The sequence below is a fragment of the Methyloversatilis thermotolerans genome, from assembly GCF_000372885.1.
Taxonomy (GTDB): domain Bacteria; phylum Pseudomonadota; class Gammaproteobacteria; order Burkholderiales; family Rhodocyclaceae; genus Methyloversatilis; species Methyloversatilis thermotolerans.
The window spans coordinates 56881-287566 of sequence record NZ_KB889967.1 but is presented as its reverse complement, the minus strand read 5'-3'; the positions used below and the strand labels follow the sequence as shown (position 1 = coordinate 287566).

General features: G+C 65.7%; 189 protein-coding genes, 1 pseudogene, 1 CRISPR repeat array and 1 riboswitch (2 of these 192 running past the window's edge). Of the genes and pseudogenes, 70 read left to right on the top strand and 120 right to left on the bottom strand.

The genetic code is table 11. From position 1 onward, the window contains the following. Nucleotides 1-2171, top strand: partial view of a glucosylglycerol-phosphate synthase gene (gene ggpS, locus A3Q7_RS0101225; RefSeq protein ID WP_018410027.1) — the 3' portion only. 64 nt of this gene lie to the left of the window's left edge; 2171 of the gene's 2235 nt are visible here — the last part of the coding sequence; the start codon falls outside the window, past its left edge; its stop codon occupies nucleotides 2169-2171. Between the two features lie 21 nt (nucleotides 2172-2192). On the opposite strand, the gene A3Q7_RS20180 is transcribed toward ggpS, so the two are convergent. Further along, a complete protein-coding gene (locus tag A3Q7_RS20180; RefSeq protein WP_026224358.1) occupies nucleotides 2193-2993 on the bottom strand; it encodes a hypothetical protein in 801 nt (266 codons plus the stop codon). A 111-nt stretch (nucleotides 2994-3104) separates the two neighbouring features. Between A3Q7_RS20180 and A3Q7_RS0101215 the strand changes: the two genes are divergently transcribed. The 3 genes from A3Q7_RS0101215 (at nucleotide 3105) to A3Q7_RS0101205 (ending at nucleotide 10338) form a co-directional block, all read left to right on the top strand. Continuing rightward, nucleotides 3105-3338, top strand: coding sequence for a hypothetical protein (locus A3Q7_RS0101215; protein WP_157278048.1), 234 nt, complete (start codon nucleotides 3105-3107; stop codon nucleotides 3336-3338). Between the two features lie 164 nt (nucleotides 3339-3502). Continuing rightward, nucleotides 3503-5191: a ShlB/FhaC/HecB family hemolysin secretion/activation protein gene (locus A3Q7_RS0101210; protein ID WP_018410024.1), complete on the top strand. Its 1689-nt coding sequence runs from the start codon at nucleotides 3503-3505 to the stop codon at nucleotides 5189-5191. A gap of 182 nt (nucleotides 5192-5373) precedes the next feature. Beyond that, nucleotides 5374-10338 (top strand): two-partner secretion domain-containing protein, encoded by a 4965-nt coding sequence (locus A3Q7_RS0101205; protein WP_198289147.1) that lies wholly within the window; start codon nucleotides 5374-5376, stop codon nucleotides 10336-10338. A 466-nt stretch (nucleotides 10339-10804) separates the two neighbouring features. Here A3Q7_RS0101205 and A3Q7_RS19115 read toward each other — a convergent pair whose 3' ends face one another. The 15 genes from A3Q7_RS19115 to A3Q7_RS0101135 form a co-directional block, all read right to left on the bottom strand. Next, a complete protein-coding gene (locus A3Q7_RS19115) occupies nucleotides 10805-12331 on the bottom strand; it encodes a sodium:solute symporter family transporter (protein WP_018410022.1) in 1527 nt (508 codons plus the stop codon). Continuing rightward, nucleotides 12304-12768 carry a hypothetical protein gene (locus tag A3Q7_RS19110; RefSeq protein ID WP_018410021.1) on the bottom strand — a complete coding sequence of 155 codons (465 nt, stop codon included), beginning with the start codon at nucleotides 12766-12768 and terminating at the stop codon, nucleotides 12304-12306. Before A3Q7_RS19110 ends, A3Q7_RS19115 begins: the two co-directional genes overlap by 28 nt. Then, the gene (locus A3Q7_RS0101195) at nucleotides 12741-13055 is read right to left on the bottom strand and encodes a hypothetical protein (RefSeq protein WP_018410020.1); all 315 of its coding nucleotides are present in this window, start codon (nucleotides 13053-13055) and stop codon (nucleotides 12741-12743) included. The genes A3Q7_RS19110 and A3Q7_RS0101195 overlap by 28 nt, the downstream gene beginning before the upstream one ends. A 168-nt stretch (nucleotides 13056-13223) precedes the next feature. Further along, complete coding sequence (nhaA, locus tag A3Q7_RS0101190) at nucleotides 13224-14582, bottom strand: Na+/H+ antiporter NhaA (RefSeq protein WP_018410019.1); 1359 nt, start codon at nucleotides 14580-14582, stop codon at nucleotides 13224-13226. A gap of 219 nt (nucleotides 14583-14801) precedes the next feature. Continuing rightward, the gene (locus tag A3Q7_RS0101185) at nucleotides 14802-16865 is read right to left on the bottom strand and encodes a TonB-dependent receptor (protein WP_018410018.1); all 2064 of its coding nucleotides are present in this window, start codon (nucleotides 16863-16865) and stop codon (nucleotides 14802-14804) included. Nucleotides 16866-16896: 31 nt separating this feature from the next. Further along, nucleotides 16897-17694 (bottom strand): DUF4465 domain-containing protein, encoded by a 798-nt coding sequence (locus A3Q7_RS0101180; protein WP_018410017.1) that lies wholly within the window; start codon nucleotides 17692-17694, stop codon nucleotides 16897-16899. 80 nt (nucleotides 17695-17774) lie between these two features. Then, nucleotides 17775-18578, bottom strand: coding sequence for a PEP-CTERM sorting domain-containing protein (locus A3Q7_RS0101175; RefSeq protein ID WP_018410016.1), 804 nt, complete (start codon nucleotides 18576-18578; stop codon nucleotides 17775-17777). 191 nt (nucleotides 18579-18769) lie between these two features. Further along, nucleotides 18770-18988, bottom strand: a riboswitch (cobalamin riboswitch). Nucleotides 18989-19836: 848 nt separating this feature from the next. Further along, the gene (locus tag A3Q7_RS0101170; protein WP_018410015.1) at nucleotides 19837-21327 is read right to left on the bottom strand and encodes an efflux transporter outer membrane subunit; all 1491 of its coding nucleotides are present in this window, start codon (nucleotides 21325-21327) and stop codon (nucleotides 19837-19839) included. Beyond that, nucleotides 21308-24454, bottom strand: a complete 3147-nt coding sequence (locus tag A3Q7_RS0101165) for an efflux RND transporter permease subunit (RefSeq protein ID WP_018410014.1) — start codon at nucleotides 24452-24454, stop codon at nucleotides 21308-21310. Before A3Q7_RS0101165 ends, A3Q7_RS0101170 begins: the two co-directional genes overlap by 20 nt. Before the next feature lie 11 nt (nucleotides 24455-24465). Further along, nucleotides 24466-25683 (bottom strand): efflux RND transporter periplasmic adaptor subunit, encoded by a 1218-nt coding sequence (locus tag A3Q7_RS0101160; protein ID WP_018410013.1) that lies wholly within the window; start codon nucleotides 25681-25683, stop codon nucleotides 24466-24468. A gap of 311 nt (nucleotides 25684-25994) precedes the next feature. Next, nucleotides 25995-35336 carry a hemagglutinin repeat-containing protein gene (locus A3Q7_RS0101155; RefSeq protein WP_020565936.1) on the bottom strand — a complete coding sequence of 3114 codons (9342 nt, stop codon included), beginning with the start codon at nucleotides 35334-35336 and terminating at the stop codon, nucleotides 25995-25997. 2 nt (nucleotides 35337-35338) lie between these two features. After that, the gene (locus tag A3Q7_RS0101150) at nucleotides 35339-37012 is read right to left on the bottom strand and encodes a ShlB/FhaC/HecB family hemolysin secretion/activation protein (protein ID WP_018410012.1); all 1674 of its coding nucleotides are present in this window, start codon (nucleotides 37010-37012) and stop codon (nucleotides 35339-35341) included. A 129-nt stretch (nucleotides 37013-37141) separates the two neighbouring features. Further along, nucleotides 37142-38911, bottom strand: a complete 1770-nt coding sequence (locus tag A3Q7_RS0101145) for an ATP-binding response regulator (RefSeq protein WP_018410011.1) — start codon at nucleotides 38909-38911, stop codon at nucleotides 37142-37144. Nucleotides 38912-38913: 2 nt separating this feature from the next. Next, nucleotides 38914-39513, bottom strand: coding sequence for a response regulator transcription factor (locus A3Q7_RS0101140; RefSeq protein WP_018410010.1), 600 nt, complete (start codon nucleotides 39511-39513; stop codon nucleotides 38914-38916). A gap of 85 nt (nucleotides 39514-39598) precedes the next feature. Then, on the bottom strand, nucleotides 39599-40528 hold the full coding sequence (locus tag A3Q7_RS0101135; RefSeq protein WP_026224356.1) for a LysR family transcriptional regulator: 930 nt from the start codon (nucleotides 40526-40528) through the stop codon (nucleotides 39599-39601). Between the two features lie 112 nt (nucleotides 40529-40640). Here A3Q7_RS0101135 and metE point away from each other — a divergent pair, with 112 nt between their 5' ends. After that, nucleotides 40641-42995 (top strand): 5-methyltetrahydropteroyltriglutamate--homocysteine S-methyltransferase, encoded by a 2355-nt coding sequence (metE, locus tag A3Q7_RS0101130; protein ID WP_018410008.1) that lies wholly within the window; start codon nucleotides 40641-40643, stop codon nucleotides 42993-42995. A gap of 44 nt (nucleotides 42996-43039) precedes the next feature. On the opposite strand, the gene A3Q7_RS19105 is transcribed toward metE, so the two are convergent. Together A3Q7_RS19105 and A3Q7_RS0101120 are read right to left on the bottom strand one after the other, a co-directional pair. Then, a complete protein-coding gene (locus A3Q7_RS19105; protein WP_018410007.1) occupies nucleotides 43040-43906 on the bottom strand; it encodes a nitrate- and nitrite sensing domain-containing protein in 867 nt (288 codons plus the stop codon). Beyond that, nucleotides 43900-44610: a TetR/AcrR family transcriptional regulator gene (locus A3Q7_RS0101120; protein ID WP_051079151.1), complete on the bottom strand. Its 711-nt coding sequence runs from the start codon at nucleotides 44608-44610 to the stop codon at nucleotides 43900-43902. Before A3Q7_RS0101120 ends, A3Q7_RS19105 begins: the two co-directional genes overlap by 7 nt. Before the next feature lie 214 nt (nucleotides 44611-44824). Between A3Q7_RS0101120 and cobA the strand changes: the two genes are divergently transcribed. Continuing rightward, nucleotides 44825-45619 carry a uroporphyrinogen-III C-methyltransferase gene (gene cobA / locus A3Q7_RS0101115; RefSeq protein WP_026224355.1) on the top strand — a complete coding sequence of 265 codons (795 nt, stop codon included), beginning with the start codon at nucleotides 44825-44827 and terminating at the stop codon, nucleotides 45617-45619. Nucleotides 45620-45676: 57 nt separating this feature from the next. Here the strand turns inward: cobA and bamC are convergent, their stop codons facing one another. The 3 genes from bamC to A3Q7_RS0101100 form a co-directional block, all read right to left on the bottom strand. Continuing rightward, nucleotides 45677-46837, bottom strand: a complete 1161-nt coding sequence (gene bamC, locus A3Q7_RS0101110; RefSeq protein ID WP_018410004.1) for an outer membrane protein assembly factor BamC — start codon at nucleotides 46835-46837, stop codon at nucleotides 45677-45679. Between the two features lie 22 nt (nucleotides 46838-46859). Continuing rightward, nucleotides 46860-47738 carry a 4-hydroxy-tetrahydrodipicolinate synthase gene (gene dapA, locus A3Q7_RS0101105; RefSeq protein WP_018410003.1) on the bottom strand — a complete coding sequence of 293 codons (879 nt, stop codon included), beginning with the start codon at nucleotides 47736-47738 and terminating at the stop codon, nucleotides 46860-46862. Nucleotides 47739-47852: 114 nt separating this feature from the next. Continuing rightward, nucleotides 47853-48731, bottom strand: a complete 879-nt coding sequence (locus A3Q7_RS0101100) for a histone deacetylase family protein (protein ID WP_051079101.1) — start codon at nucleotides 48729-48731, stop codon at nucleotides 47853-47855. Nucleotides 48732-48919: 188 nt separating this feature from the next. Here A3Q7_RS0101100 and A3Q7_RS0101095 point away from each other — a divergent pair, with 188 nt between their 5' ends. The 6 genes from A3Q7_RS0101095 to A3Q7_RS0101070 all read left to right on the top strand — a co-directional run bounded on the left by A3Q7_RS0101095 (nucleotide 48920) and on the right by A3Q7_RS0101070 (nucleotide 55109). Then, nucleotides 48920-49834, top strand: coding sequence for an AAA family ATPase (locus A3Q7_RS0101095; RefSeq protein WP_018410001.1), 915 nt, complete (start codon nucleotides 48920-48922; stop codon nucleotides 49832-49834). After that, on the top strand, nucleotides 49834-50787 hold the full coding sequence (locus tag A3Q7_RS0101090) for a DUF58 domain-containing protein (RefSeq protein WP_018410000.1): 954 nt from the start codon (nucleotides 49834-49836) through the stop codon (nucleotides 50785-50787). Before A3Q7_RS0101095 ends, A3Q7_RS0101090 begins: the two co-directional genes overlap by 1 nt. Then, nucleotides 50784-52769, top strand: a complete 1986-nt coding sequence (locus A3Q7_RS0101085; RefSeq protein ID WP_018409999.1) for a transglutaminase TgpA family protein — start codon at nucleotides 50784-50786, stop codon at nucleotides 52767-52769. The genes A3Q7_RS0101090 and A3Q7_RS0101085 overlap by 4 nt, the downstream gene beginning before the upstream one ends. Beyond that, a complete protein-coding gene (mltB, locus tag A3Q7_RS0101080) occupies nucleotides 52766-53794 on the top strand; it encodes a lytic murein transglycosylase B (RefSeq protein ID WP_018409998.1) in 1029 nt (342 codons plus the stop codon). The genes A3Q7_RS0101085 and mltB overlap by 4 nt, the downstream gene beginning before the upstream one ends. Before the next feature lie 225 nt (nucleotides 53795-54019). Next, a complete protein-coding gene (locus A3Q7_RS0101075) occupies nucleotides 54020-54433 on the top strand; it encodes a hypothetical protein (protein ID WP_026224353.1) in 414 nt (137 codons plus the stop codon). A gap of 13 nt (nucleotides 54434-54446) precedes the next feature. Further along, on the top strand, nucleotides 54447-55109 hold the full coding sequence (locus A3Q7_RS0101070; RefSeq protein ID WP_018409996.1) for a glycine zipper family protein: 663 nt from the start codon (nucleotides 54447-54449) through the stop codon (nucleotides 55107-55109). An 81-nt stretch (nucleotides 55110-55190) separates the two neighbouring features. Here A3Q7_RS0101070 and ispF read toward each other — a convergent pair whose 3' ends face one another. The 23 genes from ispF to flgK form a co-directional block, all read right to left on the bottom strand. Further along, nucleotides 55191-55682, bottom strand: coding sequence for a 2-C-methyl-D-erythritol 2,4-cyclodiphosphate synthase (gene ispF / locus A3Q7_RS0101065; protein ID WP_018409995.1), 492 nt, complete (start codon nucleotides 55680-55682; stop codon nucleotides 55191-55193). Next, entirely contained in the window at nucleotides 55679-56374 is a 696-nt protein-coding gene (gene ispD / locus A3Q7_RS0101060) for a 2-C-methyl-D-erythritol 4-phosphate cytidylyltransferase (protein WP_026224352.1), read from the bottom strand. The genes ispF and ispD overlap by 4 nt, the downstream gene beginning before the upstream one ends. Nucleotides 56375-56481: 107 nt before the next feature. Then, nucleotides 56482-57678: an O-succinylhomoserine sulfhydrylase gene (locus A3Q7_RS0101055; RefSeq protein WP_026224351.1), complete on the bottom strand. Its 1197-nt coding sequence runs from the start codon at nucleotides 57676-57678 to the stop codon at nucleotides 56482-56484. Between the two features lie 243 nt (nucleotides 57679-57921). Beyond that, nucleotides 57922-59451, bottom strand: a complete 1530-nt coding sequence (purF, locus tag A3Q7_RS0101050; RefSeq protein WP_018409992.1) for an amidophosphoribosyltransferase — start codon at nucleotides 59449-59451, stop codon at nucleotides 57922-57924. Nucleotides 59452-59456: 5 nt separating this feature from the next. Next, nucleotides 59457-59951: a CvpA family protein gene (locus tag A3Q7_RS0101045; RefSeq protein WP_018409991.1), complete on the bottom strand. Its 495-nt coding sequence runs from the start codon at nucleotides 59949-59951 to the stop codon at nucleotides 59457-59459. Then, the gene (locus tag A3Q7_RS0101040; protein ID WP_018409990.1) at nucleotides 59948-60742 is read right to left on the bottom strand and encodes an SPOR domain-containing protein; all 795 of its coding nucleotides are present in this window, start codon (nucleotides 60740-60742) and stop codon (nucleotides 59948-59950) included. The genes A3Q7_RS0101045 and A3Q7_RS0101040 overlap by 4 nt, the downstream gene beginning before the upstream one ends. Nucleotides 60743-60766: 24 nt before the next feature. Then, entirely contained in the window at nucleotides 60767-62083 is a 1317-nt protein-coding gene (gene folC / locus A3Q7_RS0101035; RefSeq protein ID WP_018409989.1) for a bifunctional tetrahydrofolate synthase/dihydrofolate synthase, read from the bottom strand. 55 nt (nucleotides 62084-62138) lie between these two features. Further along, entirely contained in the window at nucleotides 62139-63008 is an 870-nt protein-coding gene (gene accD, locus A3Q7_RS0101030) for an acetyl-CoA carboxylase, carboxyltransferase subunit beta (protein WP_018409988.1), read from the bottom strand. Next, entirely contained in the window at nucleotides 63005-63817 is an 813-nt protein-coding gene (gene trpA / locus A3Q7_RS0101025; RefSeq protein WP_018409987.1) for a tryptophan synthase subunit alpha, read from the bottom strand. Before trpA ends, accD begins: the two co-directional genes overlap by 4 nt. Nucleotides 63818-63880: 63 nt before the next feature. Then, complete coding sequence (gene trpB / locus A3Q7_RS0101020; protein WP_018409986.1) at nucleotides 63881-65113, bottom strand: tryptophan synthase subunit beta; 1233 nt, start codon at nucleotides 65111-65113, stop codon at nucleotides 63881-63883. Beyond that, the gene (locus tag A3Q7_RS0101015) at nucleotides 65088-65723 is read right to left on the bottom strand and encodes a phosphoribosylanthranilate isomerase (RefSeq protein WP_026224349.1); all 636 of its coding nucleotides are present in this window, start codon (nucleotides 65721-65723) and stop codon (nucleotides 65088-65090) included. Before A3Q7_RS0101015 ends, trpB begins: the two co-directional genes overlap by 26 nt. A gap of 14 nt (nucleotides 65724-65737) precedes the next feature. After that, on the bottom strand, nucleotides 65738-66559 hold the full coding sequence (gene truA / locus A3Q7_RS0101010; protein WP_232417762.1) for a tRNA pseudouridine(38-40) synthase TruA: 822 nt from the start codon (nucleotides 66557-66559) through the stop codon (nucleotides 65738-65740). Beyond that, the gene (locus A3Q7_RS0101005; protein WP_018409983.1) at nucleotides 66556-67170 is read right to left on the bottom strand and encodes a hypothetical protein; all 615 of its coding nucleotides are present in this window, start codon (nucleotides 67168-67170) and stop codon (nucleotides 66556-66558) included. Before A3Q7_RS0101005 ends, truA begins: the two co-directional genes overlap by 4 nt. A gap of 147 nt (nucleotides 67171-67317) precedes the next feature. Further along, nucleotides 67318-70152: a FimV/HubP family polar landmark protein gene (locus A3Q7_RS0101000; protein ID WP_018409982.1), complete on the bottom strand. Its 2835-nt coding sequence runs from the start codon at nucleotides 70150-70152 to the stop codon at nucleotides 67318-67320. 142 nt (nucleotides 70153-70294) lie between these two features. Further along, nucleotides 70295-71410, bottom strand: coding sequence for an aspartate-semialdehyde dehydrogenase (gene asd, locus A3Q7_RS0100995; protein ID WP_018409981.1), 1116 nt, complete (start codon nucleotides 71408-71410; stop codon nucleotides 70295-70297). Nucleotides 71411-71431: 21 nt separating this feature from the next. Then, a complete protein-coding gene (leuB, locus tag A3Q7_RS0100990; protein ID WP_018409980.1) occupies nucleotides 71432-72505 on the bottom strand; it encodes a 3-isopropylmalate dehydrogenase in 1074 nt (357 codons plus the stop codon). A 23-nt stretch (nucleotides 72506-72528) separates the two neighbouring features. Next, complete coding sequence (leuD, locus tag A3Q7_RS0100985; RefSeq protein WP_026224347.1) at nucleotides 72529-73167, bottom strand: 3-isopropylmalate dehydratase small subunit; 639 nt, start codon at nucleotides 73165-73167, stop codon at nucleotides 72529-72531. A 20-nt stretch (nucleotides 73168-73187) separates the two neighbouring features. Then, the gene (locus A3Q7_RS0100980; RefSeq protein ID WP_026224346.1) at nucleotides 73188-73310 is read right to left on the bottom strand and encodes an entericidin A/B family lipoprotein; all 123 of its coding nucleotides are present in this window, start codon (nucleotides 73308-73310) and stop codon (nucleotides 73188-73190) included. A gap of 24 nt (nucleotides 73311-73334) precedes the next feature. Continuing rightward, on the bottom strand, nucleotides 73335-74741 hold the full coding sequence (gene leuC / locus A3Q7_RS0100975) for a 3-isopropylmalate dehydratase large subunit (protein WP_018409977.1): 1407 nt from the start codon (nucleotides 74739-74741) through the stop codon (nucleotides 73335-73337). Between the two features lie 56 nt (nucleotides 74742-74797). Next, nucleotides 74798-75955, bottom strand: a complete 1158-nt coding sequence (locus A3Q7_RS0100970; RefSeq protein WP_018409976.1) for an MFS transporter — start codon at nucleotides 75953-75955, stop codon at nucleotides 74798-74800. Nucleotides 75956-75993: 38 nt separating this feature from the next. Next, nucleotides 75994-76446, bottom strand: a complete 453-nt coding sequence (locus A3Q7_RS0100965; RefSeq protein WP_026224345.1) for a hypothetical protein — start codon at nucleotides 76444-76446, stop codon at nucleotides 75994-75996. Between the two features lie 5 nt (nucleotides 76447-76451). After that, nucleotides 76452-77744, bottom strand: coding sequence for a flagellar hook-associated protein FlgL (gene flgL, locus A3Q7_RS0100960; RefSeq protein WP_018409974.1), 1293 nt, complete (start codon nucleotides 77742-77744; stop codon nucleotides 76452-76454). Between the two features lie 11 nt (nucleotides 77745-77755). Further along, nucleotides 77756-79702 (bottom strand): flagellar hook-associated protein FlgK, encoded by a 1947-nt coding sequence (flgK, locus tag A3Q7_RS0100955; RefSeq protein ID WP_018409973.1) that lies wholly within the window; start codon nucleotides 79700-79702, stop codon nucleotides 77756-77758. Between the two features lie 99 nt (nucleotides 79703-79801). Between flgK and A3Q7_RS0100950 the strand changes: the two genes are divergently transcribed. Further along, complete coding sequence (locus A3Q7_RS0100950) at nucleotides 79802-80320, top strand: hypothetical protein (RefSeq protein ID WP_018409972.1); 519 nt, start codon at nucleotides 79802-79804, stop codon at nucleotides 80318-80320. Here the strand turns inward: A3Q7_RS0100950 and flgJ are convergent. From flgJ to flgB, 9 genes are all read right to left on the bottom strand, one after another. Further along, nucleotides 80312-81280 carry a flagellar assembly peptidoglycan hydrolase FlgJ gene (gene flgJ, locus A3Q7_RS0100945; RefSeq protein WP_018409971.1) on the bottom strand — a complete coding sequence of 323 codons (969 nt, stop codon included), beginning with the start codon at nucleotides 81278-81280 and terminating at the stop codon, nucleotides 80312-80314. The two genes, A3Q7_RS0100950 and flgJ, sit on opposite strands and share 9 nt — an antisense overlap. Before the next feature lies 1 nt (nucleotide 81281). Continuing rightward, the gene (locus A3Q7_RS0100940) at nucleotides 81282-82379 is read right to left on the bottom strand and encodes a flagellar basal body P-ring protein FlgI (protein ID WP_018409970.1); all 1098 of its coding nucleotides are present in this window, start codon (nucleotides 82377-82379) and stop codon (nucleotides 81282-81284) included. Nucleotides 82380-82491: 112 nt separating this feature from the next. After that, complete coding sequence (locus A3Q7_RS0100935; RefSeq protein ID WP_051079100.1) at nucleotides 82492-83190, bottom strand: flagellar basal body L-ring protein FlgH; 699 nt, start codon at nucleotides 83188-83190, stop codon at nucleotides 82492-82494. A 31-nt stretch (nucleotides 83191-83221) separates the two neighbouring features. Continuing rightward, nucleotides 83222-84004 carry a flagellar basal-body rod protein FlgG gene (gene flgG, locus A3Q7_RS0100930; protein WP_018409968.1) on the bottom strand — a complete coding sequence of 261 codons (783 nt, stop codon included), beginning with the start codon at nucleotides 84002-84004 and terminating at the stop codon, nucleotides 83222-83224. 14 nt (nucleotides 84005-84018) lie between these two features. Then, nucleotides 84019-84759 (bottom strand): flagellar basal-body rod protein FlgF, encoded by a 741-nt coding sequence (gene flgF, locus A3Q7_RS0100925; RefSeq protein WP_018409967.1) that lies wholly within the window; start codon nucleotides 84757-84759, stop codon nucleotides 84019-84021. 19 nt (nucleotides 84760-84778) lie between these two features. Then, a complete protein-coding gene (gene flgE, locus A3Q7_RS0100920; RefSeq protein WP_018409966.1) occupies nucleotides 84779-85999 on the bottom strand; it encodes a flagellar hook protein FlgE in 1221 nt (406 codons plus the stop codon). Nucleotides 86000-86013: 14 nt separating this feature from the next. Continuing rightward, nucleotides 86014-86688, bottom strand: a complete 675-nt coding sequence (locus tag A3Q7_RS0100915; protein WP_018409965.1) for a flagellar hook assembly protein FlgD — start codon at nucleotides 86686-86688, stop codon at nucleotides 86014-86016. Nucleotides 86689-86698: 10 nt separating this feature from the next. After that, entirely contained in the window at nucleotides 86699-87100 is a 402-nt protein-coding gene (gene flgC / locus A3Q7_RS0100910) for a flagellar basal body rod protein FlgC (protein WP_018409964.1), read from the bottom strand. 37 nt (nucleotides 87101-87137) lie between these two features. Then, nucleotides 87138-87551, bottom strand: coding sequence for a flagellar basal body rod protein FlgB (gene flgB, locus A3Q7_RS0100905; RefSeq protein ID WP_018409963.1), 414 nt, complete (start codon nucleotides 87549-87551; stop codon nucleotides 87138-87140). A 101-nt stretch (nucleotides 87552-87652) separates the two neighbouring features. Here flgB and flgA point away from each other — a divergent pair, with 101 nt between their 5' ends. The 4 genes from flgA to A3Q7_RS19100 all read left to right on the top strand — a co-directional run bounded on the left by flgA (nucleotide 87653) and on the right by A3Q7_RS19100 (nucleotide 90192). Further along, entirely contained in the window at nucleotides 87653-88543 is an 891-nt protein-coding gene (flgA, locus tag A3Q7_RS0100900; protein ID WP_018409962.1) for a flagellar basal body P-ring formation chaperone FlgA, read from the top strand. Nucleotides 88544-88695: 152 nt separating this feature from the next. Beyond that, on the top strand, nucleotides 88696-89010 hold the full coding sequence (flgM, locus tag A3Q7_RS0100895) for a flagellar biosynthesis anti-sigma factor FlgM (RefSeq protein ID WP_026224343.1): 315 nt from the start codon (nucleotides 88696-88698) through the stop codon (nucleotides 89008-89010). Between the two features lie 7 nt (nucleotides 89011-89017). Further along, nucleotides 89018-89512 carry a flagella synthesis protein FlgN gene (locus A3Q7_RS0100890; protein ID WP_018409960.1) on the top strand — a complete coding sequence of 165 codons (495 nt, stop codon included), beginning with the start codon at nucleotides 89018-89020 and terminating at the stop codon, nucleotides 89510-89512. 263 nt (nucleotides 89513-89775) lie between these two features. Then, nucleotides 89776-90192, top strand: a complete 417-nt coding sequence (locus A3Q7_RS19100; protein WP_018409959.1) for a Spy/CpxP family protein refolding chaperone — start codon at nucleotides 89776-89778, stop codon at nucleotides 90190-90192. 16 nt (nucleotides 90193-90208) lie between these two features. Here A3Q7_RS19100 and A3Q7_RS0100880 read toward each other — a convergent pair whose 3' ends face one another. From A3Q7_RS0100880 to flhA, 6 genes are read right to left on the bottom strand one after another with little or no spacing between them, the layout of a single operon-like run. Next, complete coding sequence (locus A3Q7_RS0100880) at nucleotides 90209-91051, bottom strand: flagellar motor protein MotB (RefSeq protein ID WP_026224342.1); 843 nt, start codon at nucleotides 91049-91051, stop codon at nucleotides 90209-90211. Then, nucleotides 91048-91812 (bottom strand): flagellar motor protein, encoded by a 765-nt coding sequence (locus tag A3Q7_RS0100875; protein WP_018409957.1) that lies wholly within the window; start codon nucleotides 91810-91812, stop codon nucleotides 91048-91050. The genes A3Q7_RS0100880 and A3Q7_RS0100875 overlap by 4 nt, the downstream gene beginning before the upstream one ends. Nucleotides 91813-91822: 10 nt before the next feature. Next, nucleotides 91823-92539: an RNA polymerase sigma factor FliA gene (locus A3Q7_RS0100870; protein ID WP_026224340.1), complete on the bottom strand. Its 717-nt coding sequence runs from the start codon at nucleotides 92537-92539 to the stop codon at nucleotides 91823-91825. Between the two features lie 31 nt (nucleotides 92540-92570). After that, nucleotides 92571-93449: a MinD/ParA family ATP-binding protein gene (locus A3Q7_RS0100865; RefSeq protein WP_018409955.1), complete on the bottom strand. Its 879-nt coding sequence runs from the start codon at nucleotides 93447-93449 to the stop codon at nucleotides 92571-92573. Continuing rightward, entirely contained in the window at nucleotides 93442-94944 is a 1503-nt protein-coding gene (gene flhF, locus A3Q7_RS0100860; RefSeq protein WP_018409954.1) for a flagellar biosynthesis protein FlhF, read from the bottom strand. The genes A3Q7_RS0100865 and flhF overlap by 8 nt, the downstream gene beginning before the upstream one ends. Then, a complete protein-coding gene (flhA, locus tag A3Q7_RS0100855) occupies nucleotides 94941-97049 on the bottom strand; it encodes a flagellar biosynthesis protein FlhA (protein ID WP_026224339.1) in 2109 nt (702 codons plus the stop codon). Before flhA ends, flhF begins: the two co-directional genes overlap by 4 nt. A gap of 297 nt (nucleotides 97050-97346) precedes the next feature. On the opposite strand from flhA, the gene A3Q7_RS0100850 reads away from it, so the two are divergent. After that, on the top strand, nucleotides 97347-98132 hold the full coding sequence (locus A3Q7_RS0100850) for an outer membrane lipoprotein (RefSeq protein WP_026224338.1): 786 nt from the start codon (nucleotides 97347-97349) through the stop codon (nucleotides 98130-98132). Nucleotides 98133-98200: 68 nt separating this feature from the next. Here A3Q7_RS0100850 and A3Q7_RS0100845 read toward each other — a convergent pair whose 3' ends face one another. From A3Q7_RS0100845 to A3Q7_RS0100710, 29 genes and pseudogenes are all read right to left on the bottom strand, one after another. Further along, nucleotides 98201-99832, bottom strand: coding sequence for a methyl-accepting chemotaxis protein (locus tag A3Q7_RS0100845; RefSeq protein ID WP_018409951.1), 1632 nt, complete (start codon nucleotides 99830-99832; stop codon nucleotides 98201-98203). Nucleotides 99833-99956: 124 nt separating this feature from the next. Continuing rightward, on the bottom strand, nucleotides 99957-101096 hold the full coding sequence (flhB, locus tag A3Q7_RS0100840) for a flagellar biosynthesis protein FlhB (RefSeq protein ID WP_018409950.1): 1140 nt from the start codon (nucleotides 101094-101096) through the stop codon (nucleotides 99957-99959). 116 nt (nucleotides 101097-101212) lie between these two features. Next, nucleotides 101213-101542 carry a DUF3135 domain-containing protein gene (locus A3Q7_RS0100835; protein WP_026224337.1) on the bottom strand — a complete coding sequence of 110 codons (330 nt, stop codon included), beginning with the start codon at nucleotides 101540-101542 and terminating at the stop codon, nucleotides 101213-101215. A 58-nt stretch (nucleotides 101543-101600) separates the two neighbouring features. Then, complete coding sequence (locus A3Q7_RS0100830) at nucleotides 101601-101951, bottom strand: hypothetical protein (protein WP_018409948.1); 351 nt, start codon at nucleotides 101949-101951, stop codon at nucleotides 101601-101603. 315 nt (nucleotides 101952-102266) lie between these two features. Further along, the gene (locus tag A3Q7_RS0100825; RefSeq protein WP_018409947.1) at nucleotides 102267-104195 is read right to left on the bottom strand and encodes a chemotaxis protein CheA; all 1929 of its coding nucleotides are present in this window, start codon (nucleotides 104193-104195) and stop codon (nucleotides 102267-102269) included. A 123-nt stretch (nucleotides 104196-104318) separates the two neighbouring features. Continuing rightward, nucleotides 104319-105182: a protein phosphatase CheZ gene (cheZ, locus tag A3Q7_RS0100820; RefSeq protein WP_018409946.1), complete on the bottom strand. Its 864-nt coding sequence runs from the start codon at nucleotides 105180-105182 to the stop codon at nucleotides 104319-104321. Nucleotides 105183-105204: 22 nt separating this feature from the next. Then, nucleotides 105205-105603 carry a chemotaxis response regulator CheY gene (cheY, locus tag A3Q7_RS0100815; RefSeq protein WP_026224336.1) on the bottom strand — a complete coding sequence of 133 codons (399 nt, stop codon included), beginning with the start codon at nucleotides 105601-105603 and terminating at the stop codon, nucleotides 105205-105207. Between the two features lie 14 nt (nucleotides 105604-105617). After that, nucleotides 105618-106562, bottom strand: a complete 945-nt coding sequence (locus A3Q7_RS0100810; protein ID WP_018409944.1) for a chemotaxis protein — start codon at nucleotides 106560-106562, stop codon at nucleotides 105618-105620. A gap of 17 nt (nucleotides 106563-106579) precedes the next feature. After that, on the bottom strand, nucleotides 106580-107548 hold the full coding sequence (locus tag A3Q7_RS0100805) for a chemotaxis protein (RefSeq protein ID WP_018409943.1): 969 nt from the start codon (nucleotides 107546-107548) through the stop codon (nucleotides 106580-106582). 87 nt (nucleotides 107549-107635) lie between these two features. Beyond that, nucleotides 107636-108886 (bottom strand): methyl-accepting chemotaxis protein, encoded by a 1251-nt coding sequence (locus tag A3Q7_RS21240; protein WP_269745081.1) that lies wholly within the window; start codon nucleotides 108884-108886, stop codon nucleotides 107636-107638. Nucleotides 108887-109165: 279 nt separating this feature from the next. Next, a complete protein-coding gene (locus A3Q7_RS0100795) occupies nucleotides 109166-111187 on the bottom strand; it encodes a methyl-accepting chemotaxis protein (RefSeq protein WP_018409941.1) in 2022 nt (673 codons plus the stop codon). A gap of 211 nt (nucleotides 111188-111398) precedes the next feature. Continuing rightward, entirely contained in the window at nucleotides 111399-113102 is a 1704-nt protein-coding gene (locus tag A3Q7_RS0100790; protein WP_018409940.1) for a methyl-accepting chemotaxis protein, read from the bottom strand. Between the two features lie 158 nt (nucleotides 113103-113260). Further along, nucleotides 113261-113566, bottom strand: coding sequence for an STAS domain-containing protein (locus A3Q7_RS0100785; RefSeq protein WP_018409939.1), 306 nt, complete (start codon nucleotides 113564-113566; stop codon nucleotides 113261-113263). A gap of 32 nt (nucleotides 113567-113598) precedes the next feature. After that, nucleotides 113599-114690: a protein-glutamate methylesterase/protein-glutamine glutaminase gene (locus tag A3Q7_RS0100780; RefSeq protein ID WP_018409938.1), complete on the bottom strand. Its 1092-nt coding sequence runs from the start codon at nucleotides 114688-114690 to the stop codon at nucleotides 113599-113601. 76 nt (nucleotides 114691-114766) lie between these two features. Continuing rightward, nucleotides 114767-115393: a chemoreceptor glutamine deamidase CheD gene (gene cheD / locus A3Q7_RS0100775; protein WP_018409937.1), complete on the bottom strand. Its 627-nt coding sequence runs from the start codon at nucleotides 115391-115393 to the stop codon at nucleotides 114767-114769. Further along, nucleotides 115368-116276: a CheR family methyltransferase gene (locus A3Q7_RS0100770; RefSeq protein ID WP_026224334.1), complete on the bottom strand. Its 909-nt coding sequence runs from the start codon at nucleotides 116274-116276 to the stop codon at nucleotides 115368-115370. The genes cheD and A3Q7_RS0100770 overlap by 26 nt, the downstream gene beginning before the upstream one ends. Nucleotides 116277-116320: 44 nt before the next feature. Next, nucleotides 116321-119152 carry a methyl-accepting chemotaxis protein gene (locus tag A3Q7_RS0100765; protein WP_026224333.1) on the bottom strand — a complete coding sequence of 944 codons (2832 nt, stop codon included), beginning with the start codon at nucleotides 119150-119152 and terminating at the stop codon, nucleotides 116321-116323. A gap of 24 nt (nucleotides 119153-119176) precedes the next feature. Beyond that, nucleotides 119177-121369 carry a methyl-accepting chemotaxis protein gene (locus tag A3Q7_RS19090; protein ID WP_232417760.1) on the bottom strand — a complete coding sequence of 731 codons (2193 nt, stop codon included), beginning with the start codon at nucleotides 121367-121369 and terminating at the stop codon, nucleotides 119177-119179. Next, nucleotides 121366-121872, bottom strand: coding sequence for a chemotaxis protein CheW (locus A3Q7_RS0100755; protein ID WP_232417758.1), 507 nt, complete (start codon nucleotides 121870-121872; stop codon nucleotides 121366-121368). Before A3Q7_RS0100755 ends, A3Q7_RS19090 begins: the two co-directional genes overlap by 4 nt. 142 nt (nucleotides 121873-122014) lie before the next feature. Continuing rightward, a complete protein-coding gene (locus A3Q7_RS0100750) occupies nucleotides 122015-124072 on the bottom strand; it encodes a chemotaxis protein CheW (protein ID WP_018409932.1) in 2058 nt (685 codons plus the stop codon). A 25-nt stretch (nucleotides 124073-124097) separates the two neighbouring features. Next, nucleotides 124098-124463 carry a response regulator gene (locus A3Q7_RS0100745; RefSeq protein ID WP_018409931.1) on the bottom strand — a complete coding sequence of 122 codons (366 nt, stop codon included), beginning with the start codon at nucleotides 124461-124463 and terminating at the stop codon, nucleotides 124098-124100. A gap of 12 nt (nucleotides 124464-124475) precedes the next feature. Then, nucleotides 124476-125090: pseudogene (locus tag A3Q7_RS21340) on the bottom strand (methyl-accepting chemotaxis protein); the annotation flags it as partial. 557 nt (nucleotides 125091-125647) lie between these two features. Further along, nucleotides 125648-125791, bottom strand: coding sequence for a hypothetical protein (locus A3Q7_RS20715; RefSeq protein ID WP_157278042.1), 144 nt, complete (start codon nucleotides 125789-125791; stop codon nucleotides 125648-125650). Next, nucleotides 125788-126738 carry a flagellar motor protein MotB gene (gene motB / locus A3Q7_RS0100735; protein ID WP_018409929.1) on the bottom strand — a complete coding sequence of 317 codons (951 nt, stop codon included), beginning with the start codon at nucleotides 126736-126738 and terminating at the stop codon, nucleotides 125788-125790. The genes A3Q7_RS20715 and motB overlap by 4 nt, the downstream gene beginning before the upstream one ends. Before the next feature lie 42 nt (nucleotides 126739-126780). Next, nucleotides 126781-127638, bottom strand: coding sequence for a flagellar motor stator protein MotA (gene motA, locus A3Q7_RS0100730; RefSeq protein ID WP_018409928.1), 858 nt, complete (start codon nucleotides 127636-127638; stop codon nucleotides 126781-126783). Between the two features lie 213 nt (nucleotides 127639-127851). Next, nucleotides 127852-128391 (bottom strand): flagellar transcriptional regulator FlhC, encoded by a 540-nt coding sequence (gene flhC / locus A3Q7_RS0100725; RefSeq protein WP_018409927.1) that lies wholly within the window; start codon nucleotides 128389-128391, stop codon nucleotides 127852-127854. A 25-nt stretch (nucleotides 128392-128416) separates the two neighbouring features. Beyond that, on the bottom strand, nucleotides 128417-128734 hold the full coding sequence (gene flhD / locus A3Q7_RS0100720) for a flagellar transcriptional regulator FlhD (RefSeq protein ID WP_018409926.1): 318 nt from the start codon (nucleotides 128732-128734) through the stop codon (nucleotides 128417-128419). Nucleotides 128735-129014: 280 nt separating this feature from the next. Beyond that, on the bottom strand, nucleotides 129015-130778 hold the full coding sequence (locus A3Q7_RS0100715) for a putative bifunctional diguanylate cyclase/phosphodiesterase (RefSeq protein WP_018409925.1): 1764 nt from the start codon (nucleotides 130776-130778) through the stop codon (nucleotides 129015-129017). Between the two features lie 124 nt (nucleotides 130779-130902). Continuing rightward, the gene (locus A3Q7_RS0100710) at nucleotides 130903-132831 is read right to left on the bottom strand and encodes a diguanylate cyclase (RefSeq protein ID WP_018409924.1); all 1929 of its coding nucleotides are present in this window, start codon (nucleotides 132829-132831) and stop codon (nucleotides 130903-130905) included. 212 nt (nucleotides 132832-133043) lie between these two features. On the opposite strand from A3Q7_RS0100710, the gene A3Q7_RS0100705 reads away from it, so the two are divergent. Next, nucleotides 133044-133601: an NUDIX hydrolase gene (locus A3Q7_RS0100705; protein WP_018409923.1), complete on the top strand. Its 558-nt coding sequence runs from the start codon at nucleotides 133044-133046 to the stop codon at nucleotides 133599-133601. A gap of 4 nt (nucleotides 133602-133605) precedes the next feature. Here the strand turns inward: A3Q7_RS0100705 and A3Q7_RS0100700 are convergent, their stop codons facing one another. Continuing rightward, complete coding sequence (locus A3Q7_RS0100700; RefSeq protein ID WP_232417756.1) at nucleotides 133606-136098, bottom strand: MASE1 domain-containing protein; 2493 nt, start codon at nucleotides 136096-136098, stop codon at nucleotides 133606-133608. Between the two features lie 466 nt (nucleotides 136099-136564). Further along, the gene (locus A3Q7_RS0100695; RefSeq protein WP_018409921.1) at nucleotides 136565-137116 is read right to left on the bottom strand and encodes a hypothetical protein; all 552 of its coding nucleotides are present in this window, start codon (nucleotides 137114-137116) and stop codon (nucleotides 136565-136567) included. 146 nt (nucleotides 137117-137262) lie between these two features. Here A3Q7_RS0100695 and A3Q7_RS0100690 point away from each other — a divergent pair, with 146 nt between their 5' ends. Continuing rightward, entirely contained in the window at nucleotides 137263-137892 is a 630-nt protein-coding gene (locus A3Q7_RS0100690) for an HNH endonuclease (RefSeq protein WP_018409920.1), read from the top strand. A gap of 13 nt (nucleotides 137893-137905) precedes the next feature. Here A3Q7_RS0100690 and A3Q7_RS0100685 read toward each other — a convergent pair whose 3' ends face one another. Continuing rightward, nucleotides 137906-140014: an HDOD domain-containing protein gene (locus A3Q7_RS0100685; RefSeq protein WP_018409919.1), complete on the bottom strand. Its 2109-nt coding sequence runs from the start codon at nucleotides 140012-140014 to the stop codon at nucleotides 137906-137908. A gap of 239 nt (nucleotides 140015-140253) precedes the next feature. Between A3Q7_RS0100685 and A3Q7_RS0100680 the strand changes: the two genes are divergently transcribed. Continuing rightward, nucleotides 140254-141000 (top strand): Spy/CpxP family protein refolding chaperone, encoded by a 747-nt coding sequence (locus A3Q7_RS0100680; RefSeq protein ID WP_232417754.1) that lies wholly within the window; start codon nucleotides 140254-140256, stop codon nucleotides 140998-141000. On the opposite strand, the gene trpC is transcribed toward A3Q7_RS0100680, so the two are convergent. The 4 genes from trpC to A3Q7_RS0100655 form a co-directional block, all read right to left on the bottom strand. After that, entirely contained in the window at nucleotides 141001-141837 is an 837-nt protein-coding gene (gene trpC / locus A3Q7_RS0100675; RefSeq protein ID WP_018409917.1) for an indole-3-glycerol phosphate synthase TrpC, read from the bottom strand. A gap of 27 nt (nucleotides 141838-141864) precedes the next feature. Then, nucleotides 141865-142899, bottom strand: coding sequence for an anthranilate phosphoribosyltransferase (gene trpD, locus A3Q7_RS0100670; RefSeq protein WP_040570728.1), 1035 nt, complete (start codon nucleotides 142897-142899; stop codon nucleotides 141865-141867). Between the two features lie 16 nt (nucleotides 142900-142915). Next, nucleotides 142916-143491: an anthranilate synthase component II gene (locus tag A3Q7_RS0100665; protein ID WP_018409915.1), complete on the bottom strand. Its 576-nt coding sequence runs from the start codon at nucleotides 143489-143491 to the stop codon at nucleotides 142916-142918. Nucleotides 143492-143762: 271 nt separating this feature from the next. Continuing rightward, on the bottom strand, nucleotides 143763-144443 hold the full coding sequence (locus A3Q7_RS0100655; protein ID WP_026224329.1) for a GntR family transcriptional regulator: 681 nt from the start codon (nucleotides 144441-144443) through the stop codon (nucleotides 143763-143765). A 193-nt stretch (nucleotides 144444-144636) separates the two neighbouring features. Here A3Q7_RS0100655 and dctP point away from each other — a divergent pair, with 193 nt between their 5' ends. Genes dctP through A3Q7_RS0100605 form a run of 10 tightly spaced genes read left to right on the top strand, consistent with a single transcriptional unit; the run spans nucleotide 144637 to nucleotide 153556 of the window. Further along, nucleotides 144637-145677 carry a TRAP transporter substrate-binding protein DctP gene (gene dctP, locus A3Q7_RS0100650; protein ID WP_018409912.1) on the top strand — a complete coding sequence of 347 codons (1041 nt, stop codon included), beginning with the start codon at nucleotides 144637-144639 and terminating at the stop codon, nucleotides 145675-145677. A gap of 26 nt (nucleotides 145678-145703) precedes the next feature. Further along, nucleotides 145704-146186: a TRAP transporter small permease gene (locus tag A3Q7_RS0100645; RefSeq protein WP_018409911.1), complete on the top strand. Its 483-nt coding sequence runs from the start codon at nucleotides 145704-145706 to the stop codon at nucleotides 146184-146186. Between the two features lie 7 nt (nucleotides 146187-146193). Next, the gene (locus A3Q7_RS0100640; protein ID WP_232417752.1) at nucleotides 146194-147537 is read left to right on the top strand and encodes a TRAP transporter large permease; all 1344 of its coding nucleotides are present in this window, start codon (nucleotides 146194-146196) and stop codon (nucleotides 147535-147537) included. Nucleotides 147538-147539: 2 nt separating this feature from the next. After that, nucleotides 147540-149183, top strand: coding sequence for a malonate decarboxylase subunit alpha (gene mdcA / locus A3Q7_RS0100635; protein ID WP_018409909.1), 1644 nt, complete (start codon nucleotides 147540-147542; stop codon nucleotides 149181-149183). A gap of 13 nt (nucleotides 149184-149196) precedes the next feature. After that, nucleotides 149197-149511 carry a malonate decarboxylase acyl carrier protein gene (gene mdcC / locus A3Q7_RS0100630; RefSeq protein WP_018409908.1) on the top strand — a complete coding sequence of 105 codons (315 nt, stop codon included), beginning with the start codon at nucleotides 149197-149199 and terminating at the stop codon, nucleotides 149509-149511. Next, entirely contained in the window at nucleotides 149508-150416 is a 909-nt protein-coding gene (locus tag A3Q7_RS0100625) for a biotin-independent malonate decarboxylase subunit beta (protein WP_018409907.1), read from the top strand. Before mdcC ends, A3Q7_RS0100625 begins: the two co-directional genes overlap by 4 nt. Further along, nucleotides 150413-151135 carry a biotin-independent malonate decarboxylase subunit gamma gene (mdcE, locus tag A3Q7_RS0100620; RefSeq protein WP_018409906.1) on the top strand — a complete coding sequence of 241 codons (723 nt, stop codon included), beginning with the start codon at nucleotides 150413-150415 and terminating at the stop codon, nucleotides 151133-151135. The genes A3Q7_RS0100625 and mdcE overlap by 4 nt, the downstream gene beginning before the upstream one ends. Before the next feature lie 2 nt (nucleotides 151136-151137). Next, complete coding sequence (gene mdcG, locus A3Q7_RS0100615) at nucleotides 151138-151797, top strand: malonate decarboxylase holo-[acyl-carrier-protein] synthase (protein ID WP_018409905.1); 660 nt, start codon at nucleotides 151138-151140, stop codon at nucleotides 151795-151797. Then, nucleotides 151794-152672, top strand: coding sequence for a triphosphoribosyl-dephospho-CoA synthase MdcB (mdcB, locus tag A3Q7_RS0100610; RefSeq protein ID WP_026224328.1), 879 nt, complete (start codon nucleotides 151794-151796; stop codon nucleotides 152670-152672). The genes mdcG and mdcB overlap by 4 nt, the downstream gene beginning before the upstream one ends. Continuing rightward, nucleotides 152669-153556, top strand: coding sequence for an acyltransferase domain-containing protein (locus A3Q7_RS0100605; RefSeq protein WP_018409903.1), 888 nt, complete (start codon nucleotides 152669-152671; stop codon nucleotides 153554-153556). The genes mdcB and A3Q7_RS0100605 overlap by 4 nt, the downstream gene beginning before the upstream one ends. A gap of 824 nt (nucleotides 153557-154380) precedes the next feature. On the opposite strand, the gene trpE is transcribed toward A3Q7_RS0100605, so the two are convergent. The 3 genes from trpE to rpe form a co-directional block, all read right to left on the bottom strand. Then, nucleotides 154381-155853, bottom strand: a complete 1473-nt coding sequence (gene trpE, locus A3Q7_RS0100600) for an anthranilate synthase component I (protein ID WP_018409902.1) — start codon at nucleotides 155851-155853, stop codon at nucleotides 154381-154383. 153 nt (nucleotides 155854-156006) lie between these two features. Next, nucleotides 156007-156687, bottom strand: a complete 681-nt coding sequence (locus A3Q7_RS0100595; RefSeq protein WP_018409901.1) for a phosphoglycolate phosphatase — start codon at nucleotides 156685-156687, stop codon at nucleotides 156007-156009. 2 nt (nucleotides 156688-156689) lie between these two features. Then, complete coding sequence (gene rpe, locus A3Q7_RS0100590; protein ID WP_026224327.1) at nucleotides 156690-157391, bottom strand: ribulose-phosphate 3-epimerase; 702 nt, start codon at nucleotides 157389-157391, stop codon at nucleotides 156690-156692. A gap of 138 nt (nucleotides 157392-157529) precedes the next feature. On the opposite strand from rpe, the gene apaG reads away from it, so the two are divergent. Next, entirely contained in the window at nucleotides 157530-157913 is a 384-nt protein-coding gene (gene apaG / locus A3Q7_RS0100585) for a Co2+/Mg2+ efflux protein ApaG (RefSeq protein ID WP_018409899.1), read from the top strand. A gap of 11 nt (nucleotides 157914-157924) precedes the next feature. Further along, on the top strand, nucleotides 157925-158515 hold the full coding sequence (locus A3Q7_RS0100580) for a class I SAM-dependent methyltransferase (RefSeq protein WP_018409898.1): 591 nt from the start codon (nucleotides 157925-157927) through the stop codon (nucleotides 158513-158515). Nucleotides 158516-158521: 6 nt separating this feature from the next. On the opposite strand, the gene A3Q7_RS0100575 is transcribed toward A3Q7_RS0100580, so the two are convergent. Further along, a complete protein-coding gene (locus tag A3Q7_RS0100575; protein WP_018409897.1) occupies nucleotides 158522-159100 on the bottom strand; it encodes an NAD(P)H-dependent oxidoreductase in 579 nt (192 codons plus the stop codon). A gap of 479 nt (nucleotides 159101-159579) precedes the next feature. On the opposite strand from A3Q7_RS0100575, the gene A3Q7_RS21000 reads away from it, so the two are divergent. After that, nucleotides 159580-159819, top strand: a complete 240-nt coding sequence (locus tag A3Q7_RS21000; RefSeq protein ID WP_232417750.1) for a hypothetical protein — start codon at nucleotides 159580-159582, stop codon at nucleotides 159817-159819. A 219-nt stretch (nucleotides 159820-160038) separates the two neighbouring features. Here A3Q7_RS21000 and A3Q7_RS20995 read toward each other — a convergent pair whose 3' ends face one another. The 4 genes from A3Q7_RS20995 to A3Q7_RS0100555 form a co-directional block, all read right to left on the bottom strand. Beyond that, nucleotides 160039-160590, bottom strand: a complete 552-nt coding sequence (locus A3Q7_RS20995) for a hypothetical protein (RefSeq protein WP_232417748.1) — start codon at nucleotides 160588-160590, stop codon at nucleotides 160039-160041. A 410-nt stretch (nucleotides 160591-161000) separates the two neighbouring features. Next, on the bottom strand, nucleotides 161001-161231 hold the full coding sequence (locus A3Q7_RS0100565; protein WP_018409896.1) for a DUF3565 domain-containing protein: 231 nt from the start codon (nucleotides 161229-161231) through the stop codon (nucleotides 161001-161003). Further along, a complete protein-coding gene (locus A3Q7_RS0100560) occupies nucleotides 161228-162061 on the bottom strand; it encodes a DUF4824 family protein (RefSeq protein WP_018409895.1) in 834 nt (277 codons plus the stop codon). The genes A3Q7_RS0100565 and A3Q7_RS0100560 overlap by 4 nt, the downstream gene beginning before the upstream one ends. Then, nucleotides 162058-163122 carry a DUF2157 domain-containing protein gene (locus tag A3Q7_RS0100555; RefSeq protein ID WP_018409894.1) on the bottom strand — a complete coding sequence of 355 codons (1065 nt, stop codon included), beginning with the start codon at nucleotides 163120-163122 and terminating at the stop codon, nucleotides 162058-162060. Before A3Q7_RS0100555 ends, A3Q7_RS0100560 begins: the two co-directional genes overlap by 4 nt. A 73-nt stretch (nucleotides 163123-163195) precedes the next feature. Between A3Q7_RS0100555 and A3Q7_RS0100550 the strand changes: the two genes are divergently transcribed. Then, nucleotides 163196-163402, top strand: coding sequence for a DUF2970 domain-containing protein (locus A3Q7_RS0100550; protein ID WP_232417746.1), 207 nt, complete (start codon nucleotides 163196-163198; stop codon nucleotides 163400-163402). Between the two features lie 56 nt (nucleotides 163403-163458). Here the strand turns inward: A3Q7_RS0100550 and A3Q7_RS0100545 are convergent, their stop codons facing one another. Next, nucleotides 163459-163803 carry a winged helix-turn-helix domain-containing protein gene (locus tag A3Q7_RS0100545; protein ID WP_018409892.1) on the bottom strand — a complete coding sequence of 115 codons (345 nt, stop codon included), beginning with the start codon at nucleotides 163801-163803 and terminating at the stop codon, nucleotides 163459-163461. 384 nt (nucleotides 163804-164187) lie between these two features. Between A3Q7_RS0100545 and A3Q7_RS0100540 the strand changes: the two genes are divergently transcribed. The 3 genes from A3Q7_RS0100540 to A3Q7_RS0100530 are packed head-to-tail and all read left to right on the top strand — an operon-like array spanning nucleotide 164188 to nucleotide 168942. Then, a complete protein-coding gene (locus tag A3Q7_RS0100540; RefSeq protein ID WP_018409891.1) occupies nucleotides 164188-166239 on the top strand; it encodes a TonB-dependent receptor plug domain-containing protein in 2052 nt (683 codons plus the stop codon). Nucleotides 166240-166255: 16 nt separating this feature from the next. Then, nucleotides 166256-167584: an ABC transporter substrate-binding protein gene (locus A3Q7_RS0100535; RefSeq protein WP_018409890.1), complete on the top strand. Its 1329-nt coding sequence runs from the start codon at nucleotides 166256-166258 to the stop codon at nucleotides 167582-167584. Beyond that, nucleotides 167581-168942, top strand: a complete 1362-nt coding sequence (locus A3Q7_RS0100530) for a di-heme oxidoreductase family protein (protein ID WP_198289146.1) — start codon at nucleotides 167581-167583, stop codon at nucleotides 168940-168942. The genes A3Q7_RS0100535 and A3Q7_RS0100530 overlap by 4 nt, the downstream gene beginning before the upstream one ends. Before the next feature lie 2 nt (nucleotides 168943-168944). Here the strand turns inward: A3Q7_RS0100530 and A3Q7_RS0100525 are convergent, their stop codons facing one another. From A3Q7_RS0100525 to A3Q7_RS0100510, 4 genes are all read right to left on the bottom strand, one after another. Continuing rightward, entirely contained in the window at nucleotides 168945-170075 is a 1131-nt protein-coding gene (locus tag A3Q7_RS0100525) for a methyltransferase (RefSeq protein ID WP_018409888.1), read from the bottom strand. Between the two features lie 66 nt (nucleotides 170076-170141). After that, complete coding sequence (locus A3Q7_RS0100520; protein ID WP_018409887.1) at nucleotides 170142-170549, bottom strand: type II toxin-antitoxin system VapC family toxin; 408 nt, start codon at nucleotides 170547-170549, stop codon at nucleotides 170142-170144. Nucleotides 170550-170561: 12 nt separating this feature from the next. Then, nucleotides 170562-170825, bottom strand: a complete 264-nt coding sequence (locus A3Q7_RS0100515) for an antitoxin (RefSeq protein ID WP_018409886.1) — start codon at nucleotides 170823-170825, stop codon at nucleotides 170562-170564. A 131-nt stretch (nucleotides 170826-170956) separates the two neighbouring features. Beyond that, on the bottom strand, nucleotides 170957-171112 hold the full coding sequence (locus A3Q7_RS0100510; protein ID WP_157278040.1) for a hypothetical protein: 156 nt from the start codon (nucleotides 171110-171112) through the stop codon (nucleotides 170957-170959). 122 nt (nucleotides 171113-171234) lie between these two features. Here A3Q7_RS0100510 and A3Q7_RS0100505 point away from each other — a divergent pair, with 122 nt between their 5' ends. The 5 genes from A3Q7_RS0100505 to cas7c all read left to right on the top strand — a co-directional run bounded on the left by A3Q7_RS0100505 (nucleotide 171235) and on the right by cas7c (nucleotide 178434). Continuing rightward, nucleotides 171235-172215: a helix-turn-helix transcriptional regulator gene (locus A3Q7_RS0100505; RefSeq protein WP_018409884.1), complete on the top strand. Its 981-nt coding sequence runs from the start codon at nucleotides 171235-171237 to the stop codon at nucleotides 172213-172215. Between the two features lie 81 nt (nucleotides 172216-172296). After that, the gene (locus A3Q7_RS19080; protein WP_026224323.1) at nucleotides 172297-174663 is read left to right on the top strand and encodes a CRISPR-associated endonuclease Cas3''; all 2367 of its coding nucleotides are present in this window, start codon (nucleotides 172297-172299) and stop codon (nucleotides 174661-174663) included. A gap of 318 nt (nucleotides 174664-174981) precedes the next feature. Next, on the top strand, nucleotides 174982-175668 hold the full coding sequence (gene cas5c / locus A3Q7_RS0100495; protein ID WP_018409881.1) for a type I-C CRISPR-associated protein Cas5c: 687 nt from the start codon (nucleotides 174982-174984) through the stop codon (nucleotides 175666-175668). After that, nucleotides 175665-177482, top strand: a complete 1818-nt coding sequence (cas8c, locus tag A3Q7_RS0100490; RefSeq protein WP_026224322.1) for a type I-C CRISPR-associated protein Cas8c/Csd1 — start codon at nucleotides 175665-175667, stop codon at nucleotides 177480-177482. Before cas5c ends, cas8c begins: the two co-directional genes overlap by 4 nt. Nucleotide 177483: 1 nt before the next feature. Next, nucleotides 177484-178434 (top strand): type I-C CRISPR-associated protein Cas7/Csd2, encoded by a 951-nt coding sequence (cas7c, locus tag A3Q7_RS0100485; protein ID WP_018409878.1) that lies wholly within the window; start codon nucleotides 177484-177486, stop codon nucleotides 178432-178434. On the opposite strand, the gene A3Q7_RS19075 is transcribed toward cas7c, so the two are convergent. Next, nucleotides 178431-178859 carry a type II toxin-antitoxin system VapC family toxin gene (locus A3Q7_RS19075; protein WP_018409877.1) on the bottom strand — a complete coding sequence of 143 codons (429 nt, stop codon included), beginning with the start codon at nucleotides 178857-178859 and terminating at the stop codon, nucleotides 178431-178433. The two genes, cas7c and A3Q7_RS19075, sit on opposite strands and share 4 nt — an antisense overlap. A gap of 30 nt (nucleotides 178860-178889) precedes the next feature. Continuing rightward, nucleotides 178890-179102 carry a FitA-like ribbon-helix-helix domain-containing protein gene (locus A3Q7_RS19070; RefSeq protein ID WP_077231383.1) on the bottom strand — a complete coding sequence of 71 codons (213 nt, stop codon included), beginning with the start codon at nucleotides 179100-179102 and terminating at the stop codon, nucleotides 178890-178892. Between the two features lie 62 nt (nucleotides 179103-179164). Between A3Q7_RS19070 and cas4 the strand changes: the two genes are divergently transcribed. From cas4 to A3Q7_RS0100450, 4 genes are all read left to right on the top strand, one after another. Beyond that, nucleotides 179165-179803 carry a CRISPR-associated protein Cas4 gene (gene cas4, locus A3Q7_RS0100470; RefSeq protein WP_018409875.1) on the top strand — a complete coding sequence of 213 codons (639 nt, stop codon included), beginning with the start codon at nucleotides 179165-179167 and terminating at the stop codon, nucleotides 179801-179803. 3 nt (nucleotides 179804-179806) lie between these two features. Continuing rightward, nucleotides 179807-180835 carry a type I-C CRISPR-associated endonuclease Cas1c gene (gene cas1c / locus A3Q7_RS0100465; protein ID WP_018409874.1) on the top strand — a complete coding sequence of 343 codons (1029 nt, stop codon included), beginning with the start codon at nucleotides 179807-179809 and terminating at the stop codon, nucleotides 180833-180835. Between the two features lie 5 nt (nucleotides 180836-180840). Next, nucleotides 180841-181131 carry a CRISPR-associated endonuclease Cas2 gene (gene cas2 / locus A3Q7_RS0100460; protein ID WP_018409873.1) on the top strand — a complete coding sequence of 97 codons (291 nt, stop codon included), beginning with the start codon at nucleotides 180841-180843 and terminating at the stop codon, nucleotides 181129-181131. A 184-nt stretch (nucleotides 181132-181315) separates the two neighbouring features. Continuing rightward, nucleotides 181316-187166: a CRISPR direct-repeat array (repeat unit 37 nt; unit sequence GTCGCCCGGCTCATGCGAGTCGGGCGTGGATTGAAAC). A 1125-nt stretch (nucleotides 187167-188291) separates the two neighbouring features. Then, nucleotides 188292-189194 carry a hypothetical protein gene (locus tag A3Q7_RS0100450; protein WP_018409870.1) on the top strand — a complete coding sequence of 301 codons (903 nt, stop codon included), beginning with the start codon at nucleotides 188292-188294 and terminating at the stop codon, nucleotides 189192-189194. 566 nt (nucleotides 189195-189760) lie between these two features. Here A3Q7_RS0100450 and argJ read toward each other — a convergent pair. Continuing rightward, the gene (gene argJ, locus A3Q7_RS0100445) at nucleotides 189761-191002 is read right to left on the bottom strand and encodes a bifunctional glutamate N-acetyltransferase/amino-acid acetyltransferase ArgJ (RefSeq protein ID WP_018409869.1); all 1242 of its coding nucleotides are present in this window, start codon (nucleotides 191000-191002) and stop codon (nucleotides 189761-189763) included. A 192-nt stretch (nucleotides 191003-191194) separates the two neighbouring features. Between argJ and A3Q7_RS0100440 the strand changes: the two genes are divergently transcribed. From A3Q7_RS0100440 to A3Q7_RS0100405, 8 genes are all read left to right on the top strand, one after another. Beyond that, nucleotides 191195-192535: an esterase-like activity of phytase family protein gene (locus A3Q7_RS0100440; protein WP_018409868.1), complete on the top strand. Its 1341-nt coding sequence runs from the start codon at nucleotides 191195-191197 to the stop codon at nucleotides 192533-192535. Between the two features lie 93 nt (nucleotides 192536-192628). After that, entirely contained in the window at nucleotides 192629-193882 is a 1254-nt protein-coding gene (locus A3Q7_RS20990) for a glycerophosphodiester phosphodiesterase family protein (RefSeq protein WP_026224321.1), read from the top strand. A gap of 15 nt (nucleotides 193883-193897) precedes the next feature. Continuing rightward, nucleotides 193898-195073: an esterase-like activity of phytase family protein gene (locus A3Q7_RS0100430; RefSeq protein WP_018409866.1), complete on the top strand. Its 1176-nt coding sequence runs from the start codon at nucleotides 193898-193900 to the stop codon at nucleotides 195071-195073. A gap of 24 nt (nucleotides 195074-195097) precedes the next feature. Beyond that, nucleotides 195098-196519 carry an endonuclease/exonuclease/phosphatase family protein gene (locus A3Q7_RS0100425; RefSeq protein WP_018409865.1) on the top strand — a complete coding sequence of 474 codons (1422 nt, stop codon included), beginning with the start codon at nucleotides 195098-195100 and terminating at the stop codon, nucleotides 196517-196519. Between the two features lie 48 nt (nucleotides 196520-196567). Then, the gene (locus A3Q7_RS0100420) at nucleotides 196568-197287 is read left to right on the top strand and encodes a hypothetical protein (protein WP_018409864.1); all 720 of its coding nucleotides are present in this window, start codon (nucleotides 196568-196570) and stop codon (nucleotides 197285-197287) included. Between the two features lie 40 nt (nucleotides 197288-197327). After that, nucleotides 197328-199226: a bifunctional metallophosphatase/5'-nucleotidase gene (locus tag A3Q7_RS0100415; RefSeq protein ID WP_026224320.1), complete on the top strand. Its 1899-nt coding sequence runs from the start codon at nucleotides 197328-197330 to the stop codon at nucleotides 199224-199226. A gap of 38 nt (nucleotides 199227-199264) precedes the next feature. Next, nucleotides 199265-200077: a PEP-CTERM sorting domain-containing protein gene (locus A3Q7_RS0100410; protein ID WP_018409862.1), complete on the top strand. Its 813-nt coding sequence runs from the start codon at nucleotides 199265-199267 to the stop codon at nucleotides 200075-200077. Between the two features lie 135 nt (nucleotides 200078-200212). Further along, nucleotides 200213-201055 (top strand): PEP-CTERM sorting domain-containing protein, encoded by an 843-nt coding sequence (locus A3Q7_RS0100405; RefSeq protein WP_018409861.1) that lies wholly within the window; start codon nucleotides 200213-200215, stop codon nucleotides 201053-201055. A 19-nt stretch (nucleotides 201056-201074) separates the two neighbouring features. On the opposite strand, the gene A3Q7_RS0100400 is transcribed toward A3Q7_RS0100405, so the two are convergent. The 4 genes from A3Q7_RS0100400 to hemN form a co-directional block, all read right to left on the bottom strand. Beyond that, complete coding sequence (locus A3Q7_RS0100400; RefSeq protein ID WP_018409860.1) at nucleotides 201075-202526, bottom strand: HDOD domain-containing protein; 1452 nt, start codon at nucleotides 202524-202526, stop codon at nucleotides 201075-201077. A gap of 558 nt (nucleotides 202527-203084) precedes the next feature. After that, a complete protein-coding gene (locus A3Q7_RS0100395; protein ID WP_018409859.1) occupies nucleotides 203085-203510 on the bottom strand; it encodes a universal stress protein in 426 nt (141 codons plus the stop codon). A 30-nt stretch (nucleotides 203511-203540) separates the two neighbouring features. Next, the gene (locus A3Q7_RS0100390) at nucleotides 203541-204266 is read right to left on the bottom strand and encodes a sulfite exporter TauE/SafE family protein (protein WP_018409858.1); all 726 of its coding nucleotides are present in this window, start codon (nucleotides 204264-204266) and stop codon (nucleotides 203541-203543) included. A 70-nt stretch (nucleotides 204267-204336) separates the two neighbouring features. Next, nucleotides 204337-205722, bottom strand: coding sequence for an oxygen-independent coproporphyrinogen III oxidase (gene hemN, locus A3Q7_RS0100385; RefSeq protein WP_018409857.1), 1386 nt, complete (start codon nucleotides 205720-205722; stop codon nucleotides 204337-204339). A 69-nt stretch (nucleotides 205723-205791) separates the two neighbouring features. Here hemN and fnr point away from each other — a divergent pair, with 69 nt between their 5' ends. The 5 genes from fnr to A3Q7_RS0100360 all read left to right on the top strand — a co-directional run bounded on the left by fnr (nucleotide 205792) and on the right by A3Q7_RS0100360 (nucleotide 212081). Further along, nucleotides 205792-206526 carry a fumarate/nitrate reduction transcriptional regulator Fnr gene (gene fnr / locus A3Q7_RS0100380; RefSeq protein ID WP_018409856.1) on the top strand — a complete coding sequence of 245 codons (735 nt, stop codon included), beginning with the start codon at nucleotides 205792-205794 and terminating at the stop codon, nucleotides 206524-206526. 422 nt (nucleotides 206527-206948) lie between these two features. Further along, a complete protein-coding gene (locus A3Q7_RS0100375) occupies nucleotides 206949-207461 on the top strand; it encodes a sigma-70 family RNA polymerase sigma factor (RefSeq protein WP_040570725.1) in 513 nt (170 codons plus the stop codon). After that, nucleotides 207458-208204 (top strand): DUF3379 family protein, encoded by a 747-nt coding sequence (locus A3Q7_RS0100370; protein WP_018409854.1) that lies wholly within the window; start codon nucleotides 207458-207460, stop codon nucleotides 208202-208204. The genes A3Q7_RS0100375 and A3Q7_RS0100370 overlap by 4 nt, the downstream gene beginning before the upstream one ends. 77 nt (nucleotides 208205-208281) lie before the next feature. Beyond that, a complete protein-coding gene (locus A3Q7_RS0100365; RefSeq protein WP_018409853.1) occupies nucleotides 208282-211599 on the top strand; it encodes a DEAD/DEAH box helicase in 3318 nt (1105 codons plus the stop codon). 182 nt (nucleotides 211600-211781) lie between these two features. Beyond that, nucleotides 211782-212081 carry an EF-hand domain-containing protein gene (locus A3Q7_RS0100360; RefSeq protein ID WP_018409852.1) on the top strand — a complete coding sequence of 100 codons (300 nt, stop codon included), beginning with the start codon at nucleotides 211782-211784 and terminating at the stop codon, nucleotides 212079-212081. Nucleotides 212082-212256: 175 nt separating this feature from the next. Here A3Q7_RS0100360 and A3Q7_RS0100355 read toward each other — a convergent pair whose 3' ends face one another. After that, nucleotides 212257-212895, bottom strand: a complete 639-nt coding sequence (locus A3Q7_RS0100355; RefSeq protein ID WP_026224318.1) for a hypothetical protein — start codon at nucleotides 212893-212895, stop codon at nucleotides 212257-212259. Between the two features lie 97 nt (nucleotides 212896-212992). Between A3Q7_RS0100355 and A3Q7_RS0100350 the strand changes: the two genes are divergently transcribed. Both A3Q7_RS0100350 and A3Q7_RS0100345 read left to right on the top strand, forming a co-directional pair. Then, nucleotides 212993-213988 (top strand): LysR family transcriptional regulator, encoded by a 996-nt coding sequence (locus A3Q7_RS0100350; RefSeq protein WP_018409850.1) that lies wholly within the window; start codon nucleotides 212993-212995, stop codon nucleotides 213986-213988. Between the two features lie 237 nt (nucleotides 213989-214225). Then, nucleotides 214226-214618, top strand: a complete 393-nt coding sequence (locus A3Q7_RS0100345) for an MAPEG family protein (protein ID WP_018409849.1) — start codon at nucleotides 214226-214228, stop codon at nucleotides 214616-214618. A 33-nt stretch (nucleotides 214619-214651) separates the two neighbouring features. On the opposite strand, the gene A3Q7_RS0100340 is transcribed toward A3Q7_RS0100345, so the two are convergent. Further along, nucleotides 214652-215101 (bottom strand): hypothetical protein, encoded by a 450-nt coding sequence (locus A3Q7_RS0100340; protein WP_026224316.1) that lies wholly within the window; start codon nucleotides 215099-215101, stop codon nucleotides 214652-214654. A 281-nt stretch (nucleotides 215102-215382) separates the two neighbouring features. On the opposite strand from A3Q7_RS0100340, the gene A3Q7_RS0100335 reads away from it, so the two are divergent. Continuing rightward, entirely contained in the window at nucleotides 215383-216072 is a 690-nt protein-coding gene (locus tag A3Q7_RS0100335; RefSeq protein ID WP_040570724.1) for a prepilin-type N-terminal cleavage/methylation domain-containing protein, read from the top strand. Between the two features lie 79 nt (nucleotides 216073-216151). Here the strand turns inward: A3Q7_RS0100335 and A3Q7_RS0100330 are convergent, their stop codons facing one another. Then, on the bottom strand, nucleotides 216152-218122 hold the full coding sequence (locus A3Q7_RS0100330; protein WP_018409846.1) for a cation:proton antiporter domain-containing protein: 1971 nt from the start codon (nucleotides 218120-218122) through the stop codon (nucleotides 216152-216154). Between the two features lie 138 nt (nucleotides 218123-218260). Here A3Q7_RS0100330 and A3Q7_RS0100325 point away from each other — a divergent pair, with 138 nt between their 5' ends. The 4 genes from A3Q7_RS0100325 to lptA are packed head-to-tail and all read left to right on the top strand — an operon-like array spanning nucleotide 218261 to nucleotide 220924. After that, nucleotides 218261-219250: a KpsF/GutQ family sugar-phosphate isomerase gene (locus A3Q7_RS0100325; RefSeq protein ID WP_026224315.1), complete on the top strand. Its 990-nt coding sequence runs from the start codon at nucleotides 218261-218263 to the stop codon at nucleotides 219248-219250. Continuing rightward, complete coding sequence (locus tag A3Q7_RS0100320; RefSeq protein WP_018409844.1) at nucleotides 219247-219774, top strand: KdsC family phosphatase; 528 nt, start codon at nucleotides 219247-219249, stop codon at nucleotides 219772-219774. The genes A3Q7_RS0100325 and A3Q7_RS0100320 overlap by 4 nt, the downstream gene beginning before the upstream one ends. Beyond that, nucleotides 219771-220352 carry an LPS export ABC transporter periplasmic protein LptC gene (lptC, locus tag A3Q7_RS0100315; RefSeq protein ID WP_018409843.1) on the top strand — a complete coding sequence of 194 codons (582 nt, stop codon included), beginning with the start codon at nucleotides 219771-219773 and terminating at the stop codon, nucleotides 220350-220352. Before A3Q7_RS0100320 ends, lptC begins: the two co-directional genes overlap by 4 nt. Beyond that, nucleotides 220349-220924 (top strand): lipopolysaccharide transport periplasmic protein LptA, encoded by a 576-nt coding sequence (gene lptA / locus A3Q7_RS0100310; RefSeq protein WP_018409842.1) that lies wholly within the window; start codon nucleotides 220349-220351, stop codon nucleotides 220922-220924. Before lptC ends, lptA begins: the two co-directional genes overlap by 4 nt. 218 nt (nucleotides 220925-221142) lie before the next feature. Here lptA and A3Q7_RS0100305 read toward each other — a convergent pair whose 3' ends face one another. Next, nucleotides 221143-222273, bottom strand: coding sequence for a response regulator (locus tag A3Q7_RS0100305; protein WP_018409841.1), 1131 nt, complete (start codon nucleotides 222271-222273; stop codon nucleotides 221143-221145). A 56-nt stretch (nucleotides 222274-222329) separates the two neighbouring features. Further along, nucleotides 222330-226337, bottom strand: a complete 4008-nt coding sequence (locus tag A3Q7_RS0100300) for a response regulator (protein WP_018409840.1) — start codon at nucleotides 226335-226337, stop codon at nucleotides 222330-222332. A 147-nt stretch (nucleotides 226338-226484) separates the two neighbouring features. Here A3Q7_RS0100300 and A3Q7_RS0100295 point away from each other — a divergent pair, with 147 nt between their 5' ends. The 3 genes from A3Q7_RS0100295 to A3Q7_RS0100285 form a co-directional block, all read left to right on the top strand. Beyond that, complete coding sequence (locus A3Q7_RS0100295; protein ID WP_026224314.1) at nucleotides 226485-227354, top strand: MBL fold metallo-hydrolase; 870 nt, start codon at nucleotides 226485-226487, stop codon at nucleotides 227352-227354. Between the two features lie 113 nt (nucleotides 227355-227467). After that, the gene (locus A3Q7_RS0100290) at nucleotides 227468-229135 is read left to right on the top strand and encodes a bifunctional protein tyrosine phosphatase family protein/NAD(P)/FAD-dependent oxidoreductase (protein WP_018409838.1); all 1668 of its coding nucleotides are present in this window, start codon (nucleotides 227468-227470) and stop codon (nucleotides 229133-229135) included. After that, a protein-coding gene (locus A3Q7_RS0100285) for a SulP family inorganic anion transporter (RefSeq protein WP_018409837.1) crosses the window boundary here: on the top strand, nucleotides 229105-230686 show its 5' portion. The gene runs 218 nt beyond the window's last position; only the first 1582 of its 1800 coding nucleotides appear in the window; it begins with the start codon at nucleotides 229105-229107; the stop codon falls past the right edge of the window. The genes A3Q7_RS0100290 and A3Q7_RS0100285 overlap by 31 nt, the downstream gene beginning before the upstream one ends.

The window sequence follows — 230686 nt, the reverse complement described above, 5'->3', positions numbered from 1 at the left end:
TGTACCAGCACATCGCCACCGACCCCGACATCACGCTGGTGTTCGTGACCGGCCGCGGCCTGGAAGCCGTGCTGCCTATACTGTCCGACCCGGCCATCCCGGTGCCGCATTACGTCATTTCCGACGTCGGCGCCACCGTGGTCGACGGGCGCACGCGTCAGGCGGTGCAGCCGCTGCAGGCTGACATCGACGCGCAATGGCCGGGCGAACAGGTGGTGGCCGAGGCACTGCAGGGCTTTCCCGGCCTGCGCCGGCAGGAGGTGCCGCAGCAGCGGCGCTGTTCGTATTTTTGCGAAGCGTCCGCGCTCACCGAAGAACTTCATCGCATCGCCGATTCGCTCGGCTGCGACGTCCTGTATTCCGCCGACCGCTATCTCGACTTCCTGCCGCGCGGCATCAACAAGGGCAGTACCCTGAAGCAGCTGGTACATCACCTGGGCATGGATCCGCAGAAGGTGCTGGTGGCGGGCGACACCCTGAATGACCTGTCGATGTTCGAACAGGGCTTCAAGGGCGTGTGCGTCGGCGAATCCGAACCGGCCCTGCTGGCTGCCACCACCGACCGCACCCGTGTGCTGCATTCGCATCGCGTCGGCTGCGCCGGCATTCTTGAGGCACTCGCCTTCTTCCGCTTCCTGGACCATGCCACCCTGGCCCCGGCACCGGATGTCACGCCCTGCGGCCGCTCCGAGCTGGCCATCGTCTATCACCGACTGCCCTACGAGGAGGTGATCGAGAACGGCCGCGTCATGCGCCGCGGCCACACCTCGCCCAACGGCATCATCCCCACCCTGCTCAGCTTCTTCGCCGATGGTCGCGCCGGCTCGTGGATCGCCTGGTCCAGCACGAATGCCGGCGAAGCCGGCTTCGAAACGCATACCGATGTCGATCGCGTGCGCTACCCCGGCCTGCGCTGCGCGCGCGTCGAACTGAGCAAGGACGATGTCGACGTGTTCTACAAGCGCTTTTCCAAGGAAGCCTTCTGGCCCACGCTGCACACCTTCTGGGAACGCGCCCAGTTCCGCGAGGACGACTGGCAGGTGTTCCTGAAGGTGAACCGGCTGTTCGCCGAACGCACCGCGGCCGAAACCGCGCATGGCGCCACCGTGTGGCTGCACGACTACAACCTGTGGATGGTGCCGGCCGCGCTGCGCGAACTGCGGCCCGACCTGAAGATCGCCTTCTTCCACCATACCTATTTTCCGTCGGCCGACGTGTTCAACGTGATGCCGTGGCGGCGCGACATCGTGGGCAGCCTGCTGCAGTGCGACTACATCGGCTTCCACATCCCGCGCCAGGCGGAGAACTTCGTCGACGTGGCACGCGGCGTGGCACCGGTCACCGTGCTGGAAACGCGCAACTGCGCGCCGCGCTTCCTGACCTATGGCTGCGCCGTCGGGCTGGACGAAATGACCACCGCGATCGAGGTGCACGGCCGCCGCATCGGCATCGGCGCCCACCCGGTGGGCCTGGACGTGCGGCGCGTCGGCCGCCTGCTCGGCGAACCGACCGCCACCCGCACCATGGACCGGCTGCGCCGCGAACTGTCCGGCCAGCGTCTCATCCTGTCGGTGGAAAGGCTGGACTACACCAAGGGCACGCTGGAAAAACTGATCGCCTTCGAACAGATGCTGGACCAGAACCCCGAACTGCAGCAGAAGGTGACGCTGATTGCGGTGTGCGTGCCGGCGGCGCGCGAAATGACCGTATACGACGCGCTCAAGGTGCAGATCGAACAGGCGGTGGGCCGCATCAACGGCCGCTTCTCGCGCGTGGGCTGGACGCCGGTGCACTTCTTCTTCCGGCCGATACCGTTCGAGGAACTGGTGGCCTACTACGCCATCGCCGACGTCATGTGGATCACCCCGCTGCGCGACGGCCTCAATCTGGTGGCCAAGGAATACGCCGCCACCCAGGGCCTGATGCAGGGCGGCGGCGTGCTGGTGCTGTCGGAATTCGCCGGCGCCGCCGCCGAACTGCACGGCGCCGTGCTCACCAATCCGCACGACCCGAACGACCTGCGCGACAAATGCCTGTACGCACTGAACATGCATCGCGCGGAAGCCGAAAGCCGGCTGCGCGAACTGTTCGGCATCGTGCAGCACAACGACATCGTGCGCTGGGGCGAGGAATTCCTCGCCGCGGTCGCTGCGCCGGTGGAGGTGGCCTGAGCGCTGCGCGCCGACGCGCGTTCAGGCCTTGATGTAATGCACGAACAAGGTATAGGCCTTGCGCGCCGGATCGACGCCGAGGCCGGCGCCGCGGCGGACGGTGAAGTCCTGGCCGGTGCGGGCTTTCAGGTAGGCGGCGACCTGTTCGGCCATGGCCCGGGATGAGCTGGCGTAGTAGAACACGGTGGAGCGATCCGAGAACCAGCCCGGACGCTCGCCGGCGGCGTAGGAATAGGTAAGGGAATCGAGCGCGAAACCTTCGCCGCGCAGGCCGTCATTCAGTGCGATGCGCTCGGCGTCGTCCACGCCCAGGGTCTGCAAGCCGACGGTATAGGCCGAGCGGCCCGGCTCGCTGCGCTGCGCCGGACTCAGCGTGGACAGTGCCCGCTCCACCAGCGGGGTATTGGCCTGTATCGCGTCGGCCACCTTGTTCTGCGTGCTTTCGGTGCTGACCTTCAGTTGTGCGTTCTCGCGTTCGAACACGGACAGCCTGCGTTCCAGTTCCGGGCTGCGGCCCGCGCCGCCGGCATCGCTGAGCGCCTTGAGCAGTTCATCGTTGCGCGCCTGCAGTTGGGCGATGGTGGCCTGGGCCTCCTCGAGTGCCGAATTCGATTCGATCAGTTTGGATTTCCATTTGAAGCCGACCAGGCTGCCCTCCTCGAAACCGGCATTCACGAGGATGGAATTGAAAGTGGCCGGAAACAGGATGAGCAGCGCCGCCAGCAGGAACAGCGCGCCGTCGCGCAACACCGCGACCAGGTCCCTGGCCACGGCGATCGCCGATGCGAGCGCGCCTTTCAGTGATGCATCGCCCTCCGCCATGATGGACCTCCCGATGTTCATGGCATCCAGACTAATCCATGAGAGGTCTGCATGCCAGCGTGCGCCGGCTGTCGCGACCTGCGGGCCGCGCGATGCCGGATCACGCCGGTCATGGCTCCTGATGGACGCGCGCGCCGCATGCCGGACGCCGCCAGCGGCTCGCGGCTGCGGCGCGCCGACCTCGGCCGCGACATGCGCTCAGAAGGTCGCGCTGACGCCGAGCAGAAGATGGCGGCCCGGCATCGGGCAGACCTGGCCGTTTTACTGCCTGCTTGGCAGACCATCGTGTCCGGTGCCGGTGAAGTTCGCGGCCGCATTGCCGTTAACCGCATTCGCGGGCAGTGAGCGGCCACAGTGCTCCTGTCACCCCTGTACCTGACTTCCGGATCGCGCTCGGGAAACCATCCCTTCGAGTTTCAGACGGGCCGAGGGGCCGGTAGCAGGTGAGGCGCCCGCGACATGATGTACAGGCTTTATGGGTATCAACGACGCTGTCCCGGAGACTCCGCTTGAATAGGACGTTCATACAACGCGCGATCTGCTTTTCGGTCATCAGCTGTTTCGCACACGCACAAACCGCACCGGATGCGGGTTCGCTGCGCCAGCAGCTTGATCAGGACCGGTTGAACCGGCTGCCTGGCCAGGCCGCGCCCGAATTGCGTGGTGATCCGCCGGTGACGCCCTCCACGGCAACAAGCACCGTTTCGGTCAACACCTTCCGCTTCGAGGGCAATACGCTGCTCGGCGACGCGCAATTGCAGGCCGTCGTCGCCGGCTATCTGAACCGCCCACTGAGCTTCGAACAACTGCAGGCGGTTGCCGCGGCGGTTGCCGACGCCTATCGCGACGCGGGCTGGGTGGTCCGCACCTATCTGCCGCGGCAGGATGTGACCGACGGCACGGTCATCATCCGCATCGACGAAGCCAGGTTTGGCAAGGTGCAGGTGGAAGGCGCAGAGCCCACACGGTTGAAGCTCGATTACGCCTTGTCGTCTCTCGAGTCACGCCAGAAAAAAGGGGAACCGCTCAATGCAGAGGCGCTGGAGCGCGCCATCCTGCTGGTCGACGATCTTCCGGGAGTGGCCGCCAGCGGCGCGCTGCGCGCCGGCGCTGGCGAGGGCGAGACCGATCTTGTCCTCAAGCTGACCGATGAACCGCTGGTGATCGGCGACGTCGGCATTGACAATGCCGGCATGCGCTCGACAGGCCGCGAGCGCATTGCCGCCAGCGTGGGAATAGCCAGCCCCTTCGGCATCGGGGATCTGGTCAGTATCCACGCCATTCACAGTCAGGGACTCGACTATGCACGCGTGGGCTACAGCGTACCGATCGGCCATGACGGCCTGCGCCTGGGTGTGAATGGTTCGACGCTGCACTATTCCCTGGTTTCGCCCGAATTCTCCGCACTGAACGCCCGCGGCAAGTCCAGCACCCTGGGCCTGGATGCGACGTATCCACTGATCCGCTCGCGTCGGCAGAACCTGTATCTGGTCATGAACTACGACCAGAAGACCTTCGAAAACACTTCGGACGGCGCCATATCCAGCCGTTACGGCGCCAGGTCCGGCACCGTCGGTCTGAGCGGCAATCTGTTCGATGGCCTGGGTGGCGGTGGCGCCAACAGCGCCACCCTGTTGTTTACCCACGGCGATCTCGATCTCGATGGCTCGCCCAATCGTGCGGCCGATGCCACCACCACACGCACCGCCGGTCGCTATGAAAAGCTGCGCTATACGCTGGCGCGCCAGCAGTCTCTGACCCCGACCCTGTCCTTTCTGGCCATGCTGTCGGGACAGGAGGCCAGCAAGAACCTCGATTCATCCGAGAAGTTCTACCTGGGTGGCCTGAATGGCGTGCGCGCCTATCCGCTCAATGAAGGCGGTGGCGCGGAAGGCAAGGTGGTCAATCTGGAGCTGCGCTGGAAGCTGAACGAGGCCTTCCTGCTCAGCGGCTTCTACGATTGGGGCCATGTCACGGTGAATCGCAACAACAGGTTCACCGGCGCGGCCGCCGTGAACAGCTTCAGTCTGCGCGGCGCGGGTCTCGCGCTGGGCTGGCAGTCGAGCCAGGGCTTGAACCTCCGGCTCACCTGGGCACGCCGCATCGGCGACAACCCCAATGCCACCAGCACGGGCCTCGATCAGGACGGCACGCTGCACAAGGATCGCTTCTGGCTGACCGCCAGCATGCCCTTCTGATTGCGTCCGCATTGCAAGTCGCTTCTCTGGATACGAGTATGACCAAGAATTTTCAATTGATCCGGAATGCGTTGACGCATGCCGGCATTGCCGTTTCTGAACGCCTGCGCATGCGCCGTGCGGGGAACCGGCATCAGCGCGGGCTCGCCGCTCTCCCTCTCCGTCACCTGCCGCCGGCTCGCTTGACTGCGCTTGCGGCCTCCATGGCGCTCGCCCTGGGCAACGCCACCGCGCAGACGCCCGGCGCCACCCAGTTGCCCACCGGCGGAACGGTGACTGCCGGGCAAGCGTCGATTTCGCAGAGCGGTGCGGTGATGACGATAGACCAGGGCTCGCAGCGCGCGGCGATTGACTGGAACACGTTCAACGTCGGTGCGGCCGCAACGGTGAACTTCAATCAGCCCTCAGCCAGCAGCGTCACGCTGAATCGCGTGCTGGACAGCAACCCGAGCCAGATCTTCGGGCGCATCAACGCCACCGGCCAGGTGTTCTTCACCAATCCGAATGGCGTGTATTTCGCGCCCGGCGCGAGCGTCGAGGTGGGTGGCTTGCTGGTCACCACCCACAACATCAGCACGACCGATTTCATGGCGGGGAATGACCGCTTCACGCGCGATGGCGCAAGCGGCAGCATCGTCAACGAGGGCACCCTGAAGAGCGGCATGGGCGGCTATATCGCGCTGCTGGCCCCGGAGGTGCGCAACAACGGCCTGATCGTCGCCCAGCTTGGCACGGTGGCACTCGCCGCCGGAGACGCCTTTGACGTCCAGTTCAACGGCAACGGTCTGTCGAATGTCCGCGTCGAGCCCGGCACCCTGCGCGCGCTGGTGGAGAACGGCAACGCGGTGGAAGCACCCGGCGGCCTCATCATTCTTTCGGCCAATGCAGCCAATCAACTGCAAGGCAGCGTCGTGCGCAACAGTGGCACTCTTTCCGCCACCAGCCTCGTGAGCAAGGGCGGACGCGTGGTGCTGGAAGGCGACGACATCCGTCTCGACGCAGGCAGCCGTATCGAAGCCAGAGGTGCCACCGGCGGTGGCACGGTACTGGTCGGCGGCGACTGGCAGGGTGGCGGCACATTGCGTCAGGCCGTGACGGTCACGCAGTCCCAGGGTGCGAGCATCGATGCCAGCGCGATCACGCAAGGTGATGGCGGCAAGGTGGTGCTGTGGAGTGACATTCACAACGACCGGAGTCAGACCCGCGCCCATGGTTCGATCGCCGTCCACGGCGGTGCCCATGGCGGGAATGGCGGGGTGATCGAAACATCGGGACACTGGCTCGATGTCGCGGGTATCACGATCGATACACATGCGACCGCAGGCCAATACGGCAACTGGCTGCTTGACCCCTACAACATCACGATCGCCGCCGCGGGTGCCAGTGGCACGGCCTTCTCTTCCAATTACACCGCCAACAGCACCAGCGTGATTCTTGCCAGCGATATCGCCACGGCGCTGGCTTCGGGCAATGTGACCATACAGACCGGCGGTACCGAAGGAGATGGCCAGGGCGGTGGTGACATCACCATCGCCAGCAACATCACCAAGACCAGCGGCGGTGCCTCAACGCTGACACTGAAAGCCCATCGGGACATCGTGCAGAACGCGGGGGTCAGTGTGAGTTCGACCAGCGGTGCGCTGAATGTGGTGTATCACAGTGACAGCGACGCAACCCAGGGCGGCAACATTTCCCTCAATACCGGTGCCAGCATTCTCAGCAACGGCGGCCACATCACCTTGAGCGGTGGCCTGGATGTGAACACCGGCTACGCCACCGGTAGCGCCAACACGGGTAATCGTGACCGTGGCGTGTTCCTCGACAACGTGAACCTCGATGCCGCGGGCGGCAATATCCTGGTGCGCGGCCAGGGCTGGTCGGGTTCGGGTGCGGCGACGCCGATCGGTGTCGATTTCTCGTTCAACAGCATCATGCAGACCACGGGCAGCGGCACGATCACGGTCGTCGGGGTGGGCGGCTCTCCGACTTCCGGCACTGCACCCGGTATCAACATGTACATCGCCAGCGGAACGGCCGCCACCGTCATCACCCAGAACGGCGCCATCACCCTGACCGGCACCGGTGGCGGAACCGCAAGCCAGAGCCGCAATGCCGGCATCAACTACGAAACCAGCACCAGCTACATCTATTCCACCGGGGGGGGACCCATCACGCTGAACGGTACCGGCGACAACAACGGCAATGCGGCACGCGGCATCGCCCAGGCCAATGGCGGTCGTTTGTATGTCGGAACGGATGGCACGACCACATATGGCAGCGATATCGTGCTCAACGCCAACAGCATGAATCTGGAAAATGCCTTCATCAACACCACGGGCAATGTGTCCTTGATCAGCACCGGGGCGGCCACTCAGACCAGCAGCGGCAGCATCATCGCCAATGCGCTGTCGCTGACCGGCACCGGCGGCGACTTCTCGCTCACCCGCAGCTTGAATGACGTCACGACACTGGCTGCCAGCACGGGCGCCGTAAACTTCGTCGATGCGAATGGCCTGTCGATCGGCACTGCGGGCAGCACCAGCGGCATCACGGCAACAGGCAATGTGACGGTCACCGCGTCAGCGGGGTCGGTAGGTGTCGATCAGAACATCATCAAGAGCGCAGGTAACGATGCCACCCTGACGCTGAAAGCGACCGACAATGTGACGCTCGCGAGCGGCAAGTCGATCACATCGAGCAGCAACAGGCTGAATGTCGTTCTGAATGCAGACAGTGACTCGAACGGTGGCGCGATCAATCTCGACACCGGATCCAGCATCACCACCAACGGTGGACATGTCACCATGGGGGGCGGCAGCACGCCGGGCAGCGGCAATGCCACCGGCAACGCCACCTATGCCGCAGGTATCCGCATACTCGACGCGCAGGTGAATGCGGGAACAGGAACGATCTCCCTGCGTGGCACGGGTGCAAGCAGCGGCGGCATCGGTGTGCTGATTACCGGCAGTTCGGCCCTGGTGCAAAGCACCAGTGGCGATATCAGCATCCATGGCACGGGCGCAGGCAGCGCCGGCGGGCGGGTGGGCATTCTTGTCGATGCCAGTGCGATTGTTCGCACGACGGGTGGCGGCAATATTTCGATGACCGGTCAGGGCTCCACGTCGGGTACCAACGACAATCAGGAAGGTGTCAAGCTCGACAACAATGCGCTGGTGGAAATTCTGAGCGGCAGCAACCGCACAATGACCATCAACGGTACCGGAGGCAGTGGCAACAGCTACAACATCGGCGTCAATGCGCGGGGTGGCGGCGTGTTCAGGATGGGGAGCGGGGTGACCGGCACGCTGAACGTTACCGGCACGGGCGGCACCTGTACGAGCACTGGCTGCTGGGGCATTCTGATCGAAGGAGGCCGTTACGAGTCACTCGGCGCGGCCAGCATCGTATTCACCGGCACCGGGGGCACCGGTGCCGACAACATCGACATCCGTTACACCGGCGGCACTGGCAGCCGCATCGGTTCCAGCAGCATGACCGGCAACATCACCCTGTCCGGCAACACCTTCAATTTCGGTGGCGACAATGTCATGCGCGTCGTGAGCAGCGGGGCGCTTGCCATCAAGCCGCGCACGGCCGGCACGACCATTGGAATTTCCGGCGGCGCAGGTACGCTGGCGCTCAGCAGCAATGACTTCGCCAACACGTTTGCCAATGGCTTCTCGAGCATCACCATAGGTGATGCGACCAGCGGAACGATTACCGTGGGCGGGGCAACCACGCTCAATGACACCACAGCCTTCATCAGCAACGGCGCGATCGCCCTCGACGGCAATCTGGATGCCAGCGGCCAAACCTTGACGCTGACCGCTGGCAGCGGCCAGAACGTCAGCGGCAACGGCACCATCACGGCAAGCTATCTGCTGCTGAATGGCAGCGGCGCCAACTATCAGCTCGATGGCGCCACCGCTCATGCCGTCGGAACCCTGGCGGCAGATATCGGCAGCGGTTCTCTGGCCTTCAACAATGGCGGCGCGCTCACGATCGGCAGCGTGGGCGGGGTCGATGGCATCACGACGAGCAGCACCGTGGATGTCGCAACCTTGAGCGGCAATCTCACGCTGGCCAGGAATGTCAGCACCACGGACAGCACCGCCAGTGCGGTGCGTCTCATCGCCGGCAAGGACAGTGCGGCCGGCACGGCCAGTGGCGGCGACATCGTCGTGAGCGACGGCGCCGGTGTAAGTGTGGGCAATGGAGGCTTTGCCACTCTGTACAGTGGCCGCATCGGCGGCAGCAGCGGCCTGACCGCGATGGTCGGCAGTGGCAGTGGCCGATTCCGCTACAACAGCGATGAAGCAGCGACAAACTATGCGACCGCGCTCACCGCCGGCATCAATGCGATCTATCGCGAACAGCCGACAGTGACTGTGCGCGCCACCGATGTGAGCAAGACCTACGACGCAAAGACCTATGAAGGCAGCTTCCCCTTCACCTACAACGATCTGGCCAATGGCGACAGCAGCAGCGTTTTCAGCGGCACCGTGATGGTGGCGGGGCCGGCTCGGACGGCGACCACGATCGGAGAGCATGCAATAACGACGACCGGCAATCTGAGCAATGGCCTCGGCTACGCAGTGGCCTACGCGGGTGGCGTGCTCAGCATCACCGCGCCTCTGGAGCCGCCGGCACCTCCGGCACCGCCCCCGGTAGCGCCCTCCCCCAAGCCTGAAACAAGCCCGCCGCCATTGACACTGTCCGCGAGTGAGCCGGCGAAGCGGAGCGGTGAATCTTCCGCGCCGGACACGCCCAGTACTGCGCCGCCGACCTCATTCAAGGTGCCTGTGCCGGGCACGAGCCAGTCGATCGAGGTGTCGGTCGTCCAGTCGCCTTCGGCGAAAGTGTCGGGCGTGATTGCCGTCGCCGTGCCCAGGGAAACGGCGACCAGCGGCACCGGCTTCAGTTTCCCTTTGCCCGATCAGGTGTTCGAGGGTGTACCGTCGGGCAAGGACGCCGAGGTCAAGGTGTCGCTTGCGGGGGGCGGTGCGTTGCCCGGCTGGCTGCGCTATGTGCCTGCCACGCGCAGCTTCTCTGCCGCGGCCGTACCCGATGGAGCTTTCCCGGTCCAGGTCGTGGTGACGATAGGCACGCAAACCACCACCATCGTCATCTCGGAACGCGCGGATTAGCCGGCTGGTGAGCAACCCTGGAGTACGTTCGGGAAGCACGCCACATCGGCGCCCGGCTAGGCTGGTCACGCGGAGCCGCCGCGTGTCGCGCAGATCCGGCTTCGGTGATTCGATACGATGCGCGCTCAAGCACTGACCGGCGCGGGTATGCCGGACAGAAGACCGGCGCATCGTGCTCGAGAACGACGCCGCCGGACGCGCGCCGGGCGGCGTTGCGCCTGGACGCAAGAACGACCTGTTCGCCGGGTCGGATGGCCGATGCCGTCATGCGGCCGCGATCTGCAGCCTGAACGGTTCGGCCAGGACGATCGGACTGCGCCCGGCGGCCTGCTCCGCGCGGCGTGTTCGCGCGCATCGCGCATCACCCTATCCATGGCATCGAGGAATCGTTGCCACGTGAAACCGGCGCCGACCCGCACGGCGCCGGTGGAAACGGCCTGGATCGCGGCACCCGCCGGTCGGGCGCTCAACGGAACAGCAGGACCAGAGCCAGCACGGTCAGCGCCAGCGCGGCCGCGCCCAGGCGGACGAAACGTGGCGCCGGTGCGGACGCGTCCGGCAGCGGCATACCCTGCCGGTCGGGCATGATGGCTTGCCAGGCGAGAGCCGCGAGCCAGGTAAAGGCGAACAGCAGGCCCGCGGTGATGGTGAAGTGAGGCATGGGCAGGCCGTATACGCCCGCCAGCAGCACCCCGGCGCTGACGACGTGTCCGGTGAGCAGGGCGCGCAGCGCGGCGGAAGCGCCGATGCGGTTGCGCGTCAGCGCGATCGCGAACACCGCCACCAGGGGCGGCACGACGCAGGCAAATGCCTGCTGCAGATAGGCGAACAGGCCAGGAAAGTGTGCGATCTGCGGTGCCCATAGCGCGGCGATCAAGGTGAAGCCCAGCGTCGCGAACCGGCCCAGCCTGGCCTGTCCGCGCGCACTCAAGGCCGGACGCCGCGGCAGCACGAAATCGCGTATCAGCAGCGTAGATGCCGAATTGAGCGCTGAATCCACGCTGGACATCATGGCGGCGATCAGACCCGCCACCATGAGGCCGGCCAGGCCGACCGGTGCGTAGTGCAGGATGAGTTCGACGAACACCGTGTCCGGTCGGTCCAGACCGGGCAGAAGCACCGACGCCATCACCCCCGGCATCACCATCAGGAACAGGGGCAGCAGCTTGAGCGCGGCGGCAATCAAGGCGCCCTGCCCGGCCGCCCTGAGATCGCGCGCGCCGAGCAGGCGCTGGGCGACATACTGATTCATGGTCCAGTAGTAGAAACCGAGAATGGGCAGGCCGATCAGCGTCCCCAGCCAGGGCAGCACTGGATCATCCAGCGGACGCAGCAGCGAAAGTCTCTCCGGCTCCACCGCGGCGACCAGCCGTGACCAGTCATGGTCGAACTGACCGAACACGACGAAGCACATGATTGCCGAGCCGGCGAGCAGCACGAGCGCCTGCAGCACATCGGTATAGACCACCGCACGCAGACCTCCGGCTGCGGTGTAGAGGCCGGCAAAAACAGCCAGGCCGGCACAGGCAGTGCCCAGCGTGAGACCGGGCAGCATCTGGGACAGGATGAGCGCGCCCGCGTAGAGACTGCCTGCAGTGTCGAGCATCAGGCTCAGGAACAGGGAAGTCGCCGACAGATAGCATCGCAGACGCGCATCGAAACGTCGCTCGAGCAGTTCGGGCACGGTCGTGATCCTGCCGCCGATGAAGGCCGGCACAACGAATACCGCGGAAAACACCAGCACCAGCGCCGCCATCCACTCGTAGTTCGCCACCGAAATGCCGCTCTCGTAGGCAGCACCGGGCAGGCCGATGAGGGTGGTCGACGAAATGTTCGACGCGAACAGCGACAGGCCGATCGCCAGCGGCCCAAGGCTGCGCCCCGCAAGAAACAGTTCGTCCGCATCCGGAGCCGCGCGCGACACCCGCAGGCATACCAGCACGGTGACGAACAGATAGATCGCGATCACGACAAGGTCGGCGGTCTGCAGCATGGGTTGATCCAGATGAAGCGCAGTCGCAGGAGGTGAACGCCGCCACCAGGCGAAGCTGACGGCAACGGAGACAGGATGGAACGATGGAGGACATGGCCCGGCGGCCCGCCAGACCGGACCTTTTCATCGCCTGCGCGCCGTGTCAAGCCCGCATGCCTCCGCATCCCCCGCACACGGGCCTCAACGCCGGATGTCATGCACGAACAAGGCATGGGCCTTGCGCGGCGGACGGTGAAGTCCTGGCCGGTGCGGGCTTTCAGGTAGGCGGCGACCTGTTCGGCCATGGCCCGGGATGAGCTGGCGTAGTAGAACACGGTGGAGCGATCCGGGAACCCGCTCGGACGCACGCCGGCGGCGCAGGAATAGGTAACGGGATCGAGCGCGAAACCTTCGCCGCGCAGACCGTCATTCAGTGCGATGCGCTCCGCGTCGTCCACGCCCAGGGTCTGCAAGCCGACGGTACAGGCCGAGCGGCCCGGCTCGCTGCGCTGCGCTGCGCCGGACTCAGCGTGGACAGTGCCCGCTCCACCAGCGGGGTATTGGCCTGTATCGCGTCGGCCACCTTGTTCTGCGTGCTTTCGGTGCTGACCTTCAGTTGTGCGTTCTCGCGTTCGAGCACGGACAGCCTGCGTTCCAGTTCCGCGCTACGGCCAGCGCCGCCGGCATCGCTGAGCGCCTTGAGCAGTTCATCGTTGCGCAACACTGCAACCAGGTCCCTCGCCACTGCGATCGCCGATACGAGCGCCCCTTTCAGTGATGCATCGCCGTCCGCGATGATGACTTTCGCTGGTCGCAGGTTCGTGCAGACTCATGCATGGCGGGTAGTCTGACCCGACGGGTCGCATGCCCGGAGGCTGTGGATCTCGCAGGCGGTCGCGGCCTACCCTGCGAGTCAGTCATCGAGCGACGAACGCCCGGCCCCGTCGGGACGACGCGCCGAATGCCAGGCGAGAAGCGAGATGCCGGCCACCGCCGAGGTGACCGATGCCATGAAGATACCGACCTTCGCGCTGTCGACCAGCGGTCCGGACAAGGCCAGGTTGGTAATGAACAACGCCATGGTGAAGCCGATGCCGGCGAGAAGGCTGCCGCCCGCAAGCCGGCCCCACAGCAGATCGGGCGAGCGGATGGCGAAACCGGAACGCAGCGCTAGCCAGCTGAAAAGAAGAATGCCTACCGGCTTGCCAAGTGCGAGCCCTACGAATACGGCAATCGCGAGCGGCTGGACAACCGCCTCGCGCGACAGCACCAGACCGGCATTGGCCAGCGCAAATACAGGCATGACGCAGAAGCTGACCCAGGGATGCAGCGCCATTTCGAGACGTTCGAGTGGCGACAGCGATTCCCGTGCAGCAATCTCGGCAAGCTGCAGCGTACTGCGATCACGGGTGTCCCCACTGCCCAGATCGACCGCCGGATGGGCGACGACCTGGCTCAGGATGGCATAGAGCCGACTGTCGCTGACCCAGCGTCGGGCTGGCGTCATGAGGCCCAGGATCACGCCGGTGACAGTAGCGTGCAGACCCGACGCATCGACTGCAACCCAGGTTGCGCAGCCGACGGCGACGAAGATGGGCAAGCTTCGTATTCCGATGTGAGCGAGCATGCGCAGTACGACGAGACAAAGCACGGCGGCTCCGAGCGCCCGCAGGTCGAGATGGCTGCTGTAGCCGACCGCCACCACCAGGATGGCGCCAATATCGTCCACGATGGCCAGAAAGAGCATGAACACGCGCAGACTGTGCGGTATGCGCGCTCCGAGCAGGGCCAGACAGGCAATGACGAAGGCGGTATCCGTCGCCATCACGATGCCCCAACCGTGCTGTCCGGGCTGCCCCCACTGCAGAAGAAGATAAAGCGTCGCAGGCACCAGCATGCCACCCAGTGCTGCGGCAACCGAAAGCGCCGCCATGCGCGGATTGCGCATTTCACCGAGCACCAGCTCGCGCTTGAGCTCCAGCGCCACAAGGAAAAAAAACAATGTCATCAGCCCGTCATTCACCCATCCGCGCAGCGAGCGTCCGAATTCGAACGGCCCCAGGCTGATTTCGAGGCGGCTGTCCCACAGGCCGGCAAATGGCGTGGCCCACGGGGAGTTGGCCAGGATGAGGGCCAGCACGGTGCACACAAGCAGGACAGCGCCGCCGGCTGCCTCAATGTGGAGGAAGCGGTTGAAGGTCGGTACCAGACGGTCGATGAACCTGGACGGCAGATCCACATGCGCCGGCTCGGAACGGGGAAAATCGGTCATGAACGGGGTCCGGGAAAAGCGGGTACTGGTATGCAGGCGGCCCCGGAACGAAGGAACAGACGCACCAGGACGTCCGCTTCACAAGCGCATGCCGACAGACAGCATCGCATGGCGACCGGACATTGACCATACATTCCTGAAGCGCGACATGCCGCCGGGTGCAATGCACACGAGGCTCGTCGCAAAAAATGGGGTATTCCGGACGGCGCCGCGACGCGCTCAGAAACTGGTGTTGCAGCCAAGCATGAAGTGTCGGTCCGGCATGGGATAGACGCTGCCGTTGTACTGCTTGGTGGCGTAGGCGCGGTCGAACAGGTTGTTGATCGCCAGTGTGACCACCGGTCTGCCGTGCAGGCCGGCCGGCGCCCAGCGCATGCCTGCGTCCGCCACGGTCCAGGATGCGAGCCGGGCAAAGGTCTGGCTCGCATCCACCGCATTGCCGTCGGCTGAACTCGATGCGTGACGCACGGCGAGCGTGAGGTCCAGACTGTCCGACATCTGCCAGTTCAGCCGCGCGCTGGCGGTGCGCCGCGGCACCGACGGCACGTCCATATCCAGCCCCTGCAGGCGCGGCCTCACATAGCCGAAGTTCAGGGCACCCTCCAGCCGGTTCGCGAGCGGCCAGCGGAGCTGGAACTCCAGGCCATGCCGCACGGTGGGCACCGGCAGATTGCGGTTGCGCGATTCGCCGCCGGCGAGCTGTTCCGGGCCGTAATGGATTTCGTCCTCGATGCGCATGCGGAAAACCGACAGCGCCAGTTCCCGCCGCGCACCGGGGCGGTAGGTGAACCCGGCTTCCGTCGTGCTGCCGTGCTGGGGCCGCAGCGTGGCTTCGGCCAGCGCGAGTTCGTCGATGTTCGGGCTGCGGAAATGCCGCGTCGTGCTCAAGTGCAGCGACAGCGCGTCGCTGGCTTCCCAGCGCATGCCCAGTTCGCGCGCATGGTTGCGCCAACGGCCGTCGGACGTCGCTTCGCTTGCTGTCCAGACCGGCGGGCAACTTGCGCAGGGCATGACGAAGGGTGGCACCGGTATGGCCAGGGTCGGCTGGCGCAGGGTTTCGGTCACCCGCCGCGAGCGGAAGCGGTCGATGCGCGCCCCGCCATGCACGGTCCAGCGTTCCGCGACGCGCAGAGACAGATCGGCATAGCCGCCGTGGCTGTGCACATCGCCGCTCACCCGGTTCGTGCCCACCGTGGCGGGATCGCCGCTGTAGCGCGCGTAATCGCCATTCCAGTTGTTCACGCCGATGCCGATGCGATGCGGCCTGGCTTCGACCATGGACGGAATGTCGATCTGGTGATCGAACTGCAGCGCATTACGCGACGAATGGATGGGCGCTTCGCTGCATGGCGGGCCGTCGCAACTTGCGACGAAGGGATTGTCGCGCCGGCGCGCGCTGGCCTGCAGCCGGCTCACGCCGAAGCGGCCGAAGTCGATGTCGCCACCCGCCACATATTGCATGTCGTCGGTGCGACCGCCGTCGTCGGGGTTCGCCGTCGCCCGGCGCGCCGATGCGCGCTGCGACAGCACGGCGGCCGGCAGCGGCCCGGGCAGACCGTATTCATCGACATGCCGGCTGATGCGCACGAAGGCGGATACCGGCGCATCCGGCGTGAAGCGCAGTTCCGCCGATCCGTCGCGCGCATACAGATAGCCGTTGCGGCGGAAGCCGTCGCTGTCGGACCTCGCGGCGCGCAGTGCCAGCGACAGTGGCCCGTTGCCGGCAGCGACCGACAGGTCGAGCTTGCGCGTGCCATACGCCCCGGCTTCCGCGCGCATCGAGCCCGTGACGCGACCGGCCTCGGGGCGACGCGTCGTAATGTCGATGACGCCGCCGACCGCCCCATCCCCGACCCGCACCGCGCCGCCACCGCGCACGATGCGTATGCGCTCGATGCGCGACAGGGCGAGCGTGGACAGGTCGCTGCCCGACAGGTCGATTTCATTCAGGCGCACGCCATCAACCAGGATGATGACATTGCTCATCGCCGTCTCGCCCATGCCGCGCAGATCGAGCGAAGCGCGCTTGTCGTGGCCGAACAGGCTCTGCAGATTCACGTTCGCTTCGCGCGCGATCAGCTCGGCCACGCTGGTCGCGGCCGAACGTTCGATGTCTTCAGCATCGATCTCGGTCGTGCTGTGTCCCTCGGCGGAAAGCTCGCTCATCCGCTCCGCACGCACCGGCACCGGCGCCAGCAGGATGGAACCCTGCTGCGCAGACGCCAGCGGCGCACAGGCGGCGATCAGCCCCGGCAACAGGCCGAGCGCGCGCCCGCACCGCATCACGCGGCGCGGGAACCGACGGTACGACACCTCAGCCCGGACGGCGGCGGGACGCGGCACCGACCAGCGAGAGACCGGCCAGCAGCAGCGCGGCCTGCGCCGGTTCAGGCACGGTGCTCACGCTGAGACTGTCCAGCGCGAAATAGGCCGGCGTATTCATGCCCCAGTCACCGGTGTCGCTGGAGGACAGCGCGAAGTCCAGCGCGGTCACGCTGCCCAGCGCACTCAGGTCGAAAGTCGTCCAGTCGCTCAGGATGTAATCCAGGCTGTTGTCGGCAAAGCGATAGTCGGCGAGGTAGATGTCCAGCGCGCCAGTCCGGGCGGTGCCGTTCCAGCCGGTCACGGTGAGCTTGAACCAGTCCTCGTCGTTGCCGCTCGCACCGCCGAATTTCTTCGCGAAGCCGTCACCATCGAGCATGGACAGCGCGGCATAGGTGGTGTTGGTGAAGGCGGCGCTGGCGACCACGACCGCGCTGTCGAAGGTGATGACGGGTGCCGGATCGCCGCTCAGGGAGTAGTAGGCGATGGCGTAACTGGCCGAGCCGTCGGCGCCGCTCCCGGCAAAGGCGCTGTGCTGGTTCAGATAGCCGGCCGTCGTGGTGTCGGTGCGGTTGGAATACACCCAGCCGCTGTGGCAGCAACCCGGGTACCACTCGGTGTAGTTGAAGTTGAAGCTCGCCGGCCCGCTGCGGAAGGTGGTGGCGACTTCGGGAAAGTAGTGGCTTTCGGCGGCCAGGGGCAGTTCGTCGAAAGTGACGGTGACGGCATGCGCCTGGCCGGCAAGCATGGAAAGGCCGGTGACGAGCACGGAACGGACGAAGGTATTCATGGACGGTATCCTCTCGGGGCCGCGCGAGGCGCGACCCGCTTCGTGTGGAAAATGATCGGGGAAGAACGACAGCGCGGCGCTCAGACGCGGCGGCGACGCAGCGCGAGCACACCCAGACCGGCCGCGAACAGCGCGATCTGCGACGGCTCGGGCACTGCCGCGGCCAGATGGATGACGCCGATGGCATCGAGGTCGAAGCCCTGGCTGCCCGTCGTGTTGTACGGGTCGTAGATCTTGTTCGGGCCGCCGTAGGCAGCCGGGAAGCTGTCGTACTCGCTGCCGTTGCCCACTACGTCGACCAGGCGGATGTGCGTGACGCGCTGGATATCCAGCCCGGCGGTGCCGGCCAGCAGCGACAGGTCGAAGGGCGTGCCCCAGCCCTGCTGGTACTTGCCGGCAAAGCCGTCGATATTGGTCGGATCGACCGCACCGAAGGCATTGACCGGCGAGGGCGTGAACGAATAGGTCGGGAAGCGGAAGAAGTCGATGCCGTTGGACGACACTTCGACGAAAGCGAGTTCGAGAAAGGCGGCGCTGAAGCTGTTCTCGAACACCGCGAAATCGGCGCCCTCTCCGTCGAAGATGTAGCCATCGAAGGTGAGCGTGATGCTGCCGCCATTGCCCAGCGACACGATGTCGTAGGAATCGCCGACCGCCTTGCCCAGCGCCTTTTCGGGCGTGCGCCAGCTATTGGCGACCGCCGAAGTCGACGCGCTTACGGTGTAGTCCTCCCAGCCGGTGGCCCAGCCGGCGAACAGTGCGCTGTCCTTGTGGATGGCTGTGGAACCGCTCTGGCCGGCCGCCGGTGCGAAAGGTCCGGCGAATGCCGGCGCGGACAGCGCCAGCGTGGCGGCGATGGATAGTGTGGTACGTGCGAAACGCATGCGGATCTCCTGTCATGCCGGCAACACCCGCCGGCTGGATGGAAAACCCGATGGCGCGCAAGGATTGCGCAGGATACGCACAGGAAGAGGACGCCCGGCCGCGAGACGGCTGGACGGACACGACGGCATGCGCCCCCTGGCCGCCCACCGCAGCCATCGGTCGTCAGCGCCGCGATCCTTTCAGTGAAAGGCTCGGCACCGCGCATCAGGCCGGTCTCCGGGCTTGCGAGGGAGAATGTGTCCGCCGCCTTCCCGTGCTTGCGCACAGTGGCCGTGTGACGGACTACGACTCGCTTACCGTTGCGGGGGCAGCGCCGGCCTTGCATCCATCGACGATGGATGCGCACCGGCTTCCCGTTTCACCCCGCGCAGCGCACGCCGCGCGGGACACCTGAAGCCCGCACAGGGTATGCGATCGGAAAAGCGCCGGTCAAGCGGAATGCAATGACGCGTCGCGGCCAGAGGCCGCTCCCACAACAGCTCGCTCAGGCCACCATCGGAGCCAGGGTCTGGTGGGAGCGGGCTTGCCCGCGATGCAGCCTCGAACGAAGCCCGCGGCCCGCATCAGCCCCATCGCGGCCAGAGGCTGCTCCCACAAAAGCTCGCCCGAACCGCCATCGGAGCCCGGGGTTTGGTGAGAGCAGGCTTGCCCGCGATGCAGCCTCGAACGAAGCCCGCGGCATGCCCAGGCCGCATCGCGGCCAGAGGCTGCTCCCACAAGAACTCGCCCGAACCGGCATCGGAGCCCGGGGTCTGGTGGGAGCAGGCTTGCCCGCGATGCAGCCGCGAACGAAGCCCGCGGCCCGCATCAGCCGCATCGCGGCCAGAGGCTGCTCCCACAAGAACTCGCCCGAACCGGCATCGGAGCCCGGGGTTTGGTGGGAGCGGGCTTGCCCGCGATGCAGCCGCGAACGAGGCCCACGGCGTGCTCAGGCCGCGTCGCGGCCAGAGGCCGCTCCCACAAAAGCTCGCCCGAACCGCCATCGGAGCCGGGGTCTGGTGGGAGCGGGCTTGCCCGCGATGCAGCCGCGAACGAGGCCCACGGCGTGCTCAGGCCGCGTCGCGGCCAGAGGCCGCTCCCACAAAAGCTCGCCCGAACCGCCATCGGAGCCGGGGTCTGGTGGGAGCGGGCTTGCCCGCGATGCAGCCTCGAACGAAGCCCGCGGCATGCTCAGGCCGCATCGCGGCCAGAGGCCGCTCCCACCGGTGCTCGCTCAGGCCGCCATAGGAGGCAGGGGTGAGGGCGAGCTCCCGTGCGTCAGTTGCTCGCGGTCGGCTCGCCTGCCGGCGCGTTCTCGAGCTTCTCGTCGTCGCCGGTCTGGATCTGGCCGGACCAACCGCCGCCCAGTGCCTGGTAGGTGTCGACCAGGGCGGTCACACGGTTCAGGCGGGTGGTGATGAGCTGGCGCTCGGCCGACAGCAGTTCGCGTTCCGCGTCGAGCAGTGTAAGACGTGACGCGCGCCCCGCTTCGTACGACTGCGCGGCGAGATCGCGCGCCTTGCGCGTTGCGTCTGCCAGCGCCGCGGTTTCCTGCATCGCGTCGCGCGCACCGCGCGCGGCCGACAGCGCATCGAGCACATCGGCATAGGCGTTCTGTACCGTCTGCCGGTAGGTCAGCTCGGTCTGCGCGCGTGTCGCTTCGGACTGGTCCACCCGGGCGCGCGTGCTGAGCAGCCCGACCAGAGGCTGCGTGATCGTGGCGCCGAGGCTCCAGGTGCGCGCCGCGCTGTCGACCAGATTGCCCAGCGCCGAACTTTGCCCACCCAGCGCCGCAGTCAGCGATATGGTCGGGAACCACTGCGTGCGCGCCACTTCCACGCTCAGTGCAGCAGCCGACAGATCGGCTTCGGCGGCGCGGATGTCGGCGCGGCGGGTCAGCAGATCGGACGACAGCCCGGCAGGAATCTCCGGTTGTACCGCGAGCGTGGACAGCGCCTTGCCGCGGTCCGGAATCTTCTCCGCCAGTTCCTTCGGGGTACGGCCGAGCAGCACGGCGAGCGCGGTTTCCGCCTGTTCGCGCGAACTGCGTGTGCTGGCGAGCGATGCCGCCGCGCTGGCGCGCTCGGAACGTGACACTTCCAGATCGTAGCGGCTGATGGTGCCGCCAGCGAACTGCTTCTCGCGCAGCGCGAGCGAGGCTTCGCGCGTGGCCAGGGTCTGCGACAGCAAAGCCTCGTCGGCATCGAGCGCGCGCAGCGAGAAATAGGCGCGTGCCACCTGGGCACTGATGGAGGCACGCATGCCTTCCAGTGCGTAGCGGCTGGAAGCGAGTTGCTGCCGCGCGACATCGCGCTCGCCCGACAGGCGGTTGAACAGATCGATCTCGTAGGACGCGTTCAGGCCGCCATTGACCGTGTTGTACTGGCGCGATATGCCGGGTTGCGGTCGTTCGAGGCTGTACTGCGCGCGCGTGCCGGACAGCGACAGGCTGGCGTCCGGCAGGCGGTTGATGCGCGTCAGCGCCAGTGTGGCCCGTGAGGACTGCACGCGCTGCACTGCGATCAGCAGATCGTTGTTGCGCTCCAGTGCCTCGGCGATCAATCCATCGAGCACCGGGTCCTGGAAGCTTTCCCACCAGCGCTCGATGTCGGCCGGCGCCGGCTGGCTGGCCACGCTGGGCAGATCGAGCTGCGGCGTGGCCTTGGGCGTGAGGGCGCAGGCGGACAGCAGCGCAGCCGCTACGGCCACGGCGACCAGGCTGCGCCGGGCCGGACCGGACGGCCGGGCATCAATGAGCGGACGGTTCATGCGTAGTCTCCAGTTTCGGGGGCACCAGCTCTTCCGGCGGCGTGCGCAGGCTGCGGTCAATGATCAGTTTGTAGAACAGCGGCACGAAGAACACCGCGAGGAAGGTGGCTGCCAGCATGCCGCCCATGACACCGGTGCCGACCGAAATCCGCGCGCCGGCGCCGGCACCGCTGGAGAAGGCCAGCGGCACCACGCCCAGGATGAAGGCGAGCGAGGTCATGATGATGGGGCGCAGGCGCAGGCGGGCTGCCTCGATCGCCGCGGCGGCGACCGGATAGCCTTCCTGGTGCTTGAGCACCGCATATTCGACGATCAGGATGGCGTTCTTCGCCGACAGCCCGAGCAGCGTCACCAGACCGATCTGGAAGTACACGTCATTGGTCATGCCGCGCAGCCATACCGCGACCAGCGATCCGAAGATACCGAAGGGCATGGCCAGCAGCACCGACAGCGGCAGCGACCACTTTTCGTACTGCGCCGCCAGGATGAGGAACACCATCACCACCGCCATCAGCAGCGCGGTGACCGCGGCGCTGGACACGCGCTTTTCCTGGAAGGCGGCGCCGGTCCATTCGAAGCTGGTGTCACCCGGCAGATTCCGGGTCAGCCGCTCGACCTCGGCGATGGCCTGACCGGACGAATAGCCCGGCGCGGCCTGCCCCATCAGCTTCACCGCTGGCAGGTTGTTGTAGCGGTCCACCGTATCCGGGCCCGAGCTGTAGTTCACCTTGGCGAAGGCGGACACCGGCACCATGTCGCCGGCCGCGTTCTTCACGTACAGCCGGCCGATGTCCTCCGGCGTGCGCCGGTACTGGCTTTCCGCCGACATGAGCACCTGCCATACGCGACCGAACTTGTTGAAGTCGTTCACGTAATAGGTGCCCAGCGTGCCGGACAGCGTGGTGAAGGCATCGTCCAGCGATATGCCGAGCGACTTGGCGCGCTCGCGGTCCACGTCGACATAGAGCTGCGGCGCATTCGGTCGCCACAAGGTCTGCAGACCGCCGGCCAGAACCTGGCTCTGGTGCGAGGCGCCGATCAGCGCGCCCATGTTCTGCGCCAGTTGCGCGGTACCGCCATCGCCGCGGTTCTGCAGGTAGAACTCGAAGCCGCCGGTATTGCCCAGGCCGAAGATGGCCGGCGGGTTGAACGCCAGCACCAGCGCCTCCTTGATGCCGGCGGTCTTGCCGAACAGCTCGCCCACGAGCTGCTGCGTGGTCATCTGCCGTTCGTCCCAGTGCTTCTGGCTCACGAAGATGGTGGCCGCGCTGTTCTTGAAACCGCCGCCGATGAAGTCCATGCCGGAAAAGGCCATCACGTGCTCGTTAGCCGGGTTGGACTGGATGGCCGCGATCACTTCCTTCACCACGGCGTCGGTACGTTCCAGCGTTGCGCCATCGGGCAGGAACACCGCCGCGATGTAATAGCCCTGGTCCTCGTCCGGCACCAGCGAGCCCGGCGTCTTGGACCACAGGCCGGCGGTCACCACCACCATGCCGATGAACAGCAGCACGCCGACCGCGGAGCGACGGATCATCCAGGTCACGGCGCCGGTGTAGCGATGGGTGACGCGCGCGAACCAGTCGTTGAACCACACGAAGATGCGTGCCGTGCTCTTGTGCTCGTGACGCAGCATCGCCACGCACAGCGCCGGTGTCATGGTGAGCGCCACCAGGCCGGACAGCACCACGGCGATCGAGATGGTGACCGCAAACTGGCGGTACAGCTCGCCGGTCAGGCCACCGAGGAAGGCGATGGGCACGAATACCGCGGTGAGCACCAGCACGATGGCGATGACCGGACCGGTTACCTCGTGCATGGCCTTGAGCGCAGCCTCGCGCGCGCCGAGCTTCTGCTCGTGCATGATGCGCTCGACGTTCTCCAGCACCACGATGGCGTCATCGACCACGATGCCGATGGCCAGCACCATGCCGAACAGCGTGAGCGTATTGATGGAGTAACCCAGCATGTACAGGCCGGCGAAGGTGCCGAGCAGCGACACCGGCACCGCCAGCACCGGAATGAGCGTGGCGCGCACGTTCTGCAGGAAGATGAACACCACGACGAACACCAGCAGCATGGCTTCGCCCAGCGTCTTCACCACCTCGTGTATCGACACCTCCACGAAGCGCGTCGTGTCGTAAGGAATGGAATACACCATGTCGGCCGGGAAGCGCGTTGCCATGTCGGCCACCGACGCCTTCACCTGGTCGGCCACGTCCAGCGCATTGGCGCCCGGCTGCAGGAACACGCCCATCAGCACCGCCGGCTTGCCGTTGTAGGTGCCGTTGAAGTCGTTGTCCTTGGAACCGAGTTCGACCCGTGCGACGTCTCGCAGCCGCAATTTGCTGCCGTCGGAATTGGACCGGATGATGATGTTCTCGAATTCCTCGACTGTGTTCAGCCGGCCCTTGGCGGTGATGGTATAGACCATTTCCTGGCCGCCGCCATTGGGCGGCTGGCCGATCTTGCCGGGTGCGAACTGGGCGTTCTGTTCCTGCAGCGCAGCGGCAACTTCCGGCACGGTGACGCCGAGCTGGGTCATGCGGTCGGGCCGCACCCAGATGCGCATCGCGTAGTCCTTGGCACCGAATATCTGCACATTGGTGGTGCCGGGAATCTTCTTGATGTTGTCCAGCACGTTCAGCGTCACGTAGTTCGACGTGTACAACTGGTCATACGTACCGTTGGGCGAGTAGAAAGCCATGACGGTGAGGAAGGCGGACGAGCCCTTCTCCACCACCACACCCTGCCGGCGCACCTCTTCCGGCAGCCGCGCGTCGGCCTGCTTGACGCGGTTGTTCACGTTCACCGCCGCCTTGTCCGGATCGGTGCCGATCTCGAAGGTGACATAGATCTCGACCACGCCATTCGAGGTGGAGGTCGAACGCATGTACATCATGCCCTCGACGCCGGTGATGACGCTTTCCAGCGGCGCGGCGACGGTCTGTGCGATGGTTTCCGCGGACGCGCCCGGATAGGTGGCGCGCACCATCACTTCGGGCGGCGCGATTTCCGGATACTGCGCGATCGGCAATGTGCGCATGGCGGCCAGGCCGGCCAGCGCGATCATGATGGATATGACGAAGGCGAAGATCGGCCTGTCTATGAAGAAACGCGAGAACATGGGGCGTCTCCTCAGTGGCCGGCCGGCGCGGCGGGAGCGGGCTGCGGAGCGGCCTTTCCGTCATCGATCACGACCGGAGAACCGGGCACGAAGATGCGCGCCATGCCATCGACGATGACCCGTTCGCCGGCCTTGAGACCGTCGCGTATCACCCAGGCATTGCCCAGCTCACCGTCCAGCTTCGCCCATTCGCCCAGCTTGACCGGACGCGGCTGTGCCAGCGTCTTGCCGTCCGCCTCGCCGATCACATAGACGAACTTGCCTTGCGGGCTGTCGAGCACGGCGCGCTGCGGCACCACGATGGCCCCGGCGCGCGTGGCGCCGGTCAGCTGCACGCGCACGAACTGGCCGGGCGACAGCAAGCCGTCCTTGTTGTCGAAGGTGGCGCGTACCGCGAAGGCGCCGGTGCTGGTGTCCGCCTTGTAGTCGTGGAAGCCCAGCTTGCCGGTGCGCGGGATGTCCGCGCCATCGGAACCCTTCAGCCGCACGGTGAAACCCTGGGGATCGAGCTTGAGCGCGCCGCTGGCCATTTCGTCGCGCGTGCGCAGATACTCGACCTCGCCGACGCCGAAATTCACATAGGCGGGATCGGTCTGCGCCAGCGTGGTGAGCAGGCTGTCGCCGCCCGCCACCGCAAGCGCACCTTCCACCTTCTCTGCCCGGCCGGCCACGCCGCCGAGCGGGGCGCGCACATCGGTGTAGCCGAGATTGATGCGTGCCGTCTGCAACTGCGCCTCGGCCGCCTTCACCGCGGCACGCGCCAGATCGCGCGTCGATTCGGCGTCGTCGGCATCCTTGCGGCTGGCCGCTTCAGCATCGGCCAGCGGCTTGATGCGCGCATATTCGCGCTCGGCCTGCTTCAATTGCGCACGCGACTGTTCGAGCTGCGCTTCGGCGGCAGCCACCGCGGCCTGGTAGGGCGCAGGGTCGATGCGGAACATGATCTGCCCCGCCTTGATGCGCTCGCCTTCTTCGTACAGCCGCTTCTCGACGATGCCGGTGATGCGCGCACGGACCTCGATTTCGCGCGAACCGGCCACCTGGCCGACATAGTCGAACTGCACCGGCACGTCCTGTGGCGCCACCGCAACCACCTTCACGGCGGCCGGAGGCATGCCACCATTGGCATGTCCCGCCTCCTGCTTGTCGCCGCACGCTGCCAGCGCCAGTGCAAGAACCGTGGCGGACAACAGGCCTGCACGCCGAATCAGATCCGTCCTCGTCGTCATTTTCAATCCCGGAATCAAGGCGCGACGGTGTCGCGCAATTATTGAGTGCATCGAGCAGAATGGAGTACGCGTACGTCCAGTGCCGCCAATGCATGCCACATTCTGCTGGATGCCCCACCGGCATCGGCACGAATGCCGGGCAGGTTGAGCGTGGCGCGATTATAAACATACATTCGTGTATGTTTAAAAGGTCGATGCAAGATTTTTTGCAATTGCACACGGCGGCACGACGAAACCGGGTCGCGGTAAACGACGGAAGGCGGCATCCGCCGCCTTCCGTCTGTACGCACTCTGCGTGGAACGAGGGTCTGTTATTGATGCAGTGCGTGCGCCGGGACCGAGATGGCGCCGGCAGTCCGGCGTGCCAGGCGGCAACGCCCGCCGCACCCGCCGTTGCGGCGCGCGCGCTCGCCCGGGCGCACGGCGTGCCGGCGACGCGGTACGCCGGCCGGGGTCTGGCGTGTCCCCGCCTGCGGGGCCGGCGCCAGCGGCTTCTGCCACAAGGACTTCACATCCACCGCCGGGATCGCCTCGCGCCGGTCCATGTCCACCCAGGTGACCGAGCGCTTCTGCTGGCCGCTTGCGTCCTTCACCCAGCTCCCGACCACCCCGATGCGCGAGCTATGGTCCAGATCGGCACCCAGCACCTTCTTCAGGTAGCCGCGTGTGCGATTGAGCTGTTCCAGCGTGGGCTGGTAATGGCCGCTCATATTGTCGATATGGACGATGTAGCCGTCCTTGACGACGAGCTGGCCGGCCAGTGCCACCGGCTGACCGGCCGCCAGGCTGGAATGATGGATTTCGCCCGCGCTCGGCGCGGCATGCACGAACATGCGGCCCTGCGCATCGACCACGAAGATGGGTGCGCTCGTGCCATCGCCGAGATTGATCGGCGTACGGCTCGCATCGGCCGCGTAGTACAGCTTGCCGCTATCGCGGTCGACCGCGACCTCCATCGCGCGTCGCTGGTCCTCGTCGAAATAGCTCACCTTGTAGCCGACCAGTATCTGCTTCTGTGCCTGCCCCTGATCCTCGCCGTGGAACACCTCCGGCAGGTCACGCACGATCAGTCCGTTGGACTGTTCGCGCGTCGGGGCAAACACCGGCTCGACCGCGTTCGAGGCCTGCTGCCGCTCGCGGAACGCCGCATCCGCCGCCGCGGCATCCGCCTTCGCCACCGAATACAGCTCGTCGTTCGTCGCGTACGCCGATGTCGCGGCGGCGGTCTTGCCGTCATACGGCGTCAGCAGCGCGTAGCCGGGACGCTCGGCGTCGTCCAGCAGTGCGCTGCGTCCGCGTGGCGTCACAGTGCCTGCGGTGTCCCCGTCAGCCTCTCCGGACGACGACGGCGCGCGCGGACGTTCAAAGGTGTCGGCCGAACCGACCGACGCGGATCGCGAGCCCGGGCGCGACGGGGCCGCCGCCTCGTATGCACCGTCCGCCGGCGAATAGCCCGACGTCGCATAGGCAAGGCGCGCCGCGTCCGCCCTATCGTCGTCGGCCGCCGAAGAAGACAGACGCGGACGCGGGACATCGGCTTCGCCCACCGACGGCGAACGCGAACCGGGACGAGCGCTCATCACCGCGTCATACGACGGCACGGTGTCATAGCCGCTCGCGGTCGCGTAGCCATCGACGGTGGAATAGCCTGCAGCGGCGGCGCTGGTGCTGCCGGTACGCGGCCGTACCGCGACATCCTGGTCACCGCCCGCGGGCAGTCGCACCGCGATCGGACGCTCGCCGCCGTCCTCACCCGGGCGCGCCGGCGGCATGGGGTCCTTGGCATCACCGGCGCGCGGCCGCGGCGCCGCCGAACCATCGGCCAGCGCTTCGCTGTTGCTGCGCGGGCGCGGCGAATCCATGCCATCCGCCGCGCGCGGACGCGCTGGCGTCGGCGCCTCGGTCTGCGCGCGCGGGCGGCCAGCGGGCGCCGCGCTGTCGGGAATATCCGGCTGGCGCGGCGTGCTGCCTTCGCTGACCGCATTGGCGCGCGGCCTGACCTGCGGCGCATCGGCTGCCGGCAGGCGCAGCGGTTCCGGCGCCGCCAGCGGTTCCGGATCCTTTCGGCGCACGCCACCCGGCGGCAGGTCGTCGCTCGCGCGGCGCGGCAGCGGCACTCCGGAGGTGTCCGGCGCATCGTCGCGCCCGAGCACCGGCGACTTGTTGGCCGGATTGTTGTCCGGGTCGCGGAAGATGTTGGAGCCCTTGACCAGGGTGCCGGCCACCTGGCCGCCGGTGGCCTGGTCCGAGCCCAGCGCACTGGCCACCGTGCCGCGCACATCGATGCTGACCGACGGCGCAGTGCGCGTGTAGGTCGTGACCTCGCTGCGCGCGACCTCGCCCTGGATGTTCATGCCATCGCTGCCGGGGGCAGCGCTGACGAATTCCGCGCCCCGGCGCACGGTCAGTCCACCCAGCCCGACCGCACCGCCATCGATGCCACTGCGCTCGGCGAGCGTGACGCTGTCAGTGCCGGACGATTCCGCCTTGATCATCACGCCGCTCTGGCCGACGTGATTCAGCGTGTCGGTGATCTGGCCCTGACGCTGGTCGAAGCGGTCGGCCGCCTTCATCGGTCCGTCGCCATCGCCCTTCTTGCCGACGTCGACCGAGGACAGCCCGGCATAGACGTCCACGCGGGTGGCGCTTTCCTTCACGCGGTCGGTGCGCGTCTGCACCGTGAGCTTGCCGCCGATCTCGCCGCTCACGCCGCCACCGGCGCGGATGTTGGCGCCGGCCAGCGTAGCATCGCCGGCAACATTCAGTTCGGTAGCACCCGTGGTCTGGATCAGCGCATTCTGGTGGGTGAGATTGTCCTTGTCGCGCAGATCGACATCGGCCTTCGCGCTGAAACCGAAGGACTTGCTGCCATCGTCCACCGCCGCCGCATTGCCGGCACCGCCGCCCGCTCCGGTGCCGCTGCCGGCATTGCGTCCGGCGGATACCGACAGGCCACCGGCCACATTCCTGGTGTCGACCTTTTCGGTACTTTGCGCCGACTCCATCAGCAGATTGCCACCGACATTCACGCTCGCATTGCGCGCCCGGGCCTGGGTGCCTTCCAGCCACGTGTCGCCGGCGCTGCGGACGGTGAGCGTGCCGCCGGATTCGATGCTGCCACCGCGCCGGGTGTCGCTGCTTTCGTTCTCGCGCACCCGCTCGAAATCCACCGACGCGCTGCCACCGCCCTCCTTCGCCAGATTCATGGTCTTGCCGACGTTCACACCGGCCTGCACGCCGGCACCATCGGCGGTCGCGGTACGCGAGGTTTCGCTGCTCAGCGCCTGATAGTCGATCTTGCCGCCCGAATCCAGCGTCACATTGCCGCCCGCCCTCACCGCCGTGCCCTGCAGGCGCATGTCGCCAGCCGATGCAAGCGTCGTGGCGCCGCCGGACTGCAGGGTGACCGCCCGTCCGGTACGACTCGTTTCATTGCTTTCACCGGTGCGCGCGTTGGCCGCCACGCTGCCACCCGCGCAGGTGAGATCGGCGCAGGCGCTCACCGACACCGTGGCGCCCCCTGATCTGCCGGACGACGATGCGGACGCGGTATCGTTGGCCTGATCCAGCTTGAGCGCGCCACCGGCCACCAGCGACACGTCGCCGCCGGCTTTCACGCCGGAACCTTCGAGCCGCAGATCCTTGTCGGTGCGGATGATCACCTTGCGTCCGGCGTCGAAGCCCCCCACCACCGCCTGCGACGAAGCACTGCCCTGCTTCTCGTTGCTGCCCGACGCGGTCAGCGTGGCGCTGGCTTCGGAGGCTGCATTCACCGCCACCGTGAGCGAGGAATTCGCGCTCGACGTGTCACTGTCGGCGCGCCGCGTATTGGCCGCCGCACGGTTCTCGTAGGACCGGGCACCGATGTCGATATCGCCGCCGGCACGGTAGCGCGTGCCCTCTTCGACGATGTCCTTGTTCGCCGTCACGGTCACGTTGCCGCCGGCGCGGATCTGCGTCACCACCGCCGTGCTGCTGTCTTCGCCGGCCGAAAAGCTGGCGCCGGACCCACCGATCACCACCTGCGACTGCGGCGAAGAAATGTTCACCTGTTTCGCTTCGCCGCTGGCGATGCCCGCCACCGTGCCGCCGAGACCGGAGGTGACGCCGGCCGATATGCCGGCCTCGTAGGTGCGGCCCGACTCCCGATAGCTCGTTTCGTTGCGCGCGGCGCGATCCTCGATGCGATCGGCTTCGATGTCGATATTGCCCGCTGCGTCGAGTTGCGCGCCCTCGCGTCTCAGGGTGCCGCCCGCGCGCACCGAAATGCCGCCTTCGGAACGGATGCTGCTGGTATTGGCGCTGCGACTGCCGCTTTCGGTTTCCAGCGTGCCGCCCTGGGTCTTGAGGCCACCCATCACGCCTTCCGTGCTCGCATCGGCGGAAATGCCGAAGCGGTGCTGCTCGGCGCTGCTGCGGCTTGCGCTGCGGTCGTAGCTGGCGACGATATTGACGTCCTTCGCCGCATCGATCAGCGCGCCGTCTTCGCCAGCCATGATGTCGGAACCCTGCAGCGTGACCGAGCCCTTGTCGGCGACCACCGCCACGCCCCTGCCGCCGACCCGGCTGCCGGCGTTGCTCACGCTGGTCGAGTCATGACTGCTGCGGCTCATTTCGTAGCCGGTGAAGCCGGATGCCGAAAACGGCGTGCCCTTGCTGGCGTCCGAGGTGCTGTTGGCGCGTCCTTCCGCGAAGAAGCCCTCCCTTTCCTCGCTGCCCGATGCGGTGCTGGTGAGTTCGATCGACCGTATGGTCACATCGCCTTCGCGCGCGCGCAGCAATGCGAGCCCCTCGCCACCGTCGACATCCGAGCCCGCGACGTCGACATCGCGCCGGGCGTCCACCAGCACGCCCTGACCGCCCGTCACCCGCGCGCCGCTCGCCGACTGCACGGTTTGCGTCACGCTGGACGACTCGCGGCTCAGGCCGCCGCTGCGCGAGGTGCCGTACTCGTTCCGGGTTTCCAGCACCAGCGCGGTCACATTGACGTCGCGACCGGCGATCAGCGCGGCGCGGCCGTCGGCCACCACATCGGCCCCGGTGATGTTGATGTCCTGGTTGGCGTCGAGCAGCAGATTGCCGCTCGCCACGATGCCGCCGCGCGGGCCGGCCACCGTGTAGTAGTTGCGGTCGTCGCCGACACGCCGCGTTTCGGTGATGTTGTTGATGCTGCCGGCCACCGATCGCAGCGACACATTGCCGCCGCCGATCAGGCCGCCGATATTGTCCAGGTCACCGCGCGACACGATCTGCAGTCGCGAGTTGGCATTGATGTCGCCGCCACGGTTGGTGAAGCTGTCCGCCTGGATCATTGCGCGCTCGGCCAGCACCTGGCTGTTGCTGCCGGCGGCACGCGTGGCATCGGTGAGGTAGACCACCGGCACCAGCACGGTCTTGCCGGCCACCTCGGTGCTCACCATCCACACGATGTCCTGCTTCAGCGCCGCCACTTGTCCGGCGCTCAGCGCAGTGCCCAGATTGAGCTGCAGGCGCGCGGCCTCCGCCACCGCGTTATCCATCAGGATGGACTGCTGCTGGTAGTCGCTGTATGCGGTGCGCAGCAGCGCGGCGCCGGTCTGCGCCTGCACCTGTTCGCGAATGAGCCGCGCCTCGTAGGCGGCATCGCCGAAGCGCAGCAGGTAGTTCTCGGGTTGCAGCCCGAGTCGTCGCATCAGGTAATCCGAACCGAGGTAGGGATTGTCGAAGGATATGAGCAGCGGATTGGTTTCCACCAGATAGCCGGCGGATGGATCGCGGGCAGTGACGAATCGTCCGTTGCTGCCGCCGGGCAGTGTGAGCGAGGTGGCCGAAGGGCCGGTCGCGGCGACCTGCTGCCGCTGTGCCGGCTCGATGCCGCGCGCGCCGACCACGCCTTCGATCACCGGCGACTCGGTGGACACGCCGCTGCCGGTGCCGGTATTGGTGAAGTTGCCGACCGTGGCCTTGATTTCGAACGCCTTCACGGTGCCGCTGACACCGGAGGCATGGCTCACATCGCTCAGCGTGAAATCGCGCCACACGGTGTCGCTGTAGCCGGTGAGATAGGACGACTTGCCGAGCCAGTTCAGCTTGTCGCAGACGCTGCCGACCAGGCCGTCGGTCGCACAGCCGTACTTGCGGATCACCTCCTGCCGGTACTCGTGGCTGGCCAGCAGCAGCGAGGTGTTGGCGAAGCTGCTGACATGGCTGGCGGTCAGTCCTTCGATCTGCATCGTGTTCGTCGTGCTGAGCAGACCGCCCTCATTGCGACCGGCATCGGTCCTGATGACGAGATTGCCGCCTTCGATCGCAACCGTGGGCGTGGCGGCGGCCACCGCGGCCGGATCCGAAAACACCTCCTGGTAGCGCTGGACCACATACCAGTCCTGCCTCACCTCGCCGAGGTCCTGCACGAAATAGGCCTTCTGGCCGGCGTAATAGTTTTCCTTGCCGCCGGCATAGATCGGGAAGAAACCTGAATCCTGATTGGAGGCATCGCCGCGCAGATCGATGTTCCAGCCTATCTGGTCGTCGCGGTCCCAGGTCGGGCTGGCGCTCAGCGGATCGCCGGTTTCGCGCGGACGCGGATAGAACACGGTGGCCGGGTCGACATAGGCGTTGCCGGTGAAGCGGCAGTTGGCGAGCCGGTCCGGGCAGATGAACCAGCGCTGTCCGTAGCTGGTGTCGAACACGAAGTGCGTGGCCGGCCGGCTTGCAAAGGCGTTGATGAAGCTGCCGACCTGGATCAGCACATCCTGGTCCACCGCTTCCACGCGACCGTGGTTCGCGAACGAGCGGGTCGCAGCCTCCGCGTCGGTACCGCCGATCACCGAACGGTTGTCATCCCTGCCCCTGCGCGCACCGCCCATCAGCAGCGTGGCACCGCTGTCATTGACGATGTGCACATTGCGGCCACCGCCCAGCATCATGTTGCCCGAGCTGTAGATCAGTCCTTCGTTGCGCAGGCTGGCGTCGTCGCCCACCGCGATGCTCAGTCGATCGGACGCGGCGACCAGACCGCTGGCCGTGTTGGTGAAACTGCCCTGGATGCGCAGGTCGAGATGGGAGTCCGCCCCATCCACCCAGGTTTCGGCATTGCCGACACGGCCCGCATTGACGAAATCGCCATACACGGTGAGTCGTGTGGTCGCGCTGCCCATGAACACACCGGTGAACTCGGCGCAGTCGGCGCTGAATATGCCGGAGGAACACAGCTGGTTCAGCGTGATGTCCGACCGCCCGGCCCCCCCGCGGAAGATGGCGCCGGTCTGGATGTCCAGACGTGCGAGTTCGAGCTGGAAGGCGTCAGCGGCCCATACCGCGCCGGATTCGAGATAAACCTCGAGCATGCTGCCCGACCCGCCATCGTCGCGCTCTGCCCGCAGCGTGCCGCCGACATCGAGCCGCGATCCGCTCACGAAGCGCAGCGCGCTGCGATCACGGCCTGCGCCTCGTTGCACCAGCGTGAGGTCACCGCCGGTGGCGACCGCGCCGGTGAATGTTTCGTCCTCGCCGAGCAGGGTGAAGCGCAGCACCGCATCGCCGCCTGCGCCCAGCGCATAGTCCTGGATGCCATCGGTTGCGGCGTGCGTCCGCAGCGACAGCAGACGGCCGGCGCTCGCCTCCAGCGCGCCATTCGCCACCGCGCGCGCGTGACGCGTGACGGTGAAGTCGCGGCCGGCATCCAGCGTCAGCGAGCCACCGGAGGACAGCAGCACCGCATCGCTGTCGGCGCCTTCACCGCCCAGCACGAGATCGCGCGCCGCGTGCAGCGACAGCGCACTGCCTGCGTCATAACGCTGGCCGGCAGCGATCACCAGATCCTGACCGGACGCGACGCTCAGCGTGCGCCCCGCCACGCGCTGCCCCGGGCCGCTGTCGACCAGACTGCCGCGTCCGGCCAGCGATGCATCGCGACCGGCGTAGACGGTGCCCGCGTCGAGCCGCAGCAGCTCGGCCGCCAGCACGACATCATTCACGCCATAGACCAGCGCCTCGTCGCCCAGCATGAGCGTGTCACGCGCGTCGGCATCGACGCGCGTGCCCACGGTCTGTCCGGCGAGCGCGATGCTGCGCGCACGCAGGCGGGCGGTGGCGGATGCCGACCATTGCGCGCCCTGTTGCTGCAGCACATCCGCGGCCAGCGCCAGATCGCGGCCGGATGCCAGCCAGGAGGTCTGCCGACCGTCCAGCACACCGCTCGCCGTGGCACGGATGTCACGGCCAGCCTCGACGCCGCCGGCCAGCGTGGCGGAGGCGGCGTCCAGCATCACATCGCGACCTGCGGCGATGCCGGCTTCATCCGCTTCGGCCAGCGTGATCGCCTCCCGCGCATCCAGCGTCACATCGTTCACCGCGCGCAGTCGGGCCGCATCCACATCGATGGCGCGAGCGGACACCGACAGCACGCCGTCGGCGCCGCGGCTGGTGAGCACCCCGCCGGCAAGCGCCACGACATCCGCCGCCTGCAGCCGGAGGCCGCCGCCCGCGTCCCAGCGCGCGGCGGTGATGTCGGCGCGGCCGGCCACCTCGATGTCGATATCGCCGGCGCTGTATCGCTCCGCGCTCGCGGCACCGCGGTCGTCCAGCGCGGCGCCGGACAGCTTGAGCGCGGCCTCGCCGCCGATCAGGCCATCGCCCAGATCGAGCGTACCCTGACTGGACAGGGAGAGCGCTCCACCGGCGAACACGAAGGACTCGTTGCCGGTCGCACCCGTGCGGCCGGTATCGAGGGCGCCGCGCGACTGCGCCACGATGTCCCGGGCCGCGCTGACACGACCGGCCAGCGACAGACGCCCCGCGGCGTCGATCACCACGTCATCCACGGTGGCGGCCATGTCGCCGCGCACCCGCACGCCCACACCGTCCTCGGTGGACATCAGGCGAATGCGGTTGGCGTACATGCCGCCGAGCGCGGAAACGTCGATGGACACGGTGGGCGCGCCCGCGCCATCACTCGATACCGTCGTTGCGCGCCCGGCATAGGTCTGGTCGAAACGGCCCGTGGTGACCGCCAGCGCCTGCGCCCACACCGGACCATCGACGCGCAGCGTGCGGGTAAGCAGGTCGAACCAGGCGGACTCGCTGGCATCCGCGCCGTTGGCGCCGACCAGGATGTCGCCCTGGCGGATCTGGAAGCCGCCCAGCCGGCCATCCTGTTCGAACGTGGGCAGACCGGTGGTGAGCGTGACGCGCGGCGTGTTGATGAAGCCGCAGCCATCGCAGGTGATGCCATAGGGGTTGGCGATCACCAGTTCGGCACGCTGGCCGTGGATTTCGATATAGCCATCGAGTTGCGAACGGTTGGCCGCCACCACCTCGTTCAGGATGATCGCCGCCGCCCGCCCCTGCAGATTGGCATTCTCGCGCACCGTGCCCGCCAGCACAGAGCGCTGCACCTCGGTCGAGTTGTTCAGCACCAGACCCTGGCGATCGACGTCGAAGTTCTGGTACCGGTTGTGCGACACACCGGCCGCATTCGGCGCCGCGATGTCCACCACCGGCACGCCATTCGGCGAAACGTCGACCTGGGTGCGACCATCGGCCGCAACCGGCGGCGCCGCCAGCAGCGGCGATCCGGGCAGGCTCAGCACGACTGTCATGACGCGGGCGAGCCAGCGGCGCGCGCGGGTGACCGGACGGTCGGTGCGGAAGGGGCGGGACGGTGCGTTCATGATCAGAAGTCCATGGCCACGCGGAACTGTGCGTAACTGTCGTGATTGCCCAGCCGCGCCGGCAGCGCGGTGGGTGCGGAAAGTGCGAGCTGCATCGCCAGCGCACCGAGATTGGCGCCGATGCCGACGGTGAAGCCGGCCAGCGTGCCGCCCGGGCCGACCTCGTCGGCGCGGATGTGACCGATGTCCCAGCCCAGGAAGGGCCGCAGGCGCGCCTCGCCCCACTGCAGCGGCAGCGCCACCTCGTTGCGCAGCCAGGCACCGGAATCCCCGGCGATGCTGTAGCGACGGAAGCCGCGCACGGAAAACGGTCCGCCGATGAAGAACTGCTCTGTGCCGTAGAGGGTGTCGGTCGAACGCTGCGCCGACAGCGTGGACGACAGCGCCAGCGTGCGACCGGCGACCGGCAGCGACACGGCGGCCGAGGCATTCAGCACGACCTTGTCGAACTGCGCGCGCGGCGCGGCGCTGTCCTGGCCGGGTGCATCCTTGAGCGCACCGAAGGCGTCGAGGCCCTGTACCCAGGCGATATCGCCGGACAGCAGCACGCCGGACAACACGGTGGATGCCGATACGCCGAGATCCAGCGTGGCGAGCTGGCGCGAGCTGGTTTCCAGCAGCGTGTCGTTCAGATAGTTGCGCGAATCCTTGAATCCCAGATTGCCGAACAGCGACACCTTGGCATCGCGGTCGCGGAACAGCACGCGGTCCACGCGCAGACCGTAGAGGGTCGACTGGCCGCTGCTGTTGAAGCTGACCACGCTGCCCCGCACCCGGCTCGCATAGTCGAATTCGCTCGCCGTCAGCGTGAAGGTCCAGTAACCGTAAGGAATGGAATACAGCAGCGACACCGACTGCGACAGCTTGTCGTCATGGTCGGCGTCGGTATTGATGCGGCCGGACAGGTTGAGGAAATCGTTCAGGCCGAGCGGGCCGTCGATGGCCAACGCAGCCGACACCAGCTCGCGCCCGGTGGATTGCGAGCCGGTATTGTCGAGCGCGGCATTGACCGACCAGCGCTTGCGCGGGCGGTTGCGGACCACGATCTGCGACGCGCCCGGCGTACCGCCCGGCTCGATGTCCATGGTGGCGCTGTTCGAGCGCAGCCGGTTGATCTGGTCCAGCCCCTGCTCGATGTCGCGCAGATTGAACAGGCGTCCGCGCAAGCCGGGAAAGGCGGTATCGAGGTTCACGCCCTCGCCGTCCAGCCGGAACTGTTCGATCAGGCCTTCGAGCACCAGCAGCCTGAGCGTGCCGGAGCCCAGATCCTGTTCCGGCAGATAGACACGCGTGGTGGTGTATCCGCGCACCAGATAGTGATTGGTGATGCCTTGCATCACCGCGTTGATCTGCGTCAGGTTGATGCAGTCGCCGACACCGGGCGCGATCAGCCGCTGGCGCTCAGCGTCGGCCAGCAGGGTGGCGCCATCGAGCTGCACCTCGCGTATCGGAAAGCAGCCGGAAGGCGCGGCCGGTGCCGGCGGCTGCGCCTGCAGATCGGCGCCCTCGCTGCGCGGCCGGCGCCGTTCCAGTTCCTCGCGCTCGCGCGCCTGCCTTTGCTGCTCTTCGAGCAGCAGCCGCTGCGACGCCTGGATCGCGCGTTCGATGTCGGCTTGCTGGGCAAAGGCGAGCGCGGGCAGACAGCTCAGCAGGAAGGCGATGCGCAGGCGCGGCATGGGCGAGATCCGGAATTCTTGTGGACCGAATCTAGCGTGGCCGGTGTCGGAAAAAATCCTACATCTGTAGCAGTGCCGGGCGCCAACCCCTCGTCACGGGACCTCTTCTGCGTCGCTTCGTGGCGCGCTTCACGCCGCCCGGGGTGGCGCGGACTCGGGCGGCTGCAGAAGGAATTCAAGCAGCGCCAGCAGGCGGTGCGCCGGTGTCGGCTTCTGCAACAGTGCGAACCCCGCGGCACGCGCGTCCCGGATGCGCGCCGGGTCGGTGTCGCCGGTGATCAGCGCAGCCGGCAGGTCGGCACCGAAACGGTCGCGCAGCGCCGCGATGGCATCGATGCCGGTATGCCCGTCGAGCAGGCGGAAGTCCGCCAGCACACAGTCCGGCCGGCACGGCAGGCTTGCCAGCGCGTCGGCCGCGCTTTCCGCGGTATGCACGACGACACCCCACGGGCGCATCAACGCTGCCAGCGCCTCACGGATGTCCGGCTCGTTGTCGATCAGCAGCACGCTGTGCCCGGCCAGGCGCATTGAGGGAGCCGCCACGCGGTGGCGCGCTGCGCTGGCCTGGGCCTGCGCCGGCGGCATACTGAGCGCAAACACCGAACCGCGCCCCGGCTGCGAGCGCACGCTGACCGGGTGATCGAGCGCACGCGCCAGGCCATCGACGATGGACAGCCCGAGGCCCAGTCCCTTGCGGCGGTCGCGTTCCGGATTACCGAGCTGGTAGAACTCCCTGAACACATCGTCCAGCCGGTCAGCCGGAATGCCCACCCCGCTGTCGCGCACCTCGACCCGCAAGCGCCCGCCGCGGCGCCGGCAAGCCACCATGACGCCGCCCTGCCCGGTGTAGCGCAGCGCATTGCCGACCAGATTGCGCAGTATCTGTTCGAACAGGGCCTGATCGGTATGCACCCAGCAGCGCGTCGGACGGAAGCGCAGCCGCAGGCCGGCCGCTTCGGCAATCGGCTGGAACTCGCGCGCCAGCCGGTCGAACGAGGCCTGCAATGCAAGCGGTGCGAGGGTCGGCGTCAGCGAACCGCTCTCGATGCGCGCGTAATCCAGCAGTTCGTCCAGCAATTTGCCCATGGCGTCGGCCGCCTCGCGCATGCGGCGGTTGATCGCGTGCATGCGATCCGCGTCGGCATCCTGCGCCTGTGCATCGATGAACAGCGACAGCGATTGCAGCGGCTGGCGCAAATCATGGCTGGCGGCGGCCAGGAAGCGGGTTTTCGCGAGGTTCGCCTGTTCCGCCTGTTCGCGCGCGGCGGTCGCCTGTTCGCGCTGCGCCGACACCTCGCGCAGCAGGTCGAGGTTTTCGAAGCGCAGCAGGATGGCGGCGCGTATCGAACGGTTGTTGAGCCAGGCGAAAATGAGACAGATGACGAGGAAGCCGGTCGCTATCAGCGCGAAGCCACGCATGAAGCCGTCAGCCGACTGCAGGCAGCGCGCGACGATGGGCAGGATGGCGGGCAGCGCGAACACCGCGTAAGCGGGGTAATGCACCGACAGCGAGGACACCGACGCCGACACCAGGCCGGCCAGCACGATGCCGGTCGACGCCATCTGCAACGGTTCGGGCGCGGAGAACATCCAGCCCATGAGGCCCCACAGACAGCCGGACGCGGCAGCACCTGTCGCGAACAGGTGTGCCCAGCGCAGGCTGTCACAGGCATCCGGTCGACGGCGCCGCGCCGCCACCAGCAGCGCGCGCAGCAGCGTGAGCAGCGCCAGCGCGGTCAGCCAGCCCAGCAGCCGCGCCTGATCGACCGAGGACCACAGCATGATGGCCAGCCCGGTCGCGGCGAAGGCGTTGCCGGCGTAGATCGACGGCGCATGCCGGTACAGCAGGTCGACCTGCTCGGCGAGCAGCCGGGCATCCGGGACGGCGGATGCCCGCATCCTCATATCAGGCCCTTGTCGCGGGCGGCGGTGACCGCAGCGGTGCGGGTATCCACGCCCAGCGTCTGCAGGATGGCCGACACATGCGAACGCACGGTGTACTCGCTGCTGCCCAGCGCCTGCGCGATCTGCTTGTTGGTCAGGCCGCCGCGCATGAGTTGCAGCACGTCCATCTGGCGCGGGGTAAGGACAACCGGAGGCTGGGCGCTCTGACCGTTGACGGACGGGGCGAGCACCACCTGGCGCAACAGAGCCTGTTCGATGGCGTCGCGCATGACGGCGAAGCTCACCGACTTGGGAATGAAGCCGCGCGCCCCCGCCGTCAGTGCGTCGTCGATCAGCGCCGGGGCATAGCTGGCCGACACCAGCAGCACCGGACTGGTCGGATAGCGCTGGCGGAACGCGCGCACGCCGCGTACGCCATTCATGCCGGGCAATGTGTGATCGAGCAGGATGAGATCGAAATCGCTGGATTCGTCCAGCGCGAGGCCGGCTTCGCAACTGTCGGCTTCGGTCACCGCCAGCGCCGGATCCAGACTTTGCAGCATGGCGCGCAGCCCTTCGCGGAACAGCGCGTGATCATCCACTATCAGGAAATGCATGGGTCGGGCACGTGTCCTTGCGTTGTCGTTCTGGCCGTGCGCGGCGACGCGTCCGGCATGGCGCGGATTGTAGCGTCGCCGCCCCTCACACTATGCGGCGCACGCCCGACAACTGCAGCAGCGAAGTCTCGCGCATGAGACGCAGAAATTCCGCGACATAGGGCCGCCCGGCCAGCCTGTCCGGCACGGCCGCGAACAGTTCGCCGGTCAGTCCCTGCTCACCGATGCGCTGGCTGGCGACATAGCCGCGATCCAGATAGCTCTTGACCGCCCACAGCGGCAGAGCTGCCAGACCGCGGCCACTCGCCACCAGTTGCAGCATGGCTACCGTCAGTTCGGTGGTGCGGCGGGCCGGCGCGATGCCGGCCGGGCGCAGCACGCGACGCACCAGATCGAGCATGTCGTCCGGCACCGGATAGGTGATCAGCGTGTGCCCGGCGAAGTCGGCGGCGGCCAGCCAGGGGCGTGCGAGCAGGGCGTGACCGAGCGGCAGCACGGCGACGATTTCGAACGCAAACAGCGGCTCGAAGCTCACGCCGTTCTCGCCCTCGGTCGCTTCCGACACGATGGCCAGGTCGGCGCGGTCCTGATGCAGCAGGCCGACCGGATCGGCGTGGAAACCCGACACGATGTCCAGCTCCACTTCCGGCCAGGCGGCGCGCAACGCATCCATGGCCGGCATGAGCCAGTCGAAGCAGGTATGGCATTCGACCGCGATGCGCAGGCTGCCGGCCGCCCCCTGCACCCGGCGCGCGACGTCGCGCTCGGCATGGGCCACCAGCGGCAACAGTGCGTCGGCCAGTTCGAGCAGGCGCTGGCCGGCGGCGGTGAAGGCGAGCGGCGAGGACTTGCGTTCGAACAGCGCGCCGCCGTAGTGATCCTCCAGCCCCTTCATCTGATGCGACAGCGCGGACTGCGTCAGATTGAGCAGTTGCGCCGCGCGCGACAGACTGCCGCTGTCGCGCAGCGCGTGCAGCGTGCGCAGATGGCGCAGTTCAAGCGGAGAGTGGGACATGAGGTCTGCCATTCATGAATTTGGTTCATGCAAATCCGGAAAAACTTTCGTTTGAATTGTGAAGCCTGAATGCCGAACATACAAGTTCAATTCATAGAGCAAGGCATTGATCATGATTCGAACTCATGTTCTCGGTTTCCCGCGCATCGGCCAGCAACGCGAACTGAAAGCGGCGCTGGAGCGCTACTGGCGCGGCGAGTCGACGCTGGAGGCGCTGGAGACCTGCGGTCGCGAACTGCGCCGCCAGCACTGGAAACTGCAGCACGACAGCGGACTGGATTTCGTCACTGTCGGCGACTTCGCCTTCTACGACCAGGTGCTGAACCACATCCTGATGTTCGGTTGCGAACCGGCGCGCTTCGCCTTCACCGCCAGCCAGCCGGATCTGGTGCGCGGCTTCGCCATGGCCCGGGGCGTCGCCGCCGGGGCGGCGGCCTGCTGCCCGCCGCATCGCGTGGACCACGGCGGAGCGGCGGGCGCCGCTGGCGGCCAGCCGGCGCTGGAAATGACCAAGTGGTTCGATACGAACTACCACTACCTGGTACCCGAGTTCGCGCGCGACACCCGCTTCCGCCTCGAATCGGCGCGGCTGCTGTCGGAAGTCGCCGAAGCTGTGGCGCTGGGCCATACTCCCAAGGTGGTGCTCATCGGTCCGCTCAGCTTCCTGTGGCTGGGCAAGTCCACCGAGGCCGGCTTCGACCGGCTGGCCCTGCTCGACGCGCTGCTGCCCGCCTACCAGGTGCTGCTGAACCGGCTGCACGAAGCCGGCGTGCGCTGGGTGCAGATGGATGAACCGGTGCTCGGGCTGGATCTGCCGGACAACTGGCGTCGCGGCTTCGAACACGCCTACCGGCAGTTCGAACATTGCGGTGTATCGATACTGCTCGCCAGCTATTTTTCGCCGCTGGAGGACAATCTCAAGCTGGCCTGCGCGCTGCCGGTGTCCGGCCTGCATATCGACGCGGTGCGCGCAGCGCATGAAGTGGCCGAAGTGCTGGACCGGCTGCCGCCGCACCGCACCCTGTCGCTCGGCATCATCGATGGCCGCAACATCTGGCGCGCCGACCTCGACCGCGCGCTGGCGCTGCTGCGGCCTGCGCTCCAGCAGCGCCAGGATCTGTGGGTGTCGGCGTCGTGCTCGCTGCTGCATGTGCCGATGTCGCTGTCCGCCGACGCTGCACTCGATGCCGAACTCGCATCCTGGCTGGCCGGCGCACGCGAAAAGCTGACTGAGCTGCACATCCTGAAATGCGCGCTGTCCGAAGGCGACGATGCGGTGCGCTTCGAACTGGACGAGGCGCGCCAGGCGCTGGCGGCGAGAGCGGCCAGCCCGCGCGTGCGCAACCGCGAAGTGGCGGCGCGCATCGAAGCGCTGCCGGCCGACGCCGACGAACGCCGTTCGGCCTTCTTCCACCGTCAGATCCGGCAGCGCGCACGGCTGAATCTGCCCGCTTTCCCGACCACCACCATCGGATCCTTCCCGCAGACGCGCGAAATCCGCGCCGCGCGCGCCGCATACAAGCGCGGCGAGCTCGATGCCGAAGCCTATCGCGCGCGGATGCGCAGCGAGATCGAGCAGGTGGTGCGCGTGCAGGAGCGGCTGGGGCTGGACGTGCTGGTGCACGGCGAAGCGGAACGCAACGACATGGTGGAGTATTTCGGCGAACAGCTTTCGGGGTTCGCATTCACCGCCAACGGCTGGGTGCAGTCCTACGGTTCGCGCTGCGTCAAGCCGCCGGTGCTGTTCGGCGACGTGTCACGGCCGGCGCCGATGACGGTGGACTGGACCCGCTACGCCCAGGGCCTGACCGACCGGCCGATGAAGGGCATGCTCACCGGTCCGGTCACCCTCCTGCAATGGTCCTTCGTGCGCGACGACCAGCCGCGCTCGACCACCGCGCTGCAGATCGCGCTGGCGATACGCGACGAGGTGGTGGATCTTGAGCGGGCCGGCATCGCCGTCATCCAGATCGATGAACCGGCCATCCGCGAAGGTCTGCCGCTGCGCCACGCCGCGTGGCACGCATACCTGCAGTGGGCCACGCGCGCCTTCCGCATCGCTGCCAGCGGCGTGCGCGACGATACGCAGATCCACACCCATATGTGCTATTCGGAATTCAACGACATCCTGCCGGACATCGCCGCCATGGACGCCGACGTGATCACGATAGAAACCAGCCGCTCCGACATGGAACTGCTGCAGGGCTTCGGCCACTTCGCCTATCCGAACGAAATCGGTCCAGGTGTCTATGACATCCATTCACCACGCGTGCCGTCGGTCGACGACATGGCGCGGCTGATGGACAAGGCGGCTGCCGTCATCCCTGCCGACCGGCTGTGGGTGAATCCGGACTGCGGCCTGAAGACGCGCGGCTGGCCGGAAGTGCATGCCGCTCTGGAAAACATGGTGGAGGCGGCCCGGCGACTGCGCGCGCGCATCCGGCCGCACGTCGCCGGGATGGCCTGAACGGCGTGAGCGCTGTGCGCGCCGGCGCGGTCGGGAAAGAGCGCTCAGGGCGTGCCGGACATCGCGTGGCGCAGCGTGTCCTCGCACACCTTCATCCATGCATAGACCGCATCGATGGCGCCGGTCGCTTCATCGAAGTAGGCCTCCGCCCCCGGGGCGAACTGCGTGCCCATGGCTGCATCGCCACGCAACAGACCGAGCAGCCCCACCACTCTTTCGGTAGCGGGCAATGCGCCCGGCAGGCGCGGTACATCCATGATGGCCTGCTGCATCAGCGCCTCGGCGCGGGTGGACAATGCGACCAGCCGCATGCGCTCGGGGGTGGAACACACGCCACGCACGGCCACGGCACTGCCGACCGCCCTCGCCTGCCCGAGCACCTCGGTCAGCGCCGGCAGGGTATCCGACCAGGTCCTGAGCAGCGGCTGCAGTTCTTCACCGATCACCGGCGCAATGCAGCGGCGCGCCAGCGCGGACTTCCAGCCCAGAACACGGGCTACAAGAAGGCTGTGACGATTGATCGTCTCATCAACGCCCAGCGCGGCGGGCTGCGCGTCCAGCAAAAGACACAGCTCACGCCACTGCGTCCTGGTCTGCGCCAGCTCCTCGCTCGCGCACCAGACAATCTGCGACCCGATCTGCTGTTCCAGCTCGCTGAGCAGAAGTTCGACCAGTCGCCGCCTTTCTCTCGTCCCGGGGACGAAACCTTCGTCTCCGGCCAGGCAGGCGACACTCATGCCGCGGTGCTGCTGAAGGGCATGCAGCAGGCGATGCAGGCGCTCGCCGTCGAGCAGCGCCTGCTGTGCCTGGTTCAGAGGTGCCCGCTTCTTCACCGGTTGCAGATCGATCAGAAGCAGGGCGACCAGCACGAGTACCGCGAAGGTCGTGCTCCAGGCCAGCACGCTCAGCATGCCTGCTCCCGGCCGGAGCTGGGCGACACGGACTGTGCGGGCGGCGCCCGGAAGCCGGCGACGACAAAGGGCGTCAGCACCCGCAACAGCGACTCTCCATCGGCGGCACACGGCTGGCAATGGTCGAGCAGATGCATCACGTCGCGACCGGCCAGCAGATAGGCGATCACGCCCACAGAAAAATGCAGGCGGCAACGAAGTTCGTTTTCGGGCGTGTCCGGCAGCGCCCGCTGCAGGGCGCGCAGATACCAGTCCATGGTGCGCGCGAAGGCCGGCGGCAGAGTGTCCACATCGGACTCGAAACAGGCTCGACCGATCAATCGACGGAACACCGGCCCGGCAAGACTTTCGCGACGGGCGAGCCGGCACACCGACTCGATCAGGGTGTCGACGACGCGCTCCAGCGGCAGCGGCTGGCCACTGGCCGCCACTTCGCGGTCCAGTCTGTCGAGATAGGACGGACCGAATTCCGGCCCGCCGAATACATGACGATAGACCGCTTCCATCAGTTCGCGCTTGGAGCCGAAGTGATAGTTGATCGAGGCCAGCGGCACATCGGCCTCGGCCGCGATCATGCGCATCGAAGTGGCGGAAAAACCCTGTTCGGCAAACAGTCTCCCGGCGGCCGAAAAGATGCGCGCGCGCGCATCGCCACGGCTGCGAGGGCGTGCGGTCGGATCATTCCTGGTGAGCGGTTCGGACACGGCAGGCGTCGGGGGCACGGACACACGGCCCACTGTAGCACCGCGCGCATACGGCAAGCTTACGCACCAGCACGGTGCAATCGCGCACATTCACGGTCGCCGGAATCGCGCAGGAGGACTCGGCACTCCGTCCCGGGATGGCTTGCAGGAGCCGGATTCCGTGCCCCCGAAGCCGCGGATCCATGGCTGGCATCGGTCTTGCAGAATGCCCACCATGAACACACTTGATTGCAGAGCGGGCGGCAAGGTCTATCTGATCGGCGCCGGGCCGGGTGATCCGGAACTGCTGACACTGAAGGCGGTGCGGGCGCTCGGCGCCTGCGACGTGCTGCTGGTCGACGACCTGGTCGATCCGGCGATACTGGCCCACGCGCGCGCCGATGCACGCATCGTGCGGGTGGGGAAGCGCGGCGGTTGCCGCAGCACGCCGCAAGCCTTCATCGAGCGATTGATGGTGAGGTATGCCCGTCACGGGCGCGTGGTCGGACGGGTAAAGGGCGGCAATCCCTTCGTGTTCGGGCGTGGCGGCGAGGAAGTCGAAGCGCTGCGCGGCGCTGGCGTCGCCCACGAAGTGATCGGCGGCATGTCATCCGGCGTCGCGGTCCCCGCCACGCTGGGCATTCCGCTCACCCATCGCGATCACGCCTGCGGCGTGACACTGGTCACCGGCCACGCGCGCGAGGACGGCGGAAGCGCACGCGAACCGGACTGGACGGCGCTGGCGCGTACCGGCAACACGCTGGTGATCTACATGGGCATGCGTCGCCTTGCGCACATCTGCGCCGCGCTGCGGGCGGGCGGCCTGGCGCCGGATACGCCGGCCTGCGCGATACAGAACGGCACGCGCGCGGATCAGCGTTCGGTCATCGCGACGCTGGCCGACCTGCCGCAACAGGTGCAGGCTCAGGGGCTGGGCAGCCCGGCCATCGTCGTCGTCGGGAGTGTGGTGAGCCTGGCCGATCGGTCGGCTCACGGCACGCGGATGCCGGACGGCCGCGCACACGGCTGACCCGGGGACGCTGCGGCACCCGCGCGGAGCGGCAAATGCCCCGCGCCGCGGTCATGCTCAGCGCAACTGTTCGTACAGCAGCGTCAGGATGCGCTTCGCCGTCTTGCTGTCGTCCTGGCCGCCTTCGCGCGTCAGCACCTGCACCGTGCTCTGCTTGTCCTGGCCCTTGACCAGCACGCGGTACTGGTTCTGTCCGGCCTTGGGATCCGGCTTGTCGTCAGGCAGGAAGAACAGCAGCTTGGATATGATGCCGCCGTCCTTCTTGCCGGTGGCGTCGACTTCGGGATCGACATAGCGCACGAAATAGACGCCCTGCGAGCGGTCGCGGTCTTCGACCGTGAAGCCGACCCGGTCAAGCGCCAGACCGACGCGTCGCCATGCGCGGTCGAAGCCTTCGGCGACCTGCAGTGAACTGCCCTTGTCGGCCGACACCAGACGCGCCCGTTCTGCCGCCGGCTGGGCGGACGCGGCCACCTGCGCCTTGGCGCGTTCGTTGTCGGCGCCCAGACGGACCATCAGGCGACGCAGCATTTCCGCCTCCAGTTCGGGATCGGGCGGACGCGGCTGCCACATGGTGCTGTCGCCGCGCTCGTTCACATATACCTCGACCACCCCGCGATGGCTGATGTAGATCTCGGTGGTGCCCGGCTCGGCACCCGGCTCGAGCCGGGTGCGGTACTTGTCGCGCTCCGGCGTCGAGTACAGCGTATCGATCAGCCGGCCTATGGTGTTGCGGATGATGTCATCGGGCAGCTTGGCGCGGTTCTCGTTCCAGTCTGTTTCCATGACGCCGGCGTCGGGCTGTTCGACGTCGATCAGGAAGCCGGTTTCCTGCCAGAATTCGCGCACCTGCGGCCACAACTGGTCAGGCGTCGCGTTGACCACCAGCCAGCGCTGTGAGCCGGATCGCTCGATGCGCATGTTGTCCACCTTGGGCAGCACACCGGCCTGCTGCGGGCTGACCGTCGTATTGCCCGCAGCACGGTCGGCGTTGTAGGCCGAGGCGGTGGCCGAACCGCGCCCTCCCGAATCGGGCACCGCGTAGCGATCGCTCTGCGTCGGGAGCGTGAGATCCGGCGGCAGGTCAAGGCGCGGCGCGCGCTTGGCCTGCGCCTTGTAATCGACCTTGCCGGATTCCATCACCCGGTCGAACATCGAGCAGCCGGTCAGCATGCTCACCAGTACCACGCACAGCGCGGACAACTTCGGCAGATTCATCGGGACGTGCACCAAGGGGCGTTCAGGCGAGCACGCCGGCCTGCTTCATCGCGGCACGGACCTGCTCATGGTATTGCGCTGCCAGTTCGGTCAGCGGCAGACGCAGCGTCGGGCCACAGAGGCCCATCTGGTTCACCGCCCACTTCACCGGGATGGGATTGGCTTCACAGAAGAGCTGACGGTGCAGACCGGTCAGCCGGGCGTTGATGGCGCGCGCCTTGACCGCGTCGGCGGCCAGCGCGGCAGCATTCATTTCGTGCATCAGCCGCGGTGCCACATTGGCCGTGACCGAAATCGATCCATGGCCGCCCATCAGGATGAAGGCGGCCGTAGACGCGTCATCGCCGCTGTACAGCGCGAAACCTTCGGGCGCGCGATTCACCAGTTCACCAGCCCGGTCGAGATTGCCGGTGGCGTCCTTGATGCCGACGATATTGGGGATTTCCGACAGCCGTATCGTCGTGTCGTTGGCCAGATCGGCCACGGTTCGACCCGGTACGTTGTACAGGATGAAGGGCACGTCGACCGCCTCGGCCTGGGCGCGGAAGTGGCGATAAAGCCCCTCCTGCGTCGGCTTGTTGTAGTAGGGCACGACCGACAGGCAGGCATCGACACCGACCGACTTCGCAAAGCGCGCCAGTTCGATCGCCTCTCGCGTGGAATTGGCACCGGTACCGGCGATCACCGGAATGCGCCCGGCACTGTGCTCGACCGTCACCTTGATCAGTTCGCAGTGCTCGTCGTAATCGACGGTGGGCGATTCACCGGTGGTGCCGACGATGACGATGCCGTCGGTGCCTTCGGCAATGTGGAAATCGATCAGGCGACGCAGGCTGGCAAGGTCAAGACAGCCATCCTCGTGCATGGGGGTGACGATGGCGACGAGCGATCCGGTAATCATGAATGAAACAGGGGCTTCGGCTGGGAAACCCGGGATTCTACCGGAGCGTCACCATCCGCCCAACAGCCATGCGATGTTAAGAGGTGTAATGAAGCGATACCGGCCGGCAACGCGTCAAAGTTCGGCCAGCGCGCGGATGTGCTCGACCGCGCTGCGACCCAGGGCCGACAGGGCGTAGCCGCCTTCCAGCATGGACACGACCCGCCCTTTGGCGTGGCGGTGCGCGATCTTCATCAGCTCCTGGCTCACCCAGGCATAGTCGGCTTCGACCAGTCCCAGAGACGCCATGTCGTCCTCGTAGTGGGCGTCGAAGCCGGCTGAAATGAACAGCATCTGCGGCGCAAAAGCCTCCAGCCGAGGCAGCCAGCGCGAACTGACCACCTCGCGGAAGCCCTCGCCGCGGGTGCCGGCCGGCAGCGGCACATTGCACAGATTGTCGGCCAGTGGCTCGGCACCGCTGTATGGATAGAAGGGGTGCTGGAAAATGCTGACCATCAGGATACGGCTGTCGTGGGCGACGATGTTCTCGGTGCCATTTCCGTGATGCACATCGAAATCAATGATGGCCACGCGCTCCAGCCCGTGCTTCTCCAGCGCGTGACGCGCTGCAACCACCACGTTGTTGAAGAAGCAGAAGCCCATCGCGCGGGCGTACTCCGCATGATGTCCGGGCGGGCGCACGGCACAGAATGCGCTGCTGACCGCGCCCGCCATCACCAGATCGGTGGCGTGCACGCCAGCGCCGGCCGCGCGCAACGCGGCACGCAGCGAATTGGGGCACATCGCGGTATCCGGGTCGAGATGCACGATGCCGGAACCCGGCACCGAATCGAAAATCTGTCGCAGGTACTCCGGCGAATGGGCGCGCGACAGCATGTCGATATCCGCCACCGGTGCGTCGTGGTGGGACAGATAGGCGTCCAGCCCGCTGGCGATCAGCCTGTCCTGTATCGCGGCGAGCCGTTGCGGGCACTCGGGGTGATGCGGGCCCATGTCGTGCAGCGCGCAGTCGCGGTGTGTTATGTATGCGGTTGTCACCGCATGGTCTCCTCTCTCCCTGCTGTCCGGTCCGCCCGGTATGCCGGAACTGCTCGTTGTCCGCCATCCGCTGCTTGTGATCACGATTCCAGATTGTCACTATCGCGCCGATTATCCCGCTACACCTTAACCCAGCTCAAGACATGATCCCATCCACACCCCGCGGCCTGGTCGACGCGGCGTCCGCCCTCATCCTCGGCAAGCGCGACCGACTCGAACTTGCGCTCGCCTGCATGATCGCCGGCGGCCACCTTCTGATCGAGGATGTACCCGGCACCGGCAAGACCACGCTGGCGCACGTGATGGCCCGACTGTTCGGACTGGATTTCCGGCGCGTGCAGTTCACCAGCGATCTGCTGCCGGCGGACATTCTGGGCGTATCCGTGTTCGAGCGCGACACCGGCGGCTTCCGCTTCCACCCCGGCCCGGTATTCACCCAGGTACTGCTGGCAGACGAGGTGAACCGCGCCACGCCGCGCACCCAGAGTGCGCTGCTGGAGGCGATGGAGGAACACCAGGTGAGCGTCGACGGCGAAACGCGTGCCCTGCCCGAGCCGTTTTTCGTCATCGCGACGCAGAATCCGGCAAGCCAGATCGGCACCTTCCCGCTGCCCGAATCCCAGCTCGACCGCTTCACCATGCGCATCACCATGGGCTATCCCGACCCGGCCGCCGAACGCGCCTTGCTGACCGGTCGCGACCGCCGCAGCCTGCTGGCCGATCTGGCGCCGGTGGCCGACGCGGCGCTGCTGACGCGGTGGAGGCAGCAGGCTGCGTCATTGCATGTGGCCGATGCACTGATCGACTACGTGCAGGCGCTGATCATCCACACGCGCAGCAGCGGCCACTACCGGCTCGGGCTGAGCCCGCGCGCCGGTCTCGCACTGCTGGCTGCGGCGCGGGCCCATGCACTGATCGCGGGGCGCGCCCATGTGCTGCCGGAAGACATCCAGAGTGTGCTGCCGGCGGTTGCGCTGCACCGTCTGCCGCTGCTCGAACCGGCCCCCGCCGAAGACGCCGCACGCGCGCTGATTCAGGCCGTGCCGCTGCCGCACTGATGCGCGAAGCCCTCCGCCGCTGGCTGGCTTCGCTCGGCGGCCCGCCCGAGCTGCCGCTGACGCTGGACCGGCGCCGCATCTTCGTACTGCCGACCGCGGTCGGCCTGGTATGGGGCTGCGCGCTGGTCGCCATGCTGCTCACCGCGATCAACTATTCGCTGAGTCTGGGATTCGCGCTGGTGTTCATGCTGGCCGGCCTGGGTCAGGTGGCGCTGCTGCACACCTTCCGCAACCTGCTCGCGCTGGAACTGGACGAATTGCCTCCGCAGCCGGTGTTCGCCGGCCAGCCGGCGCGCATCGTGATCGCACTGGGCAATCCGGAGTCGCGGCCGCGCGCCGCCATCATGCTGAGCATGCCTGGCGCGCCGCCGGTGATGGTGGATATCGCGCCGGGCGAAAGGCGCACCGCTGAACTGCTGCTGCCGACTCAACGGCGTGGCTGGCTCGCGCCCGGCCGGGTGCGCCTGGAAACCCGCTATCCGCTCGGACTGATACGCGCCTGGTCTTATGCGCAGCCGCGACGGCGCTGTCTGGTGTGGCCGTCGCCGGAGGTGCGTCGTCCGGCGCTGCCGCCGGCCGACGCCGGGCTTGTGGGCGACCGGGCGGGTGGCGACGGGCTGGACGAGTTCTTCGGGCTGCGCGACCATCGCGCCGCCGACTCGCCGCGCCATGTCGCGTGGAAGGCCTGGGCGCGCGCGCCCGATGCGCCGCTGCTGACCAAACAGTTCGAAGGCCGCGGCGGCGGCGAATTGTGGCTGGATTTCGAGCGCCTGCCGGCCGATCTTGCGCCGGAACAGCGCATCGCCCGGCTCACCGGCTGGGTGCTTGATGCCGACGTGGCCGGTCTGCAGTACGGGCTCGCGCTGCCGGGTCAGGGGCTGGCACCGGCCGCCGGCCCCGCCCAGCGCGACGAGGCGCTGCGCCGCCTCGCGCTGTACGGTCTGCCGTCATGATGCAGCTGCTGCGCCCGCGCGCAACGAAGGACGAAGCGCTCGGCCGCGCACGCGTGGCATGGTTGATGGCGGTCGCGGCATGCGCACTCGCACCGCACGCGGAATACCTGCCACCCTGGCTCGATGCGGTCGCGCTGCTGCTGTTCATCTGGCGTCTTGCGCAGTGGCATCTCGGCTGGCCCGGTGCCAGCCGCGCAGTGAAGATACTGGTCGTGATCGCCTGCTGCGCCGGCGTGGCGCTGAGCTTCGGCCGTCTGTTCGGACGCGAACCCGGTGTGGCGCTGCTGACGCTGCTGCTGGTGCTCAAGCTGCACGAACTGCGCAGCGTGCGCGACGGCCACACCGTCGTGCTGCTCGGCTATTTCATGCTGCTGGCCGCCTTTCTCGATTCGCAGGAACCCGCCATCGCGGTGCTGCTGTTCGGCTCCATGGTGGTCATCACCGCCGCGCTGATCGCGCTCACCGGCCCACCGGCGGCAGTGGGTGCGCTGCTGCGGCGATCCGCCTTCATGCTGCTGCAGGCCACCCCCTTCATGCTGGTGCTGTTCGTGCTGTTCCCGCGCGTGCCCGGACCGCTGTGGGGACTGCCGGTGGATGCGCACGGTGCACGTTCCGGTCTGTCGGATAGCATGGAGCCGGGTTCGATATCGCAGCTCAGCCTGTCCGGCGAGATCGCCTTCCGCGCGCGCTTCGATGGCGCGCTGCCGGCGCGGCGCGAGCTCTACTGGCGCGGGCCGGTGCTCACCGATTTCGACGGGCGCGTGTGGCGCCAGGGCGCGAGCGCGCGCCAGGTGGGACGCGCCCTGCCAGGGTCGCTCGAAGGCACTCGGACCGCCTATGAAATCACCCTGGAGCCGCATGGCAAGCCCTGGTTGTTCGCGCTGGAAAGCGTGGCCGCGCTGCCGGCGGACGCACGCATCACCGACGACTGGCAGGTCGTGCGGCGCGACGTCGTGCGCGACCGGCGACGCGACCGCTTCGAATCGGTCACCTCGGCCCGTCCCGGCCGCGACGAATGGTCAGGCTGGCTGAAGGCGGCGCGCCAGTTGCCGGCGTCCGGCAATCCACGTGCGCGTGCGCTGGCACAGTCGCTGCGCGATCAGGCTGACAGCGACGCGGAGGTGGTGGCCGCCGCGTTGCACCTGTTCCGGCGCGAACCCTATGTCTATACCCTGACGCCGCCGCTGCTGGGCAGCGACGCGGTGGACCAGTTCATGTTCGAAACGCGTCGCGGCTTCTGCGAACACTATGCCGGCGCCTTCGTGTTCCTGATGCGGGCGGCCGGCGTGCCGGCGCGCGTGGTGACCGGCTATCTCGGCGGTGAGCTCAATCCGGTCGACAATTTCATCGTGGTACGTCAGTCCGAGGCGCACGCCTGGGCCGAAGTGTGGCTGGCCGAAGAAGGCTGGCGACGCGTTGATCCCACGGCCGCCATACTGCCGGAGCGGGTGGAACGCGGCCTGGCCGCCCTGCCCTCGTCGGAGCCGGTCCCCTTCGCGGCACGCCTCGATGCGGGCTGGCTGCGCGCGCTGCGCCACCGCCTCGACGCCGCGAACAATGCGTGGAACCAATGGGTACTGTCGTACGACCAACAGAAGCAGCGTGAACTGCTGGCGCGAATGGGCATGCAGCAGCCGGACTGGCAGACCCTCACCGCATGGATGGCATCGCTGTGCGCCGCGTTTGCGATCGTGCTCACGCTGTGGGCACTGCGCCGGCAGCGGCGGGAAGACCCTCTGGCGCGCGCATGGCGGACCTTCGGCAAACGGATGGCCCGCACGGGACTGCCACGCGAGGACTGGGAAGGGCCGCTCGATTACGCCGCGCGCGTCGCGCGCCAGCGCCCGGAACTGGCCGGCATCGCGGACGCTGCGGCTACACTGTATGCGGCGGCACGCTATGGTGGTGCCGATGCCGCCACGGCTGCCCGCGACATCAGGACGCTGACCGCAAGCTTGCGCCGACATCGAACACGAACATGACCGATACCATCATCCCCCCCTCTTCCTCGCGGCGCCGCGCCCTGATCGCTGCCGGCGCGCTGCTGCTGTCGCCGGCGCTGCCGGCGCGCGTGCGCTCGACGCCCGAGCGGTTCTCGGAGCGCGACGACGTGCGTGCCTTCTGTGCCGAACTCGCGGCCGCCCAGGGTTTTGACGAAGGCACTTTGCTGGCGCAGTTCACCGACGTGCGGCTGCAGCCCAGGGTGATACAGCTCATCCGCCCGCCCTCCAGCCCGGCGGTGAAATCGTGGGCGCGTTATCGCAGCCGCTTCGTCGAGCCGGTGCGCATCCGGGCCGGCCTGGACTTCCTGTCCGCCTGGGCATCGGCCTTCGAGCGGGCGGAAGCGCAGTACGGCGTGCCGCGCGAAATCGTCGCCGCCATCATCGGCGTGGAAACGCTCTACGGCCGGCACACCGGCGATTTCGAGCTGCTGGACGCACTGTCCACACTGGCCTTCACCTGGCCGCCGCGCGCCGAACTGTTCCGGCGCGAACTGGGGGAGCTGTTCATGCTGGCGCGCGATCTGGGACGCAGTGCCGGCGACTTTCGCGGCTCCTACGCCGGCGCGCTCGGCTATCCGCAGTTCCTGCCGAGCAGCTGGCGCCGTTTCGCGGTCGATTTCGATGGCGACGGGCGCAGCGATCTGATCGACAGTCCGGTGGATGCGATCGGCAGCGTGGCCGCCTATCTGAGCGCCCACGGCTGGGAGGCGGGACAGCCGGTGGCGCAGCGCATCCTGATCGACGACAGCGCGGCCGCGCCACTGGTGGCCGCCGGTGTCGAGCCGTCGATCGACGCGGCGACGGCCGCCGCCGCCGGAGCCCGGCCGCTGCGCGAAGAGGCCTTGATCGCCAAACCGGCCACGCTGGTCGATCTGGTCACGCCGGACGCACCGACCGAATACTGGCTCGGGTTCCGCAATTTCTACGCCATCACCCGCTACAACCGGTCCTATTTCTACGCCATGTCGGTGTTCCAGCTCGGCGAAGCGCTGCGCGCCGGCTGACGGAAGCAGGCGCGGCCCGGGGGCCCGCCGCGCCGCCGCTTGGCACGCCGCGCGGTGGATCTGGCCGCATGCGCGGGTGATCGGCCCGTGCCGGCGGTCGAGCGCCCGGACGACGACGCGGCGCCGCGCTGCAACACCCGGATACGCCTGCGTTACTGCCGATTGACAGCGGCGCACCATGATCGCCTGTGTACCGGCGGCTTTCGCGGTACGGAAAGGCACCTCATGAACAAGTACAGAACACGCGCGCTCCTGCTGGCGACCGGCCTCGGTCTGCTGGCCAGCGGCGGCGCATGGGCGGATCCCGGTCACTGGCACGGCCGTCCGCATGTCGACATCGGATTCGGCGTGCTGATCGGCCCCGGCTATGGACCGGGCTACGGCCCCTGGTACGGCCCGCCGCGCTATTACTATCCGCCGCCGGTGGTGTATGCACCGGCCTATGTGCCGCCGCAGGTGGTGATCGAACGTTCGCCGCCGGTGTACGTGGAACGCGAGCCGGTGGCCAGTGCGCCGGCACCCGCGGTGTCGCCCTCAAACAATGTCTGGTACTTCTGCCCGTCGTCCAATGGCTATTACCCGTATGTACGGGCCTGCCCGGAGGGCTGGCAGACCGTGGCGGCACAACCGCCGCGCTGACAAGGAGTCGATCATGAACCGCATTCGCACCGCCGCACTGATGACGCTGCCGCTGCTCGTGCTGGCGGGCTGCGCCAGCGCACCAGGTGGCCCGAGCGTGATGGCCTTGCCGGGCAGTGGCAAGAGCTTCGAACAATTCCGTTACGACGATGCCGAGTGCCGTGACTATGCGCGCGCGCAGACCGGCGGCCGGGACGCGGCCGCGGCATCGACCGATGCCGGCGTACGCAGCGCCGCAGTGGGCACCGTGGTCGGTGCCGCGGCCGGCGCATTGATCGGCGGGCATCAGGGCGCCGGTGTGGGTGCCGGCACAGGTCTGCTCATGGGCAGCGCCATCGGCACCGGTGCCGCGCAGGACACCGGACTGTCGGCGCAACGCCGCTACGACAATGCCTACGTCCAGTGCATGTATGCCAAGGGCCAGCAGGTGCCGGCCTACGGCCAGTTCTCGCGCCGCACGATGCAGCAGCAGGCGGCGAGTACGGTTGCACCGTCAGCAAGCTACCCGCCCCCGCCGCCTGCAGCGGCGTCGCCTTCCGGCTCGGCAGCGCCCGCCACCCACGCCGGCGGCAGTTGGTACTACTGCGCGTCGGCGCGCAAGTACTACCCGTATGTGAACAGTTGCAGCGAAGGCTGGCGCGTGGTGCCCGCGGCGCCACCCCCGGACCTGCGCTGAGGGGTCAGTGCGGCCCCGGCGCAAGGTGCCCGAGGCTGCGCATCGTCACACCCGGCCGGAGGCAGGGCGCGGAGCGCAGGTTCAGTCCGCTGCGTACAGCAGCGCCACTGCCTGCGCGGCGATGCCTTCGCCACGACCGGTGTATCCGAGCTTTTCCGAGGTCTTTCCCTTCACGTTCACGGCGCCCGGTTCGACCTGGCAATCGGCTGCGATGTGCGCCACCATCTGCGCCGCGTGCGGCGTGATTTTCGGCCGCTCGCAGATGACCGTCGCATCGATGTTGCCGATGCGCCAGCCGGCGGCACGGACGCGATGCACGGCTTCGCGCAGCAGCACGCGGCTGTCCGCGCCGGCATAGGCGGCATCGGTGTCCGGAAACAGACGGCCGATATCGCCCAGACCGGCCGCACCCAGCAGTGCATCGGTAATGGCGTGCAACAGCACGTCGGCGTCCGAATGGCCGAGCAGACCCTTGTCGTGCGGAATGTCGACGCCGCCGATGATGCAGCGGCGGCCCTCGACCAGCTTATGCACGTCGAAACCCTGGCCGATGCGGAAAGGCCCTGCCGTCATGTCCGGTTCTCCCGTGTACGCAGTATCAGTTCGGCCAGTTGCATGTCCTCCGGCCAGGTCACCTTGAGGTTGGCGGCGTCCGCGGCGACCAGTCGGGGCTTCAGACCCAGGGCCTCGATCGCCGAAGCTTCGTCGGTCACGTCCGGGCAACGGTCGAGCGCGTCCGCCAGCAGCGCCAGCCGGAACATCTGCGGCGTCTGCGCCTGCCACATGCCGTCGCGCGGGACGGTGGCCTCGACCCGGTCGGCCGCGTCAGCGCGCTTGAGTGTGTCGGCAACCCGCTGTGCCAGCAGACCGCCGGTGTCATCGTTATCCAGCGCATCGATCAGGGCGTCGAGCATGCCGGCGGACAGACAGGGGCGCGCCGCGTCATGCACCAGTACCCAGTCATCGGGCCGCGCCCAGCCGGCGATTTCCCACAAGCCATTGCGCACCGAGGCGGCCCGGCTGGCGCCACCGCAATGCACCGGCATGAGCCTGGAGCCGAGCGCGGACCAGTCATGCCCGGACCAGTAGAGGTCTTCCGGCGCGAGCACCACCACCACGCGGTCGATGCGCGGATGCGCACACAGCGTGGCCAGCGCATGATGGATGAGCGGCCGGCCGGCGAGCGGCAGATACTGCTTGGGCATCTGCGCACCAAAGCGACTGCCGCTACCCGCCGCCGGGACCAGGGCGATGTGACGGGGCATGGCGGCTCAGCTTCCGCGCACACGCACGGCCGCCGTGTGCCGCTGCCCGCCCGCACCCTGCTGCGGGCAGCAGGGCGCCAGGCGTCGGGCGGTGGGCCGGGTCGGCATCACGCCCTCCACCGGGCGAGATCGCGCTTCATGTCCTCCACCGATTCCAGCCCGACCGCGAGACGGATGAGGCTGTCGCGGATACCGGACGCATCGCGCGCCTCCTGCGATATCCGGCCGTGCGTGGTGGTGGCCGGATGCGTGATGGTGGTCTTGGTATCGCCCAGGTTGGCCGTGATGGACAGCATGCGGGTGGCGTCGATCAGACGCCAGGCTTCGTCCCGGCCACCCTTCACCTCGAAGGCGACCACGGCGGCACCGCTTTTCTGCTGGCGCATCGCGATGTCGTGCTGCGGATGCGACGGCAGGCCGGGGTAGTAGACGCGCGCCACCCAGGACTGCGCTTCCAGCCAGCGTGCCAGTTCCAGCGCATTGGCGGACTGGGCCTGCATGCGGATGGACAGCGTTTCCAGCCCTTTCAGGATGATCCACGCATTGAATGGCGACAGCGTAGGCCCGGCCGTGCGCAGGAAGCGCAGCACCTCGTCCATTTCCGCCTTGCGGCCGCACACCGCGCCGCCCAGCACGCGGCCCTGGCCGTCGAGGTATTTGGTCGCCGAGTGGATCACGATGTCGGCCCCCAGTTCGATCGGCTTCTGCAGCGCAGGCGAACAGAAGCAGTTGTCGACCGCGAGCAGCGCACCCGCCGCATGGGCCACCTCGGCCACCGCAGCGATATCGATCACTTCGGTCAGCGGATTGGACGGCGTCTCGATGAAGAACAGCCGCGTGTTCGCTTGCACCGCATCGCGATAGGCCTGGATATTGGTCGCCTCGACCAGCGTGGTGCTGACGCCGAACTTCTCGAAATAGGTCGAGAACAATTGCTGGGTCGAACCGAAGATGCCGCGCGAGGCGATGATGTGGTCGCCGCTCCTGAGCAGCGCCATCAGCGTGGACAGGATGGCCGACATGCCGGAACTGGTGGCGATGCAGGCCTCCGCCCCCTCGAGTGCGGCCAGCCTGTCCTGCAGCATGGTGACGGTGGGGTTGGTGAAACGCGCATAGACATTGCCGGGCGACTGGCCGGAAAAGCGCGCCGCCGCCTCGGCGGCCGAGTCGAACACGAAGCTGGAGGTCAGGAACAGCGCCTCGCCATGTTCACCGAACTGGCTGCGCTCTATGCCGGCGCGTACCGCCAGCGTTTCCGTTTCGTAGGCGGAAGGATCGAAAGGTGTGCGTGCTGAACTGCTCATGCTGGAAGGCTCCATCGGCCCGCAGGCCGCCGATGCGGAAACGATTCAGGAAAGCGTGAGGCGCAAACGAAAAAACCCGTTCCGCCTCGGAGGCAAAACGGGTTTCCGCAAGATGCTGTCGTTTCGCCGCTTTAGCCGTATTTGTCCGGACCAGACGGCAGCGGGTGCCGCCAGGTCCGCGCGCCCGCAAGCTGGATCAAATCGGCGCGTATCTGCAACCTTAGCGCTGTGGCGCCCGCGCGGTCAAGCGTTCTCCTCGCTGGCGATCAGATTCAGGTCGAGCTGCCCGCCTTCCTCGTCCGACATCTTGGGCGCGCCCTTGCGCTGGCTTTCCACGCCGTCGAGATAGGCCGCCGTCACGTCGCCGGTGATGTAGCAGCCATCGAAACACGAGGTTTCGAAGCTCTCGATCGACGGATTGCAGGCGGTGACCGATGCCTTGAGCATGTCGAGCGACTGGTAGATCAGCGCATCGGCACCGATGGCAAGCCGGATTTCCTCGTCGCTGCGATTGGCTGCGATCAGTTCGTCCCGCGTCGGCATGTCGATGCCATATACATTGGCATAACGCACCGGAGGGGCCGCCGACGCGAAATACACCCGGGTCGCCCCCGCTTCGCGCGCCATGGCGACGATTTCCTGGCTGGTGGTGCCGCGCACGATGGAATCGTCCACCAGCAGCACCGCCTTGCCCTTGAACTCCTGCGATATCGCATTCAGCTTCTGACGTACCGATTTCCTGCGTACCGCCTGGCCGGGCATGATGAAGGTGCGACCGATGTAGCGGTTCTTCACGAAACCTTCGCGATACGGCACGTCCAGCACGCGGGCCAGTTCCATTGCCGAAGGACGGCTGGAATCCGGGATGGGGATGACCGCGTCGATCTTCAGGTCGGCGTGGTCGCGCAGGATCTTCTGCGCCAGGAACTCGCCCATCTTGACGCGGGATTCGTATACCGACACGCCATCCATCAGCGAATCGGGACGCGCCAGATAGACGTATTCGAACAGGCAGGGCGCATAGGTCGGACTGTCGGCGCACTGTTGCGAACGGACATCGCCTTCCGGCGAAATCAGCACCGCTTCGCCCGGCGCGATGTCGCGCATCAGCTTGAAACCCAGGGTATCGAGCGCCACACTTTCGGACGCCACCAGCCATTCCGTACCATTGGCCGTCTCGTGGCTGCCGATCACCAGCGGTCGGATGCCGTACGGATCGCGAAACGCGAGCAGCCCGAAGCCCGCAATCATGGCCACCACCGCATAGGCGCCGCGACAGCGCCTATGCACACCGGCCACCGCGCGGAACACGGTTTCGTGATCGAAGGTCGGGCGCTCGCGCAGCGACTGCATCATTTCATGCGCCAGCACGTTCAGCAGCACTTCGGAATCGCTGGTGGTGTTGATGTGCCGCAGATCGGTGCGGAACATGTCGGACTTCAGTTCATCCGAATTGGTCAGGTTGCCGTTGTGCGCGAGCATGATGCCGAACGGCGAATTCACGTAGAAGGGCTGCGCCTCGGCGGCGTTGTAGGCGGATCCCGCCGTCGGGTAGCGCACATGCGCGATGCCCCAGTTGCCCTGCAGATTGCGCATGTTGCGCGTGCGGAAGGCATCGCGTACCAGGCCCGACCCCTTGTGCATGTGGAACTTCTGTCCCTGCGCAGTGGCAATGCCCGCGGCATCCTGCCCGCGGTGCTGCAGCACGAGCAATCCGTCGTACAGAAGCTGGTTGACGGGAGAGGTGGCAACGACGCCGAGGATTCCGCACATGATGGTCAGGCCTTAAAACGAATCTTTTTCGCCACCGTGTCCGGCAGCCAGGGCTTGATCGCCAGGGCGGCCGTTTCCAGCGGAGGGGTGAGCGCGGACGCCTTCCACCACGCCTGTTCCGGCGCAGGAGTATGGGCCGCTCCGACCACGAAGAGCATCAGTATAAGTCCGGCGCGCGCAAGACCGAAAAGTCCTCCGAGCACGCGGTCGGGAATGTCCAGTCCGGTGGCCTGGATGAGCGATCTCATGAGCCAGCGCAGCACACCGCACAGGAAAAGCACAAGGATGAAGGTCAGGGCGAAACCGGCGATTGCAAGAAGGCCGGGGTCGGTCATGAAGCCGGTGAGCAGCATCGCCGCATGCCCCCCGAACTGCCGGGCAACAATGAAGGCCAGTATCCAGGCGGCCAGGGCGATCACCTCGCTGACCAGGCCACGCGCGATGCCGACCACCGTCGATAGCAGGATGATGGCGATCAGCAGGTAGTCCAGAACCGTCATGGCCGGGGCGACAGCATGGAACGCAGGCCAGCCGCTTCCAGCTTGCGCTGGGCGGCTTCGGCCGCCGCGCGATTCGGGAAAGGCCCGACCTTCACTCGCGTGCGCGACTGTCCATCGGCCAGCTTGACCTCTTCGGTGAAGCTCGAATAACCAAGATCCTTTGCGCGCGCGCGCAGTTTGGCGACATTGGCTGCATCACTGAACACGCCAAGTTGCAGCGCAAAGCTGCTCCGGTCTTCGAGTGCCGCGGTGGCACGCGCCGCTTCAGCGCCGTTCGCGGCGGGTCTGGGCGTTTCGGGCCGCGCCGCGCCTGGCTTCGCGTTATCCGGTCTGGCGACGGCCGCCGGTCTGGCCGCTTCGCTGCGGGCGGGATCCGCTTTGCCCGGCGCCGGGCGGACGGAATCGGTCCTGGCCCCATCGGTCCTGGCCCCATCCGGCTTCACCGGTTCGGATCGCGGTGCCACGGGCGCTGGCGGAACCTGCTTCACGCCATCCGCGCCGGGAGAGGGCGACACGGCACGCGAACCGCTCGCCGGTTCGGAATCGGGCGGCGGCAGCAGTGCCGGTTCGTCGGGTTCGTCCGGTTCCACGCGGGCGGGCGACGCCAGTGGCGGCAGGGACTCGCGTGGTGGAATGCGTACCGAAATGTCCTGCGCGGGAGGACGCGGTTCGTGATCCATCACGACGGGCAGAACGATGGCCGCAGTCAGCGCCAGGGCGATCGCACCAAGCAGGCGGCGTCGCGCCCGCTTGCGAAGGTCGGTCTGCAGATCGGAATCGGTTGAAGCCAAGGCGGCGGAAATCCTGCGGATGGATCAACCCTGGGCGGGCGGGGTCGCGTCGCCCTCGACGGTACGCGGTGTGCGTGAATAATCGGCCATCACTTCGGCAACCGTCAGGAATGATCCGAACACGACGATTCTATCATCCGCCCCGGCACGCGCCCGGGTCGCACGCCAGGCGTCGACCGGACTGGCATGACAGGCCACGCTTCCCGGAATGCCGGACTCGGCGATCATCGCCGCGATATCGCTTGCCGCAGTACCGCGCGGCCCGCCGAGATCGCACAGCATCCAGTGATCCACCCGCCCCTTCAGCCGCTGCAGCACGCCAGCGATGTCCTTGTCGCGCAACATGCCCATGACCGCCCAGGTTTCCGGAAAGAAGCCCATGCTGGACAGGTTCTCGTTGAGAACCGATGCGGCATGGGGGTTGTGCGCGACATCGAAAATGACGGCCGGTCGGCCCGGCATCACCTGGAAGCGGCCGGGCAGCTCGACCGTCGCAAGCCCCAGCCGGATGTCGCCGAGCGATACCGGGATGCGATCCGACAGCGTGTCGAGCGCGGTCATGACGGCCGACGCATTGAGCAGCTGGTTGGCGCCGCGCAGCGCCGGATAGGCGAGCCCCCCCCGTTTGACCAGGCGGTCGTCCTCACGGCGCCAGTAGCCCCATTGCTGACGGTCGCCGGCAAAGCCGAAATCGCGACCGGAAATCTTCAGTTCGGCGCCGATGGACAACGCGTAATCGATGACTGTCTGCGGCGGTACCGGATCACCGACGATGGCCGGTCGGCCCGCACGGAAGATGCCCGCCTTCTCGCGGCCGATCAGTTCGCGCGTATCGCCGAGATACTCCATGTGATCAAGGTCGACACTGGTGATGATGGCGCAATCGGCGTCGAACGCATTCACGGCATCGAGCCGTCCGCCCAGGCCGACCTCCATCACGATCACATCCAGATTGGCACGTTCGAACACCTGCCAGGCGCCCAGGGTGCCGAACTCGAAATAGGTCAGCGCGGTATCGCCCCGTGCCTGCTCCACTTCGGAAAACCCGGCGCAGAGGGCTTCATCGCTGGCCGGTTCGCCATTGATGCGCACGCGTTCGTTGTAGGACAGCAGATGCGGCGACGTATAGGTGCCGACGCGATAGCCGGCGCAGCGCAGGATGCGCTCCAGCATGGCACAGGTCGACCCTTTGCCATTGGTGCCGCCGACGATGAACAGCGGCACCTTCTGAACCACGCCAAGTGCCTGCTTGACGCTCAGCACGCGGTCCAGCCCAAGCTGTATGGCCTTCGGATGGAGGCTTTCGAGATGGCTCAGCCACTCGGGCAGCGTCGAATACATGGTGGCTGTTGAGGCCTGGTAATGGGCGGGGACGCGGATATTAGGTCAAGCGCGCTCAGCTTGCCAGCGCAGGCATGCGCTGCAGCGCGGCCAGCAGGCCGGCGATGCGCTCCGGCATTTCACGGCGGTCGACGATCATGTCCACAGCTCCTTTCTCGAGCAGGAACTCGGCGCGCTGGAAGCCCTCCGGCAGCTTCTCGCGCACGGTCTGTTCAATCACGCGCGGGCCGGCAAAACCGATGAGCGCCCCCGGTTCGGCGATCACGACATCGCCCATGAAGGCGAAACTGGCGGATACGCCGCCCATGGTGGGATCCGTGAGCACTGAAATGAAGGGCAGCTTGTGCGCCGAAAGCTGGGTCAGCGCGGCGGTGGTCTTGGCCATCTGCATCAGTGAAAACAGGCCCTCCTGCATGCGCGCACCGCCGCTGGCGGCGATGCACACGAAGGGCAGGCGCTGCTCCACGGCCAGCCGCACGCCGCGCACGAAGCGCTCGCCGACCACCGAGCCCATGGATCCGCCAAGGAATTCGAATTCGAAACAGGCCACCACCACCGGTACCGTCTTGATCGCACCCTGCATCACGACCAGTGCATCGCCCTCGCCCGTGTCATCGGCCGCCGCATTCAGGCGGTCGGCGTAACGCTTGCTGTCGCGGAACTTCAAGGGATCGACCGGCATGACTTCGTTGCCGATCTCGAACCGACCCTCGCGGTCCAGCAGGCCATCGAGCCGCGCACGCGCACGCATGCGTGAATGGTGATTGCACTTCGGGCACACATTCTGATTGGCCGCGAGGTCGGCCGTGTAGAGCACCGCTTCGCAGGCGGGACATTTGGACCACAGGCCTTCCGGCACCGATTTGCGCCCGGCCGCCTCGCTGCGGTTGATCTTGGGCGGAAGAAGTTTCTGCAACCAGCTCATGTCGAGGCCTCCCTGCTGTCCATCGCCTGACGGATGCCGCCGACCAGCGCCTTGACGCGAGCCAGCACCTCATCCTGCGGACTGTTCTCTATTTCTTCGATGATGCGGCTGCCGATCACCACGCCGTCGGCGACCGCGGACAGCGCGCGCGCCGATGCCCCATCCCGTATGCCGAAACCGACGCCAACCGGCAGGCCGACCGCCTTGCGAATATCCGGAATCCGGCGCGCCACCTCGCTCACGTCGAGGTGTCCGGCGCCGGTCACGCCCTTGAGCGACACATAGTAGATGTAGCCGCTGCCGATCTCGCCGACGGCACGGATACGCGTTTCGGTCGAGGTGGGCGCGATCAGGAAAATGACGTCCATGCCCGCGCTACGCACCCGTGCAGCGAAGTCGTGCGATTCTTCCGGCGGATAGTCGACCACCAGTACGCCATCCGTACCGGCTGCGGATGCCGCGTCGGCGAAGGCATCGACGCCCATTGCCTCGATCGGGTTGGCATAGCCCATCAGGACCACCGGGGTTCCGGTATTGCTGCGACGGAACTCCGACACCGCAGCAATGACGCTGCGCAGCGATACCTTCCTGGCCAGTGCGCGCTCGGACGAACGCTGTATGGTCGGGCCATCGGCCATCGGATCGGAAAACGGCACGCCCAGTTCGATGATGTCGGCACCCGCCTCGACCAGCGCATGCATCAGCGGCACAGTGAGCGAAGGATCGGGATCGCCTGCGGTGACGAACGGTATCAGGGCCTTGCGGCCGGACGATTCGAGGGAAGACAGGACGGAAGCGATTCGGGACATGGATGAAAACCGCCGGCCGGACCGCTCGCGCGTCCCGACCGGCAACAGGTTGGTGGGACTGCGTCAGAACTTGATGCCGGATTTCTCGGCGACGGTGTGCATGTCCTTGTCACCACGACCGGACAGGTTCACCAGGATGGCCGCGTCCTTCGGCATGGTGGCCGCCAGCTTCATCGCATAGGCCACGGCATGCGACGACTCGAGCGCCGGAATGATGCCTTCCGTGCGGCACATGCGATGGAAGGCCGCGAGCGCTTCGTCGTCATTGATGGCCACGTATTCGGCGCGGCCTGAATCCTTCAGCCAGGCGTGTTCCGGACCCACGCCGGGATAGTCCAGACCGGCCGATACCGAATGCGTTTCGATGATCTGGCCGTTCTCGTCCTGCAGCAGATAGGTGCGGTTGCCGTGCAGCACGCCCGGACGGCCGGCGGTGAGCGAGGCCGAATGCATGCCAGTGGCCAGTCCGTGGCCGCCGGCTTCGACGCCGATCAGGCGCACATTCGGATAAGGAATGTAGGGATAGAAAATGCCCATCGCGTTGGAGCCGCCACCGACGCAGGCGATCACCGCATCGGGCTGACGCTGGATCATTTCCGGCATCTGCCACAGGCACTCTTCGCCGATGATCTTCTGGAAATCGCGCACCATCATCGGATAGGGATGCGGACCGGCCACGGTACCGATGATGTAGAAGGTGTTGGCGACATTCGTCACCCAGTCGCGCATCGCTTCGTTCAGCGCATCCTTCAAGGTCTTGGAGCCGCATTCGACCGGCACCACGGTGGCACCCAGCAACTTCATGCGATAGACGTTGGCGGCCTGTCGCTTCACGTCCTCACTGCCCATGTACACCACGCATTCCATGCCGAGCCGGGCGGCAATGGTGGCCGATGCGACGCCATGCTGGCCGGCACCGGTTTCCGCGATCACTCGCGGCTTGCCCATGTGCTTGGCCACCATGGCCTGACCGATCACATTGTTGATCTTGTGCGCGCCGGTGTGGTTGAGGTCTTCCCGCTTGAGGTAGATCTGCGCGCCGCCGCAGTGCTCGGACAGGCGCTTCGCGTGATAGACCGGGCTGGGACGGCCGACGTAGTGCTTCAGTTCATATTCATATTCGGCACGGAAGGCGGGATCGTCCTTCAGGCTTTCGTAGGCGGCACGCAGCTCGTCCAGCGCGGCAATCAGGGTTTCCGCGACGAAAGTGCCGCCATACGGGCCGAAATGTCCGAGCGCATCCGGATAGTTGTAACTGGACTTCGCAACGTCAGCCGGCAGATCTTGCTTCCCCATGCTCCACTCCTTGGATGAACGCGGCCACCCTGGCTGCGTCCTTGATGCCCTTGGCCGATTCGACTCCGCTGCTCACATCGACCGCCACCGGTCGGATGCGCGCGATGGCATCGGCCACATTGTCCGGCGACAGGCCGCCGGACAGGATGACCGGCAGCGGCAGCGAAGCCGGAATCAGGTTCCAGTCGAATTGTCTGCCGGATCCGCCCCAGGCTTCCGACCACGCGTCGAGCAACAGTGCCCGCGCCGAGCGGAAACGAGACGCGCATTCTAGCAAATCCGTTTCCGGCCTCACCCGGACCGCTTTGATCCAGGGGAGACCGAAGCGTTCGCAGTACTCCGGGCTCTCGTCGCCATGGAACTGCAGCAGGTCGAGCGACGCCTCGCGGGCGCTGCGTGCAACGATTTCGGCGTCCTCGTTGACGAACAGACCGACCCGCGTGACGAAGGGCGGCACGCGACACGCGAGTTCGGCCGCACGTTCCGGTGTCACCGCGCGCGGGCTCGGCGGATACAGCACGAAACCCACGGCATCCACACCGAGAGCCAGCGCTGCATCGAGATCGGCGTCACGGGTGAAGCCGCATATCTTGATTCGGGTTCTGCGCACCTGAACTCCATCCTTCACTCACGTGGGCCAACCGGCGGCAACTTGTAAAGACCGTCTTCCGGCAGCCCCCATGCCGCATCGTAGCCCACGCCGACCAGGTAGAGGCCGGCCGGCGAAAAAGTGGGCGAGGCGAGGCGGCGGTCCCCTGCCTGCAGCAGATGCTCGAGCCAGTCGGTCGGCTGCCGACCGCAGCCTACATCGACCAGCGCGCCGACAATATTCCTGACCATGTGGTGCAGGAAAGCGTTCGCGCACAGATCGACGGTGATCCAGTCGCCCGAACGATACAGCGAGAGACTGTGCATGACACGCACCGGACTTTTCGCCTGGCATTCGGAAGAACGGAAGGCCGAGAAATCGTGCTCGCCCACGAGCACGCTGGCCGCGCGGGACATTTCCGCCACATCAAGCGGCCGATGAAACCATCCGGTCAGTCCGGCCGCGAGCGCGGGCCGGACCGGATGGTTGTACAGCACGTAGCGATAGCTGCGCGAGCGCGCCGAGAACCGCGCATTGAATTCCGCCGCCACCGGACAGGCCCAGCGCACCGCTACGCCCGGCGGCAGCAACGCATTGCATCCGCGTACCCAGGCGCTGTCCGTCCGTCGCGCAGAGGTATCGAAATGCACGATCTGCGTGGTGGCATGCACACCGGTATCCGTGCGTCCCGATGCCTGCACGCGCACCGGATGCGCCGCAATGCCGGTCAGCGCCTGCTCGAGTACATCCTGTACCGTGCCTCCACCGGCCTGCGACTGCCAGCCACGGAAGGTCGATCCGTTGTACTCCACGGCAAGGGCGACCCTGCGCAACTCGCTCATGGAAGAAGTCGTCATGCCGCACGCAGCCCGATCCAGACCACGAGCGCGAACAGCCCGCAGCACAGCACAAGATGATCCGCCCTGCGCAAGGGAGGACAGTGTTCCACGCGCACCGGTGGGGCGTCGCCCGCCTGCGCCGGGCCCAGCCACTCCCGCCAGCCGCGACGGTGCGGTGCGGTCTCGATCTCCGCGAGCACCAGTTGCAGGCGCAGTGCAAAACTGTCGGGCCCGGGCGCCACGTCGCCCAGTGGATTGAGCAGGCGATGCAGACCGCCGGCGAGGCGCGGCAGGGGCATGGCCTGCATCAGCACGGCGACGCAGGCAGCCATGGCGGCAAGATGCAGCGAGGCGCGCCCGGCCTCTCGCATCCCCTCAAGCGTCGGGCCCATGGACAGATCGGGTACCAGCAGACGACCCGGCGTGCCCCAGCCCAGGGTGATCACGATGGCCACGAACAGCCAGCGCAGCCTGCGCAGCAGCCGCAGAACACGCTTTCCGGCCAGGGGGAACGCAAGCAGAAGGCTGACGCCGGCCCATGCGCCCTGGGCAACCCATCCTCCCCCTTGCCCGGCACCCAGCCAGCACAACCAGAGGGCGATCCAGGTCGCCGGATGCAGCTGAATCAAGACTGTCGCCCCCGTGTTGAAACCAATCCCGTGTTACGGCCGGTGTGCGAAAACGAAAAAGCCGGCTCGCGCCGGCTTTGCCGATCCCGGTTGCCCGCAGCAGCGGACTGCAGCCTCCGCGCCCGCTGGGCCCCGGGCACAAACGGCCTAGACCAGACGGGACAGCATGTCGTTGGCTGCGCCCTGCTGCTCGGGCGTACCTTCCCGGATGACCTCCTGCAGCAGTTCGCGCGCGCCTTCCTTGTCACCCATTTCCTCATAGGCGCGCGCAAGTTCCAGCTTGGTTTCCGCCTCTTCCGCCGCGGTCTGGGGCGGCTCTTCGCCTCCCAGCATGTCCTCGGGATTGATCACCGTGGACACCGCCGAAGGAGGGAGCTCCTCGATATCCGATGGCGTATCCAGCGCCTTGCCCACATCGCCGACGACGTCGGTCGCCAGCGTGGAAGGATCGGTGCCAAGATCGAGATTGATGTCGGAGAGGTCAATCACGGGGTCGGACGGCGGCGCCGCAGCCGGGGCATCGGTCGCATCGAAGTTGAAGTCGATCAGGTTTCCGACGTCGGTACGTTCGAGGTCGACCACCGCGTTGGCATCCTGCGCCGGCTCGTCCGCAGGCAGGGACAGATCCAGATCGAAGGCGGGTGCGTCGTCCTGCGTCGCCATGCCTTCCGCGGTATCCGCCACATTCTTCTCGAGCACGACCGTACTGACGTTCTCGGCAGCCGGCTTGTCCGACGTGAAATCCAGTCCGAGATCGAAATCCAGCGAGGAATCACCTTCCGATTCCTCGCCCGGCTTGGTCAGCGTGGTGGCGGCACCGACAGAAGGCACCTGCGCCGGCTCGCCGGCCGCGGGCAGATCAAGGTCGAAGTCCAGGCTGGACGGGGATTCCGCGGCTGCAACCGACACATCAGGCACTTCGTCCGGCTGCAGCGTGACGGTGCTCTGGTTCTCTTCCGGCGCATCCCCACTGACCAGTTGTCCGATATCTCCCGGCAAGGTCCATGTATCGCGCAGCTTGTCCGCCCCGGAAACCACGACGGTCGCCGCAGTCGCCGCCGCGAGATCGGAGGACGACGGCTCCGGCTCGGCCTGCGCACCGCCATAGAGCGGGTTCGACGGATCGAGCGCGCGCCCGAGCTGTGCGGCCTTCTCCCAATCTGCCCCCTTGCCACCGGTGTGGGCGTACAGTTCGCCCGCCAGCGATTCGAACGGCTTCGTCGCCTTGCGCTGCGCATAGATCTCGAGCAGCTTCAGATGGATGGCATGGCGTCCGGGCTCGTTCTTGAGCGCTTCGAGCAGGATTTCCTCGGCCTGCGCGTCACGTCCGTAAGCCATGTACACGTCCGCCTCGGCAACCGGATCCACACCTTCATCGGCATCGATGGAAGACAGTGAGGACTGGCTGAAGTCGGTCTGGATGGAACTGGCGCTGGTATCCACGCTCTGCCCGCCGCCCGTGGCACCGATGACCGAGGTCGATACCACCGGTTCGCTACCCATTCCCGAGGTTGTCGATGGCGGTGCGATGTCCTGCGCTGCCGGCGCCGACTTCTTGCGGCGATAGCCAAGATAGCCCAGCAGCAGGAGCGCGATTGCGCCCAGACCGGCCAGCGTCAGCGGATCGCTGAGCGGGCTCGCAGCCTCTTCGGCCGCCTCCGGCTCCACATCGGACGCTGCCGGCGGCGGCGGCGCGACGTCCGCAGGCGGCGGTGCAACGTCCACAGGCGGTGGGGGCGGTTCGACCTTGGGCTCTTCGGCCGGCGGTTTGGGCGCCTCCTTGTCATCCGCCATCGCAATCAGGTCTGGAACCGGCTTGTCCTCCGATTTTGCGGCCGGCTTCTCGTCGGCAGCCTGCGCGGCGGGTGCGGGTGCGGGTGCCGGAACAGCGACCGGCGGCGGAGCAGCCTTCTGCTGCGCCTCCGCCATCTGCGAATTCTTCAGTTCGACCAGCTTCTGCAGATCGCGAACATTCTTCTCCAGCTCGGCCAGCCGGTTGTTGGCCTCCTTCAACGCCCTGTCCTTGGCAACCACTTCCTCTTCCAGCGCGCTGATGCGCCCGTCGCTCGCGGCAGCCGACTTCGACACCTTGACCTGATCACCGGAGGGAGCGGCCGGCGCTTTGTCCTCCACGCGCGTCTCGATACGACCGCCCGAGCTGCGGGAAGCCCCTTCGTCCGACGAGGATTCGGTGGCCGCGCCCGCAAGGCGGGCGCGATAGGCATTGAAATCGGCGGTCTGTGCCGCGACGATGCGGCGCGCCTCCTGCGGCGACACCGATTCCGCGGCTGCCGCATCGGGCAGGGTGAGGATGCGACCGGCACGCATCCGGTTCATGTTGCCATTCTCGAACGCTTCGGGATTCTGACGCACCAGCGCAACCAGCATCTGGTCCAGGCTGACGCCATCGACCGCATGTTCGCTGGCGATCTTGCGCAGCGTGTCGCCGCGGCGCACTTCATAGACACCGTCGGACGATGCCGGACGGGAGGCCGCCGGAGCGGCCGACGGCGCACGCGCGGCCGCGCGCGGTGCCTCGCCGCCGGGCACGGCGACCGGCTCGACCGGGGCCGGACGCGGCATATCGACCGGATCGAGCAGGAAGGTGTACTCGCGGACCAGGCGACCGGACGACCAGCTCAACTCGATCAGCATGTCGAGATAGGGTTCGTTCACCACGCGGTCGCTGGTCACCACGAGCACCGGGCGGGCGCCACGCTTGTCCACGCTGATGCGCACGCCAGCGAGGCTGGATGCGAACTCGACGCCGGCCTGCTTGAAGGCATTGGGGGACGCCAGTTTGGCGGACATCGAAGACAGTTCGTCCGGCGAGGCGGACAACTCGACTTCGGCCCGCAGAGGCTGGCCGATGGCGGACTGAACGGTGAGCTTGCCCAGGCCGGCTGCGCCGGCCGACAGCGGCAGTGCCGACAGCAGTGCAGTCAGCAGGCGGATTGAATGTTTTTTATCGCTATGACGCACCGCGTTTTCCTCGCGCGCTAAAACCCGATTCTCAAAATAACATCATGGTCTTAGCCCTGCAAGCTCAACCGTCGCTTAAGTTTGCGAAACTGTCTGTTACGACACACCCCCCATGACGAAGGCGATATGTCGCTGACGGCACTCAGCGCTCGACCAGGATGCGCAGCATGCGGCGTAGCGGTTCGGCGGCACCCCACAGCAGTTGGTCGCCGCAGGTGAAGGCCGCGAGGAACTCCGGACCCATGTTGAGCTTGCGTACGCGACCGACCGGAATGGTCAGCGAACCGCTGACCGCCGCCGGCGTCAGGTCGCGCATGCTGTCCTCGCGATGGTTGGGCACGAACTTCACCCAGGCATTGGCTTCGCGGATCATGCTTTCGATCTCGTCCAACGGCACATCGCGCTTCAACTTGATGGTGAGCGCCTGCGAATGGCAGCGCATGGCACCGACGCGCACGCAGATGCCGTCGATGGGCACCAGGTCGGCGCCGGAGTGGCCCAGTATCTTGTTGGTTTCCGCCTGCCCCTTCCACTCTTCCTTGCTCTGGCCGCTATCCAGTTCCTTGTCGATGTACGGGATGAGCGAACCGGCCAGCGGCACCCCGAAGTGCGACTTAGGGAAAGCGGCATCGCGCAGGCTTGCGGTGACCGCACGATCGATATCGAGAATGGCCGAGGCGCTGTCCTTCAGCATGGGTTCCGCCGCCTCGTGCAGCGTGCCCATCTGGCTCAGCAGCTCGCGCATGTTCTGCGCGCCCGCGCCGGATGCCGCCTGATAGGTCATGGCGCTCATCCATTCGACCAGACCTGCGGAGAACAGCGCGCCGACGCCCATCAGCATGAGGCTCACCGTGCAGTTGCCACCGATGTAGTCCTTCACGCCGCGCGTCAGGCCGTCCTTGATCACGTCGAGGTTGACCGGGTCGAGAATGATGAGGGCGTCGTCCTTCATGCGCAGCGCGGACGCGGCATCGATCCAGTAGCCCTTCCAGCCGGCGGCGCGCAGCTTCGGGTACACCTCGTTGGTGTAGTCGCCGCCCTGGCAGGTGATGATGGCATCCATCTTCGCGAGCTGCGCGACGTCAGACGCATCCAGCAGCGGCGCACTGCCCTGCCCCACGTCCGGACCTGCGGCACCGATGCTGGAGGTGGTGAAGAACACCGGTTCCACCAGCGAAAAGTCGTTTTCCTCGCGCATGCGCTGCATGAGCACCGAGCCCACCATGCCGCGCCAACCCACCATACCGAGCTTCAACATAGCCGTTTCCTTGACCGTCACTTACAGCGCCGCGAGTACCGCGTCGCCCATCTGCCTGGTTCCGACCCGGGTCGTGCCCGGTTCGAAGATGTCGCCGGTGCGGTAGCCCTGGGCCAGCACCTTGCGCACAGCATTCTCGACACGCAGCGCCGCACCTTCGTCGCCGAAGCTGTAGCGCAGCATCATGGCCGCTGACAGGATGGTGGCCAGCGGATTGGCCACACCCTGGCCCGCGATGTCCGGCGCGGAGCCATGGCTGGGTTCGTACAGCCCCTTGTTGTCCGCGTCCAGCGAAGCGGAGGGCAGCATGCCGATCGACCCGGTAAGCATGGACGCCTCGTCCGACAGGATGTCGCCGAACATATTGCCGGTCACCACCACATCGAACTGCTTGGGCGCCTTCACCAGTTGCATCGCCGCGTTGTCCACCAGCATGTGGCTCAGTTCGACATCGGGATAGTCTGCCGCCATGTCGCTGATCACCTCGCGCCAGAGCTGGGTGCACTCCAGTACATTCATCTTGTCGACCGAGCACAGCTTCTTCGAACGCTTGCGGGCGGCTTCGAAGGCGACCCGCCCGATGCGACGGATTTCCTCTTCAGCGTAGATCATGGTGTTCCAGCCCACGCGCTGCTCACCCCACTGCGTGTCGCGCACCTCGATGCCGCGCGGCTGACCGAAGTAGATGTCGCCGGTCAGTTCGCGCACGATGAGGATGTCCAGTCCGGACACGACTTCCGGCTTCAGCGAAGAGGCATTGGCCAGTTCCGGATACAGGATGGCCGGGCGCAGATTCGCGAACACCCCCAGTTCGGAACGGATGCGCAGCAGACCCCGCTCGGGGCGCTGTTCGCGTGGCAGCGCGTCCCACTTCGGACCGCCGACCGCGCCAAGCAGGATGGCGTCGGCTTCGCGCGCGAGCTTCGAGGTCGCCTCGGGATAGGGATCGCCAGTCGCATCGACCGCGCAGCCGCCGATCAATGCATGCTCGAATTCGATGTCGAGACCGTCGCCGCGCAGTGCTTCCAGCACGCGCAGGGCCTCGGCGGTGATTTCGGGTCCGATGCCGTCGCCGGCGAGAACACAGACTTTCACGGATGACTCCAGGAGTGACGTGGTCAGGCAAAAAGCCAGGGCTGTTCGATGCGACGACGCGCCTCGAACTCGCGGATCTTGTCGGCGTGGCGCAAAGTCAGGCCGATATCGTCGAAACCGTTGATCAGACAGTATTTGCGGAAGGGATCGACGTCGAAACCGATGCTGTGGCCGTCCGGCCGCAGCACGACCTGCCGGTCCAGATCGATGTGCAGCGAATAGCCGGGCGTGCCGGCGCACTGCAGGAAGAGCTGTTCGACCTCCTTTTCCGGCAGGCGTATCGGCAACAGGCCATTCTTGAAGCAATTGCTGTAGAAAATGTCGGCGAAGGTGGTGCCGATGAGGGCGCGGAAGCCGTAGTCCTCGATCGCCCACGGCGCATGCTCGCGCGACGAGCCGCAACCGAAGTTCTCGCGTACCAGCAGGATGCTGGCACCCTGAAAACGCGGCTGGTTGAGCACGAAATCGGGGTTGAGCGGACGTTTCGAATGGTCCTGCCCGGGCTCGCCGACATCGAGATAGCGCCATTCGTCGAACAGCGTCGGCCCGAAGCCCGAACGCTTGATCGACTTGAGGTACTGCTTCGGAATGATGGCGTCGGTATCGACGTTGGCGCGGTCCAGCGGTGCGACCAGACCATCCATTACGGTGAATGCTTTCATGGCTGTCCTCGCTTTGCCGCCTACTTTGCGGACTTCTCGATGGCTTCGCCACCCTTCTTGATGTCCTTGCCGATGCCTTCGACCGTATTGCAGCCGGCCAGCATCAGCGTCATCGCACCCAGGATCACGGCAATCAGCTTCATCTTCATCCTCACTCAGACGCTCTTTCAGACGACTTCACGCACATCGGCGAAGCGACCGGCAATCGCCGCCGCCGCCGCCATCTGCGGACTGACCAGATGGGTGCGTCCGCCGGCACCCTGACGACCTTCGAAATTGCGGTTGGAGGTCGAGGCGCAGCGCTCGCCCGGCTCCAGCCGGTCGGCATTCATCGCCAGGCACATCGAGCAGCCCGGCTCGCGCCACTCGAAGCCGGCCGCCTTGAACACGCGGTCCAGTCCCTCGGCCTCGGCCTGAGCCTTGACCAGGCCGGAACCCGGCACGACCAGCGCCAGCTTCACGTTGTCCGCGACACGGCGCCCCTCGACCACGCGCGCGGCGGCGCGCAGATCTTCGATGCGGGAATTGGTACAGGAGCCGATGAACACCTTGTCGATGCGGATCTGGTCTATCGGCGTACGCGGTGCAAGCCCCATGTACTGCAGCGCACGGGCCACGCCTTCGCGCTTGACCGGATCGGCGAAATCCTCGGGCGCCGGCACCTGGCCACGCACATCGGTCACCATTTCCGGCGAAGTACCCCAGGTCACCTGCGGCAGGATGGCGCGCGCGTCGATATCGACCACACGGTCGAACTGCGCACCGTCGTCGGATCTCAGCGTGCGCCAGTACGCGACCGCGCGGTCCCACTGATCGCCGCGCGGCGAGAACGGACGCCCGCGCAGGTAGTCGATCGTGGTGTCGTCCACCGCCACCATGCCGGCGCGCGCGCCGCCCTCGATCGCCATATTGCACAGGGTCATGCGGCCTTCCATCGACAGGCCGCGGATGGCCGAGCCGCCGAATTCGATCGCGTAGCCGGTACCGCCGGCGGTGCCGATGACGCCGATGAAATAAAGAGCGATGTCCTTGGCACTCACGCCCTTGCCCAGTTCGCCCTCGACCCGGATGAGCATGGACTTCGACTTTTTCTGCAGCAGGCACTGCGTGGCCATCACGTGCTCGACCTCGGAGGTGCCTATGCCATGCGCCAGACAGCCGAAAGCGCCGTGGGTGGAGGTGTGCGAGTCGCCGCACACGACGGTCATGCCGGGCAGCGTAGCCCCGTTCTCCGGACCGATCACGTGCACGATGCCCTGGCGCTTGTCGCGGAACGGGAAATAGGCCAGCGCGCCGAATGCGCGGATATTGGCATCCAGCGCTTCGACCTGGGCACGCGAGGTGGGGTCGGCAATGCCCTGTTCGGCGCGGTCGGTCGGCACATTGTGGTCGGCCGTGGCGACGATTGAATCGACGCGCCAGGGCGTGCGATTCGCCAGACGCAGGCCTTCGAAGGCTTGCGGGCTGGTCACCTCGTGGACGAGATGGCGATCAATGTAGAGCAGTGCCGTACCGTCTTCCTCGGTATGCACCACATGACTGGACCACAGCTTGTCGTAAAGCGTCTGCGCCATTGCAACGATTCCGGCTGATCAGCGAAACCGGTGATTATAACCGTGCAGCGCAGCATTCAGCCGGCAGCAACGCGTTCCGAGGCCGGCCACATGCACGCCAGCAGCAGGCAGCCCGCCAGCGCGAACAGCGAACTGAGGGTGTAGGCCCAGGCGCCGCCCAGTGGCGCCCACATCCAGCCGCTGAGCAACCCGCCCACCATGCCTCCGGCGCCGAAGGACACGCTGCCGTACAGCGCCTGCGCCCGACCCTGCTGGCGGGCATCGAACCACTGGTTCAGTGCGCCGACCGAACTGGCGTGGAAAGCGCCGAAAGTGAGTCCGTGCAGCACTTGCGCGGCCAGAAGCCAGAAAAGGGACTCGACCAGCCAGCCTATCATGGCAAAACGCAGCACCGCAGCGATCAGGGCCGCCAGCAGCATGACGCGCAGCGAGAAGCGCCGCATCAGGGCCGGCATCCACAGAAAGACGCCGATTTCCGCCACCACGCCCAGCGTCCACAGGCCGCCGATGGCGCTCTTGCTGTAGCCGTTGGCGTCGAGATGGATGGAATAGAACACGTACAGCGCGCCATGCGCGCAGCTCATGAAGAAGGCGGCGCCGAACAGACCGGCCACCGGTCGTCGGCGCAGGATGTCGCGCAGCGACTGCGTGGCAGGCGGACGTTCGGCGTGGCGCGGCGCCTCCGGCAGGCTGAAGGCGAACAGGCAGATGCCCGCCAGCACGGTGCTGCAGCCCCACAGCACGCCGCGCAGGCCGGTCCGGTCAAGCATTTCCCCGAGAAGCAGCACGGCGACGATGAATCCTATCGAGCCCCATACGCGGATCGCGCCGTAGCGGGCGACACGCGACTTCAGGTGTTCGAGGGTCAGCGCCTCCACCAGCGGCAAGGAGGCGCTCCAGAAGAAGGACATGAGCGCCATCGCGACGAACACCCCCCAGAACTGGGCGGTGGCAAAGAAGATGAGGAAGCCGGCAAGGCTTGCCGCACCCGCCCAGCGGATGATGGGCGTACGTGCGCCGATGCGGTCGGCCAGCCAACCCCACATGCCCGGCGCGACGATGCGCATCACCTGCATCAGCGACATCACGATGCCGATATCGGCGGCGGTAAAGCCGATCGATGAAAGGTAGAGCCCGAAGTAAGGCGAAAAAGCGCCGACGAAGGCGAAATAGAAAAAGTAGTAGGCGGACAGTCGCCAGTAGGGAAGCGGCATCGGCGCGAGTGTACCGCAGCAGCCGCCTCATCCGGCGCTCAGCGCGTGCCGTGCCTGAGCTGGATGACCCCCTCACCGACCCGCTGCGCAACCAGCTCCGACTGTATGCCCTCGTTGTAGCTGACGATGTCGTATCCGGCATATCCGCCGGCGCGCGCAAGCTGTTCGGCACGGCGGCGGAACACCATGCGAGCCTCGCCCTCGCCGCCGGCCCGGGTGCGCATCTTCTTCAGACCGAGGTAATACGTGTCGTCGGACAGTTGCGCCTCCTCGATGCTCCAGTTCGGCGCCATCGGATCCAGCACGATGTAGGCGAGGTAAGCGGCACCGGCAAAATAGATCAGCTTCTCGACCGACGTCGTATAGCCCGGCGTGAGTTTGAGCCGGGTGTCGGGGATGACGCTGCCCGAACTGGGCAGCGTGCGGTCGAGCGATGAGCAGGCCGCCAGCGTGCCGGCCGCGATCAGCATCAATGACGTTCCAGCCTTCATGGCGTTCAGCTCAGGTAATTGAACAGCGACAGCCCGGACACTTTCATGAAGGACTGCTGCGCGGCTTCGAAATAGCTCAGTTGCTGCGTGAGCTGGCTGATGGCCTGCGTGTAGTTGAGGTCGCGCAGGTCTGACAGCGTCGACTCGTAATGGATATCGACCTGCTCGCCGAGCGAGTTGAGCGCATCGATCTCGGCACCGCGCGAGCCTATGCGCGAACGGGCGGTGAGCAGGGTTTCCTGTGCCTGGTCGATATTGGTCAGCGCGGACACCACCGCATTCTGCAGTTTCGCGCTGTCGGCCGGCGTATCGGTGCCAGTCTGCTCGAGCGCGAGGATGATGTCGCCCAGCGTATCGAACACGCTTTGCGATTGCGACGCCTGAAGGGCGATGCGGTCGCCGGTGGCCGGCGCGCCGGTTACCTCGAAGCTCACGCCGAAGTCGAACGCGGGTTCGGCGCCCTGGGACACCAGCTTGATCGGCTCACCTTCCACCCAGGTACGCGGATAGGGCGCGGCGCCCGGCGCGGCGCCGGTCAGCAGGGAATTGCCACTGCCGTTGTCGATGATGTCGTAGGTGGTGGTCTTGGTCGCACTGTCATAGGCGAACACCACTTCGAAGTTGCCGGAATTGGCCGGATCCAGCCAGGTCGACACATCGTCCACGCGCCCCGCATCGATCACCGCCGTGCCCGTGTTGGCGGCATTGGGCGTGAGGGTGAAGCGGCCGTTGCCCTCGGGCACGCGCATGAAGATGTCGCTGCCCGGGTCGCTGATCGGGATTTCGCGGTTTGAGCCGATGCGCGACATGCGCTGGCCGTCGTCGCCGAAATAGCTCGCCCCGGCCTCGACCGATCCGGAGAACGGTTGCGTGGTGCTCTTGTAGCCCGAGAACAGATAGTCGCCGAAGGCATCCCGCGAATTCGCGATGCCCATCATTTCCGAATACATGGCCCGCAGATCATTGGCCACTGCCTTGCGGTCCGCGTCCGACAATGGCGCATTGCCAGCCTGCACGATGCGCTCCCGCGCGGCGGCAAGAATGTCGCCCGCCGTGGTCAACTGAGCCTCGGCAAACCCCAGCGCACTGCTGGCATCTCGGCGATTCACTCCGTACTGCGTGTTGATCGCCTGGGATTGTTCGATCTCGAGTGCGCGCGACGACGCGACCGGATCATCCGACGGCGCAAGCACGCGCCGGCCAGTGGACAGCTGTTGCTGCAGCCGGAACAGATCCGAGCTCTGGCGCAGCAGGCCGGAAGTGCCGGCCGCATAGACAGTGTTGGTCGATATGCGCATCAGTCCTCTCCTCAGTTACCGAGCTGCAGCACGGTATCGAACAGCTTGCTGGCGATGTCTATCATGCGGCCGCAGGCCAGGTAGGCCTGTTGATAGCGCAGCAGGTTTGCCGCCTCTTCGTCGAGATTGACGCCGGACAGCGACTGCTGCGATTCGGTCACGCGCTCCAGCACCACCGTCTGTGCATCGAGGTTGGCATTCACCTCGCGTGCCTTGGAACCTACGGCAGAAACCATCTGCGCATAAGCGCCCTGGAATCCGGTCGTGCCATTGGCCATGGTGGCGGTATCGCTCTGCAGCGAAGCCAGCGCGAGTATGTTCCGGTTGTCGCCGCTGCCACTTGCATTGGCTTGTATCGTGAAGGTGTCGCCATTGCGCGGCACCCCGGACAGCTCGAAGGTGAAGCCGCCCTGACCCGCGAAGGTGAAGGACTTGCCGGCCGACTCGGTGCTGGGGTCATAAGCCAGCGTGCCGCCCGGACCGCCGGTCACGACAAAGGTATTGGTGGCTGCGTCGAAGGTAAGCGTGATCGGACCGCCCAGCGGCAGGCCGGTGGTGGAAGTGACGGTACCGGCCGAAATCGCGCCGGTACCGGTGTTGGTCAGCGGCGTCGAAGTCGAGATCGGCTGGGCAACCGCGATCATGCGCGGATCGGTCAGCACCGTCTGTATGCTCGACGCGCCCTTGCGCGTGGGCTGGATGAGGAAGCTGTCGCCGGCTGCCAGGGTCGTCGCACCGGAGTCGAGCGAGAAACCCTGCGGACTGCCGGCCGGCGGCAGTCCGCCCAGCGTCGCGGCCGTCCAGCTCTGGTTGTCGGAAAGTCGCACCAGGGTGTAGTTCGTACCGTCGAAACTCAGACGGTAGTCGCTGGTGGTCAGTTGCGACGAATCGGTGATCGTCACGTTGACAGCCGCATTGGCGACGGTGTCGTTGGTGCTTGCGGCAAGCGCCGTACCCGAGATCGAACCGAAGAACTGCGTACCCAGGGCGCCATTGAGGTCCTGCCCGAGTGCATGCTGGTCGTTGAACTGCTCCGCCAGCCCGATCGCCACGCGACCGAGTGCGTTCTGCGCCTCGTCAAGCGTCTCGCGGCGGAAGGCAAGCAGACCGCCCAGCGTACCGCCGGTCAGCGTGCTTTCCTGCAGCCTCAGTACGGCGCCGCCCGGCGCTGTGTAGGTCACCTCCATCCGGCTGGGATCTTCGATCGAAGGTTCGGCCGCAAGCGAGAACGAACTGGCCCCCACCACCAGCGGCTGGCCGTTGCCAATGAAGATATTGATCGAGCCGTCACTCTGTTCGAGCTTCGTGACGCGCACAATGTCGTTGAGTTCGCCGATCAGCCGGTCGCGCGCGTCCAGCATGTCGTTGGCCAGGCGGTTGGGGCCGGAAATCGATTGCGCGACCGATATCTGCTCGTTGAGCTTCGCAATCTGCGTCGACAATTGATTGATCTGGTCGACCGCACCGGAAATCTCGCTGTTCAGGCCGCTGCGGATCTGCTCGATCTGCTGGTCAAGCGCATTGAAGCGCGCGGTCATCGCCTGAGCGGCCGAAATCACGGCCTGACGGGAAGCGAGCGAGGTCGGCGACGAGGACAGGCTCTGTACCGCATCGAAGAATGCGGTCATGGCCGAAGACATGCCCGCGTCCGAATCGGCCAGCAGATCGTCAAGCGCGCCGATCCGGTCGGCATAGACCGTGTACTCCGACACCTGGGTCTGCGCCTCGAGTACCTGCGCATTCATGAATTCACTGTAGATGCGCCGGACCGTTTCGACCCGCGCACCCTGTCCGAAATAGCCGACGCCGGAATACTGTGCGTCATTCGTACCGATGATCACCTGCTGCCGGGTATATCCGGCAGTCGATGCGTTGGTGATGTTGTGGCCGGTGGTCACGAGCGCAGCCTGAGCCACGTTCAGGCCGGTCAGACCGATATTGAAAAGTTGGGCACCCATGGAAGCGTTCTCGCCAGCTATGCTGTTGAGAGGCTAAAAGCGAAAGCCGTGCCATACGCGTAGCGCTCGCGTCACATTGCGCTGATAGGGTTCCGGCGGATGTCCTCCCGCAGCCCGTCCGAACCGATAGTCCAGACATTTTCCGCATCCGCGCGCCCTTTCAAGACCGAGGCCGGACGAACTGAAATTGCGAACAGGCGACTCGGCCTGAGTGTCCTTGAGCGTCGCCTGCTCATCCTGGCCGACGGGCGGCAGGATATTGCCGCCCTGTCTGCCGGTCTGGGCTATCCCCGCGACAAGGACGAGACGGTGCGCGCGGCCTTGGCGGCGTTGCTCAACAACGGCCTGCTGGATATTGATCGGCCGACGCCCGGTCCTTCACGCCGGTCGGTCGCGCTTGCGCGCCTCTACCTGCTGGAAAGCATGGAACGCGCGCTGCGCGGGCGCACCGACACTCTGCTTCCCGCGCTGCGGCAGGCCACGGACGAAACAAGCCTGCTGCGCGCCCTGGCTCTTTGCGAGCAGGTGCTGCGCGACGCCGGCGCACATGCGCAGGCGCGCGCCATCCGCGCACGCTTTCTCGAACTGTTGCCCGATGACCGCAGACAATCACCCTGACAGGGCAGCCCGCAGCATGGGGCCGTTGATGATGCGCTGGAGCTTGTCCGCATAGGCGGGATCGGTGGCATAGCCGGCCTGCTGCAGTCCGCGGGCGAAGCTTCCCGCATCCTGCGTTCCGAGCACACCCTGATAGCGCGGCTGGCTCTTCAGCAGCCGCGCATAATCGGCGAAGCTCTCTTCGTACGAGCCATAGCTGCGGAAGGCATCGGTCTGTTTCACCCAACGACCGTCGATATACTCGCTCGCCGCGACCGTCACGCTGCCACCTGACCAGTTTCCGCCGGTCTTGATGTTGAAAAGATTGCGGCTGGGCGTACCGTCCGCTGCGGTCAGTTCGGAGCGGCCCCAGCCGGTCTCCAGCGCGGCCTGCGCCACCAGGAAGCGCGCCGGAATGCCGGTTTCGCGACTGGCCGACACGGCAGCCGGCCATACCCGCTCGACGAAGGCCCGCGCATACTCGGGCACATCTCGCCCCGGCGACGGCGATATCGCGGACAGCGCGGCATCGAGATCGGCAATGCCGGAAGCGGAGGACTGCAGAGACTGCCGCTTGCCGGCAGAGTCTGCCGCCGGCCAGCGGCTCGCGCCCTGGAACACGGGTACGTCCGACAAGGGCTTGAGTTCCGGCGTGAACGTGGTGTCGGCACTGCGTGCGTTGGCCGACAACTGGCGTTCGAGCACCCTGGACAGACCTGTGCCGCCTCCTTCGGCGATCACCTGGGCCCACTGCTTGTCCAGCATGTCCTGGTACATCTTGCCTTCCTGGCCGCCGAACAGATCCTCACCGCCAAAGGACGATGCCTCGCGCATGGACTTGATCACCACCTGCAGGAACATGGCCTCGAACTGCTTTGCCGCCTCCTTCAGTGCCTCGGGCGAATTGTCGCGCGCGGCGCGGCGCAGCGCGTCCAGGCCCTTCACATCCGACGCCAGAGCGGTGAGCGCGCTGTTTTCCACGTCAGATGATTTCCAGTTCGGCGCGCAGCGCGCCCGCCGCCTTCATGGCCTGCAGGATGATGATGAGATCCTGCGGATTGGCGCCCAGCGCGTTCAATGCCTTCACCACGTCGGCCAGGCTGGCCCCCTTTGGCACGTTCAGCAGCGCGCCGCCTTCCTGCTTCACGTCGATCTGGTTGCGCGCCGCCACCGCGGTCTGACCACCGGACAAGGGAGGCGGCTGACTGATGACCGGTTCCGAACTGACCGTCACCGACAGATTGCCATGGGCCACAGCACAGGTATCCAGGGTCACGGCCTGATTCATCACCACCGAACCGGTGCGCGAATTCACGATCACCTTGGCGGCCTGCTGCGCCGGCGTAACGTCGAGATTTTCGAGCCGGCTCATGAAAGCTACGCGCAGATTCGGGTCGGTCGGCGCGCGCAACTCGATGCGCCGGGCATCCACCGCCGATGCCGTACCCGGTCCCATGCCGGCATTGATCGCGTCGACCATGCGCTGTGTCGTGCCGTAGTCCGAGGTGTGGGTTTCCAGATGCAGGACACCGCTCTCGCCGATGACAGTGGGCACCTCGCGCTCTACCGTCGCGCCGCCGGCAATTCGACCGACCGACAGATGATTGATCGTGACCGATGAACCTCCGGCCGAAGCACCGGCGCCCCCCACCACCACATTGCCCTGAGCGACGCCATAGACCTGGCCATCCGCGCCCTTGAGCGGCGTCATGACGAGCGTACCGCCGCGCAGACTCTTGGCGTTGCCCATGGACGAAACGGTAACGTCGATCGCCTGTCCCGGGCGTGCGAATGCCGGAAGATTTGCCGTCACCATCACCGCCGCGACGTTCTTCAACTGCAGGTTCTGGCCCGGCGGAAGGGTGACGCCCATATTGCCGAGCATATTGATCACGCTCTGCACGGTGAAGGGTGTCTGCGTGGTCTGGTCACCGGAGCCATCCAGGCCGACGACCAGGCCATAGCCCACCAACTGGTTGTTGCGCACGCCCGCCAGGGTCGCGAGATCCTTGATCCGCTCTGCCCATACCGGCGTAGCCAGTAACAGGGCGGGCAACAGTATGGAGAGGATGCGCTTCATGTCTTTCCGCCTTCCAGGGCGCAGGTCAACGCTTCGTTTATACGCTCGCGATGCGGCGATCCATATCCGGAATAAGGGTGGAAAAGTCCTCCTCCCCGGATACAACGCAACATCAAAGCGGCAGGAAATTCAGGAAGAAGCGACCGAGCCAGCCCATCACCTGCGCCTCGTCGATATAACCGCTGGCCCGGTACTCGATACGCGCATCCGCGACCTGGGTCGACTGCACCGTGTTGGATGCGGTGATCTGGGTGGGGTTCACGACGCCGGAAAACCGGATGAACTCGTCGCCCTGGTTGATCGCGACCTTCTTCTCGCCCGACACCAGCAGATTCCCGTTCGGCAGCACCTCGATCACGGTGGTGGTGATGGTGCCGGTGAAGTTGTTGTCCGCCGATGAAGCGCCCTTGCCGGCGAACACGTTCGAACCTTCGGCCTGCAGCGTTGAACCTTGCATGCTCTTCAGCGGCAGGCCGGCGATGCGCGATACGGTGGTGTCCACTTCCTGAGTACGGTCGGCCGAACTGGACGCCTTCTTCGCCGCCTGCGTGCGTTCGGAAATATTGATGACCAAGGTGTCGCCCACCATGCGCGCACGCCTGTCCTCGAACAGCGGACGCACCGCCCCGGGCTGGTAGATCGCGCCGGCATTGGTCTGATACTGAGGACGCGCCTCCGGCCGGACGGTCATCGGTTGGTGCACCGCGGTCGGCGGCGTGGTCGTGACGCAACCGGCAAGCAGTGCCGCCATCAGCAGCACAGTGGCAAATCCTGCGCAGCGGGCGGCAAATCGGATCTGTTGTGTATTCATGTGTCGGACCTCCGGGCGGCTCGTCCGCTTACTACAGTTGGGTCAGGCGACCCAGCATCTGGTCGGACGTCTGGATGGCGCGCGAATTGATCTCGTAGGCGCGCTGGGTCTGGATCATGGCCACCAGTTCCTCGACCACGTTCACGTTCGACGTCTCGACAAAGCCCTGGTTGAGCAGACCGGCACCATTGGTACCCGGCACATTCGGCGTGGCAACACCGCTTGACGCCGTCTCGACGAAAAGATTCTCGCCCATGCTCTGCAGGCCGCCAGTATTGACGAAGGTGGCCAGCTGGATCTGGCCGATCTGGGTCGGCGCGGTCTGTCCCGCCTGCAGAACGCTCACCACACCGTCGCGTCCTATGGTGACCGACACCGCGTCCTGCGGAATGGTGATTGCGGGCTGCAGAGGAAAGCCGCTGGCAGTGACCACGACGCCCTGAGCGTCCTTCTGGAAGGCGCCATCACGCGTATAGGCCAGAGTGCCATCCGGCATCTGTATCTGGAAAAAGCCCTCGCCCTGTACTGCAATGTCCAGCGTGCCGCCGGTCTGCTGGATATTGCCCTGGGTGTGGATGCGCTCGGTCGCGACCGGACGCACGCCGGTGCCGATCTGCAGGCCCGAAGGAATGACGTTCTGCTGGGTATTCTGCGCACCCGGCTGACGCAGCGTCTGATAGAGCATGTCCTCGAACACCGCCCGAGCGCGCTTGAAGCCGTTGGTACTGACGTTGGCGAGGTTGTTCGTGATGACATCCAGATTGGTCTGGTGTGCATCCATGCCGGTGCGGGCAATCCACAGCGAACGGATCATTGCGTCTACTCCGGTTATCGGTTGGTCAGCAGCTGCGAAGCTGTCTGATCGTTGCGCTCTGCAGTGGTGAGCACGCGCGTCTGCATCTCGAACTGGCGCGACAGGGAAATCATCGCCACCACCTGATCCACCACATTCACGTTGCTGCCTTCCAGGTAGCCACCCGCGACCCGCACGTTCTGTGCCACCGGCGACTGGCCCCCGGCTGCAAGCCGGAAGTACCCGTCGTCACCTCGCTTCATGGTGTTCTCAGCGGGATCCACGAGTTTGATCCGCCCGACAGGATTGACCTGGTTGACCCCGCCGGTCCGCTGCACGGTCGAGACGGTGCCATCGGAACCTATCGTGATTTCCGTGTCCGGCGGAATGGTGATGGGACCGTTCTCGCCCTGCACCGGGATGCCTTCGTGATTTTGCAGAATCCCGGTGGGACTGATGCCGAAATGGCCGTTGCGCGTGTAGGCCTCGCTGCCATCCGGCATGGCCAGCGCAAACCAGCCCTTGCCCTGTATCGCCATGTCGAACGGCCGCCCGGTCTGCTGCAAGGGCCCAGGAGTGAAGTCATTGCGCACACTTGCGTCGACGACGAATGCGCGCGAAGGAAATGCCTCGGTCTGGACCTGCACCGCACGCAATCTGTGCTCCTCGGCGCGATAACCGGTGGTCGATGCATTGGCCAGATTGTGGGCGACGGACGCCTGGCGTTCCATCGTCCACTTGGCCCCGGTCATGGCGGTATAGATCACGCGATCCATGGCTTTTCCTCAGCGCGCGTCAGCGCAGATTCACCAGCGTCTGCAGGATCTGGTCCTGGGTCTTGATCGACTGTGCGTTAGCCTGGTATGCGCGCTGCTGCGTGATCATGTCCACCAGCTCGGCGGTCAGATCCACATTCGAGTCCTCGACCGCGCCCGGCTGCAACCCGCCGCGCGAACCGGTGCCCGGCGTGCCGACAGCGGGCGGACCGGAGAACGAGGTTTCCGCCCACGCGTTGCTGCCGAGCTGAACCATGCCGTCGGGATTCTGGAAGGTGGCCAGCACGACCTGACCGAGATTGCGCGACTGTCCGTTCGTATAGCGGCCCTGAACGATGCCCTCGGGGGACACAGTCAGGCCGGACAGGCGACCGGACGTGTAGCCGTCCTGCGATACTGCGTCGACACTGAATGCGGCTCCGAACTGCTTCGAGTTCGCGAGATCGAGCGTGAAAGCGAGCGGCGACACCGCACCGGTGGTGATCGGGAAGGACTGGGCGACCGTGCTCGGGACCATGCTCAAAGCGCCGGACGACGTGAAGGTGACGTTGGTCGGACCGGCCGCGGCACCTCCATCGAGCGTGGTGTAGAGCTCCCACTGGTTGGCGGTAGCAGTCTTGACAAAGTACATGCCGAGCACATGAGGATTGCCCAGCGAATCGTAGGTTGTCAGCGAAGTCGAGTACGAGAAGCTGGATGTATCGGTGGTCGAGAATGGTGTCGTGGTCGGCGGCGTCAGACGAGAATCTAAGGTAACCGAGATAGCGGCCTCGCTGGTCACCTTCGGATCCGCACTCATCAGGGCGTCGCCAACCTGAAGATCAATCGGAGCGGTAATGACGATGTTGTCATTGGCATCGGTGCCATAGCCGGTAACGCGATAGCCGGAAGCGTTGACGATGTAGCCGTCCTTGTCGACGTTGAACTGGCCGTTGCGTGAGTACAGCACCTCGCCGTTGTTGGTCACCCGGAAGAAACCTTCGCCATTGATGGCCATATCCAGAGGGTTGTCGGTCACCGTGATGTTGCCCTGCGAGAACTGCTGGGCAACGCCATTGATGCGGGCACCGATACCGATCTGGGCCTGCGTTCCGCCTCCAAGCGTCGTCGCGTAGATGTCGGCAAACAGTGCCTGCGACTGCTTGAAGCCGACGGTGGTCGAGTTGGCCACGTTGTTGCTGATCGCATCCAGCGCCTTGGACGCGATGTTCAGTCCCGACAAACCCTGCTGAAAAGCCATGATTCAACTCCCGATCAGTAGATCTGCTTGATGTCGTTCAGCGAAACCAGATCCTTCTGGCCCACATCCAGTTTCGTCGTTCCGTTGCTGCGCTCGATGCTGTTGACCACGGTCAGTTCAAGAGGTGTTGCGACCACGGTCTTGTTGCTTTGCACAGCCTTGACGGAAAACGAGTACGAACCATCCTGAGCAACCGCCGTGCCAGATGCGTCCTTGCCGTCCCAGGCAAATTCGACGATGCCCGCTTCCTGATCGCCCAGCGACAGCTCCCGCACCACGACGCCGTTTGCACCCTTGATGGTGACGACCACGCTGTCGGCGTCGCTCGCGAGCTCGATCCCGCCCATGGACTGACCTTCGACAAGCCTCAGATCAGAGCCTTCGACCAGCACCGCGTGGCCCACCAGTGCGGCAGCCTGCAGATGCTGGCTGTCACTGGTGCTGGACATCAGTTTCTCGAGAGTTTCGTTGAGCTTGGTGATGCCATCGACCGTGCTGATCTGGGCAAGCTGGGACGTCACCTGCGCGTTATCCATGGGATTCAAGGGATCCTGCAGCTTGAGCTGGGTGGTCAGCAGGGTGAGGAAGCGGTTCTGTGCCTCTTCCAGCTCGGATGTCTCCTTGGTTGTACTCGTGCTGTTGAGCGAGCTGTATATGTTGCTGCTGCTGGAAGTGCTGCTGACGGCCATGGCTATCTCCTTACTGTCCGATGGACAGGGTCTTGAGCATCAGTTGTTTGGCGGTATTCATCATTTCCGCATTGTTCTGGTAGGAACGGGATGCGGAAATCATGTTCACCATTTCCTCGACCACATTGACGTTGGGCATCTGTACATAGCCATCGGCGTCGGCGGCCGGATTGTTGGGATCAAAGGTGGTCCGCATCGGCGCTGCGCTCTCGACGATCTGGGTGACGCGCACACCATTTGCGTCGCCGCCCTCGGCAAGAGGTTTCATCTCGAACACCACTTGCTTTGCACGGTAGGGCTGGCCATTTGCCGTCACCACAGAGTCGGCGTTGGCAAGGTTGCTGGAGGTGGTGTTCAGTCGCACCGACTGCGCGGTCAGCGCCGAGCCTGCGATGCCGAACACATTGAACATGTTTCCTGTCGTGGGCATTGCTCTGTCCTCCTGTCGCCTACTGGCCCTGTATCGCCTGCTGCATGGTGCGCAGACGGCCATTGATGAAGTTGATCAGCGCCTCGTAATGCACCGAGTTCTCCGCGAATGCCGCACGCTCGACATCGAGGTCCACCGTGTTGCCATCGACACTTGATTGCGTTTCGGTGCGGTACAGCAGCGTCTTGTCCATCGCATTGCCGCCCTTCGCGCCGATGTGCCGGTTCGACGTGAGTGCCAGTTCCACCGGGCCGCCGGAAAGCCCCCCGCCCAGCGCCGTCTGGAGCGCCGCCTTGAAATCCATGTCGCGGGCCTTGTAGTGCGGCGTATCCGCGTTGGCGATATTCGATGCCAGCGTCTGCTGGCGTGCAGCGCGCACACCCAGCGCGGTCTGGGGCAGGTTGAGCAGTCGGTCAAGAGGTGTGGTCGGCATGATGTCCCTCCCATTGCAGCGATCGTGCCAGCCACTTTAAGTGGCACTCCCGCCCCTCGATCGGCAAAAAAGCGCCGCTAGCACCCCGTCTTTCCGCCGGGATGACGGGTATTGCCGGCAAGGCTTGCCGCATCGAGCACGGGCGGGCCAGGGCAAACGTCGGCGCGAACACGGTACGGTTCACGGGCGATGGCACCGAAGAAGGCGGCCGAGAAGTGCACGGCTTATTCCTCTCTTATCCGGGCATGCTTCGTGCACAGCACGTGTTCGAATCAGTCATCCATCAGGAGATGATCACGATGCTGCGAATTTTCCTTTCCATGTTCCTTTCCATGCTGTGCTTGTTCGCGAGCGCCAGCGCTGTCGGCCAGAACGTGCAGGACCCCGTGCGAAGTGCCGTTCAACAGTTGCTCGCTCAACAGACCGCCGGCCTGCCGGGACAGATCAGCATCGAGATCGGGCAGGCCGACCCGCGACTTGCGCTGGGCGCATGCAAGCAGATGGACGCTTTCCTGCCTAGCGGCGCGCGAGCGTGGGGGCGGATAAACGTCGGTGTGAGATGCCTGAGTGGCTCAAGCTGGACGATCTTCGTGCCGGCCCGCGTCCGCGTGGAAGGGGAATATCTGGTCGCGGCGCGAGCCTTGGGGCGGGGACAGGTGGTCGGCGAAGGCGACATCGCGCCGATGCGCGGCGATCTGACCGAGCTGCCACCCAATATGATCATTGACGCACGGCAGGCGCTTGGCCTGTCGGTCAACGTCGCAATGGCTGCGGGACAGCCTTTGCGTGCGGACTGGCTGAAGGCGCCGGTGGCGGTACAGTCGGGACAGATCGTGAAACTGCTCGCACGGGGTACGGGCTTCTCGATCAGCCACGACGGCCGCGCACTTGCCGCCGCGCAACCCGGACAGACCGTGCAGGTGAGGACCGGCGGCGGCCAGGTAGTCAGCGGCGTCGCACGCGCAGGCGGAATAGTCGAGGTTGTGTACTGAACTGAAGCAGTGATCTTGCGCACCCGTACTGGTGGCGATAGTTGGTATAGTCGGCGGTGGAGTGCCGTGTAGGACGACTCCCTACAAAAAGTTCTAAAGTTTTCTCGACGTGCGTCGTTACACCGTTCGAACGTCTTATGAAAGGGTTCATCGTGAAAATCGACGGAACTGGAAAACCGCTGGGTACCACGGGTACTTCAGCCACCCGCAGCACCAACGGCAGCAGCTCGACCAGTGCCACATCCGCCACGACGGCGCCCGGCGCGCAGGTCGACATTTCGGGCACCTCGTCGCGACTGCGCGAACTGGAATCCACGATCGCCAACGTACCGGTGGTGGACAGCGCCCGCGTCGAGGAAATCAAGCAGGCGATCGCCGATGGCCGCTTCAAGGTGAATGCGGATCGTGTTGCCGACAGCCTGATCGAAAGCGTGCGCCAGATGTTGAGCGCGCGGCCGGCCACCTGATCGAACCATGCTGTCTCCGGAACTGGCCTCCCAGGTGTCCGCCCGCCTCGGCACACTGATGACCGAGGAAGTTTCGATGCTGCGTACCGCCCTCGGCCACCTCCAGCAGGAGAGACAGGCGCTGGAGGCGGGCGACGTGGATACGCTTCCGGTACTGGCGGCCCGCAAATCCGAGGCCTATGGCCGGCTCGCGCAACTGGGTGACGCCAGATCGGCCCTGCTCGCCCGCATCGGCATACGCCCGAGCCGCGAAGTGATCGAATCGCTGTTTGCCAGTGGTCCGGACTGGGCACAGTGCGCCAGGTCGTTTCGCGACCTGATCACGCTTGCGCAGGAAGCGCACGATGCCAATGTGCGCAACGGGGCGCTCATCCGCGCCCAGATGAAAGCCAGCAAACAGGCTCTCGCGGTGCTCATGTCCGCTGCCGAACAGGCCTCGACCTACGGGCCCGACGGTCAGGCGCACACCCGTACCAGCCGCCGCTCCTTCGGCAGCGCCTGAAGCGCCGCAACACGCGCTTACACGGCGCAAACCGGCCTTCACCCACGCTCATACTGCGTTTGCCACCATCCGCCAGGATGTGCAGGTCTTCATGTCGCCTTCACATCATGTCATCAGTTCGCACTCGTCTCTGCCTCGTTTCCCTGACTGTTCTGCTCGGCGCGTGTGCCGGCTCGCCTCCGGACGACGGCGAGCGCGAAGGACGGCGCGGACCGCCCGGTGCCGGCGGCGGTGACATGCGGGAGGACGGCGGCGCAGCCGCGATGAATCCGCGGGACGCCCTTCAAGCCCAGCTCTCGGACGTGGAACAGCGACTGTCGTTGAGCGCGCGCCAGCAGGTACTGTGGGAAAGCTATCGCGAAGCCATCGGTGCATTGATGGCCGACCAGTACCGCATGGATCCGCGTCCGGTGACACGTGTCGATGCGGTCAAGCAGATCCAGCGCAAGGTCGACGTGGTGCGCAACCGGCTGAGTGCCATGGAAGATATCGCGGAAGCGGCCTCCGCACTGTACGAAGGCCTCGATCCCGACCAGCGCAAGACCGCGGATCGCCTGCTGCCGGGGACCGTTCCCGCCCTCTACTCAGGTCTCGCGACGAATGGCGGTGGCAGCGGCCCCGGCAGCGCCGAGGGGCGCGGTCGTCGTGATCGCGGCGGACCTCCCCCCGGCGGACGCTGAGGTCGGCCACGCGCGCTCAAAGCCTTGGGAAGCTGGAGCCCAGGGCTCCGTCCGGAATAGCCGCCGGCCCTGCATCCGGTCGCTCGCCCGGCGGCATGACAGGCCTGTCCTGCGGATAGGTTTCGATCCGTATGGACACGCGCCGATTCCGCGCCCTGCCCTGTTCCGTATCGTTGCCGGCAACCGGCCGCTGATCGGCAAGACCTGCCGCAGTGAGCCGCGCGGGGAGAATGCCGCGCTCCTGGAACACCTGGACGACGGACGCTGCACGCAGCGCGGAAAGTGCCCAGTTGGATTGCAGGGGCCCCGATACCGGAACGCTGTCGGTGTGACCTTCGACCACCAGCGGAAAGTCGGTGTAAAGCAGCACCCCGGCGATCGCCGCAACGATGTCGCGAGCGGCAGGCTGCAAGGAGGCCTCGCCGCTGCCGAACAGGAAGTTCGCATCGAGATCCACCGTGATGCCCAACGCCCCTTCGGTGACCGTCGCCTGACCTTCGCGCGTCAAAGCAGACAAGGCCTCGCGCAGTTCGGTCGAGGCACGCTCGGCCCGCTCCCGCCTCTCCTGCTCCTTCTGTGCGGCACGTGCCTGGCGCAGTTGTTCCAGCTCGATCTGCATCCGCTGGTCCTGGGCGGCCCCGTCAGGTACCTCGATCAGGCGAATCCGGTCATTGGCTGAAAAGGCGGTATTCAGCGACGCACTCAACACCCGGTACTTGCTTTCGTTCACTTGAGAAATCGCGTACATCACGACGAAGAAAGCGAACAGCAAGGTCACAAGATCCGCATAGGACACCATCCAACGGTCGTGATTCTCGTCGGAATCCGGCACGTACCGCCGCCGCCTCGGAGCACTCACTCCGGCACCTCGGCAACATAGCCGAGCAGGCGGCCTTCGATGATGCGCGGATTGTCGCCATTGGCGATGCCGACCAGGCCGTCGACGAAGATGTCACGCACCGCGATGAGCTGCGTGACATGCATCTGCAGCTTGCGGCCGATCGGCAGGAAAATGAGGTTGGCGCTGCCCACGCCATATATCGTGGCGACGAAGGCAGTTGCTATACCGGCGCCCAGACGCGTCGGGTCGGCCAGGTTCTCCATCACGTGAATGAGCCCGAGCACCGCCCCCAGTATGCCTATCGTCGGCGCATAGCCGGCGGCGGAATCCCACACGCGTGCTGCCTGGCGCATGGTGTTCTCGTAGGTGGTGATCTCGACTTCCATCACCTCGCGCAGTCGCTGCGCGTCTGCCCCGTCGACCAGCAACTGCACCCCTTTGCGGAAAAAAGGATCGCGTTCGTTGCCGACGTGCTTCTCGAGCGCCAGAATGCCCTCGCGGCGGGACAACTGGGCCCAGGCTACAAGCCTGCGGATCATGTCGTCAGGGCGTTGCTGCGGAGACAGGAAGGCCCAGCGCAGCATCCGTATGCCGCGCATGAAGATGGGGTAACGGGTCTGCACCATCGTAGCCCCCAGCGTCCCCCCCAGCACGATCACCAGAGCGGCCGGCTGGAACAGCGAGGACAGGCTTCCGCCCTCCAGCAACTGCCCCGCCAGTATGGCGGCCAGGCCGACGGCCAGGCCGACCAGACTCAGTCTGTCCACGCGGCTCGCCATTGGATGACGCTCAGGCGCGGCTGGCGATGCGGCTGCGCAGACGAGCGATGGCCTGACTGTGTAGCTGACATACTCGCGACTCGGACACGCCGAGTATTTCCCCGATCTCGCGCAGGTTCAGATCCTCCTCGTAGTAGAGCCCCATGACCGTCTTTTCGCGCTCGGGAAGATCGCCGATGGCGCGCACCAGCACGTCGCGCATGTTCTTGTCCAGCAGGCGCTCGAGCGGATCCAGATCTTCGGTGCCGACGCTGTGGCGATCGAGGTAGTCGTCGTCGTCGCCATCGGTGAAGTCCTCGAAATAAACGAGCTGATAGCCCCGCGCCTCCTGCAGCATCTTCTGGTACTCGGCAAGCGGCAGGCCCAGCGAATCGGCAAGTTCGCCCTCGGTCGGCTGGCGACCGTTCTTCTGCTCAAGCGTGTGAATGGCGGTTTCGATGCGTCGCATGTCGCGCCGCAGACTGCGCGGCAACCAATCGTTCTCGCGCAAGCCATCCAGCATCGCGCCACGGATGCGCTGCACGGCGTAGGTTTCGAACTGTGCGCCCAGGCCTTCCTCGTAGCGGCTCATCGCGTCGAGCAAGCCCAGCATGCCGTTCTGGATGATGTCTTCGACCTGAACGCTGGCCGGCAACTTGGCCATCAGGTGGTAGGCAATGCGCTTGACCAGAGGTGCATAGTGTTTCGCCAGCTGGTCGCGGTCCAATGTTCCGGATGCGGTATACATGTTTCGTCCTCAGAAGCAGGCGGTCGAGCGCTCAGGCCACGCGGGCCGGAATTCCTTCTTTGAAACCATTCGGGTCGGGATGCAGGCCGCCGTCCTGGATACGGTCTGGCGCGGAATGCTCCGGCTCGCGGGACACGAAGAGCTTTTCGGCAAGATCGCGACCGATCTTGAGGGCATCCTCACCGGCCGGCGAGAATGCAGGTCGCTGGAATCCAGTCGGCAGGCAACCGAGCCAGTGCAGCGCGCTGCCCAGATGCTCGGACACCACGCCATTCAAACTGGCAAACGCCTGACGCGCGTCGACCTCGCTGCGCACCCGGCTGACGCCAACGTGGACCGGGCAGACGCGCGCCGTTGCGACCGGCGCATTACCGGTCAGATGACGCTTGATCAACGCGTAGGCGGCGGTCATGCCTACGCCGGTCGCCATGGTCACGACCGCCAGCCGGTCGGCGCGCCGCGCCAGCGCTGAAAGCACGCCTTCGTCCGGCGCACAGTCGATCACCAGCAGTTCGCTGTCGCGCGACAGCTCACTCAACGCTTCATCGAGCGCCTCTGTCTGCAGCCGGTTGAGCTGACCGGACGCAACGGCAAGCCGCGCTGCCGGCACCACGGCGATGCCGTGTTGCGAGGTACGCCGCACAGCAGCCAGCGGCACATCGCGGTTGATCGCCTGCAGGAGATCGACACGCGAGGTGAGACCGAGCCGCGCGGTGGCCGAACCGGCCCCCTGGTGCTCGTCGATCAAGGTTACCCGCAGGCCGCTGCGCGCCGCTTCGAGCGCGGCCGCCACGGCGAGCGACGTTGCGCCTGCGCCCGGCGTCGCGCCGGCAAAGGCCAGGCGTTGCGACGGGAAGCGTCGGAACATGGCGCGCAGACCGGAGGCCTGATCGTGCATGAAGTCAGCCACGGCTCACCCCGCTGCGCTGTTCGCGACGCGAAGCCGACATCAACAGACCGGCATCCTGGGGGCTGAGGTGCTGCGACGATCCCGCATCCGCTGCGCGCAGCGCGCGGTGCATCAGATAGGTGCGATTGGGCAAGTGCAGATCTTCCGGCACGCGCTGACCGTTGGCCACGTAGTAGAGCGGCAACTGATGCCGCATCAGCACATCGATGACCGGCCCCAGCGTGACCGACTCATCCACCTTGCTGATGATGGTGCCGGCCAGATCGGCACCGCCATTCGGCGCAGAATAGGCGCGCACGACGTCGTCCAGCGCATCGGCCCGCGCCACCGAATTGAGCAGCAGCAGACGCCGCACATCGCCACTGGACGAGAGCATGGCGATCTGCTCGGTCACCGCCCGGTCACGCTGGCTCATGCCCACCGTGTCGATCAGCACCATGTGCTTGTCGCGCAGTTCGACCAGCATGCGGCGCAGATCGGATGCATCGCGCACCGCGTGGACCGGGACACCGAGGATGCGGCCGTAGATGCGCAACTGTTCGTGGGCACCGATACGGTAGCCGTCCGTGGTGAGCAGTGCGACCTTGTCCGCGCCATGGCGGACCACGCAGCGCGCAGCCAGCTTGGCAGTCGTGGTCGTCTTGCCGACGCCGGTCGGTCCGACCAGCGCATAGACGCCACCGCGGTCGATGATGTCGGCGTCGGAATCCAGCGTGATCAGTTCCCGACCGATCAGCGCACGAACTTCGTTGCGCGCGGCCGCCAGACTGTCCGAGCTGCCGATCTGATCGAGCAGGCGATAGGTCGTGACCGCGCTGAAGCCGGATTCCAGCAGTTCGGCAGCCAGCGTGGTCTTCAGCGGTGACTGACGCGACATTTCGCCCCAGGCGAACCCTGCCAGTTGCTGCTCGAGCATGCGGCGGATGCTGTTCAGTTCCTCACGCAAGGCACTGTCGGCAGGCGCGGATTCGGTCACGGGTGCGTGCTGCGCCGTCATCGGCCGACGGACCTCCGGCTCCGCGGCGCGGTGCGTCAGGTCCGCATGCGCCGACATCGACTGACCGGCTTCCGGCTGCCTCTGCCCGCGCGCCATGTTGCGCAACTCGTTGGGTGTTGCCGCGCGCGGCTTGTAGGGTTGCCAAGGACGCGGCGCCCTGACCTCGACGGGTGGCGGCGCGATGGTCGGAGCCGGACGGCGCGCCGCCATGGAGGTGGACAGACTGACTTCGAAGCCCTCCTCTTCAGGAGGCGGAACCATGGGGCGCATCGGCGGCGCAGGCGGCGGCTCGACTGCAGCCGGCGGCAACTGCGGCTGCACCGCCGGCTTCAGCGTCGATGCCGTCACCGTTTCAAGCGCATTGGCCGGCAGCGCCAGAATCTCGACACCGCCCTCGACCGCTCGGTTCGACAACACGATGGCATCCGACCCGAGATCCTCCTTGATGCGCCGCAAAGCGTCGCGGGCGGTGGCGGCAAGATATTTGCGAGGCGTCATGACTTGACTCCGATGACAGAGGTCACCTTGATGGTGCGTGTTTCAGGAACTTCGGAATTCGCGAGAACCTTGAGGCTGGGCACCGCCCGGCGCAGGAAGCGCGACAGCAGCCAGCGCAACTGGGCGGGAACGAGCAGCACTGCAGGCAGCCCCATTTCTTCCTGACGCTGCGCGTTGCGGGCAACCTCGTTGAGAAGCGTGTCGGCCAGGCCGGGCTCGATGACCGACCCGTCGGCGCCACCGCTCAGCGCCTGACCGAGCAGGCGTTCCAGCCCCGGATCGAGCACCATGACCTGTACGTCGCTGTTGCCCGGGAATAGCTGCTGCACGATGGCGCGACCAAGAGCGACCCGCACGCGGGCGGCGAGCTCCATGGGGTCCTGGGTACGCGGCGCGTGTTCGGCGAGGGTTTCGATGATGGAGCGCATGTCGCGGATGGCCACCCCCTCTTCCAGCAGGCTTTGCAGCACCCGCTGCACCACGGCAAGCGGAAGTGCCTTCGGAACCAGATCCTCGATGAGCTTCGGCTGTTCACGTCCGACGTGATCGAGCAGCGCCTGCGCCTCCTGACGTCCGAAGAGCTCCGCCGCATGGGTCAGGATGAGGTGGTTGAGGTGGGTGGCGATGACGGTTGACGCATCGACCACGGTGTAACCCAGCGCGTGAGCCTGCTCGCGCAAGCCCTGTTCTATCCACACCGCAGGCAGTCCGAACGCCGGATCCCTGGCTTCGCGACCGGGAAGCACACCGGCCACGCGTCCGGGATTGATCGCCATCAGGCTGCCCGGATACGCCTCGCCGCTGCCCACTTCGACGCCCTTGAGCGTGATGCGGTAACCATTCGGCTTCAGTTCAAGGTTGTCTCGGATGTGCACAGGCGTGGTCAGGAAGCCGATCTCCGCGGCGAACTTCTTGCGCAGGCCGCGTATGCGCTTCAACAGTTCACCGTCCTGGCCGCGATCGACCAGCGGGATGAGTCGATAGCCAACCTCCAGCCCCAGGGTATCGACCGGCACGACATCGCTCCATGCCGCTTCCTGCTGCTCGGGCGGCGTCACCGCCTGCGCACTGGCCTTCTCCGCAGCCGCCTTTTCCGCCGCCTCGCGCACTTCCGGGGAAGCCGCAGCATTGAATCCACGCCATGCGAAGTAGCCGAGGATCGCGGCCAGCAGCAGGAATACGAAATTGGGCATGCCGGGAATCATGCCCATCAGGCCCATGATGCCGGCGGAAATCGCCAGCACGCGCGGATTGCCGAAGAGCTGGCCGATCAACTGGCCACCTACGTCGCCATCGCTGCCGACGCGCGACACCACCAGACCCGCCGCAATGGATATCACCAGCGCAGGAATCTGTGCGACCAGACCATCACCGATGGTCAGCATCACATAGGCCTTGGCGGCCTGACCCGCGCTCATGTCGTGATCCATGACACCGATCAGCAGACCGCCCACCATGTTGATGAGCAGGATGAGGATGCCGGCGACCGCGTCGCCACGTACGAACTTCGACGCGCCATCCATGGAGCCGTAGAAGTCCGCCTCGTCGGCAATCTCGCGGCGCCGACGACGCGCCTCCTCCTCACCGATGAGGCCGGCGTTGAGGTCTGCATCGATGGCCATCTGCTTGCCGGGCATGGCATCCAGGGTGAAGCGTGCGCCCACTTCCGCAATGCGTCCGGCGCCCTTGGTCACCACCACGAAGTTGATCACCGTGAGGATGACGAACACGATGATGCCCACCGCGTAGTTGCCCCCGACCAGGAAGTGACCGAAAGCCTCGATCACCTTGCCCGCTGCATCCGGGCCGGTATGCCCCTCGAGCAGCACGACGCGGGTCGAGGCCACGTTCAGCGAAAGGCGCAACAGCGTGGTGACCAGCAGAATGGTCGGGAAGACCGAAAAGTCGAGAGCGCGCGTGGTGTAGAGCGCCACCAGCATCACCATGACCGACATGGCGATGTTGAAGGTGAAGAACACATCCAGCACGAAGGTCGGCAACGGCAGCACCATCATCGACAGGATGAGCACGATGAGCAGCGGCGCGGCCATCTGGCGGATGTTCGGGGTGCCGACGATCTGACGGAGTGACAGAGAGGTAGCCATGACCACATTTCATCGCAGGCTGTGTCCATCAGACCTGAGAAAGAAAAGGGGTTTTCCCCGGCTATTGGGCGGAACGGACCGCGAGCGGGGGATGCCCGAGCGCACCGCACTGCCGTGTCAGACCGCGGCCTCCGTTCGCCCGGCGCACCCACCCCATGGCCACCATCCTGCGGCGCAACACCTGACCGTCGCCCCGGCAATGACGCAAAACGCCCTTACAAAGCCCTTGTCCCTCGTTCGCCGTTGCATGCGTTACTTGTGGCGTGGATCAACACATGAACACATGGAGACGACACCATGAACGCACCGGCTCGATCCCGTCCAGTCGGTTCCCTGCACCCCGCGCTATGGGTAGCCGCACTATCGGTCACGCTGTTCAGCGTGGTGGGCATTGCCCGGATGAGCGGATGGCTGGGTTCGCCGACCGCCATCCCGCAGACCGCCCCGGCATCGCCGGAGGCGCCGGTGGTCGATGCATCGCCAGCGCCATCTTCGCAGGTAGCCGTCGCGCCTCCGGCTGCACAGGAAAAGACCTTGCCGGCCAGCCCGCGCCCAGAGCCCGCACCCAAAGTGGCTGCTTCAAAGCCGGCCACCCACAAAGTGGAAGCCCGACATGCGGTACATCGCGTCGGTGAACGCACGGGTACGACGGTCAAGGTGGCGGACACCGGAGCGAACTACGATTCGGGTATAGACCTGATTCCCGCCCCGCCACCGGTCGCGCACGAGCCCACTGTTGCGCCGGTCTGCGCCCAATGCGGGCTGATCGAATCGGTGCGGGAACTCAAGGTGGCCGCAGATGCGAGCGGACTGGGCGCAGCCGCGGGCGGCGTCGTTGGCGGTCTGCTCGGCAACCAGGTCGGCAAGGGCAGCGGTCGGACAATAGCCACGCTCATCGGCATTGCGGGCGGGGCCTATGCAGGTCACCAGGTCGAAAAGACCCAGCGCACCGCGTCACGATGGGAAGTGGGCGTAAGACTCGAGAACGGTGATTACCGCACGGTTTCGTTCGACAACGAGCCCCCCTGGCGCACCGGCGACCGCGTAAGGCTCGAAGGACAGCGCATCGTACCCGCGAGCTGAGTGGACAGTTTTTCCTCCTCCTCTCTCTGAGGACCCTTTCGGGCACCCCTGTGGTGCCCGTTTTTTTATCAGACCCTGAAACGGCTCACTTCATCCTGAAGGCGCGACGACAGGCCTGCGAGCTGACTGGCGGAATCGGCCACCGCGCCGGCGGAGGAGGCGTTTTCCTCCACGATCTGCACGATCTGCTCGACGCGGCGGGCAAGTTCCTGGCTGGCGGTCGCCTGTTCCTGCAGCCCCCCCGACACTTCCGAAATCGTCCCCACCACCTGTTGCGAGCTGCGATCGATATCGAGCACGCGTTCGCGACCATTTTCGGCTGACGCAAGTCCGCCGCGTACGCGTTCGACCGTACCCTGCATCTGCTCCGAAACTTCGATTGCACCCTTCTGTATCCGGCCCACCATATCGGTGATTTCCGATGCCGAGCGCGCCGATTGCTCGGCAAGCTTGCGCACCTCGTCCGCCACAACGGCAAAACCGCGTCCCATCTCTCCGGCTCGCGCGGCTTCGATCGCGGCATTGAGCGCAAGCAGATTGGTCTGGTCCGCGACATCGCGGATGACGTGCACGATGCTGGTGATGCGCGATACCTCCTGGCCCAGTGCCTGGGCCCGCTCCGCGCTCTGTTCGATACCGGACGTCACGTCGCGGATCTGATCCACCATCTGCCCGATGTCGTCTGCACCCGCCGACGCCGACTGGCCTGCCCGCTCCGATACCTGCCGCGCCTCGCCGCTGAGCTCGCTGACATGGTTGATCGAGGTCGACAGCTCTTCGAGCGATGCGGCCATCGACGAGGCAAGTCCGGCCTGGCTGTCCGACGACGAACGCACCTGTTGCGTCGCCTGCGACAACTGGCTGGCCGCCTGCCCGAGCTCCGAAGTCGCCTGGCCTATGGTGTGAACCATGGTGCGCAGATAACGCTGCATCGCCTGCACTTCGGCCTGAAGCAGGGCGATTTCGCTACGCCCTTCCGGCTGGATGTCCTGTGTCAGGTCGCCGGCAGCAATGCGCTTGACCACCTGCAGCGTGGATCCGATCTGACCAGCGATGCTGCGCGTGATCATGACGGAAATGAGCACGCTGGCCACGATGAACATGGCGGCAGCAACGATGACGGCGATGGTCAGACCATCGGCGTCGTCATTCAATGCTTTCAAGGCGGTGGAACTGTCGCTCCGAATGCGATTCTTGAGCACCGTTGTCGTCTCGTTCAGCGCCATCGCCGCAGGGCCGTGTTTTGCGTTAAGCAGTTCGTTCGCCTCCTGGTTCCTGTTCGCGAAGGCGAGCTCCCCGATCTGCTTTGTGATGGACGAGAACTGCGCCAGGCGTTCGCGCACGTCGGCAAAGAGCTTCTCCTCCTCCGGCGCTGCCCCGGGCAGTGCGATCAGATGCGCGAGCCGCTCGGTGCTGGCCGAAAGGTTCCCGAGGTGATGATCGAGTTGCTCGCGCACCTTGGCCATCTTCTGCTCTTCCGTCTCGATGATGGCGCTGCGGGTGTAGACGCGTACCCGCTGGACCGCATCATTCAGATCGGCGATGACCTCGACCTTGGGTTGGGTGCGTTCAGACAGCAATCGGGCGATTGCCGACACCTGGTTCGCCTGGATTTCGATGAATACGGCGACCGCCGCGAAAATCAGCGTGATGAGGGTAAAACCCAGTGCCAGGCGAGCGGAAATGGACAGATTCTTCACGACGGTCTCCGGGACGTGAGCGATCGATGGAGCGGTTCTGGAACACGACCTTCTTTACGGCATCGATGACGCCGGTCTTGAGCCGCGCGAACGGCGATACGGCATTCCGGGGGCGCGCGCGCGATCAGTCGTCGGCACCGGGATCAAGGTCTTCCGGCACCGGAAGATTCCCCGGCGGGCGCGGTTTTTCACTGCCTGCGGCAAAGGCTTCGTTGAGCTGATAGACATAGGCGAGCACTTCGGCCACCGCCCTGAACAGGCGGGCCGGCACTTCCTGTTCGAGCTCGCAGTGCTTGTGCAGCGCACGAGCCAGAGGCGGCGCCTCGACCAGCGGCACGTCGTGTTCGGCAGCGAGGGTGCGGATGCGCAGCGCGACCTCGCCCGCCCCCTTGGCAATGACGCGCGGAGCACCACCGCGGGCGGCGTCATAGCGCAATGCAACCGAGTAGTGAGTCGGATTGGTCACCACGACATCGGCCTTGGGCACATTGGCCATCATGCGACTGCGCGCCATTTCACGCTGCTGCTGACGGATGCGCCCCTTCACCTGCGGATCACCCTCCTGCTCCTTGAATTCCTGACGGGCCTCCTCCTTGGTCATCTTCAGTCCGTCGTGGTAGTGCCAGACCTGGTAGGGAACGTCGATGGCCACGATGAAGGCCATGCCGGCAACCAGAATGAGCGTGGCCATCAGCACGAGATCGCCGGTCGCTCCGAGCGCGACGTCGATGGGGGTGCCGAACAGCGCAAACAGCTTTTCGTGATCGCGCATGATCACCCACACCGCCACGGCAGCCACCACACTGGCCTTGCCTATGCCCTTGCCCAGCTCGATCAGCGCAGTCGTCGACACCATCCGCTTGAGCCCTGCGGCGGGATTCAGCTTCGAGAACTTGGGAGCGAGCGCCTTGGGAGCGAAATTCCAGCCCGCCATCAGGAAAGGGGACAGCAGTGACGCGACGATAAGTGCAATGAACAGCGGCGCAAGCAACACCAGTCCGTCCGTCGCGCGATCGATCAGCACGTCGAACATGGCCGACGGATCGAAGACCTGGCGCCGATCCAGGGTCAGTCCATCGCGCAGCAACTGCGCACTGCGCGGCCACATCCAGCCGCCCAGTGCGTAAATGCCGGCGACACCGGTCACGGTGACGAGAAAGGTGGCCAGTTCGCGCGAACTGGGGACCTGCCCCTCTTCGCGCGCCTGGTCCAGGCGGCGTTGTGACGCAGGTTCAGTCTTTTCCAGATCGCTCTCTTCTGCCACGAGCGCCGATCCTGTCCATGTCGATCAGCGGACTGTGCCAGAGCCGGGTCGGCTTGCATCCGTGGAAAAGACCGGCAACAAGCCGGCTTCTGTGCCGGCAAACGGGAGAGCGTCGCTCAGGACGAACCGCGCAAGCCCTGTCGCAGCGAGGTCTGGAGCGCGGACGTTTCGCGATGCAGGGCCATCAGGCGCTCCGACAAGGCGAGCAGGTAGTCCTCCATCATCCGTGACAATTCGCGCACCGATTGATTGGGCGAACCGGCCATGGCACGGCTCGCGTCGATGCGCCCCTGCAGATCACGCAGCACGGCCTGCTTTTCCGGCGGACAGGTGTTGATGAAATGCTCGATCACGCGTTGACGCTCCGCGAAATACGTCTGTGGGTCTGACTGCGCCAGCTCTCTCCAGACATCAAAATCGAAGTCCTGCTCAGGTGAATTCGACACTCGGTTTCCTCGGCCGTAAGTTTTCCGTTACGGCGATTTGACCAGATTCAGCCGGACTTCAGCGCGGCAGCGTTTCACGTGCGGCGACCAATCGTGCCGCCTGTTCCACACCCTGATAGGCAAGCTGGCCGGAAAGGTCCGGACACAGCGCTTCGGTGTTGACCATGTCCAGCGTGGTCTGCACCCAGGCACGCACTTCCTGGGCGCGCATGAACAACCCGCGCGCATCGGCTTCGGACGCTTCGCCTGCAAGGTTCAGCGCGGCCACCATGGCTTCGGTGCCCAGCGTTTCGATCGCATCCATCAGACGCATGATTTCAGCGTGATGCGCCTGGACGCTGGCTGCCGGCAACATGGCGGCAGACGGGAAGGGGGACGATACGGGCTGGATCAGGGTGGCTTCGGCCATGGTCGTACTCCATCGGAAAGGCGTTCGGCGTATGCCGCGGATAAAGGGCATATCGACCCCGCGCGAGGACTCTTTAGGGGCAGAGGAGCTCACGGGCGAAAGTCCCGAAGATGCTTGCTCCGCGCCCTTCGCGCGCCAACCACATGAAGACGTGTGGCGCAAACCCGCGCCAGGCCTGGTTTCTCGTTTCGAGCACTGCGCCACGCTTGTTGCCGAAATTCACATTGCCTCGCCCCGACAACCCGTCCCGGACGCGGAAAGACGAAGGCCCGCCGGCGCGAACCGGCGGGCCCTCACGCTGCAGGCGCCGATCGATCAGGCTGCGCGAGCGATATTGCCGATCAGGCTGGAGCGGGACACGCCGCGCGTATCGCCCATCGAACTCAACAGTTCCTTCATGTCCAGGATGAGCACGATCTGACCATTGGAAAGCGTGGTCACGCCGGCCACGCCCTTGGGACGGAAGTCGTCCAGGCTCTTGATCACGGCGTCCTCCCGGCCGGCAAAGCTGTCTATCGCCAGGATGAAGGACGACTCGGCCGACTGCATCAGCACGCCATACTGCGGATGATTCTTCTGCGGCCAACCGAGCAGCCGTGCCAGCGGCAATACCGGCATGACTTCTCCGCGCACCACCATGGTGGCGCGACCGCCCACTTCCTGGATATCCTCCTGCTGGATGGGCAGTATTTCGCGGACCATGGACAGCGGCACCGCGAAGTGCTGTTCGACCAGGCGCACCAGCAGCACCGGCAGGATGGCCAGCGTGAGCGGCAGGGAAATGACGAAGGTCGTGCCCTTGCCCTGGGTGGAACGGATTTCGATCGAGCCATTCAGCTTCTGGATATTGGTCTTCACCACGTCCATGCCAACACCGCGTCCGGACACATCGGACACCGTGGCGGCCGTGGAGAAGCCCGGCAGGAACACCAGGTTGAGACTGGAGCGCTCGTCCAGGGTGTTGGCTTCCTCGTCCGTGATGAGGCCCTTCTCGATGGCCTTGGCGCGCAGTCGTTCCGCACTCATGCCACGGCCGTCGTCGGCCACCATGATGACGATGTGGTCACCTTCCTGGCGCGCTTCCAGACGCACCATGGATTTGCCCGGCTTGCCCTGCGCCATGCGTTCGTCCGGTGTTTCCACGCCGTGATCAACCGCATTGCGGATGAGGTGGATGATGGGATCGGACAGATCCTCGATCATGGTCTTGTCGATCTCGGTCTCTTCCCCCGCCAGCACCAGCTCGACGTCCTTGCCGAGGCTGCGCGCAAGATCGCGGGCGATGCGGGGATACTTCTGGAACAGGCGCCCGATCGGCTGCATGCGGGTCTTCATCACCGCGTTCTGAAGATCGGACACCAGCAGATCGAGCTGGCTGACGGCGGCATCGAGCGCGTGCAAGGTGTCGCTGTCGGCCTTGCCGGCCAGAATGTCGGCGCGCAGGGACGTGAGGCGGTTCTTGGTAAGGCCGATTTCGCCCGACAGATTGAGCACCTGGTCCAGTCGCGAGGTATCGACGCGGATGGAATTGTCGCGGCTCTTTTCCGCGTCGCGCCGTCCGGCCGGCGCCGAGGTGCCCGGACGGTCGCCGGCACGACGGCCGAAGGCCGCATTCACGACAGCATTCGCACCGGCGTCGTTGGCCGAGCGGGCGGCAGCCGGCTCGGGTACCGCCTGCGGTGCAGAGGGCACCACGCCGGTGACCGCCTGATGCAGCGATACCCAGTCCGGCTCGGCGCCGACCGGCGCGGCGGCGGCCGATGGCACGCCTTGTGCTGGAGCCGGCTCCGGCGCGACCGCCGCAGCGACGGCGGCGGTGGCCGCCGCAGCGACGGCGGCGGTGGCCGCCGGGTCGGTGCCATCAGAGAGCTGGCCTTCAAGCGCAGCCCGCAGACGCGACATCACGCCCGGATTTGCGGCCGTCGGCTGCATGCCGCGTTCGAGCGAGCCGAACATGTCGCGCACGATGCCGGTGGCGTCCAGAATGACGTCCATCACGACCGGCGTCACGTCCATCTCGCCGTTGCGCAGCTTGTCGAACAGGTTTTCGGTCAGATGGCACAGAGACACGAGTTCGTGTGCGTTCAGGAAGCCCGCGCCACCCTTGATGGTGTGGAAGCCGCGGAAAATCTCGTTCAGCAGCCCGCGATCACCCGGACTCTTCTCGAGGTCGACCAGCTTGTTGTCCACCCCGGACAGCAGATCGGTTGCCTCGACCAGAAAGTCCTGCAACAGATCTTCCATTCCCTGAAAGTCACTCATTTTTCGCTCCTGTTGCGGACACTGCCCCATCCGCCGTGCTGCCGTGTTCTTGGGGCCAACGGCGGGGCGCCGGCCTGTCGTTTGGATGCATCCTGACTGCTCTGCTCAGAATCCGAGACTTTCGAGCAGGTCATCGACCTGCTCCTGGTTGCTCACGACATCGTCGCGTCCCGCTGCGCTGATGACCGGACCATTGAGCAGGCCTTCGGGCGTCTTCTTGCGCGTTTCCTCGGGCATCGACTCGATCAGCACCTGCAGCAGCCCCTGTTCCAGCTTCTGCGACATTTCGACGATCTTCTTGATCACCTGACCGGTCAGGTCCTGGAAATCCTGCGCCATCATGATTTCGTTGAGCTGCGCGCGCGTGTCGCGGGCAAATCCCGGCACGTCACCGAGGAAACCGCGCGTCTCCGCAGCCAGCGACTTGAATTCGTCCACCGACAGTTCGTTGCGGAAAAGCTTGTCCCAGCGTTCGTGCAGCGCCGCCGAGCGCTTTTCGACCTCATCCTGCATGGGCACGGCAATATCGGTTGCATTGAGCACACGACTGGCGGCCTGTTCGGTCATCTGAGCGACGTAGTTCAGGCGACTGCGCGCGTCGGGCATCTGTTCCGCCACATCCTCCAGCGCATGGTCATACCCGAGCTCGCGCAGCGTGTCGTGCAACTGGCGTGCGAGATGACCGACCTTGTTGTAGACCACTTCGCAACTGTGTTCCTCATCCGCAGCCGCATTCGCTGCGTCCGCACCGGCAGCTTCCGGTTCGATGTGGGTGTGTGCGTATTCGGTCGACAGATTGTCGAACAGCGCCTCGAGGTCGGGATTGTCCCCGCTCACCACCGGACTGTTGGATGCCTCCGGAACAACCTCCAGACGCACCTTCTGCGGCGTCGATTCCGCGGCAATGCTGTCGAACAGCGCCTGCAGATCGTCGGAATCGCCAGCTTCGTCAAGCTTCAGCTTACTCACGATGTCATCCTCCGATGCCTGATCAGGCGGCTTTCTGGTTCATCTTCTCGAAGATCTTGCTCATCTTTTCGCTGAGCGTACCGGCGGTGAAGGGCTTCACGATGTAGCCTGAGGCGCCAGCCTGGGCCGCTTCGATGATGTTCTCCTTCTTCGCCTCGGCGGTGATCATGAGCACCGGCAAGGCCTTGAGCGCGGCGTCGGCACGAATGGCGCGCAGCAGCTCGATGCCGGTCATGTTCGGCATGTTCCAGTCGGTCACCACGAAATCGAAGTCACCTGCCTTGAGCTTCTGCAGCGCGATCGCGCCGTCCTCGGCCTCATCCACATTGGTGAAACCGAGCTCCTTGAGCAGGTTTCTGACGATGCGGCGCATCGTCGAGAAATCGTCGACAACGAGAAACTTCATCTTGGGATCTGACATGGTGCCTACCTCTCTCAGGCTTTATGTGTTGCCAGCAGCGGACGCAGCGTGTCGGCCAGAATTTCGGCATCGAACTTCGCGACATATGCATCCACGCCAACGCTCTTGCCCATTGCACGGTTCGCTTCGGATGACAGCGACGAGTGCATCACAACCGGTATTTCGGCAAAGCGCGGGTCGTTCTTGATGTTCCGCGTCAGCACATAGCCATCCATTTCCGGCATTTCGGCATCGACCAGGATGAGGTCGATTTCCTCGGTCAGCGGACGGCCGGTAGCGGTCGAGTGCGAAGCCATGCCCTGCAGCCGCGTCCAGGCTTCGGCGCCATTGGTGGCGTGCTTGTGCTTGATATTGAGCTTGTCGAGGACTTCCGCAATCTTCTTGCGGGCGACCGCGGAATCATCGACGAAGAAAACGTTCGGATCGTAGTTGTTACCCAGCGGCGGGATATCCGATATCGCGGTTTCGCCGAAAGTGCCCGCCATGATGCTTTCCACGTCGAGGATGGACACCAGGCGCCCGTCGTCGAGTTCGGTGATGGCGGTAATGTAGAGCTGCTCGCTGGTCACCACCGATTCTGGGGCACGCACGCGGTCCCAATCGACCCGGATGATGCGATCGACCTCGTGCACCAGGAAGCCCAGCGTGCGCTTGCTGTATTCGGTCACCATCATGGCGCCGCCCAGGCCTTCGGGCGCACCGTCGAGGTTCATGATGCCCGCCAGCGACAACACCGGAATCACATTGCCGCGCAGCGAAATCAGGCCCTCGACCCCGCCCGGCATGTTCGGCGTGGGCGTGATGGTGGGCGTGCGGCTGACTTCGCGCACCTTGAACACATTGATGCCGAACAGCTCGTGCGTGCCGAGCGAGAACAGCAGGATTTCCATCTTGTTCGAGCCGGCAAGCTTGGTCCGGGCATCAACCTGCTCCAGCAGGTTCTGATCGGTTCTGTCCATGATGTCTCGTCTCCGGTTCAGGCTGCCGCGCGATTCGTGACGCTGCGATGTATCAGGCGGCCTATGGTTTCTGCCAGGCGCTGCGCCTCGAATTTCGACACGTATTCATCCACGCCGACCGAGCGGCCGAGCTGCTGGTTCGATCCGGAGGACAGCGACGAATGCATGACCACCGGAATGCCGATGAAGCGCGGATCGGCCTTGATGTTCTTGGTCAGGATGTAGCCGTCCATCTCCGGCATTTCGACGTCGGTCAGGATGACATTGATCAGATCGCCCACCTTGCGGCCCGACGACTCGGCATAGGACGCCACCTTCTTCAGTTCCGCCCACATCTGCGCGCCGTTGATCGCGCTCACGTAGCGCACGCCCATCGCGTCCAGGGTGCGGGTGATCTGGCTGCGGGCAACCGGAGAGTCGTCACAGAAGAAGACGGTCGCGTTCTCGACACCGATGGGCTGGATGTCCTTGAACACCATTTCGTTATCGATGTCTGCGGTCTCGGCCAGGATCTTCTCGACATCCAGCATCATGACGAGGCGACCATCGGCCAGTTCGGTCACCGCGGTGACCAGGCCACCCAGATTGGCGGTGAGCATGGCCGGCGGCACGCGCATCTGCGACCAGTCCAGACGCAGGATGGTATCCACCGATTCGACCAGGAAGCCCTGGGTGTGTCCGTTGTATTCGGTCACGATCATCACTTCGCGGCTGGTTTCGCTGGGAAACTGCGCGAATCTCGCCAGATCGACCACCGGCACCAGTGCGCCGCGCAGGCTCACCATGCCTTCGACCGCCGCCGGCATTTCCGGCGCCGCGGTCACCGGCGGCGTGCGCATGACCTCGCGCACCTTGAACACATTGATCCCGAATGTTTCCCGCTTGCCGGTGCGGCTGTCCACCCCGAGCGAAAACATCAGTATTTCGAGCTTGTTGGTGCCCGCAAGCTTGGTGCGGGCATCGATATTCTTCAGCAACTCTGACATGTCGGCCTCGTCTGTCTGGTCAGTGGCACGAATAGAACCGGCTACTTTGTCCTTTAACGGCAGCGGGCCGCTTCACTTGAGCCAGATTCAGGACTCGACGGCCGACGAGAAGCGGCTCACCGCCTCCACCACCTCGCGCGCACCGCTGCTGATGCGGCCTATCGCCTCAAGCGCGCTGGACGCAAGCTCCACGCCGTTATCGGCCTTGGTCAGGCTTGCCTCCATGCTTTCGATGGCGGCGCGCGTGCCAACCTGTATGTTCTGCACCATGGCGCCGATTTCGCTCGTCGACAGACTGGTCCGTTCCGCCAGTTTGCGCACCTCGTCGGCAACCACCGCGAAGCCACGTCCCTGCTCCCCGGCGCGCGCCGCCTCGATCGCCGCATTCAGCGCCAGCAGATTGGTCTGGTCGGCAATGTCCCGTATGGTCTTGACTATGGTGGTGATCTGGTCGGACTGGTGTCCGAGATCGCCCACACGCTCGGAGGTCAGCTTGACATTACCGGCGATGGCCCTCATCTCGGCGGCCGCCTTTTCGATGATGGACGCACCTTCGCTGGCAATCGAATCGGTTTCGCTGGAAATGCGGTAGGCGACGCGCGCGCTATCCTGTTCCGCCTGCTGTTGCTGCTTCTTGCGCGTGATGTCGGACGCGAACTTGACCACCTTGTACAGCTTGCCGCTCGCGTCGAAAACCGGGTTGTAGCTCGCTTCCAGCCACAGTTCGCGCCCGCCGCTGGCGATGCGCCGGAAAGTGCCGCTGAAGAACTCGCCGCCGCGCAGGCGGTTCCAGAACTGCGTGTATTCGGGCGAACCGACGTAATCGGGATCGCAGAACATCGAATGGGCACGCCCCTTGATCTCGGCCAGCGAATAGCCGATCGTTTTCAGGAAATTGTCGTTGGCGGTGATGATGGTGCCGTCGAGATTGAATTCGATGATGGCAGTGGACCGGTGCAGCGCCTTCATGACGCTGTCCATTTCGCTCTCAGCGCGAACCTCTTCGGTGATGTCGCTGGCCATCTTGACTACGCGTACGACCCGTCCATCGGCACCGCGCACCGGGTTGTAGCTCGCTTCCAGCCACACCTCGCGGCCGTCGGCGGCAATGCGCTTGAAGCGGCCCGACATGAAGTCGCCGCTGGCCAGTTTGCGCCAGAACTCCGCATAGGCTGACGAAGCCACGTAGGACGGCTCGCAGAAACGCTTGTGGTGGGCCCCCGCAAGATCGGCCTCGGTCACGCCCATGACCCGCCGGAAATTGTCGTTCGCAGACAGCACCCTGCCATCGGGAGAGAATTCGATGACCGCCATCGAGCGGTCAAGCGCGTCAAGCAAGGCTCTGGAGGCCGCCGCACGCGTTCGCACTCCTGCAACTTCGACACCAGCGCCTTGTTTTTGCTGCCAAACATAATCATTCCCCTCAGATTGACACGAAAAAATCAATCGGCGAAGCCGGAGGAAACGACCCCTGTCGTCCTGGCGCGCTGACAGATCGTGTGGCAGGGATTACGGCTAAGGTGCCTATTACTAAAGTTACAAACTAAATCCGTACGTGTATAAGTGTTCGTAGAGCGCAGGCAAGGAATGACTGTCCAGTTTCTGGACAGCGGAGGCTCACACCCTGAATCGTTTGCCCGCCTCTTCCAGCGTCAGCGCAAGCCCTCGCAGATGCTGGGCTTCGCCCGCCATGGCCGAGATGGCCACGTTGTTCTGTTCGCTCATCTGTGCGATCTGTTCCACCGCCCGCGCAACCTCCTGGCTGGCCACCGTCTGCTCGCTGACCGATTCGGCGATGCCGGAAATGCCGTGTGCAGTCGAGGCAGCCGCCTCGGCGGCGCGGCCCAGCGCGGCCACCACCTGGGCCAGTTCGCTGCGCGAATTGCCGATGGCCTGCGCGCCGCGCTTCACGACATTGTCGACCCCGCCGGCCCGCTGTTCGAGCGTGCGGGTCACCTGTTCGATTTCCATCGCCGAGGACGCCGACTTCTCGGCCAGCTTGCGCACTTCGTCCGCCACGACGGCAAATCCGCGCCCCTGTTCGCCGGCGCGTGCGGCCTCGATTGCGGCATTCAGCGCCAGCAGATTGGTCTGGTCGGCGATGTCCTTGACCTGACGGGTCATGCTGCTGATGGTGCGTGTGCTGTCGACGAAGGCACCCGCTTCGCGTGCGATCTCGTCGACCACATGCGCCACTGAATCGAGCTCGCTACTGGCGGCATCGACCGCATGATGACCATGGCTGGCCTCGGTCCGGCTCGCGTCGGCATGCTTGCGCATGTCTTCAGCCCCATCCGACACGCTGTTGATGGAAACCGACAGCTCCTCGATGGTGGCGGCCATGGCGGACGCCGACTGGCTTTGCGTCGCCGAGGCATGGCTGATCTGCTGGGTGGCCGAGGCAAGCTTGAGCGTGGCGTCGCCGACCTCGCCGGCAGCCGATTTCACCTGCGCGATGAGCGCCGCCAGGCTGTCCGCCATCTGGTTGAAGCTGTCGGCAATCTCGCCGAACTCATCGCGCGATGCGACATGGACGCGAGCGGTGAGGTCACCCTCCGCCAGCTTGTGTCCGCCGGCGATGGTGTGCGCGATCGAGTCCTTCAGCGATGCATACAGTCCGAGCGCCATGTAGATGGAAAACAGCGCGGCCACACACACCCCGCTCAAGGTGAGCCACAACTCCCGCATCAACCGGGTACGGTGGCCATCGAGTATCGTGTCGAGCGCATCGAGCAAGGTGGTCGCCACCTTCTGCGACGCGTCCACGGGGCCGGTCGCGAGCTTGAACACATCGCCCGCCGGCATCGAGAACTGGCCTGACTGCACGCTGGATTCGATGGTGAGCGAGGCGATGGAAAAGCTGTCCCGCAAGGCCTCGATATCGACCGATGCGGCCGCCGCCGCGGTCGGCGCATGAGTCAGCACACGTTCGAGCACGCGATCCATCTGCGCGATCTGGCTGCGCGACAGGATGATCAGCGAGCCAAGTTCTGACGCAGCCTCAGGCGAGAGCGAGCCGGAGGCGACGATGGAGGACGCACGTCCGCGCAGACGACCGAGGTTCTCCATGGTCATCGGTGCGACCGATACCACGGCTTCCATCAGTGTGTAGCTGTCGGCATACGGATCGAAGCTGAGGCCCGAACTGTCGGCCACGACACGAAAGTCATTCAGCAGATTGTCGATCATCGCCGAATGCCGGCGGAAGTTGTCCAGCCCCGACGAACCCTGCATGAGCTGCCGGACCGACGTCCACTCGTCGCGCATGCGCGCGAGATTGGACGTCTGCTTCAGCAGATCCGGCGATGCGACGGCCAGTTTGTCCAGCGCCGCCAGCGACTGTTCGACGTCCGCCGCCTTGGCGTCCACCTTCCCGGCCAGCGAGGCGTCACCATTGAGCCAGGTGGAGGACAGGCCGCGGTGCTGCTGCACGGCCACCAAGGTGGCGATGAGCGAGCGGATATAGGCGGAGCCGGTGCGCTCGTTCTCCATCTGCTTGACCGCCTGCAGGCGGAAGCTGACCAGCACCGCGAACAAGACGACCATGGAAAGCAGAAGGATGCCGAGAACCAGCATCATTTTCGGCGCAAAGCGCAGGCGCGACATCAGGATGCGGGCGGGCGACAGCAGGGCATTCATGGGCGGTTACTCCGGGCTATGCAGGTTCAGGGCATATGCACGCTCGGTGGCGCGGCGTACTGCGCCACCTGGTGAAGGCACGTCTTCCGAATATTGATCTCGCAATCGTTTACGGTCAGGTCTGGTACAACTAAAGCGGCCATGGCGTGCGCTCCGGCCATTGGGCGGACACCGCGGAGCGGACTTTTCGCGCCGGCAACGCGCGCACGCCTCACGCCATGTAACCGATGCGGAACCCGCCCCACTGTCGCCCACCGACGTGGATGGGGGCGGAAATGTCGTGCACCACCTCGCCGGTATCGCGGCGGTAGGTCTGGATGAGCCAGGGCTGGTTGTGCTGGCCACAGCGCCGCCCGACCGGATCGTCGAAGATGCGCTTGGTGCGGTTGCCCACCATGTCCTTCTTCTCGTCGCCGGTCAGCGGCTGGCTGAAGCGCTTGTTGTGCGTCGGGAAGTAGCCCTTGCGGTCCACCGCGCCGGCGTAGATGACGGCGCGATCGCGGTCCAGAAATGGCTCCTGTATCGGCGGCAGCAGCCGGTCGGTCAATGCATCGAAGCGCGTGTGGTATTTGGTCGGCCGGGTGCCCGGAATGGCCTGGTAGTTTTCATCGAACAGGTCATCGAGCGTGATGTCGCCGCGTTTCACGGCGGCCTCCAGACAGGCACCGACCTCGGCCGCCCCCTGCATCACCAGCTCCGGCATGCGGGCATGCACGCCGACCGCCTCCTCGGCATAGCTGCCCAGCCGGAACACCTGTCCCAGCTCGATCAGATTGCTGGACAGCACATCCAGCCGCCCGACGTCGCGCGCGGTGGCAATCGAAATGTCCCGGTTCGACTCAGCCGTTTCGAGTATCTGCTCGACCCTCTGCCCGACCTGGCTTCCGAGTGCGGTGTTCTGACGCATGGCCTCGGTGGTTCCGCCTACGCGTTCCAGCGTGGCATCGGCACAGGAACGTATGTCTTCCAGGGTACGCACCGCTTCCGAAGTCAGCTCCGCGCCTCTGCGCGCATCCGCGGAACTGGCGTGAATGGCGGCCGCGGCATCCTGGGTATCGCGCTGGACCGACGAAATCATGGCGTCGATCTGGCCGGTGGATATCGCGGTACGTTCAGCCAGCTTGCGCACCTCGTCCGCGACCACGGCAAAACCGCGGCCTTGCTCGCCAGCCCGCGCCGCTTCGATCGCCGCGTTCAGCGCAAGCAGATTGGTCTGTTCCGCAATTTCGCGGATCACCTGCACCACGCCGCCGATTTCCTGGGAACGTCGCCCGAGTTGCTCGATACGCCGGGCGCTGTCGGACACGCTGGCCGCCAGCGCGGATATTTCGCGTGCCACGCGCCCCACGACATCGCTCCCCTGTTCGGACAGGCTGCGCGACCTGCGTGCATCCTCCAGCGTTTCGGCGGCCGAACGCACTGCATCATCCAGGCTTTGGGTCATGTTTCCGACATCGCCGTTCGCCGCGCGCGAGGCCTCGCACTGCTGCTCTGCCGCATCGGCCACCCGGCGGGCATCGCCACTCAGACCACCGCAGCTCTCCTGCAGTCGCTGCGATGTGAACAGCATCTTGGCCATGGCGGAGGCGAACTCCGACTGCAGCTTGTCATGCCAGTCGGCGAGACGGTGCAGCAGAGGATGCTTCTGCGCACCCAGACGCAAGGTCAGATCGCCAGACCTTCGTGCCGCGTCAATCCTGGAGAGCAGCGCTGCGAGAGGAAGTTCGAGCCGCCTGCGGACGACAAAGCCGGTCAGCGCACACAGGGCAGCAGACAAGGCGCACGCGATGGCCAGTGAAAGGACGGTAAGCGCGCCGCCCGCGAGAACCGAAGCGAGCACGTGGCCAGCCATGACGGCTGCCCAGATGAGCACCCATGACCATCCGATGCGGATGCTGCGCGGAAACGCTGCCATGCTCACCTCCCCCTGTCATCCGGCAAGCGGCCCTGCAAACCGTTGCGCGGAGCCTTGAATTGAACAGATTGTTCAAATACTTACGGCAAGAGGCGCGAGGAACTTTATGGCGGGATCGCGGCGGCCCCCAGGGTGCGCGGCCGCGGCTCCGTCGCGCATCAGATCACACTGAACAGCTTGTGGAAATTCGCGACCTCGATGACTTCGCGCACCGACTGCACGCAGTGGGCAAGCGTAATGTCGCAGTCGGCCGCACGAGCCTTGTCCCTGAGCATGAGCAGCATGCCGAGCGCCGAACTGTCCATGTATTCGACGGCGGACAGATCGAGCTCGATGTGACGGATATCGCCCTGCGCAAGCAGGCTTTCCGTGATTTCGCGGAAGTCGCGATGGGAAGAGAAATCGAAGCGGCCGCTCAGCGCGACACATGCGCTGTCAGCTTCGGTGGTGGTCCGTATGTCCATGAGGGAATCCATAAATCTCGAATCTCCGGCGGTCAGGCCTGGGCGACGATGCGGCGCCCCGCCTGCAGGGCAGCCATGATGCGGTCGGCGACCTGGGTGAGCGGCGCCACTTCACAGCAGCCGCCGATCTGGGCTGCTTCGCGCGGCATGCCATAGACCACGCAACTTTCCTGGTCTTGTCCTATCGTCCATGCGCCCGCGCGACGCATGGCGAGCATGCCCTGCGCGCCGTCCTTGCCCATTCCGGTCAGCAGCGCCGCGACGGCTCCCGAGCGCGCGTGCTGTGCGGCAGAATTGAACAGGATGTCCACCGCCGGACGATGTCTGTTGTAGGGCGGCGTCTGCAGAAGCTCGCACACATAGCCCGGGCCGGAGCGACGGATCTCCAGGTGCGAATGGCCGGGAGCGAGGTAGGCATGGCCGGGAAGTATGCGTTCCCCCTGCTCCGCCTCCTTCACGATCACGCGGGCCAGCGAATCCAGGCGACGGGCGAAGCTCGGCGTGAACATTTCCGGCATGTGCTGCACCATCACGATGCCCGGAACGTTTTCCGGCAGATGACAGAGCACCTCCTTGATCGCCTCTGTCCCCCCGGTGGACGCGCCGATGCAGATGATGCGATCGCCCCAGGCGCTGGTCGCGACCGGCGAGGACGGACCCGGACGCGCCAGCGCACTCGCGCCCGGAGAAGGGGACGGCGTGGGCACTCCCCGCATCACGCGCACGCGCGCGCTGTAGGCGGTCCGTATCTTTTCCTGGATTTCCTGGACATAGGCGGGAGGCAGTCCGGTCAGCGAGCCGCGGGGTTTGGTCACGAAATCGACGGCCCCAAGCTCGAGCGCCTGCAGCGTGGTTTCGGATCCCTGCGCAGTCTGGCTCGATATCATGACGACCGGCATCGGCCGCAGGCGCATCACTTTCTCGAGAAACTCGAGCCCGTTCATGTCGGGCATCTCGACGTCCAGAGTCATGACATCGGGCGCCAGATCCTTCACCTTCTGCCGGGCCACCGCAGCATCCGGCGCCGAACCCACCACCTCCATGTCGGGCGCGCCATTGATGATTTCTGCGAGGACGGCGCGCATCACGGCAGAGTCATCGACGACCAGTACCTTGATCTTCATGCCCAGCTCCTCCTGTGCATGCCGCGCTTGTGCAAGCCTGCCCGACGACGCACTCCACATACACCTGCCCCCATGGTCAGGTGAACAGTTCGATATCGCCGGACGCATCCTCGTGCACCAGCTTTTCCCGGTACGCCTGCTCGCGGCGGGCCAAAGTATGCAGGTCGGTGCGCGCCAGCTTCTTCATCAACACACGGCCACCCTGCGGAAAGAAATAGACCTTGCGCGCGTGCACGTCGAGCAGATCCTGCGCCAGAACCGGAATGCCCTCCCGGCTCAGGTAGTCGAGCACGAACTGCGCATTGCGCTCACCGACCTGCGAATGGCCAAGCAGCGACATGACTCGCCCTCCGCCGAACACCTTGGCGCGCAATGCGTGCCTGCGCGCCCCCGACTTGATCAGTTCGTTGATGAGCACTTCCATCGCGAAAGCACCATACCGGGCCGAGCGTCCGATCACATCGCCGGAGGCATCCGGCAGCATGAAGTGATTCATGCCGCCCAGGCCGGCCTCGCCATCGAGGATGCAGGCCGCAACACAGGAACCGAGCACGGTCACCAGCATCTTGTCGCGACTGACGAAGAACTCGCCCGGCAGTATCTTCACCGCAGCGCGCTCGAAGGTGCGATCGAAATAGTGCTGATCCGCCCTGTCATCCGGTACGACCGGTCCGCCTTCAGCGCCCCTGGTCAGCTCGCGCATAGACAGTGCGTCCCAGATTGCGGAAGAGGTCGACGGCATGCGAGAAGCTCTCGGAATGGCCGGCAAACAGAAGTCCCTCGGGGCGCAGCAGCGGCACATAGCGCTTCAGGATGCCGTACTGCGTGGGCTTGTCGAAATAGATCATCACGTTGCGACAGAATATGGCTTCCAGCGGCCCACGCACTGGCCAGTTCGGTTCGAGCAGGTTCACCCGTGTGAAGCGGATGAGCTTCTGCAGTTCCGGTCGCACCCTGACTTCGCCAGCCCGCGTTCCGGTGCCGCGCAGGAAATACTTGCGCACCAGTTCCGGCGACAGCCGTTCCACCCGCTCCTCGCCATAGGCGCCGGCCTGTCCGTGAGCAAGCACCTGGGTGTCGATGTCGGATGCGATGATTTCCACCGGAGGGTTCATCGATCCGTACAGTTCGCAGCAGGAGATGGCGATCGAGTAGGGTTCCTCACCGGTCGAGGCCGCACTGCACCAGATGCGCGCGCTCGGTTTGCCGAGCCGGGCCAGGTGGTCCTTCAGGATGTCGAAGTGATGCGACTCGCGGAAGAAGGAGGTCAGATTGGTGGTCAGCGAGTTGACGAAGGTTTCCCACTCGGTGCGGTCGTTGCGTTCGAGGCGCCGGATGTAGTCGGCGAAGGTGACATCGCCGGTCGCCCGCAGGCGGCGAGCAAGCCGGCTGTAGACCATGTCGAACTTGATGGGCGAAAGGGAGATGCCGGCGTACTGATGGATCATCTTCGCGATACGGTCGAAGTCCTCGCGCGTGAATGCGAATTCGCGATGCCCTTGCGCCAGCGTCTTGACCTCGGAAAGCTGGCGCGTCACTTCGGCTGCGTGGTGCGTCACCACGCTCGGTTTGCCAAGTGTAGTCATGATGGGCCCCCTGGCCGTCGTTGGCGTGCTGCGTTCAGTCATGTTCAGAACTCTTCCCATTCTTCGCCGATCTCGGGCAGCGGCAGGGTCGGGCCACGCACACCGCGCGAAGACACGCGAAAGCGCGGCTGCACCGGCATGTTGGCGGCTTCTCCCGAGGGCACGCGCGACGCGCCGGTGTATGCCGGGGCGCTCGCCGCGTCCTGTCCCAGCCTGAATCCACCGACCACCTTGAGCAGCGCGCGCGCCTGTTCCTCCAGACTCTCCGCCGACGCCGCAGCCTCCTCCACCAACGCCGCGTTCTGCTGCGTCACCCCGTCCATCTGGCTCACCGCCTGCGTCACCTGCGCTATCCCCGACGCCTGCTCCTGACTCGCCAGCGCAATGTCCGTCACCAGTCCCGTCACCTGACGGAAGCTCTCCACCACTCGCTCCATCGTCTCCCCGGCCTGCTCCACAAGCTTCGCACCACCATCCACCCGCTCCACCGAATCCGCGATCAAACCCTTGATCTCCTTCGCCGCCTGCGCACTGCGCTGCGCAAGACTTCTCACCTCGCTCGCAACCACCGCAAAACCCCGCCCCTGCTCTCCCGCCCGCGCAGCCTCCACCGCCGCGTTCAGCGCAAGGATGTTCGTCTGGAACGCGATCGAATCAATCACGCCTATGATGTCCGCGATCTTCCGGCTCGAACCCTGGATCTCTCCCATCGTCTCCACCACTCGACGCACCGTCTGCGCTCCACGCATCACCTCGTCGTTGCTCGACTGGCCCAGCGCATTCGCCTTCTGCGCACTCTCCGCGTTCTGCCTCACCGTCGCGTTCAGCTCCTCCATCGAACTGGCCGTCTCCTCCAGCGAACTCGCCTGTTCCTCCGTGCGCGAACTCAGGTCGCTGTTGCCCGCAGATATCTCCCGCGCCGCCGTGTTGATCGCCTCCGTCGCCTCCTTGATCCGCCCTACAACCTCCCGCAACTTCTCCACCGTCGTGTTCGTGTCATCCTTCAACTGTCCGAACATCCCTTCGTAATCGCGCTCGATCTTGCGGCTCAGATCCCCTCCCGCAACCGCATTCAGCACCGATGCAACATCCTCCAGACTGCCCGCAACCTGACCCACCAGCGCGTTCAGACCCTCCGACAGGTCCCGGAAAAATCCCTCCTTGCCATCAACCTCCAGACGGCTGACGAAATCGCCACGCGATGCCGCATCAACCAGCGCCGTAACCTCCTTCTGCAAACCAACCTCCCCGGTACGGTCCGTCCACTCCGCAACCATCCCCAATACCTCTCCTGCAGGGGAGACGATGCGCGTGGTGACCACATCGAAAATGTGGGCCCCGATTGCCAGCTCGCTCTGCTCGCCGCTGCCGTGGGCGCGCTTGCCACGGATGAATGCCGGATTGGCACACAGTGCCGACACATGGCTGCCCACGATGCGATCCACCGAGAAGCCCGGCACACTGGCACGGACATCGCCCTCGATACGACGCAGCGTGCGCAGCATCGCGTTGTTCGCATAGATCACCTCACCCCGCGCGTCGGCAATGCGCACATTGGTCGCAACCGCGTCCAGGGCCTGGCGGATGCGCAGATTCTCGTCGGCGACGCGGCGCTCTTCCGCCATATCCGCGCCAAGCTTGATCTTCATGGTCTTCATGCCATCGAGAATGGTCACCATTTCGTCGCTGCGCGAAGTATCGATATGGACATCGAGTCGTCCTTCCGCAAGGCGATTCACGATCGCCTTCACCTCCGTGATCGGCCTCATGATGGCGCGCAGCAGGAGCCAGGCGCTGAGCATGGCCATCAGTACGCCGAGCACGAGCAAGCCCGAAATCACGCCCAGGGAGGAGGACGAGTACGACCTCACCTTCTCGATCTCTTCACCTGCGACGCGTATCTGCAGATCGATCAGTTCGCTCACCTTGTCCGAAATCGGATCGATCACCGGATAGAGCTGGTTCGCGGTGAAGGCCGCAAGCGCTGCCGCATCCTTCGCCTTCAGTATGGCCTCAAGCCGCACGATGGCGGCATCGGCCGCCTGCATCAGCGGCATGGCCTGCGCAACCAGCGCCTTCTCCTCGTCCGTCAGGTGCGCCGCACGATAGGACGACCAGTTGCGCTCGATCGCTGAACGCGCATCCTCCAGATTGCGCAGCCCGCTCGCCGCATCGATGTTCCCGTTGCGCACCTTGTGCGCGCTATCGACGATGCTTACCGCGTACATGTCCGCCACCACCTTGAGCTGACGCGTGGGCAGGACGCGGTCCTGATAGACCCCCTTCAGCGCATCTTCGCCATGCTGCATGGCGTTCATGCCGACCAGGGCCATCACGGCCATGGCCAGACCCAGCATGGCCACGATGCTGAACATGCGGGCACGTATGCTCAGTCCGGCAAGGAAGCGGGCAGGCGAGAAAGTGGTCCTGACGACCTGTCCGTCGCGAAGGGCAAGACCGTGTGCCCGCCCTTCACGGAATGCCCGGTAGGCCGGCTCGACGTCGCGTATCTCTTCCGGTGTGGCACGGGTGCGCATGGACATGTAGCCGGTGATCTGGCCGTGCTCGAATACCGGGGTGGCATTCGCCATCACCCAGTAGTGGTCGCCGTTCTTGCAGCGGTTCTTGACCAGCCCGCTCCATGGCCGCCCGGCCTTCAGGCAGGACCACATGTCCGCAAAAGCCTCCGCAGGCATGTCCGGATGGCGGACGATGCTGTGTGGCTGACCGACCAGTTCGCTCTCTGAAAATCCGCTGACGGTGATGAAATCCTGATTGGCGTAGGTGATGCGCCCCTGCAGGTCGGTACGCGACACCAGGTGGTCCGATTCGCTCAGCACGCGTTCCTGACCGGTCACCGTCGAGTTCTGTTGCATGTCCAGCATCCTTTCCACTGCCTTCTAGGCGTTGGCGGCAGCACGCCGCATCGCGTCATGTCTCTTCGAAACGGGCGCCGCAGCAAGCCTGAATCCACCGACCACCTTGAGCAGCGCGCGCGCCTGTTCCTCCAGACTCTCCGCCGACGCCGCAGCCTCCTCCACCAACGCCGCGTTCTGCTGCGTCACCCCGTCCATCTGGCTCACCGCCTGCGTCACCTGCGCTATCCCCGACGCCTGCTCCTGACTCGCCAGCGCAATGTCCGTCACCAGTCCCGTCACCTGACGGAAGCTCTCCACCACTCGCTCCATCGTCTCCCCGGCCTGCTCCACAAGCTTCGCACCACCATCCACCCGCTCCACCGAATCCGCGATCAAACCCTTGATCTCCTTCGCCGCCTGCGCACTGCGCTGCGCAAGACTTCTCACCTCGCTCGCAACCACCGCAAAACCCCGCCCCTGCTCTCCCGCCCGCGCAGCCTCCACCGCCGCGTTCAGCGCAAGGATGTTCGTCTGGAACGCGATCGAATCAATCACGCCTATGATGTCCGCGATCTTCCGGCTCGAACCCTGGATCTCTCCCATCGTCTCCACCACTCGACGCACCGTCTGCGCTCCACGCATCACCTCGTCGTTGCTCGACTGGCCCAGCGCATTCGCCTTCTGCGCACTCTCCGCGTTCTGCCTCACCGTCGCGTTCAGCTCCTCCATCGAACTGGCCGTCTCCTCCAGCGAACTCGCCTGTTCCTCCGTGCGCGAACTCAGGTCGCTGTTGCCCGCAGATATCTCCCGCGCCGCCGTGTTGATCGCCTCCGTCGCCTCCTTGATCCGCCCTACAACCTCCCGCAACTTCTCCACCGTCGTGTTCGTGTCATCCTTCAACTGTCCGAACATCCCTTCGTAATCGCGCTCGATCTTGCGGCTCAGATCCCCTCCCGCAACCGCATTCAGCACCGATGCAACATCCTCCAGACTGCCCGCAACCTGACCCACCAGCGCGTTCAGACCCTCCGACAGGTCCCGGAAAAATCCCTCCTTGCCATCAACCTCCAGACGGCTGACGAAATCGCCACGCGATGCCGCATCAACCAGCGCCGTAACCTCCTTCTGCAAACCAACCTCCCCGGTACGGTCCGTCCACTCCGCAACCATCCCCAATACCTCTCCTGCAGGGGATTTCACTGGCGTCGTGATCACGTGGAAGACATGAGGTCCGATGTGCAACACGCTGCGCTCGCCCCTGCCGAGCGCCTCGCGCGTGCGGACGAAATCAGGGTTGTTGCAGAGCATGGACACATCGCATTCGAGCAGGCGATCGGCCGAGAACTGCGGAACCTGCCTGCGGATGTCCGGTTCGATGCGGCGGACGGTTCGCATCATCGCGTCGTTGGCATAGATGACCGTGCCGCGTGCATCGGCGATGCGTACATTGGTGTGCACAAAATCCAGGGCCGTGCGGATGCGCAGATTCTCGGCGGCGATCCGCCTTTCCTGTTCGATACGGACGGCCAGATCGTTGCGCATGCGTTCGAGTGCCGCGAGCAACCGGCCGATTTCGTCCTGCTCTCCGGCTTCGATGCGTCGGTCCAGAACACCGGACGAAATATCCTGGGCGTGCGCGCCTGCAATGTGAAGGCGCCGCGCGACCGCAAGACCCAGGCGATAGCCGGTCAGACTGATGGCAAGGCCGATGGCCAGCGCGATGGCTGTGGCAATCCAGACTTCGCGCACCAGGGTGTCGGACAGGTCACGCGTATTCACCTCGCTGCCCAGTGTCCAGTCCCAGGGTTCGAACACCTGCGTGTCGGTGGTCATGCCATCGCTGCGCGTGACAAGCGATTGCGCGGGTTGGCCAACGAGGTCGGGACGCGTGGAATGGAGCAGCACCCGGGACGCCCCGTCGCTCACCCAGAGACCACTGGCCCGCTCGCGTGAAAGAGCGCCCAGCATCGCCAGCGCCTGCATCTGCGCGTCCTGTCGGCCAAGCTGGCCCGTGACCACGCGATGCCGGAAATCGTGCAGAAGGTTGACCGCCGCCGCGACGCGATCGCGCGCCACCGCCTGCCGGTCCTCGAACATATTCGTACGCATCGCCGACAGCAGGACGATCGCCTGCAGGACGATGCCGGACACCGCGACGGCAACGATCCAGAACAGTTTCCGGCGCACGGAAGGACGGGATCCCAACCCGTCCGGCAGGGTCCTTTCGCTCGTCACGGCCGCTCTCCGGCACTTGTACCCTCGTCGCTCAGCGCCATCTCCGGCGCCAGCATGAGCTTCTCGATATCGACCACGATGAGCATGCGATCATCGTATGTGGCCAGACCGTGGATATAGCGCGTATCAAGACGGGACGAGAACTCGGGGGCGGGAAGGACGTCGGCATGGGCCAGCGCCATCACGTCGGATACGGCGTCGACCACCATACCGACGATACGCCCGCCCAGATTCAGGATGATGGTCACCGTGAACGGCGTGTACTCGACAAGGCCGACACCGAACTTGATGCGCAGGTCGACCACCGGGACGATGAGGCCCCGCAGGTTGATCACACCCTTGATGAAAGCCGGTGCGTGAGCAATGCCGGTGACCGCGTCGTAACCGCGGATCTCCTGCACCTTGAGTATATCGATCGCATATTCCTCTTCGCCAAGCCTGAAAGTGAGGTATTCGCTGCTGGCCCCGTCGCGCACTGCGGCGTCCGAACGCAGCGTCGGCATGTTCACCACTTCCGTCATCGATCGCCCCCTCCCCGGAGCATGTCGTCCGGCACGGGCGCAGGTTGAATACCCTGCCGACCCACTCCGTCGATGTCGGAATTAACGGCGGCGGCGAATCCGCCTTGAGAGAGACAGCTCCCCGTCAGGCCGCCACGGTAAGCAGATGGCGCGCCGACTGGACCAGGAAGGGCACATCGAGGATGAGACCGACATGGCCGTCCCCCATGATGGTGGCGCCGGATATGCCCGGTACCTTGCGATAGTTGGCTTCAAGGCTTTTGATCACCACCTGGTGCTGACCCAGAAGTTCGTCGACGCTGAGCGCGATCTTCTCGCCATCGGACTCCAGGATGACCAGTATCCCGGCACTGCCGCCGGCATCCTTTCCCATGGCGGTGCTCAGGGGAAGCACCGTCAGGAACTCGTTGCGCACCTGCACCAGGCGTTGCTCCCCTCCCACGCTCTTGATCATGGACGGCTCCGGCTGCAGCGATTCGACCACGTGATTGAGCGGAACGATGTAGGTGTCGCTGCCCACGCCCACCGACATGCCATCGAGAATGGCGAGCGTGAGCGGCAGGCGGACCGTCATGCGGGTGCCGCTGCCAGGCAGGGAATCGATATCGATGCGGCCGCCCATCGAGGTGATGTTGCGCTTCACGACATCCATGCCGACACCGCGGCCGGACACCTCGGTCACCGCCTCCGCAGTCGAGAAGCCGGCCTCGAAAATCAGCGACCACACCTCCTGGTCGCTCAGATTGTCGCCTGCTGGCAGTTCCCGCTCGCGTGCCTTGGCGAGGATGCGTTCCCGATTCAGACCGGCCCCGTCATCGATGACCTCCACCACGATATGCCCGCTCTGATGGAAAGCCTTGAGCGTGATCGTGCCTTCGCGCGGCTTTCCTGCGGCCTCTCTGATGTCCGGTCCTTCTATGCCGTGATCCAGACTGTTGCGGACAAGATGGGTCAACGGATCCGCCAGACGTTCGATGAGGCCACGATCCAGTTCGGTCGATTCGCCTTCCAGCACCAGTCTGACCTGCTTGCCCAGCTTCTGCGACAGGTCTCGGACGACGCGCGGAAAGCGCGAGAACACCATGGAGATCGGCAACATGCGGATGGACATGACCGACGCCTGCAGGTCACGGGTATTGCGCTCCAGTTGCTGCACGCCATTGAGCAGGCGTTCGAAGGCCACCGGGTCCAGCGTCGACGAGGCGGATGCCAGCATGGCTTGCGTGATCACGAGTTCGCCCACCAGATTGATGATCTGGTCAACCTTGTCCACACCGACTCTTATCGACGCATCGGCCGCGGACGAACTGCGCCCCGGGCGTGTCGGGCGTTCGTCGCCGGCAGGCGGCGCCGGACGGACTGCAGGAAGCACCGGCAGTTCGGCGGACGAACCGTTCAGCGGCTCGAAGAAGCCATAGCCCGGATCGACGTCGCCCGCTGGAACACCTGGCGCATCGTCAAAAAAGCCGAACCCGTCATCGCTGCCGGCCGGCGCCGGCGGCTGCTCGAACAGGCCCCACCCTGCGTCGTCCTCGTCTGCAATCAGGCGGAAACTTCCCGCCTGCGCGGCGAATTCGACGATGTCTCGCAGCAGGCCGGCATCGGTGCCGGCAGCGGCTCGTCCGTGCCAGCCGCCGCCGTCGGCGACCTCCGGTCCGGTCACGGTCAGGCCGCGTGCGCAGAACTCGGCACACATATTGGCCACCACCGCCGCGGGATCCGGACAGTCCGCCGGCAGATCGAAGGCAAAGTGCGTTGCCGCCGTGCCGACCTTGTCGTCGCCCTTCGGCGGGCTCTCGAGATAGAGCGCTCTCAGCCGCACACATACGCGTGCAGTGCGCGGCAGGTCGGCGCTGCCCTCGCCGCGATGGGCGGCCAGCAGATGGCGCAGCAGGTCTCCGGCCTCGATCGAGGCGTCGACGATGTCCGCGTTCATCGCAAGGTCGTGCTTGCGCACGCGATCAAGCAGGGTCTCCAGCTCGTGGGTCACATCGGCCAGATCCTGAAAGCCGAAAGTACCCGCGCTGCCCTTGATCGAGTGCGCGGCACGGAATATCGCATTCATCTGTTCGTCATCGATCCGCGCAAGATCGATGTCGAGCAGCATCCGTTCCATGTTCTCCAGGTGCTCCGCGGTTTCCTCGAAGAACACCTGGTAGAACTGGCTCATGTCGACGGCCATCGCTGTGCTCCGGGCGGATGCGTCGTCAGCCGATCACCTTGCGCACCACCTCGACCAGCTTCTGCGGATCGAAGGGCTTGACCAGCCAGCCGGTCGCGCCGGCTGCCCGCCCTTGCGCCTTCATCGCATCGGACGATTCGGTCGTCAGCATCAGGATGGGCACCGTCTTGTACTGCGCCATCGCACGCAGGCCCCGTATGACCGCCAACCCGTCGAGCCTCGGCATGTTCTGGTCGGTCAGCACCAGATGCACCGGCTGCCGCTTCGCCTTCTCCAGGCCGTCTTCCCCGTCCACCGCCTCGATCACGTCGTAGCCGGAGTTTTTCAGTGTGAACGACACCATCTGCCGGATGGAAGCCGAATCGTCTATTGCCAGTACCGTCTTTGCCATGGCCTCTTTCCTTCAGAACAGTTCAATCTCGCCTTCCCGGTAGCTGCTGTGCCGTACCGGGTTGCTTCCGTTCACTATCGTCAGCTGTTCCAGCGCCGCATTCACCTTGTCCACCCGCTCCTGCGACAGCACACCGCCGGCCGCGCAACGGCACAGTTCCTTCACGCTGCGCATCAGGGCGTCGATCGAATCGATGCGCCGCTGCACGTGGCCGAGCAGTTGGGCCGTCATGTCCTGGAACTGCAGTGACTTGACCGCCTCGGCGACCGCGGAATCGACACGGCCGACGGACGCTCCCAAGGTTTCGATGGACATCCGCCGTTTCTCGTGCAGCGCTTCCAGGCTCATCACCACCTGCTGCACGCGCGCTTTCGATTCGAGCGCGAAGGTCATGTCCTGACCCGCCATCTCGGCCAGAGCAGCTTCGGCCAGTTGCACGCACTCGAGTACGCGACCCACTCGTTCCACGATCTGCTGGTTGAATTCGTCGGTGCGCCCCGACAGATTGCGGACCTCGTCCGCCACCACCGCGAATCCGCGCCCCGCCTCACCCGCGCGCGCGGCCTCGATGGCCGCATTGAGCGCGAGCAGATTGGTCTGCCGTGAAATGCCGGTGATCTCGTCGAGCAGGTTGCGCACCCCATGAGTCTCGCGCGCGATGCCCTCGGTCAGTTCGACCAGATGCATGCTCAGCTTGCTGTTGTGAAGCACGCCGTCGACCACCTTCTGCATGGTGTCCGAGGTTTCATTGACGAAGCCCTCGAAATCGAACTTCTCGCCATCACCACCGCTGAGCGCCAATGCGGTTTCGCGCTGCGTCGTCGTTTCGCCGAGCATGTTCTGGAAGCTGTCCATCAGACCGGAAATGGCCTCGCGCAGAAGGATCTGTACGCGCGAAAGCTCCTCGTTCATGTGCAGGCACTGCGACTGCACCGACTCGGAGGAGCCGATCACCCATTGGTGACCGCCATCGGCGGCGGGGGGACTGCCCTGACTGTCGGTTGCGTCGACAACAGCGACCGTGCTGCGCCTCGCAGCCGCGAACAGCACGAGCGTCCACACGGCGCAGGCAAAGAGGAGCACGAGGACGGGATGGATGCGCAGATCGGGCAGCAACACACCGACGACCAGGGCGCCCATCATGGATATCGCCCAGGAAACCGCCATGGGCCGGATACCGGTGTTCATGGGTGACGAATGCAGATGAAGGATGCGACAAGCCCGTTATCGGCCGCAGGCCTGTCAGCTTGAATGCCGGCCGTATGGCACCCGCCGCATACCTGGATTTCCATGACATCCGCGCCTGCGGAACGATCGATGATGCTCACGGTGGAGTCACCGCGCCGCGAGCCCCGGCAACATCCTCGACGTCAACCGTCTGGCCGTCGGCGAGGAATGCCTCCTCGGTCGCGCGGTTCAGCACGACAATGCTGATGCGGCGATTGATCGGATTGAACGGATCATCCTTGTCGAACGGCACGATGGAACTCATGCCGACCACCCGCAGCACCTTGTCGGGATCCATGCCACCGGCGATGAGCTCTCGTCTCGACGCGTTGGCGCGGTTGGCCGACAGTTCCCAGTTGGAGAAGCCGCCAAGGCCGCCAGCGAACGGCGCAGCATCGGTATGGCCGGACAGGAACACCTTGTTCTGCACCTGATTCAGTATCAGGCCGATCTCGCGCAGTATCACCCGGGTGTAAGGCTGGAGCTGGTCGCTTGCCGACGCGAACATCGGCCTGTTCTGTTCGTCGACGATCTGTATGCGCAACCCCTCCGCGGTGACATCGAGCATGAGCTGGTTACGGAAGGGCCGCAGATCCGGATTGGCTTCGATGCGCGCTTCGATCTGGCTCTTCAGTTCGTTGAGCTTGATGCGTTCGAGCCGCTGCAGTTCCTCCTTCTCCTTGCGCATCTGGTTCTCGTCCGCACTCGAATTGGCATTGACCGTTCGGCGTTGCGCCTCGACCTGACCATGCTTCACCTGACCGGCCTGGCGCGTCAGATCCTGACCGCCGCCCTGGAGCACGCTGGAACTGTCTCCCGAACCTGCGCCGCCCGCGCTTTGCGCCACCCGCAAGGGATTCTCGAAAAACTCCGCGATGCCTTCGAGATCGCCCTGTGACGTCGAGCCGAGCAGCCACATCAACAGAAAGAAGGCCATCATCGCGGTCACGAAGTCGGCATAGGCGATTTTCCAGGCGCCGCCATGAGCGCCGCCGCCGCCCTTCTTGATCTTCTTGACGATGATGGGCTGCTGGGTGTCGTCAGCCATGTGCGCTCACCTGCCTGTGCGTTCGTGCCGGAAACCGCGGGCCTACTTGCCCTTGCGGCTCTTCACTTCCTCTTCCAGCTCCTTGAAGCTGGGGCGGTCGGGCGAGAACAGCACCTTGCGGCCGAACTCGATCGCCACCTGGGGGGCATAGCCATTCATGCTGGCAAGCAGCACCACCTTCATGCATTCGTAGATCTTGCCGCCCTCTTCCATCTTCTGTTCGAGCTGTGAAGCGATAGGTGCAACGAAGCCATAGGACAGCAGGATGCCGAGGAAGGTACCCACCAGTGCGCCACCGATCATCTTGCCCAGCACCGCCGGCGGCTGACCGACCGAGCCCATCACGTTCACCACCCCCATCACCGCGACCACGATACCGAAGGCGGGCACACCATCCGCCATCTTGGACACACAATGCACCGCCACATGCTGTTCGGCATGATGGGTTTCGATCTCCGCATCCATGAGGTCGGCGATCTCGAACGCATTCAGATTGCCGCCCACCATCATGCGCAGGTAGTCGGTCAGAAAATCGACCGCGTGATGATCCGCAAGGAAGTTCGGATATTTCGAGAAGATGGGGCTGGACTCGGGGTTCTCGACATCGGCCTCGATGGACATCAGGCCTTCCTTGCGGACCTTGGCGAGAATTTCATACATCATCGCCAGCACATCCATGTAGAAGGCCTTGTTGTAGGCCGACCCCTTGAACACCGTGGGCAGGGCAGCGACTGTCGCCTTGATTGCGGGCATGCCGTTGCCGGCAACAAAGCCACCTATCATGAGGCCGAAGATGGCGACATACTCTGCCGGCACCCAAAGGGCGGCCAGGCTGCCGTGCAGTGCATAGGTGCCGACCGATGCTGCGAGAATGATCACGTAGCCGATGATCAGAAACATGGGCTTTCCCTGTCGTTAGACGGATTTTCAGGCGATCCGCTTGTGCCTGCCTGTTGGTCTAACGGCACCGCCCGGGGAAACTTGACGGCCCCGCACCGCACGCATTCCGGGTTGCCGGCCGCACAAAAAAAAGCCGCCGCGGGTTGCCCCGTGGCGGCGAGCCCCTCGCTTGCGCAAGGAGGAGGTCAGACAGGAGAAAGACCGGAAACCGGATCAGGCGGCTATCAGCGCCTCGCGCGCGCGCCGCGTCTTGCCGGCACGAGCGGGAATGTTGCACAGGCCGCAGACATAGCTGGCCTTGGGATCGTAGGCATGTGTCACGAAGTGGCCACCGCAGCAGGTGCATTCCGTCTGCTGCAGCAGACGGGCATCGAAGAAGCGGACCAGGGTCCACGCGCGGGTCAGGCTCAACACCTCTTCCATGCCGTGCGTCTGGACATGCTCCTGATAAAGCTTGAATGCCTTGACGATGCAGTCGAGCTGCTTGAGCGACGTGTTCTGCTTGAAGAAACTGAAGAAGGCCATGAACAGCGAGGCATGGGTGTTCGGCTGCCAGGTCATGAACCAGTCGGTCGAGAACGGCAGCATGCCCTTGGGCGGGGAGACACCTTTCACTTCCTTGTACAGCTTGAGCAGGCGCTCGCGCGAAAGATGGGTTTCTGCCTCCAGCAACTGCAGGCGCGCGCCCAGCTGGATGAGGTTGACCGCGAGTGCGATTTCGCGACCTTCGGAAACGATGCTCTTGTTCTTCATGACCGTAGCTCCGTGCGCGTGGGGATCAGGACACCGCTTCGACCGGCTGCGAGCAGGCCAGAATGGTGGCGTGAAGATGGGAGGTCGTCGCTTCGCGGCCATGGCTGGACAGCAGGCCAAGCAGCACCCGATCATCGAAGCGCAGTCGACACAGCATCATGTTGGCGCTGGCCATCTTGAGAACCTGGGCCGGTGACAGGGACTCGATCATGGCGGCGACTTCCTCGCTGACACCGAGGCGGAACATCGCCGCATCGCGATCTTCGCGGATCATCTGCTGCGCAAGCATCAGATATGCGAGGTTCAATTCGCGGATTTCGTTGAGCAAGCCCGTGTTCTTCATGTCTCTGACCCTCCTTTGATCCAGACGCGCAGTGCGTCTGTGTATGGAGGCATTGTGCCGAGCAGGGAGGCGACGCCCAATCAGGCGGCGGCGAAACTTGCTGTACGAACGTACAAACTGTTACATGTAGGAAATTTTCTTACACACGCGGACTTCCGACACGGGCGGGGGCGAGGAAACCCCGCACGCACGCGTGCTTACGGACGATCCGCCGCAAACTTGAGCGACGGCGGCTACGGTACAGGCGCAGGACGGACCGGCCCGCCGCACATGAACTTTGTCAGTGCCGCACCATGCCGGCCGTTGTAAGGCCGCCGTCGCGTATGCAACGGGTGATGCTGTCCGCGTCCACCGGGCGCGAAAAGAAGTAACCCTGAAAGCGGTCGCAGTGTTCACGCTTCAGGAAACCCAGTTGCTCCGGCGTTTCCACGCCTTCGGCCACGGTGGTCAGCCGCAGGCTGCGTGCCAGTGCGATGATGACGCGGATGATGGCCGCATCGTCCTCGTCCTCGCCGATGTCACGCACGAAGGACTTGTCGATTTTCACGATGTCGATGGGAAAACGCTTCAGATAGGACAGCGACGAGTACCCGGTACCGAAATCGTCCATCGAGATGCGCACCCCCATGTGCTTCAGCGCCTTGAGCATGCCTATGGTCGTTTCCGCATCCTTCATCAGCACCGATTCGGTGATTTCCAGCACCAGCTTGTCGGCCGGAAAGCCCGTGTCCTCCAGCGTGCTGCGTACCGTTTCGAGCAGGCGGGGCTGCGCGAACTGGACCGCCGACACGTTGACCGACACGCTCAGGTGATCAAGGCCAAGGCTGTGCCACCGCTTGCCCTGGCTGCATGCCTCGCGCATCACCCAGGCACCGATCTCCACGATGAGACCCGACTCGTCGGCCAGCGGAATGAAGCGGTCCGGCGACACCACGCCGCGCTGCGGATGTTTCCAGCGCAACAGGGCCTCCACGCCCGACACCTCGCCGGTTTCGCCGTTGAGTATGGGCTGGTAATGCAGAAAGAACTCGCCGCGCTGGACGGCGTGGCGCAGATGGGTTTCCAGCACCAGCTTCTCGGCCGAACTGGCCCTCAGCTCGCGCGAATAGAAATTCATGCTGTTGCCCCCCGAGCGCTTGACAACCGCCATGGCCGCCTCGGCGTTCATGATGAGCGACTGCGCATCGTCGCCGTCGTCCGGCGTCATGGCAATACCCACGGAGGCGGTCAGGTAGAGCTCGAGGCCATCCTTGTTCACCGGCGCAAGAAAGCAGTCCATCAGCCCCTGGGCGAACTGCACCGCCGCCTCACGCGTCCGGCACGAGGGTGCGAACACGCAGAAGCGGTCGCCACTCAGTCGCGCAATCATCGCTCCGGCGCCGGCGCGCTCGATGAGGCGGCGCACCACTTCGCGCAGCACGGCATTTCCGGCGTCGTAGCCGAAACTCGTGTTGATACGCAGGAAGTGGTCGATATCCACCACCATCAAGGTCGCGTGCTGCGCCTCGACGCTGCGCCGGGCGGTATCCAGCCAGTCGTCGATCTGCGCGCGCAGCAGCGTCTGGTTGGGCAGGGCGGACAGCGTGTCGAAGAAGGCGAGCGCGTGAATGCGGGCGTCCGCCGTCTGTACCGCGCGCCGTGCCTCGACACCGCGCAGCTCGCGCTCGATCACCGGCACCAGGCGCGCGATATTGCCCTTCTGCACGTAGTCGGCCACGCCATTGCGCATGGCCGAGAACGCCATTTGATCCGAAATCTTGCCGGAATAGATGATGAAGGGAATGTCATGTCCGCTGCGCCGCACGACGTCCAGCGCGGAGGCGGAATCGAAGCCGGGCATGGCGTGATCGGAAATGATGAGGTCCCAGTCGCGCTCTTCCAGAGCGCGTGCCAGATCCTGCGCGCTGTCCACGCGCTCCGAATAGGTATCGAGACCGCGCGCGCTCAACTGTGCGTTCAGCAGGAAGACATCGTCTTCGTTGTCCTCGACCATCAGTACCTTGATGGTCTTGAACCCACCGACCTTGTCCACATGGCGGTCCATTACATTCATTCCGGGGAGCGTGAACGATCAACGGAATGAATGGACGGCAAGGATTGCCGGAACTTGAGCGCCCGGGTCAGGCCCGTGAGGACATATTTCTCGGTAGGCGAAACGCGCCTTCCGGTCAGGTGGCGCGGCAGGCCCGGTTGCGTCCGTCCTTCTTTGCGTTCATGAGCGCCTGGTCGGCCAGCGTGAGCAGCGAATCCGCGTCCGGCATCGCGGCAAGCCGCCCGGCCGCGCCAATGCTGATGGAACTGGCCAGCCGCAGCCGCCCGGCCATGGTCGGCGTCGCGGCCACCGACGCGCACAGGCGCTGCGCGCAGGCCATGGCCTGATCGATATCGGTATCGGGACAGATGATGAGGAATTCGTCGCCCCCGGTGCGGCATATCACGTCCTGCGCCCGCGCCCCGTCACGCAGGGTGCGCGCGGTCCGTTCGAGGAGCTGGTCGGCCACGTCGCGTCCATAGGTATCGTTGATCTGCCGGAAGTGATCGATATCGATCAGCAGGCAGGACAATGGGCGCTCGCTGCGCAGCGAGATCGCCCATTCCTGGCCCAGACGACTCATCGCGTAACGCCGGTTGGGCAGACCGGTGAGAGAATCGGTCAGTGCGATTTCCTGCAGCCGGCGGTTGCTGATACCCAGTTCGGCCGCATAGCGCCGGATTTCCTCGCGCTCGATTTCCAGTTCCTTCTGCATGCGCACGAGACGCTGACCGGCGCGCAACCTCGCTTCCAGCACGCGCGGACGCAGCGGCTTCACCATATAGTCATCGGCGCCGGATTCGAAGGCCTCGATGAGGCGGGCATCGTCCTCGTGCCCGGTGAGCATGATGATGTAGATGGACCGGCCGATGCGGGTCTGGCGCAAGGTGCGCGTCAGTTCGAGGCCATTCATCTGTGGCATCGCCCAGTCGATCACCATGATGTGCGGCTGGAAATCCAGTGCGTGATCCATGCCCGCAACGCCATCGACCGCCGATTCGACCTGGTATCCATTGCGTTGCAGAAGTGCCTGCAGCGTCATGCGGGTGGAGGCATCGTCCTCGACCACAAGCACGCGCAAGCCGTCGCCGACTGGGGCATCGTTCGCCGCCGGCTGTGCCACCACCTGTTCCGGCGCGCCTGCCGGCGCCGCCGCGGGCGGCGCCGGATGGACGCTGGGGAGCGCGTAAGCGTCCACCGGCAGCATCCTGGACCAGTCCTTCCAGTCCAGAGCCACCTCGTCTATCAGCAGGCCGACCTGTTCCGGCACCCATTCCATGCGGGCTGCGAGCGCGCGCGCGGCATCCAGTTCCACCGCCTGCTCCGCGCCCTCGGTCATGCAGATGAACTGCACCGCTCGTGCGAGACCGAGCGCGAGCGTCAGGCCCTGTTCGCGCGATCCCGGTTCGAACACGGTGTGCAGTGCGTTGCGGTGACCGAGCACGGCCGACACGAAGAAGCGCGGCATGCCCCAGTCCTGCAGCATGGCGGCACTCAGTTCCACGTGGGTCATGGCGAAGGCCTGGCGTTCGAGCCCGAGCAGTGCGCCGGCATCGCCGCGCGCTTCGTCCAGCACCCGCGAATACTGCACCGGAAAAACGCTGGCCAGACCCAGTTCGCCGATGCTGGAAAGCAGACCGACGCTGAAACTCTCTTCCACCCCCGCGCTGCGCAGCCGCATCATGATCTTCTGCATCGCGATGGCACGGATGACCGATCCAGTCCAGAAACGCGAATACGGGAAACTGCGGCACAGCCCATCGCCGTTGCTCGAAATGAGCGAGAAGCCAAGCGCGAGATTGCGCACCGCAGCCATGCCCAGAACCGCCAGCGCATCGCGCAGCGCAACCACGGGACGCGAACCCGCCGGCAGCGTGCCATTGGCCGCGCGCACCAGACGTCCGACCAGCGCAGGATCGCCCTGTATCAGTCGCGCCAGCTCCGCCAGCGAGGCGTCGCCCCGCTGGCTGGTCCGCGCGATGGACAAGGCGATCCCCTTGGGCGACGGCAATTCGCCCGCTGCCTTGATCTCCTCGAAGCGGTTAAGATCGATCAGCTCATTCATATTTCAGTCACGACAACCCGCACGGCCGGCATGCCGCATCCTGCATGTCATGCAGCCCCTTACGGCGCGGGGGGCGCGGAACTTGAGGGCAGTCGGGGGGGCAGAACGCGGTCCGGCCCACGGCGCAGCCGAATCGGGCGGAAATCCCGACCTTGCGGCACGGTAAACTCCGCCATTCCTCTTCCATCCGACTGCCCGGTCGGGCGACGAACATGAAGTACTGCGCACACTGTGGCCACGAAGTCGAGCTCCGGATCCCGGACGGCGACAGCCGTATCCGTCATGTCTGTCCGTCCTGCGGCGCCATCCACTACCAGAATCCGCGCATGATCGTGGGCACGCTGCCGGTGTGGCACGAACAGGTGCTGCTGTGCCGGCGCGCGATCGAACCGCGTCATGGCTACTGGACGCTGCCTGCGGGATTCATGGAGAACGGCGAAAGCGCCGCCGAGGGGGCCATCCGCGAAACGCTGGAGGAAGCCTCGGCGCGGGTCGAGGTGATCGCGCCCTACACGATGGTCAGCGTGCCCTTCATCGACCAGATCCACCTGCTGTTCCTCGCCCGCCTGACGGATCTGGATTTCGCGCCCGGCAGCGAATCGCTTGAGGTGAAGCTGTTCTCCGAACAGGACATCCCGTGGAACGAGCTGGCTTTCCGCAGCGTGGCCATGACGCTGGACATCTTCTTCCGTGAAAGGCGGGAGGGGCGATTCGGCGTACATCATTTCACTTTGCAGCCGGTACCGGTAGCGCCACCGGGTACCGCGTGAATGTTCACACCGTGCCCGGCATGGCCGTGTCGGCGGCACCCAGGCTGAAACTGAAGCAGGCGCCCTGCCCCGGCTCACCGGTCGCGGCGACGTGGCCGCCGTGCAGTCGCACCGCCCTCTGCACGATGGCCAGCCCGATGCCGCTGCCCTCGTAATCACGGCTGTTGTGCAGGCGCTGGAAGGGTGAGAACAGGCGCCCGACATAGGCCATGTCGAAGCCGGCGCCATTGTCGCGCACGAACCATCCGGGTTGGCCTTCCAGCACGGTCTGCCCCATCTCGACACGCGCCTCGGGCTGCTGGCGGGAAAACTTCCACGCGTTGCGCAGCAGATTCTCGATCACCACTCGCGCAAGCCCGGGATCGGCGTCGCACCACAGACCTTCCGGGATGACCCACTGCACGCGTCGTCCAGGCGCCTCGATGTCGAGATCGCCGATCACATCGCGCGCAATGTCCGACAGGTTCACCAGACTGCGATGCACCTCGGCGCGCGACACGCGCGACAACTCGAGCAGATCATCGATCAATTCGCCCATGCGCTGGCTGTTGCGCCGTATCCGCGAAAGGTACTCGCGTCCCTGCTCGTCGAGCAGGTCGCCATAGTCCTCGACAAGAAGCCGCGAAAAGCCATCGAGCGCACGCAGCGGCGCGCGCAGGTCGTGCGACACCGAATAGCTGAAGGCCTCGAGTTCCTTGATGGCCGATTCGAGCGCTGCGGTGCGCTGACCGACACGACGTTCCAGTTCGTCGTTGTGCGACCGTACGTTCTCGACATGCTCTGCCTGCATCCTCGCGGCTTCCCGCTGGTCGGTCACATCGCGCCGGACCGACACGAGACCGGTGAAGTCGCCGTCGTCGTCGGTCAGTGGAATGATGGCGACCTCGTAGATGCGCGGGTCGTTGCCGGCCAGATCGATCACCTGCTCCTCGAAATGAGGCACGCGCTCCCGTCTTACCTTCTCGGCCAGCGCATGGTTGTGCCGGAGGCTGTCCGCGATCGACGGCAGATGAGCCGCGAGTTCCTCGCTGGTGGTTCCGAGCCAGGCCACCTTCTTCAGGCAGCGCGTTTCCAGCAGCGCGCGGTTGGCGAGGCGCCAGCGAAGATGTCGGTCCTTGAGCACGATCAGTTCCGGCAGCGCGTCCACCAGCGCACGCAGACGGAACTCCTCTTCGCGCAGTGCCTCACGCGCCAGCATTTCAGCGGTGATGTCGCGGCTCACCCCTCGATAGCCGCAGAATGCGCCCGTCGCGTCGAATACCGGTTCGCCGGAAGAGGCGAGATAGCGCGAACGGCCGCCGTCACGACGCCGCGACAGGAAATCGCGGAACGGTTCGTGCCGCTCGAGCGTCTGCCGCAGCAGCCCCCAGGGTTGGGTCAGCGCCTCCTCGCCGGGAATTTCCCACGGCAGATGGCCGTCGAGCGCGGCATCGCCGAAGTGCACGCCGGTCAGCCCGTCCGGCAGCCGGTGATAGCGCAGATCGGCATCCAGCTCCCAGTGCCAGTCCGATGACAGCATGGTCAGCGCGCGGAAGTGCGCTTCGCGTTCGCGCAGGGTGCGCCGCGCCAGCCGCTTTTCCGCCATGGCGGCACCGATGAACAGCGCGGTGGCGGCGGTGAGCATGATGAGGCCATGCAGCGCCAGCATCTGCACCCGCATCGGATGCGGAATGAAGGGTGAAAGGCCCTGCACCGTGCCGGCCATGGCAATCATGGCCCCGAGCACATAGGCTGCCCAGCCGACGCGCGGCGGAAAGCGCAGCGCCACCCATACCACCAGCGGCAACATGGTGTAGAGCTGCAGCATGGGATCGGGCAGATGGACCAGTCCGAAGAAGGTGGCGGCGATCAACCCGAGCAGCGCGCAGGTCACGACACACTGTTCCACGGGCCGACGCCACAAGGCGGACAGCGGGCTGTCCGTTTCCCACGCCAGCATGGGCAGCAGCACGATGACGCAGCCCAGCGCATCGGCCAGCCAGGCGCACGAAAAGGCGTCGAACCAGGACGCGGAGGACAGCCCGTGCGCCAGCACCTGCGCCGCAACCTCGCACAGCGCGCTCGGCACCGCGATCAGATAGATGACCGCGATCAGCTTGAAGGCACCGTCGGTGCGCTCGAGCAGTTCATGTGGGCGTCCGCCGAAACGGCGCATCGCGAAAGCGCCGATGCAGGGCGCCACGATCTGCCCGGAGGCGGTGATCGCTCCTGCGATCAGCCCGTGGCCGGACAATACCGCCGCGGTCAGCGCACCGAATGCCACGCCGGGAAGCCAGCGCACACCGCCCTTGAGCAGTGCGAACAGCCCCAGCCCCATGGGCGCCCACATCGGCAGCTCGCCACCGACCGGATCGCGGAACTGCAGACTGAGGGCTGCAAGCATGCAATACGCGACCGCGATCAGCAGATTCACGATCCAGAGGTGACGTATTCCCTGGACCACCTGTTCCGGGGAAAGCGCGAGCTCGGCTTGCAGCCCGGACTGCGGCGTACTCACGCGTCGGCTCCACGCGCGCGCGGCGCGACGGCCAGGACGCGGCCGGCGCAAGGACACGGAAGTCGCCCGTTGTTCATGGAAGGCTGCACGAAATATCCCTGTGAAGCATCTGCTGGAAAAGCGTTGTCCTCGCCTGGAGCGTCCGACGGATCCGGCCGGGGCGTGCGCAAGGGGGGGCGGTCGGCTGTCGCACCGGGCTGCTTGCGATGACGGGGGCCGGCGACGGGCAGCGCGGCCATCGCATCCATGCCTGTGGGCAGGGGGCGTTCGGGCCGCGTACCGACGCTCATCGTCCTGCGGGTCCGGGCAGGACGGTCGCCGCGACGCGATGCGGCAGACGGCAGGGCGCGACATCACGCAGGTGCGTCGTCGCCCAGGCGGCCATATGCTCGCACAAGCCGGCCTCTTGCGGGACAGGATTTATGCTGTCGCCCGCCTCCCGCGCCGCCTCGCGCAAGGTCCGGCGTCAGCGCACGCCATCGCTTTCCAGTTCGATCAACAACGCGAACGGGGTCGCGGGGACGGAGTCAGGCACCCGCATCTGCGCCGCAGCCCGTGCCAGGGCCGCCTGCACCTGTGCGTCGATGGACATGTCACCGCTGCCGCGCAACACCCGGATCGCGCGCACGCGGCGCGCTGCGACGCGCAGCTCCAGGGTCATGACGAAAGCAGGCCAGTCCGGACGCTGTGCGCTATCGACCCCGCGCAGCAACGCATAGCGCAAGGCGCGAACGCCTGCCTCATCCGGCAGCACCTCGGCGGCAGCAGGCGCCCCATCGGCCGCCGCTCCGCCGCCGACATCCCGGCGACGCCGGGTCGATGCGGCGGACGGCGCCGCATTGTGGAGGCGGCTCGCCTCCGTTTGCGGGACGGCTTCGGCAGGCGTGCCTGCAGGACGCAGCCTTGCCGCCAGGGGCGCGCCATCGGCCACCGGCTTCACGCGCGGAACCGGGTTCGGCCAGAACAGCAGCAGATGCATCACGACCGACAGCGCCAGGGCGCCCACCAGGGCGGGCACACGAAATGCTCGGTGCGGTTGCAAATTCGCATTCCTTTGCTAGAGTGAGCGGGCACCTTGCGCCGCAATCCCTTGTCCGGCGCGGATGCGTGACGTCACACGTTTCACTTCGACTGACCTGTTTTCAGAAGAGGAGGCGTAGGGTCATGCTGGAGCAGCCCTCCCGGACCACATTCCATGAGGCGCGTCGCCGGACGCATCCGTGGATTCTGACGCTGGATGCCAATGGCGTGCCACATCGCTGGATAAGCTGGCAGCACGCGGTGTTCTATCATGCCAAGGACCTGGTCGCCTGGGTCGCGGGCAGTCACGAGTTCGAAATCCGGGGCGGCATCAATCGCAGCACGGGCGAACAGTCCTGCATACGCACCAACAGCATCATCGCGATCAAGGGTCGCAGTCATGCGCACAAGCTGCAGGCTGCGGTGCCGCCGCTGAACAACCGCGAACTGTTCCATCGAGACCGGTCGATCTGCGCCTACTGCGGCGGTGAATTCTCATACCAGAAGCTCACCCGCGACCACATCGTGCCGGTATCCCAGGGCGGACGCGACCTGTGGATGAATGTGGTCACCTGTTGCCGGCCCTGCAACCAGCGCAAGAGCGGCCGTACGCCGGAACAGGCTCACATGCAGTTGCTGTATACGCCTTACGTACCGAACAAGGCCGAATACCTCATCCTGAGCAACCGCAACATCCTGGCCGATCAGATGGATTTCCTGGCGCAGCACGTGAACGCCAACAGTCGCTGGAAACAGATACCGGTCGCGGTGTGAGCCGTCCGCGTGCTCACAGCACCGGGATCACGCTGGCGCGCCGCGTGGTCCTCGGCAGCAGTATCTGGAACACGGTGCCCTGCCCGACCGCGCTCTTGCACGACAGCGATCCGCCCAGCGCCTTCACTTCGGCGAGCGCCTGACTGAGCCGCCCGCGCCCGCCCTGGCTGCCATCCCCGGCGAACAGTTCCGCCAGCCGCGCGGAATCCATGCCACGACCGAAGTCACGTACGCGGATTTCGGCGAAGGCGGTGCCATTCACCACCAATCCTTCCGCGGTGCTGAAGGCGATGCGCCCCTTTGCCCCGAACTGGTCGGCACTGACCGCAATGAGGCTGACCAGCACGTTGCGGATGACCGCCGCCGGCAGATGCAGAGGTGGCAAGGCGCTGTCCAGATGCATTTCGGTGGTGAGCACACGGTTGCGGAACAGACGCTGCTCCGCGTCTGCCACCACCTGTTCGACGAGCTGATTGAGATCGACGCGCTGCACCTCGACCGACACGTCCGAGGGCCTCGCTTCGAACTGCTCCAGAACCGTTTCGATGCGCTGGATCTGATCGCCGAGCACGCCCATCTCCGGCTCGACCAGCGACTCCGCGCCCATCTTCAGGCGCATGGCCTTGATCTGCTGCCGGGACAGTGCGATCGGCGAATGCAGCTCGCTGCGCAGATGGCGGATGGCGCGCTGGCCATGTTCGGAAAGCGCACGGCGCTGTTCCGTCAGTTCGCGATGCTGGCGGTGGTGGTGGGCAAATGCGCCGCCCGCAGCCGCGGCAAGCGCCAGCAAGGCCTCGGGGTCGGCCGACAGCGCTCGGTGCTGGGCAAGATCGAGCCGGAACAACGCCACCGCCTCGACCAGGCCGCTGGCCGGCAAAGGCAGCAGCAAGACCACCCGGTGTTCGCCGCGCGCGGCCAGTTGCCGCTGCAGGTTGACCGGCAGAGCCTGAATGGCGAGCCGGTCCTCCAGCCATACCGGCCGGCCCGCGATCAGTTGCTCGCGCACGCTCGTGAGCGGCGACAGATCGAGCGCCTCGCGCACCTCGGTCGTGCCACCATCGATGGCCGGCCACAAGGGGCTTCCAGGTTCGCTGCGCCAGCCGCGCAGCGGCACGCAGTCGCACAGTAGGGCGCAGGCAACGCGGAACTGCGCCCAGATGCCGGCATCTCCTCCATGACCGAAGGCCTTGCCCAACAGCCCATCGCGCGCGAGCCGGCGCAGCAGGCGCTCGTCCGGCGCCCCGGCCGACACGGTATGCGCCTCCGGCCGGAACACCCAGGCTTCGTCGACCAGACATTCGGCGGCCGGAAGCTCAAGCCAGGCGGCCGCCGTGGCGGTGCCGTCGCGCGCGCGCGCAAGCGCCATCGCCACGGCGTCCGGAGGCAGTTTGAGCAATGCCGAAGCGATGGACAGCCGGACATCCAGATCATTCGGACTTCCACCGGACAGCTCTTCTGCAGCGCGCAGAATGCGGACCAGAACCGGTGCGTCGGCAAACAGATCGGCTGCGGCATGCGAAAAGCGCAAGGCATCGAGCAGTTCGTCCGAGGCGCAGCCGTGCAGAAGCCGCGCCGCCATGGCGCCATGGTGTTCGCCGACCGCCTCGATCTCGGCCGATGCCAGGGCATGCTCATCCGCGACCTGCGCCATGCGTTGCGCCCCCGCTTCGCTGCGCGCCAGCAGGAGCAGCGCCACATCGGCGAGCAGACCGGCGAAGAACGCCTCGTCCATATCGCACTGCCCGGTCGCCTGCGCGAGCTCGCGTGCGATATGCGCACACAGCAGCGAATGCAACTGGAAACGGCAGCGGGCTGGATCGGGCAACCGGCCACTCTGGCGTTCGTCAAAGTCGGCCAGCACGGCGGCGCGCAACAGTGCCTGCCCGCAGACAGCGAGCGTCGTTTCGAAGCGCTGTGCCACGCGGTCCGACGAAGGCAGCGCAAGCGTGGCGGAGGCGCGCAGCAGACGCAGCACCCACAGCGGATCGAGGCGCAGCAGTGCCGCCGGCGCATCGGCGCCGGACGGCAACGCCCGCTCGCCGAGCACCACGCCCGCCAGAAACGGCAGCGTAGGCAGCCCGGACGGCAGAACACCGTCGATCGCGCTGTCGTGGGGACACATGCTGAGGAACGCCCTGTTGTCGCCGGATACCGTGTTCCGGCGCTGACCTCTTTGGTTTTATCTGGCCGCTCCGGGAGATGAATGGGTCACGCCCCCCGTTTTTCGGCCTTCATCCGGAGCGCGCCGGGCCGGAAACCCGCAGTTGTCCGGAACGACGCCTCATCCTGTTCGCCCATGATACCGCAGCAAAATAGCCGAAACCCGCGCCAATGCTGGGATACGGAGAATTTCTCCGGCCCGTGCAACCGATCGTCGCCCGCCCCGGCCGCAAGCCGAACACCGGTGCAGGACTTCGCGCGAAGCGGCAACCATTACAAATCGTTACGCCACTCGAAACCGGGGTTTACGACCGCGCGACAAGCTGTCTGCGCTACCGGAGCATTCCGGCGAATGGAGAACGAATGATGAAACCCAACGCGTACGGAAAGAGATCGCTGCTGGCCTCACTCGCCGCGGCAGGCGCCCTGTCCGGCCTTCTCGCGGTCAACCTGCCCGCGCATGCGGAAGGCCGCGATGGTCCGCCGCCTCGCCATCAGGGGCCGTGCAACCACGGGCCGAAGGATATGGGCAAACGGATGGAAATGAAGGTTGACCGGTTGTTCAGCCGGGTCGGCGCCAGCGAGGACCAGAAAGCGCGCGCACGCGACATCGTGCGGGCCGCGAACGAGGAAATGGCCAGATTGCGCGACAGCGACGGCAAACCGGGCGAGCGTCATGAAAGGATGCTGCAACTGCTGACCGCCGACACGCTGGATCGCGACGCCATCGAACAGCAAAGGACGATGCGCCAGTCGCACATGGATCAGGCCTCCCGCCTGATGACGCGTACGGTGACCGATCTGGCCGAGGTGCTGACACCTGCGCAGCGCAAGGAGGCTGCGAAGGAACTGTCCATGCTGGGCGCAGGCGGCCCCGCCGGAGCGCGCGGACCGCACGGCCGCCCGCCGCGCCACGGCGACGGCCCGCCGGACGCGCCGCGCGGCTGATCAGGCGGTGCCGAACAGGCGCGCCAGCTCGGCCCCGGGGTCGGCAGCGCGCATGAAGGCTTCGCCGACCAGGAAGGCGTGCACGTCGCGCGCCCGCATGGTCGCGACGTGCTCCGGCGCCAGGATGCCGCTTTCGGTAATCACGAGGCGGTCGGCCGGAATGCGCTCGAGCTGGGACAACGTGAAATCCAGCGATACCTCGAAGGTGCGCAGACTGCGGTTGTTGATGCCCATCAGCGGTGTATCGAGCCGCAGCGCGAGGTCGAGTTCGCCCGCGTCGTGGCTTTCCACCAGCACCGCCATGCCCAGTTCCGCCGCCAGCGATTCCAGCGCGCGCATGTCGGCCACCGCCCGCGCCTTCTGTGCGGCATCGGCCTCGCCCGAAGGCGGCAGGAAGGCGGCAACGATGAGCAGGATGCAGTCGGCGCCCATCGCCCGCGCCTCGACCACCTGATAAGGATCGATGATGAAGTCCTTGCGCAATACCGGCAGGCTGCAGGCCGCGCGCGCCTCGACCAGGTAATCCGGGCTGCCCTGGAAGTACTCTCGGTCGGTCAGCACCGACAGACAGGCTGCGCCGCCCGCCTGGTAGGAACGGGCAATGTCGGCAGGACGGAAATCGGCGCGCAGCACGCCCTTCGACGGGCTGGCCTTCTTCACTTCGGCGATCACCGCCGGCTTGTTCACGGCTACCCGCGTCTTCAGTGCGGCAGCGAAATCGCGCACGGGCGACTGGCTGGCGGCGCGGTCGCGCAGACGCTCCATCGGTTCGCGCACATGACCGGCGGCGATCTCTTCCCGCTTGGTCGCCAGAATCTTCTGCAGGATGTCGGACATGTCCGGTCTCTGTTGCCTCGGTTGACTTCAATTCGCGAACGAACGCGAAAGCTCGGCCAGCTTGTCCAGCCGCGCACGCGCCGCGCCGGATTCCACCACCTCGCGGGCGCGCTCCACACCGTCGCGCAGATCGGCGGCCACGCCCGACACGTACAGACTGGCGCCGGCATTGAGCAGCACGATGTCGCGCGCCGGCGCGTAGCGACCTTCGATCGCCGCCAGCAACATGTCGCGCGACGCCTGTACATCGGCCACGCGCAGCGTATCGAGCGCGTGCACGGCCAGCCCGAGATCGGACGGATGCACCGAATACTCGCGCACCGCGCCATCGCGCAGTTCGCCCACATGGGTTTCGCCGCTGATGGACAGTTCGTCCAGCCCGTCGCGGCCGTGCACCACCATCACATTGCGCGAGCCCAGTTCCTTCAGCACACGGGCCAGTATTCCGACCAGGTCGGCGTGAAACACGCCCATCACCTGATTGGCCGCACCCGCCGGATTGGTGAGCGGGCCGAGAATGTTGAACAGCGTGCGCACGCCCAGCTCGCGGCGCACCGGTGCCGCGTGCTTCATCGCGCTGTGGTGATTGGGCGCGAACATGAAGCCGACGCCCACCTGTTCGATGCAGGCCGCGACCTGCTCCGGTGCGAGGTTGAGGTTCACGCCCAGCGCCTCCAGCACGTCGGCCGACCCGCTCTGCGAAGAACTTGCGCGGCCGCCGTGCTTGGCCACCCGCGCACCGGCGGCGGCGGCGACGAACATCGACGCGGTGGAAATATTGAAGGTGTGGGCGCCGTCGCCGCCGGTGCCGCAGGTATCGACCAGCGTCTGCACGCTGTCCACCGGCACCTTCATCGACAGCTCGCGCATGACCATGGCCGCGGCCGCGATCTCGCCGACGGTTTCCTTCTTCACGCGCAGCCCGATCAGGATGGCCGCGATCAAGGGCGGCGACACCTCGCCGGTCATGATCTGGCGCATCAGCGCGGTCATTTCATCGCGGAAGATCTCGCGGTGCTCGATCACGCGCTCGAGCGCCTGTTTCGGGGTGAAGCCGCTCATCGCCATCCCTCCTCGCTCAAGGCTTGCGGAACTCATCCAGGAAGTTCTTCAGCATCTGGTGGCCATGCTCGGTCAGGATGGATTCCGGATGGAACTGCACCCCTTCGATCGCCAGCGTCCTGTGGCGCAGACCCATGATTTCGCCGTCGTCGGTCCACGCGGTCACCTCGAGGCAATCGGGCAAGGTATCGCGCGACACCGCCAGCGAGTGGTAGCGGATGGCGGTGAACGGGTTGGGCAGGCCGCGGAACATGCCACGGTCGGCATGATGGATGGCGGCCGTCTTGCCATGCATCACCACCCTGGCATGCACCACATCGCCGCCGAAAGCCGCGCCTATGCTCTGGTGACCGAGGCACACGCCCAGTATCGGGTACTTGCCGGCAAAGGCCTTGATCAGCGGCACCGACACGCCCGCTTCATTCGGCGAACAGGGTCCGGGCGACACCACGATGTGGTCCGGCTTCAGCGCGTCGATCTGTTCCAGCGTGATCTCGTCATTGCGATACACGCGCACGTCTTCACCGAGCTCGCCGAAGTACTGCACGAGGTTGTAGGTGAAGGAGTCGTAATTGTCGATCATCAACAGCATGGTGGCGTCTTCCGAGGGCCGTGTTTCGGAGCATTCTCAACCTTCGCGGCATCCGGCGCACGGACAGGCAGCGCCTGACACGGCGGGCATACGTTGAAGGGAGGGCTTGGTCGCACGCGAGGCGTGCCGGGCGGGGCGTTCAGGCGGCAGGCTTGCGCCAGCGCAGGCCGGAATACGGGGCGGGAATGATGATCGTCGGGCGCATGCCGCGGATTATGGCGCGCGGCGCGGCCTTGTACAAGGCGGCCTCAACTGCGGGAGGCCACGGTGTTCAGGCGGCAGGGCTGGACAACTGCCGCACCGACGCAACCAGGTCCGTGAAGCGCTCGCCCTGCACCTGTATGTGGCCGCGTATCAGTTCGGCCGCGCGCTCGCCGTCGCCCGCCACGATGGCATCGACGATGGACTGGTGCTCGGAATACGAAACCTTCATGCGGTTGCGCACGCGCAACTGCAGCCGTCGGTAGGGACGCAGGCGCCGGTGCAGGCTGATCGCCTGTTCCGCCAGGAAGCCGTTGTGACTGGCCATGTAGATCTGGCGGTGGAACAGTTCGTTGAGCCAGTAATAGGCGTCCGGGTTGTCGGCGTCGCGTGCCGACTCGCAGGCCTGGTGCGCATCGCGCAGCGCGACGATTTCCTGCTCGCTGATGCGGCGCGCCGCCAGGCGCGCGCACATGGCTTCCAGTTCCGCCATCACGTCGAACATTTCGCACAGCCGGTGCGGCTCGATTTCCGCCACCACGGCGCCGCGCCGCGGCCGCATGTCCACCAGACCGGCCGAAGCGAGCTGGATCAGCGCCTCACGTATCGGCGTGCGTGAAACGCCGAAAGCGGCCGCCAGCTCCTGCTCATCCAGCCGCGCCCCCGGGCGCAGCAGCCCGGTGACGATCTGTTCCTCGATCTTTTCGCACAACTGTTCGGACAGGCGCAGCGGCGCCGGGGCGTGGTCCATGTCGGGCTCCTCGGGCATTCCGGAAAAGTATAGACATAGCTTGACTTTGAATACAACGAATCCTAACGTGTATACACGTTTGATCAACTTACATACAAAAAGTGATCTGACGTATTTCGCCGAAGCAAGCCCCTCGACATAAAAAGGGGCGCCGGCACCACGACATGCATCCAAACGACTGGAGGAGACTTGCATGAATACCCCGCGCCGTTTCGCCCTGCGCAGCCTTGTCGCGTCCGTACTGTCCACATCCGTCCTGGCGGTCGGCCTCGTTGCCGCGCAGCCGGCAGTGGCCCAGACCACACTCAAGCTTTCGCACCAGTTTCCCGCCGCCACCTCCCCGGACGGCGATTTCCGCGACCGGCTGGCCAAGCAGTTTGCCGCCGAAGTCGAGAAACGCACCAATGGCCAGGTCAAGATCACCGTCTATCCCGGCAACTCGCTGATGAAGACCAACAGTCAGTTCGGCGCGCTGCGCAAGGGTGCGCTGGACCTGACGGTGCTGCCGCTCGCCTACGGCGGCGGAGAAGTCCCCGAGGTGAACCTCACGCTGATGCCGGCCCTCATCACCTCGTACGAACAGGGCCTGCGCTGGCGCACCTCGCCCATCGGCCAGAAGCTGGAGCGGCATCTGGAAGAAAAGGGCATGAAAATCCTCACCTGGGTGTGGCAGGCGGGCGGCATCGCCTCGGCCGACAAGGCGGTGGTGGCGCCGGATGACGTGAAGGGCATCAAGTTCCGCGGCGGCAGTCGCGAAATGGACGTGATGCTGAAGGAAGCCGGTGCGGCCATCACCAACGTGCCGTCGAACGAAATCTACAGCGGCATGCAGTCCAAGGTGCTCGACGCCGCGCTCACCTCCTCCACCTCGCACATCAGCTTCCGCCTGTACGAAACCTCGAAAGCCTTCACCACCGGCCGCGACCACAGCTTCTGGTACATGTTCGAACCCCTGCTCATTTCCATGAGCACCTTCAACCGGCTCACGCCGGAACAGCAGAAGGTGATGGTGGAGGTCGGACAGAGCCTCGAAAAATTCGCGATGGAAGAGGCCAAGAAGGACGACGAACGTGCAGCCGAGGTATTCGCGAAGGCCGGCATCAAGGTGGTGGACATGGACGAAGCCTCGTTCAACAAGTGGCGTGATCTCGCCCAGAAGACCGCCTGGAAGGACTTTGCCGAAAAGGTGAAGGACGGCAAGACGTGGATGGACATGGCGACTTCGGTCAAGTGACCTGAACCGTCCGGGAGGGTTGAACCATGTTCTCGCTCATCGCCGGCGCGCTGCGCCGGTTCAACCGGCTCGTCGCCTATCTGTCCGGTGGCGTCATCATCGTCGCCGCCGGCATCCTGGTCTGGCAGGTCGCCGTACGTTACTGGCTGAAATGGCCCACAGACTGGGAAATCGAGCTGTGCGTCATGTTGCTCATCATTTCCACCTTCATGGGCGCGGCGCACACCCAGGCCGAGCGGGGGCATGTCGCGATAGACCTGCTGGACACGATGCTGCCCTCGCGCATCAATCGTGTCCGGCAACGACTTGCCGACGGGCTCACCTTCGCCTTCTGCGGCTTCATCGCCTTCAACGCCTGGGAGTTCTTCCACGAGGCCTGGGTCGATGGCAAGACCAGTCCCTCGCTGTGGGGACCGAAGCTGTGGATTCCCTATTTCTTCGTCGCCCTCGGCATGACCACGCTGACGCTCGAGCTGGCGCTGCAGAGCCTGCGGCGCAAGGAGGCCTGATATGGACATGCTCACGCTTTCCCTGCTGTTCGCGACAGCCACCTTCATCGGCCTGTTTTCCGGCATGCCGATCGCGTTTGCGCTGGGCGGTGTCGCGCTGGTGTTCATGCTCATCTTCATGCCGATCTCGTCGGTGTCGCTGGTGACCGAAACCATCTACGCGGAACTGGACAACTTCACCTTGCTCACCATCCCGCTGTTCGTGCTGATGGGCGCGGCGATCGGCAAGTCGCGCGCCGGCGAGGATCTGTATGCCTCGCTCAACCGCTGGCTCTACCGCGTGCCGGGTGGCCTCGGCGTCGCCAACACGCTGGCGTGCTCGGTGTTCTCGGCGATGTGCGGTTCCAGTCCGGCCACCTGCTCGGCGATCGGCAGTTCGGGCATTCCGCAGATGCGGGCACGCGGCTACTCGGACGGTCTGTCGACCGGCCTCATCGCCGCCGGCGGCACGCTGGGCATCCTGATCCCGCCCAGCCTCACCCTCATCCTGTACGGTCTGGCCACCGAACAGTCCATCGGCAAGCTGTTCATGGCCGGCGTGGGACCGGGTCTGCTGCTCACCCTGCTGTTCGCGCTCTACGTCATGTGGCGCTACAAGAAGGAAAAGGCACAGGCACGCGCTTCCGCTGACGCCAGCGGAGACGGCTCGCACGCGCTGCTGCAGGAAGAGCGCTACTCCTGGGCCGAGCGGCTGGAATCGCTGCCGCGCTTCGCGCCCTTCCTCGCCGTCATCGCCATCGTCATGATTGCGCTGTATGGCGGCTGGGCCACGCCGTCGGAAGTGGCCGGCATCGGCGCCTTCTTTTCGCTGCTCATGGTGATGGCCATCTACCGCTGCTACCGCTGGTCCGATCTCCGGATCATCCTCAATGGCACGGTGAAGGAAAGCTGCATGATCATGATGATCATCGGCATGTCCTTCCTCTACACCTGGGTCATGAGCAATCTGAACATCACCCAGGAAGCCGCGCAGTGGCTGGTGACACTGCCCATCGGCAAGTGGGGCTTCTTCTTCGCGGTGTGCGCGCTGCTGCTGGTGCTCGGTTTCTTCCTGCCGCCGGTGGCCATCATCCTGATGGTGACGCCCATCATCCTGCCCGCGCTCAATGCCCACGGCTTCGACCTCATCTGGTTCGGCGTCATCATGACCATCATGCTCGAAGCCGGGCTGGTTACACCGCCGGTGGGTCTGAACCTGTTCGTCATCAATGGCATCGCGCCGGACGTACCGCTCAAGGCCATCATGAAAGGGGTGCTGCCCTTCATCTGGCTCATGCTGCTTGCGGTGCTCCTGCTCTGCGTGCTGCCCGGCATCGCCATGTGGCTGCCCAACCACTATCACGGGAGCTGAACATGGGTGCGCCCTGGAACCAACGTGCGGCGCGCCGGGCGCGCCGGCTGGAACGGCTCGCGCCGCTCACCCGCGGCCGCGAAATCGCTGCCGCCGACATGGTCGCCGCACTGGAAGCCGCTATCGAGCCGGGCGATCGCGTCTGCCTGGAAGGCAACAACCAGAAGCAGGCCGACTTTCTCGCGGAATCGCTGGCCGACTGCTCTCCCGAGCGCCTGCACGACCTGCACATGGTGCAGTCGGTTCTGGCACTGCCCTCGCACATCGACGTGTTCGAGCGCGGCATCGCGAACCGCCTCGATTTCTCGTTCTCCGGCCCGCAGGCCAACCGGCTGGCGCGGCTGGTACAGGAGCGGCGCATCGCCATCGGCGCCATCCACACCTATCTCGAACTGTTCGGCCGCTATTTCGTCGATCTCACGCCCGACGTATGCCTGATCGCGGCGCAGGCGGCGGACGCCGACGGCAATCTCTACCTCGGTCCGAACACCGAGGACACGCCGGCCATCGTCGAAGCGACCGCCTTCCGCCACGGCATCGTCGTCGCCCAGGTGAACGAGAAGCTCGCCCGCCTGCCGCGCGTCGACATCCCGGCCGACTGGACCGACGCCTTCGTGGTCGCGCCGCGCCCCAACTACATCGAACCGCTGTTCACCCGCGACCCGTCGCTCATCACCGAAATCCAGGTGCTGATGGCCATGATGGCGATCAAGGGCATCTATGCCGAATACGGCGTGCAGCGCCTGAACCACGGCATCGGCTTCGATACCGCGGCGATCGAACTGCTGCTGCCCACCTATGCCGAATCGCTGGGCCTGCGCGGCCGGATATGCAAGCACTGGGCGCTGAACCCGCACCCGACCCTCATCCCGGCGATCGAGGCGGGCTTCGTCGAATCGGTGCACAGCTTCGGCTCGGAAGTCGGCATGGAGAACTATGTCGCCGCCCGCTCCGACGTGTTCTTCACCGGCCGCGACGGCAGCATGCGGTCCAACCGCGCCTTCTGCCAGACCGCCGGCCTGTACGCCTGCGACATGTTCATCGGCTCGACGCTGCAGATCGATCTGGCCGGCAACAGTTCCACCGCCACGCTGGGCCGCATCGCCGGTTTCGGCGGCGCGCCGAATATGGGTTCGGACGCGCGCGGCCGCCGCCACGCCAGCCCGGCCTGGCTGCGCGCCGGCCGCGAGCGCGCCGGTGACGGCATCGCCACGCGCGGCCAGAAGCTGGTGGTACAGACGGTGGAAACCTTCCGCGAGCACATGGCGCCGGCCTTCGTCGAACGACTCGACGCCTGGCAACTGATGGAAGACATGGGCATGGATCTGCCGCCCATCATGATCCACGGCGACGACGTGACCCACATCGTGACCGAAGAAGGCATCGCCAACCTGCTGCTGTGCCGCAGCGCCGCCGAACGCGAACAGGCGATACGCGGCGTCGCCGGCTATACGCCGGTGGGCCGCGCGCGCGACGCACGCATGGTGGAGAACCTGCGCGACCGCGGCGTCATCCGTCGCCCCGACGACATCGGCATCGACAAGCGCGACGCCACGCGCGACCTGCTCGCCGCCCGCAGCATCAAGGATCTGGTGCGCGCATCCGGCGGCCTGTACGACCCGCCGCGCCGCTTCCGCAACTGGTGACCGGAGACCCGACATGGAACGCTTCACCCTCTCGCTGCCGAGCGTGCCCTGCACGCGTGCCGACGCGGCCGCCGCGCTGTGCGGCGTCGTGTCCTCCGGCAACCTCGAAATCCTGGTCGGCCGCGGCGGCGCGGCCGACCGCTGCGACATCGAAGTGAACACCTCGGCGCACGGCTTCCGCGACACCTGGGAGGCCGTACTCACCGACGCGGTCGCGCGCCACGCCGCTGGCGGACTCGCCCTCGCCATCAACGACGCCGGCGCGACACCGGCCGTGGTGAGCCTGCGCCTCGACCAGGCGCTGGAAGCGCTGGAGGACCGCGCATGAACCGCCCGCACCGACATTCCTGGTTCGAAGCCGACGCCCGAGCGCGCATCGCCGGCCTGGTCGACGCCGGCAGCTTCCGCGAACTGTGCGGCGCGCACGAACGTCTCACCAGCCCGCATCTGGCGGCGCTCGACCTGCCGGCCGCCTTCGACGACGGCGTCGTGGTCGGCGAGGCCACGCTCGATGGCCGGCCGGTGCTGGTCGGCGCCCAGCAGGGCGCATTCAATGGCGGTGCGGTCGGCGAAATCCATGGCGCCAAATTGCGCGGACTGTTCGAGCGCGCCCGCCGCACACGGCCGGCGGCGGTGCTGCTGGCCATCGATTCCGGCGGCGTGCGGCTGCACGAAGCCAATGCCGGCCTGATCGCCATTTCCGAACTGATGCGCGCACTGCTCGCCGCGCGTGCCGACGGCATCCCGGTGTACGGCCTGATCGGCGGCTCATGCGGCGCCTTCGGCGGCATGGGCATCGTCGCCCGCCTGTGCGACGCGCTGGTCATGTCGGAAGAAGGCCGGCTCGGCCTGTCCGGCCCCGAAGTGATCGAAACGGTGAAAGGCGTGGATGAATTCGATTCGAAGGACCGCGCGCTGGTGTGGCGGGTGACCGGCGGCAAGCTCAGGCGCAGCCTGGGTGACGCGACGATGCTGGTGGACGACGACATCGCCTCCTTCCGCGACGCCGCGCGTTCGCTGCTCGCGCGGCCGGTACCGGCGCGCGACCTGGCCGCGCTGGACGCCGACCAGCGGGCGCTGGCGCAGCGCGCGGCGCGCTATGCCGAGGCGCGCGACGGACTGGACATCTGGCGCGTGCTCGGCCTGCCCGACCCCGGCGCCATCCCGATGCTGGACGCGGCCGACTTCAACCGCTTGCTCGCTTCGCTCCCTTCGCCGACGGAGGCCGCATGAACACCCTGCTCGACCGCCTCTTCCCGACCGGCCACACGGTCGCCTTCGACGGTCACAACCTGTCCGGCCACGCCGAGTCATCCGCTGGCCGCGTGCACGTGATCGGCACGCGCGACCGCGCGGCGCTCACCACCGACATGGCGCTCAAGCTGTCGCAGGCGGTGCTCGACGCGGTACGCGCCGACCAGACGAGCGGCGACCCGCGCCCCATCGTGTTCATTGCCTCGACCCAGGGTCAGGCGCTGTCGCGCCACGAAGAGCTGCTGGGTCTGAATGGCTATTTCGCCCACATGGCGCGCTGCGTGGACCTCGCCCGCCGCAGCGGTCACCGGCTGGTGACGCTGATCCACGGCGAAGCGGTCAGTGGCGGCTTCCTCGCCTTCGGCCTGCTGGCCGATCGCATCTGCGCGCTGCCGGACGCCCAGGTGAAGGTAATGGATCTGCGCGCGATGGCGCGCGTGACCAGGATCGCGCCGGAGCGGCTGGAAGCGCTGGCGCAGAGCTCGCCGGTATTCGCGCCGGGCGCCGACAACTACGCGCGCATGGGCGCCATCCACGCGCTGTGGTCGGACGCCGACGACTGGCCCCAAGCATTGCGACAGGCCATCGACGAGGCGGGTGGCGAGGATAGCCGCGCCGCGCTCGGTCGCGAACGCGGCGGCCGCACGCTGGCGCACAGCGTCGCCGAACGCGTGGCCGGCGTCCCGCTCGGCACCTGACCATGCAGCGCCTGCGCCGTCACGATCTGGTCTGGCTGAGGGCCGGGGCGCCGATCGAGCCCGGCCCCTGTTGCGTCGACACGGCGGACGAAGTGGCGCACTGGCGTGCCGCAGGCCTTCCGCTGGTGTGCGCGCGCGGCGACGGGCTGCCAGGCGACCGCGTGCGGCTGGGCCTCACGCTGCCCGGCATCGGCACGCGCCGACGCGTATCGCTGGTGGCGGCGCGCGCCGACATCCTGCGCAGCGCAGCGCCACCGCCGCTGGCATCGCTGGCCGACACGCTGCCTGCGGCGTTCGCGGCGCCGATGCGGGCACTGGCGCTGCAGTGCGGCGCGCTGGGCATCACGCCGCGCGTCTATGGTTCGCTGCTGTGGCAATGGCTCAGCGGCGAGCCCTGTCTGCGCGCCGACAGCGATATCGACCTGCTGTTCGAACTCGACGATGCCGCTGCCCTGCCCGCACTGCTCGTCCTGCTGCGCAACGCCGGCAGCCTGATGCGCGTGGACGGCGAAGTCCGCTGCGGCGCGCATGCCGTGGCCTGGCGCGAACTGGCGGCGGCGCTCGACGGCAACGCCCCGCGTCGCGTACTGGCGAAATCGGACGAAGGCATTGCGCTGCTCGACGTCGGCGACCTGTGGCCGGCACGGAGCCGCGCCGCATGAACGCGCCGGCGCGGATCACCGCGGCACATGGCGCCATCGACTGCGAGCGCATCGGCCGGCTCGCGGTACGCAGCCTCTACCGCGAAGTCGCGCTGGCGCCCAAGCCCGGTCTGGTCAGTCCGGTCGATAGCGGCAGCCATGACGACATGGACATGTCCACCTTCTTCCGCAGCCTGTTCGCGCTGCGCCATTACTTCCGCGACATCGCGCGCGCGGGTGGCGAAGGTGCCGGCTTCGCGACGCTGCAGAGCCTGGGCCTGGCCGCAGAAGCGCAGATGCTGGCGGCCACCGGCGGCATCAACACGCACCGTGGCGCCATCTTCAACCTCGGCCTGCTGTGTGCTGCCGCCGGACGGCTGGCCGCCTCGGGATACGCAATCGCTGGCGCAGGCGTCGCGCATACGGTTGCCGAGTGCTGGGGCACCGACATCCTTGCTGCGCGGCCCGCCGACGGCGCGCCGCGGGCCGACAGCCACGGCCTGCGCGTCGCCCGCCGCCACGGCACGAGCGGCGCGCGCGAACAGGCGGCCGCCGGCTTTCCGGATGTCATCGACGCCGCGCTACCGACGCTGCGCGCGGTGCTCGCCGCACCGGGCAAGGCGTGCGAAACACGCGCCGCGGTGCAGGCGCTGTTCGTGCTGATCGCGCGTCTGGACGACAGCAATCTGCTGTGGCGCGGCGGTCTGCTCGGACTCGACTACGCGCAAGGTGCGGCACGCGCCTTCCTCGCCGCAGGCGGGGTGTTCGCGGCCGACTGGACGACGCGTGCGGAGGCGACGCACCGCGCCTTCATCGCGCGCCGGCTCAGCCCCGGAGGCGCCGCCGACCTGCTGGCGGTAACGCTGTTCCTGCACGAACTGGACAGCCTCCCGTGAGACTGATCGTGCTGTTCAGCGGCCAGGGGGGGCAGACGGCGGAGCATCTGTCCGAACTTCGCGCCGACGCGCAGACACGCCACATGCTGCCCGCGCTCGACACCCTGACCGGGGATGACCTGAGCGACAACGTCGCGGCGCAGACGGCCATCAGCGCACTGCATGCGCTGCGCTGGCACCGCCTCGCCGCTCGTCTGCCGCGCCCGCTGCTGTTCGCCGGCTATTCGCTGGGCGAGCTGAGTGCCTTCGCACTGGCTCGCGGACTGCCGACGCAGGACTGGCTGGCGCTCGCGGCGCGCCGGGCCGCACTGATGGATGCCGCGACCACGCAGCCATCCGGCCTGCTCGCGGTACAGGGCATGCCCGAAGCCGCGCTGCGCGCGGCGCTCGACGGCAGCGGCGCCAGCATCGCCATCCGCAATGGCGACACCCACTTCGTCATCGGCGGGCCCGACGCACTGCTGTCCGGGCTGGAACACGCGCTGCCCGAGCGCGGCGCGCGGCGCTGCGTGCGGCTGGCCGTGCGCACGCCGTCGCACACCCCGCTGCTCGCCGCCGCACAGGCGCCACTGGCCGAAGCGCTCGCGCCATGGGCGTCCGGACGGCTGACCGTGCCGGTGCTCGCCGGCATCGACGGTCATGTTCAGCATGACGCCGCCACAGCGGTGCGCGCCCTTGCGGCCCAGGTCGCCCATCCGGTCGCCTGGTCGGCCTGCATGGACACCCTGCTCGAATACGCGCCGGACGTCGCCCTCGAAATCGGTCCCTGCAACGCGCTCGCACGCATGCTGGGCGAACGCGCGCCCGACCTCCCGGTGCGCTCTGTCGATGATTTCAGCGGCGATGACGCAGTAGTGGAGTGGCTCAACCGGATGGCCGCCTAGACCGCCGGGACTCAGCGCGCCGCGAGGCGCGTTCAAGGCTGCATCGCAGGCAATCCCGCCCACGAAGCCCTGCTCCGATGCCGGTTTCAGCAAGCTCTTGTGGGAGCGGCCTCTGGCCGCGATGCGGCATGTGCAGCCCGCCGGCGTCGTTTGAGGTTGCATCACGGGCAAGCCCGCTCGCCCTCACCCCTGGCCCCTCTCCCACTGATGTGGGAGAGGGGAGTCGGGCACCGTCGTCGATGTGACCCTCGCCCGCATCCGCGGGAAAGGGTGGCGCGCAGCACCGGGTGAGGGCCAGCGTCCTCAGCGAGCCGCAGGCTTCGTTCAAGGCCGCAATCGCGGGCAAGCCCGCTCCCACGAAACCCTGGCTCGCACGCGGTCAGGGCGCGCTTGGGTGGACCCGACAACCGGCTCCGTTCGTGGCCCGGGCGAGCTCTTGTGGGAGCGGCCTCTGGCCGCGATGCGGTATTGGCATGCCGCGGGCTTCGTTCGAGGCTGTATTCGCGGGGCAAGCCCGCTCGCCCTCACCCCTGGCCCCTCTCCCACTGATGTGGGCGAGGGGAGTCGGGCACCGTCGTCGATGTGACCCTCGCCCGCATCAGCGGGAAAGGGTGGCGCGCAGCGCCGGGTGAGGGCCAGCGTCCTCAGCGAGCCGCAGGCTTCGTTCAAGGCCGCAATCGCGGGCAAGCCCGCTCCCACGAAACCCTGGCTCGCACGCGGTCAGGGCGCGCTTGGGGGACCTGACAAACGGCTCCGTTCGTGGCCCGGGCAAGCTCTTGTGGGAGCGGCCTCTGGCCGCGATGGGCTTATGCGGACCGCCGGTTTCACCCCGGCTGCAGGCCCGCTTCGGCCAGCTCGGCGGCACGCAATACGGCGCGCGCCTTGTTCAGCGTTTCCTGCCATTCGCCTTCCGGGGTGGAATCCATCACCACGCCGCCACCGGCCTGGGCATGCAACTGGCCGTCCTTGATCACTGCGGTGCGCAGCGCGATCGCAACGTCCATGCCGCCATTGAAGCCGAGGTAGCCGACCGCGCCGGAATAGATGCCGCGCTTGACCGGCTCCAGCTCGTCGATGATTTCCATCGCGCGCACCTTGGGTGCGCCGCTCACGGTACCCGCCGGGAAGGTGGCACGCAGCACGTCCATCGCGCTCAGGCCGGGCTTGAGCACACCCTCGACATTGCTGACGATGTGCATCACGTGCGAGTACTTCTCGACCACCATGCGGTCGGTCACCTCGACCGAGCCGGTGGTGGCGACGCGACCGAGGTCGTTGCGGCCGAGGTCCACCAGCATGATGTGTTCGGCGCGCTCCTTCTCGTCGGACAGCAGGTCCTCGGCCAGCGCGCGATCCTCGTCCGGCGTGGCGCCGCGTTTGCGGGTGCCGGCGATCGGCCGCACGGTCACCTTGTCGCCTTCCAGCCGCGCGAGGATTTCCGGGCTGGCGCCCACGATGTGGGTGTCGCCGAGGTTGAAGAAGTACATGTAGGGCGACGGATTCAGCGCGCGCAGCGCGCGGTACACCGCCATCGGCGTGGTCGCCAGCGGCTTGCTCATGCGCTGCGACGGCACCACCTGCATGATGTCGCCGTCGAAGATGTAGCGCCTCGCCTTGTCAACCGCGGCGCAATACGCGTCGTGGCCGAAGCCGGACACCGCGGCCACCGATTCGCCGCGCGGCGTGTCCGGCTCGCGCAGCGGCGACCTCAGTCGCGCCGCCAGCGCGTCCAGCCGCGCCTGGGCACTCGCCAGCGCATCCGGCTGCGACGGGTCGGCATAGACGATGAAGGTGAGCCGGCCGGACAGGTTGTCGAACACCGCCAGTTCGTCGGACAACAGCAGGTGGATGTCCGGCACGCCCAGCGGGTCGGCCTTGTTCCAGCCGGCGTGCAGGCGGCGTTCGACATAGCGCACGACGTCATAGCCGAAATAGCCGACCAGACCACCGGAAAAGCGCGGCAGTCCCGGCAGGTCGGGCACGCGGAAGCGGCCGAGATAGTCCTGCACGAAGGCGAGCGGATCGGCCATTTCGGCGCGCTCGATCACCGTGTCGTCGCACAGCACCTCGATCCGTTCGCGCCTGACCACGATGCGGGTGCGCGCCGGCAGGCCGAGCATGGAATACCGGCCCCAGCGCTCGCCACCCTGCACCGATTCGAGCAGGTAGGAATACGGCGCGTCAGCCAGCTTCAGGTAGGCGGACAGTGGCGTATCGAGGTCGGCCAGGGCCTGGCGCGACACGGGGATGCGGTTGTAGCCGGCGCGTGCAAGCGCCTCGAATTGATCTTGATTCATGGACAGACCGGGGAGCGGTGTTTGAACGGGCGGCGCGGCCTCGCCGCGCACGCCTGACCGGGAGCGGACTCAGGCGCCGCGCCACAGGTACCCGTGCAGAGGCGCGCGGGCGCGGCTGCGGGCGGGTGTCTCCTTGAAAGGCTGGCTGTCCATTCAGATGTCGGTCGCAAGAACGACCCGATGGGGCAGGTCGTGGAGCGACGATAGTAGCCCATCGCAATCTTGCGCGTCCAGCGTGCGCCCCTCGCTGTAGCCCCATGGACAGCCCAGCACCGGCACTCCGGCGGCACGCGCGCAGTCGATGTCGTTGTATGAATCGCCGACATGCAGCAGTGCGCCCGGCGCCACACCCAGTTCGGCTGCAGCATGCAGCAGCGGCGCCGGATGCGGTTTCTTCTGCGGCAGCGTGTCGCCGCTGACCACGCTGCCGAAGAATCCGCGCAGTCCTGTCTGTTCCAGCAGCGGCAGCGTGAAATCGGCTGCCTTGTTGGTGACGCAGGCGAGACGGAAACCGGCCGCCTGCAGCGCGGCCAGCACCTCGCGCGCGCCGTCGTAGGGCGCCGTGCGCCGGCCGTTGTGCGCGCGGTAACAGCGCTTGAACACCTCGATCGCCTGCGCCAGCAGCGCGGCGTCCTGCGCCCGGTCGCCGACACAGCGCCGCACCAGGTCCGGAATGCCACGCCCGACGAATACCCTCACCTCCTGCTCGCTGCGCGGCGGCAGACCCAGCTCGACCGCCATGTCGTGCGCCGCCGCGGCCAGATCCGGCACCGTGTCGAGCAAGGTGCCATCGAGGTCGAAACTGATGCCGGCGACCGCGAAACGCTGCGCCATGCTCAGACCGTTGCGAGCTGTTCGCGGAAGGCGGCGATCACGCTGTCGTAACGATGGGGATCGCTCTCGCGGGCACCGCCGAACACCGCCGAACCGGCGACGAAGGTATCGGCGCCGGCGCGCGCGATTTCGGCGATGTTGTCCACCTTCACGCCGCCGTCGATTTCCAGCCGGATGTGGCGGCCGGTGCGGCACACGTATTCATCGAGCCGCGCGCGCACCGCGCGCAGCTTGTCCAGCGACTGCGGGATGAAGCTCTGGCCGCCGAATCCCGGGTTCACCGACATGATGAGCACGATGTCCAGCTTGTCCATCACGTGGTCCAGGTAGTTCAGCGGCGTGGCCGGATTGAACACCAGACCGGCCTGGCAGCCGTGGTCACGGATCAGCGACAGCGTGCGGTCGATGTGCTCGGACGCCTCCGGATGAAAGGTGATCACATTGGCGCCGGCCTTCGCGAAGTCGGGAATGATGCGGTCGACCGGCTTCACCATCAGATGCACGTCGATCACCGCGTCGGTATGCGGCCGCAGCGCCTGGCACACCAGCGGCCCGACGGTGAGGTTGGGCACGTAGTGATTGTCCATCACGTCGAAATGTATCCAGTCGGCGCCGGCCGCGATCACATTGCGCACTTCCTGGCCGAGCGCGGCGAAGTCGGCGGACAGGATGCTGGGGGCGATGACATAGGGCGGAGCGGACATGATGGACACACCTGTCGGGGACAAAGACGCAATTGTATCGAGTCCGGCCGGGCCGGCTGCCCGGCACCACGAAGTTTCATTGCATTCGCGTCCGCTCATGCGAAACTGTGCGTATCCACTCCCTTCCATTCCACGGCCATGGCTGATGCGAACAGATACGAAGTGACAGTGAGCGTGCAGGCTCACTATGTCGAGGAACAGTCCGATCCGGAAGAAAGCCGTTTCGTGTTCGCCTACACGGTGACCATCGTGAACAGCGGCAGCGTGCCGGCCCAGCTCATCAGCCGTCACTGGGTGATCCGCGACGCCAACGACACCGCACAGGAAGTGCGCGGCCTCGGCGTGATCGGCCAGCAGCCGCTGCTCAAGGCGGGCGAGAAGTTCGAGTACACCAGCGGCTGTGCGCTGAACACCCCGGTCGGCACCATGCGCGGCAGCTATCAGATGGTGGCCGAGGACGGCACCTCGTTCGAGGCCGAAATTCCGGAATTCACGCTGGCCATGCCGCGCGTGCTGCACTGATCCGGCGGGCGATGTCGCTCGCCTCCGCCTACACCGTCCTCGCTCCCTTCTACGACCGCGTCGTGTCCGGCGCCACGCGGCCGCTGCGCCAGGCCAGCCTGGCGCATCTTCCCGCCGCGCCGGCCGATGTGCTGCTGGTGGGCGTCGGCACCGGGCTCGACCTGCCCCATCTTCCGGCAGCGCACCGCTACACCGGCGTCGATTTCAATGCCGCCATGCTGGCGCGCAGCCGCCCGCGCGCATCCGGCCTGGATTTCGTCGCGGTGCGCGGCGATGCGATGAAGCTGCCGTTCGCCGATGCGTGCTTCGACTGCGCAGTGCTGCATCTCATCGTCGCCGTGGTACCGGACGGGCGCGCCGTACTGCAGGAGGCCGCGCGCGTGCTGCGCCCCGGCGGCCAGGCGCTGCTGCTCGACAAATTCCTGCGCCGCGGCCGCCCCGCGCCGCTGCGCCGGTTGCTGTCGCCGCTGGCCGCGCGCGTCGCCACCCGGCTCGACGTCGTGCTGGAAGACGCGCTCGACGGTCTGCCCTTCGGCGTCGTCAGTGACGATGCGGCGGCCTTCGGCGGCTGGTTCAGGCAGGTGAGGCTGCTGCGCACCTGAGCCGGTTCACGCCGCGTCACGCCCCAGGCGCCGCATCCGCGCATGCCAGCGCGCGCGGCCGGCATCGGTCATCGCATCGACGCTGCCGATCAGCGTGCAGCGCACCGGCTGGATGCCGACGAAGTGCAGGATGTTGCGCTTGAAGCTCATGACGCCGTGCGCCAGATAGACGCAGCGGAAGAACCATGCCGGCATGCCCATGGTTACCACCAGTCGCGCGGAGCGCCCGGTCAGCAGACGGGTGTAAGGGTTGCGCCCTTGCCCTTCGCCGATCGCGAAACCCGGGCGGAACACCTGCTCGAAGAAGGCCTTGAGCACCGCCGGCAGCGTGCCCAGCCAGATCGGGAAGAACACCACCAGATGCTCGGCGTCGGCGATCAGCGCCTGGGCCTTGGCGATGTCGCCTTCCGCCGGCGCCGACCATTCGGCTTTCGAGCGCAGCAGCGGAAAGGAGAGCTGGCTCACATCGATCACGCTGACCGCATGCGCCGCCTCGCGCGCCGCCGCGACATAACTGTCGGCCAGCGCGCGCAACAGCCCGGGGCGGGATTCGGGGTGACCCTGGATGACGACGATGCGGCTCATGACCGCACTCCTGCAATGCACACGCCGCCATCATGACCCGCCGGGAGCGTTCGGCCCTTGAGCGGGATCAGGGTCGGGTATCGAACGGAGGGCGTGCATTGCAGGCGTGGGACACGGCCGGCCGCCGCACACAAGAACTCGCCCGTACCGCAAACCGAGCCGAGGGTTTTGTGGGAGCGGGCTTGCCCGCGATGCAGCTTCGAACGAAGCCCGCGGCCCGCATCCGCCGCATCGCGGCCACAGGCCGCTTGTATGTTCTGCCGTGGCAAGCGTAGGAATAGCTTGTCGGGCGGAGGGACCCAGTCCGGATCTGACGGCAAGCACGTACAGACAGTGGGAGAGATGTCCCGCCCTCACCCCCCAAGCACCGATCAGGAATCCATCGGACCGTGACCGCGGTACCGTCCATCCCCTGCAAGCCAGTGCTGGTGGTGGAATCCCGACAAGCCTTTTGAACCTTTAGTCGGGAGGATCCCATCGTGACAAGTCAGAACGAGGCAGTGTGCTTTGGCATCGACGTCTCAAGCACTGGGCTGGACATCGCCGAGCACCCCAGCGCGCAGGGTAACGCGCGTCGAGCAACACCGCTGCGGCCATCCGCGGCCTGGTTGCGCACGCTACCCAGAGGTGCCCAGCGCATCGCCTGCGAATCGACCGGCAGCTATCACTGCACGCTCGTCAAGTTGCTCATCAAGGCCGGACATCAGGGGTTTTTCTGATCGACGGCTTCAAGCTGTCCAGGTACCGCGACACCGTGGGCCAGCGCGCCAAGAACGGATCGGCCACGACGCACGCCCTGATCGCCCGCTACCTTCGCGCACGAGGGCCACGGATCTGCGCCCGTTCTCGGCTCCCGGCGCCCGCGGTCACCGAACTGCGCAGCCCTGCTGCGTCCGTCGCGCGCAACCGTCGGGGTACGCAAGCCGGGGTCGCATCCGTCAGAGCCATGGAAGATCTTGGCCCGGCTTTGGTCGCGAAGTGCGTGTGGCTCTCGCGCGCGGCTCACCGCCTTGAATCAAACGGTTTTCGAACAGCCGCATCGCCTCGCTGATCAAACGAGAGCGGATGGACTGAACCGTACCGGCCGCATCCTGAAGATCGAAGGCGTCGGCGCGCTCACCGCTGCCGGCCTGTGCGCGGTGTTCCATCGCGCTGCCTTCAGCGGGTGCGGAGCGCCCTTCATCGCCTTCCTTGGCATGGACGGTCAGCGTGCGCCGATTCGGGCAAGAAGACGGGACGCCGTGCGCTGCAGCAGAGAAGAAGGGGACTCGGGAGATGCGCCGCGCTGCCTCTACAACGCCGGCCATGGCGCGCCAGCAGATCCACGACCTGGCAGCCGCTTCTACCAGCGCCATGCTCCAGCGCGGATTCAGCCGCACCCAGGCGCTGGTTGCGCTGGCAAGAAAAACTCGCTCGCGTTGCCTTCTCTGTGATGAAGAACGCCGCCGACTATGTCCCGAAACAACACGAAAACGCTTGCGCCGGAACATAGAATCTCCCACAACAGCTCGCACGGACCGCGAACGGAGCCAGGTTTTCGTGGGAGCGGGCTTGCCCGCGATGCAGCCTTGAACGAAGCCCGCGGCCCGCATCCGCCTCATCGCGGCCAGAGGCCGCTCCCACAAAAGCTCGCGACAAACACGAACGGAGCCTGGTTTTCGTGGGAGCGGGCTTGCCCGCGATGCAGCTTCGAACGAAGCCCGCGGCCCGCATGCGCCTCATCGCGGCCAGAGGCCGCTCCCACAAGAACTCGCGACAAACACGAACGGAGCAGGGTTGTCGTAGGAGCGAGCCCCGCTCGCGACAATACCCTCGAACGCAGCCACCTGCCCGTGTTTGCCGCTGCCCCTCACCCGGCGCTGCGCGCCACCCTCTCCCGCTGATGCGGGCGAGGGCCACATCAGCGACGGCCGCCTGCCTGCTCGACGATGTGGTCCGGCCACTCGAAGGCGTCGCAGCGCGGGCAGTCGAGCAGCGCGCCGAGATGGGCCGCGCGCCCCTCTTCCGTCACCACCCAGGGGCGGTTGATGAAGGGCGGGTGGTGGCGCACGTGCTGGCGGTGCCCGCAGGCCAGCCGGGCCACCCAGTCGCCCTCTTCGTCGATCAGATAGCCGGTGATCGGCTGCTTCATTCGGTCGACGCCACGCGTTGCGGCCGCACTGCGGTCACCCACGGTTCGAAGCGGCGGCCCCACGCGACATCCATTTCGAAGCTGGCTCGCCCGCTGTCGAGCGCGCTGCGGTCGATGCCATCCATCGCGCCGCGCAGCGCGTGCGGCACGCTGATGCGGGCGACCGCCAGTTCACCGATGTGGCCGCTGAAGGTGGTCTTCCTGTCGATCACCATCACGGACGGCGTCACCGTCGCCACGACGATGAGGTAGCGACGCGTGTCCACATAGCGCTGGCGCAGCGCCGCGGCGTCCAGCCCGGCGTCGATGGCGAACAGCCGCGACGCCTTGTGCTGCTCGTATTCCAGCGCCTCCCGTGCCGACTTCTGCGCGTCGACATCCTGCCTCTCCGCGTTGCCGCGGGCGAGCGCCCTGTCGAGACGGCGCTGCGTCTGCGCCAGCGCCGCCTGCCAGTCAGCGCCCGCCAGTTCGAGCACGACATACACTTCGCGCTTCTGGCGGTAGGCGTCGCGCTCGTCCTTCAGGTCGAAGCCGAGCGCGCGCAGCTTGTCGCCATCCAGCCAGTCGGGCCCGCGGCCGTAGTGCATGTCGTAGGCGGCCTCCGCGTTATCGTCGCGCATCGGCGCGCGCCAGAGCAGCGCCACGTCGATGCCGCCGCGCTCGCCGTCGAGCCCGAAGGCGTAGGGCAGACCGAGTTCGCGCTGCGTAAGGGTGAGCGCGCTGCCGGGCACGCCGGAGCGGTTCCATGCGACGCCCGCCAGCACGAAGGCATTCACCGCGACGATGAGTGCGACGCCGCCGGTCAGCAGCCATTTCTGCGCCTGCGTCATCGCCCGGCCTCCGTCTGTGTCACCGCACGCAGCCGCTTCAGCACCAGGATGACCAGCAGCGCCACCAGCCCGAGCACGAGGAAGAACAGGAATTTCGGCATCACCGCCCACCACCAGTCGAACAGCTTGGTGTAGAGGAAGATGACGAAGAACACGACCGCGGTATTCATCACCTCCGGCCAGCCACGACGCGCGCCGAGCCAGGTCAGCAGACCGCCGGCGACGAAGCCGCCCAGTTGATAGAAGCCTTCGACCAGGTCGGCGTCGAAGGGCAGATAGCTCGCGCGGCCCCAGTTCGACAGCACCAGCATGGGCAGGAAGAGCGCGAGCAGTGCAACCAGCCGCCAGGTGGCATCGAAGCCGGGATGGCGCCGGTGATCGACGAAGAAGGGCACGCAGAACATGAGCAGCGCCGCCGGGAAGAAATGCTCCGGCCGCTCGCCGACGCTGAGCCAGTACATGCCGGTCCAGGTGCCGACGCGGGCGGCGATGAAGCCGGTGATGCAGACCAGCCCGGCCACCAGCAGCAGGCGCAGTTCGCAGGTGTAGGCGAGCAGCAGCGCGAACGCCGCCCACGGCAGCAGCGCCTTGTCCGACGGCGTGATGTTGAAGCTGGAACCGAGCAGGCTCAGGTTCAGCACGAAACAGGCGAAGGCGACCAGTGCGGCCAGCTTGGTGAAGTAGCCGGAGGCGTCGCGCCGGTGCAGCCACGCGGTGAGCAGCAGCGTGCCGAGCGAGGCACCGGCCAGCAGCGCCACCTGCACGGCTTCGGGAAACAGCGGCCAGTACTGGCGGAACAGGAAGAACACGCTGGCCGCCAGCGCCAGCGCGCCAAGAAAGGAGGCGATGCGCAGACCAAGCGTGAGCTGGCGCGCCCGCTGCGAGGTGTCGACATCGGGCCGTGCGGCGAAGCGCGCGAGCAGTGCGTCGTGATGGGCGCGGACCGCTGCCGCATCGGCCTGCGCCAGGCCGTCGGCGGTCAGCCGCGCCTGTTCGCGGCGCCAGGCGTGGATGTCATCCACGCGCTGCTGCGCATCGGTGCGGGACAGGGTGTCGTCCATCGGGTCGCTTCCGGATGTCATCGCCGCATGATGCCATGAGCGCAGCGCGCTGCCGATCGGGCACAATCCGGCGATGGATCATGCCCCCGTACCCTTGCTGCGCGGCAGTCTGCGCGCGCTCAAGATCATCCTGCTCACCTTCACCGGCATCGGTCGCGCGCGCATGATCCAGCGCACCACCGAAGGCCTGGGTCCGCAGCACTTCCTGCTCGGCGGGCTGTTCGCCGCCATCGCGGTGAATGTTGCGCTGATCGCGCTGGTGATGTGGGCGACCGCATGACGGGCGACAGGCGGTAGCGCGCCGCAGGCGCTCCCGGCGACGCCTGCCGGAAGCGTTCAGGCCAGGCGCGAACGGATTGCCCGGATGTGTCTTGCTGCCGCGCGTTCGGCCGCCCCTTCCATCGACCGGTACGCTTCGATCACCGCCTCTCCGGCATCGGTGAGCCGCGTTCCACCGCCGTCGCGGCCGCCGGTCGCGGTATCCACCAGCGGCGTGCGAAAGCAGCGGTTCATGGTGTCCACCAACTGCCACGCGCGACGGTAGGACATGCCCTTGTCCCGTGCCGCCGCGGAAATGGATCCGGTGCGGGCAATCGCCTCGAGCAGGGCCACCTTGCCCGGACCGAGCGCAACCTCGTCACCGGAAAAGAAACGGGCGCGAAACTGAAAATCGGAAGCCATAGGGCCGGCTGGAACATGAAATGAACACGGCCCGCATGATTGCAGACTTCCACGCCGCTGGGCGCACGCGGCGCGACACCGCCTGCGCCGCCCGCGAGTTGCCCGCTGCCACCGCCGTGCACGACTTTCCTCGCGGCGCCGCAGACAAACGCGCGCGATATACCGACGTGCACAGCAAAAACATCCTCTCCGCCCTTCCCCTACAGAGAAGAACACAAACAACAAGTTGTTTATAAACAACTTCTGAAAGCTATCCAGAAAATTTCGCCATCAATCACGACACTCGTTATATCTCGTCGTATATTTCGAAACCTCGAACCAACCGGTCCGACGCGAGGAACAAAACCGGCTCCCCCCGCTTTTCAACCATCCTGAGGAACAGCCATGAACTCGAAAAAGATGCCGGCACGCGGCGCTCTCGCCCTGATGATCGGCAGCGCACTGACAGCGGGCGCACAGGCGGCAGGCGATGCCGCCCGCAGCGGCGACGCGAAGGACAGCGAGGTATTCACGCTCGGTCAGATCACCGTCACCGCAAGCCGGGACGACGAACGGCCGCTGGGTACCGAGGTGCTGGACCGCGAAACGCTGTGGGACTTCAGCAAGGACGGCGTGGCCGAAGCGCTCAATCTGGTACCCGGTGTCGCCACCACCGCCGGCGCCGGCAACCGCAACGAAGCGCTCATCAGCATCCGCGGCTTCGACCGCTGGCAGGTACCGCTGCTGATGGATGGCATACGGCTCTATCTGCCCGCCGACAACCGCATCGATTTCGACCGTTTCCTGACGCCCGACCTGTCGGAAATCCAGGTGTCCAAGGGCTATGTGTCGGTGATCAACGGGCCGGACGGTATGGGCGGCGCAATCAATCTGGTCACCCGCCGCCCGGTCAAACGCTTCGAGTCTGAGGTGCGCGTGTCGGCCGGCATCGACAACAGCGGCGACTACAGCGGCAACACGATCTACGCCAATGTGGGCACGCGGCAGGAAGCGTTCTACTTCCAGCTCAGCGTGGAACAGCGCGATGTCGACCACTGGCGGCTGTCGCGCGACTTCACGCCCACCGTGGCCGAGGACGGCGGCCGACGCGACAACACCAGCAAGAAGGACGAGCGGGTGAACATGAAGCTGGGCTTCACGCCCAACCGCAGCGACGAGTACTCGCTCAACTTCATGTGGCAGGGCGGCGAGAAGCACGGCATCGGATCGGTCACCGGCACCTCGACCATCAGCATCTGGGACTGGCCGAAGTGGGACACCTGGAGCCTGTACTGGCTGTCCCACACCCAGCTCGACAGCAAGACCTGGCTCAAGACGCGCGCCTACTACAACAAGTTCGAAAACACGCTGGCGGCCTACACCAATCCGACACTCACGGTGCAGAACTTCACCAGCTACTACGACGACAACGCACGCGGCGGCAGCGTGGAACTGGGCACCGAGCACCTCACGCAGCAGACGCTCAAGCTCGCCGCCCACTACCGCCGCGACGAACACACCGAATGGCAGACCACACACGCCACGAATTTCACCGAGCCGGAACAGACCACGATAGAGGACACCTTCTCCATTGCCGCGGAAGACACCTGGCATGTCACACCGGCGCTGGATCTGGTCGGCGGCATCAGCCGCGACTGGCGCCATACGCGCAAGGTCGAGGAGTTCTCCAGCAATGTGCTGTTCGAGCAGCCCAAGTCGGATCGCAACGCCACCAACTACCAGGCCGCCGCCATCTACCGCTACAGCGACAGCGGCAAGACGCATCTGAGCTATTCCGACCGCATCCGCTTCCCGACCATGTTCGAGCGCTTCAGCTCGCGCTTCGGCGGCGCGATCTCCAATCCCTGGCTGGAGCCGGAACGCGCCCGCAATATCGAGATCGGCGTTTCCGACCTGCTGCGTCCCGGCCTGCGCGGCGAGCTGGCGGTCTTTCACAGTCGCGTGAAGGACGCCATACAGTCCGTCCCCATCGTGTTCAACAGCACCAACCAGACGCAAAGCCAGAACGTGGGCGAGGCGACGTTCAAAGGCATCGAGATCGGCCTGCTGGCCGCGCTCGGACCGCGTCTCGACCTGGGGGGCAACTATTCCTATGTCGACACCGAAATCGACAACCCGAATGACGCCAATGCGCGACTGACCACGACCCCGCAGCACAAGGCGCTCGTCTACGCCAAGTGGCAGCCGACGGAAGCGCTGCGCGTGGTGCCCAGCCTGGAGTATGCGAGCGACCGCTGGTCCACCCGCGCGGTCGGCACCGGCTATGTGAAGACCGGCAAGTACGCGCTGCTCGGCCTGAAGCTGGAATACCGCCTGACGCCGGAATGGGATGTGTCGGTCGCCGGCCGCAATCTGCTCGACCGCAACTACGCCGTGGTCGACGGTTACCCGCAGGAAGGTCGCAGCTTCATCGTCGCCTCGCGCCTGCGCTTCTGAGCCGGAGATCCACGCCATGACAGGTTCCTTCCGCACAGTCCTGCGGGGCGCGTTCGCCCTGTGCGCACTGCTGTCATCCCTGGCCTGCGTCGCCGGACCGGACGACGACCGGGTGGTGGTGCTCACCAGCTATCCCGAAGAACTGACCGCGCGCTACCTGCGCGCCTTCGAAAGCCGGTATCCGGGCATGCGCGTCGAGCTGCTGTGGCGACAGTCGGCCGACGCCCTGCTCTGGTTGCGAGGTCCGGGCACGGGCGCAGTGGATGTCTACTGGGCGCCGTCACCCGGCAACTTCGCCACGCTGAAGTCCGACGGCCGACTGACTCGGCTGGAGGTGGACAAGGCGTTGCCGGCAAAGGTCGGCGGCGAAGCCATCTCCGATCCGGACGGACACTATGTCGCCTTCGAACTGGCCGGCTACGGCATCGCCTGCAACGTCCAGTCACTGCGCGCGCTCGGCTTGCCCGTTCCGCGCGACTGGTCCGACCTCACCGCACCCGGCTATGCCGGACGGGTGCAGTTGCCGATTCCCGGTCGCGTCGGCTTCGCCCCCGGCCTGATCGAAGCGGTACTGCAAGGCCAGGGCTGGAAGAAGGGCTGGGCCCTGCTGTCGGAAATCGCGGGCAACGCCACCTTCGGCGCCGGCGATGCCACGCCCGCGCTCGACGATCTGGTGTCAGGCCAGGTAGCCGCGCGCATGACCATAGACTTTTTCGCGGCCCAGCAGGCGGCGGGCCGCTCTTCGCCGGTGCGCTTCGTCTACCCGCCGCGCACCGCCTACAGCCCCGCCCACGTCGCCGTGCTGGCCGACGCACCGCACGCCGACGCGGCGCGCCGCTTCGTGAATTTCCTGCTGTCGGCCGAAGGCCAGGACCTGCTGCTGCACCCGGACGTGCGCCGCCTGCCGGTGCGGCCCGACCGCTACGCCGCGCATCCGGAACTGAGCGCGCGCCCCTTCGCAGCCGACACGCCGGGCTTCGACAGCACGCTCATGCGCAAGCGCCAGGGGCTGGTGGCCGCGCTGTTCGACATCGTGCTGGTGCAGCCGCACGCGGAACGTGCGCACTTGTGGGCGCGCGTGCACGCCGCCGAGCGCGACGGCCTCGGCGACACCGCCGCGGTGCGCGAAGCGCGCACCCTGCTCGGCAGCATGCCGGTGGACGCCGTGTATCAGGTGGATGCGCCGCTGCGCCGCCTGTTCGAGCCGGTACCGCGCACGCCCGGCGAAGCGGACACACCGCCGTCGCGCGAACGCCGCGACACCGAAGCACGCTGGCGCGAAGCCGTGGCGCGCGCCCTCGCGCGCGCCGGCGGCCTGCTCGACGGTCAGGGGGTGCCGCGTTGACTCATCGTTTCGCCCTGCGCGGGCTCTTGTTCTGCGCAACGCTGGCGCTGCCCTGCGCACTCGCCGCGGCTGACCCTTCCGCCACCGACGACACCCACCGCGACGCCTTCCAGCAGATCGACTGGCCCATGGTGCCGGAGGCGCAGCGCGCCAGCATCGTCCGGGGCCGCTCTCTGGTCCGGCAGACCTGGGTCATTGCGCCGTCGCTCGACCCGGACATCGCCGGCCTCGGCCCCACCTACAACCGTCCGGCATGCATTTCATGTCACCCGCGCAACGGACGGGGCGAGCCGCCCGCGTCGCCGGAAGAGCCGATGCGCTCGATGCTGGTGCGCCTGTCGGTACCGGGCCGCGCGCCGGATGGCGGGCCGGTGCCGGAACCGGTCTATGGCGACCAGCTCAACGAATTCGGCGTGCCCGGCGTTCCGGGCGAAGGCGAGGCGACCATCGAATGGCTCACTCATGAGGTGACGCTTGGCGACGGCACACCGGTCGAACTGCGCAGGCCGCGCATCGCCTTCCGTCGTCTGGCGCACGGCCCTCTCGCCGCCGGAACAATGACATCCGCAAGGGTCGCCCCACCGCTGTTCGGCGTCGGCCTGCTGGAAGCGGTGCCCGAGAGCGATCTGCTGGCCATCGCCGCGGAACAGAAGAAAAGCGGTCGCGGCATTGCCGGCCAGCCGAACCGGGTGTGGGACATCGCCCGCAACCGCGCCGTGATCGGACGCTTCGGCCACAAGGCGAACCAGCCCACGGTGCGCCAGCAGATCGCCGCCGCGCTGGCTGGCGACATGGGCATTACCTCATCGCTGTTTCCGGCCGCGAACTGCCCGCCCGCCCAGACCGCCTGCGCCGCGGTGCGCGACACGCATCCCGAACTGGCGGACGACGCGCTCGACGCGATGACGCGCTATCACCATGCGCTGGCCGTTCCGGCCGCACGCCGGCAGGACGCGGCGCAGGTCAGGCACGGACGCCGGCTCTTCGCGCGCGCCGGCTGCGACGGTTGCCACCGGCCGTCGCTGCGCACCGGGCGCTTTCCGGATTTTCCTGCGCTGGAAAACAGGCTCATTCACCCTTATACCGACCTGCTGCTGCACGACATGGGCGCCGGGCTGGCCGACGGGCGCCCCGACTTCGAAGCCGGCGGGCGTCAGTGGCGCACGGCGCCGCTGTGGGGCCTGGGCCTGCTCGCCACGGTGAATGAACACGCCACGCTATTGCATGACGGGCGGGCGCGCAGTGCGCTGGAAGCCATCCTGTGGCACGACGGCGAAGCGCGCCGGTCGCGCGACGCGGTACGGCGCATGACGCGCCGCGAACGCGAAGCGCTGATCGCCTTCCTGCATTCGCTGTAAGTTCACCTCGCCCGCAGCCGCCACAGCGACGTCACTTCCTTCGAACGCGCGGCATGCAGCGGATCGTTCGCGTCCTGCGCCTTGCCGTGGCGCGGCTTTGCTTCCAGCCGGCCAGCCACTTCGAGTCCGGCGCCGGCGATCAGCGCGCTCACTTCGTCCGGCGCGCGCAGCCCCAGGTGTTCCGCGAAGTCGGACAGGATGAGCCAGCCCTCGCCGTCCGGCGCGAGGTGATCGGCCAGCCCGGACAGGAAACCCCTGAGCATGCGGCTGTCCTGGTCATAGATCGCGTGTTCCAGCGGCGACGCCGGCCGGCCCGGCAGCCACGGCGGATTGCACACCACCAGTGCGGCGCGCCCGGCCGGGAAGAGGTCCGCCCGGCTCAGCTCGACCCGGGCGGCGAAACCGAGCCGCGCGAGGTTGTCGCGCGCGCAGGCCAGCGCGCGCTCGTCCATATCGGTAGCGACGATGCGCCGCACGCCACGCTGCGCCAGCACCGCCGACAGCACACCGGTGCCGGTGCCGATGTCGAACGCGACGCCGTCGGCAGCCAGCGCCGCCGGCAGCGGCGCGCGCGCGACCAGTTCGACATATTCGCCGCGCACTGGCGAGAACACGCCGTAATGCGGATGGATGCGCGCACCGAGCGCGGGAATGTCGACGCCATTGCGCCGCCATTCGTACGCCCCCACCAGCCCCAGCAGTTCGCGCAGCGAACACACATAGGGCTGGTCGGCCTCGCCGTGCGCCTGCGTGCAGGCCTCCGCCACATCGGGCGCGCGGCGCAGCGGAATGAAGTGACCGGCCTCGAACGGGATAAGCAGCATGCCCAGCGTGCGCGCCCGCTGCGACTGCGCCAGCCGGTGCTGGTTGAACGCGTCGCGCAGGGTCGCCGCCGGCTTGCGCGGCTTGCGGTCCCCCCGCCGCGCCAGCGCCTGCAGCATCTGCCGCGCATTCTGGAAGTCGCCGCGCCACAGCAGCGCCGTGCCCTCGCTGGCGAAGCGGAAGGCCGTGTCGGCGTTCATCGTATCGTCGGCGACGACGATCTTCTTCGGCGGCGGAACGCCGGCTTCGGATTGCCAGCGGGCGCCGTGCGCAGCGTCGCCGTCGGGCAGTACAAGTCGTGCTTCGGTCAAGTTTCGGTCACCGGAGTTATCTTGATTGCATATATATATATGCTAAAGCGAGCCAGCGGTCGACGCTCAAGCGGGCGCAGCAGGATCGCGCGTCCAGTTTTCCACCACCAGACCGGGGTAATCGGCGAAGCCCGCTTCGTTGTTCGTGACCAGCACGGCATCGACGCTCACCGCGTGGGCGGCAATCATGCGGTCGAGCGCGTTACGGCGGCGGTCGCGCACCGCGGCCCGCAATGCGCCGAAGGACTGCGCGGCCGGAATGTCGAAAGGCAGCACCGGAATGCGCTGAACCAGCGCCTCGAGAACGCTCTCGTCCCGCGCCCGGGTCTGCTCGCGCACTTCAAGTCCTGCGCGCAACTCGGCATAGGTCACGACCGACATGACGGCTTCGCCCTCGCGCAAGGATTCAAGGCGTGCAATCACCTGCGGCGATGCCTGCTTCATGAGGTAGATGCAGATATTGGTATCGAGCATCCACGCCATGACCTAGACGCCCTCCCTGGGACCACCCGCGGCGCCCCAGTCCCGCTCCCGTTCCTCGTGGAATTCGCGCCCTTCGGACATGAAATCCGGACTGAACATCGCGAATATCTCGCCCACGCCGGCAAGGCTCTTGCGCCGCGCCGGCCGCAGCACCAGCGTGTTGCCCACCCGCTCGATCTCGACCTCTTCCGACACCCCGGCAATGGCCAGTTCCTTCGGAATGCGCACGGCGAGCGAATTGCCACTTTTGAAGATGCGGGTCCGCATGATGGATAGAGTCTTGAACGATGTAGATACAGGATATACATCGAAAAACGGCGGCGCAACGCGGGTGGCAGCGCCAGGCGACGCAGACGGCCGGCCCACGCTGCGGCGAGGATGCTGTGTGGCGAACCTGCTCAGCGCTCGTCCCTCGACTGCCGCTGCAGCACCTCCGACGGCGTCTGAGGTCTCCCCGCGCTCAACCTGCGCAGCCTTTCGCTGAGCAGGCGAAAGACCTGGTTGCGCCGCTGCGCGGGCGCCTTCGCGACATCGTTCTTGCGCGCATCCTTCATGATCATGCCCTCCTGCGCCCTTCCCGGGATCAATGCCATCATCCATATGGCCGACGGCAGCCGGCCATGCCAGGACGCTACCATTTTGGTCCATTCGGCAAGCGCAAGGAGGACGGTTCCGGATGTCACGAACGGACAGAGCAGCCCGCATCCGCCAGTGCCTGAGCACGCGCACGGCCATCTCTTTCGAGCGCTTGCAGGCCGTACTCGAAGTATCGCGCGCGACGCTCACTCGCGACATCGCCTATCTGCGCAACGTGATGGGCGCACCGGTGGAGTTCGACCGTGAGCGCGGCGGCTACATCCTGAGCCCGGAACACTGCGGCGGTGCCCAGCTCGAGCTGTCCATCTGGTTTTCCAGCGCCGAAATCCACGCCCTGCTGACCATGCAGCACTTGCTGGCCAATCTCGACGAAGGCGGCATTCTCACCCGCCAGGTCCAGCCGCTGATGGAAAGGCTCAACGCACTTCTGGGCGCGGCCAAAGACGACGCCGAAGCGGTGCGCCGCCGCGTACTCATCGTCGGACTGGGAAAAAGACCTGTCACCCTCGCTCATTTCGAGCGCATAGGTTCCGCACTGCTGCGCCGCAAGCGGCTGCTGATCCGCTACGCCGCGCGCAGCAGTGACACCGTGAGCGACCGCGAGATATCGCCGCAGCGGCTGGTGCACTACCGCGAGAACTGGTACCTCGAAGCCTGGTGCCATCTGCGCAAGGACCTGCGCAGCTTCGCGCTGGATGCCATACGCGAGGCCCACCTGCTCGCCACCCCGGCGCGCGAGGTCAGCCTGCGCACTCTGCAGACGGTGTTCGGCCCCGGCTACGGCATCTTCTCCGGCCAGCGCATCCAGTGGGCCAGACTGCGCTTCTCGCCCGAGCGCGCACGCTGGTTGGCCCATGAGGCCTGGCATCCGAAACAGAAGGGGCGCTTCGACGCCGACGGCCACTATCTGCTCGACATCCCCTACGCCGATCACCGCGAACTGATGATGGACATCCTCAAGCACGGAAGACACTGCGAAGTGCTGGCGCCGGAAGAGCTTCGCTCGGTTGTCGAGTCAGAGATCGAAGCGCTGCGAACGCTTTATGCGGAGCGGCTTTGATGCAGGCTCAGGAATTGAGCCCGCCCAAGCTCATGCTGCGCGCAAGTAGCTCAATAGAAGAAAGTCGAACGCGTACATTTCATGCGATCAGATACTGAAGACTGGGCACACGCCCCACCCTCCGGTGAAGCCGGCAAACCTCCTCATTGGCTGGACGACCATTTGCGCGAGGTTGGCCGCCTGGCAGCGATCTTCATGCCGGGGCCAGCGCAGCCGATTGCCCGTCTGGCTGGACTGTGGCACGACCTCGGCAAACGTAGGGCTGGATTTCAGCGCTACATCAGGCTCGCAAACGGCATCGACGCCCACATCGAGAGAGTTTCGGATCAACAGAAAACCCATTCCGCAGCAGGCGCCCTCTGGGCGGAAAAGGAACTTGAGCGACAGCTCGGACGGCAAGGGCTGCTGCTCAGTCGCGTCCTGCAATACGTCATCGCCGGTCACCACGCTGGCCTCGACAACTGGGAGGGCGCCGGCCTCGCCGCCAGACTTGCGAGCGCCCATGCGCGCACCGAGTTCGACGAAGCCGCATCGCGCCCCAGTCCGACCGACATTGCCCATCCGGACAGCACGCATCTAAGCCTCAAGTGTCTGCCGGTGGGAACCGAGCATGAGGCTCCAGGGCGTTTTGCACTGTGGGTACGCATGCTGTTCTCGGCGCTGGTCGACGCAGACTTTCTCGATACCGAGCGATACATGAACGTCGAGAAGGCCTATCGACGCGAAGGCGCGCCCTCCCTTGCGACGATGCGGGAAACACTCGCTGGACATCTCGTGCGACTTGCCTCGCAAGTCAAAGCAACATCGGTGAACCGCGTACGTGCCGATGTACTGCGTCAATGCATCAGCAAAGCGCTACAAGCCCCTGGAACCTACAGTCTCACTGTTCCCACAGGCGGCGGAAAGACCCTCTCAAGCCTCGCCTTCGCGCTCGAACACGCGGTCCATCATGGCAAGAGACGAGTGATCTACGCCATTCCCTACACGAGCATCATTGAACAGACGGCGAATGTGTTCCGCGAGGTCTTCGCTCCGCTTGGCGACGACGTGGTGATCGAACATCACAGCAACATCGAATCCGATCCGGAGAGCGAAACCGCGCGCTCCCGCCTCGCTTGCGAGAACTGGGACGCCCCGCTGATCGTCACGACCAACGTCCAGCTATTCGAAAGCCTGTTTGCGCGCAAAACCTCTCGCTGCCGCAAGCTGCACAACCTGATCGATAGCGTCATCGTGCTCGACGAGGCCCAGTTGCTGCCCGTCGAGTTCCTGCAGCCAGTCATTGACGTGCTGCGTTATCTGATACAGGACTTCGGCGTCACCGTAGTGCTGTGCACCGCCACCCAGCCGGTGCTGGACGCGAGCGGAAGTGCGGACCCGACGCGCGGCATTTCGCGCGGTATCGGCAAGGTCACGGAGATCATCGACGACGTTCCGGCGCTGTATGAAGCGCTCGAGCGCGTTCGCGTCAAACTGCCCGCCAGCCTCGAAACGCCACGCAACTGGCCTGAATTGGCCGACGAGATCATGCAGCACCAGGCCGTGCTGTCCATCGTCAGCCGGCGCGCCGATGCGCGCGAACTGTACGGTTTGGTCAAGGCGCGATCCGACGAAGGGTGCTGGCATTTGTCAGCACTCATGTGCGCACAGCACCGCAGCGACACCATTGAGGCCATCAAGCAGGCGCTGTCTTGCCGTCGCGCTGCGATCGAGGCCGGCACAAAAGCTGCGCCGGTGCGCGTGGTCTCGACCCAGCTCGTCGAAGCGGGTGTCGATCTCGACTTTCCAACCGTCTACCGCGCGATGGCCGGACTGGATTCGATAGCCCAAGCCGCGGGTCGCTGCAACCGCGAAGGGCGTCTGCACGAACCTGGAGAAGTGCATGTGTTCGTACCGCCCACCAAGGCGCCCCCGGGTCTGTTGCGTCAGGCACGCGACACCTGCAAGGCCGTGTGGCATGAGCTGCCCGAGCAACCGTTCGCACTTCCGCTGATCCGCAACTACTTCCAGCGTCTTTACCATGACGCGCAGTCACTGGACCTTCATGGCATCGGCAAGATGCTCCGGCTGCAGATTGACGCCAAGTCACTTGCCCTTCCAGTCCAGTTCCGCGATGCGGCCGACAATTTCCGACTGATCGACAACGAAGATGCAGCAACGGTGGTGGTTCGCTATCGCAGCCCGAATGCGCGCGAGGACATCGATGCACTGATCGGAATGCTCGAACGCGACGGTCCCGCCCGCTGGCTCATGCGCAAGCTGCAGCGCTATTGCGTGACCCTCTACCGGCATCAGCTACCGGCGCTGATCGAGGCCGGCGACATCCGGGAGGTCACAGCTTGTCCGGGGCTCTATGTTCAGATCGATGGCTGGGACGGGTTCTACGACCGGGTCATGGGCGCAAGAGTAGATTCGGCTCCGGGTGATCCAGCAAGTTGGGTTTACTGATCATGAGCGCACCAAGAGAGGGATGGGGTCACCCCCATCCCACCACCTCGCTTCCTGTGAGAGCCCCTTACTGGTTTCAATCCACGCTGAATCAGCGAAGGCCGAATTAAAACACATTGTGCACCATACTGGAAGATGGATATGTATGATCTCTGGTGAGAGTGTTTCGCTGGAGCGAGTCATGGTCGATTGGAAAGGCGTACTGCGAGAAATTCGAATGCTCGCCATTCAGCTTCAGCCCGGACGCTTTTATGCACTTTACCTGCTACTTCTTTGCTTGGTCGTAGGATATCTAATTGAAAAATTGGAGAAATTTACATGAAGCGATTTTGTCTCGAAGTACGCGGCGACTACGCCTGCTTCACCCGACCGGAGATGAAGGTCGAGCGAGTGTCCTACGATCTCATCACGCCCTCCGCCGCACGTGCGGTGTTCGAAGCAATCCTCTGGAAACCCTCCATCCGCTGGCAGATTCGTCGAATCGAAGTCCTGGCGCCGGTAAAGTGGATCAGCGTGCGACGCAACGAGGTGGGTGCGGTCGCCTCAACCCGCAACGCGCAAGCGGCAATGAACGCGGGGCACGGCGAGCTGGCGCTGTATATCGAGGATGAGCGGCAGCAGCGGGCGGGGCTTTTCCTGCGCGATGTCGCTTACCGTCTCTATGCCGACATGGAAATGATTGGCGACGATGCGCGCAGCAACCCGGGCAAGTACCTGGCCATGTTCAGCCGACGCGCCGGGGCCGGTCAGTGCATCAACCAGCCCTATCTGGGGTGTCGCGAATTCGCCGCACGCTTCAGGCCCGTACCACTCACGGAAACCGATGACGGCGATTTCCAGCCAGGTATGGACGAACCTTCCGCATTGCAGGAGTGGAGCGCCGACCTGGGGTGGATGCTGCACGACATGGACTTCAGCAACCCGAGCAACCCCACGCCCCGCTTCTTTCGCGCCAAGGTCGAGCGTGGCGTACTTGATCTGAGTCGTGTGGAGGTGCGGGGATGATTCTTCAGGCACTGAATGACTACTACCATCGTCGCCAGACGGCCCCCGATCCAACACGGCGGCTTCCCGCATTCGGCCTTGAACTGAAGGAAATTGCCTACGTACTTGAGCTCGATGCATCAGGTGCGCTTCGTGCCGTTGTCGACACCCGTCATGTCGCGGGAAAGAAAAAGATAGGCACTGCCTATTTAGTCTCCAAGGGCGTCAAAAAGACATCTGGCATCGCGGCCAACTTGCTTTGGGACAACGCTGAGTATGTGCTCGCACTACCGGATGCCAAGAAGCATGAGGACGCAATAGACAAGGGCAAGTCCGACGAGTACCTTTCGCGCCTGCTGGAAATGCAAGCCGCTTTCCGGGCGCGAATTCTTGAATTACCCCCGGAGGCTCAACGCGACGAAGGCGTTCAAGCGGTATTGACCTTCCTTGCCGGCAACGCCCAGGGTCAAATCCGAAGCTTTGAAGCGTTCGAAGAAATTGCCGCCGGCAACCCTGTGTTGAGCTTCCGTCTGGTCGGGGACACCGAGCTCATCTGCCAGCGAGTCGCTGTCTTGCCGCATATCGGCGTAGCCGAGGACGACGAAAGCGGTGCTTTGTCCGGCATGTGTCTGGTTACAGGAAACACCGCACCCACGGAAAGGCTGCACACCGCGATCAAGGGTGTATGGGGCGCGCAGACTTCAGGCGCGAACATCGTCTCGTTCAACCTCGACGCCTTCAACTCCTATGCCAAAACACAGGGCAACAACGCCCCCGTCGGCAAAGCGGCTGCCTTCGCCTACACCACAGCTTTAAACACACTTCTCGCGCGCGACTCGACGCAGCGCCTCCAGGTGGGCGACGCCTCCACGGTTTTCTGGGCACAGCGGGATGACGAGCCAATGGAGGAGTGGCTGGCCGAGATCATTGGCGGCGACGATCCTGACGCCCAGTCGGAAAAGGTCAAGGCTCTGTTTGAGGCGGTACGAACCGGCGGCTTCAGCGGTGAGCGAGGCCAGAACCGCTTCTTCGTTCTGGGACTTGCGCCGAACGCCGCGCGCATTTCAGTGCGCTTCTGGCACGCGGCCCCGCTGGGTGAAATCGCCGAACGGGTGACCGCCTGGTTCGACGATCTGCGCATCGTACGCAGCCCGAATGACATGGAATACCCAAGTCTTTTCCGGCTTCTCACCGCGATCACCATTCAGAGCAAGGCCGACAACATACCGCCGCGTCTGGGCGGCGACATCGTGCGCAGCATCTTCACCGGTTCGCCCTACCCCGCAATGTGGCTGAACGCAGCAGTTCAACGCTGCCGCGCCGAACAACGCGTCAGCTACTTGCGGGCAGCCGCCATCAAGGCATGTCTCAACCGTTCCGTTCGGGACCGTGACCATGGCCCGGACCATCCAACCAGGGAGATCACAGAAATGCTCGACCCCGAAAATCCATCCGTTGCTTATCGGCTGGGACGACTGTTCGCAACGCTGGAAAAAATCCAGGAAGAGGCCAGCCCAGGGCTGAACGCGACGATACGCGAGCGCTACTACGGTGCGGCATCAAGCACCCCTGTCGCGGTGTTCACGTCCCTGATGCGCCTCAAGAACCATCACCTCGCGAAGCTGAGCAACAAGCGGCGGGCGGTGAATTTCGAAATATTGCTCGCGGAAATCATGTCAGGCATTGACGACTTTCCACGCCACATGCCGCTTCAGGACCAAGGCCGGTTCGCGATCGGCTACTACCACCAGCGGCAGGACTTCTTTGCCCCGCACTCGCAATCACATGGCGAAAAAAACCAGCCCGACGTTACCGAACCCGAAGGAGACATCTGACATGAGCCTGAACAACCGTTATGACTTTGCCCTGCTGTTCGACGTAAAGGACGGAAACCCCAACGGCGACCCCGATGCCGGCAACCTGCCCCGCCTGGATGCGGAGAGCGGACACGGGCTGATGACCGATGTCGCGCTCAAGCGCAAGGTACGCAACTTCGTGGCGCTCACGCAGGACCAGAGCGAATCGGCACCACAAGCAGGGCAGAAGCGCCACGAAATCTATGTTCGCGAGAAGGCCATCCTCAACCTACAACACCAGCGAGCCTACTCGGCATTGAAGCTCGACGCGCCCACCGACGAGGCAGCGGCAGAAGCTGGCGAGACGGAAGCCAAGAAGGGCAAGAAAGAGAAACGCAAGGGCAGCGCCAGCGAGGTCGATCTGGCGCGCAAGTGGATGTGCCAGAACTTTTTCGATGTGCGGACTTTCGGTGCCGTGATGTCGACCGGCATCAACTGCGGACAGGTTCGTGGCCCTGTGCAACTCACTTTCGCCCGCTCCATCGACCCCATCGTTGCGCTGGAGCATTCGATCACCCGCATGGCCGTCGCCACGGAAGCCGAGGCGGAGAAGCAACAAGGTGACAACCGCACCATGGGCCGCAAGCACACCGTGCCCTACGGAATCTACATGGCGCACGGCTTCGTATCGTCCTTCCTCGCAAAACAGACTGGCTTTGGCGAGGACGATCTCGAACTGCTCTGGCAAGCGCTGGAGCACATGTTCGAACACGACCGTTCGGCCGCCCGGGGCGAGATGTCTACGCGCGGTCTTTACGTCTTCAAGCACGCGTCGGAATTGGGCAACGCGCACGCTCACGATCTGTTCGACCGGGTGCGCGTGCGGCGCAAGCCGGATATCGATGTGGCACGCGCTTTCTCGGACTACGAAGTGAGCATCGACGACGCCACGCTGCCGTCGGGCATCACATTGATCCGCCGGGTGGGCTAATGCCCGGAAGCTGCCAGCATACGTACAACGCTGCCGAGATCCGGCACATCGCCCTGCTGGCAGCGGGCAACCAATCGTTTGTCTGCCGTAACGAGCGTCCCGCCGATCCGCCGCGCGAGAGCCAGGTAGAAGCAATCGTAGGCGGGGTGCCCCAGCCTGACGGCAAGCGTGGCCGCATCAGCCGCCAGCACCTCACACGGTTCTGCGCTCATCTGCACATGGGTCAGCGCTTCAGCACTGTACGCGGCGATGTCCGGATCGACTTCACCCCGCATCTGCTTTTTCCAGAGAATGTTTGCCACCTCCGCGTAGATCAGGTCGGGCGCATGGAGCTCTTCGTCAAGCAGCGCAATCGCTGCGTCGGTTCCGGGTTCGTCGACGAGCCATTTCACCGCGACACTGGCGTCGATCACGAGCGCGGTCATCGCTCGTCACGACTTTCGCGCAGTAAATCTTCAGAGGGTGTCTGTGGCCCAGCCGGCACTCATTGTTCGCAGCCGCGCGGCCAGATCGCGAAACTCTGCATTGCGTACCGGCTCCGGCTGACTCAAGGCATTACTGACGATTTCACGCAGTTCGTCCGACATCGAGCGCCCATGCCGTGCCGCACGCTCGCGCAACAGTTGCTTCAGGGATTCATCCAGATTCCTCAGCAGCATGTCACCCATGACGACGCTCCTTTGCAAGGTCGATATCAGTGATATCAGTCCATTTTTGGCGATCAACCCTCATGGATGACGAACCCGATCCGCTCCCGATCTCCGCCTTGCAACACTGGTGCTACTGCCCCCGCCAGTGCGCGCTGATTCATCAGGAACAGGCCTTTGCGGAAAACGTGCATACGTTGCGCGGCCAGGCGGTTCATGCACGCGCAGACACGCCCGGTCTGGAAGTTCGCCCCGGTTTACGCATCGAACGTGCATTGCCAGTCTGGAGCCATCGTCTTGCGCTGACCGGCAAGGCGGATGTCGTGGAATTTGCGGACGACGGCACGCCCTACCCGGTTGAGTACAAACATGGATCCCGCAACAAGGCCGCCCACATTGCGGCCTGTGACGATCTGCAACTCGCGGCACAAGCAATCTGCCTCGAAGAGATGACGGGCCACGCGGTCACCGAGGGCGCGATCTACTACGCGTCGTCGCGTCGTCGGCGGCAAGTGGCCATTTCCGAAGAGCTTCGTAGCCAGGTCGAGTTCGCCGTCTCTGCGGTCCGATCGATGCTCTCGAGCGCCCGCCTGCCCCCACCGGCAGACGACGTCCGCTGCCGAGAATGCTCGCTGATCGATCTGTGCCAGCCGCACGCTGTCGCCTCACTGAAGCAAGACATGGCGACCGAGCGCAAAAAGCTGTTCGACCCGGAAGCCTGATCCATGCATCTGCTGAACACTCTCTACGTCACACAACCGGAGAGCTATCTGCGACTTGAGAACAAGACGGTGCGCATAGAAATCGAACGCGAGTTGCGCATGCAGGTGCCACTACACCATCTGTCGAGCATCGTCTGTTTCGGTCACGTGGGTATCTCGCTTCCTTTGATGCACACCCTCGCCGAAAGCGGCGTCGCTCTGGTCATGCTTGATGGGAACGGTCGCTTCAAGGCCCGGCTGGAAGGCGCTACCAGCGGCAACGTGCTTCTACGCCTGGACCAGCACCGACGGGCCGCCGATGCGGTCTTCTCACTCGAGATCGCACGCAGTTGCATCGCGGGCAAGATAAAGAACGCTCGCCAAGTGCTGTTGCGCGGCGCCCGCGAAGCCAAGGAGGAAGAGGATGAGCGCGCACTGTCCCGTGGTGCCGACGATCTCGCGGCCAGCCTGCGCGCACTCCCGGCACAAGCGTCGCTCGATGCGCTGCGCGGTATCGAAGGCGACGCCGCGCACAAATACTTCGGCCAGATCAATCGCCTCGTGAAACCGGATCAGCGTATGCACTTCGCCATGGATGGCCGCACTCGACGCCCACCGCTCGACCGGATGAATGCGCTGATGTCTTTCCTGTATTCAATGTGGATGAACGATTGCAGATCGGCGCTTGAGTCGGTCGGACTCGACCCGCAGATCGGCTTCCTGCATACCGTACGGCCCGGCCGCGCGGCACTCGCACTTGATCTGATGGAAGAGTTCCGTCCGCTCGCCGACCGGCTGGCACTCACCCTGATAAACAGAGGGCAAATCTCTGCCGGTGACTTTTCGATACGCGAAGGCGGCGCGGTGTCTCTTGAGCCGAACGGGCGCAAGACCGTCGTCGTTGCCTTCCAGGAACGGAAACAGGAGGAACTGACTCATCCACTTCTCGCGCAACCTGTTCCACTCGGCCTCATTCCTCTTGTGCAAGCGCGGCTACTCGCCCGCACGATACGCGGCGACATAGAAACCTATGTACCGTTCATCATGAGATAACCATCGTGCTCGTCATTGTCTGTTACGACGTCAATACCGAAACGAAGGAAGGGCGCCGCCGGCTGCGCCGCGTCGCGAAAATATGCGAAAGCACCGGACAGCGGGTGCAGAAATCCGTCTTTGAGTGCCAGGTCAATCTGATGCAGCTTGAGGAGCTCGAAAGAGCCCTCTTGGACCAGATTAACCCAGAGCAGGACTGCCTACGCCTGTACCGCCTCCCGGATACCAAAGGCTGTGAGGTCCGGGAGCACGGTCGCTTCAAGGCAACCGACTTCGACGGTCCATTGGTACTATGAAGCGGCGCGCAAACCTGCAGTAAGCATGGAATGTCCGGCAGGTTCGCGCACACTACAAGCGCTTGTATTTTCATAACTTCCATCGCGTTGATCAGGTTGTATCAATGACCGTCATCCCGTCCGCGCAGACGTTCGCGCAATGCGAGCGCCAAACGATGACAGATCAACGCACTATGCGCGGACAGTCGCCCGGCTCATGCGAGTCGGGCGTGGATTGAAACTCGCAGAGCGGCAATCTCGCTCTTTGATTGGTTTGTCGCCCGGCTCATGCGAGTCGGGCGTGGATTGAAACCAGCTCTACATCGGGAACAGCTCATCGGGACCATGGGTCGCCCGGCTCATGCGAGTCGGGCGTGGATTGAAACACCCGGACGAGGTCGGAAACTGGTCCGCCGCTGGCTGGTCGCCCGGCTCATGCGAGTCGGGCGTGGATTGAAACATGCCTGGTGGCCCGTCGCAGATGCCGTCATCGATGTCGCCCGGCTCATGCGAGTCGGGCGTGGATTGAAACGTTGAGCCCGGCGGTCCATGCGATCTCGTCTGGGGTCGCCCGGCTCATGCGAGTCGGGCGTGGATTGAAACCGGTACAAGGACTTTGCGGACTTCAACGCGACCGGGTCGCCCGGCTCATGCGAGTCGGGCGTGGATTGAAACCGTCGTTCCAAGCGGCAGATCGAGACTGACCTTGGTCGCCCGGCTCATGCGAGTCGGGCGTGGATTGAAACGGCGCATAGGGAACGTGGATTTCGCCGGAGCCATGTCGCCCGGCTCATGCGAGTCGGGCGTGGATTGAAACCTGCCGACACCGGCAGCGAATACGTCGAGGGCGCGTCGCCCGGCTCATGCGAGTCGGGCGTGGATTGAAACATTTCTGGAGACGCGATGACTGAACCCACATCCACGTCGCCCGGCTCATGCGAGTCGGGCGTGGATTGAAACGCGAACACGTCGCGGCAAGTGCCGCGTGTCTTGTGTGTCGCCCGGCTCATGCGAGTCGGGCGTGGATTGAAACAATCGGGTGCAGTGACTCGGCGCGACGGACCAGGCGTCGCCCGGCTCATGCGAGTCGGGCGTGGATTGAAACGTGCGCGAGCTGGGCGAGCAGATGGGCGACCTGCAGGTCGCCCGGCTCATGCGAGTCGGGCGTGGATTGAAACCAGCTCTACATCGGGAACAGCTCATCGGGACCATGGTCGCCCGGCTCATGCGAGTCGGGCGTGGATTGAAACATCACGTATCACCAAGGCATCGCGGGCGCGCTGACGTCGCCCGGCTCATGCGAGTCGGGCGTGGATTGAAACTCGTGTACACGCGACCCTGCACACCCTGCACACCGGTCGCCCGGCTCATGCGAGTCGGGCGTGGATTGAAACACTGCGGCTGCATTGCCTCTTCCGAATCAGCGGCGTCGCCCGGCTCATGCGAGTCGGGCGTGGATTGAAACAGCTGAGACAAGGCGATGACGGGCACGCCCATGTCGTCGCCCGGCTCATGCGAGTCGGGCGTGGATTGAAACTCGACGTAGGCGAGGAAGTGCCGGCGCCAGTCCGCGTCGCCCGGCTCATGCGAGTCGGGCGTGGATTGAAACATTCACGAATACTTCGGGGATGAAACTGATCGAGAGTCGCCCGGCTCATGCGAGTCGGGCGTGGATTGAAACTCGAGTGCGTCATTGACGGTGACGTGGGCGTTGGGTCGCCCGGCTCATGCGAGTCGGGCGTGGATTGAAACGACATCAAGGACAGCACCTTGCTGAACGTGGTCGAGGTCGCCCGGCTCATGCGAGTCGGGCGTGGATTGAAACTGCATGACCATGAGCGGGTTGGCGCCGATGCGCTGGTCGCCCGGCTCATGCGAGTCGGGCGTGGATTGAAACGAGCTGTTCGCACCTGATCGACGCGGCCCGCGCCTGTCGCCCGGCTCATGCGAGTCGGGCGTGGATTGAAACTCGTCAATGACCCACTGCATTTTTGGACCGCCGCGTCGCCCGGCTCATGCGAGTCGGGCGTGGATTGAAACAGAAGGTGGTCGAATCCCATTGTCAATCCTGCTCCGTCGCCCGGCTCATGCGAGTCGGGCGTGGATTGAAACAGGTTCGCGAAGCAGTACGCGCAGCCGTGCGTGCACCAGTCGCCCGGCTCATGCGAGTCGGGCGTGGATTGAAACTTGCTCGGGAAGTAGCTGAAAACGAATATCCGCTCGTCGCCCGGCTCATGCGAGTCGGGCGTGGATTGAAACTCCCCATCCCGGGCCGGGCGGCGAGGATGATCAGGTCGCCCGGCTCATGCGAGTCGGGCGTGGATTGAAACCTTGCAGGCAGCTTCGAAGCCGGCGCGCAGCAGCGTCGCCCGGCTCATGCGAGTCGGGCGTGGATTGAAACGGCAAGTGCTGCAGGCGACTCAGCTACACGACATCGTCGCCCGGCTCATGCGAGTCGGGCGTGGATTGAAACACAGGTACAGGCCTGATTCCCGGCGACAACCTCGGTCGCCCGGCTCATGCGAGTCGGGCGTGGATTGAAACTGCTGAAACGCACGGATACCGGTGGCACTGGTGTGTCGCCCGGCTCATGCGAGTCGGGCGTGGATTGAAACCAAACGGGAACGTCGGATGCGGCAGCGGGATCGTGTCGCCCGGCTCATGCGAGTCGGGCGTGGATTGAAACTGGAGCTTTGCGTTGGAATCCATGACCTGCCCGCTGTCGCCCGGCTCATGCGAGTCGGGCGTGGATTGAAACAGCATGGCATCCGCAAATTTCCGCAGCTTCATACGTCGCCCGGCTCATGCGAGTCGGGCGTGGATTGAAACGCACTGAATGACGTGCTACATGCAAGGCCTTGCAGTCGCCCGGCTCATGCGAGTCGGGCGTGGATTGAAACCAATCGACATCGCGGAGCAGGCTGCCGACGGCACGTCGCCCGGCTCATGCGAGTCGGGCGTGGATTGAAACATCGGCGAACTGCCGGTGACGCACATCGACGACGGTCGCCCGGCTCATGCGAGTCGGGCGTGGATTGAAACCGCGCAATCGACGACATCAGCGCCGAAGCGCGGCGCGTCGCCCGGCTCATGCGAGTCGGGCGTGGATTGAAACTCTGTACGCGATGAGTGTGGCGGCCATGGCATCAGTCGCCCGGCTCATGCGAGTCGGGCGTGGATTGAAACATGCCAACTGGGATGAGGCATGCGGCTGGTACCAGGTCGCCCGGCTCATGCGAGTCGGGCGTGGATTGAAACGGCCTCTACCCGAATTGGAATGGCGTCGCAGTGTCGTCGCCCGGCTCATGCGAGTCGGGCGTGGATTGAAACAACCAACGTACTCACCAGCGCCCATGCGTTGCTCGTCGCCCGGCTCATGCGAGTCGGGCGTGGATTGAAACACAGCAGATTCAGCGGCGGCGCGCGCCGGACCTGTGTCGCCCGGCTCATGCGAGTCGGGCGTGGATTGAAACACCCTGGGCCAGGTGGTCGTGTTTGCCAACGAGAAGTCGCCCGGCTCATGCGAGTCGGGCGTGGATTGAAACCTGTTGGTGTAGTCGGACCACTGGCTGGTGCCGGGTCGCCCGGCTCATGCGAGTCGGGCGTGGATTGAAACAAACCGCCGCATCACTGCGCGCCAGCTGCATCCAGTCGCCCGGCTCATGCGAGTCGGGCGTGGATTGAAACGCCGCCATTGAAGTGTCCAGACGTCTGTACGAGGGTCGCCCGGCTCATGCGAGTCGGGCGTGGATTGAAACCGCTGGGACGATCCGGCCTGGTCGGCGTTGTATCCGCGTCGCCCGGCTCATGCGAGTCGGGCGTGGATTGAAACGGCGTTCTTGAGTGCTTTGCCCTGACGCGCCTCGGTCGCCCGGCTCATGCGAGTCGGGCGTGGATTGAAACGAGGTTGATGTCCTCGGAGCACATGATTGGCCAGGTCGCCCGGCTCATGCGAGTCGGGCGTGGATTGAAACTGCAAAATGCGCAGGCGGACCTGGGCGCCAACGGTGTCGCCCGGCTCATGCGAGTCGGGCGTGGATTGAAACGAACCCTACCCCTGAGGCAATTGGTGCCGTCACCAGTCGCCCGGCTCATGCGAGTCGGGCGTGGATTGAAACAAGCCATGTAGGCGAGCAGCCGACCAACTGCGCCGGTCGCCCGGCTCATGCGAGTCGGGCGTGGATTGAAACAGCACGATGTACCGGCCATTGGCCAATCGCTGGATGTCGCCCGGCTCATGCGAGTCGGGCGTGGATTGAAACATCGACATCGTCCGGATGACTGACGAAGAGGCGAGTCGCCCGGCTCATGCGAGTCGGGCGTGGATTGAAACTTGCGGTTCATGGTCGCGACCGGCTTTTTGCCGGTGTCGCCCGGCTCATGCGAGTCGGGCGTGGATTGAAACCAGCGTGATGATGCGCGGGTGCACCTGGCCGGCCCGTCGCCCGGCTCATGCGAGTCGGGCGTGGATTGAAACACGGCCTCGCGGCACAGGCGCTGCAGCCGCGCGGCGTCGCCCGGCTCATGCGAGTCGGGCGTGGATTGAAACCTCGAACCTACGGTCGTGATGAGAAAGGTCGATGGTCGCCCGGCTCATGCGAGTCGGGCGTGGATTGAAACTCAAAGGCGGCTCTCGACGCACGCGGCAACGGTCGTCGCCCGGCTCATGCGAGTCGGGCGTGGATTGAAACTTGGTCACTGTCATAGTGCACGCCGTTGAACTCGAGTCGCCCGGCTCATGCGAGTCGGGCGTGGATTGAAACAAGCCGTTCAGCGTCGGTCTTTTTTGTGGATGTCGTCGCCCGGCTCATGCGAGTCGGGCGTGGATTGAAACTGCGCTATCCGTGGAACACCTCGAGCGGCGGCAAGTCGCCCGGCTCATGCGAGTCGGGCGTGGATTGAAACCGGCGGAATGTCGATCACGCACGACCGCAACGGCGAGTCGCCCGGCTCATGCGAGTCGGGCGTGGATTGAAACATGCTGGGCGACGGGCGCGCTCGCCTGTATGCGGCGTCGCCCGGCTCATGCGAGTCGGGCGTGGATTGAAACCCGAACATGTCGCAATCGAGACTGGCGGTCGCGCAGGTCGCCCGGCTCATGCGAGTCGGGCGTGGATTGAAACGCCCACGCCGACATGCTCAATCACGCGCGAGCAGGTCGCCCGGCTCATGCGAGTCGGGCGTGGATTGAAACTCGCCGATGCTCTCGAAGATATCGGCCAGGCCGTGTCGCCCGGCTCATGCGAGTCGGGCGTGGATTGAAACGCGCTGCGTCTGCTGCAGCACGAAAACGGGCGCGAGTCGCCCGGCTCATGCGAGTCGGGCGTGGATTGAAACTCGACCATGGCCTTGTACCGCCCGGCCATATAGGGTCGCCCGGCTCATGCGAGTCGGGCGTGGATTGAAACAGCAGATCCATGTCGGGAGACTCCGTGTGTGCGAGTCGCCCGGCTCATGCGAGTCGGGCGTGGATTGAAACATCGAAGAGCAGGCCGAGGCCTACAACGGCCGCCCGTCGCCCGGCTCATGCGAGTCGGGCGTGGATTGAAACTCGTGTAGCCAACGCGGGCGGACTTGTCGACGTCGAGTCGCCCGGCTCATGCGAGTCGGGCGTGGATTGAAACATGTCGACGTCCTGCAGGGCGACCAGGCGCTTGGCGTCGCCCGGCTCATGCGAGTCGGGCGTGGATTGAAACCTCTTCAGACCAATACCAAAACGGGCGCGACCTACGTCGCCCGGCTCATGCGAGTCGGGCGTGGATTGAAACTCGCCTGCCTCTGCATCGCCCGCGTCGCTTGCGGCAGGGTCGCCCGGCTCATGCGAGTCGGGCGTGGATTGAAACGCGTCGGCATCTGCCGCGTGTTGTCGATCTTCGAGTCGCCCGGCTCATGCGAGTCGGGCGTGGATTGAAACCTCGAAGCGCCGATCGGTGCGTCCTTCGATCTACGTCGCCCGGCTCATGCGAGTCGGGCGTGGATTGAAACGTGCAGGCCGGCGTCGGTCGCTGTGCTGGTGTAGGTCGCCCGGCTCATGCGAGTCGGGCGTGGATTGAAACAGCTTATTCTTGATGTGGAACATTTCGGACCGCGGTCGCCCGACTCATGCAAGTCGGATGTTAACCGACACAACTACGACGTCGAGCAGCGCTGCCTACCGAACTCTCGCCCTACAACCAAGACTCCGACTCAACGCATGCGCCCAGCGATGCCACACCCGGACGATCCCGCAACAGAGCGCGGAGAGCGCCTTCCAAAGTGCTTCGCAAAGCGTGGCATAAACCGCGATCACCCACAGCACAACACCCGGTACGACGATGTAGCCGCAGGCGAGGAAGAGGAAAAACAGCGGTATGAGGTCCTTCATCGGTCAAGTCGGGGCGAGGAGTTTGAGTTGGCGACGTGGTCCGCCGGGTAGGCCAACCCGACGCACAGCAGTTACACGCTCATGCTCGCACACTTGTCTTGCAGCTTGCTGCATGGATATCCTGCAGGCGTCCGTGGCGACCGCTGGAAATCAGACGGCGAGCCAGCGACTTAGGCCCCGCCCTGGCTGCGGGACGGTGATGGTGGACAGCCGGCCACCCGCCTCGGACACCCGAATCGGCATGTCTTTCGATCAGCTTGATGGACATGAACTGCGCGTGATGCCGTTTGTGTGCTGACGGGTGCAGGCTGGCGCGGCAATGCGCGACGCGTCCGCCCTGCGGCGTCCTTCTTCGCCAGCCATGGCGGCGCGCCGAATGTGCCGGGCAGGATGCGCAAGCGGGCGCTTTGTCTTCCATGAAGTCCGCCGTGGACGAGGGCACGCCATGACATCGTTTTCATCCCGTAGAGAGATGACGACCTTGCTCGCTCGTCACGGCATCGCCGCGCTGCGGACCGGCGCGGAAGAGCTGGAACGCTCGATGCTGGAATTCGCCGAGTCCCGGCGACCCTGAGTCCGACTGAGTACGCAGGGCCCGCTTCACGACACATGTGCCGCCGCTGGCCGCGGCAGGTGGCCCCATTTACTCAACTCATCCAACTCATCGATGAGGATGCGCTCGGGTTTCCCTTGGGCGCATGTAGAGGGCGCTCTGGCGCGCACGCCGACGATGCACCCGAGACGATGCACCCGAGACGATGCACTGAGTCGCCCAGGCGCCAGAATGCGTGCCTGGCCCCTCGCACCTTCCCTCGTCATGAGTCACCCATCTGCCTCGAACCCGCTCGGCGCCCTGCTGGGCGACGTGCTCACCCACCCCGCCCTCAACCTGCTGCGCATGGCAGCCATGTCCGCCCGCCAGGACGGCGAACTTGACGAGGACACACTGGACCTCATGTACGAGCAGGTCGGCCAGGGCGCGCTCGCCGAGCTCGACCCTGCGCTGGTCTGGCAGGAAATCGCGCGCGGGCTGTCCGGCAGCGTGCCGTCGCGCATGTTGCGCACGCTGCGCGAGTGCGACGCGCTGGCGGTGCTGCTGCCGGAAGTGGATGCCCTGTTCGGCGTGCCGCAGATTGCCGACGAGCCGGCCCAGGTCGACATCGGCGAGCACCTGCTGCGCATGCTCGACGAAGCCGCGCGCTGCCATGCGTCACTTGCCGTGCGCTACGCGGCCCTGGTGTTCAACGTGGGCAAGTCCGATTCGCCGCGCGAGCACCTGCCGGTGCACTACCGGCATGTCGAGCGTGGGGCACCGCGCATCGAGGCGCTCAGCGCCCGGCTCGGCGTGCCGCAAGACTTTCTGGATCTCGCGCTGCTGGCCAATTCGGAATGCGAACGCGTGCACCGCGCGGCGGAGATGCGCGCCGGATCCATTACCGCCCTGCTCGAACGCGTCGACGCCCATGGCCGGCCGGAGCGCTTCGAAGGGTTGATGACGCTGTGCACCTGCGACTTCCGCGCCTACCCCGGCCGCGCCGCCCGGCCCTATCCCAAGGCGCCGATGCTGCGCACCGCGCTCGCGGCCAGCCAGAGCGTGGATGAGGCCGCCATCACCGCCGCGCACCGTGACGCCGCGAAAGCCGCCGACGCCCTGCTCGAAGCCCGCGCTCTCGCAGTGGCCGCCGCGCTGCGTTCGCGACGCTGGGAGGATGCCGGGTAACACGGCTAGGCTCGCAGTTCAGGCGTGCTTCTGTGGGAGCGGCCTCTGGCCGCGATGCGGCTTATGTGGGCCGCTGGCTTCGTTCCAGGCTGCATCGCGGGCAAGCCCGCTCCCACAAAACCCCGGCTCCGCTCGCGGTTCGGGCGTGCTTCTGTGGGAGCGGCCTCTGGCCGCGATGCGGCTTATGTGGGCCGCTGGCTTCGTTCCAGGCTGCATCGCGGGGCAAGCCCGCTCCCACGAAATCCCGGCTCCGCTCGCGGTTCGGGCGTGCTTCTGTGGGAGCGGCCTCTGGCCGCGATGGGTTTATGTAGGCCGCTGGCTTCGTTCCACGCTGCATCGCGGGCGAGCCCGATCCCACGAAATCCCGGCTCCGCTCGCGGTTTGGGCGCGCTTCTGTGGGAGCGGCCTCTGGCCGCGATGCGGCGCATGCGGGCCGCTGGCTTCGTTCCAGGCTGCATCGCGGGCGAGCCCGATCCCACCAAACCCCGGCTCCGTTCGTGATCGGGGCGTGCTTCTGTGGGAGCGGCCTCTGGCCGCGATGCGGCTTATGCGGACCGCAGGCTTCTTCAGCTCCGGTAGTCGGCGTTGATCTTCACGTAGTCGTAGCTGAAGTCGCAGGTCCAGCAGGTGGCGCGGGCGTCGCCGCGGCCGAGGGCGACGCGTATCGTGATCTCTGCCGGCGCCATGGCGGCGGCGCCCTGCTCTTCCTTGTAGTCCGGATTGCGGCCGCCGTCCTTCGACACCAGGACGTCGCCTATCCACAGGCTCACCTTGGACGTGTCGAGGTCAGCCAGCGAAGGATGGGTCTGCGCCGCGTTGCCGACCGCGGCCAGGATGCGGCCCAGATTGGGGTCGGACGCGAAGAAGGCGGTCTTCACCAGTGGCGAATGGGCGATCGCGTAGCCGACCGCCTTGCATTCGGGCACGTCGCGCCCGCCTTCGATCTCTATCGTGATGAACTTGGTGGCGCCTTCGCCGTCGCGCACGATGGCCTGCGCCAGTTCGGCGGCGAGCGAAGTGACGGCGTCGGCCAGCGCGCGGCCGTCGGCGCTGTCCAGCGACTGGATTTCCGCGTTGCCGGCGGTGCCCGATGCGATGAGCATGAAGGAATCGTTGGTCGAGGTGTCGCCATCGACAGTGACGCAATTGAACGAGCGGTCGGCGGCGTGCTTCACCATGTCATCCAGCGCGGTCTGCGCGATCGCCGCGTCGGTGGCGATGAAGCCGAGCATGGTGGCCATATTGGGCTTGATCATGCCGGCGCCCTTGCTGATGCCGGTGACGGTGATGGTGCGGCCGTCGATCTGCACGGTGCGCGAGCCGGCCTTGGCCACCGTGTCGGTGGTCATGATGGCATGCGCGGCTTCGAACCAGTTGGCTTCGTCCAGATTGTCCATTGCCGCCGGCAGCCCGCGTTCGATGCGGTCGACCGGCAGCGGCTCCATGATGACGCCGGTGGAGAACGGCAGCACCTGTTCCGGGGCGAGGTCGAGCACCCTCGCCACCGCGACGCAGCTTGCACGCGCCGCGATGAGGCCCGGCTCACCGGTGCCTGCATTGGCGATGCCGGTATTGATCACCAGCGCGCGGATGTCGCTGCGCGAAAGGTGGTCGCGACACACCTGCACCGGCGCCGCGCAGAAGCGGTTGACCGTGAATACGCCCGCCACGCGTGCCCCCGGCACCAGCGAAATCAGGCACAGATCGCGACGGTCGGCCTTGCGTATGCCCGCCTGGGCGATGCCCAGGCGCACGCCGGGCACCGGCAGCAGGGATTCGGCGGGAGGTGTCTGGTAATTCACAGGCATGGCGGGGCTCGGTTCCAGGGCAAAACGGCAGTTTACACGCAGCCAGCCAGGGCTGCCGCCGCGGCTGCGGCGGGCCGGCAAGCGATGAGCCGAATGGATTACTTACCTTTCATGGCAGTGCAAAACGTCACGCCTACTGTGTCTGCGTTACCTGTTTTTACAGTTGCCTGACACACACAAAGGACGCACGACATGAATGCACGCACCCGCCTCACCCTCGCAATGGCCATCGCCGCCGCCTTCGCCGGCAGCGCCCAGGCTGCCCAGAACACCCTGTCCGGCTGGGCTGTCATGCCCGCCAACACCTTCGCCGACGGCCCCACTTCCGGCCAGTTCGCCGGCAGCGGCGCGGGCGGCAATCCGCTGCCGCTGATCGACAAGCAGCCGGTGCAGGGCTTCTCCGGCGTGCTGGCCGGCGCCAATGGCAGCTTCCGCGTGATCACCGACAACGGCTTCGGCAGCCAGGGCAATTCGGCCGACACGCTGCTGCGCAGCTATGCACTGAACGTTGACTTCCGCACCGCGCTGGGCGGCAGCGGCACCGTGTCGGCAGCCGACTGGAACACCGGCGCTTCGCTGCCGGCTTTCAACTCGGCCAGCCGCATCACGCTGAGCGATCCGAACAACCTGCTCAGCATCAAGATCCAGGCCGACTACACGCACTACTACAACAACGCCGCCAACCCGCTGGTCGATGCCAGCATCAAGTCCGGCCGCCTGCTCACCGGCGCCGATCTGGATGTGGAATCGGTGCGTCAGGACAAGAACGGCAATCTGTGGTTCGGCGACGAATTCGGTCCCTACCTGGTCAAGACCGACGCCAATGGCGTGGTGCAGCGTCGCGAAATCGCGCTGCCGGGCGTGTTCGCGCCGCAGAACGAAGCGGTGCTGAATGGTTCGGTCAGCAGCAATCTCGGCGGCTCGGGCGGCTTCGAAGGCATGGCCATCAATGCCAGCGGCGACAAGCTCTACACCCTGCTGGAAAAGACCGTGACCGGCGACCCGGCGAAGAGCCTGCGCATCAATGAGTTCAGCATCGACAGCGAAAGCTACACCGGCCTGGACTACCTGTACCAGCTCGAGAACGAAGGCACGGCCATCGGCGACATGACCGCCATCGATGACCACCGCTTCCTGGTGATCGAGCGCAATGGCGGCACCGCCACCTCGGGCACGCCGTTCAAGAAGATCTTCATCGCCGACACCACCGGTGTGGAGGACGGCGGTTTCGTCAAGAAGACCGAACTGGTCGACCTGATGAACATCGCCGATCCGTACGACCTCAATGGCGACGGCAGCGACGTGTTCACCTTCCCCTACGTGACCATCGAGGACGTGCTCATCCTCGACGCCAACACGCTGCTGGTGATCAACGACAACAACTACCCGGGTACCGGCGGCCGCGACTTCGGTTCCGATCACACCGAGTTCCTGAAGATCACGCTGGCCAACCCGGTGCCGGAACCCGAAACCTGGGCCCTGCTGCTCGCCGGCCTGGGCCTGATCGGTTTCGCCGCCCGCCGTCGCGCCTGATCCGAGGTCTCGCTCACGCGTTCGCACCCGCTCCGCGCTGGCTTCCGGCCAGCGCGGAGCGCGCCGGAAATGCCCGAAATGCCGGAGGATGTCATGAAGAAAACCCTGCTCGCGCTGCTCGTCGCAGCCCCGCTCGGCGCCGTCGCCACCGACGCGCTGGCCACCACCTACAACACGCTCAGCGGCAGTGCGCCCATCGTGATCGGCCACCGCGGGGCGTCCGGCTATCTGCCGGAGCACACGCTGGAAGCGTATTCGCTGGCCATCGCGCAGGGCGCGAACTACATCGAACCCGATCTGGTGATGACCCGGGATGGCGTGCTGATCGCCCGTCATGAACCGCTGCTGGCACGCGTGGACCTGAATGCCGACGGCACGATCAAGCTGGTGAATGGCGCGCCGGTGATCAACCGAACCGATACCAGCACCAATGTGTGGCAACTGGACAAGTACGCCGACCGCCTCACCGTGAAGACGGTGGATGGACAGAAGGTGGCGGGCTGGTTCGCCGAGGACTTCACCGCCGCGGAAATCCGCGCCGACATCCGCACGCAGGAACGCCTGCGCGACCTGCGCACCGCGAACAACGCCTACAACGACCAGTACGTCATTCCCACGCTGCAGGAAGTGATCGACCTGGCCAAGGCCAAGAGCATCGAAACCGGCCGCACCATAGGCATCTACCCGGAAACCAAGCACCCGACCTACTTCAAGAACTTCACCGACGCCAACGGCCTGCCGCGCATGGAAGACGTGCTGGTGCAGACCCTGCACGCGAACTACGGCAATGACGCGAATGCGCCGGTCTATATCCAGTCCTTCGAAGTATCCAACCTGCAGTACATCAATTCGCAGACCGACATCCGCATCGCCCAGTTGCTCAATGGCAGCGGCCGCCCGTACGACTTCGTGGTGAGCGGCGACGGCCGCACCTATGCCCAGCTCGCCGAGCTGGACGCCGAAGGCCTGGCCTTCATCCGCGAATACGCGGACGGCATCGGCGCCAACACCAATCTGATCATTCCGCTGGTGGCCGGCGAACTGGGCACGCCGACCAGCCTGATCGATGACGCGCACAGCCTCGAGCTCGAAGTGCATGCCTGGACCTTCCGCGCGGAAAACATCTTCCTGCCGAACGAGTTCGATTCCAGCAGCAACCCGGCCGCCTTCGGCGACATGAAGGGGCAGATCCGCGTCTTCCTCGAGCTCGGCCTGGACGGCTTCTTCACCGATCACCCGGATCTGGGCGTGGCCGCGGTCGCCTCCATCCCGGAACCGGAAACCTGGGCCATGTTGCTGGCCGGCCTCGGCCTGATCGGCGCTGCCGCCCGCCGCCGCAAGAACTGAAACGGAGTACCCACCATGAACAAACTGATCCTGGCGGCCGCGCTGGCCGCACTGTCCGCCGGCACGCAGGCTGCCGATTTCTCGCTGCGCGTGATCGGCGCCACCTCGCTGCCCACCGGCACCCTGTTCCAGGGTGTGGAATTCGGCGGCATTTCCGGCATCGATCGCGCCGCCGACGGCAGCTACTGGGCGATTTCCGATGACCGCGGCGGCGAGCGCGGCACACCGCGTTTCTACAATCTGTCGCTCGATTACGACGCAAGCGGTTTCAACGGCGTCACCATCAACCGGCAGATCAACATGCAGCGGCCGGATGGCTCGACCTTCCCGGCGAACGCGCGCACGGTCGATCCGGAAGGCATACGGGTGGCCCCCAACGGCAATCTGTACTGGTCGTCCGAAGGCAACTGGAGCGCCAACCCTTCCGCCCGCTACCAGCCCTTCGTCCGCGAAATGACGACCGAAGGCGTGTTCGTGCGCGAATTCGCGACGCCGGCGATGTACGACTATGTCGACAACAGCACGACCGGCGGACGCAGCAACAAGCTGTTCGAAGCGCTCACCGTGGCGCCGGATGGCACGGTGTTCGTGGCGAACGAGGACGCGCTGATCCAGGACGGCAACATCACCACGCTGGGCAGCGGCAGCGTGGTGCGCGTGACCGCGCTCGATCCGGTGACCGGCAGCGCGCGCGGCCAGTACGCCTACGAACTGCCGCCGATTCCGGTCGATGCCGCCCCCGGCGCACCGTTCGGCCCGGACAACGGCCTGCCGGAACTGCTGGCGATTTCGGACACGCAGTTCATCGCCATCGAGCGCGCCTTCGCGTCCGGCGTGGGCAACACGATACGCATCACGCTGGCCGAAATCACCGCCGACACCACCGACGTGAGCAGCTTCGCCAGCCTGGCCGGTGCGCAGTACACCGCCATGCGTCGCGAGCTGCTGCTGGAAATGCCCATCACCTACAACGGCATCACGCTGGACAACATCGAGGCGGTGAGCTGGGGCAAGACGCTGGACAACGGTCACCGCACCCTGGTACTGGCCGCGGACAACAACTTCAGCGCTACCCAGAGCACCCAGTTCATTGCCATCGAGCTGATGCCTGTGCCCGAGCCCGAGTCCTACGCGCAGTTCCTCGCCGGCCTCGGCCTGATGACCCTGTCGCTGCGCATGCGCCGCCGCTGAACCCTGCACAAAGGATCCGTCGACATGAAGAATGCTGCACTGACTCCGATCGCCGTCGCGCTGCTCGCGCTGTCCGGCACCGCGCAGGCGGATACCGTCCGCTTCGCCACCTTCAACGCCTCGCTCAACCGCGATGTCAGCGGACAGTTGCTGAGCGATCTCGCCAACCCTGCGGCGTCGGGCGTCAGCACCACCGTGGCGCGGCGCATCCAGCAGGCGCACAACGTGGCGGAAATCATCCAGCGCGTGAATGTCGACGTGCTGCTGGTGAATGAATTCGACTTCGACCTGAATGGCACGCCCACCGCCAGCAGCCAGGCCATGGGCGCAGGCTATTCCAGCAATGCGGCGAAGCTGTTCCAGGACAACTTCCTGTCGGCCGCCCACGGCAATGCGGTGCGCGGCACGACGACGGGCATCCAGTATGCGTATCGCTACACGCCCAACACCAATACCGGTCTTGCCTCCGGCTTCGATCTGAACAACAACGGTGTGGTGGCGGGCGGCGACGATGCGTACGGTTTCGGCAATTTCGCCGGCCAGTACGGCTTCACCATCTACTCGAAGTACGAAATCGTTTCCGTGCGCAGCTTCCAGACCTTCCTGTGGAAGGACATGCCGGGCAATCTGCTCACCAGCGATCCGACCGGAAACAAGCTCACCGACTTCTATTCCCAGGAAGAGATCGACGCACTGCGCCTGTCGTCGAAGAACCATGTGGATGTGACCGTGCGCATCAACGGCCAGGACGTGCACTTCCTGACCGCGCACCCGACGCCGCCCACCTTCGACGGCGCCGAGGACCGTAACGGCAAGCGCAACCACGACGAAATCCGCTTCTGGGCCGATTACATCGCCGGCGCGGACTACATCTATGACGATCAGGGCAATACCGGCGGACTCGCCGCCGGCGCGAAATTCGTCATCGCCGGCGACTACAACGCCGACCCGCTGGATGGCGACAGCTTCAAGGGCACGATAGACGGTCAGCAGTACAACGCGATCGGCCAGTTGCTGGACAACCCGCTGATCAATACCTCGGTCACGCCGTCGTCCGAAGGTGGCACGGCGGCGGCCAGCTACCCGAGCAACAACGGTTCCGCCAACCAGAGCCATGCCGGCGACCCGGCCGAGGACACCGCCGATTTCAGCGATTCCGCACCGGGCAATCTGCGCGTGGACTACGTGCTGCCGTCGGCCAATATGGACATCGAAGGTGCCGGCGTCTTCTGGCCGGTGGCCCCCGATACCGCGACCGCGAACAACACCGGCGACCTGTACGACCTGGTCGGCAGCTTCAACAACCCGGGCCTGTATGCCGGTCTGCCCAGTTCCGATCACAAGGCGGTGTGGGTCGATGTACAGGTGGTACCGGAACCCGAGCAATACGCGCTGCTGCTGGCAGGCCTCGGCCTGATCGGCATGGCCGCGCGCCGTCGTCGCTGAACCCGTCCCCTTCCCGCTTTGCGCCCACCCGACAAACGAGGTCAGATCATGAACATGCACTCCCTGCTTGCCGCCGCCGCCCTGTCCGTCGCCAGCCTGTCCGCCCACGCCGTGAGCGTGGAGGCCCATCAGAACGCCACCGTTCAGCCGGGCGGCGTGCGCACCGGCAACAATGGCATCAATTTCTTCAATATCGAAGGCAGCGACTACGGCAGCTTTGCGTCCTATGGCGTCACCCGCTTCGACATCGCGTCGCTGAAGGCGCAGTTCGACGCGCAGTACGGCGTGAATGGCTGGGTGGTGGACAGCATCAGCCTGTCGCTCACCCAGTCCAACGCCAGCTTCACCGCCGATGGCGCGGTGGATATCTACTTCACCGGCAATGACAGCACGAGCATCACGTCGCCGAGCCCGCTGCAGTACCCGTTCTCCGGCGATTTCGCCGACGCGCAGTACATCACCGGCTACCAGTTCGTACAGGTGTCCAGCGGCACCGTCGACACCTACAGCCTGTTCAACCGCACTTCCGCGAACAGCGCCGGTGCTCAGGCCCTGGTCGCCGACATCCTGGCCGATTCGCGCATCACGCTGGCACTGGTCGAAGGCGACAGCGGCGTTGCCGCGACCTATGCCGGATACAACAACAACAGCTACGCGGGCCCCACGCTGAACATCCAGGTGTCGGCGGTACCGGAAGCACAGACCTGGATCATGGTTCTCGCAGGTCTGTCGGTCATCTCGCTGTCCCTGCGCCGTAACGTGCGCTGATCAGACTGCGCGCGTTCTCGAGTTCCCACAGGAGACCCACATGCGTATGAAATTCCTCGCGCTTGCCGTCGCAGGCGCGCTCAGCCAGGCCGCATTCGCCTGCACCCCCGGCAGCTACACCGACAACGTCATGTTCGGCACCACCAGCGCGGGCGTTCCCAACCGCGTGCTGGACGCAAGCTGCACCACCATCGATGACCAGATCGCCGATGAAAGCCCGTGGGGCAATCAGGCTGCCTTCATCGCCCATGTATCGACGGTGACCATGTCGCTGCAGAAGGCGGGCAAGATCAGCGCGCTCGAGCGCGCGCGCCTGCTCACAGCCGCGCGCACCTCGCAGATCGGTACCACGCTCAAGGTGAAGCTGATCGCGTTCAACGACTTCCATGGCTACATCAAGGCGGGCGAGGGTTCGAGCAGCAATCCGGGCGTGGCACGCTTCTCGACCCGCATCAAGGAACTGAAGGCGCAGAATCCGCTGCACGCGGTGGTGTCCGCTGGCGACATGATAGGTGCCAGCCCGCTCACGTCCGCACTGTTCAAGGACGAACCGACCATCGAAGCGATGAACCGCATCGGCATCGACTTCAATGCGGTCGGCAATCATGAGTTCGACGAAGGCAAGGATGAGCTGCTGCGCATGCAGCACGGCGGCAATCACCCGACCGACCCGTACTCCGGCCTGGGGCTGAACGAGGATCTGAAGGCCGGCGAGTTCGCCGGTGCCCGCTTCGGCTTCCTGGCGGCCAATGTGCGCGACGAACAGAGCGGCGACACGGTGCTGCCCGCCTTCGGGGTGAAGGACTTCCTCGGAAACAAGGTGGCGTTCATCGGCATGACGCTGGAAGGCACGCCGACCATCGTGTCGCCGTCGGGTGTGGCCGGTCTCACCTTCGGCGACGAAGCCGATACGGTGAACGCGCTCATCCCCAGGCTGAAGGCGCAGGGCATCGAATCGGTCGTGGTGCTGATCCATGAAGGCGGCGCAGCCTCGGGCGGCATCAATGGCTGCACCGGCGTTTCCGGCCCCATCGTCGACATCGTCAATCGCCTCGATCCGGAGGTCGACCTGGTCATTTCCGGACACACGCATCAGGCCTACAACTGCCTGATCAACAATGCCGCCGGTCAGCCGGTGCGCGTCACGTCCGCCGGTCAGTATGCGCGCAACCTGAGCGACATCGATCTCACCATCGATACCCGCACACGCGACGTCATCGCCGTAGCGGCCAACAATCTGACCACCGGCACCGGTTCGACGACGGCGGAAGATCCCGCGCTGACCGACTTGGTCGCCCATTACGACTCGCTGGCTGCAGTGCCGAAGTCGCGCGTCATCGGCAGGATCACGGCGGCGATCAGCCGCTCGCAGAATGCGGCGGGCGAATCGGCTCTCGGCGACGTGATCGCCGATGCCCAGCTCGACGCAACCAATGACGCCGGTACCGGCGAAGCGGTGGTGGCCTTCATGAATCCGGGCGGCATACGCGCCGACCTGCCGTTCAATGCGCCGAATGGCGACGTGACCTATGGCGATGCCTTCACTGTGCAGCCCTTCGGCAATTCGCTGGTCACCATGACGCTCAAGGGCGAGCAGATCAAGACCCTGCTGGAAACCCAGTTCAATGGCTGCAACGGCCAGACCGCCGAGCGCATCCTGCAGGTTTCGGTCGGCTTCAACTACAGCTACACCGCCGGCAACGCCTGCAACGCGCGCGTCACCTCGATGACGCTCAATGGCGTCGCGGTCGACCCGTCGGCCAGCTACCGCGTGACGGTGAACAGCTTCCTCGCCGACGGCGGCGACGGCTTCGCAGTGCTGAAGGAAGGCGGCAACCGCCTCGGCGGCGCGGTCGACACCGACGCCTTCGAAGCCTACCTGCAGGCCAATCCGTCCGGCGTCACGCCGGGCCCGCGCAACCGCATCACCCGCAACTGATGCCGACGCGTCTGCACAAACGAATACGGAGAACACAGATGAACATGATCAAGACCTCGCTGGCCGTCGCGCTGGCATCGCTGGGCCTGAATGCGCAGGCTGCGCATTTCCAGATCACCGGGCCGAGCACCATTGGCGGCTACACCTACGCCGAAGCATCGATCAAGCAACTGGGTACGGCGTCGACCGATGCGCAGGTCGAGGACCTGTCGTCGGACCAGGCGCTGCTGGGCATCGGCGCGCTGAACGACGGTACAAGCGAAGGCGGCGCCACCGTTTCCTATGACTGGGTACGGGAAGTCACGCTGGATGCAGCGTCCGATCCTTCCTCCGTAGGCTTCACCATCGGCGGCACTTCGGTTCTGGGTTTCGACGGGGTGCCCGGCCTGCAGGGCGTGGTCGAAGTGTCGAGCATCACGCTCAACACCACGCTGACCATTGCCTCCGACGGCGAAGCGGCTGGCAGTGCGATCCGCATGCTCATCAGCGGCACGGCGGAGTCGCTGTTCTCGGCCAGCCTGGCGGTGATAGAGCCGGACACCACTTTCAGCCTGATCGCGAGTTGGGGCGGCAAGACCGTGAGCTACACCGGCAATGGCGCCGCCGATGCATTCGACCTGAGCCTGGATACCGTGATCGGCGCCGAAATTGCGCTGTCGCTGAGCTACACCACCCGTGCTGGTTGGGTGGGTGATGCAATCGACATCCCGGCGGGCAATTCCATCGGCTTCGATGACAGCGGTCTCATGTCCGGCTCGCTGAGCCTGGCACCGGTGCCCGAACCCGAACAGTACGCGCTGCTGCTCGCCGGCCTCGGCCTGATCGGCTGCGCCGCCCGTCGCCGCGCCTGATGCACCCGCCGCGGCGGGCTCAGGCGCGCCGCGGCGATGCGGCTTCCAGCGCAAACGCAACGCAATGCGACGGGTTCGGTGTCGAAATGGCGCCGAACCCGTAACCCAGGAAGTGACAAGAGAAGAAGAATCCCGATGCACCTCATCAAGACCTCGCTGGCCCTCGCGCTGGCATCGCTGGGCCTGAATGCGCAGGCGGCGCATTTCAGCCTCGTCTCTGGCAGCGTTGCTGGATCGGCCAGCGCCTCGATCACTTATCCCAATGCGTCTTATTGGCCTTGGCATGACGGCTTCGGATTCAGCGGGACGCTGGACGATGTTTCGGGTGCAGGAACCCTGTTGGGTATCGGTGGCGGAGAGGCGTCCAGCGAAGGACGGTCCTATGCATGGAGCCACACCATGCTGCTGGATGCAGCCTCCGATCCTTCCAGGTTGGTCATTCAGGCCGGGCACAGCTTTTCGCTCGATCTGGACCATTCTTTGTCGACCAGCGGCATGGGCGGGGGCGGCAGCGCGTTCTCCCGGATGCTGGCGACGTTGCGGGTCGAGAGCGACGGTGAGGCGCATGGAAGTGCCGTCCGGGTCACATTCTCGGGCATCGCCGACTGGCTTTTCTCGTCCGCCCTTCCCTCGATACGTACGCTGCCGAACTTCTCAGTGGTCGTTCGCGGCGATGGCAACGAACTGATCGGCGACTTCTCTCTCGCAACACTCGCGGGCGACGGCTTCAGCTTTGAGAGCACCGTCGGAGCCGAACTGCATTTCGATATCAGCTACAGCTCGGGCAGTTACATTCTGGGAGACGGCATGACCGGGATTGGATTGGGCCCGGGAAATGTCGGGCCCGGGAATCTGCTTGAATCGTCGGGGCTGATAGACGGTGTGCTGACAGTCACCGCCGTGCCCGAACCCGAACAGTACGCGCTGCTGCTCGCCGGCCTCGGCCTGATCGGCTGCGCCGCCCGCCGCCGCACCTGATGCACCCGCCGCGGCGGGCTCAGGCGCGCCGCGGCGATACGCTGTCCAGCGACAGCCCGGCGAGCCGGGCGAAGTGCAGAAGACCGTCCACGGTGCCGTCCGGAAACGCCGGACGGCTCGCGGCGCGGTCGATGTAGAGCACGCCCACGACCTGCCCCTGCGCCTGTATCGGCACCATGATCTGATGACGCTCGCCGAGCGCGGCGCGCAACCTCGCCACCGAGGGCACGCCCGGAGCCGGCACGTAATTCGCCGCAATATGGATGATGCGGCCGCGGTCCGCCAGTTCGGTCAATGCGTCGCGCGGCGCGCCGGCCAGCAGGAAATTGAAATGACGCATCAGCGCCTGCGCGGTCGCGCCATGCGTCGCGCGCGCGGTGATCTGCACCCGGTTGGCCGGAATCAGCGCGAGCACCGCGCGGTCCGCGCCCAGCGTGCGGCCGGCCCCCTCCAGCGCCAGGTCCAGCACGGCCGTGCTGGCCGCGCGCTCGCTGATCCGCGCCACCATGCGGCGCGCCACGTCCAGTTGTTCAAGTGGTGAAGGTTGCTGCAGTTCGCCCGGATCCGGTTCGCTCTCGACGTCCTGGCGGGTCGGCAACGGAATGCGTGCCGCGGCCTCGTCGCAGCCGTAGGACGCGGCGATCTGCGCCGCTTCGCGCGCATTGGCGGCGACCACCGGCGCCAGTTCCGCCGCGTCCTGTTTCATGACGCGGCCGTAGTCGCGCAATGCCAGGCGCGCCTGTTCACTGTCCCATCCCGCCTCGGCCGCCAGCGCGAGCCGATAGCCGGACACCACCAGCGCCTCGCGACTGTCCAGCTTCACATTGTCATTGCATGACTGGACCACCAGCGGCGGCAGCGCCCATTCGCGCGCCAGCACCTGGGTGAGCGTGCGCAGGCGGAATCCCAGCAGTTCGGCTTCGAGCTGTTCGGCCGGCCGCGGACTGCTGCGCAAGGCCCGGTCCAGCCGCTGGCCCACCTCGCCGGAAAAGCACCAGAATGCCATCTCGCCGATGTGCGACAGCAAGGTCGCGATGAACACCTCTTCCGGCGAACCGTCGCCACGGCCGCTCGCCGCCTGGCGTGCATGCACCGCGCCGTGGAAGCAGCGCGCCATTTCCGCGGCCACGCGCTCGCGCACGCCACCGGCGAGAAAGGCATCGATCAGCGCGACCGATACCGCGATGTCGCGTACGGTGTTGAAACCGAGCACGACGATGGCGCGCGAAATGGTGCTGATGCGCGAACCATCGCCGCGGAAGAATACGGAATTGGCCATGCGCAGCACACGCGTGGTCATGCCGGCGTCGCGCAGGATGATGCGGCCGAGGGCGGATGCGGGGCTGGCGTCGTTGTCGGCGACCTCGCCGATGGCGGCAAGCGTGGCGCCGAAGATGGGCATGTCCTGCGAACGCAGGCGATCCACCCACACCTCGAGCGGATCGGAAGCCATGTCGGTCTGGACACTCATGTGACGGGGCAGTGCAGGAAAATGGGCTTCATAGCCCGGCTATCGGCCCGCACACGCCAAATCTTGAGTGCAGGCCCGCGCTGACTGTCAGCGCAGTCCGGGGTTCGTGGGAGCGGGCTTGCCCGCGATGCAGCCTTGAACGAAGCCCGCGCCATGCCAATGCCCCATCGCGGCCAGAGGCCGCTCCCACGACAGCTCTCCCCGATCGCGAACGGAGCCAGGGTGTTGCACCCACCAAAGCCCGCGCTGACTGTCAGCGCAGTCCGGGCTTCGTGGGAGCGGGCTTGCCCGCGATGCGGCCAGGAACGAAGCCCGCGCCATGCCGATGCCCCATCGCGGCCAGAGGCCGCTCCCACGACAACCCTCCCCGATCAAGAACGGAGCCAGGGTGTTGCACCCACCAAAGCCCGCGCTGACTGTCAGCGCAGCCCGGGTTTCGTGGGAGCGGGCTTGCCAGCGATGCGGCCTGGAACGAAGCCCGCGCCATGCCGATGCTGCAGAGCGGTCAGCGGCCGCTCCTACCGGGCGCACCCTGACCTGGACTGGAGCGGGGCCGATCTACTTGACCAGCAGCACCGGGCGATTGGAATGGTGCAGCACGCCGCTGGCGACCGAGCCGATGGCAAAGCTGGCGAGGGCGCCGTGGCCGCGGCGGCCCAGCACGATCATTTCGCAGTCATGCTGTTCGGCGTAGCGGGCGATGGTTTCGGCGGGCGGACCGACATGCAGGTGCAGGATGGGTTCGAACTGCGCGGCACGCAGGGTTTCGAGCGCGCTGCGAACCGCATCTTCGCCTTCTTCGCGGTAGTAGTCGTTCAGCGCTTCGCGGCTCACATGATGCTGCAGCAGACCGCCGGGAACGGGCGCATGCACGAACAGCAGGTGGACTTCCGGGCGGCTGGTCATCTGCGCCGCGAGGCGCAGTACTTCAGTGGTGGCGCGCAGGCCGTGTTCGGAGCCATCGACGGCGAGCAGGATACGCATGGTCGTCTCAATCGTTGTTATCAGGGATGTTCAAGTATGGCAGATGAGGCCATTCCACAGGCCGTCGCCCAGCGTCGAGGCGCGAGCCAGGCCGGCGAGGCCAAAGGCGAGCACCATGAGACCGGCGATGCGGCGAACCGCCGGGTGGCGGGTCAGGGTGCGCAGGCGGGTCAGCAGCATACCGGCCAGCAGCAGATTGGGCAGCGTGCCCAGACCGAAAACGAACATGATGAGCGCGCCGCTGGAGGGTGTGCCGGACAGCAGTGCCAGACTGAGCATGCTGTAGACCAGCCCGCATGGCAGGAAGCCCCAGAACAGTCCGACACCGAGCGCCTGGCCCGGCGTGCGCGCCGGCAGGAAGCGCGTGGCCAGCGGCTGGATGCGCGCCCACAGCGGGCGGCCCATCGCTTCGACCGGCGCCAGGAAACGGGTGTAGCCGGCCAGATAGAAGCCGAGCGCCACCATGAGCAGGTTCGCCAATATATATAGCGTGGTCTGCACCGGCAGCGCGCCGCCCGCCAGCAGACCGACGCCGCCCACCCCGCCCGCCACCGCACCGGCCAGCGAATAGCTGGCGATGCGGCCGGTGCTGTAGGCGGTATGCATCCACAGCGCCGGAAGCTGGCCACGCCAGCCGGTGCGCCGCGGAGCGGGCACGCCAGCGGATATCGCCGACACGATGCCGCCGCACATGCCGGCGCAGTGCACGCCACCGAGCAGGCCGACCAGGAAGACTGCTGCAAGTCCGAGATTCATGGAGCGAATTGTGCCGCGCCAGGGTGCGGCCGTCCAAACAAACTGCCGGGCGGACGGCCTGCCGGACCGATCACACGACCTTGGAGTAGCGCACGGTTTCGCTGTCCAGCCGCAGATAGCGGTCGAACACCATGCAGATGGCCCGCACCAGCAGCCGGCCGCGCGGCGTGATGGCGATCCAGTCCGGCTCCACGCGCAGCAGGCCGGCGTCCTCGAGCTCCTGCAGTTCTTCCAGCTCGGTCGCGAAATACTGTTTGAAATCGATGGGATAGGTGCTTTCTATCGCCTCGATCGACAGTTCGAAATGGCACATGAGGGCGCCGATCACAGCCGCCCGTACGCTGTCGTCCGGCGTCATGTCGAGACCGCGCATCACCGGCAGTTCGCCGTCGTCCAGCGCCTGGGTCCAGCTTTCAAGCGTGCGGTGGTTCTGTGCGAAGCTGGCGCCCACCCGCGAAATCGCCGACACGCCCAACCCGATGAGGTCGCAGCCGGCGTGCGTGGAATAGCCCTGGAAATTGCGTTGCAACCGGCCATGACGCTGCGCCTGCGCCAGTTCGTCGTCGGGGCGGGCGAAGTGGTCCATGCCGACGTGCACATAGCCCGCCTGGTGCAGGCGGTCGATCGCCAGCCGCAGCAACTGCGGACGGACCTCGGACCCGGGCAGCATGGATTCGTCGATGCGGCGCTGCGGCATGAACTGCTTCGGCAGATGGGCGTAGTGATAGATGGCCACCCGGTCCGGCGCCAGCCGTACCAGTGTGTCCAGCGTGGCGCCGAAGCTGTCCGGCGTCTGGCCGGGCAGGCCATAGATGAGATCGATGCCGGTGGATACGAAGCCGTTGTCGCGCGCGGCGCGCAGCACCACCTCCGTCTCTTCCACGCTCTGGATGCGGTTGACCGCGCGCTGCACCACCGGATCGAAATCCTGAACGCCGACGCTGATGCGGTTGAAACCGAGCGAACCGAGATGGGCGATGCGCGCGGCGGTGACGCCACGCGGATCCATTTCGATCGAGCACTGTGCCGAGTCGAGAAAACGGAAATGTCGGCGCAGACCTTCGATCACGCGCGTCATCTGTTCGTCGTTCAGGAAGGTGGGCGTGCCGCCGCCCAGATGAAGCTGGGCGATATCGCGGCTGCCGGACAGCAGCGCCGCCTTCATCGCCATTTCGCGCAGCAGGTTGTCGACATAGATGTCGGCGCGCGCGTGGTCCTTGGTGATGATCTTGTTACAGGCGCAGTAGTAGCAGATGGTGTCGCAGAACGGAACGTGGATGTAGATCGACAGCGGCCCGGCACTGGGTGTGCGCGACCCCAGGCGCGACGCGTGCGCCCGCGCATCATGCGAAAAATTGAACCGGTCGGCGGTGGGATAGGAGGTGTAACGCGGCCCCGGCACGTCGAATCGACGCATCAGCAGCGGGTCGAACACCAGTTCCTTTGCGACATTCATGATTGATGGCACACTTTGCGGTGTTCCCATCATGCAAGCGCGCCCGGACACGCGCATTGATCGCCATCAATGAATAGCGTACCCATACCCATCACACCGCAGGGACTGCAGATCGCCTGCTCCGCCTGTAATCTGCGCGAGCTGTGCATGCCGGTCGGCCTGTCCGATGACGAGCTCGAACGCGTCGATTCGTTGATCGGCACGCGGCGCAAGGTGCCCCGCGGCATGCCGCTCTACCTGTCGGGCGAGTCCTTCACCTCGCTTTTTGCCATCCGCACCGGCTTCTTCAAGACCGAAGTGGTATCCGAGGACGGCCGGGAACAGGTGACCGGTTTCCAGATGGCGGGCGAACTGATGGGCCTGGACGGCATAGGCACCGGCCAGCACAACTGCGATGCGCGCGCGCTGGAGGACAGCGAGGTGTGCGTCATACCGTTCAATCGCCTGTCCGAACTTTCGCGCGAGATTGATACGCTGCAACATCACTTCCACAAGGTGATGAGCCGTGAAATCGTGCGCGATCAGGCGGTCATGATGCTGCTGGGCACCATGCGCGCGGAAGAGCGACTGGCCGCCTTCCTGGTGAACCTGTCGCAGCGCTTCTCGTCGCGCGGATATTCGGCCACCGAATTCAATCTGCGCATGACGCGCGAGGAAATCGGCTCCTACCTCGGCCTGAAGCTGGAAACCGTGAGCCGCGGTCTGTCGCGCATGCAGGACGAAGGACTGCTCACGGTGAGCAACAAGAACATCCGCATCCACAAGCTGGACGAGCTCAAGCGCGCAATGAGCCCGCGCTGCTGACCAGCGCACGGCCGGCATGCGCCGCATCGCGGCCAGAGGCCGCTCCCACAACAGCTCGCTCAGACCACCATCGGAGCCGGGGTTTGGGGGGAGCGGGCTTGCCCGCGATGCAGCTTCGAACGAAGCCCGCAGCGCGCATAAGCCCCGTCGCGGCCAGAGGCCGCTCCCACAAGAACTCGCTCAAACCGCCATCGGAGCCGGGGTTTGGGGGGAGCGGGCTTGCCCGCGATGCAGCTTCGAACGAAGCCCGCGGCCCGCATAAGCCCCATCGCGGCCAGAGGCCGCTCCCGCGTGAGCTCGCCCCAACCGCGAACGGCGCCAGGATCGCCACCGGAGCGGCCCCTTTCCGCGCAACCGGTCACGAACCGGGCGTAAGCTTTTTGCACGCACCCCGGTCTGTGCAGGTATCGGTGCCCAAAGGAATGCGCGTGATACTCGGTTTCAGCAAACGGAAAAGCTTCGAGCAGGCGGTACGGGCATTCACGCCCGACCTCTACCGCTTCGCGTGGTGGCTGTGCCGCGACAAATTCGTGGCCGAGGACCTGGTGCAGGAAACCTTTGCGCGCGCCTGGAAGGCATGGGACGACATCAAGGATTCCAGCTCCACGCGGAGCTGGCTCATCACCATCGTGCGGCGTGAACACGCGCGGCTTTACGAGCGCAAGCAGCTCGACATGGTCGATGCCGAACTGGAAGATATTCAGGTGGCGGCCGACCACGAACCGATAGAACTGTTCGAGATGGAAAACCTGCTGGAAAGCCTGCCGCTCAGTCTGCGCGAACCCCTGGTACTGCAGGCGCTGGGCGGATTTTCGTGCGCCGAGATCGCGGACATGCTGGGGACCACCGAGGGCGCGGTGATGACCCGCCTGACACGCGCACGCCAGGCCTTGCGCGGTACGCTCGAAGCCCCCGTGCGGAGGGCCGGCGCATGAATGCCCCGTTCAACTGCATCGATTTCCGCCGCGAAAAGATGGCTGATCCGCGCCGGCTCAGCGAGGCGGCGGAAGAACACCTGATCGCCTGCCCGGCCTGCCAGGCCTTTTCGCGCCGCATCAATGCAAGCGAGCGCATGCTGCAACAGACGGTGGCGGTGGAGGTGCCGGAAGGCCTCGCCGAACGCGTACTGGTGGGCACGCGCAGTCGCACCCGCGCGCCCTTCACGCTGTGGGCACTGGCGGCCAGCGTGGTACTCAGCGTGGGCCTGGGCCTGCAGTACTGGCACGGTGCGCCCGACCGCGAGCGGGTGGCGCTGGCGGTCGAGCACGTGATGCACGAGCCCGAATCCTTCATGAGTACGCGCCAGGTTCCGCCGGAACAGGTATCCCGGGTACTGGCGAGCTTTGGTGCCGACGTACAGATACCGCTCACCACGGTGCGTTACGTGAAGCTGTGTCCGGTACCCGGCGGCACCGGGTGGCACATCGTGTTCGACACGCCGGAAGGCCCGGTCACGCTGCTGCTGTTGCCGCAGAAAGACAGCGCCATCCGCACCGTCACCACGACCTACCGCGGCATGGGCGTGCATGTCGAACCGGGCGGCCAGGGCATGTTCGCACTGGTGGCCGGCGACACGACCAAGGTGCGCGACGCTGCCCGCATGCTGCATCGTCATGTGAGCTGGAACACCGGCAAGGTGCTGAGCGACAACGAACACCCCGTGCTGCCGCGTAGCTGAACGCGGCCCGTGTCACGGCATCGCAGGGCGCAGGGTTTACAATCCTGCGTCCATTTTTTTCGCCTGCCGCGCCTGCAATGGAACTGACCCGCCTGCTGTCCCAGCTCGACGCCCGCATGCTGGGCGAGCTGTTTTCCGAGGAAACCATCAAACGCGGCCGGCAGTACATCACCCAGGTCGGTGAGATCGAGGTCAATGGCTCGCGCATGCGCGCCAGGGTGCGCGGATCGGAAAGCACTCCCTACGAGGTGATTGTCCGGCTGGAACGCCGCGAGTACTTCGGCGAACTGACGCTGGAAGTCGCCACGCGCTGCACCTGTCCGGTAGGCAATCGCTGCAAGCACGCGGTGGCGCTGTTGCTGGCGGCGCAGAAGCGCGGCGAACTGATCGAACGACCGCGCGGCGAAGTACTCAAGTGGGCGCAGACGCTGAGGCAGCGCCTGCAGCCTGCGCAGTCCGCCGACAAGAAGCGCACCAGCGCGCCCAAGGATGCGATTGCCTACGTGCTGGTGATGCGCGGGCCGCATGCGCCGGAATTCAAGCTGCTCAAGGCGCGCCTGGGCCGCGACGGCGAGTTTTCCGGCGCCGCCCAGCCCTGGTTCAATTACGAACAGGCACTGCTCAAGCCGCCCTCCTTCGTGCAGGACAGCGATCTGCCGGTATTCCGCACGCTGCGCGAGGCGATCCGCCGGCGCTCCGGCAGCGCCTTCGTGCCGTTCGAGATTTCCGGCAGCGACGGCCTGGCGGTGCTGCGCAACGCGCTGGAAACCGGCCGCACCTTCATCCGCGAGGACGATTCGGACTTCGCGCCGGCGCATGTGCTGCACACCGGCGATGCGCGTGCCGGGCACCTGGAATGGCAGACCGAAAGACTGGGCGTGCGCGCCATGCTCGCCTGTACGCCGCCCGCTGGCTATACGCTGCCCACCGACCCGCCCTGGTACCTCGACCTCGAACATCACACGGTGGGCGAAATCACCCATCCGCAGCGCGAGGTGCTGCAGGCGGTGCTCGAACTGCCGGTGCTGTCGGCGGTGGAGCTGCCGCTGGTGGCCGAAGCGCTGGGCGAGGTGGCGCCCGGCATGCCGTCACCGCTGGGACTGGAGGCCGCCCGACTGCCTCAGGTCGACACCCCGCTCACGCCGGTGCTGAAGCTGGACAGCCTGACTGTGTGGCACGTGAAGCCGCACCGGCGCTATGACAAGGCGCTCGGCAACGCACTGTACGACATCGCCCTGCCCGCCATGCGCTATGGCGAGGTGTACTTCGCGGCAGGCGACGACAGCGACCTCGCATCGCTGCCCAGCGGCCGCGCCGTGCGCGTCAAGCGCGACCGCGCCGCGGAAGAGACGGCCATGAAGCAATTGACCGAAGTGGGCTTCGCGCCGGTGAAATCCGGCTGGCTGCAGATGTGGGAACCGCTGCCGGTCGGTGCGCTGGGTCTGGAAAGCGAAGAGGCCTGGGGGCGCTTCTTCGCCGACGCCGCGCGCCGGCTCACCGCCGCCGGCTGGCAGATCGACTGCCCGCCGATGTTCCGGCACCGCGTGCTGGTGGTGGACGAATGGCATGCCGACATCGAGGAAGGCGAGAACGGCTGGCTGGAGCTGTCACTGGGCATCGACGTCGGCGGCCGGCGGATGGATCTCGCGCCGCTGCTGCATGCGCTGTTCAGGCGCGACCGCCGCTGGCTGGACCCGGTGTCGCTCGACCGCATGGACGACGACGACAGCACCGAGCTCTATACCGCCGAAGGCGAGCGCATCGTCGTGCAGACCGGGCGCATCAAGCCGCTGGCGCGCACGCTGGTGGACCTGTTCGACAACCCGGGCGAAGGGCCGCTCGCCGTGTCGCGCATGGACGCGCCGCGTCTGGCCGAGGCACTGGGTGCGGACTGGACGCGCGAAGGATTCCAGTCGCTGGAACAGTGGGTGGCACGGCTGCGCAGCATGGACAAGGTGCAGGCGGTGGATGCGCCCGCCGGCTTCGGCATCGAACTGCGTCCCTACCAGCGGGAAGGCCTGGCCTGGCTGCAGCATCTGCGGGCGCACGACATCGGCGGCATACTGGCCGACGACATGGGCCTGGGCAAGACGGCGCAGACGCTGGCCCATCTGCTCACCGAGAAGCAGAGCGGCCGGCTGGACCGCCCGGCTCTGGTGGTGCTGCCCACCTCGCTGGTATTCAACTGGCAGCGCGAAGCCGAACGTTTCGCGCCGGCACTGCGCGTACTCAAGCTGCACGGGCCGGACCGCTTCCAGCAATTCGCTCGCGTTCCGCAGCACGACGTATGCCTCACCACCTATCCGCTGCTGTGGCGCGACCATGAAAAGCTGGCTGAGCACGACTATCACCTGCTCATCCTCGACGAAGCGCAGACGGTGAAGAACGCCGGCAGCCAGGCCGCACGCGCGGTGCGCACGCTGCGTGCCCGCCACCGCCTGTGTCTGACCGGCACGCCGCTGGAAAACCACCTGGGCGAGCTGTGGGCGCAATTCGACTTCCTGCTGCCCGGCTTTCTGGGCGAGCAGAAGGACTTCACCCGTCACTGGCGCACGCCGATCGAGAAGCATGGCGACCTGATACGGCGCGAGCTGCTGGCGCGGCGCGTGGCGCCCTTCATCCTGCGCCGGCGCAAGGACGACGTGGCGGCCGACCTTCCGCCCAAGACCGAGGTGGTGCGCACGGTGGAACTGGCCGGCCGCCAGCGCGACCTGTACGAAACCGTGCGCGTGGCGATGGACAAGCGGGTGCGCGAGGAAATCGCCAGCCGCGGCTTTGCGCGCAGCCGCATTGTCATCCTGGACGCCCTGCTCAAGCTGCGCCAGGTGTGCTGCGACCCGCGCCTGCTCAAGACCGACGCCGCCGCCCGCGTGAAGGAGCGCGCCAAGCTCGACCTGCTGATGGACATGCTGGACAGCCTGCTCGCCGAAGGGCGCAAGGTACTGGTGTTCTCGCAGTTCACCGGCATGCTGGACCTCATCCATGCGGCGCTGACCGACGAAGGGATAGACAGCGTCATGCTCACCGGCGACACGCAGAACCGCGAAGCGGTGGTGCGCCGCTTCCAGGAAGGCACCGTGCCGGTGTTCCTGATCAGCCTGAAGGCCGGCGGCGTCGGCCTCAACCTCACCGCCGCCGACACCGTCATCCACTACGACCCCTGGTGGAACCCCGCCGCCGAAAACCAGGCCAGCGACCGCGCCCACCGCATCGGCCAGGACAAACCGGTGTTCGTCTACAAGCTCATCGTCGCCGGCAGCATCGAGGAGCGCATCGTCGCGCTGCAGGAAAAGAAGGCCGCGCTGGCCGAAGGCATCCTCGGCAACGATGAAGCCGCGTTGGAGAAGTTCGGCGAAAGCGATCTGGCGGCGCTGCTGGAGCCGTTGGCGGAGTAAGTCGTCCGCAGGCAGATCGACCGGCGGCGCCCTGTTTGCGTCAGCCGGCGTGATGCCTTCTCGTTATCCGGTGATCGAATATCGGTATTTCACAGCTTTCACGACACTTCGGATACTCCCGCCGATGGTCCGCGCAGATTGCCTGTCCGGGTCATCACGCCCCTCAATCACGGAGTCATCCCATGAACACGATCAAGGCCACCCTGCACGCCACATCGCTCGCCCTGCTGTTGTCCCTTGCAGCCGCTGCCGTTCACGCGGGACCGGACGAAACGTCCGTGTATTTCATGGACTTCTCAGGAAAGATGCGCACCATGGACGTGATGAAGAAAATGGACACCAATGGCGACAAGATGGTGAGCAAGGCCGAGTTCATGAAGGTGATGGACATGAGTTTCGACAAGATGGACAAGAATGGCGACGGCATGCTCGACAGCAAGGAATGGATGGGAGAGAAACTGTACGGCGGCGGCAACGGCTGAGCGGGGTCGCTGCAGCTCAGTGGCAAGCGGAAAGCCCTGCCGCCTCGGGTTCGCTGCTTGCCACGGCGGGCCGGAAGCGGCGATGCAAAAGTGTCCGACGCTGACGGCCGGCCGGGCAGCGCGACCTTTCGCCTGCGCCAGCGAAAACGATGCTCGAGGATCAGGGGCCTGAACTTCAGGCGCCGGGAGGCACCATCGCGACGCCGACGCGACCGGTCGCCGTGCTTGCGGACCGGGGGCCCGGCAGTGCGAGCACATATGTCCTGCCGGATCGAAGCAGCAGTACGGCGGCGCAGCCCGCACGCCAGGACGGTGCGCAACCCTGCATGCCCTTGCGCCACCAATCGTAGAGGCGGATCACATCTTGGCCAGATCTGAAGTACATCAGGCCAGGCAATGAATTTCGCCGCAACGCGCAGGCATCCGACGCCCTGGCGAGCGCCGCCTCCAGGCGTACCAGTTCCCCCAGCCATGGCAGCATCGTCAGTTCCGGTTGCGCGGCCAGCCATCCATGGGCGAACGCGTGTTCGGTCTGCCGCAGCGAATCCAGCCCGGGATGTTCAACGATCATGCGGCGCACCAGAGCGGCGAAGCCATCGCGGCCCAGCAGGTCTGCGGTGCACGGAAAGCGGGCGCGCAGATGACTGGCCATCATGCTCTCAAGGTCGCACCAGTATTGCCGCGCCCGGGCATCGGCGGCATCCGTATCGGTGTCGAGATGAATGGAGTCCGCCACAAAGGACTGCCTCAGCGCCTCCAGCTCGCCGGCAGCGACGTGCTTCACAGCGCGCACCCACGGCACGTCGGGGCGCACAGACGCACATCGTCGGCACGGACACTCAGGCTACTATCGTGGATCAGCATAGCGGAAACAGGAACAGTCGCCGGGATGCCGATTATGTGTTCATCCAGTGGCCGCGCCGGAAATCACTCGTTTTCATCAACCCATAGACGGTGTGCATCACGCCCGACGCACAAGCAAGGAGCACAAGGTGGAGCTCTACCAGATTCGCTACTGCCTGGCGCTGGCCGAAACCCTCAACTTCACGCGTGCGGCCGAACGCTGCTTCGTATCGCAGCCTGCACTCACCAGAGCGATACAGCGGCTTGAGGACACCCTCGGTGGATTGCTGTTCGAGCGCAGCAAAGTGGCGGTGAGTCTGACGGATTTCGGTCGCTCCATGCTTCCCAGCCTGCAGCAGATCTATGCCGCCGCCAGCCAGACACGCGATCTCGCGCGACGGCTGCAGCAGCAAAGGCCGGAAGTCGTGCGCGTCGGCATCATGTGCACGATAGACCTCAGTGCCATCTTCCCCGCCTTCGTTGCCTTTCAGACCGAGCACCCGAGGACGGACATCCTGTTCCGCGAAGGTTCGATGGAAGCGCTGATCGATGCACTGGACAAGGGCGATATCGATGTCGCACTGCTCGCCTCCCCTTATGACATCGCACGTCGTTTTGCAGGACCGGTCCTGTATCGCGAGGATTTCGTGGTCGCACACGCGTCGTCCCACCGTTTCGGCGATCAAGCCGCGATAGCCATCGCGGACCTCGCGGGCGAGCCCTATTGCGAGCGCAGCCTCTGCGAGTACAGCACCTATATACAGCGGGGCATGGAGGAATGGGGCATCGATGTGAACGTGGTACAGCAGACCACGCGCGAGGACTGGGTGCAGACCATGATCCGGGCCGGCATCGGCGTCGCCTTCGTCGCCGAATCGACCGCACTGTCGGGTGGCCTGTCATTCAGCCATGTGGCAGGCACGCCTTTCGTTCGCGAAGTACGTGCCTTGCTGCTCAGCGACCGCACTCGCTCGGCAGCCATGGACGAGCTTCAGGCCTTCCTGCGCGAATTCGATTGGTCGAGCCTGCCCAGTCTCAAGAAACCCGTTGTATCCGAGGACTGAGACGGCAAGAAAAGAGGGCGCCCGTTCTCCCTAGGGCGCACTCCGCGCGCGGAAGCGGTCGCGCGAGCACGCGCGCTGGCGACGAACTTCCGGGGCAGGCGCCGCCCGCCGCCCGCTCTTCTCCCGCAACGCTAAACTTGAGACGATGACGCCCCGCGAACACGCATTCCGCTCACTGACGATCCGGGCGTCGCATGACGCCCTGCGCCTCATTCCATCGCCCACCTTGCCGCCATCATGACCCTTGCCGACACCTGCATCCTGATCGCCTGCCTGCTGCCCATCGTCTGTGCCTGGATCGCCAAGCAGAAGGGCTTCGGCAAGCCGCGGCGCGAAGGCGGCTTCGACAACCACAATCCGCGTCAGTGGCTGGCCGGTCTGCAGGGTCTGCCGGCGCGCGCGCATGCGGCGCAGTTGAACAGTTTCGAGGCACTGCCGCTGTTCATCGCCGGCGTGCTGGTGGCTGAACGCATGCAGGCCACACAGGGCACGGTGGATGCGCTGGCGATCGCCTTCATCGCCGCGCGCATCGCTTACATCGCGGCCTATCTGGCCGACCGCGCCAATCTGCGATCCGTGGTCTGGTTGATCGGGGTCGGCTGCTGCATTGCGCTGTTCTTCGTCGGTTGAGGTGAAACGGGGCGGTCGCGCATCCCCCAAGCCTCACGCCCGGCCGCCGCCGGCGCCGATGATGAGGTTGAACACCTCGCGCGCGAGCGCCAGTTCCAGCCGCGCGCTGCCACGCAGTTCGCTGATCGCCTTGAAGGTACCGCCATGCGGTTCGAGCAGCGCCTTGGGCGCTTCGAAGGTGTTGAAGCGCAACAGATGGATTTTCACCGGGCCGTCGGCCGTGTGCACCCAGTGGTCGAAGTCGTCGGCGACGATCACCTCGTCCGGGTTCAGGCCCAGGCGCTCGACCGCTGCCGCCTTGACCGCCTCACCGTCGTGCCGAGCCGAAATGCCGGCGGGTGGCGGCTGCAGTTCGGCCTCCTCCGGCAAGGCACCCGGCAGCAGCAGGCTGCCATCCAGCCGCGCGAACATGAGCGCGGCGCTGTAGCTGTCGAAGTGCACCAGCATGGCGCGGTTGGCAGCCCACACATCCTGAGTATCCACGGTTTTCTCCCTCGCTTGCACGCCGGATCCTGACGCGCTGCGGTCGAGTATGCCCCAGCGCACGGGCAGTGCAGCGCCGGCCAGCGCGGACGTCCGTGCGGCAGCGCGCCCGCTTCCGGCGCGGCCTGTGCGCGTGCCGGTCATCCCGGCGGCGCATCGGCAAGGCCGACAAGCTCGCCGACACGCCATGCGCCCTTGCCATCAACCACCGATACCTATGTCATACTTTGCGCTCGCCGATATCCGGCACGCAGATCCGCATGGCATGGAGAGACATGGATATGAATACTGCAAAGCGTGGTTTCACCCTGGTCGAGATTGCCATCGTACTGGTCATCATCGGCCTCCTGCTCGGCGGTGTGCTGAAGGGGCAGGAACTGATCAACAGCGCCAAGGCGAAAAGCCTGGTGAATGACTTCCGCACGATGTCCACCGCCATCTATGCCTACCAGGACCGCTTCCGCTTCCTGCCCGGCGACGATCCGTCGGCCGCCCAGCATGTGAATGGTACCCAGGCCACGGCACCGGCGGGCGATGCGCGCGGCAACGGCCGCATCGGCGGCGCGTGGAACTCCACCAGCGCGCAGGACGAATCGCGGCTGGTGTGGCAGCACCTGCGGCTGGCCAATCTGCTGACCGGCCCGACCAGCGAAACCGATGCCGCGTATACGCCGCGCAATGCCGACAACGGCATCATCGGCATCAGCAGTACGGCGCCGATACTGCCCTCGGGCAGCAGCGGGCCGGAGGCGCGCGCGATGACCGGTGCCTATTTCCTGTGTTCCAGCGGCATCACCGCACGGCTCGCGCGACAGGTCGACAGCACGATGGACGATGGTTTCAGCCAGAGCGGGACGGTGCGCGCGATGCTGGACAGCAATGGCGTGCCGGCCGCGAGCGGCCGTGCGGTGGCACTGGACGCCGCGTCCGAGGACGGCAACGAGCGCTACACGATCTGCGTGGGGTTCTGATTCACAGACGGGCTGCACATCAGCCGGGTAGCGCGCAGCGCGGCTTGACCCGTGCGCCTGCCGCCGGCCACCAGAGCCGTCAGCCCTTCAGCAATCGCGCCTCGGCGCGCGTCAGTTCCGCCGGCTCGCCCAGCAGCACCACCACGTCGCCGCTTTCCAGCACCAGTTCGGAACTGGGTTCCAGCGCACGGATGCCGCGCCGGCGGATGGCGCTCACCTGAACACGATCCTCTTCGAAGTGGAACTCCTCCAGCCGGTGGCCGATGGCCCATGCGCCGGGCGCAAGCGGCACCGAGTGCAGCCGCGTGAACTGCACTTCGCCGGCCGCCTCGTCGGCGAGCTGATCGGCGCCGCGGTACAGGCCGCGCAGCAGGTGGTAGCGGTCGCCGCGCAACTGGCGTATGCGCTTGAGCACGCGCGCCAGCGGCACGCCGAGCAATACCAGCGCATGGGTGGCCAGCATGAGCGAGGACTCGAGCGATTCCGGCACGACTTCGGTCGCCCCGGCGGCGGCCAGCTTGTCGTAGTCGCGTTCATCGAAGGTGCGCACCACCACCGGCACGTCCGAGCGCAGTTCGTGCGCCAGGTGGATCACCCGCATCGCGGCATCGGTATCGACGAAGGTGACCACGATGATGGACGCGCGCGCGATGCCGGCGGCGACCAGCGTTTCGCGCTTGCCGGCATCGCCGAACACCACGGTCTCGCCGGCCGCCGCCGCCTCGCGCACCCGTTCCGGATCCAGGTCGAGCGCAATGAATGAAATGCCTTCGTTTTCCAGGAAGCGCCCCAGATACTGGCCGTTGCGACCGTAGCCGCAGACGATGGCGTGGCTGTCGGTGGCGAGCGACTGGGCAGCGATGGAGGTGAGCTGCATCGAGCGCAGCAGCCACTCGGACGGCACCAGCCGCAGCACGATGCGGTCGGCGTAGTGGGCGATCAGCGGCGCGATGAGCAGCGTGAGCAGCAGCGAGGCCAGCACGATCTGCAGGATGCGGTCCGGAATCAGGTTGGCGGAATCGGCCAGCGAAATCAGCACGAAGCCGAATTCACCGCCGGCGCACAGCCAGAGTCCGACGCGCAGCGCATTGCCGGGTGACGATCCGAAGGCGCGCGAGGCGGCGGCGGCCACCACGAACTTGCCGATCAGGATGAGCAGCACCGTCAGCAGCACGAAGAACAGTTCGGACAGCACCAGCGCCAGATTCAGCCGCATGCCTATGGTGACGAAGAACAGCCCCAGCAGCACGTCGCGGAAGGGCTTGATGTCGTCCTCCACCTGATAGCGGTACTGGGTTTCGGAAATGAGCATGCCGGCCAGGAAGGCGCCCAGCGCCAGCGACAGGCCGGCCAGTTCGGTCGCGAACGCCATGCCCAGCGTCACCAGCAGCACATTGAGCATGAACAGCTCGGGCGACTTGCGCATGGCCACCACGTGGAACCAGCGCTGCATCAGGCGCGGACCGAGGAACAGGATGAGTGTGAGCGCGACCGCCGCCTTGACGCCCGCCAGCGCGAGCGCTTCCATGCTTTCCTCTGCGCCCAGCGCCAGTACCGGGATGACCACGAGGAAGGGCACGACCGCCAGATCCTGGAACAGCAGCACGCCGACCACCTGCCGGCCGTGGGTGGAATCCAGTTCCAGCCGCTCGACCAGCAGTTTGATCAGTACCGCGGTGGAAGACATGGCGAGGGCGCCGCCGACCGCGATGGCGCCCTTGAAGCCAAGGCCGAACAGCCAGGCGAACGCCATCACGCCGAGCACGGTAAAGCCGACCTGGGCCGCGCCCAGGCCGAACACCAGCCGCTTCATCGAGAACAGCTTGGGCAGCGAGAACTCGAGCCCGATCGAGAACATCAGGAAAACGATGCCGTATTCGGCGAAATTGCGGGCTTCCTGGGTATCCGGTATGAAGGCCAGCGCATGCGGACCGGCGAGCGCGCCCACCAGCAGATAACCCAGTATCGGCGGCAGTCCGATGCTGCGGAACAGGCCGACCACCAGCACGGAGGCGGTGAGCAGCAGAAGGACCAGCTCGAGGGCAGACATGGAGGCAGCGTTCTCGGCCGCGCCGGGGGCGGGCGGCCGCCTGTCGGAGCAGGTTGTTATAATCCGCGCCGATCATAACCGATCGTCAGCCAGTGGGTATTACGTATGACTGACGCCCTCCTCCGACCTGCCCCGCACATGACACAAGCCGTTGCACCCCGTTCCGAGGACATCCTGAGCTGCGCCCGCCGCGTGCTCGAGGTCGAGGCGCGCGCGCTCGACGCAATGTCCGCCCGCCTGGGCGAACAATTCGCGCAGGCGGTCAGGCTCATCCTGGAAAGCCGTGGCCGCGTCATCGTGAGCGGTCTGGGCAAGTCCGGCCACGTGGCGCGCAAGATCGCCGCCACCATGGCCAGCACCGGTACGCCCGCCTATTTTGTCCATGCGGCGGAGGCACTGCACGGCGATCTGGGCATGATCCATCGCGACGACGTACTGATCGCGCTGTCGAATTCGGGCGAAACCGCCGAGCTGCTGGCGGTGGTACCTCTGGTCAAGCGCCAGGGCGGACGCACCATCGCGATGACCGGCAAGCCGGCCTCGACGCTGGCCAGCCTCGCCGACGTCCACCTGGACGCCGGCGTCGAGGTCGAGGCCTGCCCGCTCAATCTGGCGCCCACCGCCAGCACCACCTGCGCGCTCGCGCTGGGCGACGCGCTGGCGGTGGCGCTGCTCGAAGCACGCGGTTTCCGCGAGGAGGATTTCGCGCGCAGCCACCCGGGCGGCGCACTCGGCCGTCGCCTGCTCACTCATGTGCGCGACGTGATGCGCACGCGCGATGCGGTGCCGACGGTGCCGCTCGCCGCCAGCGTGACCGATGCGCTGCTGCAGATCACGCGCGGCGGCATGGGCATGACCGTGGTACTGGATGCCGCCGGCGGCGTGGCCGGCATGTTCACCGACGGCGATCTGCGCCGCGCGATCGACAGGCTGGGCGATGTGCGCGCGGTTGCGGTGGCCGACCTCATGACGCGCAACCCGCGCACGATACAAGCCGGAAGACTGGCGGCCGAAGCGGCCGATCTGATGGAAACACGGCGCATCAGCCAGTTGCTGGTGACCGGCGACAACGGCGAACTGGTCGGCGCGCTGACCATGCACGACCTGATGCAGGCCAAGGTGATATGAGCGATCCGCTACGCGATGCCGCCCGCAGGGTGAAGCTGATGGGCTTCGATGTCGACGGCGTGATGACCGACGGCACCATCTGGTTCGGACCGGATGGCGACAGCCTGAAGGGTTTCAACACGCTGGACGGACACGGCCTGAAGATGCTGGCCGGGGCCGGCGTGGAGGTGGTGATCATTTCCGGACGGTCGTCGGCGGCGGTCAAGCTGCGCGCCGCCAATCTCGGCATCACCACCGCGCTGCTCGGCGTCGAGAACAAGCGCGAAGCGATGCGCGAACTGGCCGCCGCGCGCGGCATCGACATGAGCGAGTGCGGCTATATGGGCGACGACATCGTCGATCTGCCGGTGCTGCGCGCCTGCGGATTTTCCGCGGCGCCCGCCAATGCGCACTTCTTCGTGCGCCAGCATGTGGCGTGGATCGCCGAAGCGGCGGGCGGGCGCGGCGCGGTGCGCGAGGTGTGCGAGTACCTGCTCGATGCGCGCGATGCGCTCGACGCGCTGCTGCGGGACTGCCTGCATTGAACCTGCAGCGCCACGTGCAGAAGGCCCTGCCCCTGCTCATCCTCATCCTGCTGGCCGGGCTCACCATGTGGCTGGAGCAGACCACCCGTGTCGACACGCCCCAGGCCACCGGCAAGCTGCGGCACGATCCGGATTCCATCGTGGACAACTTCACCATCCGCCGCTTCGACGAGAACGGCAAGGTGCAGCACACACTGGTCGCCGTGCAGATGCGGCACTATCCCGACGACGACACCACCGAGCTCGATTCGCCGCTGATCACCTTCGAGGGCAGCACCGGCCCCACGCGCATCAGCTCGCAGACCGCGCTGCTCACCAAGGATGGCGAGGAAGCCATCCTGCGCGACAATGTCTATCTGATACGCGATGCCACGCCGGCCAAGCCGGAAATGACGCTCAGGACGCAATTGCTCTACGTGTATCCGAATGAAGAAACCGCACGCACAGATCAGCCGGTCCGCCTCACCCAGGGCAGATCGGTCGCGAACGGGGTCGGCATGTTCGTCGACAATGTGAAGCAGGAGTACGTATTGCAGTCGCGCGTCAAAGCAACCATAGAAAGAAGTCGCCGCCCATGATGAAGCGCTCCGCACACGCCAGCCTGATCGCGCTGGCTCTACTTGCTTCCCTGCCCGCGCACGCCGAACGCGCCGATCGCGACAAGCCGGTCAATCTGGAAGCCGACAAGGTGACCGTGGATGACCGCACCCGTACCCACATTTTCGAGGGCAATGTGGTGTTTACCCAGGGCACGCTCACGATCAAGGCCAACAAGGTAGTGGTGACCCAGGATGCCAGCGGCTACCAGAAAGGCGTCGCCACAGGCGGCCAGGACGGTCTGGCACGCTTCCGCCAGAAGCGCGACGGTCGCGACGAGTGGATGGAAGGCGAAGCCGAGCGTATCGAGCACGATGCGCGCACCGAAATCACCAAGTTCTTCGTCCGTGCCTACGTGAAAAGCGGTGGCGACGAGGTGCGCGGTCAGTACATCGAGTACAACTCGATCAGCGAGAACTACACGGTCACCAATTCGTCCGATGCGCGAACCGTGCCGTCGGCCGGCGACCAGTCCAAGCGCGTGCGCGCCATCATCCAGCCCAAATCCGGCGCCGAGGCGCAACCCGCCCAGCCCGCCGCGCCGAAGCAGTAAGGTCGGTCGTCCCTTCCAAAGACGTGCGCTCGGGGCGGGCGCGGCCGTGCGGCCGATGGGGCGGAGGCCGCAGGTTTCGTTGCCCGGCGCGTCGCGGTCAAGCCGGCTTCCGTGGCCCCCTGCCTGCGTGCGCGCCGCGCGCGAAAGCACCCGGACCGCTCCCGACCCGCGGCGTCATCGCGACCGCATCGCGCGCGGTACCTGCACGCGCCGGCCAGTCAGGACCCGGCCGGCAAGTCGGCATCGGTCATGCGCCCGTGTTCGTCGGAATAGGTGGCATTGATGCGGGCGAGATCGTCCAGCACGCGGTGGAAAGCCGCCATCAGGTCCGGATCGAAATGCGTGCCGGTGCTCTGATCCATGATCTTCACCGTCTCTTCCAGCGGAATCGCCGGTTTGTACGGACGCGCATTCATCAGGGCATCGAACACGTCGGCGATGGCGACGATGCGACCGAACACCGGGATGTCGTGGCCGCGCAGCCCCGCCGGGTAGCCTGTGCCGTCGAATCGCTCGTGATGGGTGAGCGCGATGATGCGCGCGGATTCGAGCAGCGGGTCGTCGTGCTCGCCGATGATTTCGGCACCGATCTGCGGATGCCTCTTCATGACCGCCCATTCGTCGGCATCCAGTGCGCCGGGCTTGCGCAGGATGGAATCCGGTACGCCTATCTTGCCCACGTCGTGCATGGACGACGCCTGGAACAGCAGGTCGAGCGAAGCTTCACCCAGACCGGCCGCCGCGCCGATCAGGCGCGAGTAGTAGCTCATGCGGATGATGTGGTTGCCGGTTTCGTAGTCGCGGAATTCCGCCGCGACGCCGAGGCGCCGGATGATCTGCTGACGCGACACGAGCAGTTCCGCGGTGCGCTCGGCCACGCGCCGTTCCAGTTCGCGCGTCTGGTCGTACAGCGCAAGATGGGTGCGCACCCGTGCCGACACGATGGGCGGGCTGATGGGTTTGGTGATGTAGTCGACCGCGCCCACCTCCAGCCCCTTGCGTTCATCCTCGATCGAAGTCATCGCCGTGACGAAGATGACCGGAATGCCGCAGCGGTCGGGGTTGGCCTTGATCTTGCGGCAGACCTCGTAGCCATTCATGCCGGGCATCATGATGTCCAGCAGCACGAGATCGGGCGGGTCATCGGAATTGATGATGGAGAGCGCCCGCTCGCCGGTGGTGGCCACCTTGACGCGGTAATGGTCGCGCAGCACGCCGCCCAGCAGATCGATGTTCTCCGGCGTGTCGTCGGCGACCAGCACGGTCTGTTTCGGGGGTCGTGTCGCTCCAGCCTGCGTTGCAGTCACCCTGCTCTCCTTGTCGATCGATTGCCGCATGTGCGCCGACATGCGTCGGGTCACCCACCGATCATATCAACCTCGGTCGCACTGTCGCCGTCTTTCCCTCACGCTTCGACCCCGACACGCGCGCGAAGTGCGCCGAGCTTGTCCGCCGCACGCTCGAAATCATAGGTACGCAGGGCATCGCACAGCGCTTCGGCGAGACTTTCCAGCGACGAGCCCGCCATGACCTTGAGCAGATCTTCCGCCTGGACGCGTGCGTCGGCGTCGCAGTCGGCAATCAGTTGTTCGAGCGAACGCAGCGGCGCGCGCAACTTGCCGGAATCGGGCAGCCGCTCGTCACTGTGCGATATCGCCTCCTCGCGCAGCCAGGGATGGCCGCGCAGCGTGTCCATCAGGGGCTGAAGCAGATCGCCGACCCGGGCAAGCAAGCCGGTCACGACCTCGGCGGACGCGTTATCCGCGATCCTCGTTTCAAGCTCGGAAGCCAGCTCGTGCAGTGGCTGTGCGCCCAGTGTGCCGGTCAGCCCGCGCAGCGTGTGCGCGAGACGCCGGGCGGTTTCACGCTCGCCTGCCGCCATGGCTTCCGTGAACTGGATGATGAAGTCCGCCTGTCCGCGGACGAATCCTCGCAGCAGCCGGCGATAGAGCTGGGGCTTGCCCATGCAGTGCGCCATGCCCACCGCGACATCCAGCCCGGGCAGCGCCGGCACCGACTCGTCGTGGTCGATTGTCTGCCGAGCGGACGCCTCGCCCCCGAAATGCGGCCGCACCCACCGGGCCAGCGTGGCGAACATCTGCGGAATGTCGAGCGGCTTGGGAATGCAGTCGTTCATCCCGGCATCGGTCATGCGCGCCCGATCGGCTTCGAGCACGCTGGCCGTCATGGCGATCACCGGCAGCGCTGTCAGTCCGGGTCGCTTGCGCAGCTCGCGGGTGGCGGTGTAGCCATCCATCTCCGGCATCTGGCAGTCCATCAGCACCGCGTCGAAACGGGTATCGGTCGCCAGCACCGCCAGCGCCTGCCGACCATCGCCGGCCACCACCACGTCGATGCCGGCCCGCTCGAGCAGATCGCATGCCAGTTCCTGGTTCAGTTCATTGTCCTCGACCAGCAGAAGGCGGGCACCGGACAGTGAGGCCATGCAATCGTCGAGCGCCTCGCTGTCGGCACTTTCCAGCGCCGGGGCATGCCTGCGGCCATATGCCTGGGACACCGCATCGAGCAGCGATGACGGCGTGACCGGCTTGTGCAGCACCGCTTCGAAGTTGCGCCCGGCCGATTGCGTCGCGACGTCGTCGCGGCCGAGCGCGGTCACGAGAATCAGGCGCAGGCTGCGTCCGGGCCAGCGACGTCGCACCTCGTCGGCAAGCTGCACGCCATCCATGCCCGGCATCTTCCAGTCCACCAGCATGAGTCCGTAGGCGCCGGTGTCGCGGGCGAGCGCTTCGAGCGCCTGCTCGCCGCCGGGCACCGCGTCCACTGCCAGCCCCAGGCCACGACACAGCGCAGCCAGCACATCGCGCGCGCCGACATGGTCGTCCACCACCAGCACGCGCGAACCGGACAGATCGCTGGATACGGAACGTGCCTGCGCATCCGCGCCAAGCTGACGACCGAAGCGCGCGGTGAAGTTGAAGGTCGAGCCCTTGCCGGGGTCGCTGTCCACCCAGATGCGCCCGCCCATCAGTTCGACCAGTTGTCTTGAAATGGTCAGCCCCAGGCCGGTGCCTCCGTAGCGGCGGGTAATCGAACTGTCGGCCTGCACGAAGGGCTTGAACAGGCGGGCGACCTGCGCCTCGTCCATGCCGATGCCGGAATCGCTGACCGAAAACTGCAGTTCGACGCCGTGCTCGTCGACCGCGAGCGCCCGCACGCCGACGGTCACCTCGCCGCGCTCGGTGAACTTGATGGCATTGCCGCACAGATTGATCAGCACCTGGCCGAGGCGGCCGGGATCGCCGACCAGAGCGGTCGGGATGTCGGGCTCGGCGCTGAACAGCAGTTCGAGGTTCTTCTCCTCCGCCTTGACCCCTATCACGTCGACCATGTGGTCGATCACGCTGTCGAGCCGGAAATCGATGTGTTCGATATCCAGCTTGCCGGATTCGATCTTGGACAGGTCGAGGATGTCGTTCAGGATGGCCAGCAGGCCGCGCGCGGCACGGTGGGCCTTCTCCACGTAATTGCGCTGGCGCGGAGGCATTTCGTCGCGCAGCGCCAGATGCGTCATGCCCAGAATGGCATTCATCGGCGTGCGGATTTCATGCGACATGTTGGCAAGGAAGGTGGACTTCATGTGCGCCGCCATTTCCGCCGCGTCGCGCGCCTTCACCATCGCCTCTTCCGCCTGTTTCTTCAGCGTCACGTCGTGCGCCACCAGACAGTACAACTGGCGCGTGCCCTGCAGGATGGGAATGACCGTGAGATCCACCGTGAAGGGTTGGCCGTCGCCCTTCAGGAACTGCCATTCGCGCGACTGCGGCCGGCCGGATTCGCGCGAAAGCGCCAGCAGGCGCTGCCCCTCGGCCAGACTGTCGGCGCCGTCCGCCTGTCGCTCGGGAGACATGGGCGGCATCCAGGGTTCACGGCCGAGCAGCGTCTGCAGCGAAGTCACGCCGAACATGTCCAGCGTGACCGCATTGCAGTCGACCATGCCTTCGTCGCCGCTGAAGAACACATAGCTGTCGAATGAGTTCTCGAACACGGCGCGGAACTTCGCATCGTTGAGCTTGCGCGTGGTGATGTCCAGCCAGTAGCCGCTGTACAGCACACCGCCGGCGCCATCCGGACTGGGTGCACTGTCCACCCGCAGCCAGCGCACCATGCCATCCACCTTGAACTGGACTTCGCGGAAACCGACCGGCGGTTCATGATCATCCAGACCGGTCATGCGCCAGGGCAGTTGCGCATCGTCCTGCAACTGTTCCGCCGCCACCCCGAAAATGGCGTCGACGCCGCGCCCCAGATAGACGAAGCGCGGAGGAGCGTCCTTCGGTACGTGGTAGCGGAAAACCGTCATCGGCAAGGTGTCGGTCAGTTCCTTCAGTTCGCGCTGGCTGCGGTCGGCCTCCAGTCCCTGCTGCTCCCTGCGCGCGAAGAAGGACAGCAGCAGCAGACCGGCCATGAGCACGGTGGAACCGCCGGCAAGATGGCGCAGCCACAGACCCGCCGCCCCGTCCAGCGGCACCATGACCCAGGCCGCGAAGGGATGACCCGGGATATCCCGTCCCAGCAGCACATGCGGCTGGCCGTCCATGGACACCTGCCGGATCACACGGCCATCGATCACCCTTTCCGATATCTGCCAGGGCAGGTCGACCGGCACGCGCAGATAGCGGGCCATGTAGGCGTCGCGGTCCGGAACCGTCCCGTCGGCGGCATGGGGAAAGCGCGACAGCACTCGATCCGGATCGGCCGACAGCACGATCACGCCTTCCGCGTCGGTCACGAAGGCCCGTCGGTCATAGCCACCGAACAAGTGCTCGAAATCGCGTGGCTCCTGCTTGATCACGATGACGCCCGATGCGGATCCCGGTTCGCCCACCGCGGCAGAGAAGAAGAAGCCCGGTACGCCGCTCGGGCGCCCGACCGCGAACTGGCTGCCGCGTCCGGTGGCGATCGCCTCGGTGAAATAGGTGCGGTGCGAGTAGTCGCGTCCGAGCAGCGGAAGTTCGGTCAGCGCCTGATTGTCCGCCAGGACGATGCCGCGGGCGTCGGTCAGGTAGAGCCGGGACAGGTTGAAATCCTGGGCCACGGCGGCCAGCAGCATGCTTTTCTGGCGCGCGCGCGCGTCCTGGATGAGGAAGTTGCCACGCTGCGCCTCGTCGCCGTCCGGCACGCGCATGTCCGCGAGATAGCCCTGAATGGATTCCAGCCTCGCCAGCGCAACCGGCATCGCCGACAACTGGCGGAACGCCGCATCCAGGCCCGTGGACAGACCATCCAGCCGCAGCGCCGCCTCCAGCCGCATGCGCAGCCGGTAGTCGTCGTCGGCACGCTGCGCGATCAGCACCGTGGCTGCGATCACGATCAGCCCCCACAGCGCGGCGATCAGCCGCAGGCGGCGCTGAAGGGTGTTGGCGCGAGTGAGAAAATCGTTGGACGTCATGTAGTGGTGACTGAGTGACCTAGGTTACCGATAGGCACCCGCGAACTCAGTCATTATCCGGTCACGCACAGGCTAGGGTCTGTTGACCCTAGAGGTTGACGGCCGATTGTGTCGTGTACTTGAAATCTTTCACGGATGGATCCCGCCATGTCCGCCAGCACCCCCACCATCGAATCCTTCTTCGACCCGGCCACCAACACGGTCAGCTACCTCGTGCTCGACCCGACAACGCTGCGCTGCGCCATCGTCGACAGCGTGCTCGACTATGATCCGAAATCGGGCCGCACCGGCACGGCGTCCGCGGACCTCATCATCCAGCGGGTGCGCGAGCTGGGTGCCACGGTGGAGTGGATACTGGAAACCCATGTCCATGCCGACCACCTGTCGGCCGCGCCGTGGATCCGCCAGCACCTCGGCGGCAAGCTCGGCATAGGCGAACACATCGTCACCGTACAGAACGTGTTCGGCAAGCTGTTCAATGCCGGCACCGAATTCCAGCGCGACGGCAGCCAGTTCGACCATCTGTTCCGCGACGGCGAGCGTTTCGCGATCGGTTCCCTGCAGGCGCAGGCGCTGCACACGCCCGGCCATACGCCCGCCTGCATGTCCTATCTGGTGGAGGATGCGGCTTTCGTCGGCGACACGCTGTTCATGCCCGACTATGGCACGGCGCGCTGCGACTTCCCGGGCGGAGACGCGCGCATCCTCTACCGCTCGATCCGCAGGCTGCTCTCCCTGCCTGCGCACACACGGCTCTTCCTGTGTCACGACTACATGCCCGGAGGGCGCGCGCCGCGCTGGGAAACCACGGTCGGCGAAGAACGTGCCCACAACATTCATGTGCATGACGGCATCGCGGAAGAGGATTTCGTCGCCATGCGCACGGCGCGCGACGCCACGCTGGAAATGCCGGTGCTCATCCTGCCCTCCGTGCAAGTGAACATGCGCGCCGGAGCGTTCCCGCCGGCGGAGGACAACGGCACCCATTACCTGAAGATTCCGCTCAACGCGATCTGAACGCGCCACGCACGGACAGCGACCCCTCGTCGGCCTGCCCCGGGGAAGCGGGCCGGCGGCGCGCCCTGTCGGAAAGCCGGACACATACCGGCGTCCACACAAGGAGGAGAACCATGAATGCAAAACCGCTCGACCCGAGTCTGTCCGTCAGCGCGCAACTGGTGCTTGCCGACCTTGCGCCGCTGCGCGAGGCCGGTTTCCGTACCCTCATCTGCAATCGCCCCGACGGCGAAGGTCCGGATCAGCCCAATTTCGGTGAAATCGAGAGCGCCGCGCGTGCACTGGGCATGGAGGCCTACTACCTGCCGGTGGAATCGGGCAAGGTAAGCGATCTGGATGCGCGCATGTTCGGCGAACTGGTGGCGCACGTACCCAGGCCCATACTCGCCTACTGCCGCACGGGTACCCGCTCGGCCACGCTGTGGGCGCTGTCCTGCGCGGGCACCCGGCCCCTGCCCGACATCCTGCAGAGCGCGCGCGCGGCCGGCTACGACCTGGGCGGCGTGGTCCGACGGATCGCAAGCGGCGGGCGGATGCCGGCCGATACTGCCGATGCCAGCCACGACGTCGTGATCGTCGGTGCCGGCTCCGCCGGCATTGCCGTGGCATCCAGTCTGCTTGCCCGCAAACCGGAGCTGGACATCGCAGTGATCGATCCGGCCGATGTGCATTACTACCAGCCCGGCTGGACTCTGGTCGGCGGCGGCGTGTTCAAGCCCGAACACACGGTGCGCACGCTCGGCACGGTGCTGCCCCGGGGCGTACGCTGGATCAAGGGCGCCGTGGCCGCCTTCGAGCCCGAGCGACGCAGCGTGCTGCTGGATGGATGTCGCATCGTGAAGTACCGAAGGCTTGTCGTGTGTCCGGGCCTCAAGCTGGACTGGCACGGCATCGAGGGCCTGGTCGATACCCTGGGGCGCAACGGCGTCACCTCGAACTACCGCTACGACCTGGCTCCGTACACCTGGCAACGGGTGCAGCAACTGCGCGGCGGCCGGGCGCTGTTCACCCAGCCGCCCATGCCGATCAAGTGCGCCGGCGCGCCGCAGAAGGCAATGTACCTTTCGTGCGATCACTGGTTGCGCGAGGGCGTGCTCGCGGATATCGACGTGTCCTTCCACACGGCGGGCGCGGTGCTGTTCGGCGTGGCCGACTATGTGCCGGCCTTGATGGAGTACGTGAAGCGCTACGACATCGCGCTGAACTTCGGCTCCACGCTCACCGCGATCGATGGCGACGCGAAACAGGCCACTTTCACGGTCACGCGTGCCGACGGCAGCAAGGAATCGCGGATCTGTGAATTCGATATGATCCATGTGTGCCCGCCACAGAAGGCGCCGGATTTCGTGCGCGCCAGTCCGCTTGCCGACGCGGCAGGCTGGGTGGAGGTCGATCACGGCTCACTGCAGCATGTGCGGTACCCCGAAATTTTCTCGCTCGGCGATGTCACCTGCACGCCGAATGCCAAGACCGCCGCAGCCGCGCGCAAACAAGCGCCGGTGGTGGCCGAAAACCTGATCGCCTCGCTGGCCGGCCGGCCTCTGCCGGCCCGGTACGATGGCTATGGCTCGTGCCCGCTCACCGTCGAGCGCGGAAAGATCGTGCTCGCGGAATTCACCTATGGCGGCAGGACCGCGCCCAGCTTCCCGTCGTGGTTCATCGACGGCACGCGGCCGTCCTGCCTCGCCTGGTATCTCAAGGAACGCATACTGCCGCCCCTCTACTGGGAAGGCATGTTGAAAGGACGTGAATGGCTGGCCCGACCGGAAACGGCGAACTGAGCGCGAACGCACTGCCCACGCGCGCGCCCGCTGGTGCGGCACGCGGACTTGCGCGCTGGCTCCCGATACTCGACTGGGGCGCGCGCTATGACCGCGCGACCTTGAGCGCCGACCTTCTGGCGGCGCTCATCGTCACGCTCATGCTCATCCCGCAGAGCCTGGCCTATGCCCAGCTCGCCAACCTGCCGCCCCATATCGGCCTGTATGCGAGCATCGCGCCGCTGGTGGTGTACGCGGTGTTCGGCAGCAGCCACGCACTTGCGGTCGGACCGGTGGCCGTGGTGTCGCTGATGACAGCGGCCGCGATCAGCGGCCTGGGCATCGTGGACGAGGCCGCGCGTCTGCAGGCGGCGCTCACGCTGGCCGCGCTGTCGGGCGTCATGCTGCTGCTGATGGGTGTGCTGCGGCTCGGCTTTCTCGCCAGTTTCCTGAGCCATCCGGTCATATCCGGCTTCCTGACCGCCTCGTCCCTGCTCATCACGCTGAGCCAGCTCAAGCACCTGCTGGGCATACGCGCCGACGGCGACACCCTGCCCGAGTTGCTGCCGCCACTGATCGCCGGGCTGCCGCACGTCCACTGGCCGACTGCCGCGCTCGGTGCCGGCGTGCTGGCTTTCCTCTACTGGACGCGCAGCCGGCTCAAGCCGCTGCTGCTGCGGCTGGGCATGGAGCCGCAGATGGCGGGCATGTGCGCGAAGGCAGGCCCGGTGCTGGCAGTGATCGGCAGTACCGCGCTGATGTGGGCGCTGAAGCTGGATGAAGCGGGTGTGCGCAAGGTGGGAGACATACCCGCCGGGCTGCCGCCGCTCACCCTGCCCTCGCTCGCCCCGGATCTGTTGCTGCAGTGCCTGCTGCCCGCCTTTCTCATCAGTCTGATCGGCTTTGTCGAGTCGGTGTCGGTGGCACAGAACTTCGCGGCACGCCGGCGGCTGCGCATCGATCCGAACCAGGAACTGGTCGGACTGGGTGTGGCCAACCTCGCTGCCTCGGCCACCGGCGGCTATCCGGTCACCGGTGGCCTGTCGCGTTCGGTGGTGAGTTTCGACGCCGGCGCCGCCACGCCGGCGGCCGGCGCCTTCACCGCGGTGGGCATCGCGCTGGCGTCGCTGACGCTCACCCCCGCGCTCCATTACCTGCCGCAGGCGACACTGGCGGCCACCATCGTGGTGGCCATCCTGACGCTGGTCGATGTCGACACGCTGCGTACGACCTGGCGCTGTTCACGCTCCGATTTCGCCGCTGCGCTGACCACTCTGGCGGTCACCTTGCTGTTCGGGGTGGAGCACGGCGTGAGCGCCGGTGTCGCGCTCACGCTGCTGAGCCATCTGTGGCGTGCCAGCCGGCCGCACATGGCGGTGGTGGGACGCGTGCCGGGCAGCGAACACTTCCGCAATGTCGACCGGCATGCAGTGGAAACCCATCCGTCGCTGATCGGTCTGCGCGTCGACGAAGGACTCAATTTCATGAATGCGCGTCAGGTCGAGGACCGCATACTGGCTCTGGTGGCGGAGCAGCCTGCGGCACGCCACGTGGTGCTGCTGTGTTCGGCGG

Coding starts and splice junctions, on each gene's coding strand:
- A3Q7_RS20180 (WP_026224358.1), bottom strand. CDS start 2,993: ATGGCGGAGGGCGATGCATCACTGAAAGGCGCGCTCGCATCGGCGATC.
- A3Q7_RS0101215 (WP_157278048.1), top strand. CDS start 3,105: ATGGCTCCTGATGGACGCGCGCGCCGCATGCCGGACGCCGCCAGCGGC.
- A3Q7_RS19115 (WP_018410022.1), bottom strand. CDS start 12,331: ATGCTGCAGACCGCCGACCTTGTCGTGATCGCGATCTATCTGTTCGTC.
- nhaA (WP_018410019.1), bottom strand. CDS start 14,582: ATGACCGATTTTCCCCGTTCCGAGCCGGCGCATGTGGATCTGCCGTCC.
- A3Q7_RS0101185 (WP_018410018.1), bottom strand. CDS start 16,865: ATGCGGTGCGGGCGCGCGCTCGGCCTGTTGCCGGGGCTGATCGCCGCC.
- A3Q7_RS0101180 (WP_018410017.1), bottom strand. CDS start 17,694: ATGAATACCTTCGTCCGTTCCGTGCTCGTCACCGGCCTTTCCATGCTT.
- A3Q7_RS0101175 (WP_018410016.1), bottom strand. CDS start 18,578: ATGCGTTTCGCACGTACCACACTATCCATCGCCGCCACGCTGGCGCTG.
- A3Q7_RS0101170 (WP_018410015.1), bottom strand. CDS start 21,327: ATGAACCGTCCGCTCATTGATGCCCGGCCGTCCGGTCCGGCCCGGCGC.
- A3Q7_RS0101165 (WP_018410014.1), bottom strand. CDS start 24,454: ATGTTCTCGCGTTTCTTCATAGACAGGCCGATCTTCGCCTTCGTCATA.
- A3Q7_RS0101160 (WP_018410013.1), bottom strand. CDS start 25,683: ATGACGACGAGGACGGATCTGATTCGGCGTGCAGGCCTGTTGTCCGCC.
- A3Q7_RS0101155 (WP_020565936.1), bottom strand. CDS start 35,336: ATGAACGCACCGTCCCGCCCCTTCCGCACCGACCGTCCGGTCACCCGC.
- A3Q7_RS0101150 (WP_018410012.1), bottom strand. CDS start 37,012: ATGCCGCGCCTGCGCATCGCCTTCCTGCTGAGCTGTCTGCCCGCGCTC.
- A3Q7_RS0101145 (WP_018410011.1), bottom strand. CDS start 38,911: ATGCGGGCATCCGCCGTCCCGGATGCCCGGCTGCTCGCCGAGCAGGTC.
- A3Q7_RS0101140 (WP_018410010.1), bottom strand. CDS start 39,513: ATGCATTTCCTGATAGTGGATGATCACGCGCTGTTCCGCGAAGGGCTG.
- A3Q7_RS0101135 (WP_026224356.1), bottom strand. CDS start 40,528: ATGTCCCACTCTCCGCTTGAACTGCGCCATCTGCGCACGCTGCACGCG.
- metE (WP_018410008.1), top strand. CDS start 40,641: ATGATTCGAACTCATGTTCTCGGTTTCCCGCGCATCGGCCAGCAACGC.
- A3Q7_RS19105 (WP_018410007.1), bottom strand. CDS start 43,906: ATGCTGAGCGTGCTGGCCTGGAGCACGACCTTCGCGGTACTCGTGCTG.
- cobA (WP_026224355.1), top strand. CDS start 44,825: ATGAACACACTTGATTGCAGAGCGGGCGGCAAGGTCTATCTGATCGGC.
- bamC (WP_018410004.1), bottom strand. CDS start 46,837: ATGAATCTGCCGAAGTTGTCCGCGCTGTGCGTGGTACTGGTGAGCATG.
- dapA (WP_018410003.1), bottom strand. CDS start 47,738: ATGATTACCGGATCGCTCGTCGCCATCGTCACCCCCATGCACGAGGAT.
- A3Q7_RS0101100 (WP_051079101.1), bottom strand. CDS start 48,731: ATGGGCCCGCATCACCCCGAGTGCCCGCAACGGCTCGCCGCGATACAG.
- A3Q7_RS0101095 (WP_018410001.1), top strand. CDS start 48,920: ATGATCCCATCCACACCCCGCGGCCTGGTCGACGCGGCGTCCGCCCTC.
- A3Q7_RS0101090 (WP_018410000.1), top strand. CDS start 49,834: ATGCGCGAAGCCCTCCGCCGCTGGCTGGCTTCGCTCGGCGGCCCGCCC.
- A3Q7_RS0101085 (WP_018409999.1), top strand. CDS start 50,784: ATGATGCAGCTGCTGCGCCCGCGCGCAACGAAGGACGAAGCGCTCGGC.
- mltB (WP_018409998.1), top strand. CDS start 52,766: ATGACCGATACCATCATCCCCCCCTCTTCCTCGCGGCGCCGCGCCCTG.
- A3Q7_RS0101075 (WP_026224353.1), top strand. CDS start 54,020: ATGAACAAGTACAGAACACGCGCGCTCCTGCTGGCGACCGGCCTCGGT.
- A3Q7_RS0101070 (WP_018409996.1), top strand. CDS start 54,447: ATGAACCGCATTCGCACCGCCGCACTGATGACGCTGCCGCTGCTCGTG.
- ispF (WP_018409995.1), bottom strand. CDS start 55,682: ATGACGGCAGGGCCTTTCCGCATCGGCCAGGGTTTCGACGTGCATAAG.
- ispD (WP_026224352.1), bottom strand. CDS start 56,374: ATGCCCCGTCACATCGCCCTGGTCCCGGCGGCGGGTAGCGGCAGTCGC.
- A3Q7_RS0101055 (WP_026224351.1), bottom strand. CDS start 57,678: ATGAGCAGTTCAGCACGCACACCTTTCGATCCTTCCGCCTACGAAACG.
- purF (WP_018409992.1), bottom strand. CDS start 59,451: ATGTGCGGAATCCTCGGCGTCGTTGCCACCTCTCCCGTCAACCAGCTT.
- A3Q7_RS0101045 (WP_018409991.1), bottom strand. CDS start 59,951: ATGACGGTTCTGGACTACCTGCTGATCGCCATCATCCTGCTATCGACG.
- folC (WP_018409989.1), bottom strand. CDS start 62,083: ATGTATTCGACGCTGCCCGAGTGGCTGAGCCATCTCGAAAGCCTCCAT.
- accD (WP_018409988.1), bottom strand. CDS start 63,008: ATGAGCTGGTTGCAGAAACTTCTTCCGCCCAAGATCAACCGCAGCGAG.
- trpA (WP_018409987.1), bottom strand. CDS start 63,817: ATGTCCCGAATCGCTTCCGTCCTGTCTTCCCTCGAATCGTCCGGCCGC.
- trpB (WP_018409986.1), bottom strand. CDS start 65,113: ATGGGGAAGCAAGATCTGCCGGCTGACGTTGCGAAGTCCAGTTACAAC.
- truA (WP_232417762.1), bottom strand. CDS start 66,559: ATGACGACTTCTTCCATGAGCGAGTTGCGCAGGGTCGCCCTTGCCGTG.
- asd (WP_018409981.1), bottom strand. CDS start 71,410: ATGTTGAAGCTCGGTATGGTGGGTTGGCGCGGCATGGTGGGCTCGGTG.
- leuD (WP_026224347.1), bottom strand. CDS start 73,167: ATGAAAGCATTCACCGTAATGGATGGTCTGGTCGCACCGCTGGACCGC.
- A3Q7_RS0100980 (WP_026224346.1), bottom strand. CDS start 73,310: ATGAAGCTGATTGCCGTGATCCTGGGTGCGATGACGCTGATGCTGGCC.
- leuC (WP_018409977.1), bottom strand. CDS start 74,741: ATGGCGCAGACGCTTTACGACAAGCTGTGGTCCAGTCATGTGGTGCAT.
- A3Q7_RS0100970 (WP_018409976.1), bottom strand. CDS start 75,955: ATGCCGCTTCCCTACTGGCGACTGTCCGCCTACTACTTTTTCTATTTC.
- A3Q7_RS0100965 (WP_026224345.1), bottom strand. CDS start 76,446: ATGAAGGCTGGAACGTCATTGATGCTGATCGCGGCCGGCACGCTGGCG.
- flgL (WP_018409974.1), bottom strand. CDS start 77,744: ATGCGCATATCGACCAACACTGTCTATGCGGCCGGCACTTCCGGCCTG.
- flgK (WP_018409973.1), bottom strand. CDS start 79,702: ATGGGTGCCCAACTTTTCAATATCGGTCTGACCGGCCTGAACGTGGCT.
- A3Q7_RS0100950 (WP_018409972.1), top strand. CDS start 79,802: ATGTCCTCCCGCAGCCCGTCCGAACCGATAGTCCAGACATTTTCCGCA.
- A3Q7_RS0100940 (WP_018409970.1), bottom strand. CDS start 82,379: ATGAAGCGCATCCTCTCCATACTGTTGCCCGCCCTGTTACTGGCTACG.
- A3Q7_RS0100935 (WP_051079100.1), bottom strand. CDS start 83,190: ATGAATACACAACAGATCCGATTTGCCGCCCGCTGCGCAGGATTTGCC.
- flgG (WP_018409968.1), bottom strand. CDS start 84,004: ATGATCCGTTCGCTGTGGATTGCCCGCACCGGCATGGATGCACACCAG.
- flgF (WP_018409967.1), bottom strand. CDS start 84,759: ATGGATCGCGTGATCTATACCGCCATGACCGGGGCCAAGTGGACGATG.
- flgE (WP_018409966.1), bottom strand. CDS start 85,999: ATGGCTTTTCAGCAGGGTTTGTCGGGACTGAACATCGCGTCCAAGGCG.
- A3Q7_RS0100915 (WP_018409965.1), bottom strand. CDS start 86,688: ATGGCCGTCAGCAGCACTTCCAGCAGCAGCAACATATACAGCTCGCTC.
- flgC (WP_018409964.1), bottom strand. CDS start 87,100: ATGTTCAATGTGTTCGGCATCGCAGGCTCGGCGCTGACCGCGCAGTCG.
- flgB (WP_018409963.1), bottom strand. CDS start 87,551: ATGCCGACCACACCTCTTGACCGACTGCTCAACCTGCCCCAGACCGCG.
- flgA (WP_018409962.1), top strand. CDS start 87,653: ATGACGGGTATTGCCGGCAAGGCTTGCCGCATCGAGCACGGGCGGGCC.
- A3Q7_RS0100890 (WP_018409960.1), top strand. CDS start 89,018: ATGCTGTCTCCGGAACTGGCCTCCCAGGTGTCCGCCCGCCTCGGCACA.
- A3Q7_RS19100 (WP_018409959.1), top strand. CDS start 89,776: ATGAATCCGCGGGACGCCCTTCAAGCCCAGCTCTCGGACGTGGAACAG.
- A3Q7_RS0100875 (WP_018409957.1), bottom strand. CDS start 91,812: ATGGCGAGCCGCGTGGACAGACTGAGTCTGGTCGGCCTGGCCGTCGGC.
- A3Q7_RS0100870 (WP_026224340.1), bottom strand. CDS start 92,539: ATGTATACCGCATCCGGAACATTGGACCGCGACCAGCTGGCGAAACAC.
- flhF (WP_018409954.1), bottom strand. CDS start 94,944: ATGACGCCTCGCAAATATCTTGCCGCCACCGCCCGCGACGCTTTGCGG.
- flhA (WP_026224339.1), bottom strand. CDS start 97,049: ATGGCTACCTCTCTGTCACTCCGTCAGATCGTCGGCACCCCGAACATC.
- A3Q7_RS0100850 (WP_026224338.1), top strand. CDS start 97,347: ATGAACGCACCGGCTCGATCCCGTCCAGTCGGTTCCCTGCACCCCGCG.
- A3Q7_RS0100830 (WP_018409948.1), bottom strand. CDS start 101,951: ATGGCCGAAGCCACCCTGATCCAGCCCGTATCGTCCCCCTTCCCGTCT.
- A3Q7_RS0100825 (WP_018409947.1), bottom strand. CDS start 104,195: ATGGAAGATCTGTTGCAGGACTTTCTGGTCGAGGCAACCGATCTGCTG.
- cheY (WP_026224336.1), bottom strand. CDS start 105,603: ATGTCAGATCCCAAGATGAAGTTTCTCGTTGTCGACGATTTCTCGACG.
- A3Q7_RS0100810 (WP_018409944.1), bottom strand. CDS start 106,562: ATGGACAGAACCGATCAGAACCTGCTGGAGCAGGTTGATGCCCGGACC.
- A3Q7_RS0100805 (WP_018409943.1), bottom strand. CDS start 107,548: ATGTCAGAGTTGCTGAAGAATATCGATGCCCGCACCAAGCTTGCGGGC.
- A3Q7_RS0100795 (WP_018409941.1), bottom strand. CDS start 111,187: ATGAATGCCCTGCTGTCGCCCGCCCGCATCCTGATGTCGCGCCTGCGC.
- A3Q7_RS0100790 (WP_018409940.1), bottom strand. CDS start 113,102: ATGGCAGCGTTTCCGCGCAGCATCCGCATCGGATGGTCATGGGTGCTC.
- A3Q7_RS0100785 (WP_018409939.1), bottom strand. CDS start 113,566: ATGGACATACGGACCACCACCGAAGCTGACAGCGCATGTGTCGCGCTG.
- A3Q7_RS0100780 (WP_018409938.1), bottom strand. CDS start 114,690: ATGAAGATCAAGGTACTGGTCGTCGATGACTCTGCCGTGATGCGCGCC.
- cheD (WP_018409937.1), bottom strand. CDS start 115,393: ATGCGCGAGCTGACCAGGGGCGCTGAAGGCGGACCGGTCGTACCGGAT.
- A3Q7_RS0100770 (WP_026224334.1), bottom strand. CDS start 116,276: ATGACTACACTTGGCAAACCGAGCGTGGTGACGCACCACGCAGCCGAA.
- A3Q7_RS0100765 (WP_026224333.1), bottom strand. CDS start 119,152: ATGCAACAGAACTCGACGGTGACCGGTCAGGAACGCGTGCTGAGCGAA.
- A3Q7_RS0100755 (WP_232417758.1), bottom strand. CDS start 121,872: ATGCCGACGCTGCGTTCGGACGCCGCAGTGCGCGACGGGGCCAGCAGC.
- A3Q7_RS0100750 (WP_018409932.1), bottom strand. CDS start 124,072: ATGGCCGTCGACATGAGCCAGTTCTACCAGGTGTTCTTCGAGGAAACC.
- A3Q7_RS0100745 (WP_018409931.1), bottom strand. CDS start 124,463: ATGGCAAAGACGGTACTGGCAATAGACGATTCGGCTTCCATCCGGCAG.
- motB (WP_018409929.1), bottom strand. CDS start 126,738: ATGGCTGACGACACCCAGCAGCCCATCATCGTCAAGAAGATCAAGAAG.
- motA (WP_018409928.1), bottom strand. CDS start 127,638: ATGTTTCTGATCATCGGCTACGTGATCATTCTCGCAGCATCGGTCGGC.
- flhC (WP_018409927.1), bottom strand. CDS start 128,391: ATGAAGAACAAGAGCATCGTTTCCGAAGGTCGCGAAATCGCACTCGCG.
- flhD (WP_018409926.1), bottom strand. CDS start 128,734: ATGAAGAACACGGGCTTGCTCAACGAAATCCGCGAATTGAACCTCGCA.
- A3Q7_RS0100715 (WP_018409925.1), bottom strand. CDS start 130,778: ATGGACCGCCATGTGGACAAGGTCGGTGGGTTCAAGACCATCAAGGTA.
- A3Q7_RS0100710 (WP_018409924.1), bottom strand. CDS start 132,831: ATGAATGAGCTGATCGATCTTAACCGCTTCGAGGAGATCAAGGCAGCG.
- A3Q7_RS0100705 (WP_018409923.1), top strand. CDS start 133,044: ATGAAGTACTGCGCACACTGTGGCCACGAAGTCGAGCTCCGGATCCCG.
- A3Q7_RS0100690 (WP_018409920.1), top strand. CDS start 137,263: ATGCTGGAGCAGCCCTCCCGGACCACATTCCATGAGGCGCGTCGCCGG.
- A3Q7_RS0100685 (WP_018409919.1), bottom strand. CDS start 140,014: ATGTGTCCCCACGACAGCGCGATCGACGGTGTTCTGCCGTCCGGGCTG.
- trpC (WP_018409917.1), bottom strand. CDS start 141,837: ATGTCCGACATCCTGCAGAAGATTCTGGCGACCAAGCGGGAAGAGATC.
- trpD (WP_040570728.1), bottom strand. CDS start 142,899: ATGAGCGGCTTCACCCCGAAACAGGCGCTCGAGCGCGTGATCGAGCAC.
- A3Q7_RS0100665 (WP_018409915.1), bottom strand. CDS start 143,491: ATGCTGTTGATGATCGACAATTACGACTCCTTCACCTACAACCTCGTG.
- A3Q7_RS0100655 (WP_026224329.1), bottom strand. CDS start 144,443: ATGGACCACGCCCCGGCGCCGCTGCGCCTGTCCGAACAGTTGTGCGAA.
- dctP (WP_018409912.1), top strand. CDS start 144,637: ATGAATACCCCGCGCCGTTTCGCCCTGCGCAGCCTTGTCGCGTCCGTA.
- A3Q7_RS0100645 (WP_018409911.1), top strand. CDS start 145,704: ATGTTCTCGCTCATCGCCGGCGCGCTGCGCCGGTTCAACCGGCTCGTC.
- A3Q7_RS0100640 (WP_232417752.1), top strand. CDS start 146,194: ATGCTCACGCTTTCCCTGCTGTTCGCGACAGCCACCTTCATCGGCCTG.
- mdcA (WP_018409909.1), top strand. CDS start 147,540: ATGGGTGCGCCCTGGAACCAACGTGCGGCGCGCCGGGCGCGCCGGCTG.
- mdcC (WP_018409908.1), top strand. CDS start 149,197: ATGGAACGCTTCACCCTCTCGCTGCCGAGCGTGCCCTGCACGCGTGCC.
- A3Q7_RS0100625 (WP_018409907.1), top strand. CDS start 149,508: ATGAACCGCCCGCACCGACATTCCTGGTTCGAAGCCGACGCCCGAGCG.
- mdcE (WP_018409906.1), top strand. CDS start 150,413: ATGAACACCCTGCTCGACCGCCTCTTCCCGACCGGCCACACGGTCGCC.
- mdcG (WP_018409905.1), top strand. CDS start 151,138: ATGCAGCGCCTGCGCCGTCACGATCTGGTCTGGCTGAGGGCCGGGGCG.
- mdcB (WP_026224328.1), top strand. CDS start 151,794: ATGAACGCGCCGGCGCGGATCACCGCGGCACATGGCGCCATCGACTGC.
- trpE (WP_018409902.1), bottom strand. CDS start 155,853: ATGAATCAAGATCAATTCGAGGCGCTTGCACGCGCCGGCTACAACCGC.
- A3Q7_RS0100595 (WP_018409901.1), bottom strand. CDS start 156,687: ATGGCGCAGCGTTTCGCGGTCGCCGGCATCAGTTTCGACCTCGATGGC.
- rpe (WP_026224327.1), bottom strand. CDS start 157,391: ATGTCCGCTCCGCCCTATGTCATCGCCCCCAGCATCCTGTCCGCCGAC.
- apaG (WP_018409899.1), top strand. CDS start 157,530: ATGGCTGATGCGAACAGATACGAAGTGACAGTGAGCGTGCAGGCTCAC.
- A3Q7_RS0100580 (WP_018409898.1), top strand. CDS start 157,925: ATGTCGCTCGCCTCCGCCTACACCGTCCTCGCTCCCTTCTACGACCGC.
- A3Q7_RS0100575 (WP_018409897.1), bottom strand. CDS start 159,100: ATGAGCCGCATCGTCGTCATCCAGGGTCACCCCGAATCCCGCCCCGGG.
- A3Q7_RS20995 (WP_232417748.1), bottom strand. CDS start 160,590: ATGTTCCGGCGCAAGCGTTTTCGTGTTGTTTCGGGACATAGTCGGCGG.
- A3Q7_RS0100565 (WP_018409896.1), bottom strand. CDS start 161,231: ATGAAGCAGCCGATCACCGGCTATCTGATCGACGAAGAGGGCGACTGG.
- A3Q7_RS0100560 (WP_018409895.1), bottom strand. CDS start 162,061: ATGACGCAGGCGCAGAAATGGCTGCTGACCGGCGGCGTCGCACTCATC.
- A3Q7_RS0100555 (WP_018409894.1), bottom strand. CDS start 163,122: ATGGACGACACCCTGTCCCGCACCGATGCGCAGCAGCGCGTGGATGAC.
- A3Q7_RS0100550 (WP_232417746.1), top strand. CDS start 163,196: ATGGATCATGCCCCCGTACCCTTGCTGCGCGGCAGTCTGCGCGCGCTC.
- A3Q7_RS0100545 (WP_018409892.1), bottom strand. CDS start 163,803: ATGGCTTCCGATTTTCAGTTTCGCGCCCGTTTCTTTTCCGGTGACGAG.
- A3Q7_RS0100540 (WP_018409891.1), top strand. CDS start 164,188: ATGAACTCGAAAAAGATGCCGGCACGCGGCGCTCTCGCCCTGATGATC.
- A3Q7_RS0100535 (WP_018409890.1), top strand. CDS start 166,256: ATGACAGGTTCCTTCCGCACAGTCCTGCGGGGCGCGTTCGCCCTGTGC.
- A3Q7_RS0100520 (WP_018409887.1), bottom strand. CDS start 170,549: ATGCTCGATACCAATATCTGCATCTACCTCATGAAGCAGGCATCGCCG.
- A3Q7_RS0100515 (WP_018409886.1), bottom strand. CDS start 170,825: ATGCGGACCCGCATCTTCAAAAGTGGCAATTCGCTCGCCGTGCGCATT.
- A3Q7_RS0100510 (WP_157278040.1), bottom strand. CDS start 171,112: ATGAAGGATGCGCGCAAGAACGATGTCGCGAAGGCGCCCGCGCAGCGG.
- A3Q7_RS0100505 (WP_018409884.1), top strand. CDS start 171,235: ATGTCACGAACGGACAGAGCAGCCCGCATCCGCCAGTGCCTGAGCACG.
- A3Q7_RS19080 (WP_026224323.1), top strand. CDS start 172,297: ATGCGATCAGATACTGAAGACTGGGCACACGCCCCACCCTCCGGTGAA.
- cas5c (WP_018409881.1), top strand. CDS start 174,982: ATGAAGCGATTTTGTCTCGAAGTACGCGGCGACTACGCCTGCTTCACC.
- cas8c (WP_026224322.1), top strand. CDS start 175,665: ATGATTCTTCAGGCACTGAATGACTACTACCATCGTCGCCAGACGGCC.
- cas7c (WP_018409878.1), top strand. CDS start 177,484: ATGAGCCTGAACAACCGTTATGACTTTGCCCTGCTGTTCGACGTAAAG.
- A3Q7_RS19075 (WP_018409877.1), bottom strand. CDS start 178,859: ATGACCGCGCTCGTGATCGACGCCAGTGTCGCGGTGAAATGGCTCGTC.
- A3Q7_RS19070 (WP_077231383.1), bottom strand. CDS start 179,102: ATGGGTGACATGCTGCTGAGGAATCTGGATGAATCCCTGAAGCAACTG.
- cas4 (WP_018409875.1), top strand. CDS start 179,165: ATGGATGACGAACCCGATCCGCTCCCGATCTCCGCCTTGCAACACTGG.
- cas1c (WP_018409874.1), top strand. CDS start 179,807: ATGCATCTGCTGAACACTCTCTACGTCACACAACCGGAGAGCTATCTG.
- A3Q7_RS0100450 (WP_018409870.1), top strand. CDS start 188,292: ATGAGTCACCCATCTGCCTCGAACCCGCTCGGCGCCCTGCTGGGCGAC.
- argJ (WP_018409869.1), bottom strand. CDS start 191,002: ATGCCTGTGAATTACCAGACACCTCCCGCCGAATCCCTGCTGCCGGTG.
- A3Q7_RS0100440 (WP_018409868.1), top strand. CDS start 191,195: ATGAATGCACGCACCCGCCTCACCCTCGCAATGGCCATCGCCGCCGCC.
- A3Q7_RS20990 (WP_026224321.1), top strand. CDS start 192,629: ATGAAGAAAACCCTGCTCGCGCTGCTCGTCGCAGCCCCGCTCGGCGCC.
- A3Q7_RS0100430 (WP_018409866.1), top strand. CDS start 193,898: ATGAACAAACTGATCCTGGCGGCCGCGCTGGCCGCACTGTCCGCCGGC.
- A3Q7_RS0100425 (WP_018409865.1), top strand. CDS start 195,098: ATGAAGAATGCTGCACTGACTCCGATCGCCGTCGCGCTGCTCGCGCTG.
- A3Q7_RS0100420 (WP_018409864.1), top strand. CDS start 196,568: ATGAACATGCACTCCCTGCTTGCCGCCGCCGCCCTGTCCGTCGCCAGC.
- A3Q7_RS0100415 (WP_026224320.1), top strand. CDS start 197,328: ATGCGTATGAAATTCCTCGCGCTTGCCGTCGCAGGCGCGCTCAGCCAG.
- A3Q7_RS0100410 (WP_018409862.1), top strand. CDS start 199,265: ATGAACATGATCAAGACCTCGCTGGCCGTCGCGCTGGCATCGCTGGGC.
- A3Q7_RS0100405 (WP_018409861.1), top strand. CDS start 200,213: ATGCACCTCATCAAGACCTCGCTGGCCCTCGCGCTGGCATCGCTGGGC.
- A3Q7_RS0100400 (WP_018409860.1), bottom strand. CDS start 202,526: ATGAGTGTCCAGACCGACATGGCTTCCGATCCGCTCGAGGTGTGGGTG.
- A3Q7_RS0100395 (WP_018409859.1), bottom strand. CDS start 203,510: ATGCGTATCCTGCTCGCCGTCGATGGCTCCGAACACGGCCTGCGCGCC.
- A3Q7_RS0100390 (WP_018409858.1), bottom strand. CDS start 204,266: ATGAATCTCGGACTTGCAGCAGTCTTCCTGGTCGGCCTGCTCGGTGGC.
- hemN (WP_018409857.1), bottom strand. CDS start 205,722: ATGAATGTCGCAAAGGAACTGGTGTTCGACCCGCTGCTGATGCGTCGA.
- fnr (WP_018409856.1), top strand. CDS start 205,792: ATGAATAGCGTACCCATACCCATCACACCGCAGGGACTGCAGATCGCC.
- A3Q7_RS0100375 (WP_040570725.1), top strand. CDS start 206,949: ATGCGCGTGATACTCGGTTTCAGCAAACGGAAAAGCTTCGAGCAGGCG.
- A3Q7_RS0100370 (WP_018409854.1), top strand. CDS start 207,458: ATGAATGCCCCGTTCAACTGCATCGATTTCCGCCGCGAAAAGATGGCT.
- A3Q7_RS0100365 (WP_018409853.1), top strand. CDS start 208,282: ATGGAACTGACCCGCCTGCTGTCCCAGCTCGACGCCCGCATGCTGGGC.
- A3Q7_RS0100360 (WP_018409852.1), top strand. CDS start 211,782: ATGAACACGATCAAGGCCACCCTGCACGCCACATCGCTCGCCCTGCTG.
- A3Q7_RS0100345 (WP_018409849.1), top strand. CDS start 214,226: ATGACCCTTGCCGACACCTGCATCCTGATCGCCTGCCTGCTGCCCATC.
- A3Q7_RS0100335 (WP_040570724.1), top strand. CDS start 215,383: ATGAATACTGCAAAGCGTGGTTTCACCCTGGTCGAGATTGCCATCGTA.
- A3Q7_RS0100330 (WP_018409846.1), bottom strand. CDS start 218,122: ATGTCTGCCCTCGAGCTGGTCCTTCTGCTGCTCACCGCCTCCGTGCTG.
- A3Q7_RS0100325 (WP_026224315.1), top strand. CDS start 218,261: ATGACACAAGCCGTTGCACCCCGTTCCGAGGACATCCTGAGCTGCGCC.
- A3Q7_RS0100320 (WP_018409844.1), top strand. CDS start 219,247: ATGAGCGATCCGCTACGCGATGCCGCCCGCAGGGTGAAGCTGATGGGC.
- lptA (WP_018409842.1), top strand. CDS start 220,349: ATGATGAAGCGCTCCGCACACGCCAGCCTGATCGCGCTGGCTCTACTT.
- A3Q7_RS0100305 (WP_018409841.1), bottom strand. CDS start 222,273: ATGTCGGCGCACATGCGGCAATCGATCGACAAGGAGAGCAGGGTGACT.
- A3Q7_RS0100300 (WP_018409840.1), bottom strand. CDS start 226,337: ATGACGTCCAACGATTTTCTCACTCGCGCCAACACCCTTCAGCGCCGC.
- A3Q7_RS0100295 (WP_026224314.1), top strand. CDS start 226,485: ATGTCCGCCAGCACCCCCACCATCGAATCCTTCTTCGACCCGGCCACC.
- A3Q7_RS0100290 (WP_018409838.1), top strand. CDS start 227,468: ATGAATGCAAAACCGCTCGACCCGAGTCTGTCCGTCAGCGCGCAACTG.